Source organism: Sphingobacterium sp. UDSM-2020, from assembly GCF_016132525.1.
In the GTDB taxonomy this organism is placed as follows: domain Bacteria; phylum Bacteroidota; class Bacteroidia; order Sphingobacteriales; family Sphingobacteriaceae; genus Sphingobacterium; species Sphingobacterium anhuiense.
In genome coordinates, this window is record NZ_CP066166.1 from 4,923,546 (window position 1) to 5,124,477 (window position 200,932).

At 36.7% G+C, this 200,932-nt stretch carries 169 protein-coding genes, 1 tRNA gene, 2 pseudogenes and 1 riboswitch; of the genes and pseudogenes, 89 read left to right on the plus strand and 83 right to left on the minus strand.

What is annotated here, in order from left to right:
* Positions 1-130 precede the first annotated feature (130 nt).
* Positions 131-805: an epimerase gene (locus JAZ75_RS20785; protein ID WP_232789286.1), complete on the plus strand. Its 675-nt coding sequence runs from the start codon at positions 131-133 to the stop codon at positions 803-805.
* Between the two features lie 155 nt (positions 806-960).
* Here the strand turns inward: JAZ75_RS20785 and JAZ75_RS20790 are convergent, their stop codons facing one another.
* Both JAZ75_RS20790 and JAZ75_RS20795 read right to left on the minus strand, forming a co-directional pair.
* On the minus strand, positions 961-2,376 hold the full coding sequence (locus tag JAZ75_RS20790; RefSeq protein WP_208698154.1) for a Gfo/Idh/MocA family oxidoreductase: 1,416 nt from the start codon (positions 2,374-2,376) through the stop codon (positions 961-963).
* Positions 2,377-2,387: 11 nt separating this feature from the next.
* Positions 2,388-3,779 (minus strand): DUF1080 domain-containing protein, encoded by a 1,392-nt coding sequence (locus JAZ75_RS20795; protein WP_232789287.1) that lies wholly within the window; start codon positions 3,777-3,779, stop codon positions 2,388-2,390.
* A 688-nt stretch (positions 3,780-4,467) separates the two neighbouring features.
* Here JAZ75_RS20795 and JAZ75_RS20800 point away from each other — a divergent pair.
* A complete protein-coding gene (locus JAZ75_RS20800) occupies positions 4,468-6,408 on the plus strand; it encodes an oleate hydratase (RefSeq protein ID WP_208698157.1) in 1,941 nt (646 codons plus the stop codon).
* Between the two features lie 90 nt (positions 6,409-6,498).
* Here JAZ75_RS20800 and JAZ75_RS20805 read toward each other — a convergent pair whose 3' ends face one another.
* A complete protein-coding gene (locus JAZ75_RS20805) occupies positions 6,499-7,299 on the minus strand; it encodes an AraC family transcriptional regulator (protein ID WP_168126667.1) in 801 nt (266 codons plus the stop codon).
* Positions 7,300-7,367: 68 nt separating this feature from the next.
* Between JAZ75_RS20805 and JAZ75_RS20810 the strand changes: the two genes are divergently transcribed.
* Positions 7,368-8,507 (plus strand): Atu1372/SO_1960 family protein, encoded by a 1,140-nt coding sequence (locus tag JAZ75_RS20810; RefSeq protein WP_208698159.1) that lies wholly within the window; start codon positions 7,368-7,370, stop codon positions 8,505-8,507.
* A gap of 202 nt (positions 8,508-8,709) precedes the next feature.
* Entirely contained in the window at positions 8,710-9,216 is a 507-nt protein-coding gene (locus JAZ75_RS20815; RefSeq protein ID WP_168126669.1) for a GNAT family N-acetyltransferase, read from the plus strand.
* Positions 9,217-9,260: 44 nt separating this feature from the next.
* Here the strand turns inward: JAZ75_RS20815 and JAZ75_RS20820 are convergent, their stop codons facing one another.
* Positions 9,261-11,918: a DUF5916 domain-containing protein gene (locus JAZ75_RS20820; protein WP_208698161.1), complete on the minus strand. Its 2,658-nt coding sequence runs from the start codon at positions 11,916-11,918 to the stop codon at positions 9,261-9,263.
* Positions 11,919-12,192: 274 nt separating this feature from the next.
* On the opposite strand from JAZ75_RS20820, the gene JAZ75_RS20825 reads away from it, so the two are divergent.
* Positions 12,193-13,446, plus strand: a complete 1,254-nt coding sequence (locus JAZ75_RS20825) for a hypothetical protein (RefSeq protein ID WP_208698164.1) — start codon at positions 12,193-12,195, stop codon at positions 13,444-13,446.
* Between the two features lie 29 nt (positions 13,447-13,475).
* On the opposite strand, the gene JAZ75_RS20830 is transcribed toward JAZ75_RS20825, so the two are convergent.
* On the minus strand, positions 13,476-13,817 hold the full coding sequence (locus JAZ75_RS20830; protein ID WP_132846032.1) for a Rieske (2Fe-2S) protein: 342 nt from the start codon (positions 13,815-13,817) through the stop codon (positions 13,476-13,478).
* Positions 13,818-13,887: 70 nt separating this feature from the next.
* On the opposite strand from JAZ75_RS20830, the gene ychF reads away from it, so the two are divergent.
* Positions 13,888-14,988 carry a redox-regulated ATPase YchF gene (gene ychF / locus JAZ75_RS20835; protein WP_021191342.1) on the plus strand — a complete coding sequence of 367 codons (1,101 nt, stop codon included), beginning with the start codon at positions 13,888-13,890 and terminating at the stop codon, positions 14,986-14,988.
* 56 nt (positions 14,989-15,044) lie between these two features.
* On the opposite strand, the gene JAZ75_RS20840 is transcribed toward ychF, so the two are convergent.
* Positions 15,045-16,703: a GLPGLI family protein gene (locus JAZ75_RS20840; RefSeq protein ID WP_410528614.1), complete on the minus strand. Its 1,659-nt coding sequence runs from the start codon at positions 16,701-16,703 to the stop codon at positions 15,045-15,047.
* A gap of 663 nt (positions 16,704-17,366) precedes the next feature.
* Between JAZ75_RS20840 and JAZ75_RS20845 the strand changes: the two genes are divergently transcribed.
* Positions 17,367-17,957: a riboflavin synthase gene (locus JAZ75_RS20845; protein WP_132768434.1), complete on the plus strand. Its 591-nt coding sequence runs from the start codon at positions 17,367-17,369 to the stop codon at positions 17,955-17,957.
* Positions 17,958-17,977: 20 nt separating this feature from the next.
* Here JAZ75_RS20845 and JAZ75_RS20850 read toward each other — a convergent pair whose 3' ends face one another.
* Together JAZ75_RS20850 and JAZ75_RS20855 are read right to left on the minus strand one after the other, a co-directional pair.
* A complete protein-coding gene (locus JAZ75_RS20850; RefSeq protein WP_208698166.1) occupies positions 17,978-19,786 on the minus strand; it encodes a chloride channel protein in 1,809 nt (602 codons plus the stop codon).
* Positions 19,787-19,792: 6 nt separating this feature from the next.
* A complete protein-coding gene (locus JAZ75_RS20855; RefSeq protein WP_021189329.1) occupies positions 19,793-20,731 on the minus strand; it encodes a hydrogen peroxide-inducible genes activator in 939 nt (312 codons plus the stop codon).
* 143 nt (positions 20,732-20,874) lie between these two features.
* Here JAZ75_RS20855 and JAZ75_RS20860 point away from each other — a divergent pair, with 143 nt between their 5' ends.
* Positions 20,875-23,040 carry a S46 family peptidase gene (locus tag JAZ75_RS20860; RefSeq protein WP_208698168.1) on the plus strand — a complete coding sequence of 722 codons (2,166 nt, stop codon included), beginning with the start codon at positions 20,875-20,877 and terminating at the stop codon, positions 23,038-23,040.
* Between the two features lie 79 nt (positions 23,041-23,119).
* Here the strand turns inward: JAZ75_RS20860 and JAZ75_RS20865 are convergent, their stop codons facing one another.
* The gene (locus JAZ75_RS20865; protein ID WP_208698170.1) at positions 23,120-24,346 is read right to left on the minus strand and encodes an NAD(P)/FAD-dependent oxidoreductase; all 1,227 of its coding nucleotides are present in this window, start codon (positions 24,344-24,346) and stop codon (positions 23,120-23,122) included.
* A 141-nt stretch (positions 24,347-24,487) separates the two neighbouring features.
* Between JAZ75_RS20865 and JAZ75_RS20870 the strand changes: the two genes are divergently transcribed.
* Entirely contained in the window at positions 24,488-24,814 is a 327-nt protein-coding gene (locus tag JAZ75_RS20870) for a hypothetical protein (protein ID WP_132768442.1), read from the plus strand.
* A gap of 77 nt (positions 24,815-24,891) precedes the next feature.
* On the opposite strand, the gene JAZ75_RS20875 is transcribed toward JAZ75_RS20870, so the two are convergent.
* From JAZ75_RS20875 to JAZ75_RS20885, 3 genes are all read right to left on the minus strand, one after another.
* Complete coding sequence (locus JAZ75_RS20875) at positions 24,892-27,501, minus strand: hypothetical protein (RefSeq protein WP_208698172.1); 2,610 nt, start codon at positions 27,499-27,501, stop codon at positions 24,892-24,894.
* 257 nt (positions 27,502-27,758) lie between these two features.
* Positions 27,759-28,976, minus strand: a complete 1,218-nt coding sequence (locus JAZ75_RS20880; RefSeq protein ID WP_208698174.1) for a DEAD/DEAH box helicase — start codon at positions 28,974-28,976, stop codon at positions 27,759-27,761.
* 238 nt (positions 28,977-29,214) lie between these two features.
* Positions 29,215-29,514: a DUF2892 domain-containing protein gene (locus JAZ75_RS20885; RefSeq protein WP_021189673.1), complete on the minus strand. Its 300-nt coding sequence runs from the start codon at positions 29,512-29,514 to the stop codon at positions 29,215-29,217.
* Positions 29,515-29,620: 106 nt separating this feature from the next.
* Here JAZ75_RS20885 and JAZ75_RS20890 point away from each other — a divergent pair, with 106 nt between their 5' ends.
* Complete coding sequence (locus JAZ75_RS20890; RefSeq protein WP_208698176.1) at positions 29,621-30,409, plus strand: sulfite exporter TauE/SafE family protein; 789 nt, start codon at positions 29,621-29,623, stop codon at positions 30,407-30,409.
* Between the two features lie 63 nt (positions 30,410-30,472).
* Complete coding sequence (locus JAZ75_RS20895) at positions 30,473-31,315, plus strand: ATP cone domain-containing protein (protein ID WP_132845474.1); 843 nt, start codon at positions 30,473-30,475, stop codon at positions 31,313-31,315.
* Positions 31,316-31,494: 179 nt separating this feature from the next.
* Here the strand turns inward: JAZ75_RS20895 and ispE are convergent, their stop codons facing one another.
* The 6 genes from ispE to JAZ75_RS20925 all read right to left on the minus strand — a co-directional run bounded on the left by ispE (position 31,495) and on the right by JAZ75_RS20925 (position 37,343).
* A complete protein-coding gene (ispE, locus tag JAZ75_RS20900) occupies positions 31,495-32,310 on the minus strand; it encodes a 4-(cytidine 5'-diphospho)-2-C-methyl-D-erythritol kinase (protein WP_208698178.1) in 816 nt (271 codons plus the stop codon).
* 45 nt (positions 32,311-32,355) lie between these two features.
* Entirely contained in the window at positions 32,356-32,769 is a 414-nt protein-coding gene (locus JAZ75_RS20905; protein ID WP_232789289.1) for an NUDIX hydrolase, read from the minus strand.
* A 96-nt stretch (positions 32,770-32,865) separates the two neighbouring features.
* Positions 32,866-33,594 carry a menaquinone biosynthetic enzyme MqnA/MqnD family protein gene (locus JAZ75_RS20910; RefSeq protein WP_208698180.1) on the minus strand — a complete coding sequence of 243 codons (729 nt, stop codon included), beginning with the start codon at positions 33,592-33,594 and terminating at the stop codon, positions 32,866-32,868.
* Entirely contained in the window at positions 33,587-34,213 is a 627-nt protein-coding gene (locus JAZ75_RS20915; protein ID WP_021189679.1) for a histidine phosphatase family protein, read from the minus strand. The genes JAZ75_RS20910 and JAZ75_RS20915 overlap by 8 nt, the downstream gene beginning before the upstream one ends.
* Before the next feature lie 8 nt (positions 34,214-34,221).
* Positions 34,222-35,421: an aminofutalosine synthase MqnE gene (mqnE, locus tag JAZ75_RS20920; RefSeq protein ID WP_208698182.1), complete on the minus strand. Its 1,200-nt coding sequence runs from the start codon at positions 35,419-35,421 to the stop codon at positions 34,222-34,224.
* Positions 35,422-35,519: 98 nt separating this feature from the next.
* The gene (locus JAZ75_RS20925; RefSeq protein ID WP_208698184.1) at positions 35,520-37,343 is read right to left on the minus strand and encodes an ABC transporter ATP-binding protein; all 1,824 of its coding nucleotides are present in this window, start codon (positions 37,341-37,343) and stop codon (positions 35,520-35,522) included.
* Positions 37,344-37,535: 192 nt separating this feature from the next.
* Here JAZ75_RS20925 and JAZ75_RS20930 point away from each other — a divergent pair, with 192 nt between their 5' ends.
* From JAZ75_RS20930 to JAZ75_RS20945, 4 genes are all read left to right on the plus strand, one after another.
* Positions 37,536-38,705 carry a pyridoxal phosphate-dependent aminotransferase gene (locus JAZ75_RS20930; RefSeq protein ID WP_208698186.1) on the plus strand — a complete coding sequence of 390 codons (1,170 nt, stop codon included), beginning with the start codon at positions 37,536-37,538 and terminating at the stop codon, positions 38,703-38,705.
* 12 nt (positions 38,706-38,717) lie between these two features.
* Complete coding sequence (locus JAZ75_RS20935) at positions 38,718-39,560, plus strand: prephenate dehydrogenase (protein ID WP_232789290.1); 843 nt, start codon at positions 38,718-38,720, stop codon at positions 39,558-39,560.
* 403 nt (positions 39,561-39,963) lie between these two features.
* Positions 39,964-40,078, plus strand: a riboswitch (SAM riboswitch).
* A 228-nt stretch (positions 40,079-40,306) separates the two neighbouring features.
* On the plus strand, positions 40,307-41,614 hold the full coding sequence (locus JAZ75_RS20940) for an O-acetylhomoserine aminocarboxypropyltransferase/cysteine synthase family protein (RefSeq protein WP_183912840.1): 1,308 nt from the start codon (positions 40,307-40,309) through the stop codon (positions 41,612-41,614).
* Between the two features lie 39 nt (positions 41,615-41,653).
* A complete protein-coding gene (locus tag JAZ75_RS20945) occupies positions 41,654-42,835 on the plus strand; it encodes a homoserine dehydrogenase (RefSeq protein ID WP_208698188.1) in 1,182 nt (393 codons plus the stop codon).
* A gap of 595 nt (positions 42,836-43,430) precedes the next feature.
* Here the strand turns inward: JAZ75_RS20945 and radC are convergent.
* Complete coding sequence (radC, locus tag JAZ75_RS20950; RefSeq protein WP_208698190.1) at positions 43,431-44,120, minus strand: RadC family protein; 690 nt, start codon at positions 44,118-44,120, stop codon at positions 43,431-43,433.
* Positions 44,121-44,308: 188 nt separating this feature from the next.
* On the opposite strand from radC, the gene JAZ75_RS20955 reads away from it, so the two are divergent.
* Together JAZ75_RS20955 and JAZ75_RS20960 are read left to right on the plus strand one after the other, a co-directional pair.
* The gene (locus tag JAZ75_RS20955; protein WP_132845487.1) at positions 44,309-44,767 is read left to right on the plus strand and encodes a peptidylprolyl isomerase; all 459 of its coding nucleotides are present in this window, start codon (positions 44,309-44,311) and stop codon (positions 44,765-44,767) included.
* A gap of 23 nt (positions 44,768-44,790) precedes the next feature.
* On the plus strand, positions 44,791-45,192 hold the full coding sequence (locus JAZ75_RS20960; protein WP_132768468.1) for a DUF5606 domain-containing protein: 402 nt from the start codon (positions 44,791-44,793) through the stop codon (positions 45,190-45,192).
* A gap of 68 nt (positions 45,193-45,260) precedes the next feature.
* On the opposite strand, the gene JAZ75_RS20965 is transcribed toward JAZ75_RS20960, so the two are convergent.
* A complete protein-coding gene (locus JAZ75_RS20965) occupies positions 45,261-46,301 on the minus strand; it encodes a quinone-dependent dihydroorotate dehydrogenase (RefSeq protein WP_132845489.1) in 1,041 nt (346 codons plus the stop codon).
* Between the two features lie 51 nt (positions 46,302-46,352).
* Here JAZ75_RS20965 and JAZ75_RS20970 point away from each other — a divergent pair, with 51 nt between their 5' ends.
* The 3 genes from JAZ75_RS20970 (at position 46,353) to JAZ75_RS20980 (ending at position 50,565) form a co-directional block, all read left to right on the plus strand.
* Positions 46,353-48,269, plus strand: a complete 1,917-nt coding sequence (locus JAZ75_RS20970) for an ABC-F family ATP-binding cassette domain-containing protein (protein ID WP_132845490.1) — start codon at positions 46,353-46,355, stop codon at positions 48,267-48,269.
* A gap of 72 nt (positions 48,270-48,341) precedes the next feature.
* Positions 48,342-49,154: an SDR family NAD(P)-dependent oxidoreductase gene (locus tag JAZ75_RS20975; RefSeq protein WP_208698192.1), complete on the plus strand. Its 813-nt coding sequence runs from the start codon at positions 48,342-48,344 to the stop codon at positions 49,152-49,154.
* A gap of 10 nt (positions 49,155-49,164) precedes the next feature.
* Positions 49,165-50,565 (plus strand): AMP-binding protein, encoded by a 1,401-nt coding sequence (locus tag JAZ75_RS20980; protein ID WP_208698194.1) that lies wholly within the window; start codon positions 49,165-49,167, stop codon positions 50,563-50,565.
* 96 nt (positions 50,566-50,661) lie between these two features.
* Here JAZ75_RS20980 and JAZ75_RS20985 read toward each other — a convergent pair whose 3' ends face one another.
* Genes JAZ75_RS20985 through JAZ75_RS20995 form a run of 3 tightly spaced genes read right to left on the minus strand, consistent with a single transcriptional unit; the run spans position 50,662 to position 54,517 of the window.
* On the minus strand, positions 50,662-51,318 hold the full coding sequence (locus tag JAZ75_RS20985; protein ID WP_021190497.1) for an MgtC/SapB family protein: 657 nt from the start codon (positions 51,316-51,318) through the stop codon (positions 50,662-50,664).
* A gap of 14 nt (positions 51,319-51,332) precedes the next feature.
* Positions 51,333-53,708, minus strand: coding sequence for an endonuclease MutS2 (locus JAZ75_RS20990; RefSeq protein WP_208698196.1), 2,376 nt, complete (start codon positions 53,706-53,708; stop codon positions 51,333-51,335).
* A 14-nt stretch (positions 53,709-53,722) separates the two neighbouring features.
* Positions 53,723-54,517, minus strand: coding sequence for a DUF4296 domain-containing protein (locus JAZ75_RS20995; RefSeq protein ID WP_208698198.1), 795 nt, complete (start codon positions 54,515-54,517; stop codon positions 53,723-53,725).
* A 73-nt stretch (positions 54,518-54,590) separates the two neighbouring features.
* On the opposite strand from JAZ75_RS20995, the gene JAZ75_RS21000 reads away from it, so the two are divergent.
* The 8 genes from JAZ75_RS21000 to JAZ75_RS21035 all read left to right on the plus strand — a co-directional run bounded on the left by JAZ75_RS21000 (position 54,591) and on the right by JAZ75_RS21035 (position 61,611).
* Entirely contained in the window at positions 54,591-55,283 is a 693-nt protein-coding gene (locus JAZ75_RS21000) for a YggS family pyridoxal phosphate-dependent enzyme (protein ID WP_208698200.1), read from the plus strand.
* Positions 55,276-55,728 (plus strand): GNAT family N-acetyltransferase, encoded by a 453-nt coding sequence (locus JAZ75_RS21005; RefSeq protein WP_208698202.1) that lies wholly within the window; start codon positions 55,276-55,278, stop codon positions 55,726-55,728. Before JAZ75_RS21000 ends, JAZ75_RS21005 begins: the two co-directional genes overlap by 8 nt.
* Positions 55,729-55,752: 24 nt before the next feature.
* Positions 55,753-56,553, plus strand: a complete 801-nt coding sequence (locus JAZ75_RS21010) for a DUF3298 and DUF4163 domain-containing protein (protein ID WP_021190494.1) — start codon at positions 55,753-55,755, stop codon at positions 56,551-56,553.
* Between the two features lie 27 nt (positions 56,554-56,580).
* The gene (locus JAZ75_RS21015; RefSeq protein ID WP_021190493.1) at positions 56,581-57,843 is read left to right on the plus strand and encodes an aspartate kinase; all 1,263 of its coding nucleotides are present in this window, start codon (positions 56,581-56,583) and stop codon (positions 57,841-57,843) included.
* On the plus strand, positions 57,844-59,025 hold the full coding sequence (locus JAZ75_RS21020; RefSeq protein ID WP_208698204.1) for a class I SAM-dependent methyltransferase: 1,182 nt from the start codon (positions 57,844-57,846) through the stop codon (positions 59,023-59,025).
* Positions 59,026-59,078: 53 nt separating this feature from the next.
* The gene (locus JAZ75_RS21025; RefSeq protein ID WP_021190491.1) at positions 59,079-60,071 is read left to right on the plus strand and encodes an LLM class flavin-dependent oxidoreductase; all 993 of its coding nucleotides are present in this window, start codon (positions 59,079-59,081) and stop codon (positions 60,069-60,071) included.
* Positions 60,072-60,133: 62 nt separating this feature from the next.
* Entirely contained in the window at positions 60,134-60,952 is an 819-nt protein-coding gene (locus JAZ75_RS21030; RefSeq protein WP_208698207.1) for a hypothetical protein, read from the plus strand.
* 116 nt (positions 60,953-61,068) lie between these two features.
* Positions 61,069-61,611 (plus strand): DUF1345 domain-containing protein, encoded by a 543-nt coding sequence (locus tag JAZ75_RS21035; RefSeq protein WP_232789291.1) that lies wholly within the window; start codon positions 61,069-61,071, stop codon positions 61,609-61,611.
* A 168-nt stretch (positions 61,612-61,779) separates the two neighbouring features.
* Here the strand turns inward: JAZ75_RS21035 and JAZ75_RS21040 are convergent, their stop codons facing one another.
* The 4 genes from JAZ75_RS21040 to JAZ75_RS21055 all read right to left on the minus strand — a co-directional run bounded on the left by JAZ75_RS21040 (position 61,780) and on the right by JAZ75_RS21055 (position 69,872).
* Positions 61,780-63,090 carry an ammonium transporter gene (locus JAZ75_RS21040; protein ID WP_183912819.1) on the minus strand — a complete coding sequence of 437 codons (1,311 nt, stop codon included), beginning with the start codon at positions 63,088-63,090 and terminating at the stop codon, positions 61,780-61,782.
* A gap of 247 nt (positions 63,091-63,337) precedes the next feature.
* On the minus strand, positions 63,338-63,661 hold the full coding sequence (gene trxA, locus JAZ75_RS21045) for a thioredoxin (RefSeq protein WP_021190487.1): 324 nt from the start codon (positions 63,659-63,661) through the stop codon (positions 63,338-63,340).
* 109 nt (positions 63,662-63,770) lie between these two features.
* Positions 63,771-68,195: a DNA polymerase III subunit alpha gene (dnaE, locus tag JAZ75_RS21050; RefSeq protein WP_183912816.1), complete on the minus strand. Its 4,425-nt coding sequence runs from the start codon at positions 68,193-68,195 to the stop codon at positions 63,771-63,773.
* A gap of 225 nt (positions 68,196-68,420) precedes the next feature.
* Complete coding sequence (locus tag JAZ75_RS21055) at positions 68,421-69,872, minus strand: PLP-dependent aminotransferase family protein (protein WP_208698210.1); 1,452 nt, start codon at positions 69,870-69,872, stop codon at positions 68,421-68,423.
* A gap of 86 nt (positions 69,873-69,958) precedes the next feature.
* Between JAZ75_RS21055 and JAZ75_RS21060 the strand changes: the two genes are divergently transcribed.
* The 3 genes from JAZ75_RS21060 to JAZ75_RS21070 all read left to right on the plus strand — a co-directional run bounded on the left by JAZ75_RS21060 (position 69,959) and on the right by JAZ75_RS21070 (position 71,941).
* On the plus strand, positions 69,959-70,405 hold the full coding sequence (locus JAZ75_RS21060) for a GNAT family N-acetyltransferase (RefSeq protein WP_021190484.1): 447 nt from the start codon (positions 69,959-69,961) through the stop codon (positions 70,403-70,405).
* Between the two features lie 85 nt (positions 70,406-70,490).
* Positions 70,491-71,195, plus strand: a complete 705-nt coding sequence (locus JAZ75_RS21065) for an AAA family ATPase (protein WP_208698212.1) — start codon at positions 70,491-70,493, stop codon at positions 71,193-71,195.
* 11 nt (positions 71,196-71,206) lie between these two features.
* Positions 71,207-71,941: a YggS family pyridoxal phosphate-dependent enzyme gene (locus JAZ75_RS21070; protein ID WP_208698214.1), complete on the plus strand. Its 735-nt coding sequence runs from the start codon at positions 71,207-71,209 to the stop codon at positions 71,939-71,941.
* A 55-nt stretch (positions 71,942-71,996) separates the two neighbouring features.
* Here JAZ75_RS21070 and JAZ75_RS21075 read toward each other — a convergent pair whose 3' ends face one another.
* Together JAZ75_RS21075 and JAZ75_RS21080 are read right to left on the minus strand one after the other, a co-directional pair.
* Entirely contained in the window at positions 71,997-72,518 is a 522-nt protein-coding gene (locus tag JAZ75_RS21075; RefSeq protein ID WP_206368298.1) for an OmpA family protein, read from the minus strand.
* Between the two features lie 143 nt (positions 72,519-72,661).
* A complete protein-coding gene (locus JAZ75_RS21080; protein ID WP_208698216.1) occupies positions 72,662-74,845 on the minus strand; it encodes a glucoamylase family protein in 2,184 nt (727 codons plus the stop codon).
* A 160-nt stretch (positions 74,846-75,005) separates the two neighbouring features.
* Here JAZ75_RS21080 and JAZ75_RS21085 point away from each other — a divergent pair, with 160 nt between their 5' ends.
* From JAZ75_RS21085 to JAZ75_RS21100, 4 genes are all read left to right on the plus strand, one after another.
* Positions 75,006-75,959: an acetyl-CoA carboxylase carboxyltransferase subunit alpha gene (locus tag JAZ75_RS21085; RefSeq protein WP_132845519.1), complete on the plus strand. Its 954-nt coding sequence runs from the start codon at positions 75,006-75,008 to the stop codon at positions 75,957-75,959.
* Between the two features lie 219 nt (positions 75,960-76,178).
* Positions 76,179-76,251, plus strand: a tRNA-Lys gene (locus tag JAZ75_RS21090).
* Between the two features lie 318 nt (positions 76,252-76,569).
* The gene (locus JAZ75_RS21095) at positions 76,570-77,424 is read left to right on the plus strand and encodes an EamA family transporter (RefSeq protein ID WP_208698218.1); all 855 of its coding nucleotides are present in this window, start codon (positions 76,570-76,572) and stop codon (positions 77,422-77,424) included.
* 216 nt (positions 77,425-77,640) lie between these two features.
* Positions 77,641-78,135, plus strand: coding sequence for an SRPBCC domain-containing protein (locus JAZ75_RS21100; protein WP_208698220.1), 495 nt, complete (start codon positions 77,641-77,643; stop codon positions 78,133-78,135).
* Positions 78,136-78,234: 99 nt separating this feature from the next.
* On the opposite strand, the gene JAZ75_RS21105 is transcribed toward JAZ75_RS21100, so the two are convergent.
* A complete protein-coding gene (locus tag JAZ75_RS21105; RefSeq protein WP_208698222.1) occupies positions 78,235-78,858 on the minus strand; it encodes a hypothetical protein in 624 nt (207 codons plus the stop codon).
* Between the two features lie 176 nt (positions 78,859-79,034).
* Here JAZ75_RS21105 and JAZ75_RS21110 point away from each other — a divergent pair, with 176 nt between their 5' ends.
* The 7 genes and pseudogenes from JAZ75_RS21110 (at position 79,035) to JAZ75_RS21140 (ending at position 83,188) form a co-directional block, all read left to right on the plus strand.
* A complete protein-coding gene (locus JAZ75_RS21110) occupies positions 79,035-80,102 on the plus strand; it encodes a 2,3-butanediol dehydrogenase (RefSeq protein WP_232789292.1) in 1,068 nt (355 codons plus the stop codon).
* Positions 80,103-80,611: 509 nt separating this feature from the next.
* Positions 80,612-80,989 carry a DoxX family protein gene (locus tag JAZ75_RS21115; RefSeq protein ID WP_183912804.1) on the plus strand — a complete coding sequence of 126 codons (378 nt, stop codon included), beginning with the start codon at positions 80,612-80,614 and terminating at the stop codon, positions 80,987-80,989.
* Positions 80,986-81,444, plus strand: coding sequence for a DUF1801 domain-containing protein (locus JAZ75_RS21120; protein ID WP_208698224.1), 459 nt, complete (start codon positions 80,986-80,988; stop codon positions 81,442-81,444). Before JAZ75_RS21115 ends, JAZ75_RS21120 begins: the two co-directional genes overlap by 4 nt.
* Positions 81,445-81,459: 15 nt before the next feature.
* A pseudogene (locus tag JAZ75_RS26260) lies at positions 81,460-81,627 on the plus strand (YdeI/OmpD-associated family protein); the annotation flags it as partial.
* An 88-nt stretch (positions 81,628-81,715) separates the two neighbouring features.
* Entirely contained in the window at positions 81,716-82,036 is a 321-nt protein-coding gene (locus JAZ75_RS21130) for an ArsR/SmtB family transcription factor (RefSeq protein ID WP_132768519.1), read from the plus strand.
* Positions 82,037-82,038: 2 nt separating this feature from the next.
* Positions 82,039-82,509, plus strand: coding sequence for an SRPBCC domain-containing protein (locus tag JAZ75_RS21135; RefSeq protein ID WP_132768521.1), 471 nt, complete (start codon positions 82,039-82,041; stop codon positions 82,507-82,509).
* 97 nt (positions 82,510-82,606) lie between these two features.
* The gene (locus JAZ75_RS21140) at positions 82,607-83,188 is read left to right on the plus strand and encodes a YdeI/OmpD-associated family protein (protein ID WP_208698228.1); all 582 of its coding nucleotides are present in this window, start codon (positions 82,607-82,609) and stop codon (positions 83,186-83,188) included.
* A 77-nt stretch (positions 83,189-83,265) separates the two neighbouring features.
* On the opposite strand, the gene JAZ75_RS21145 is transcribed toward JAZ75_RS21140, so the two are convergent.
* Positions 83,266-84,336, minus strand: a complete 1,071-nt coding sequence (locus tag JAZ75_RS21145) for an SDR family oxidoreductase (RefSeq protein WP_208698230.1) — start codon at positions 84,334-84,336, stop codon at positions 83,266-83,268.
* 98 nt (positions 84,337-84,434) lie between these two features.
* Positions 84,435-85,016, minus strand: a complete 582-nt coding sequence (locus JAZ75_RS21150) for a Crp/Fnr family transcriptional regulator (RefSeq protein WP_132768527.1) — start codon at positions 85,014-85,016, stop codon at positions 84,435-84,437.
* A 132-nt stretch (positions 85,017-85,148) separates the two neighbouring features.
* Here JAZ75_RS21150 and JAZ75_RS21155 point away from each other — a divergent pair, with 132 nt between their 5' ends.
* Positions 85,149-85,652 carry a DinB family protein gene (locus JAZ75_RS21155; protein ID WP_208698232.1) on the plus strand — a complete coding sequence of 168 codons (504 nt, stop codon included), beginning with the start codon at positions 85,149-85,151 and terminating at the stop codon, positions 85,650-85,652.
* A 157-nt stretch (positions 85,653-85,809) separates the two neighbouring features.
* On the opposite strand, the gene JAZ75_RS21160 is transcribed toward JAZ75_RS21155, so the two are convergent.
* From JAZ75_RS21160 to JAZ75_RS21170, 3 genes are all read right to left on the minus strand, one after another.
* Positions 85,810-86,388, minus strand: a complete 579-nt coding sequence (locus tag JAZ75_RS21160; protein WP_208698234.1) for a hypothetical protein — start codon at positions 86,386-86,388, stop codon at positions 85,810-85,812.
* A gap of 68 nt (positions 86,389-86,456) precedes the next feature.
* A complete protein-coding gene (locus JAZ75_RS21165; protein ID WP_208698236.1) occupies positions 86,457-87,455 on the minus strand; it encodes an LLM class oxidoreductase in 999 nt (332 codons plus the stop codon).
* Between the two features lie 319 nt (positions 87,456-87,774).
* The gene (locus tag JAZ75_RS21170) at positions 87,775-88,074 is read right to left on the minus strand and encodes an ArsR/SmtB family transcription factor (protein WP_132768533.1); all 300 of its coding nucleotides are present in this window, start codon (positions 88,072-88,074) and stop codon (positions 87,775-87,777) included.
* Positions 88,075-88,249: 175 nt separating this feature from the next.
* On the opposite strand from JAZ75_RS21170, the gene JAZ75_RS21175 reads away from it, so the two are divergent.
* Genes JAZ75_RS21175 through JAZ75_RS21185 form a run of 3 tightly spaced genes read left to right on the plus strand, consistent with a single transcriptional unit; the run spans position 88,250 to position 91,705 of the window.
* A complete protein-coding gene (locus tag JAZ75_RS21175; protein ID WP_208698238.1) occupies positions 88,250-89,665 on the plus strand; it encodes an aldehyde dehydrogenase family protein in 1,416 nt (471 codons plus the stop codon).
* Between the two features lie 42 nt (positions 89,666-89,707).
* Positions 89,708-90,562: a helix-turn-helix domain-containing protein gene (locus JAZ75_RS21180; protein ID WP_208698246.1), complete on the plus strand. Its 855-nt coding sequence runs from the start codon at positions 89,708-89,710 to the stop codon at positions 90,560-90,562.
* Positions 90,563-90,586: 24 nt separating this feature from the next.
* Positions 90,587-91,705 (plus strand): MBL fold metallo-hydrolase, encoded by a 1,119-nt coding sequence (locus JAZ75_RS21185; protein WP_232789293.1) that lies wholly within the window; start codon positions 90,587-90,589, stop codon positions 91,703-91,705.
* A 106-nt stretch (positions 91,706-91,811) separates the two neighbouring features.
* Here the strand turns inward: JAZ75_RS21185 and JAZ75_RS21190 are convergent, their stop codons facing one another.
* Positions 91,812-92,198, minus strand: a complete 387-nt coding sequence (locus tag JAZ75_RS21190; protein WP_132768538.1) for a VOC family protein — start codon at positions 92,196-92,198, stop codon at positions 91,812-91,814.
* Between the two features lie 152 nt (positions 92,199-92,350).
* On the opposite strand from JAZ75_RS21190, the gene JAZ75_RS21195 reads away from it, so the two are divergent.
* A complete protein-coding gene (locus JAZ75_RS21195; protein ID WP_208698248.1) occupies positions 92,351-93,247 on the plus strand; it encodes a helix-turn-helix domain-containing protein in 897 nt (298 codons plus the stop codon).
* A gap of 90 nt (positions 93,248-93,337) precedes the next feature.
* A complete protein-coding gene (locus JAZ75_RS21200; protein ID WP_132845547.1) occupies positions 93,338-94,339 on the plus strand; it encodes an aldo/keto reductase in 1,002 nt (333 codons plus the stop codon).
* A 144-nt stretch (positions 94,340-94,483) separates the two neighbouring features.
* Here JAZ75_RS21200 and JAZ75_RS21205 read toward each other — a convergent pair whose 3' ends face one another.
* Complete coding sequence (locus tag JAZ75_RS21205; RefSeq protein WP_208698250.1) at positions 94,484-95,212, minus strand: DUF4184 family protein; 729 nt, start codon at positions 95,210-95,212, stop codon at positions 94,484-94,486.
* A gap of 360 nt (positions 95,213-95,572) precedes the next feature.
* Between JAZ75_RS21205 and JAZ75_RS21210 the strand changes: the two genes are divergently transcribed.
* Entirely contained in the window at positions 95,573-97,375 is a 1,803-nt protein-coding gene (locus JAZ75_RS21210) for a right-handed parallel beta-helix repeat-containing protein (protein ID WP_208698251.1), read from the plus strand.
* A gap of 175 nt (positions 97,376-97,550) precedes the next feature.
* Here JAZ75_RS21210 and JAZ75_RS21215 read toward each other — a convergent pair whose 3' ends face one another.
* The 7 genes from JAZ75_RS21215 to JAZ75_RS21245 form a co-directional block, all read right to left on the minus strand.
* Entirely contained in the window at positions 97,551-98,141 is a 591-nt protein-coding gene (locus tag JAZ75_RS21215) for a hypothetical protein (protein WP_208698253.1), read from the minus strand.
* Between the two features lie 56 nt (positions 98,142-98,197).
* A complete protein-coding gene (locus tag JAZ75_RS21220; protein WP_208698255.1) occupies positions 98,198-99,484 on the minus strand; it encodes a DUF4375 domain-containing protein in 1,287 nt (428 codons plus the stop codon).
* A 38-nt stretch (positions 99,485-99,522) separates the two neighbouring features.
* Complete coding sequence (locus JAZ75_RS21225; protein WP_208698257.1) at positions 99,523-100,827, minus strand: DUF2931 family protein; 1,305 nt, start codon at positions 100,825-100,827, stop codon at positions 99,523-99,525.
* A 220-nt stretch (positions 100,828-101,047) separates the two neighbouring features.
* Entirely contained in the window at positions 101,048-101,995 is a 948-nt protein-coding gene (locus JAZ75_RS21230) for a nitrilase family protein (RefSeq protein ID WP_208698259.1), read from the minus strand.
* An 85-nt stretch (positions 101,996-102,080) separates the two neighbouring features.
* Positions 102,081-102,887, minus strand: a complete 807-nt coding sequence (locus JAZ75_RS21235) for a helix-turn-helix transcriptional regulator (protein WP_208698261.1) — start codon at positions 102,885-102,887, stop codon at positions 102,081-102,083.
* A gap of 34 nt (positions 102,888-102,921) precedes the next feature.
* Entirely contained in the window at positions 102,922-103,548 is a 627-nt protein-coding gene (locus tag JAZ75_RS21240; RefSeq protein WP_208698263.1) for a hypothetical protein, read from the minus strand.
* A gap of 341 nt (positions 103,549-103,889) precedes the next feature.
* A complete protein-coding gene (locus JAZ75_RS21245) occupies positions 103,890-106,064 on the minus strand; it encodes a S41 family peptidase (RefSeq protein ID WP_208698265.1) in 2,175 nt (724 codons plus the stop codon).
* Positions 106,065-106,438: 374 nt separating this feature from the next.
* Between JAZ75_RS21245 and JAZ75_RS21250 the strand changes: the two genes are divergently transcribed.
* The gene (locus JAZ75_RS21250; protein WP_132845341.1) at positions 106,439-107,008 is read left to right on the plus strand and encodes a hypothetical protein; all 570 of its coding nucleotides are present in this window, start codon (positions 106,439-106,441) and stop codon (positions 107,006-107,008) included.
* Positions 107,009-107,065: 57 nt separating this feature from the next.
* Here JAZ75_RS21250 and JAZ75_RS21255 read toward each other — a convergent pair whose 3' ends face one another.
* Positions 107,066-107,590 (minus strand): ExbD/TolR family protein, encoded by a 525-nt coding sequence (locus tag JAZ75_RS21255; RefSeq protein ID WP_021191605.1) that lies wholly within the window; start codon positions 107,588-107,590, stop codon positions 107,066-107,068.
* A 376-nt stretch (positions 107,591-107,966) separates the two neighbouring features.
* Here JAZ75_RS21255 and JAZ75_RS21260 point away from each other — a divergent pair, with 376 nt between their 5' ends.
* From JAZ75_RS21260 to JAZ75_RS21275, 4 genes are all read left to right on the plus strand, one after another.
* The gene (locus JAZ75_RS21260; RefSeq protein ID WP_208698267.1) at positions 107,967-108,215 is read left to right on the plus strand and encodes a hypothetical protein; all 249 of its coding nucleotides are present in this window, start codon (positions 107,967-107,969) and stop codon (positions 108,213-108,215) included.
* Complete coding sequence (locus JAZ75_RS21265; protein ID WP_208698269.1) at positions 108,212-108,709, plus strand: RNA polymerase sigma factor; 498 nt, start codon at positions 108,212-108,214, stop codon at positions 108,707-108,709. The genes JAZ75_RS21260 and JAZ75_RS21265 overlap by 4 nt, the downstream gene beginning before the upstream one ends.
* Positions 108,710-108,721: 12 nt before the next feature.
* Positions 108,722-109,408: a hypothetical protein gene (locus JAZ75_RS21270; RefSeq protein WP_208698271.1), complete on the plus strand. Its 687-nt coding sequence runs from the start codon at positions 108,722-108,724 to the stop codon at positions 109,406-109,408.
* A 480-nt stretch (positions 109,409-109,888) separates the two neighbouring features.
* A complete protein-coding gene (locus JAZ75_RS21275; RefSeq protein WP_208698273.1) occupies positions 109,889-110,626 on the plus strand; it encodes a sulfite exporter TauE/SafE family protein in 738 nt (245 codons plus the stop codon).
* 79 nt (positions 110,627-110,705) lie between these two features.
* On the opposite strand, the gene JAZ75_RS21280 is transcribed toward JAZ75_RS21275, so the two are convergent.
* Positions 110,706-111,485 carry a helix-turn-helix domain-containing protein gene (locus tag JAZ75_RS21280; protein ID WP_208698275.1) on the minus strand — a complete coding sequence of 260 codons (780 nt, stop codon included), beginning with the start codon at positions 111,483-111,485 and terminating at the stop codon, positions 110,706-110,708.
* A gap of 95 nt (positions 111,486-111,580) precedes the next feature.
* Between JAZ75_RS21280 and JAZ75_RS21285 the strand changes: the two genes are divergently transcribed.
* The 4 genes from JAZ75_RS21285 (at position 111,581) to JAZ75_RS21300 (ending at position 116,270) form a co-directional block, all read left to right on the plus strand.
* Complete coding sequence (locus tag JAZ75_RS21285; protein WP_208698283.1) at positions 111,581-112,909, plus strand: TolC family protein; 1,329 nt, start codon at positions 111,581-111,583, stop codon at positions 112,907-112,909.
* 11 nt (positions 112,910-112,920) lie between these two features.
* Complete coding sequence (locus tag JAZ75_RS21290) at positions 112,921-113,964, plus strand: HlyD family secretion protein (protein WP_208698285.1); 1,044 nt, start codon at positions 112,921-112,923, stop codon at positions 113,962-113,964.
* 2 nt (positions 113,965-113,966) lie between these two features.
* The gene (locus JAZ75_RS21295; protein ID WP_208698287.1) at positions 113,967-115,556 is read left to right on the plus strand and encodes an MFS transporter; all 1,590 of its coding nucleotides are present in this window, start codon (positions 113,967-113,969) and stop codon (positions 115,554-115,556) included.
* Between the two features lie 189 nt (positions 115,557-115,745).
* On the plus strand, positions 115,746-116,270 hold the full coding sequence (locus JAZ75_RS21300) for a YceI family protein (protein WP_132768582.1): 525 nt from the start codon (positions 115,746-115,748) through the stop codon (positions 116,268-116,270).
* An 85-nt stretch (positions 116,271-116,355) separates the two neighbouring features.
* Here JAZ75_RS21300 and JAZ75_RS21305 read toward each other — a convergent pair whose 3' ends face one another.
* On the minus strand, positions 116,356-118,482 hold the full coding sequence (locus tag JAZ75_RS21305; protein WP_208698289.1) for a catalase: 2,127 nt from the start codon (positions 118,480-118,482) through the stop codon (positions 116,356-116,358).
* A gap of 428 nt (positions 118,483-118,910) precedes the next feature.
* Between JAZ75_RS21305 and JAZ75_RS21310 the strand changes: the two genes are divergently transcribed.
* Positions 118,911-120,464 (plus strand): discoidin domain-containing protein, encoded by a 1,554-nt coding sequence (locus JAZ75_RS21310; protein ID WP_208698291.1) that lies wholly within the window; start codon positions 118,911-118,913, stop codon positions 120,462-120,464.
* 230 nt (positions 120,465-120,694) lie between these two features.
* Here the strand turns inward: JAZ75_RS21310 and JAZ75_RS21315 are convergent, their stop codons facing one another.
* From JAZ75_RS21315 to JAZ75_RS21335, 5 genes are all read right to left on the minus strand, one after another.
* Positions 120,695-121,417, minus strand: a complete 723-nt coding sequence (locus tag JAZ75_RS21315; RefSeq protein WP_208698293.1) for a DUF4998 domain-containing protein — start codon at positions 121,415-121,417, stop codon at positions 120,695-120,697.
* Between the two features lie 11 nt (positions 121,418-121,428).
* Positions 121,429-122,736: a DUF4959 domain-containing protein gene (locus tag JAZ75_RS21320; protein ID WP_208698295.1), complete on the minus strand. Its 1,308-nt coding sequence runs from the start codon at positions 122,734-122,736 to the stop codon at positions 121,429-121,431.
* A 25-nt stretch (positions 122,737-122,761) separates the two neighbouring features.
* Complete coding sequence (locus JAZ75_RS21325; RefSeq protein ID WP_208698297.1) at positions 122,762-124,684, minus strand: RagB/SusD family nutrient uptake outer membrane protein; 1,923 nt, start codon at positions 124,682-124,684, stop codon at positions 122,762-122,764.
* A 5-nt stretch (positions 124,685-124,689) separates the two neighbouring features.
* The gene (locus JAZ75_RS21330) at positions 124,690-127,974 is read right to left on the minus strand and encodes a SusC/RagA family TonB-linked outer membrane protein (protein WP_208698299.1); all 3,285 of its coding nucleotides are present in this window, start codon (positions 127,972-127,974) and stop codon (positions 124,690-124,692) included.
* Positions 127,975-128,328: 354 nt separating this feature from the next.
* Positions 128,329-131,223: a triple tyrosine motif-containing protein gene (locus tag JAZ75_RS21335; RefSeq protein WP_208698301.1), complete on the minus strand. Its 2,895-nt coding sequence runs from the start codon at positions 131,221-131,223 to the stop codon at positions 128,329-128,331.
* A 171-nt stretch (positions 131,224-131,394) separates the two neighbouring features.
* Here JAZ75_RS21335 and JAZ75_RS21340 point away from each other — a divergent pair, with 171 nt between their 5' ends.
* The 3 genes from JAZ75_RS21340 (at position 131,395) to JAZ75_RS21350 (ending at position 138,090) form a co-directional block, all read left to right on the plus strand.
* On the plus strand, positions 131,395-134,448 hold the full coding sequence (locus JAZ75_RS21340) for a SusC/RagA family TonB-linked outer membrane protein (protein WP_208698303.1): 3,054 nt from the start codon (positions 131,395-131,397) through the stop codon (positions 134,446-134,448).
* 300 nt (positions 134,449-134,748) lie between these two features.
* Entirely contained in the window at positions 134,749-136,023 is a 1,275-nt protein-coding gene (locus JAZ75_RS21345) for a RagB/SusD family nutrient uptake outer membrane protein (protein ID WP_410528630.1), read from the plus strand.
* Positions 136,024-136,059: 36 nt separating this feature from the next.
* Positions 136,060-138,090 carry a glycoside hydrolase family 16 protein gene (locus JAZ75_RS21350; protein ID WP_208698306.1) on the plus strand — a complete coding sequence of 677 codons (2,031 nt, stop codon included), beginning with the start codon at positions 136,060-136,062 and terminating at the stop codon, positions 138,088-138,090.
* A gap of 98 nt (positions 138,091-138,188) precedes the next feature.
* Here the strand turns inward: JAZ75_RS21350 and JAZ75_RS21355 are convergent, their stop codons facing one another.
* The 5 genes from JAZ75_RS21355 to JAZ75_RS21375 all read right to left on the minus strand — a co-directional run bounded on the left by JAZ75_RS21355 (position 138,189) and on the right by JAZ75_RS21375 (position 142,913).
* Entirely contained in the window at positions 138,189-139,199 is a 1,011-nt protein-coding gene (locus JAZ75_RS21355) for a metallophosphoesterase family protein (protein WP_208698308.1), read from the minus strand.
* A 102-nt stretch (positions 139,200-139,301) separates the two neighbouring features.
* Positions 139,302-139,598 (minus strand): winged helix-turn-helix transcriptional regulator, encoded by a 297-nt coding sequence (locus JAZ75_RS21360; RefSeq protein WP_232789294.1) that lies wholly within the window; start codon positions 139,596-139,598, stop codon positions 139,302-139,304.
* 90 nt (positions 139,599-139,688) lie between these two features.
* Positions 139,689-140,708, minus strand: coding sequence for an LLM class flavin-dependent oxidoreductase (locus JAZ75_RS21365; protein ID WP_208698310.1), 1,020 nt, complete (start codon positions 140,706-140,708; stop codon positions 139,689-139,691).
* 414 nt (positions 140,709-141,122) lie between these two features.
* Positions 141,123-142,268: a hypothetical protein gene (locus tag JAZ75_RS21370; RefSeq protein WP_208698312.1), complete on the minus strand. Its 1,146-nt coding sequence runs from the start codon at positions 142,266-142,268 to the stop codon at positions 141,123-141,125.
* Between the two features lie 24 nt (positions 142,269-142,292).
* The gene (locus JAZ75_RS21375; protein ID WP_208698314.1) at positions 142,293-142,913 is read right to left on the minus strand and encodes a DUF4304 domain-containing protein; all 621 of its coding nucleotides are present in this window, start codon (positions 142,911-142,913) and stop codon (positions 142,293-142,295) included.
* A 254-nt stretch (positions 142,914-143,167) separates the two neighbouring features.
* Here JAZ75_RS21375 and JAZ75_RS21380 point away from each other — a divergent pair, with 254 nt between their 5' ends.
* Together JAZ75_RS21380 and JAZ75_RS21385 are read left to right on the plus strand one after the other, a co-directional pair.
* Positions 143,168-143,737 (plus strand): Crp/Fnr family transcriptional regulator, encoded by a 570-nt coding sequence (locus tag JAZ75_RS21380; protein ID WP_232789295.1) that lies wholly within the window; start codon positions 143,168-143,170, stop codon positions 143,735-143,737.
* An 84-nt stretch (positions 143,738-143,821) separates the two neighbouring features.
* Positions 143,822-144,211 (plus strand): RidA family protein, encoded by a 390-nt coding sequence (locus JAZ75_RS21385; RefSeq protein WP_208698316.1) that lies wholly within the window; start codon positions 143,822-143,824, stop codon positions 144,209-144,211.
* 182 nt (positions 144,212-144,393) lie between these two features.
* Here the strand turns inward: JAZ75_RS21385 and JAZ75_RS21390 are convergent, their stop codons facing one another.
* Both JAZ75_RS21390 and JAZ75_RS21395 read right to left on the minus strand, forming a co-directional pair.
* Positions 144,394-145,404 carry an OmpA family protein gene (locus JAZ75_RS21390; RefSeq protein ID WP_208698325.1) on the minus strand — a complete coding sequence of 337 codons (1,011 nt, stop codon included), beginning with the start codon at positions 145,402-145,404 and terminating at the stop codon, positions 144,394-144,396.
* Positions 145,405-145,504: 100 nt separating this feature from the next.
* Positions 145,505-146,350 carry an AraC family transcriptional regulator gene (locus JAZ75_RS21395; RefSeq protein WP_208698327.1) on the minus strand — a complete coding sequence of 282 codons (846 nt, stop codon included), beginning with the start codon at positions 146,348-146,350 and terminating at the stop codon, positions 145,505-145,507.
* A gap of 88 nt (positions 146,351-146,438) precedes the next feature.
* Between JAZ75_RS21395 and JAZ75_RS21400 the strand changes: the two genes are divergently transcribed.
* Positions 146,439-147,626 carry an MFS transporter gene (locus JAZ75_RS21400; protein WP_208698329.1) on the plus strand — a complete coding sequence of 396 codons (1,188 nt, stop codon included), beginning with the start codon at positions 146,439-146,441 and terminating at the stop codon, positions 147,624-147,626.
* A gap of 390 nt (positions 147,627-148,016) precedes the next feature.
* Entirely contained in the window at positions 148,017-148,880 is an 864-nt protein-coding gene (locus tag JAZ75_RS21405; protein ID WP_208698331.1) for a flagellar motor protein MotB, read from the plus strand.
* A 145-nt stretch (positions 148,881-149,025) separates the two neighbouring features.
* On the opposite strand, the gene JAZ75_RS21410 is transcribed toward JAZ75_RS21405, so the two are convergent.
* The 3 genes from JAZ75_RS21410 to JAZ75_RS21420 form a co-directional block, all read right to left on the minus strand.
* Positions 149,026-149,901, minus strand: a complete 876-nt coding sequence (locus JAZ75_RS21410) for a hypothetical protein (RefSeq protein WP_208698333.1) — start codon at positions 149,899-149,901, stop codon at positions 149,026-149,028.
* Between the two features lie 92 nt (positions 149,902-149,993).
* Entirely contained in the window at positions 149,994-150,650 is a 657-nt protein-coding gene (locus JAZ75_RS21415) for a DUF4468 domain-containing protein (RefSeq protein ID WP_208698336.1), read from the minus strand.
* Positions 150,651-150,759: 109 nt separating this feature from the next.
* On the minus strand, positions 150,760-151,353 hold the full coding sequence (locus JAZ75_RS21420) for a DUF4468 domain-containing protein (RefSeq protein ID WP_208698338.1): 594 nt from the start codon (positions 151,351-151,353) through the stop codon (positions 150,760-150,762).
* A gap of 452 nt (positions 151,354-151,805) precedes the next feature.
* On the opposite strand from JAZ75_RS21420, the gene JAZ75_RS21425 reads away from it, so the two are divergent.
* From JAZ75_RS21425 to JAZ75_RS21435, 3 genes are all read left to right on the plus strand, one after another.
* On the plus strand, positions 151,806-152,759 hold the full coding sequence (locus JAZ75_RS21425) for a 1-phosphofructokinase family hexose kinase (protein WP_208698340.1): 954 nt from the start codon (positions 151,806-151,808) through the stop codon (positions 152,757-152,759).
* 315 nt (positions 152,760-153,074) lie between these two features.
* On the plus strand, positions 153,075-153,692 hold the full coding sequence (locus tag JAZ75_RS21430) for a hypothetical protein (RefSeq protein ID WP_208698342.1): 618 nt from the start codon (positions 153,075-153,077) through the stop codon (positions 153,690-153,692).
* Positions 153,689-154,537 (plus strand): hypothetical protein, encoded by an 849-nt coding sequence (locus JAZ75_RS21435; RefSeq protein WP_208698344.1) that lies wholly within the window; start codon positions 153,689-153,691, stop codon positions 154,535-154,537. Before JAZ75_RS21430 ends, JAZ75_RS21435 begins: the two co-directional genes overlap by 4 nt.
* Before the next feature lie 56 nt (positions 154,538-154,593).
* Here the strand turns inward: JAZ75_RS21435 and JAZ75_RS21440 are convergent, their stop codons facing one another.
* The 6 genes from JAZ75_RS21440 to JAZ75_RS21465 form a co-directional block, all read right to left on the minus strand.
* Positions 154,594-155,244, minus strand: coding sequence for a transcriptional regulator (locus JAZ75_RS21440; protein ID WP_208698346.1), 651 nt, complete (start codon positions 155,242-155,244; stop codon positions 154,594-154,596).
* Between the two features lie 402 nt (positions 155,245-155,646).
* Positions 155,647-156,063, minus strand: coding sequence for a hypothetical protein (locus JAZ75_RS21445; RefSeq protein WP_208698348.1), 417 nt, complete (start codon positions 156,061-156,063; stop codon positions 155,647-155,649).
* A 123-nt stretch (positions 156,064-156,186) separates the two neighbouring features.
* Entirely contained in the window at positions 156,187-157,011 is an 825-nt protein-coding gene (locus tag JAZ75_RS21450; RefSeq protein ID WP_208698350.1) for a hypothetical protein, read from the minus strand.
* Positions 157,012-157,083: 72 nt separating this feature from the next.
* Positions 157,084-157,446: a ferredoxin gene (locus JAZ75_RS21455; protein ID WP_208698351.1), complete on the minus strand. Its 363-nt coding sequence runs from the start codon at positions 157,444-157,446 to the stop codon at positions 157,084-157,086.
* 249 nt (positions 157,447-157,695) lie between these two features.
* On the minus strand, positions 157,696-158,007 hold the full coding sequence (locus JAZ75_RS21460; protein WP_208698353.1) for a helix-turn-helix domain-containing protein: 312 nt from the start codon (positions 158,005-158,007) through the stop codon (positions 157,696-157,698).
* A 102-nt stretch (positions 158,008-158,109) separates the two neighbouring features.
* A complete protein-coding gene (locus tag JAZ75_RS21465; RefSeq protein WP_208698355.1) occupies positions 158,110-159,378 on the minus strand; it encodes a hypothetical protein in 1,269 nt (422 codons plus the stop codon).
* 284 nt (positions 159,379-159,662) lie between these two features.
* Here JAZ75_RS21465 and JAZ75_RS21470 point away from each other — a divergent pair, with 284 nt between their 5' ends.
* The 3 genes from JAZ75_RS21470 (at position 159,663) to JAZ75_RS21480 (ending at position 161,601) form a co-directional block, all read left to right on the plus strand.
* Positions 159,663-160,058: a hypothetical protein gene (locus JAZ75_RS21470; RefSeq protein ID WP_208698357.1), complete on the plus strand. Its 396-nt coding sequence runs from the start codon at positions 159,663-159,665 to the stop codon at positions 160,056-160,058.
* Between the two features lie 275 nt (positions 160,059-160,333).
* On the plus strand, positions 160,334-160,915 hold the full coding sequence (locus JAZ75_RS21475) for a hypothetical protein (protein ID WP_208698359.1): 582 nt from the start codon (positions 160,334-160,336) through the stop codon (positions 160,913-160,915).
* A gap of 461 nt (positions 160,916-161,376) precedes the next feature.
* Entirely contained in the window at positions 161,377-161,601 is a 225-nt protein-coding gene (locus tag JAZ75_RS21480) for a hypothetical protein (protein WP_208698361.1), read from the plus strand.
* 120 nt (positions 161,602-161,721) lie between these two features.
* Here the strand turns inward: JAZ75_RS21480 and JAZ75_RS21485 are convergent, their stop codons facing one another.
* The 4 genes from JAZ75_RS21485 to JAZ75_RS21500 all read right to left on the minus strand — a co-directional run bounded on the left by JAZ75_RS21485 (position 161,722) and on the right by JAZ75_RS21500 (position 169,219).
* Positions 161,722-162,966, minus strand: coding sequence for a TlpA family protein disulfide reductase (locus tag JAZ75_RS21485; RefSeq protein ID WP_208698363.1), 1,245 nt, complete (start codon positions 162,964-162,966; stop codon positions 161,722-161,724).
* 18 nt (positions 162,967-162,984) lie between these two features.
* A complete protein-coding gene (locus JAZ75_RS21490; RefSeq protein WP_208698365.1) occupies positions 162,985-164,340 on the minus strand; it encodes a RagB/SusD family nutrient uptake outer membrane protein in 1,356 nt (451 codons plus the stop codon).
* Positions 164,341-164,359: 19 nt separating this feature from the next.
* Positions 164,360-168,412 carry a SusC/RagA family TonB-linked outer membrane protein gene (locus JAZ75_RS21495; RefSeq protein ID WP_208698367.1) on the minus strand — a complete coding sequence of 1,351 codons (4,053 nt, stop codon included), beginning with the start codon at positions 168,410-168,412 and terminating at the stop codon, positions 164,360-164,362.
* 114 nt (positions 168,413-168,526) lie between these two features.
* Complete coding sequence (locus tag JAZ75_RS21500) at positions 168,527-169,219, minus strand: hypothetical protein (protein ID WP_208698369.1); 693 nt, start codon at positions 169,217-169,219, stop codon at positions 168,527-168,529.
* Positions 169,220-170,173: 954 nt separating this feature from the next.
* Here JAZ75_RS21500 and JAZ75_RS21505 point away from each other — a divergent pair.
* The 4 genes from JAZ75_RS21505 (at position 170,174) to JAZ75_RS21520 (ending at position 176,672) form a co-directional block, all read left to right on the plus strand.
* Positions 170,174-170,767: a hypothetical protein gene (locus JAZ75_RS21505; protein ID WP_208698371.1), complete on the plus strand. Its 594-nt coding sequence runs from the start codon at positions 170,174-170,176 to the stop codon at positions 170,765-170,767.
* Between the two features lie 147 nt (positions 170,768-170,914).
* Positions 170,915-172,462, plus strand: coding sequence for an SIR2 family protein (locus tag JAZ75_RS21510; RefSeq protein WP_208698373.1), 1,548 nt, complete (start codon positions 170,915-170,917; stop codon positions 172,460-172,462).
* A 523-nt stretch (positions 172,463-172,985) separates the two neighbouring features.
* Positions 172,986-175,637: a hypothetical protein gene (locus tag JAZ75_RS21515; protein WP_208698375.1), complete on the plus strand. Its 2,652-nt coding sequence runs from the start codon at positions 172,986-172,988 to the stop codon at positions 175,635-175,637.
* A gap of 42 nt (positions 175,638-175,679) precedes the next feature.
* The gene (locus JAZ75_RS21520; protein ID WP_208698377.1) at positions 175,680-176,672 is read left to right on the plus strand and encodes a restriction endonuclease; all 993 of its coding nucleotides are present in this window, start codon (positions 175,680-175,682) and stop codon (positions 176,670-176,672) included.
* 374 nt (positions 176,673-177,046) lie between these two features.
* On the opposite strand, the gene JAZ75_RS21525 is transcribed toward JAZ75_RS21520, so the two are convergent.
* The 3 genes from JAZ75_RS21525 to JAZ75_RS21535 all read right to left on the minus strand — a co-directional run bounded on the left by JAZ75_RS21525 (position 177,047) and on the right by JAZ75_RS21535 (position 179,847).
* Positions 177,047-177,952 (minus strand): DUF4435 domain-containing protein, encoded by a 906-nt coding sequence (locus JAZ75_RS21525; protein WP_208698379.1) that lies wholly within the window; start codon positions 177,950-177,952, stop codon positions 177,047-177,049.
* Positions 177,945-179,294, minus strand: coding sequence for an AAA family ATPase (locus JAZ75_RS21530; protein ID WP_208698381.1), 1,350 nt, complete (start codon positions 179,292-179,294; stop codon positions 177,945-177,947). The genes JAZ75_RS21525 and JAZ75_RS21530 overlap by 8 nt, the downstream gene beginning before the upstream one ends.
* Positions 179,295-179,439: 145 nt before the next feature.
* On the minus strand, positions 179,440-179,847 hold the full coding sequence (locus JAZ75_RS21535; RefSeq protein ID WP_208698383.1) for a hypothetical protein: 408 nt from the start codon (positions 179,845-179,847) through the stop codon (positions 179,440-179,442).
* Between the two features lie 153 nt (positions 179,848-180,000).
* Between JAZ75_RS21535 and JAZ75_RS21540 the strand changes: the two genes are divergently transcribed.
* The 6 genes and pseudogenes from JAZ75_RS21540 (at position 180,001) to JAZ75_RS21570 (ending at position 185,018) form a co-directional block, all read left to right on the plus strand.
* Positions 180,001-182,589 carry a P-loop NTPase fold protein gene (locus JAZ75_RS21540; RefSeq protein ID WP_208698385.1) on the plus strand — a complete coding sequence of 863 codons (2,589 nt, stop codon included), beginning with the start codon at positions 180,001-180,003 and terminating at the stop codon, positions 182,587-182,589.
* 42 nt (positions 182,590-182,631) lie between these two features.
* The gene (locus tag JAZ75_RS21545; RefSeq protein WP_208698387.1) at positions 182,632-183,099 is read left to right on the plus strand and encodes a hypothetical protein; all 468 of its coding nucleotides are present in this window, start codon (positions 182,632-182,634) and stop codon (positions 183,097-183,099) included.
* 54 nt (positions 183,100-183,153) lie between these two features.
* Positions 183,154-183,420 (plus strand): annotated as a pseudogene (locus JAZ75_RS26050) (transposase).
* Between the two features lie 469 nt (positions 183,421-183,889).
* Entirely contained in the window at positions 183,890-184,096 is a 207-nt protein-coding gene (locus JAZ75_RS21560; RefSeq protein WP_208698421.1) for a hypothetical protein, read from the plus strand.
* Positions 184,068-184,361, plus strand: a complete 294-nt coding sequence (locus JAZ75_RS21565) for a hypothetical protein (protein WP_208698423.1) — start codon at positions 184,068-184,070, stop codon at positions 184,359-184,361. The genes JAZ75_RS21560 and JAZ75_RS21565 overlap by 29 nt, the downstream gene beginning before the upstream one ends.
* A gap of 3 nt (positions 184,362-184,364) precedes the next feature.
* Entirely contained in the window at positions 184,365-185,018 is a 654-nt protein-coding gene (locus JAZ75_RS21570; protein ID WP_208698425.1) for a TetR/AcrR family transcriptional regulator, read from the plus strand.
* Between the two features lie 170 nt (positions 185,019-185,188).
* Here JAZ75_RS21570 and JAZ75_RS21575 read toward each other — a convergent pair whose 3' ends face one another.
* The 4 genes from JAZ75_RS21575 to JAZ75_RS21590 form a co-directional block, all read right to left on the minus strand.
* Positions 185,189-188,011, minus strand: coding sequence for a hypothetical protein (locus tag JAZ75_RS21575; protein ID WP_208698427.1), 2,823 nt, complete (start codon positions 188,009-188,011; stop codon positions 185,189-185,191).
* A complete protein-coding gene (locus JAZ75_RS21580) occupies positions 188,011-189,186 on the minus strand; it encodes a 6-bladed beta-propeller (RefSeq protein WP_208698429.1) in 1,176 nt (391 codons plus the stop codon). Before JAZ75_RS21580 ends, JAZ75_RS21575 begins: the two co-directional genes overlap by 1 nt.
* A gap of 512 nt (positions 189,187-189,698) precedes the next feature.
* On the minus strand, positions 189,699-190,661 hold the full coding sequence (locus tag JAZ75_RS21585; RefSeq protein WP_208698431.1) for an Rpn family recombination-promoting nuclease/putative transposase: 963 nt from the start codon (positions 190,659-190,661) through the stop codon (positions 189,699-189,701).
* A 199-nt stretch (positions 190,662-190,860) separates the two neighbouring features.
* Positions 190,861-191,310 (minus strand): nuclear transport factor 2 family protein, encoded by a 450-nt coding sequence (locus JAZ75_RS21590; protein ID WP_208698433.1) that lies wholly within the window; start codon positions 191,308-191,310, stop codon positions 190,861-190,863.
* 309 nt (positions 191,311-191,619) lie between these two features.
* Between JAZ75_RS21590 and JAZ75_RS21595 the strand changes: the two genes are divergently transcribed.
* Positions 191,620-192,339 (plus strand): hypothetical protein, encoded by a 720-nt coding sequence (locus JAZ75_RS21595; RefSeq protein ID WP_208698435.1) that lies wholly within the window; start codon positions 191,620-191,622, stop codon positions 192,337-192,339.
* A 212-nt stretch (positions 192,340-192,551) separates the two neighbouring features.
* Here JAZ75_RS21595 and JAZ75_RS21600 read toward each other — a convergent pair whose 3' ends face one another.
* The 4 genes from JAZ75_RS21600 to JAZ75_RS21615 form a co-directional block, all read right to left on the minus strand.
* Positions 192,552-192,917 (minus strand): hypothetical protein, encoded by a 366-nt coding sequence (locus JAZ75_RS21600; protein ID WP_208698437.1) that lies wholly within the window; start codon positions 192,915-192,917, stop codon positions 192,552-192,554.
* 56 nt (positions 192,918-192,973) lie between these two features.
* Complete coding sequence (locus tag JAZ75_RS21605) at positions 192,974-193,516, minus strand: hypothetical protein (protein WP_208698440.1); 543 nt, start codon at positions 193,514-193,516, stop codon at positions 192,974-192,976.
* 172 nt (positions 193,517-193,688) lie between these two features.
* A complete protein-coding gene (locus JAZ75_RS21610; protein ID WP_208698442.1) occupies positions 193,689-194,252 on the minus strand; it encodes a hypothetical protein in 564 nt (187 codons plus the stop codon).
* 119 nt (positions 194,253-194,371) lie between these two features.
* Positions 194,372-194,821 (minus strand): nuclear transport factor 2 family protein, encoded by a 450-nt coding sequence (locus JAZ75_RS21615; RefSeq protein ID WP_208698443.1) that lies wholly within the window; start codon positions 194,819-194,821, stop codon positions 194,372-194,374.
* Between the two features lie 309 nt (positions 194,822-195,130).
* Between JAZ75_RS21615 and JAZ75_RS21620 the strand changes: the two genes are divergently transcribed.
* The 6 genes from JAZ75_RS21620 to JAZ75_RS21645 all read left to right on the plus strand — a co-directional run bounded on the left by JAZ75_RS21620 (position 195,131) and on the right by JAZ75_RS21645 (position 200,280).
* Positions 195,131-195,886, plus strand: a complete 756-nt coding sequence (locus JAZ75_RS21620; protein ID WP_208698445.1) for a hypothetical protein — start codon at positions 195,131-195,133, stop codon at positions 195,884-195,886.
* 775 nt (positions 195,887-196,661) lie between these two features.
* Complete coding sequence (locus JAZ75_RS21625; RefSeq protein WP_208698447.1) at positions 196,662-196,982, plus strand: hypothetical protein; 321 nt, start codon at positions 196,662-196,664, stop codon at positions 196,980-196,982.
* A gap of 54 nt (positions 196,983-197,036) precedes the next feature.
* Positions 197,037-197,531 (plus strand): hypothetical protein, encoded by a 495-nt coding sequence (locus tag JAZ75_RS21630; RefSeq protein ID WP_208698449.1) that lies wholly within the window; start codon positions 197,037-197,039, stop codon positions 197,529-197,531.
* 1 nt (position 197,532) lies between these two features.
* On the plus strand, positions 197,533-198,147 hold the full coding sequence (locus JAZ75_RS21635; protein ID WP_208698451.1) for a hypothetical protein: 615 nt from the start codon (positions 197,533-197,535) through the stop codon (positions 198,145-198,147).
* 193 nt (positions 198,148-198,340) lie between these two features.
* Positions 198,341-199,195: a hypothetical protein gene (locus JAZ75_RS21640; RefSeq protein WP_208698453.1), complete on the plus strand. Its 855-nt coding sequence runs from the start codon at positions 198,341-198,343 to the stop codon at positions 199,193-199,195.
* Positions 199,196-199,353: 158 nt separating this feature from the next.
* The gene (locus tag JAZ75_RS21645) at positions 199,354-200,280 is read left to right on the plus strand and encodes a hypothetical protein (RefSeq protein WP_208698455.1); all 927 of its coding nucleotides are present in this window, start codon (positions 199,354-199,356) and stop codon (positions 200,278-200,280) included.
* The last annotated feature ends 652 nt before the right edge of the window (positions 200,281-200,932 follow it).

A 200,932-nucleotide genomic window follows, 5' to 3' on the forward strand; every position in this document is an offset into this window, starting at 1 on the left:
CTGATAAAAATTTAGGGAATATACTTTCAAATCAGAAAAGAGCATGTTCGACATCTCATTAAATCATTAATGAACGATCATAAATGAATTCAAAACTATACGTACACTCAATAAACGAAACCACTACAAAATGACTAATTCCAAAATTAAAGTGATCATCACCGGCGCAAGTGGAATGGTCGGAGAAGGTGTCCTACAGGAATGCATTGCTGATGATAAAGTTCAAAGTATTCTTGTCATTGGTAGAAAACCTTGTGGATATTCGGGAGGGAAAATTAAGGAAATCCTGCACAGCGACTTTAGTACTATCTCCGTTATTTCTGATCAATTAAAAGAATATGACGCATGTTTTTTCTGTGCCGGAATTTCATCTTTAGGCATAAATGAAGATCAATTTACCAAGATTACTTATGATCTAACCTTAGGTTTTGCAAAAACCTTTGCTGAGGTCAATCCCAATAGCATATTTTGCTACATATCTGGAGCGGGTACGGATAGCAGTGAAAAAGGGAAACAAATGTGGGCAAGAGTAAAAGGAAAAACAGAAAATGATCTTTTGAAACTTCCTTTTAAATCTGTTTACAATTTCAGACCAGCATTTATGAAACCCAATAAAGGGGCTAAAAATGTAAAAGGATTTTACAGAGTAATTAACGCTATTTTTCCATTATTGAGAGCATTCAATAAAAACTATTTTTTAACGTTACAAGAGGTAGTCAAAGCGATGATAAATATTACTGTTAACGGATATCCATCACATACTATAGAAGTTAAGGATATCGCAATTCTTGCTAATAATAAATAAGGAGAATCCAATTTCCCTTAGTTTCTATTAAAAAATATTATTCACTAAATATGCACCACATAATTATTTTACATATTTATCCCCTATAATCCAATAGAGCAATTTGCGATTGCTCTATTGGTATTATTCGACAACAACTATCTTTCAAACTAAGGCTACATGCGATAATACTCCTCCCACCCTTTTGCAGGTGGAGGGCCGGCCAATAAAGCATTAGCAAAAATGTCATTGACAATTTCGTTCTTTTCAGAATCAAAAATAAGCTTTGTATTTAAACGCTGTGCAATAACACCTAAACAAAAAACTTGACTCAATGGCCCGGCTATTTCAAACGGCGATCTTGTTTTTTCTTCACCTTTACATCCCTTTAAGAAATTAGCAAAATGGTCTGATGGCGAATTTGGTACCACAGGTAACTTTGACTGCAGTTCTTGCGCTTTAGATTCTGGAATGATTTGTAACGTACTTCCATGTGAACCGCCTTTAAATAGAAGATCTTTACTATAGATAATTTTACCTGGGTTCAATTTTGCTGGTTCAAGCTTCCCTGTACTTGGTGCAGGAATATTTGGATCTAATCCTGAAACACCATAACCTTCAGGTATCGGAGGAAGATTGTTCAATCCATCGTACCAATTAATATCTACTGCAGGCATTCTCCTTCTTTTTGGAAAATGAAACTTAAGTGTAGAAGACATCGGAAAGAAATATGAATTATGTCCTTCCAGATTAACGGCTGTAATTTCAGTAGGTAAACCCAGATTAAGAAATTCATGAGCAGTATCCAATATATGTGCTCCCCAATCACCAAGTGCGCCCATGCCAAAATCATACCAGCATCGCCATTGCCCATTGACGAAATCTTTATTATAGTCATGCCCCATAGTCTGCATCTGCCACAGATCCCAATCCAATGTCTGAGGAACAGCTGTAGCAGCTGGAAACCTTTTCATATGCACATCCCAACCATGCCATCTACGAGGCATATTCATGTGTGCATCAATACGCGTCACATCCTTAATAATTCCAGCATCTTTCCATGCTTTAAATTGAAAATAATTAGCTTCCGAATGTCCCTGATTACCCATCTGCGTGACTAGCTTGGGGGATTTCTTTGCTTTATTTGTCATCAATTCAACTTCCAGAAAAGTTCTTGCCATAGGTTTTTCTACGTAGACATGCTTCCCAAGATCTAAAGCTAACATTGTAACCGCGAAATGGGAAAAATCAGGTGTTCCAATACTTACAGCATCAATCTGATTAGACATTTTATCAAACATAATTCTGAAATCCTTAAATCGGGGTACATCAGGAAACATCGAAAGAATCTCCTGTGTATGTTTAGCGCCCAGATCAACATCGCAAAGGGCAACAATATTACATAAACCGGTCTTATATAACGATTTGATGATTTCTCCAGCTCTGTTTCCCAAACCTACGCAAGCTAAATTAACACGTTCATTAGGCTTCGCCAAATTAATGTTTCCAAATACACTATTTGCCATTAATACAGCTCCACCCGCTAACGCAGATTTTTTCATAAAACTTCTACGCGATAAATAATGATTCATACTTTTATAATTTAGTTACTAGCATTGATTTTAATACTTCGGAATGATACTTGATCGCCATGATCCTGCAATAGAATATAACCTTCATTAGCCTCTCCAAAATTCACCCAATCCTTATATTTGCTTTTTGCAACCAAGTCCTTAAATTCTTTAGAACCTCGTTCATAGCTCAACATTTTAACACCATTCAAATAGTGTTCAACTTTATTATCGGCAGTCACTACAACACGACCTCTATTCCACTCACCAATTGGTCTGCGAGCACGTCCATCTTGATTTGATGTCATCAAATCATACAGTGAAGCCAATGTACGATTGCCATCTCTACCTAACTTTGCGTCTGGATGCAACTTATCGTCCAACACCTGATACTCCAAGCCTATAGCAGATCCTTTTGTCTTCTCTTTGAGTGTTACAAAATATTTAACGCCGCTATTAGCTCCCGGACTGAGTTTAAATTCAAATGATAGATCAAAAACCTTATATTTATCTTTTGTCACAATATCGCCACCATTAGTGGACTCACCACCATTGGACTTCAAAACCATTAATTGCCCATCTTTTACTTCCCAACCCTTTTCCGGAAATTTTGCCCCATTAACACTACGCCACCCATTGCTGCTCTTACCGTCAAATAGCAATTTAACTCCATTTTTTTTCTCTGAAGCAACTACGTCGTTAGGTTTTAGATTTACGATGTAAATATCTTTAGGAAAAGCACGAGATTTTAAATTAGAAGTTTGGATCTTGATATTTTTAAAGTAAACCTTCTTTCCATCTAATTTCTCAGGTATACTATGTACTTGTAGACCTATAAATCCAGATCGGTCAATTGTATCCACGACATAGGAGACCGGAATATCATTTACCCAGGTACGTAACTCATCTCCAATAGCTTCAATTCGGATATGATTATATTCCTCTTGCTTATAAGCCTTCTTTGCATTTTCATTTAGATCCAGCGGATAAAGCCAACTACGACGTGCCTCATCATATATTCCACCAGTCCATGATCTTGAAGTAGGATCAATTTCAACCTGACGACCATACACCCGGCCAAGTCCGCCATTCGCAGTAGGGTCTAAATGACTCCGTGTCTGAATACCCGAATTTGTTTGGTCTCCCTCAAGTTTCACATCTAGCTCTAATATAAAATCACCGTATTCCTTATCGGTGATTAAAAATGAATTAGGTGTCCCTTTAGTCATCCGTCCAACAATAGCATCCCCTTCTACAGAATAGGGTGCCTTGCCTCCTACAGATTTCCAGCCATTTAATGTTTTCCCATCAAATAGACTCATCCACCCTTTTTCTGTATCTGTATTCATCTGAGCATATGAGAATACGCCATTACTTAACATTGCACCGATAAAGACTGCTTTGACAATTGCATTTTTTTTCATTGGAATTATATTTTTAAACAAGATGAATCACGTATAAAGCATGAATTGATCTATAATAGTTTCACCTACATAATTAGTTATTGAGCACAAGGCTCATTTTATTCATATTTAATCAATATGATCAGGACAATCACTATATGTTTTCACATAAATTGCAATGATAAATGCTTTAGTAAAAACAATAATTAAAGAATTTATGAAATTAACTCATAAATATGATTATTGATCAAGAAATAATATAAAACGGTTTACAATTGAAAACATACATCATGGTAATTTTTCAATCAGTTGGTTTATCATTTTATTAAAATTAAAACAATAGTATCAATTACATCTCTAAAAATCCACCAAAACAAATTAATTATTTACGAAAACGTTTGAATATGTCACTTATAACACATACTTACATTTCATATGCTACACTTAAAAAAAACTAATTAGCGCATTTAAATAACCACAAAAAGATGAATTTACATTAATTAACAATTATTTTAAACAAAAATCTATTAATTACTGTTATGGAATCAGTAGCGATAGTGAAAAAATATTTCATTAAGTAAGGTACTTAAAAAGCATCAATTAACATATTAAGCGAACCAGATTAGCTTAGATTTTAGAATGGAAAAATAAATTTTAAAAAGAATGCTCATTATTTAGTAAAAATTAGAAATAAGAAAAAATCAGTATCATGAAAGAAATCACCTCAAAATTTGAAAAAGTACTTAATGCATCTAGTTCTTATGGTAATGTAAATCACGAACCCGATTCAAGCAAAGAACAACAGCGAAATACTCCTCAGAAATCAATGCCATTTTCCGATCAAATTGGTAATTATCAACGCAATAAAGGTATTCCCCCAAAATCGTATCAAAATAGTAAAGTGTATATTATTGGAAGTGGTATTGCAGGTATGTCGGCCGCTTACTATTTCATAAGAGATGGACATATTCCTGCAGAAAACATAGTCTTTCTAGAGCAACTTCACATTGATGGCGGTTCTCTGGACGGATCTGGGAATGCTACAGAAGGCTATGTGATTCGGGGAGGACGAGAAATGGATATGACCTACGAAAATTTGTGGGACATATTTCAAGATATTCCTGCTCTTGAAATGCCTGAACCTTATTCAGTTCTTGATGAATACCGTTTGATCAATGATAATGACTCCAACTTTTCCAAAGCACGGTTGATCCATAACAATGGAGAAATTAAGGACTTCAGCAAATTTGGATTAGCAAAATTAGACCAGCTTGCTATCATTAAACTTTTATTAAAGAAAAAAGAAGATTTAGACAATATCACGATATCGGATTACTTTAGTGAGTCATTTTTGAGCAGTAATTTCTGGACTTTTTGGCGAACCATGTTTGCTTTCGAAAACTGGCATAGTTTATTGGAGCTAAAACTATACATGCATCGCTTTCTACATGCTATTGATGGGCTAAATGACCTATCTTCGCTTGTATTTCCAAAATATAACCAGTACGACACCTTCGTTACACCATTACGCCGTGTATTACAGAAAAAGGGCGTTAATATCAGATTAAATGTATTAGTTAGTGATCTACATATTCACAGCAATACGGAAGGGAAAACCGTCGAAAGTATCATTACTGAACAAGATGGAAAGGAAGTAATCATTCCAGTAGGAAAGGAAGATTTTGTGATCGTTACTACAGGCTCTATGACCGAAGATACGTTTTATGGCGACAATAAAACAGCACCCATTATTGAAATCGATAACAGTACAAGTGGACAAAGTGCCGGATGGAAATTATGGAAAAATCTCGCTGCTAAGTCGGAAGTATTTGGAAAACCAGAGAAATTTTGTAGTAATATTGAAAAGTCATCGTGGGAATCAGCTACATTAACTTGTAAACCTTCTGCTTTAATTGATAAACTGAAGGAATATTCGGTAAACGATCCATATTCTGGAAAAACAGTTACTGGAGGTATAATTACGATTACAGATTCCAATTGGTTGATGAGTTTTACCTGCAATAGGCAACCCCATTTCCCTGGACAACCTGACGATGTACTCGTTCTATGGGTATATGCATTGTTTATGGATAAACAAGGTAACTACATCAAAAAAACAATGCCAGCATGTACAGGAGATGAAATTTTGAGCGAATTATGTTTTCATCTAGGTATTATGGATCAATTGGATGATGTGATTAAAAACACCATAGTAAGAACCTCATTCATGCCATACATTACCTCCATGTTTATGCCTCGCGCCAAAGGAGACCGCCCAAGAGTAGTCCCAAATGGTTGCAAAAATTTAGGCCTTGTGGGGCAATTTATTGAAACAAATAATGATGTCGTGTTCACCATGGAAAGTTCGGTGAGAACAGCACGAATCGCAGTATATGAATTACTGAACCTGAATAAACAAGTTCCAGATATTAATCCTTTACAATATGATATCCGCCACCTCTTGAAAGCGGCTAAAACTTTGAACGACGATAAGCCTTTCGTTGGAGAAGGTCTATTAAGAAAGGTATTGAAAGGTTCATACTTTGAACATATTTTACCAATAGGAAGTAACGAAAATGATGATCATGAATCTTTTGTGCAAGAACAGATCACCAAGTTTAAAGACTGGATAAAAGGTATAAAAGGCTAATCAGCAACATGAAATCCAATGTAATTACAACAGTTACATTGGATTTTTTATTTTAATCATCGCAAACGATACAGTTAAAAAGAGATTTTCTTAATATTTCCTATTTGGATGATTTCGCATAATGGAATAATAAGACGCTGTAAAAGCAGCTAAACTTTTATATCCAACCATAAAACCAATTTCACTTAAAGTATGTTGTTTCGTATCGATGAGCTCAATACTCTTGAGCACCCGAATAAGTTGTATGTATTTTTTTAAGGTTATTCCTGTTTCCTTTTTAAACAAACGCTGCAGTGTACGGATTGACAATGTGGACTGCGCGGCAAGTTCTTCAATTTTAAGGTTTATAGTATAGTGATTATTTATATAATTGCAAACAGACAACAAACGTTGATCTCCAGGTACAGGTATTTGTAAGTAATTGCTCTCTTTGCAAAAATTAGGCAGGCTAATCTGCAATGCTTTTAAGAATATAGCCTGTTCTTCATCCTCAGTAAGAAGTTTATTCCATTTTGATGCGTACCGAAGCATCTCTATTAAAACAGCCGGTGCAGGAAATACATGAATGTCCTGAAAAAAACTGTTTTCTAAATCAGATTTAAATAAGACGACCATAAGTTTCACCTGTGAAGCTTCCGAAACAACACGATGTTTGAGACCCGAAGGAATCCAGATAACATGATTTTTAGGAACAAGGTATATATTACGATCCAGATGAAAATACTGGTACCCCTCTTCTACAAAAGTTAATTGACTTCGCGCATGAAGATGCTCATGTTCATCATGTTGCCAATTATCTTCATACCAAACATACATATCCTTTGGAATAAGATCTACATAGATTCCTTTACCTTGTTCCGTAAGTCCGCATTTCGATCTGTCGTTTTGCATGTTGTTTTTGGCAAATTTAATAAAAATGACTTACCTAATTTTGCAAGTGAACATAATAATTAAGATCTATGATTAACTTACGTAATATATTAATCGCATTAATATCAATATTTTCAATTGTAGCACACGCACAACAAAAAAAAGCGCGTGTACTTGTACTCATACATTCCGACAATGGAAGCACTTATGAGCTCGCTAAAGAATTTGCAAAAGGACTAGAAAGTTCCAATCAAGCAGAATCAATTATCAAAATGGTTAAAAAAAATGAGCATGCAAAATTAAAAGAAATTCCTGTTGCTACCCCAAATGAACTCTCATCATATGATGGAATAGCTTTTGGTTCACCCATTTATTTTGGGAACATGAGTACTGCTATGAGCGAATTTTTATCAAAGACTGTCGATCTTTGGACAAAACATGGTTTGGAAGGTATGCCTGCTACCGTTTTCATGTCTGCAGGTAGCGGCGCGGGTAAAGAACTAGCCATTCAATCCATTTGGAATAGCCTCGCTGTACATGGGATGGTACTCGTTTCAAATGGCATTCGTGGTAATGAAAAAATTGACGTTAAAATTCCACAAGGTAATACGGTATTGGGTACAACAAGTCTTTCCTCTGCAAAAAATCTCGAAAGACCAAGCGAAAGTGAGCGCTATTTAATTAAGCTCCAAGGTGAAAATTTTGCCAAAATTGCACTTGCCTTAAAAGGCACCTTCTTTAAGAGCGCTGTTCCTTTGTTAGAAAATAAAACAACAGTTGCATCAACATTAAAACAAAAAAAGATTATACTACCAGAAGTTCCCCAACCAGCAGGTAATTACAAACCTTACATTCGTACAGGTAATTTAATCTTCATCAACCAGGTAGCGTTAAAAGACGGAAAGATTCTTAACCCTGGAAAATTAGGAAAAGAACTCAACGAACAACAAGTAAAAGAAGCGACCAGAACAACAATGCTGAATGTGATAGCTGTGCTAAACGAAGCTGTTGGCGGAAATCTCGAACAGGTTAAACGCTGTGTTCAGTTAACTGGAATATTCAATACACCCGAAGGTTATACCAAGCATGCTGACTTAATGAACGTAGCCTCTGATCTTACAGTTGATGTTTTCGGAGAAAAAGGAAAGCATGCCCGCGCAACATTTGGTGCATCTTCCATTCCTGTAAATTCTGCTGTAGAAATTCAAGCTATCTTTGAAATTGACTAAAAAAATTAAGCTTCATTGTTCATCAGCTAAAAACTTCCATTTGGTCCTAGAGCTCATAGAAATCTGGTGGATCCCTATCTTTTTCAATTGAATCCCATTATCCTTGCCCTGTTAAAGGAAAAAATAAAATATATTTGCCACAGATCACCAAATGATGTTACTAAAGCGAAAATAAGCAGGTACATCAGAAATTTATTTAGAAATGGAAATAAGAAACAGCACAGCTCATGATATTGAGGATATCTTCAAAGTTTACGAACAGGCCTCAGCATATAAACTACAAGTTGGTAATAAAGGTTGGAAGGGGTTTAAATTAGCTCAGGTACAAAAGGAGATCGATGAAAATAGACATTTTGTTATACTAGAAGGATCAGTTGTAGCTTGTACATTTGTACTTACTTTCAAAGATGATGTTATCTGGAAAGAATCTGCTAACGATAACGCAATTTATATTCACAGAATAGCGACAAATCCTCTATTTAGAGGAAATTCTTATGTAACAAAAATCGTCGCTTGGGCTAAAGAATATGCAATTGCAAATGAAAAAAAATTCATTAGACTAGATACTCATAGTGGGAATGATAAAATAAACAACTACTACATAAGCTGTGGTTTTATGTTTAAAGGAGTGAGTCAAATTAAATGGACCCCAGAATTACCTGAACATTATAAAGAAGGATCATTTAGCTTGTTTGAGATAGCATTATAAAAAAACTATTCGCTTCTTATCCTCAGCAAGATAAGAAGCGAATACTACATATTGATCCAATAATTGATCTTCATCATAAAAGTATTGCTTGCGGGTAACCCAAACATCCGATCTAGATTATTTCCCCAGCCGGTTTGATAAATCTCGTCACGATTAGATCGATTATGTTCCCAGACAAGATACAAAGTAGATCCAGGAAGATACTCCCAGCGTGCAACTAAGTTTGAGCGAAATTCATTAAAACTAAAGTTTGGATCTTTGAACTTTAGCACATGGTTTCCTTTATCAACTTCATAAACACCTGAATTAAAACTTATTTCCTCTGCAGTAAACGTTCTAAAACGATCCTCATAAGTGTGAGAATCTGTATTCGCGGCTTCTTTAAAGTGATCATATTTAGCAACTGAAGTGAAAGGAGAACCATAATATTGAATTGAAATATCAGGTGTTAGATTCATCTGCATATTTAAGGTAATACCATAGGTTTGTTGTTTCATACGCCCCATAACATAGGTCGTGCGATCTGTACTGTTTTCCGTTGGTAAAATACTATTTACATATTGCAGATTATCTTTATTCCATGCATAATTTAGCTGTCCTGTAAGACGAACATGGTCCCCTAACCGGAAGATCATACTTGGGTGTATTGCATTATACCCTGTCTCCTGTTCCAAATAGTGGCGCCCATTATAATCTAATTTAAAAACGATCCGTTTTGCACGATCTGAACTAACCATTACATTAGATTCAAAATTAGAATTCAATCTTAAGTCTGGCCCTCCACGAAGTTGACGGCTATCAATGGTATTCCAGTTAAAGGTTTCCTTGATATCCATTTCAATACGACGTTTCGTACTTAAACTCCTCCAACGGAGTGCAATATTATTATTAATAGCCTTTCCACCATAATTCCACATATTTTTCTGCGTTAGATTAATTCCTGCAAAACGAAATGGGCCCCATGGATCTGTTTTTCGATAGGTGATCTCAGATTCATTAAATTTAAAATCAGATTGACGAAGATACCCCACATTGTTAAGATCGAATCCCGGTGATGACCAACTAAAAGTTTCTGCAAAATTCCATTGTGCATTTCCTCTCTTACCCACTTTTACATAACCACCTGTACCTTGTAAGGTCTTCTTATCCGGATCTAAATTCAGATACCCCGAGCCTGATTCACGTTGATAATAGTGGGTCGCATTCATTTTCGTATTAAGGATCGCATCCGCTGAGCCATGTAAAGTACTGAAAATACCTTTTGCATCGATATAGTAAAGACGCTTAGCAAAGTACTGCGTAAAATCAACTCCACTTGTGAAAGCATTTTCAACCATTGCATCTTCCAGATGTTTTCTTCCTAACTTACGATTTACCGAAGTTACCATACCACCTAATAGCGTATTACCTTCCCAATTTTTTTGTACACGAGCCACCGTATAATTGGTTAAAGGCTCTGTAATCTCTTTATCGGGTTCACCATTTCGCATCACTTTAGAAGTAGTCTCCGCAGTAATGCTTTCCAGAAACCCAACTGTAACACCATTTCTGTTCGTGCCCGTTAACTTCATAGCACCTAAAATGGGAATAGGATTTGGTGTGCTCGCAAAACTTGTCAGATTATCTATATTTTTGGGTCGATAAGTAGGCATTGCTCCTATTCTACGGGAGTAAAACATCATACCCTCTTCATTATTATCAAACTCCAAAATATGTTTACCTTCAAGAAAAAAAGGTCTCTTTTCATCATAAAAAATCTCGAAAGCAGATAGATTCATGACCGACGGATCCAGTTCAACCTGACCATAATCTGGATTTATAGTCATATCAAGTGTAAAATCATTCAGTGCAAATTTCGCATCTAAACCCGCAGTGGCTTGCCACCTGCTCCCTTTCTGAAAAGGGCTGTTAGGTACTTTCGGATTTCGGACAAATTTGCTCATCGTGTATGGCAAAAATTCAATTCCTCTTGGCTTTGGCAAGTCTGTCATACCGTGCATCTCTCCAAAAGAAAAAACATGTCCATTATTTTTTATTGGAATTAAACTCCAATTCTGGACCTCATTATTTCTCCGAATGATACGCCTTACGTGTAAACCCCAAATACCATCTTCATTTTTCTGATTATAACGTAATTGACTAAAAGGAATCCTCAGTTCTGCCGTCCAGCTTGAATCTGCAAGGTCGATATTCGTCCGTCCTTCCCATACAGTATTCCAACTCAGATTGACAGATAATTTATCCGTCACCGTCAAATCTGTCTTATTTCCCCCGAGATTAACATTAAATTCAGATGCCACACGATAATCATGATAGGTGTCAAATGCAATACTGATCAAATCTCCATTACTGTTATCATCGCGATTACCAATAAATGCATTCATGGTTTCCGGGTGTACGTCCTTACAATAAACTCCTACATAAACATTTTCATCATCATAAAATATTTTCATCCGAGTCCATGAGGGTGTATAAACGCGTTCAAAAGGAATTACCTGAGAAAACTTTTCCGACCATTCTCCCTTATCCTTCCATATAGTTTCATCCAGTTTCCCATCAATTCGAGGCTGTTCTCCTGTAAGTTTTGTAATATGATACGCTCTTTTATAAGCGCTGTCTAAAGAAACGACCTCTTTTCTTTGATCCTGAGCCTCACATAGACTATGGATGAACAAAGAAGCCAGGAAACAATAATATTTCATAAATTATCCAATTATTTTTGTAGGTTCTATATAATATTGGTGTTATATATAAGTCAATCGACCAAGTTAAATAAAATAAATCATACTATAATTGAATTTGCAACAGATTATTAAGATAACTTCCTTTGTTAAGAATTAAGATTCATAAAAAGCATACCGAACTCAGTTCCTAGCATCAATCTATAAACATCCCAACAATATTTCTCGCAAGTAAATGGAAAATTAAATGAAAACACTATCTTAGTAATCAATAGCTAATTATTTAAACCTTTTTATGATTAATTCCACTAATAACACGACCATATACTGGAGTTTTGGAAAAAAAATAGGATTCCGTTTTTCTTTCGTTTTTATTTTATTATTTATAGTGATATATAATAACGGTTCATTCCCTCTATTCAGCTTCATCAATAGACCATTGATTATGCTAATGCATATCTGTACACCATGGTTTTCGAAAAATATATTAAAATATCAATACGACTATTCCATTTTCTCCAACGGTAGCGGAGATACTTCTTATGACTGGGTAACACTTCTGATATTAGTTATCATTGGAGTTCTGGGAACCATCATTTGGACCTTGATAGATACAAAAAGAAATAATTACAATAAGTGCTATTATTGGTTGACGGTCTTTATTCGCTATTACATTGCATTCATGCTCATCAACTATGGTGTAAGCAAATTGATGCATGCGCAAATGCCGCCTCCAGGATTGACCAAGCTTATGCAACCTCTAGGTGAATTTTCTCCAATGGGATTGGCATGGAATTTCTTTGGTTTTTCGAAAGGATACAATATTTTTATTGGTATTGTGGAGGTAATGGCAGGCCTACTCCTGTTTAGGAAAACAATGGTTTTAGGCGCTTTAATCACAGTGGCTACAAGTTTAAATATAATGGCCATAAACTATTTTTACGATGTACCTGTAAAGTTGATGTCAACTGCACTAGTCTTATTATCGGTATTTTTATTACTTCCATATCTCAAATCTTTAACAGACCTTTTTTTCAAAGGCGAGTCTAGTCAACTTAAGCAAATTAATAGGCCAGTGTTCAATAGAGCATGGAAAAAGTGGGTTGCATCGATATGCAAAGTCTTAGTGATTATGCTGTTTATCTCAACCCAGCTATTTGGTGTTTTTAATCAAAAAAAAATAATAGCACAATATTTCAAAAAATCGCCATTGTATGGTATCTATCAAATTGACACAACTTCAGAAAAAAGAGTTAGCATACCCAATGATTGGTCATTTCTAATCTTTGAATATGAAGGAAATGCACGAGCTCGTGATAATTTTTACAATGTACAACGAATCGGAGTCGGCTTTAATACATCAGAAAATAAGATGACCTTAAACAATTACACCTTTGATTATAAACTGGAGGAGAATGGTGATGTGCTATTAAAAGTAAAAATAAAAGAGCGATTGGAAGAAATCAGACTTAAAAAAAGAGATCCGAAAACATTTGAGTTAATGAATCGTGGTTTTAACTGGATACAGGAATATCCGCACAACAAATAATCGTATCCAATCATTAATCAAAAAAACTCTTATTTAAATAGCCTGCTAAAGAAAGAACCTGAAGATTCAATGGCAACATACAATTCTTCATTTTCAACTTTAGTAGGGTATATCTTAATAAAATCCCCTTGTCCGGGACAACCTTTGCCACTTGTCAAATTAAATCTATGCCGGTGATAAGAACAAACAATCTCTTCACCTTCGCACCAACCCGTTACAAATGAAGCTCCCGCATGTGGACATTTCCTAGAAAATGCTTTCCAGCCATTTGCATTATGCAAAATACACAACCGGGTGCGCCCCGCTTCTACCTCATAAATTCGGTCTTCAACATAAATACTCGTCTTATCGATCTTATACCATTGCAACATAATTAAAGATACATAGAAAGTTTCGACTTATTTTTTATCTTTGCGTAAATTCAAAAAACTAGCATATTTTATGGCTTTACAATGCGGTATCGTTGGATTACCTAACGTAGGTAAATCAACACTATTTAACTGTTTGTCTAACGCTAAAGCACAAGCGGCAAACTTTCCTTTTTGTACTATTGAACCAAATGTTGGGGTTATCACTGTTCCTGATACCCGTCTTAATAAATTAGCTGAATTGGTTAATCCTCAAAAAATTGTTCCAAATACAATTGAGATTGTTGATATCGCTGGTTTAGTAAAAGGCGCTTCTAAAGGTGAAGGTCTTGGTAATCAATTCTTAGGGAATATTCGTACAACAAATGCAATTATTCACGTTTTACGTTGTTTCGATGACGGCAATGTGATCCATGTTGATGGATCTGTAGATCCTATTCGTGACAAAGAAATCATTGATACTGAGTTACAGTTGAAAGATTTGGATACTGTTGTGAAACGTATTCAAAAAGTAGAAAAAATGGCCAAAACAGGTGGAGATAAAGATGCAAAACGCACTTACGAAATCTTATCTATTGTAAAAGACCATTTAGAAGCTGGTAAATCAGCTCGTACAGCACCTCTTGAAAAAGACGATTTCGATTTCATTCAAGATTTAGCATTACTAACTGTAAAACCTGTATTATATGTGTGTAATGTGGACGAAGCTTCTGTCAATACCGGTAATGCTTATGTTGACCGTGTAAAAGAAGAAGTTAAGGATGAAAATGCACAGGTATTAATTATTTCTGCTCAGATTGAATCGGAAATTGCACAATTAGAAAGTTTTGAAGAGCGTCAGATGTTCTTAGATGATCTAGGTTTAGCAGAATCTGGTGTTTCTAAATTGATCGTGGCAGCTTATTCACTACTGGACTTAGCAACATACTTTACTGCTGGTGTGCAGGAAGTTCGTGCTTGGACAATTGAAAAAGGATTTACAGCCCCACAAGCAGCAGGTGTTATCCACACAGACTTTGAAAAAGGATTTATCCGTGCAGAGGTCATTAAATATAATGATTTTATCGAATTAGGATCTGAGGCAGCTTGTAAAGAAGCTGGTAAATTATCGGTAGAAGGAAAAACATATATTGTTGAAGATGGTGATATTATGCACTTCAGATTCAATGTATAATTAATATTAAAATAATTAGAAAGGGCTGAAAATAAATATTTTCAGCCCTTTTCGTTTTAGTCATATAACAATACACCCGATACATTCCAGCTGCTGAAGCTTGTTCCCTCGCTTTCGCCTTGCGGAATATGAACACGGACAGTATGCTTTCCAGCTTTAAGTTTTCCTATATCGATAAAAATAGGATAAGTTACCGTTCCTGGACACCAATTAGAACGACTCAAATCCGAAGAAGATAGACCATTAGCAAAATTTCCGGAAGCAGGATTACTTAATCGATATGATCCACAATCATTACGCCATGGTGTAAAGCCAAATAACGGCACTTCGTTAAGAAATATACGATTTGTTTTAGGGACAAATTCATCACCATTCCCCCATCCACCATGTCCAGTAGTAACATAGCGCAGTTGAACATTTTCCGCATCCTCCTTCAACTCAAAAGTTACTACCAAACCTTGATCCTTATTGAACATCGTTCCGTACTCCTGCCCACCCATTTCCATTACATTAGTAGTATTAAAAATTGGCAGTAATTTTTTTAATGATTGGCTTCTATCAAACCCCGGATGTACCGTCAATTCAAGACTTATCTCATGGCCATTTTTATCATAATTTCCAATAAAAGCACCTACATAAACTTCCTGATCACTGATAGCCCCCGCAAGCTCGCTGATATCCTGTCTATATAATACAGAATCTTGCCAAGTCTTGCCCTTCAATTTTAAATAATTAAATTGACTCACACCAAAAGGTGTAAAGAAGCGCATAAGCTCTAAGATAGGAGAATAATTAGCCGTACGGATCACACCTTGGTATTTTTTACCATTACCATTATCATAAAACGGTAGCGTATTCATCCCTTTTTGCATACCATCTAAAAAAGACAGTTGCTGATCTTGTGGAATAATAAAAACAGAACCTGTACGATCGTAAGCGTCACCTTTAGATTTTTCAGTCAATTGCACAAATACAGTTTGTCCTGGATTAATCTTTGGAATTTTTACTTTTTTAACAATGACAGTACCATTTGCAAATCTTAAAATACTATCCGATTTACTATCATCAGAAAAGCTGATCTTTTCATTTTTAAAGACAGGAACTTGTGTAAACCTGCTTTTCCACAGCTCATCTTTATAGGTCAAATCATCAACATAAACCAATGACTGAGGCAAGTTTAATGACGTTGGCCATTCCTTTAGTTTTTCTATTTTACTTGCTGTTACTGCAGAATTACCATTACGGACTACTTCAAGTACAAAGCCAAGGTTCTGCCCTAAATCTGAAGGACCACCTTTTACCTTCAGCTCGGTCGTATACCAGATATCAATGCTATTCGAGTTTACACTTGTTTTTGCCCTATAGCAAGTATAGCCTAATATTTTTTTAGTTTCCTTAGTAATTTCCAAATTTTGTTTATTGATCGCATTGGAATCAATTGTACCTATTTGTTTCATTGCATTGACCCGTGTCATCTTATAATAAGCATTTGAAGGTCTTTTAATAACAAAAAGCTCATAAGGCATCTTCGCTTCACCGCTCATAATCTTACGGCTTGTAATAACTGTTTGCTCGGCATTTGCATAAACTAAAGTCGGATCCTGTGATTCCATAACTTTATTGTTACTGGAACGCTGATATTCAACTAAAATGCCTTTCTGAGCATAAAGTGATTGGAAAAAAAAGAGAAATAGAAATAGATATATTATACGCATAGTATGGAATAAATGATTAATCTTCAAATTTAAAAAAATGATTGATAATATGGCTATAAAATAGAAAAGCCTGAGAGAATCGAGCGATTTCCCAGGCTTTAAAGTACCTCTTGAAAGAGGTAATCAACCTAAACCTACGTCAAAGGTAAAATATATTTATTATTCTTACAAAATAATTATTTGAACACTGAAAAAATAATAAGGAAATATAGTGTAAAACGATACATTATTTATTATTTATCAATAAAAAATAAAGCTAAAAATACCATTACTGCAACTCTTTTAACCAGTAATAAGATATCAGTATACCCCATTTGATATGGTGTAAATCCAACACAATAACGTTTTTTGAATAAAAAACAGTGAAATCGAAATAAAACCTATATAATTAGAAAAATGACAATATTAAAACTTATAAGATAAATAATATCGCTATAAATAAATAAAGGTTTTCAAACGGGGAGAATGAAAACCTTTAAAACCAATTATAAACCTAAATTATGATGCAACAAAGATAGTGTATATATTACACTATAACAAATTATTTATTCTTATTTTTTTTAATAATATTAATTTGTAGTGATTTTACTACAATTTAGAATGATTCTAAGTGTTTACATATCCTCAGATTATCTTTATCTTTGTATAAAATCAGAAAAACACATGTTTACAGGAATTATAGAAACCTTAGGAAAGGTCAAAGATATTGTCAAAGAAGATACAAATATTCATTTGTATATCGAGAGCCAGATTTCCAATGAATTAAAGATAGATCAAAGCGTAGCCCATAACGGAGTTTGTTTAACCGTAGTTGGAATTGAAGAAAATTTGCATCAAGTGACTGCAATTGATGAAACACTGCAAAAAACAAATCTTCAAGATTTAAAGATTGGCGATGTCATGAATATAGAACGTTGTACGCAGGCCAATGGGCGTTTTGACGGACATATTGTACAAGGTCACGTTGATCAGGTAGCAACATGTATTAACAAACAAGATCAAGATGGAAGTTTCGTATTTACATTTCAATATGATCCAAAGCTTCAGAATATCACAGTTGAAAAAGGATCTATTACAGTAAACGGGATTAGCCTGACTGTAGTTAACTCTAAAATTGATCAATTTTCTGTCGCAATTATCCCCTACACTATTGAACACACAAACTTAAAAAATGTAGAAGTAGGTACAAAAGTAAATCTGGAATTTGATATCATAGGCAAATATGTATCAAAAATTATGGCTTTGAGAGGTTAATCTCAAAGCCATATTTCATGTTACTCCAAATAATGTCCTTGTCGCATCAGCAATGCCCTGTACTTATTAAAGACACTTGATTTCGATACAAAGCCGAGATAATTCCCATCCTTATCAATCACTGGTAATATCCATACATCATCTTTTTTCATCTTGAGCATGACCGACTCCATATCTTCTTCATGTATTTTAACAAGATCAGTAGGTGTTTCCGCTAACTTACTAAAAGGTTGGTCGATACCTTCCTCCTCACCCAATAAAATAGAAAATAAGCGTTCGCTATATAAGATACCGAGCAATTTGCCCTTTTCAGTAACAATAGGAAAAATATTACGCTTACTGTGAATAATATCAGACTGTCTCATTTTAGGGGTTTCTTCAGGTCTTAGTATGACAAAATTAGTTTCTAAAACATACCTTACCTTCATCATACTCAATACAGATCGATCTTTGTCCTCGTAAGACAGCAAGTCTCCTGAATCAGCTAAAACTTTCGTATAAATAGAGTATTTCAGTATCGATCTATTAATTAAATATGAAATGGAAGTGACAAGCATTAGCGGTACCATCAATCCGTACCCTCCAGTGATTTCTGCGATTAGAAAAACACCTGTCAATGGTGCATGCATGATTCCACTCAAGGCGCCGGCCATGCCGACCACTACAAAGTTAGGAACATTCAATTCTGTTATTCCTGTCAGATTGACTCCATAAGCAAAAGCAAAGCCCAATAGCCCGCCCATCACCAGACTAGGACCAAAAACACCGCCGTTTCCACCACCATTAAGGGTAAACAGAGCGGCAAATGATTTGGCAAAAAGAGTTAAAACCGAATAAGCTAATATTACAAGCCCGATATCCTGATAATCTGCAAATAGACTATTCTTAACAATGGCATTAAATTGACCATTCAATATTTGCTGAATCGCAATATATCCTTCTCCGTAAAGAGCAGGGAAGATAAAGATCATCAACCCCAATGATATGCCACTAACCCACACCTTATTGTAAGGATTTTTAATATTAGTAAACCAATTCTTGACAATACTGCTGATTTTCGCAAAATAAACAGAATATCCACCAACCAATAAAGCTAACAATAAGTAGAAAAATAGTGCTGATACCTCCCACTCTGTACTAAAAGTGTGAAATAGGGGTTCACTATACAATGATTGTGCAATTACCGATGCCATTGCAGCCGAAATCAGTAACGGAATAAGCACCGGAATAGAGAATTCCGGTAATAAAATTTCGATGGCGAACACCATCCCAGCTAAAGGGCTGTCAAAAGCGCCTGCGATACCAGCTGCAGCCCCACAAGCCAAGAGCATCGTCACCTCTTTATATTGCAAGCCAAAAAATCGCCCCGTATTAGATCCGATGGCAGATCCACTCATCGCAATAGGTGCCTCTAATCCACAAGATCCTCCAAACCCAACGGTTATAGCCGAGGTGACTATCTGCGAATAGACATTGTGAACAGGAATCTGACTCGATTTTCTGGAAATGGCATAAATAATCGGTGTTATACCGTGCTCAAGATGTTTCGCCTTTAGCACCTTACGCACATACAAGACACTCAAAAGAATACCTAATAATGGGAAGAATAAATAGAATGAATATTTATAATGCCAATCCACATCATCCTGTAAAGTCGAAGCAATAAAGTGCGTTAATGCTTTTAACACAGAAGCAGCTATACCACCTATAATCCCGACTACAAAAGCTAAAATAATGATAAAGTTTCGATTCGAAATTTTATGCATCCGCCAATGATTAAGCGCATCTAATTTTCTATTAAGCCTGCCTCTTAATGTTTTACTATTCATTTTATATTATTGAAAACTTAGAACCTCTTTCTTTTTCTTTGATTTAAACTTCTCCGGTATTGCTTCCATAATCTCACGCGATAACGCTTCAATAGCTTGTTTTTTGACAAAATTCTGTGTTGTTACAAGACTTATTTCACGGACAGGTTCCGGAGCTTTAAAATAACGAATCCGGTTTAGCTGATCTTCATTATAATCTACAATAGATAATTCGGGTAATATTGTAATTCCCGAATTGATATCCACCATCTTTTTTAAAGTCTCTACACTCCCGGTATTATATTCAAAACGACCAGAACTATCATAATTATGTTTATGATGGCAGATGTTTAATACCTGTCCACGCATACAGTGACCTTCATTCAATAACCAAAGCTTATCCTCTCCGATATCATCAGAGCTCAACATCTTTTTACCGAAAAGCGGACTGTTTTCCGAAATATATGCCACAAAGTTTTCATAAAAAAGTGGCTTTTCAATTATTCCTGCTTCATGTAATGGTGTCGATAAGATCCCGCAGTCCAAAAGTCCTACTTTCAACTCGTGAACAATTCTTTCGGTGGTATACTCCCAAATTTGTAATTGCATTTTGGGGTATTTATCCATAAACCGTGTTAGAACCGTCGGTAACAAATAAGGGGCTATCGTCGGAATCACTCCTATACGTAACTCTCCGTCCAATTCACCATTTTCATTTTGGACAATCTCCAAAACTTTTTTACTTTCTATCAGAATAATACGAGCTTGTGCAATTATCTTTTCTCCAATTTCAGTAGGAATTACAGGTTGACGGCTTCGGTCAAAAATTTTAACTCCAATAGACTCCTCCAGTTTCTGGATTTGCATACTTAATGTGGGCTGTGTTACAAAACATTTTTCGGCAGCGGCTACAAAGTTTCTATATGTATCAACGGCGACTATATACTCTAATTGAATGAGCGTCATCTTATCAATTTTATTTATACAAAAGTAACAAACATATTTCATACCAAATGATCGAATCGCGATCGAAAGATATGTACTTAATATTTTTTATCTTTGAGCTTCGATCGGACAGAACAATCCTATTTAATAATATATAAACAAACATGAAGTTACTGAATACAAAATCCTGGAGTTTACTCCTACTTTTAGCAACAGCTGCTCCCACTATCCATGCGAAATCTCCTGACGAAGGAATGTTTCCTCTTAGCGAATTGAATAAAGCGGGATTGAAAAATGCGGGACTAAAAATAAATGAAAAGGATATCTATAATCCAGGAAAAGTTGGACTAGTTGATGCTTTAGTACAAGTAAGCGGATGTACGGGTTCATTTGTATCAGGAAGTGGATTGATCATCACGAACCATCACTGTGCATTCTCAGCAGTACAGCTTGCGAGTACTCCCATCAACAACTATCTTAAAAATGGTTTCGTAGCACAGTCACATGAACAAGAAATTGAAGCAAGAGGACTAACTATACGTATTACAGACTCTTACGAAGATGTTTCTGAGAAAATTCTGGCGGCAGTTGCACATATCACGGATCCATCCGAAAGAATAACAATTATTAAGAAAAAGCAACAAGAACTGGTAGAACAGGCTCAAAAACAGGATCCAACGATCAAAGCTGAAGTTTCTGAAATGTTTATCGGTAAGACATATGTACTATTCCGATATAAAACAATTGAAGACGTACGCCTAGTATATATTCCTCGTCAAAACATCGGAGAATTTGGAGGTGAAACCGACAACTGGATCTGGCCAAGACATACAGGAGACTATTCATTCTTACGTGCTTATGTTGGTAAAGATGGGGCATCTGCAAAATATTCAAAAGAAAATGTCCCTTACCAACCGAAGAAGTTTTTAAAAGTAAACCCAAAAGGTGTTAATGAGAATGATTTCGTCTTCATTTTAGGGTATCCAGGTAAAACATTTAGACACCGTCCTGCGCAATATATTCAATATCAACAAAATTTTTTACTGCCTTATGTTTCTAATTTGTATGAATTTCAAAATGAGCGCATGTACGAAGCAGGAAAAACAGATAATGATGCCGCCCTTTACTTAGCGACACGTATTAAAAGAAACGCTAATGTTTTAAAAAACTATAAAGGAAAACTAAAAGGTCTTCGTAATATTGATTTAATAAATACCAAAATAAAAGAAGATCAAGCGCTAAGTACTTTTATCAATAGCAAATCAGATTTAAAAAATAAATATGGTACTCTGATGGATGATATTGATGGCCTATACAAATTAATCAATCAAGACGTCTACAAGGAAATGTGGATGAATAATATCTACACGAGCACGAGTTTAATGCGCGTTGCAAAAGAAATAAATACGTTTAAAGCCGCGATGCTACAACAAAGTACATCACAAGATCAAAATGCTTTTTTTGAAGCTAATATTAATAAGTTAAAAACAAACTTAAAAGGTATCTACGAAAGTTACAGCATGTATGCAGATCTCCGTATCTTTGCTAAGATGCTAGCTGACGCACATGCTTTCCAAGCGAACAATCAAATCGAAACAATTCAAAAACTGAAGTTCCAAGATAATAATCTTGCAAGTGCATATGCCGGGGAGCTTATTACAGAATCGAAATTAAATAACAGCGTAGCAGTATTTAATGATATTTTATCAAATAGGACTAATCTATTGGCTTATTCAGATAACCTAATGAAATTTCAATCGTCACTAGAACAAGATATTCAGCAATTTGCTGTTGAGCAAAAAAGAAGAGATGGCGTGTTAAATAAATTGATGGGAGATTATGTGGCAGTTAAGGAATTGTATCAGTCTAAAAACTTTATTCCTGATGCGAACTCCACATTGAGACTAACATTCGGAAACATAAAAGGTTACTCTCCTGTTGACGCTACTTACATGAAGCCATTTACAACACTAGCAGGTATTATACAAAAAGGCAATCTTGGAGAGGCAGATTTTGAATATCCAGCTGAAATAAAAACTGCTTGGGAAAACAAGAATTTTGGACCATATGTTAAGAAAGAACTGAACGATGTACCTGTTAATATGCTCTATAATATGGATACTACCGGAGGTAATTCAGGATCTCCTATTATGAATGCATATGGCGAATTGATCGGAGTCAATTTTGACCGCTCATACGATGCAACCATTAATGATTTTGCATGGAACGATAGTTATAGCCGTTCGATAGGTGTTGATATCCGTTACGTACTATGGGTAGCAGACAAAATTGACAATGCTCAATTTATATTAAAAGAAATGGGTATATAAGTATCCCCTGCAACAAATAATAAAAGGCTTATCGGAAAATACGATAAGCCTTTTATTATTATTGAAATCTCAAACCAAACTATAAATCTCCATCGTTTGTTAATCTTCCAAACCCAAATATATCCCTACGGTCGTCTTTCTTTCCCAAAATTATATTTCGGATCACCTGTGCGGCAATCATACTAAATGTAATACCATTTCCGCCATATCCCAATGCATAAAGCATTCTTTTTTTACCGGGCCAGCTACCGATAAATGGCAAACCATCTGCTGTAGAAGAGAAAGTACCACACCACGCCATATTGACATCGATAGCAATATCCGGATATAATTTATTGAATTTCTTGACCAGTTTTTTAACTTTCCCCTTTAACAAACGGTCCCGTTTATCAGGATCTCTAAATTCCTCGTCTTCCCCTCCCATCATGATACGATTATCTGCTGTTGTACGCATATAGAAATAAGGTTCCGCAGTTTCCCATATTAAACTTCTTTCTTTCCAAAATTGATCTGTATGAATAGGCTTAGAAACTAGAGCATAGGTTGAATTAAGATTCATAACCTGTTTTGGCAAAAATTGACCCGCCTCAAATCCTGCGGCAATGATCACATATTTACAGCGAATCTTAAACCCATTATTCGTCACTAGTTCATACCCATTTTTCACTTCATGATAATGATCGATCTGAACTGGAGAAAAAATTGGAAGTTGATGTTTTTTCTGATGATACTTAAGAATACCGGTCGCAGACTTATAAGTATCCATTTGTGCAGATGTATCATTATATAATGCGCCAAGACCTGCAATTCCATATTCCTTCTTTAATGCTTTCCTATTTAATAAACGAACAGGAAGGTCATGTTTCACCCTCACCTCATATTCATCTTTTATATTGCTCCATCCTGCTTGATCACTTGCCAGATAACATGTTGAGACACGTTTAAAATCACCCTTCACACCTGTTTTCTCAAATACTTGCTCGATATCTATAATAGACCTTAAACTTGCACGATAAGCGCCAACTGCACGAGCTTCACCGATGTCCTTAATCATTTTATGAAGAGGAACATCAATTTCATATTGCAGCTGTGCTGTACTAGCAACCGTACTGCCATTTGATACGATTCTTTTATCAAAAATAGCACACTTTATACCGTGTTCACAAAGCTCGTGCGCAACTAGTGTTCCTGTAATACCAGAACCAATAATTGCCACATTAATTTCATAATCATTTTCTAAGGGATTGTTATAATCGTAAAGCGCATTTTTAATAATCCAAAAAGGTAATCCTGCGTATAAATCCATACATTGTATTTACAAATACAACATTGGGTTTGGCAATTTGTTTTTTCTTAAAAGAAAAACAACACCAACAAATGAAAATAATAATTCGTATTTCCTAAAATTCAATTAGATTTGAAGGATCATTAACAGTAAATCACAGACATGAATTATCTCTATTTCTTATTATTTTGGATTTGTCAGATCGTTTCAACTATTATTTTTAAATATGGCGGAATTCACCCAAAATACCACTGGTCAGCATTAGTTGCGGGTAATATAATTCTAATCACTGCAAGCTGGTTTCTCATTCAATTATTCAAAACATTTCCACAGCCGATTGTAATTGCCTTGTGTTCAGGGGGCACATTTTTAACAGTTCAGCTGGCGATGGCTCTTGTTTTTAAACAACCTTTGACCTGGATGCAGATCCTTGGTTCTACAATCATTGTAATAGGAATGGTGCTGGTGACCTTTGGTGGAAAAGAATAAGCAGTCTAAACCGATATTCTCCATGAATTGTATCACACTCAGTGTTTTGCAATCAATGGAGAATATTTTAAGTAATTTTAAAAACGAAGACCAATACTTAAATAAGGACGAAATCCTTCTTTTGAAAAACCTCCAACAGCCTGAATAACTAAAAGATCAGCAGGAATAAAATAAAAGCCACCGCCATACCCCATGTGCCAGCGACTAGAGGATTCGTTTTTCATCCAAACTCTACCCACATCGTGAAAACCAATAAGTCCTACAGTGCCAGGAACTAAATAGGAATCATAACTAAAAACTTTAAAACGTAACTCAAAATTATTATAGAGCATAGTTTGTCCACTGAAACGTTTCGAGTTAAAGCCACGAAGGCTATTTTCACCTCCTAAGTGCGCATATTGAAAGATTAATGGATCACCGATCAGTGTTTCAAATCCAGTGCGATTGGCAAGAGTTATCCAGTCGCTTTCATTAGTCTTATAAAAGTTGAAAATAGATCTTAATCTTATAAATTGATTATCGTTGCTCTTTAGCTGTGACTTTGCCTCAATCAGATTATCCCAGAAAATACCTTTTTTGGCATTATCTTTTTGATCACGACTATCGTATTGAACAGATCCTAAAATTCCTGTAAAGAAAAACTTACCAAATACAGGTATAGCTGGATTTTCTGCGGCATACTTTTCAAAAAAATGTCCCTCATTAGCTTCTTCATGGCTCATAATAAATTCTGAAGAAGAACCCATCTTCCATTTCCAGTTTTCAGCAAATTCTCTCTTCAATAAAAAGTTGGCATAAATAACGTCATATCGGTTTCTATAATATTGAATCCCACGTTCTTTACGCTGTTCATAATCTGTATTATTTCCCAAACCAAAAAAGTTTTCTTGGTTTTTAGGTCCATCAGATTCCAATTGAATCAAGAGGTCATTTTTATTCCATATCGATTTAATATCGGCATTATATTTAAAACTAAAGGACTTGCGTCCAGTTGTATAATGCGCCCAAAATTCTTGTTTAAAAGCATAAGGTTCTTTTCGAAAGCCCTGTTTTTCGATCAAATAACCAGCTCCGAACAAAAGGCCTTTATCTACTCCATATTGTAAAGAAGCCAACACACCGGTGCGATCATATTTGAAACTATTTCGATCATAACGATGCACTAAGGTATCATTTGACAATTTTAGATTTATAAAAGGCGTTTTCTTAAAATTAGGTTGAACTTCCTTATCATCATAAATATAAACAAGTTTACCGTTCTCAAAATTAGGGTCTATGCGGTAATCATCCTTCCCCTTACCCCCTATCAACCGAAGCTTTATTTTCGATTTATTTTGACCACGAATATCATATACATCTGAACCATCAAGCCCATAAATCCGTAATTCTTTTGTCTCCTTCGGAAGGAATGTTCTTTTAACCAGTTTCCTCCCTTCAGATCCATCTTTCTTTTTATTTCTGATTTCTAGCTCAAGCGAACCGTCAGTATGATAGTTAAAATAGAAAAACTCATTCTTAGCTGAAGTGGCGATATCAACGTTCTTTGCTAGATCACCATAATAATCTAAAGCAGTAGACATCAGATTATCTCTTCTAGCACGTATATGACCTTTAAGCTGTTCTCCACCCAATCGTACAATAGTATCTGGCATCTGTGCTATTGCTTCATCTATGACGGCATCAGTAACAACCGTTTGTACAAATTTGATCTCCTCTTTCCAATCCTTTCGATCCAAATGGTTTAAGAAATAACGGTCAAAATGTCTTTCATTAAAATTCCACTGACCGACATTGCGAATATGATCACCAAAAGGTTGCAAGTGCGCTTTCAGCCACTGCATGGATAGTAATACCGGAAGTATACCCGATGTTTTATAATACACTTTATCACGATCTCTTGGTACTGGACTATACACTTTCTTATCGTCAATCTTTTTAGAATCCCATCGCCAATTATCCTCATGACGATCCCAATCTCCTAAAATGAAATCAAGTAGTCTTGCACGCAATGTTAAACGCTGATCCACTTGAATATCATTATCTTCCTCCAACTTTCTTTGCGCTTTAAGTGTATTGTCAGTTTTCGCATCTTCATCCTCCAAAGGGACTCTTGGCTCAAACATGTAAGCTCTATTTTTAAATACAGCACGGTGTTCTTCTAAACCTGGATCATCACCAACAAAGACCAGTTCTGGACTAGCATGTGGGATTTTTAATACACGATTAAAAGTCGGTACAGTTAGCGCTCCAAATGGATGAGCAATCGAAATTTGATCCTGAACGATATCTTTTGCAATAGTATTTCTCAAATGTTCAGGCAGACTCCTTTCCGGAAATTTATTAATAGACCTCAAAACCCATTCTCTACCCGTACTGTCTCTTAAACGTAGGGATTGTGTTTGCATACCTCCACCAAGCTTGACAACAGTAAGACCGCCAAGTTCCTTTTGAAGATGCATGACCCGCATTTTAACCGGCGTATTGTATAGTTCACGATAAGAATCACCTAACCAGAAACGATGCAACTTACTCACTTGATCATATGTAGGATCGATCATGGCAACTGCCGAATCACCTTCCATTTTAAATGACGACTGCCCACATACATGAGATACATTAGTGATGAACAATAGTGTACTTACAATGCTGTAGACATGCTTTTTAAGATGAAGGTTTTGATTATTCATACGGTAATAATTAATACGAGGTCAATTTTGAAACTAAAATACAGTAAAAAATTTAATTGCACTTCTGCTTTTCAATAGAAGTCAACAAAAATCATCACATTTGGTTGTAAGAATAGTGTTATGGGACTTGCCTTATACTTTTTCTTTTACAAATTACAATATAACTGCAGCACTGCACTTTGGATGTTTTGCCATAAAAATGCCCCCAGAAAGCATCTAACTCTTCGGGGGCAAACCTAAATATCAAATTCTTTTAATTAATCTTTCTTAACGAACTTCTTGAACTTTTTCTTTTTAGAAGGTTTCTTCTTTTGATCAGAATAACGTGTTGGATCATAAGCCGGTCCTGCAGAAAAGCCTTCAGGTAAATCCAATTTTTCTATGCTTGAACCGATAAGCTCTTCAATTTTTGCAAACCGCGGCTGATCTTTCTGGTTCACAAATGTAATAGCTGTTCCTGTTGTCGCCGCTCGTGCTGTACGGCCGACGCGGTGGATATAATCTTCAGGGTCTGGAGGTACATCATAATTGATAACCAAACTGATACCGACGATATCAATACCTCTGGAAATAACATCTGTACCAATTAATACATTTATCTGCTTCGCTTTAAAACGATTCATGATATCTTCACGATGTGCTTGCTCCAAATCAGAGTGGAATGCTTCTACTGCGATACCGCTTTTATGCAGATCAGTACTCAACCGTTTGACAAACTCCTTTTTGGAAGCAAAAATAATCGTACTCGTATAAGTTGGATTAGTAAGAATATGCTGTATCAATGCCGTCTTCTGGTCATCATAAACCATATAAACTTGTTGATTAATTCCTTCAGAAGGTTTTGATAAGGCAATATTAATCTCGGTCGGATCATGCAAGATCTGCTTCGCCAATGTCCTGATTTTACCTGGCATCGTCGCTGAAAATAAAAGATTCTGTCTCTTTTTGGGCAAAAAGCTGATGATCTTCATAATATCTTCATGAAATCCCATATCGAGCATACGGTCTGCTTCATCCAATATGAAATGTTTTACTTTATTAAAATGAAGTTTTCCTGATGCTAAATGCGCTATTAAACGTCCAGGAGTAGCAACAATAATATTTGCTCCTTCTTTAATTGCTGTCCGTTGCTGTTCATAATCCATGCCATTTCCACCACCATAAACAGCAATTGAAGTTGCCCCCGTGAAATAGCCAAGCCCCATGATTTGCTGATCAATTTGCAAAGCGAGCTCTCTGGTAGGAACTAAAATCAAAGTATTTATATAATCGGATTGTTCTTCAGCTATTTTATGTAAAACAGGCAATAAATAAGAAGCTGTCTTCCCTGTGCCAGTCTGCGCGCAAGCGATCAGATCTTTATGTTGCAACACAACAGGTATGGCCTGTTCCTGTATGGGTGTTGCATCTTCATATCCCATGCTATCTAAGCCTTCTTCCAATGAAGGTGCTAAACCAAATTCTGTGAATTTCAATATTTTTTTCTTTTACTGTAAAAATCAGGATAATGTAGGCTTTTTTTTCTAATTTACCGCATAGAAAATCCAAAAGATTGATTTTTTACTGGAAAATTCATGAATTAGCTGGGAATTATTAAATTAATTTAATGCTAAATAAATAATTGAAAAAATCTACGTAAGGTAATGAATTAAAAAAGGTCCAATACGTTACATATTAGACCCCCTCTGTATAAACCTAAATTAGAAATGCGAATTAGTCTTTTTTCACAAAATAGCGATGCTCAATAACTTCTACACGTTCTACATCGTCTTCAATGGCTTTTTTTATTGCACATTTTCCAGTTATACCACGGTAAACTAAAGCACCACCCAAAGATAATCCAGAAAGTGCCGTTAGTGGATGTTTAATCAAATACCGAACACCTGCACCTAATATAAAACCTCCAGCCACAACAGAAAGGATACGTTCTGAAGTCTCAATAGTACCATTCTCACATTCTTCGTCTATTTTACTTTTTACTTTGCTTATTACTTTATCTACTATCGCGCCCATATGTATAAAATTTATAAGTTCTTCTGTAATTAATAACAAGCAGTACACTATTTTGTTTTTGTTTACTAATAATTATTCCGTTCTTTGGCCACACAATGTTGCAACGATGGAAATTATAGGGTACACTTTGTCTATTTTCATCGGTATCACCCTCGGATTAATCGGTGCTGGTGGTTCCATATTGACAGTACCAGTCTTAGTCTACCTATTCCATATACATCCTACACTAGCAACGTCCTATTCCCTATTTATTGTTGGAAGTACAAGTTTCATAGGAAGTTTCATCAAAACAAAGGAAAAATGTGTAAATTTCCGGGCAACATTATACTTCGGAATTTCCTCTGTTATCGTTGTACTTTTAGTCCGTAAAGTTTTACTGGTCCATATACCCGAAGTTATTCTAGAGATCAACCATTATCAGCTTACAAAATCAACATTAACCATGATCTCATTTGCTACATTGATGCTCGGATCTTCGTGGAGTATGATAAAAAACAAGAAAATTCAATCTAGCCCTCAACATCCAGTTAAACAACATACCATTAAGATGATTGCATGGGGCATTGGAATTGGACTTGTAACCGGTTTTTTAGGTGCTGGAGGAGGATTTCTGATCATACCGGCCTTAGTTATATTGCTCCATATGCCTATACGTATAGCAATAGGCACATCATTATCAATCATTACGATCAATTCTCTTATTGGTTTTCTTGGCGATATCGATCATATAACGATAGACTGGCATTTTCTGCTCAAGCTGCTTACCATAACAACCTTGGGTGTTGGAATAGGAAATCAACTTCAGAAAAAAATTCAAACAGATCATCTAAAGCCCATATTCGGCTGGTTTATATTTATTGTTGGTATTTATATTTTAATTAAAGAACTCTTTTAGCTACTTTTAATAGCAATGGCAAGTAAATTGCAGGAGTACATTAAACTGTAACCATAATCTAATATGCTGGTAAAAAAATACTCTGGAGAACTAGTTCCATTTAACAGTGACAGCTTACGTCATTCTTTAACGCGATCTGGTGCCAATAATGAACAAGTTGAAAAAGTTTATACACAAATCAAAGAAAAACTATTTGACGGGATAAGCACAAGAGAGCTATATCAGTTAGCTTTTGAAGCACTAAAATCGCAAAGAAATTCTTTTGCAGCTCGATATAGCCTAAAAAAAGCACTTCGAGAATTAGGTCCTGAAGGTTTTTATTTCGAAAAATGGATCGCACGCTTATTTCAAGAATATGGTTTTGAAAGCACCACAGGACAAACAATCCAAGGCCACGCAGTTTCTCACGAGATAGACGTTGTTGCATCGAAAGGAAACGAGATGTTGGCCATAGAGTGCAAATTTCGAAATGATATAGATGCGAAAATTTCAGTGACAACTCCCATGTATTTCTTATCCCGATTTAAAGATATCAGTGATATATCCTATCATTTCTTCGGTCAAAATAAAAAATTCACGCAAGGATGGCTCGTTACCAATGCCTATTTAACTTCAGACTCCAAAGACTTTGGTAAGTACTATAACGTCAATTTTCTTTCATGGGACTATCCAATAGACAATAGCATAAAAAAAAGAGTGGATAAAGCTGTTTTTTATCCTGTAACCTGTCTCACAACCCTTACAGATGTAGAAGAGAAAACTTTATTACAGAACCAGATCATACTCGTGAAAGATATTATCAATAATAAAGAAGCACTCAAGTCGCTAAAATTAGACTCCGAAAAGTTAAGGTTAGTACTTGAAGAGGCTAGAGAATTAATTGACTATAAACTTGAAGAAGAGTAAAATCAAAGCTTTAGTACGCACCTACTTAGCCTTCAAAACCAAAATAAAGTTCTTATTGTCGCCTTATTCTTTAAGAAATAAAGCGACAATAAGATATAAAATAATCTACTTTCAATAATCTACTAACAGAAAAAAATCAACACATTTCTTCCAATTCCATTAAGAAAATTAGATAACACTTATGATAGATCAATCGGATAATAAATATCACCATAAATTTTTAAATCATCCAGCACAACAGGATTTTCAAAAATTCCAAACACAGAAGAACCTGAGCCCGACATCGCGGCATATAATGCGCCAGATGAATACATTGCATCTTTAAGTTCCTTAATTTTAGGAAATTGCTCGAATATAGTTAGTTCAAAATCATTGTCCAGATAATACTTCCATTCCTGGATTGGCAACTGAATAATGGACCTTAAATCAAACTCAGGAGTTTTGGCAGCAACTCCGCTATAAGCCTCAACGGTAGATATGTGAATATTAGGATTCACTATAACAATATAGTATGCGCTCAAATTGACCTCAATAGGAGCAAAATCAGTCCCAATACCAGTTGCATACACCGGTTTATTTTCAATAAAAAATGGACAGTCTGCGCCCAGCTGCTTCGCATAATTTTCCAGTTGTACAACAGATAGTTGCAGCTCAAATTGATCATTTAGCATTTTAAGCACATAAGCTGCATCTGCAGATCCACCACCCATGCCAGCTCCGATTGGTATTCTTTTTAATAAATGAATAGCAACCGAAGGAATATCAAAATCTTGTTGAATTAAATGATATGCACGCTCACATAAATTCATACCCTTTCCAGGGATCACAATACCCTCCGACGAAAAAGTTGTACTACCGGAACTTAGTGGAACAATTTCAACAGCGTCATACAGGTTAACGGGGTAAAAGATCGTCTCTAAATCATGATAACCATCAGGTCGCTTACCTACAATATGAAGACCCAAGTTTATTTTAGCATTTGGAAAAGATAGCATAAAAGATATTTAATAAAGATCAGTGATAAAATTATGGATTCTATGTTAATATTCAAAAGTACCTGCTAACCAGATAGGAACTGTAAATTCTTCAATGAGATGTGCTAATTTATAAGTTTTATAATTATCTACGGTCAACCAAGTTGCTTCTTCAAGCTCTGCCTGTGGTATTATAACTAATTTTTCCTTAAACTCAATTCTAAAAACGTCACCTCTAACGAGGGTATCAGCTTCATTAACTGCTTCGGTTTCATGAAAGCCCATATATTCTAAATCTCGTGATAAAATATCCAGATCTAATTCTTCTTTTAGCTCGCGAATAAGGGCTTGAGAAGATAGCTCACCTTTTTCAATTTTACCACCAGGCATCATAAAATAGGATGAGCCTTTTTTTCTTACAACCAAAAGCCTATTATCAGCATCAACAATCATTGCACCTGCTAAATAAATCTTATTCATAGTTTCTCGTTTTAAGATGCCATAAGTGGCATCATGTTATAAAGTAAAAAGCGACTATTTCCATAATCGCTTTTTATATATTCATTTCTAACACTATTATGTATCTAAACCTTTTAAAAGTGTTAAATATCTTTCAATAGCTTCTCGCTTTTTAGCTGTAAGATGATAGTTCAAGCTTGATGTAAGATAATGATGGTAATCAAAATCTTTATATTCAGGCAATCCTGGAATCACAGCTTCAGGATGTGAAACTCCAAGTTTTAAAGCTTCATTAAATGAAGTAATAAATGCTTCCGGTAACTGCTTTTTACTGACCCAAACTGCGAACGCAAAAGGAAGACCTGTAAATTCTTTCCAGGTAAGTCCAAGATCGTAAACATAAGGGACTTCATTCTTTTTGCCAAATGTTCGGTCTCCTATCAAGACATAAGCATCCGCCTCATCTATATTGGCAACAAGTTTAACTTGACGCTTCCAGTGATGCTTTAACAACACGCGTGCTAAACCATTAGAAGTGCGTGATTGCTGATCCAGATATAATGTCTGGATTTCTTCAATCGGTTTATGGGAAAAAATAAAAACCGAATCAACAGCCCCCTCTGTACCGATACAGTAGTCGGTGATGATATGCGCTTGAGGAAGACTTAATAACGCCGCTATGGGAATAATCCCCAAATCAGCTTTATCATCAATTACTTTCTGGGCACATACACTCGGATTATCCAAGCTCAATTCGATGTGATCTAAAACTGCAGATTGTCTAATCCCATTTAAAAACGGCAATGTATTCGTATACGAAACTGCCGATACTCTCACTTTATCCATTTGTCAATACCTCTAGATGTTTCGTATTATAATAGTCAATGATTTCAAATTGATCATTATCATACGTTAATTTATATAAGGCAGTGTTTGTATGAGGAAATTCATCCATTTTTGAGGCATCTACACCTGTCAATAGGCAAAGAATAATACGTAAGGCACGACCGTGCATACAGACAAGTACGGTTTCTTCATGCTCTTGTTTAACCATATGTGCTATGGCATCACTTTGACGTAACATCAATGCATTAGGAGATTCCCCCTCATCTACACTGACATCCAATTCACCATTTTTCCATGCTGATACCAGCGCATTGAATCCACTCATGATAGATTCGTCTTGCTCTTTACCTTCGTAGATTCCCCAACTAATTTCATCTAAGCCCTCGAGCTCTTGCCAAGAAATACCATCTTTAATAAAAGATTCTACTGTTTGATGTGTTCTCAACAAGGTTGAGGTATAAATTTTATCAAACGGGATATCTTTATAAGCATCATAAAAAGCTTGAGCCTGTGCCAATCCTGTTTCATTTAGAGGAGAATTCACGCCACGTCCCTGAACAATACCTTTCAAATTCAGATCAGTTTGTCCATGGCGAATAAAATAAAAAGTCTTTTTCAAAATATATCTTAATTATTTACAACAGGAAGTGCATAATAATTCTTCTTCTTGCTATCGTCTTCAAAAACCACATCCTTGTAATCTGTGACAACATGATATAAGGTATCACGCTCTATTGGATGACGTCCTACCTTTCTAATCAACTCAACCAACTGTTGCGTCGACATACCGGGATTCTGTTCCTCCGCTCCTGCCATACTGTAAATCTTCGTCGTATCATCCAGTGTTCCATCGATATCATCAACACCAAATGCTAAGGACATTTGTGCAGTATCCCTTGAAATCATTGCCCAATACGCTTTTATATGATCAAAATTATCTAGATAAATACGTGCTATCGCATAATTTCTTAAATCTTCAATCACAGAAACCTCAGAAATATGTGACATTTGATTTTCTTTATTTCTAAATTTCAATGGAATAAAGGTTTGAAAACCGCCAGTCTTATCTTGCAACTGACGAAGTCTTTCCATATGATCTACACGATGCCAAAATTGCTCGATATGACCATAAAGCATGGTTGCATTGGTATGCATTCCCAACTTATGTGCCTGTTCGTGGATATCCAACCACTGTTCAGCAGTACATTTATCATGGGCGATCTGCTCTCTGATCTCCGGATGGAAAATTTCAGCCCCACCACCTGGCATCGAATCCAAACCACAAGATTGCAAATACTTCATACCTTCATAATGACTCAATTTAGCCTTTTTGAAAATATAATAATATTCCACAGGAGTCAATCCTTTAATATGCAATTCCGGACGATGTGCTTTACATTTTTTAAAGAACTCCGCATAAAAATCAAGATTTTGCTTCGGCACCACACCACCTGTAATATGTACTTCCGTTACAGCTTCATCATCATACTTCTTCACGATATCCATCATGCCTTCCACATCCATTTCCCATCCTTCAGCACGTTCCTTGATCATACGGGAATATGAACAGAATTTACAATCGTAAACACATACATTAGTAGGCTCAATATGAAAATTACGATTAAAAAATGTGATATCCCCGTGTCTTTTCTCACGAATAAAATTCGCCAAAACACCTAAATAACCCAATTCTGCTTTTTCATAAAGGTATACCCCTTCATCAAATGTGATGCGTTCCTCTTGCAACACTTTATTCGCTATAATTCTTAACTCACTATCCAAAAGCGGATTAGAAATTAAGAAATTTATTTTTTCTTTAGCATCCATTAACATGTCTCCTAGTCTATAACAAATGTACCAAAAACAAGGCTAAATTCGTAGAATTTAGCCTTGTTTTTGGTACTGCAATATATGTTGAACAACAATTAATCTGTGAACTGTTGCATATCTATTAATTTCCGGTATAAACCCTCCTGCTGAATCAATTCACTATGGCTACCTGATTCCACAATTTGACCAGCATCAATTACGACAATTGTGTCGGCGCTCTGAATCGTACTTAGACGGTGTGCAATAACAACTGTAGTACGATTTTCCATCAACTTATATAAGGAATCCTGAACCAATTTCTCAGATTCAGTATCCAAAGCTGATGTTGCTTCATCAAGCAACATAATGGGCGGATTTTTTAAAACAGCACGGGCAATACATATACGTTGGCGCTGTCCTCCAGAAAGTTTAGCTCCTCGATCACCGATATTTGTTTCATAACCCAATTCTGTTTTTAAAATAAATTCATGAGCATTCGCGATTTTTGCAGCAGCTTCAACCTCTTCCTGCGTAGCAGAAGTATTAGAGAAAGTAATATTATTAAAAATCGTGTCATTAAACAAAATGGATTCTTGATTAACTACTCCAATCATCGTGCGCAAAGACTCTTGATCGAGATCTCTTAAGTCTATTCCGTCAAAAAGAATCTGACCGCCGGTAACATCCATAAACCGTGGTATCAGATCTACCAGTGTAGATTTACCACCCCCAGATGGGCCTACTAGCGCAATTGTCTTACCTTTTTCAATAGTCAAATTGATATTCTTCAAGATGCTCTTTTCACCATAAGAAAAATCAACCTGTTGAAATTCAATCGCTTCTTTAAAATCAGTAACTTCCTTAGCATTAGGCTTATCAGTAACTTCACTTTTGGTATCAATCAATTCCAGTACACGCTCACCAGCAGCGATACCATTATGAATATTGCTAAATGCATCAGTTAATGCTTTTGCAGGACGCATAACTTGGGAGAATATCGCGATATATGCAATAAATTCCGACGCACCAAATTCATCACTACCTGACAAAACTAAATTTCCACCATATAATAAAATAATCGCCACCATGATTACACCTAACAATTCGGATACTGGCGACCCCATCTGTTGCCGTCTTGCCATAGCACGCATAATACCGGCATAACGATCGTTCTCATCATTGAAGCGTTTTTTAACAAAATTTGTTCCATTAAAAGCCTTAACAATACGAGCTCCTGATAAAGCCTCATCTAAAAAGGAAATCATATTCGCATAGGAGGTTTGTCCTGCGATAGCTTGCGCCTTTAATGTCTTAACAATCTTCGATATAAAAAATGCAGAAACTGGGATAACCAACATCGCAAAAAGAGTCAATTTGGTTGAGATAGCAAATAACGTGATTAAATATGCAATAAGTTGAAGGGGCTCTTTAAAAGCTACTTGCAAAGTACCTGTCACAGAAAACTGCACCACCTGAACATCTGAGGCTATTTTTGAAATAATATCTCCTTTTCTTTGACCATTAAAATATCCTAAGTGTAGATCCATCACATTATCAAAAACAGCTTTACGTAAATTCAATAAAGTATGAATACGTAAGTTTTCCATAATGCGTTGAGATAGATAACGAAACAGATTACTGATGAAAACAGAAAAAATAATTGCAATACACACATATTGCAATGCTTTATTAGGGCCAAACTCTTGATTGGCAAAATTTGAATAATAGTTGAAATAATCCAGGGGATTATAACCAACTGGCTTTACCAAAATCACCTGAGTAGCAGGTTCATTCGTACTAAATATGGTATTTAGCAAAGGAGCCAACATAGCCAAGTTTAACGTACTGAATACAACTGTAATTAATGTACAGATAATATACGGAATAGCATATTTCTCAATGGGTTTGGCAAAAGAAAGTAATCTAAAGTATGTTTTCATTTATGATATTAAGGTAGCAAAAATACTAAAATTACGCGCAATATATAAGGAATACTTTAAAGGAATGAAATCTTGCACTTGGATGATATTAAAAATTTAATTCAATAAACACCAATTTAAACGACATTATACTATTATTTTAATAGAAAAAGCCTAATTTAGTCCTTGTAAATTGTAAAATACCAGAACATAATGCAAATAGAAGTTGCCAAAAGGTTGCAACAAACCGAAGAATATTATTTCTCAAAAAAATTAAGAGAGATTGATGAGCTCAATAAAGCAGGTGCTCGCGTGATTAATTTAGGCATCGGAAGCCCCGACTTACCTCCTCACCCTGAAGTTATTCAGACCTTGACGACAGAAGCGGCTAAAACCAATGTACATGGCTATCAGAACTATAAAGGTTCACCTATTTTGAGGCAAGCAATTGCAGATTGGTATCAACGTTATTATCAGGCAACATTCAATCCAAATACAGAAATTTTACCTTTAATAGGCTCTAAGGAAGGTATTGTTCACATTTGCATGACTTACTTACAAGAAGGTGATGAGGTTTTAATACCAAATCCGGGATATCCAGCGTATGCGGCAGCAGTACGGCTAAGTGGAGCCACGGCAATTACCTATGATTTATCTGAAGAAACAGATTGGTTACCTAATCTTAAAAAGCTTTCTGAAAACGATTTATCAAAAGTAAAATTAATGTGGATCAACTACCCGCATATGCCAACTGGTTCGAGTGCAAACGAAGGATTTTATCTTGAATTGATTGCTTTTGCAAAGGCAAACCATATTTTAATCTGCCACGACAATCCTTATAGTTTTATCTTGACAGACAGCCCTAAAAGCATTATGTCTATTGAAGGTGCAAAAGATGTTGCCTTGGAACTTAATTCATTAAGCAAATCCTCCAATATGGCCGGATGGCGAATCGGTATGTTAGTGGGTGCAGAGGCACGGATCAATGAAGTATTACGTTTTAAAAGCAACATGGATTCGGGAATGTTCTTACCAGCTCAATTAGCAGCGGCCAAGGCATTGCAGTTGGATCAAACATGGTATCAAGATTTAAATGCAATCTATCACGAAAGAAGACAGTTGGTTTTCGAAATCATGAACCTGTTGGGCTGTACATATAAAAAGAATCAGGTCGGTTTATTTGTGTGGGCCAAAATTCCAGATAATTACGAATCAGGCTACACGTTAAGTGATGAGGTATTAGATCTATCACGTGTCTTTATTACTCCCGGAGGTATATTCGGAAGTGCTGGAAACACCTATATTAGAATAAGTTTATGTGCCTCAGTTGAAGTATTAAAAGAAGCAATTGCTAGAATAGAACAAGCAAAACAAACGAATTAAGATTGAAATAACATGATGAATATAGCCATTATTGGCGTCGGTTTAATTGGTGGCTCCGTCGCCATGAAACTAAAAGAAAAAAAATTCTGTGATCAGGTTTTTGGTGTTGACAAAAGCGATGCTAATCTAACGAAAGCATTGCAAATAGGCTTCATTGATCAAAAGGCAACATTAGAGGAAGCTTTAGAAAAATGTAAAGTGATCATTCTCACAGCTCCAGTTGATGCGATAATCACATTAGCGCCCAAATTATTGGACCTCGTAAAAGATCAAGTCATCATTGACATGGGCTCTACCAAACTAAATATTTTACAGTTAATCTCGGAACACCCTAATCGTGGCCGCTATGTTGCCGCCCATCCAATGGCTGGTACCGAATATTCAGGCCCCGAAGCAGCATTACCAAATTTGTTTAAAGATAAAATGATGGTTTACGTTGAGGCATTTAAATCTGATGAAGATGCGTTCGAATTAACAGATTCCATTACCGAACAACTGGAAATGCGGACGTCATTTATGACTGCAGAGGAGCATGATACACACACAGCCTATGTTTCCCATATTTCTCACCTGACTTCTTTTGCTCTAGCGCTAACTGTTTTAGAGAAAGAGAAATCGCAGGGTCGAATATTTGAATTGGCAGGATCTGGTTTTGAATCAACGGTACGCTTAGCAAAAAGCTCACCGGATATGTGGACACCTATTTTCAAACAAAACAGAGTTAATGTACTCGAAGTGTTAGAGGAAAACATCAAGCAGCTGCAGGCTTTAAAAGATGCCATCCAAGATGAAAATTACACTCAATTACACAAATTAATTAAAAAATCAAATAAGATTAAACGTATTATTAAATAAAACCCACTTGCTCCAACCGGCAAAGGCGAATTATTGTTTCATACAAAGTAATTAGAAGAAAGCATAGGAACTCGCAAGGTTCCTATTTTCTTTTTTATAAAAAAAGATCACAGGATCATCGATCTGCTGTTGTCTGTTTAACACCGTATATTTCAGTTATATTGCTTTCAATTACTGATATGGATTTCATCCACGACGTATAAACATATCGGAATAAATAAATGCTGCCCCATCAACTACCAATACTTACATAATAGTGAGAGTTTACGATCAATTACGAGTAGAATTAGAAGTATTTTCTAAGAAATAGCATAAAATATTTTGGTTTGTAAAAAGCAAGGCATATATTTGCATCGTAGTTCAAATAGAAATACATCTAATCAACACCTCTTAATCAGGTCTTGATTTATAAAGAAGTGGCGAGAGACTGGCTCAATGACCCACTGGCAACCTTCAAAATACGTTTGAAAAGGTGCCAATTCCTGTCCAAAGTAATATTGCTTTGGAGGATATAAATGAAACGACAAATGATAATAACATTACAACAAAACAAGAAGGTAAATTCTAGCACCAACGTAACAGATACAAATATTCCATCAAAACAGATGCGAATGCTTTTGCACATGTTTACGTTTTCTTGTTAATCAATCTTTTTTAAAATTTATTGATTTCAAGTACATATCCATGTGCACAATCTCACCCCTATTTTTTATTAACGAATCTTCAACTAATTAATTATAACTACAATGTCTACAAATAAAAATTTAAAATTCGAAACACTTCAAGTGCATGCTGGTCAAGTTGCCGATCCAACAACTGGAGCGCGTGCAGTACCTATATACCAAACCAGTTCATACGTATTTGAAAATGCAGAACATGGAGCGAACTTATTTGCTTTAAAACAATTTGGAAACATCTATACACGTCTGATGAATCCAACAACAGATGTATTTGAGAAACGTATTGCTGCATTGGAAGGCGGTATCGCCGCTGTAGCAGTCGCTTCTGGACAGGCTGCACAATTCATTGCATTAAATAATATCGTAGAAGCTGGTGAAAATTTTGTTTCCAGCAGTAATGTATACGGTGGTACATATAATCAATTTAAAGTAGCATTTAAAAGAATTGGTATTGAAGTACGTTTTACTAAAGAAACAACTGCCGAGGAGTTTGAATCACTAATCGATGAAAACACAAAAGCTTTATACCTAGAAACAATTGGAAACCCAAGTTACGATATTCCAGATTTTGATAAGATAGCAGCTGTTGCTAGAAAACATGACTTACCACTTATCGTAGACAATACTTTTGGAGCTGGTGGATATCTATTTAAACCTCTTGAACACGGCGCTTCTGTAGTTGTAGAGTCTGCAACAAAATGGATTGGTGGTCACGGTACAAGTATTGGTGGTGTCATCGTAGATGGTGGTACTTACAACTGGGGAAATGGTAAATTCAAACAGTTTTCTGAACCTTCAGAAGGATACCATGGATTAGTTTTTTCAGATGTTTTTGGCGTTAATGGCCCATTTGGAAACATTCAATTTGCAATCCGCGCACGTGTTGAAGGACTACGTGATTTTGGACCAGCTATTTCACCCTTCAATTCATTCCAATTAATCCAGGGCCTAGAAACATTATCACTTCGTGTTCAGCGTCATGTAGACAACACATTAGAAATTGCGAAATGGTTAGAAGCCCATCCGCAAGTGGAAAAAGTGAATTATCCAGGGTTAAAAAGCTCTCCTAGCTATGCAAATGCGCAAAAATATTTAAAAAATGGATATGGTGCTGTTCTTTCATTTCAAATAAAAGGTGACGTGACAAAAGCCGATGCTTTTATCGATAGCTTAGAGCTAATAAGTCATCTCGCAAATGTGGGTGATACGAAATCATTGATCATACACCCTGCGGCGACTACACATCAACAACTGAGTGAAGAAGCTCAAAAAGCTGCAGGTGTATTTGTAGGATTATTACGCCTATCTGTCGGTATCGAACATATTGACGATATCAAAGCAGATTTACAACAGGCCTTCGATAAAATTAAATAATTTCAGATAGCACTATTATATAAAAGCGTAAAAAAAACTATGAGTAAGAAATTAACGATTGGAATGTTTGGATTTGGGGTTGTAGGACAAGGATTGTACGACATTATCAAGACTAAAAACTTAAATTTAGAAATTAAAAAATTTGTCATCAAGAACGCTGACAAAAAAAGATCATTACCTGCTGAATTATTCACAACAGATGCTGAGGCTATTCTTGGTGACCCTGAAATCAATACCGTAGTAGAATTGATCGATGATGCTGATGCGGCTTACGCACTGACTGTTCGTGCATTAAAATCTGGAAAAAACGTTGTTTCTGCAAATAAGAAAATGATAGCCACGCATTTAGAAGAATTAGCGGCAATACAACAAGAATACGGAACAAGTCTACTATATGAAGGTGCAGTATGCGGAAGTATTCCAATTATCCGCAATTTAGAAGAGTATTATGACAATGAATTATTACATGCCGTGACCGGTATTTTTAATGGCTCCTCTAATTTTATATTGTCTAAAGTCTTCAATGAAAATCAACCTTATGCAGATGCGTTAAAAGAAGCGCAGGACCTAGGTTTTGCTGAAACTGATCCTACCTTAGATGTCGGTGGTTTTGACCCTAAATATAAATTAACGATCGTCGCTGCTCATGCTTATGGTATCAATGTAAATCCTGACGATGTTTTCAATATCGGTATTGATAAATTAGGAGCACAAGATATTCGCTTTGCAAAAGAGAAAAATTTCAAGATCAAATTGATCCCTACTGCCCGAGAAATAGATCAAAATAAAGTGGTTCTTTATGTTATTCCTAAGTTTATCAGTTCGGAAAACATTTTATTCAATGTTGAAAATGAAAATAACGGCGTCCTAGTAAAAGCAGCATTTGCAGATGAACAATTTTTCTACGGTAAAGGTGCTGGAGGTCATCCTACCGGATCTGCAGTATTATCTGATATTACAGCGCTACGTTATGACTACAGATATGAGTACAAGAAGCATTTAAATACAGATGCATTATCATACAGTACCGATCATGAAATCAAGGTGTACTTGAGATATGAAGATGACAGCCTAGTTGAAAAATTAGGTTTCACAAAAATTATTGAAAGATATTATGCTCCTGATTTTAAGTACGTTATTGGAACATTAAATTTGAAGAAAATCACAGATCTTAAATCTGAAATAAACAAAACAGGAAATTTTATAGCTGAAATTGCCTAAATTAATAAAAAGTACCGAATACCAACCAACCCTAACACTTGCTAATCACAAGTGAAAAACGTTGGATCTACTTGTAGGTTCAACGTTTTTTTATTTATCATCAACCCAATTCACTTCTATAAACCCCGTGCTGCAGCTACTACAAATCATGACTTATATTTAACAATTCAGATCTTTAATTAGTGACATTACTTACCACATAATCAGGTTCAAAACCATTTAAACTGCTATTTTTTGTTAAAAAATAGCATATTTAGAACTATAATAAATATGTGGCAGAAAATTTGCTTAATATCGTTAATATCACTATATTGTGATGTTACTAAAAATATTATAAATTATGGCTAAGTGGTTAACAATTCTACTGATAATGGTAGGCAACTTGGTTTTTGCAGATACCAATACAATTAATGCACAAGAACACTCGAATTCTAGTTATATAATTCTTGCGGTTGTTGCTTTATTGGCAATAATCTATATTCTATATAGAAGACAAAAAAGAAAATTTAACGATTAAGGGCATAAAGGGGAAGTGAAACTTCCCTTTATGCCTTAGTGTTTCCATATCTAATATCATCCTCCCGCCAATCATAGCTCATTCTAAAAGACCTTCATCACGAAAACTATAATACCCATTGTCTGTAAAAATAATGTGATCATTAACCCGGATATCCATTATTCTCGAAGCCTCCGCAATCTTTTTTGTCAGAATTTTATCCGCTTTACTTGCTTCACGTGAACCCGATGGATGATTATGAATTAATATCATAGAATGAGCTTTACAATTAAGAGCATTTCGTAGAATAATGCGAACATCAACTGGAGTAAAATCATTGCCTCCACGGCCTATTAATTGTTTATCCAACACTTTACAAGCTGTATTTAAATACAAAACCCAAAATTCTTCGTGAGGAAGATCTTGTAACTGGTACCGAAAATATTCATAGACCCGCAGACTACTATTTAACAAAGGTTTTTCAATATATTCAGATTCCTTGCGTCTACGTCCTAGTTCAAGTGCGGCGACAATCGTAATCGCTTTAGCTTCACCTATACCTTTAAACTCACAAAGCCGCAATACTTCCATTTTGGAAAGACTATCCAGATTGTTTTGAACACTGGATAAAATACGTCTGCACAATTCAACTGCAGTTTCTTGCCTTGAGCCCGAACCAATTAGAATAGCAAGCAACTCTGCATCAGAAAGTGAACGACGACCTTGCTCCAATAATTTCTCTCTAGGACGATCTGCCTCCGCCCAATCCCGAATGACCAGTTTGCTCATATCACAATAATAAGGTGTAAAATAGGTTTATATAATCTACTAATTTAATCATAAATTTAAAAACTTAAAATAATTAGTATCAATTATTTAAATAAATTTTATCATTTCAAAGCAGACATGAGCGTGCTTTCTTTTTTTCAAATCGTTTTGAAATCTTATATTTGTAATTGAACATTTATTTTAATAAAATGAGTAAAGCGATTATTAAAACAGAAAAGGGCGACATGACTGTACAATTTTATACAGCAGATGCTCCAAATACCGTTGCAAATTTCATCAAATTAGCTAAAGAAGGATATTACGATGGATTAAGTTTCCACCGTGTGCTACCTGACTTTGTTATTCAAGGTGGATGTCCAAATTCACGTGAAGGTGCTTCTGGTATGCCTGGAACAGGTGGCCCAGGTTACAAAATCGACTGTGAGTTAACCGGTGAAAACCAATACCATGATAGAGGCGTATTATCAATGGCACATGCAGGCCGTAACACTGGTGGATCTCAATTTTTTATCTGCCACAGCCGTAACAACACTGCTCATTTGGATAGAAATCATACTTGTTTTGGAAAAGTTATTGAAAACGTTGATATTGTAGATGATATCCGTCAAGGTGACCGTATTTTAAGTATTGAAGTTATCGAAGACTAGTTCTCAACAAGAAAAAGTGTATTATGAATTTAAGAGCATTAGTTTCTGTAACAGGAAAACCAGGATTGTTCAAATTAGTTGGACAAAATAAAGGCGGATTTATTTTAGAGACTCTAGACAGCGCTAAAATTAAATCGGTAGTAAGTTTATCTTCTACGAAAATGGCAACATTAGAAGACATTACAATTTATGGCGAAGAAGAGGAAATTCGCTTATTGAATGTTTTTGAAACAATCAAAGAAAAAGGATTAACTGTAGATCCTAAAGCAGATGGTCAAGCATTACGTGATGCTTTCCGCGAAATTGCACCAGGTCACGATGAATCTCGCGTCTATTCGTCAGATATTAAAAAAATCTTTACATGGTACAATATCATTAAAGATTTACCTTTATTTGAAGAAGAAGCACCAGCTCCTTTAGTATAATTTAGGATAAAAAAAAGAGAGGGTCTTAACATATGTTAAGACCCTCTCTTTTTTTTATCTTTAGTTTTCTACTTTCCTGCTTGAACAATTCCTTTACAGATATCCGATATCAAAGCTGGTCCCTCATAAATAAATCCTGTATAAATTTGAACAAGACTAGCCCCAGCATCAAGTTTTTCAATTGCATCTGCCGCAGAATGAATCCCGCCAACACCAATAATAGGAAAAGATCGGTTTGATTTTTCTGAAAGATAGCGAATGACTTCTGTCGAGCGCTTGGTCAAGGGAGCTCCACTCACCCCTCCCATTTCTTTAACCAAATTTTCATCACTTTGAAGGCCCTCTCTAGATATCGTCGTATTTGTTGCAATGACACCAGCAATACCCGTTTCTTGAACAATTTCAACAATATCATCCAATTGACTATTTGTCAAATCTGGAGCAATTTTAAGAAGAATAGGTTTCTTATTTAATTTTCGTTTATTCAATTCCTCGAGCGTATTTAAAATATGTTTCAGAGGCTCCTTTTCCTGCAGATCACGAAGTCCAGGAGTATTTGGAGAACTGACATTGACAACGAAATAATCAACATAATCAAAAAGTGCATTGAAACAATAAATATAATCATCTACCGCCTGTTCATTTGGAGTGATTTTATTTTTACCTATATTTCCACCGATTAAAAGTCCTTTACGATCTTCAGTAGCTAAATGTTTAAGACGATTAGCCGCAACGTCAGCACCTTGGTTATTAAAACCCATACGATTGATTAATGCCTTATCAGGAATTAAACGAAACATCCGTGGTTGATCATTTCCTGGTTGAGGTCTTGGCGTTACAGTACCAATTTCAATAAAACCAAAACCAAAATTGGCCATATCAGTAATGTATTCGGCATTTTTATCAAAGCCTGCAGCCAATCCTACAGGATTTTTAAATTTAAGGCCAAATACTTCGCGAGCCAAATTCGGATTTTCATAGGTATACAGACTGCTTAATAATTTTTTAGCACCCCAGATTTTTGAAAACATTTTTAATCCCCCAGTCACCGTATGATGAGCAGATTCAGGATCCATTGAAAAGAAAATAGGTTTTACCAACTTGTACATATGCACAAAGGTAGGCAAAGAAGAAGAAATTTCATTACTTTTGCAATCGAAATGATATCAATAAATAACTTAACATTCGAAATAGGCTCTCGCGCATTGTATGATGAGGCCAACTGGCATATTAAACCTGGAGATAAGGTAGGTCTAATTGGAGCCAACGGTACCGGTAAATCTACTTTGTTGCGATTGATCGTAGGACAGTATACGCCTACTTCAGGAAGTATATCGATGGCGAAGGACTTAAAAATTGGTTACCTAAATCAAGATTTATTATCTTATCATTCTGATAAAAGTATTTTACATGTAGCAATGGAGGCGTTTGAGCGCCAAAATCAATTACATACTGAAATAGAAAACTTACTCCAAAAATTAGAAACAGACTATTCTGACGATATTCTAAATAAATTAAGTGACAAGCAGATGGAATTCGAAGCTTTAGATGGCTATAGTATCGAATTTAGGGCTCACGAAATTTTAGCGGGTTTAGGTTTTTCAGAAGATGAGCAGAAACGTCCGTTAGCGACCTTCTCCGGTGGATGGCGCATGCGTGTCATGCTGGCAAGAATCTTATTGCAGACTCCAGACATTTTATTGCTGGATGAGCCTACCAACCATATGGATTTACCTTCTATTAAATGGCTGGAAAATTACTTGCAAGGCTTTGAAGGTGCGATCGTCATCGTCTCACACGACAGGTACTTCTTAGACCGAATTATTAAAAAAACGGTAGAATCCCGCAAAGGTAAATTAACGCTGTACGCTGGTAATTACAGTTTTTATTTGGAAGAGAAAGCACTAAGAGGTGAAATTCAAGCTGGTCAATTCAAAAATCAGCAAGCTAAAATCAAACAAGAAGAACGTTTGATCGAACGTTTCCGTGCGAAAGCCTCAAAAGCAAAGATGGCACAATCCCGTATTAAGGCTTTGGATCGAATGGAAAGAGTGGAAGATGTTGATGATGATAATCCAACGGTAAACTTTAGCTTTAAGTTTTCAAAACCATCGGGAAGACATGTTGTTACCTTAGAAAATGTATCGAAATCTTATCCAAACCTCGAAATTTTAAGAAATACGGAGGGGATCATTGAAAAAGGTGATAAAATAGCCTTGATCGGTGCCAATGGTAAAGGTAAATCGACCTTGTTGCGTATTGTGGCAGGTGCAGATACGGAGTATGAAGGGAAATCTGAACATGGCCACAATGTATTGCAAACGTTCTTTGCACAGCATCAATTGGAAGCCCTGCATCTGGAAAACAGCATAATAGCAGAGATGCAAGCTTTTGCGCCCAAACATACAGAAACCGAATTACGTTCAATCTTAGGCTGTTTTCTATTTTCCGGTGATGACGCATTCAAAAAGATCAAAGTTCTGTCTGGAGGCGAAAAATCACGTGTTGCACTAGCAAAAGCATTAACAGCTGATGCTAACTTCTTAGCACTAGATGAGCCTACCAATCACTTGGATATGCAATCGGTTAATATTTTGATTCAAGCGCTTCAACAATTTGAAGGTACCCTGATTGTCGTTTCTCACGATCGTTACTTTCTGGATAATGTTGCGAACAAAATATGGTATATTGAAGATAAAGAAATTAAAGAATACCCAGGTACATACCAAGAATTTGAAGAGTGGAATTCAAAACGTGTGATCAAACCTGAAGAAAAAAAGGTCGAGAAAAAAGTTGTAGCAGAAGAACCTAAAAAAGTCAAAGCTGCTCCTTCTGAAGATAAATTCAAACTGATCAGCAAAAAGAATAAAGAACTAGCGGCACTAGAGGTTAAAGTAGCTGAAAAAGAAGTTCTTCTAAAAGCACTGGAGACAGAATTGGCAAAAGAAGAGATCTATTCCAACGCAATCAAATTACAAGAACACACGCGTAATTATAATTCCTCTAAAGCAGAATTAGAACAATTGCAAAAAAATTGGGAAGATTTAGCTGAAGAAATTATGGAATTGGAAGATTAATTACACTCACTTAATTAGAAAGGTATACAATAGGCAGGCTTATTGTATACCTTTTTTTATGATGAAGGAATTGTGAAAATAAACTGGATCGAAAATATCTTATACCCGAAAGTATTTTTAAATAGACGGAAAGCAACAAAGTATTTCCAAGGAAAAACTATTTTAATCACCGGAGCAAGTGAAGGTATTGGAAAAGCCTGTGCAACACTTCTTTCCAAATTCCAGGTACACCTCATTTTAGTGGCTCGATCGCAAGAAAAATTAGAAGAAGTAAAAGCAATTGCTACCCAAAACAATTCCACTGCGTCCATCTACGTGACAGATCTATATCAAGAACAACAAATAGATCAACTTATTGAATATATTCATGCAAGACAGATGACGATAGATATCCTTATTTCTAACGCAGGTAAATCGATTCATCGCAGTTTGACAAAATCCTTGCCGCGCTACCATGATTTTACAAGAACAAACATGCTGAATTATTTGGCTCCAGTGAAATTGACATTAGCACTTACTCCTCTTCTATCACAACAAAAAGGTCAGATTATCAATATTTCTGCGCTCAATGTTCTGCTCCCACCTGCACCACAATGGGCTGCATACCAAGCATCAAAAACAGCATTTGATCAATATTGCCGATCAAACCAATCTGAATGGAAAAAAATGAATGTAAAGCTAAAAACAGTCTACTTACCATTGGTAAAAACAGAAATGATAGCGCCTAACGATCTTTATAAAAACTTTCCTGCCATGCAAAGTAGTGAAGCAGCCTTACGTATTATAAAGCTCATCTTAGGTACTGGCAGTTATTCTAGGCCATGGTGGTCTTCCTTTCCTATAACAATCGGATTTTTTATTCGAAAAATATGGGATAAATTTTAACCATATCCCTATGAGATTACGACAAAAAATTGATTTCGCTATTCAAGTATTTAAATCCCTCCTATATACGCTTCAATCAGGTATTAATTTATTTACTTTATTGAAATCAATTCGGAAAGCAAAAGATTCCTACTTAAATGATGGTAATCGTACCATAACTTACGCAGCTCTGTATGATGAAACCTGTCTTACGATTGAAAAATTAAAAATAGTACCCAAAAACAAGCTATCTTCCCGAGTCATTCTCATCGCAGACAACAGTTTCAATTTTATTAGCTATCTATTTGCCCTTTCCGCACTTTCAAAAGAGGTAATTATCATGAGTTCCCAATTATCCGATCTCCAATTAGAGAAAATTTTGGAAAATTATCCTCAGGTTCTAATGCTAACAGATAACAAAGACCGATTAGCAAATCTACGTACAAAGTCTTTGATCTATTCTTTTGCGGAAATTAATGCATGCGTCATCAATAAATTCTCTCATAAAATAAGACGAAACAATGGTAAAATAACAATTTTAAGTACAGGTTCTTCAAATATTCCAAAACCCATTGAACGTAAACTCAATATCTCAAAAATATGGAGTCCATTTACAGAATTAATTTCAAAACTTGGACTACTTAACTATTCCTCTACTTTCATTACAGTTCCATTTTATCACGGTTATGGTCTTGCAAGTTTGATCTTAGCACTATTTTTAAAGCACAAACTATACTTCACTACAAAATTTAGCGCTAATTGCATTACTCAATTCACGAACAACAGAATAGACTGTTTGGTTCTTTTACCTTCTATGATTCCCAAATTCATTGAAATAGATCAAAATGCACTGGGCCTGTTCCGATGCATTATTTCCGGAGCAGATAAACTTGAAGCAACATGGGTATCAATTATTCTAAATCAATATACCGAGACGAACATATATAATCTGTATGGTACCACAGAATTGGGAATCTGCAGCATTGCTACCCACACTGATTTAACAAACAACAACAATACCATTGGCCGATTTCTAAAAGGTATCAAATACCACTTGCAAGCAGATCAGCAGCTCAAAATAAGATGTCCATGGATACACGATCAGTGTAAAAATCAATATGTAAGTACTGGAGATCGCATACACCAGGATAAAAACGGATTTTTATATTATCTTGGCAGAACAAACTCTTCATTTAATATTGGCGGAGAAATTATTCATTTTAGTGAATTGGAAGAAAAAATAAACAGTTATAAATCCGTTGCCAAAACTAGAGTTCTCGTATCTAAAAATGAAATGATGATAAGCGAATTGAATTTAGAACTTACTTTAAAAAAAGATTCGGCATTTAATGAAGCAGAATTTAGAAAATGGCTCAATAGGACATTCCCTAAATACTTGCAACCAAAGTCCCTTCACTACAACGATAATTAATCCGTTCGGCTACAATAAAAAACCCTCAACACAATACACCTATTACCACCTATATATCAACAAATTAAAGCCATCTCTGTAAATAAAAAAGTAAGGTTAATTATAATAAAATTCCTTAATCGGCTCAAAATGAATGAGTCTTTCATTGAATTTATTGATGTTCTCCATCTTACCAGATAAGTCATAGATCACAGCCAATTCACCACCTAGCTTTTCAATAGTTTTCCGATTGAATTTCACCTTAAATTTTAGAGCCTCATTTTCGAAATTCGTAACCTGTTCAAAGTCGCAATCCATAAATCGTACATGCACAGTACGAATTAAATAATACCGCGATAGCATCAATTCAATTTCCTGAAATAAGGATAAGATAATAACCATGAAGAAAGTAAAAAACATTGCTAATTTTGTTTCTCCTATTCCCGAGATCATCCCTAATCCTGCTGTTGACCATATTACGGCGGAGGTCGTTAAACCTTTTACCGACAGTTTTCCTTTAAAAATAACACCCGCACCGATAAAACCAATACCAGTAACGATATTAGCGGCAATACGATCATCACTCCCATTGCCACCCATCATTTTTGAAACAACAGTAAAAACAGCTGAACCAAAACAGATCAAAACAATCGTTCTAAATCCAGCTGCTTTATTTCTATATTCCCGCTCAAAACCTATTATCGCGCCACAAAATATGGCAACCAGCACATTCCAGATGTATTGATTATCAAAGAAATTCAACAAAGAGTCCATAATTGACGAACGTATTATAAATATGCATAAGTAATACCATCACCACCACGGTCCTGATGTTCGTCTTCAAATCGGGAAATATGGCTGTATTTTCTTAAATAATCACGGATAAACTTGCGTAGAATACCATCCCCTTTACCATGAATAATTTTTAAAGAAGGGTAACCGATCATTACTGCTCTATCCAATACTTTCTCCAACTCATACAGCGCATCTTCGGTGCGCATACCGCGAAGATCAATCTCAGGGTTGAAATCGGCTACAGCATGTGCAGAAAGTGTCTTAGATCCAGCTTTTGCTGCTTTCTTCAAATCTTTACCCGCTAACTTGATAACATTTTTGCGCTTCTGCACCGTTCTCAGTTCACCCATCGCTAGAATAAGATTGTTTTTTGCAACCTCTAATACAACAGCCTCATTTTCCGAATCGATAATCTTTACCCAATCGCCAACAGCAATTTCCTCTGTTAAATCAGCGGTAGCAACAGGTTTCTTCTCGATCTTTTTATCCTTAGGTAGTATGGTCGAGAATGAACGATCCAAATTGGCACGAATTTCCTTAGTCTTTTCTTTATCAGCCTGAGCAGACTTAATCTCTGCTACTGTATTTTCAATTAATTTATTAGAGTTTTTTAAGAGTATCTGGGCTTCTTCCTTTGCTTTTTTTAGAATTGTCTTTTTATTCTCCTCCAAATAAGATTGTAAATCCTCGTATTCAGATTTTATGCGGATCAATTCCTTTTCTCGTCTTGTTATAGCAGCTTTTGTATCAAATATTTCCTTCTTCTCGCGCTCCAGATCTACCAAAAGTGTATCTACTTTTTTCTGATGGTTTCCAACCTTCTGTTTTGCTAAATGAATAATCTCTTTATTCAATCCAATTTTTTGCGCAATTTCAAAAGCGTAAGAACTCCCCGGTTTTCCGATCTGCAAGATATAGAGCGGTTTCATGGCGACATTATCAAAAAGCATCGAAGCATTTTCTAAACCAGGTGTTTGATTTGCAAATACTTTCAGGTTCGAATAGTGCGTCGTCACCACACCGCGAATGTTCTTTTTATTTAAAGTTTCCAAAACAGCCTCAGCAATGGGTCCTCCAAATAATGGATCAGTACCCGTACCAAACTCATCAATTAAAATAAGCGTTCGAGCATTCGCAAACTCTGTAAAATACTTCATCTTAGAAAGATGAGCACTATAAGTACTTAAATCACTCTCTATCGACTGATCATCACCAATATCTGCAAAAATTTGCTTATAAATCCCCATTTTGGAGTGCGCATCAGCGGGTATTAATAATCCGGATTGCAACATGAGCTGCATCAATCCTACTGTTTTCATACAAACAGATTTACCTCCAGCATTAGGTCCTGACACCACTATAACACGCTGTACATCGTCGATCTTGATATTTAGAGGAACGATTGTCCCGCGGTCGTGCCCAGCATTTAGTGTCAGTAAAGGATGGCGCGCATTCACTAAATTTATTTCAGCCTCTTTGGATAATTCAGGCATTTCGGCCTCAATATCTAACGCAAAAAGTGCCTTCGATCGAACAAAATCTACCTTAGTAAGTAATCCATCATACGAAAGCATCAACGGTATATGCGGTCTCAATTTGGTTGTTAACTCGACTAAAATACGTATAATCTCACGTCGTCTTTCAAACTCCAAATCTCTAACCTTATTGTTCAGGTGAAATACCTCTTCAGGCTCTATGTAAGCAGTTTGTCCCGTAGCAGATTCATCATGAATCAGTCCTTTCACCTTACGTTTATTCTCAGCTAAGATAGGAATACAAAGACGGCCGTCTCGAATAGTCAAATTACCGTCAGCTGTCCATCCGTTGTTCTGCGCGCTTTTAAAAATGATATCAATTCTTTTACGTGCTTCCTGTTCTGCTTTCAAGATGCTTTGAGAGAGATCAAGCAACAGGCGTGAAGCATTGTGCTTCATTTTACCCCGATCATCAATGATCATTTCAATATCACGGATAATCTGCTTTTCAATAGGAAGATGTTCAAACAGTAATTCTAAATTAGGATACTGCCCTTCCCGATCATTGAAATATCGGATGATAGCATAAACAGTTTTCAACGAAAGAAGCACACGATGAAACTCCTCCTCCATTAAAAAGGCGCCTTCGACTTTAGCTTTTTCAACTAAAGCACGAATAGGATATAAATGATCAACTGGCAAAGCATCATCAGTTGTTAATAAATCTTTAAATTCATTTGTTTGACGTAAAAACTTGTCTATCTGATCAAATCGGGTTTGTGGCTGTATCTTATCAACCAAATTACGCCCCGACTCACTGATACATTTTTGTTTTATCAATTCCTTAATCTCGGCAAAACCGAGCTTATCACTTGCGTTATTAGGATAAATCATGTTTCTATTACTATTTATTTAACCGGTTCTGGAGAAAGAATCTCCGTTTTTTGTTTGACCTTTCGGTCCAGTAAAAGAGGTTGTTTAACCGGAATTCTCACCTCCTTTACATCAGTTTTAAGAGGTATATCTTCAGAAGCCTTGACCGATTCAAGTTTAGGTCCCTGGCCATTTCGTATGGATTTGGCCTCAACTTTCTTAGTAGCAGTCGAATCGCTTTTGGAAGTAGCTGGTACAGACATATTTTTAAGTAAGAATGTGCCTAGATTCAAATTACCTTTTAAACCCGATTTATTATAAAATTCTTGCGCTGCCTTTTTATAATCCCATTTTACACTATCTTGTTTATAATTTAGGATTAGTTTTTTCTGCGACTCATAAAGTTCTTTAAAATCATTTATGCGAGTTAAACTATCTTGAAAATGTGCATTCTGTATAGAATCTTTTCGTCGAATAGAATCCATTCTGACCCGGTCAGTTTTGATATAACCGTCATTCATATTTTTCAGATTCTTACCGACCTCCTCGTATATCTTGTTCATCACTTCGGCATCACTACCATAAAAAGAAAGATTTTTCTTAAAAGAAGTGGAATCTAAATCATACTTTTTGAACGTATTGTCATATAACGGAAATATAACGCGCTTTGCACTATCCGAGTTTAATGTTGACAGATAAGCATCTGTTATATAAATCTCCGTTAGGACCTTCACAAAATCCTTTTTTGGAATAATATCTTTCTCATTTGTACTTTTACAAGAAACAAATAAAAAAATCAGAGCAAGTACATTCAGTATTAATCGTTGCATTTCGTAATTTTGTACAAATTTATAAAAAGGCCTGACATTTGTCACCCTTTGAATTCTTAAATATACAATTATCATGAGTATTGCAAGCAACCTAGAAGCGATTAATTTAGAAGTTAAAGCGCTCGGCGTTCAACTAGTCGCTGTATCAAAAACAAAACCGAATGAAGATATCATGGAAGCCTATGAAGCTGGGCAACGTGTTTTTGGTGAAAACCTTGTTCAAGAACTTGTTGAAAAATATGAATCTTTACCAAAAGATATCGAATGGCATCTTATTGGTCACTTGCAAACAAATAAAGTTAAATACGTAGCTCCCTTTGTGACCTTAATCCATGCTGTTGATTCTTTCAAACTTCTGAAAGAAATCGATAAACAAGCTGCTAAAAACAAGCGTGTGATCGACTGCTTACTTCAGGTACACATTGCTGAAGAAGATACTAAATTTGGTTTTGACCATGCAGAATTAATCGAAATGTTACGCGATGAGGAATTTTTAGCTTTAAAACATGTCAACATCCGTGGCTTAATGGGTATTGCAACCAATACAGAGAATGAAAAAGAGATCAAAGAGGAGTTTTATGAGCTAAAATCATTATATGATGGTATCAAGGCAAGTTTCTATCGTAAAAACGAAAGTTTCGATACGCTGTCGATGGGTATGTCTTCTGATTACAAATTAGCAATAGAAAAGGGATCTAATATGATCCGGGTAGGAAGTACTATTTTTGGAAAACGCATCATCAAACATTTTAAAAACAATGACTAAAGCAATTATTAGAACTGCTGTTGAAGCAGATTGTCCTGCAATGCTGGAATTAATTAAAGAACTTGCCATATTAGAAAAAGCACCCAATGAGGTAACGGTCTCTATGGAAGAGTTTATTGACGCCGGATTTGGACAAAACCCAATATGGGGAGCTTTTATTGCAGAATTTGATGAGAAAATCGTCGGAATTTCACTATATTACATTCGTTATTCCACTTGGAAAGGAAGAAGGCTCTATCTTGAGGATTTAATTGTGACAGAAAGTATGCGTGGCTATGGAATTGGCAAACAACTTTTCGAAGAAACTATCAATTACGGCAAATCTAAAGGATATCAAGGCATGGTTTGGCAGGTTTTGGACTGGAATGAACCTGCTATTCAATTCTACCGAAAGTATAAAGCGGACTTCGATGCCGAATGGATTAATGTATCGATAACATATTAGAACAGAAAAGGACGGTTAAATTACATGAAACCAAAATACTATTTCAACCCCTCTATCATTTTTGCATTAATTGCCATTACTTCATGTACTGGTAACGATACGGCAAAAGAACAAAAAAAAGCTAGTGGTGATACGCTTCATTATGACATGAAAGAAGTGCATCGGTATAGCAACTTTTTTGTGAAAGAAGGTGAAAAAATAGACACAACATTCTTCAGAGCTAAATATCCACAATTCAAGGATACCGTCATCAACACATTACTCAATCAATCGATTAATTTAGAAGGTGATTCGGAAATCAGTATTTCAGCCAAAAGATTCGTCGATGCATATGATGAATATGTAGAAGAAAATAGTGGCAGTTCTTCTGCAGCTTGGTTTCGGGATTTACAGGCAAAAGTATATCAAAATACCCCTAAGTTTATCAGCATAGAAACCAACCAAACCGAATATACCGGTGGTGCTCATGGTGACCATTTTACTCTTTTTACACATTATGATATCAATTCAGATCAAAAAATAACATTAAACGATATCATAAATGAAGAAAATCAGAAAGAATTGATTAAAATTGCAGAAAAATACTTTCGCAAACTGGAAAATCTATCTGACAAAGAATCTTTAAATGACAAGTTCTTTTTTGAAGCTGGCAATTTTGCACTTGCAAACAATTTTGCTTTAGACAAAGAAGATCTACTTTTCTATTACAATGTATATGAAATTAAACCCTATTCTGGGGGAAACACAGCACTAAAAGTGCCATATAAGGATATAAAACACTTGATTTCAAACAAGGGTCTAGAATATATCAATAGTATTAATTAGCAATCAACATCAACGTAATCCTATCCGATGCAAGTTTTTAAATTTGGTGGCGCATCAGTCAAAGATGCTGAAAGTGTAAAAAATTCAGCACATATTATCTCTAAATATAAAGTGGACGCTTTATTGGTCGTCGTATCGGCCATGGGTAAAACCACCAACTTATTAGAAGACGTAACAAAAGCATATCACCAAAATACAGGTGAAGCATTTGAAATACTTGAAAAAGCCAAAGCATTTCATTATAACATATTATCCGGTTTATTCGAAGATTCCAATCATCCCATATTTGATGAAATCGCAAATTGTTTTGTCGAAATCGAATGGATATTGGAAGAAGAACCACAAGATTCTTTTGATTATTTATTTGATCAAATCGTTTCTACGGGTGAAATCGTTTCTTCCAAAATTCTAGCGGCTTATCTCAATCACATTGGTGTAAAATCCCAATGGCTAGATGCCCGCAACTACATCATGACCGATAACACCTATACCGAAGCGCAGGTTAACTGGGAAAAGACAGAAGCTATTATTCAAGCTGAGATCCCAAAAATCCTTAGCGAATATATCGGGGTCACACAAGGATTTATAGGCTCGACATCCGAAAATTTCACGACAACATTAGGTCGTGAAGGATCAGACTATTCGGCAGCAATCTTTGCAGCATGTTTAAATGCTGAACACGTGACAATCTGGAAGGATGTACCAGGTGTACTCAATGCCGATCCAAAATGGTTTGAAAAAACTGAATTGATACCTGAATTATCTTATACAGATGCAATTGAATTGACCTATTATGGAGCAACCGTTATTCATCCGAAAACAATTAAGCCACTTCAGAATAAAAATATCCAATTAAATGTGCGGTCGTTCCTAAATCCGGAAGTGCCAGGAACTAAGATCAAGAGCACAAATGTATCCTTACCTGTACCATCGTTTATTTTTAAGGTCAATCAAATTTTGATATCCATTTCACCGCGTGACTTTTCATTTATTGTAGAAGATAATCTGCGCGATATTTTCAATTTGTTTCACCAATTCCGCATTAAAATCAATATGATGCACAACAGTGCTATCAATTTTTCAGTTGCTGTAGACGATACCGGTCAAAACATCCTGGAAGTACTGGACGAATTAAAGAAAAAATTCAAAGTCAATATTGAAACTGGTCTAGAGCTTATCACCATCCGTTACTATAACCAAGAAACAATCAATAGAGTTTTAGTGGATAAACAGGTGATCAGCGAACTGAAAGATACCTATACTTGCCAGCTTCTTGTAAAAAAAATATAGATGAATACACTTATCCTTCAAAAGGAGGTTCAAGATTTTATTAATCAAAATGAATCAGAATCTTCCGCTAAATTAGCGCTAAAAAAATCTCCTTTTGAAGGAATTACCTCGTCTGAACTTGCAACACAAATAGATGGCAGACAGCGATGTCGCAAAAAAATTCCGCTTTGGGCAGAAACAGCGAACATATATTACCCCGATAAATTAAACTTAGAACAATGTTCTTCGGAAAAAACAGCGATATTCAAAGCATCACTAATTCCGGAAAACGTTACTTTAATCGATATCACAAGCGGCTTTGGTATTGATGATTTTTACTTTTCAAAAAGAGCTAAAAAAGTAATTTCCTGTGAGATCAATCCGCAACTTGCACTCATATCTCAATACAATGCCAAGCAATTACAAGCTAAAAACATAGAAGTTATCGCTTCAGATGGAGTAGACTATATTGCTAAAAATAAAGATCTTAACATAGGGTATATATACATAGATCCTTCCCGCAGGGTGGCGCAGCAAAAAGTTTTTATGTTGAGTGATTGCGAACCCAACATCGTTTCCTTACAGAAAAACTTTCTACAAAGAGCAGCCCATATCATGATAAAAGTTGCTCCTCTTCTGGACATCACAGCAGCATTGTCAGAACTGAACCATGTCAAGCAAATCTATGTCATTAGTCTCCAAAATGACTGTAAAGAGCTACTTTTCATTCAAGAAAGAGATTTTTCTGGTCAACCTGAGATTACCGCTGTCCGTATTTTTGGTGACAAAACACAACAATTTACATTCACACAGGAAGAAGAAACTGAAACGGTCACTTCATTTTCAGCACCGCTGCGTTATCTTTATGAACCTGATGTGTGTCTTACTAAAGCTGGTGCTTTTAAGAGCATAACCAAAGCATTTGATCTCAAAAAACTGCACCAACATACGCACCTATATAGTTCAGAAATTTACCAAGAAGATTTCTTAGGAAAAATTTATGAAATCATCGAAGTTATTCGGTTTTCCATCTTCAAAAAATCAAAAGAAAAATTAAGAACAAACGCCGTAGCTAGAAATTTCCCTTTAAAAACAGAAGTACTAAAAAAGAAATTTAAAATTATGGACGGCGGTGAATTACATAGTTTTTTTACTACAGATCATACAGGAGAACTGATTGTCATCCACGCGACACGAAAATAGTAAAGCGACAATACCATTACATATTTTCCTAAAATAAAGTATAATTTTATTATATGAGAAATATTGCTTTATCAGCTTTAGATCTTGCGCCAATCAAAAAAGGTTGCACAACGTCAGAAGCATATAACAGAACCATAAAAATAGCGCAACATATTGAGCAGTTAGGATATAAAAGAATCTGGGTAGCAGAACACCACAACATGGAATACATTGCCAGTTCAGCGACCTCGCTCGTTATTCAGCACATTGCAGCAAACACCAAAACCATTCGTGTTGGATCTGGAGGTATTATGCTACCGAACCATTCGCCCCTTGTCATTGCAGAGCAATTCGGTACCTTAGAGACTCTTTATCCAAATCGTATTGATCTTGGATTAGGCAGAGCTCCTGGAACGGACCAAGAAACAGCAATGGCATTACGTCGCAATAATTTTAATACAGCATACCAATTTCCACAGGATGTTGCGGCACTGCAACAATATTTTAGTGACAGTAATGTTGACTCCAAAGTAAGAGCTTTTCCGGCCGAAGGTCTAAACGTTCCTTTATATATTTTAGGATCCAGTACAGACAGTGCCTATTTAGCCGCCAGCCTTGGACTACCCTATGCATTTGCTGCACATTTTGCACCGGCACAACTGGCTCAAGCAAGTGCCATCTACCATCAGAACTTCAAACCGTCAGCTAGTCTTTCAGCACCATATTTTATTGTTTGTGTCAATGTAATTGCCGCGAAAACAGTAGAAGAAGCCGAATTACAGTCAACAAGTGTGAAAAATTTATTTGCGGGGATTCTAACCAATACAAGAGCACCATTATCACCTCCAACATTTGAGGTTATTTACAAAGGGATTCCAAGTATTGAGCAAGCCGCAGACAATATGCTTTCCTGTAGCTTTATAGGAGACAAAGAGACCATCAGAAAGGAATTGGAACCGTTCATCGAAAAACTACAAATCGATGAACTTATGGCCATATCTTATATTTATGATGATCAAAAATGTCTTGACTCATTCCGCATATTGAAAGAAGCATTAACAGATTAAGAAAGTTTATTTACATCGTGCATTAAAATTTCTATATTTAATTATTCAAATTATAATGCACGATGAAATATTTAAGCCTTACAGCACTATTTATAACACTTATTTTTCAGTCCTGTCAAAATCAGAGCCCGGTTAATAAGACAATAATTCCTAATGACACTGCCGCTAGTGACATAACAAGCGACACAAATACGGTCAGCAGCCCAAGAATCAAAACCTCTCCCAATAATGAAGCATCCATATTTATGATAGATACCTATCGGATGGATGAGTATTCAGAAGATCCGAGCAAAATTTTAAATGAAGGATGGCTAGATCTTTATGAGGAAAAAGGAGAATATTACCTTGCAAAGGTCGATTATAAAATAGAAGATGGATTCAGTGAGTGTGCGGGAGTACCCACGAAAGGAGTAATTTCAAAAAGAAATTCCATCCTATTTCTCAATTTCCCTTTTTTAAAAGCAGGAAAAATTGAAAATCTAAAGATCACCAAAGCTGAAATATGGCCTAAAGAAACTGTTCAGTATAATTTTAACAACCAGAAATACTTGTTAAAAGGATATGGTGACATTGTAGGAACCAATATTCAAACAAATGACCAAAACCATGAAGAAGTCTTTCATGATGTTAAAAATTATAAATTAACGTGTTCATTCAACGGAAACTCAGAAATAAACATGTTCAAAGCTGACCAATTTAATGACACTTTTATCAAAACATTATTTGTAGGAGATATTGATCGTGATGGAAAACTTGATTTTATTATTTCAACCCCGACCGATTACGAAGAAAACAGCATTATGCTTATCCTTTCATCTCAGATAAGAGATAACGATATGGAGAAAAGCAGCTATAAGCAAGATGTCCAATTTGATTGTTAACGATGAAAATAAAGGCGATCATTCAGGATTTCAATCCGGTTCAAAAATGTATATTTTCATTTTCCTTTAGCATACTAACAGCTGTTATTTGCTATTATCTAAATATAAACCTCTTAATGAGCGCTATACTTTTTTGGATTACCTTTAGTTTGAGTTACAGCGCGGTATCGTGGTTTATCTTTTACCAGATGCCCGTAAACCGAATTGTTAGAAAAGCGGCATCCGAAGACGGAAGCCGTCTATTTGTATCCATTTTCATTTTAATGGCAAGTTTTGCCTGTTTGTTCGCTGTACTCCTCATTATTATCACAGATAATACGACTGATATGCCCAAGGGCGCAAGCATCAGCATCTGTGTATTAAGTATGATGAGCTCTTGGTTTTTGGTACATACGACCTATGTCTTCCATTACGCACATCTGTACTATGCAGACGGTGCCACTGGTAAAGGATTGGATTTCCCAGGAGATGAAAAACCTGATTATATGGACTTTGCATATTTTTCATTTGTGCTCGGTTGTACATTTCAAGTTTCTGATATTGAAGTTTCGTCACGAAAAATTAGAAGAGTGGTTCTGTTTCATGGATTACTCGCTTTCGCTTTAAATACATTTGTTGTTGCATTAACAATAAATATTATTTCCGGCCTTATACATTAACCAAAAAATTTGTACTGGCTACAGCCCCTTTCTGGATCAATACAAAAAAATCAAATAGCATACCGTTCTACAACGCTAAGCTTCGTTGCAAAATGCCCATTTAAAAAGAAAACGCACCCATCGAGCGATGGTGTGCGTTTCTAATTGAAAGGGAATTGAAAGGAATCTTTATAATTTCTCTGCATGTTGTGAAATATCCATACCTAATAACTCCTCCTCCTCAGATGCACGAAGGGGTGAAATCAGATCTGTTATTTTCAACAATAAGAAAGCAACAATTAAAATAAAAGCAGCGGACGCAAACAAACCAATTATATGCGCCTTAAATAGGGTTATTTCACCAAAAAATAAACCGTTATGCTCAACAACACCATTAATTTGTTTATGAGCAAATACACCCGTCAAAATCATCCCTACAATACCTCCAACACCATGACAAGGAAAAACATCTAACGTATCATCGACCTTTGAACGGGTACGCCAATCGACCACAAGGCGACTTACAATTGCGGCTACAGCACCAATTACTAATGAATGCGGAACAGTTACAAATCCGGCAGCCGGCGTAATCGCAACCAGACCCACGACTAGACCAATACAAGTTCCCATTGCAGATGGTTTAGTACCACGGATAGCATCAAAGAAAATCCAGGTAAGTGCAGCTGCTGCTGAAGCCGTCATTGTTGTTGATAGTGCCGTCGAAGCAAGGCTAGAAGCAGAAAAGGCAGAACCTGCATTAAAACCAAACCAGCCAAACCACAGCATACCGGTGCCGAGCAATACATAGGTTACACGTGCAGGTGTATGATGACCAGGCTCTCTACCCTGTTTTAAATAGATCGCTGAAGCCAGTGCTGTTAAGCCCGCTGACATATGTACGACAGTTCCTCCGGCAAAATCCAAAACACCCAGCTTAAACAATAAGCCATCAGGATGCCAGGTAGCATGTGCCAAAGGAGCATATATGAAGACGAAAAATAAACAGATGAACAAAATATAAGATGTAAAACGGATGCGCTCTGCAAAAGCCCCCGTAATAAGCGCCGGTGTAATGATCGCAAATTTCAATTGAAACATAGCAAACAGTGCAAATGGAATCGTTGGAGCACCCACCCAAGGTTTACCATCAATTACATGATCAAACATAAAATACGTCATCGGATTACCGATGAAACCTCCGATACTATCTCCAAATACTAAACTGAAACCAAAAACGACCCAAATAACACTAACAACAGCCATACAGATGAAACTTTGAAGCATCGTTGAAATAACATTCTTCTTTCTAACCATTCCACCATAAAAATACGCTAAACCTGGTGTCATAATTAGCACTAATGCCGTTGAAGTCAACATCCATGCTACATCAGCTCCATTATATTCATAATTTCCATCATTTTTAGGTAAAGAAGGAAAAAATAGTGCCATTAAAACTATTATTACCATAAAATAGAAAGGAATCGCTGTTTTTTTAATCATTTTTAATTGTTTTGTTAATCAATATCCAAATTAAGGTAAAAATTACAGTAAAAACAATATTTATTTCAAATATTTTCAAATAAAACATCAAAATTCTACAAAAACACAAACAACAACAGATATACAATGCATTTTACTCAATATAAAACAGAAAAAGGGGGTAGAAACTTAATTCTACCCCCTTTAACAAGACTTATATAACAAAAAACTACATTTGTCTACTTGATATTATCTTAATAATACTTGTTTAAGCACCAATTTGCTTATCCAGTTTCTCACTTAGTACTGATTTTGGCACAGCACCGATTTGTTTATCGACAATCTCACCATTTTTGAAGAATAATAACGCAGGAATATTACGAATTCCAAAACGAACTGAAATTTCTGGGTTTTCATCAACATTTACTTTTCCGATTACCGCTGTATCAGCATAATCCTTAGCCAACTCTTCTACAATTGGACCTACCATACGACATGGACCACACCACTCTGCCCAAAAGTCAATTAAAACTGGTTTGTCTGATTTCAACACAACTTCTTCAAAGTTGCTATCTGTAATTTCTAAAGCCATATTTTTATTTTTTTAACCGAAGTTATTTGATAATTATTATTTACTCATTTATAAGAACAAATATAATAAAGATGTCCGTAATATAAGTGTAATATTAAATTGACACCATTTAATTCAATCGATAATTTACACCTTCAAACTGCTCTATAGCCTCTAAGAACTCATTTGTCAAGTTGATACGCTTTAATTTCGCAGGCATCTCAATAGAAATTTCATCCTGCGGATCCCAAATTTTGAAACGCAGTTGACAATTCGGAACCACCCCTTCGATCTCATTTGAATCCAGCACTTGCTTCATCTCCTCCAAAAATAGATCATTTAATGCTGGCAATGCAATATTAATGGTGAAAATTTTAGCCATTTTCTCTCTCAAATCCGACAATAGCTGAATACCCTTGATCTCAAAACCCCAGTTCCCAACTTGTTTAAACCTTTCCTGCACCAAACCTCGGAGCTGCACAAAATAGCCTTCTTCAAGATACCCCTTGAACTTCACATAATCTTCACCAAAAACCATTATTTCATAAGAATCTGAATAATCCTCAATAATGAAAGAACCAAAAGGCTTACCCGATTTTGCAATACGATGGTTGGCAAGAGCAATAATACCACCGATAACAACCTCCTTATTTTTTATCCGATTAAAATCCAACAAAACATCTTCTTCAACTTCAGAAGCCTTAACCTTATTGATTAACTGCAGATCACTCACTTTGTTTTGACAGAAATGCTTAATCTCAAACTTATAGTTATCCAAGGGATGACTAGTCAGATAAATACCGATTACCTCTTTCTCGTACTTTAATTTTTCGATCAAACCCCATTGTGGACAAGAAGCCAATACAGGTTCTGGAAGCTCAGCCGCGCCATCTCCACCAAATAAACTTACCTGAGCCGAATTTTCATTTTCCTTGAATCGCTGTGCAAACTTAATCGCTTTTTCCAAACCCGTGGAATTATCTTCACTGTGAAAATATTGAGCACGGTGCATATTTTGAAAACCGTCAAATCCACCCGCATAAGCTAAACTTTCAAAAGCTTTTTTATTAGCGGCACGCAGATCAATCCGTTTTGCCAAATCAAAAACCGATTTATAGGGCCCCTTCGCACGTGTCTGTACAATCGTATCAACCGCTCCTGCTCCCACACCTTTAACAGCTCCCATTCCAAATCGGATCGCACCACGATCATTCACAGTAAATTTATAATGTGACTCATTCACATCTGGAGCCAATACTTCAAGTCCCATGCGCTTACACTCCTCCATAAAGAAAGTGACCTGCTTGATATCATTCATGTTATTTGAAAGTACAGCTGCCATGTATTCCGCTGGAAAATGCGCTTTCAGATAAGCAGTTTGATAAGCAATCCAAGCATAACAGGTCGAGTGCGATTTATTAAAGGCATAACTTGCAAAAGCTTCCCAATCTGTCCAAATTTTTTCTAATACTTTCGGGTTATGTCCCTTTTCAGCAGCCTGAGCAACAAACTTAGGTTTCATCTTATCCAAAACCGCTTTTTGCTTCTTACCCATAGCTTTACGCAACACATCGGCATCACCTTTGGAGAATCCCGCCAATTTCTGAGAAAGAAGCATCACCTGCTCTTGATATACAGTAATACCATATGTTTCCTGCAAATATTCCTCACAAGCATCTAGATCATAAATAATAGGCTCTGTCCCATGCTTACGCTTGATAAAACTGGGGATATACTCCATTGGTCCAGGTCTATAAAGGGCATTCATAGCAATTAAATCCGCAAAAACCGTTGGTTTCAGATCTTTCATATGCTTCTGCATACCCGGAGATTCATATTGGAATACCCCAACCGTTTCTCCTCTTTGGAATAACTCGTAAGTCAATTGATCATCAATAGGAAATTCATCGGGATCTAATTCCAACCCATTACTCAACTTCACGTTAGCGACCGTATCCTTTATTAAGGTCAATGTTTTTAACCCTAAAAAGTCCATTTTCAACAAACCTGCAGATTCAACAACAGAGTTATCAAACTGTGTCACATACAGATCTGAATCTTTTGCTAATGATACAGGAACAAAATTAGTGATATCGTCAGGAGTAATAATTACCCCACAAGCATGGATACCTGTATTACGCATTGAACCTTCCAATACGCGGGCCTGCTTAATCGTTTCCGCTTCAAGACCCGCACCTTCCGATATGGCGATCAGACGATTAACAGCTTCCAGTTCATCTGCGCGCAAAGTCTCTTTCAACGCTTTTTCATCCATATTGAAGATCTTTGCCAGCTTCAAATTTGGAATCAGTTTTGCAATTTCATTGGCTTCCTGCAAAGGCAGATCCAGTACACGAGCCGTATCTTTAATAGACGATTTGGCAGCCATGGTACCATATGTAATAATCTGGGCTACTTGCGAAGCTCCATATTTATCAATTACATACTGCATCACGCGACCACGACCCTCATCGTCAAAGTCAATATCAATATCGGGCATCGATACACGATCGGGATTTAAGAAACGCTCAAATAGCAAATCGTATTGTATCGGATCCAAATTTGTAATCCCTAAACAGTATGCTACAGCAGATCCAGCGGCAGAACCACGACCTGGACCAACAGAAACCCCCATTTTACGAGCTTCAGCAATAAAATCCTGTACAATCAAAAAATATCCAGGATAACCGGTCTTCTCAATGGTAGTTAACTCAAAATCCAGGCGCTCCATGATATCGTCTGTTACACCCTGCTTGTAACGACGCTTAGCTCCTTCTATAGTTAGATGTCTTAAATACTTATTTTCCCCCCTCTTACCATGATCTTCCTGATCTTCTGCAACCTGAAATTCCTCAGGGATATCAAAAGCCGGTAAAAGAACGTCACGGTATAAAGTAAAGATTTCAATTTTATCGACGATCTCTTGAATATTGATAATCGCCTCTGGTATATCCTTAAATAGCTTCTTCATTTCTGAAGCAGGCTTGAAGTAATATTCCTGATTAGGTAATCCAAACCTAAAACCTCGCCCCCGTCCTTTCGGTGTGCTCAACTTTTCACCATCCTTCACACACAACAAAATATCATGGGCGTGAGCATCAGGCTTATTGATATAATAAGTATTATTCGTCGCAATCAGCTTTACGTCATGTTTACGAGCCAAACTGACTAGCGTCGTATTTACGCGGTCTTCATCCTCCTGACCATGGCGCATCATTTCAATATAAAAATCATCCCCAAACTGATCTTTCCACCAGATCAAAGCTTCTTCAGCCTGATTTTCACCGATATTAAGCACTTTATTGGGCACCTCTCCTTGAAGATTCCCAGACAGGACAATTAAATCCTCTTTATATTGCTCAACAACCTTTCTGTCAATACGAGGCACATAATAAAACCCTTCCGTATAGGCTACTGAGGCCATTTTAGCCAGGTTATGATAACCTTTTTTATTTTTCGCTAAAAAGACAATCTGATAACCATTATCTTTTCTTTTCTTATCAAAATGATCATCACATACGAAAAACTCACAACCGACAATAGGTTTGATTATTTTCTCCGTAGGACTTTCTCCAGCAGCTTCTAATTCTTCATTTTTTGCTTTCGCCGCTTTATTATGATCGCCTACTTTAGAAACAAAATGAAAAGCACCCATCATATTACCATGATCGGTCAATGCAACAGCTGGCATGCGATACTTCGCAGCAGTATCCACCAAATTAGCTATAGAAATTGTTGATTGCAGGACCGAAAACTGAGAATGATTATGTAAATGTGCAAAATCGGCATTTTCAAAATCATTCAGCACATCATGATCAATCACAACTTCCTGACCACCACTTGGCTGACTGCGCTTTCTAATTTCATCTGAAGCCGCCTTCAGATTCACGTGCTTTAAACCAACAGTTGGAATTACTGATGGGTTCTGCTGTTTAAAATCTACAAAATATCCTGTATCAGTCTGTAACTGATCAACAGTAAAAACTTCCCTTCTAACTAATTCAAAAAAACAACGTGTAGTTGCTTCCACATCGGCAGTTGCATTATGTGCTTCAGCAAAGGGAACTCCAAATAGATACGAATGAAGTTCAGTTAAATTTGGTAATTTAAAACGACCTCCACGTCCACCAGGCAATTGCAGTAAAGCAGCTGTAACCTCAGTACAGGTATCCAAGATAGGCATTTCACCCATAGGAGATTGAACATCATAACGATAGAACTCGCTACCCATAATATTCAAATCAAAACCAATATTTTGACCTACAATAAATTTGGCTTTAGCTAATGCTTCATTAAACTTAACCAGAACATCTTGAATGGGAACACCCTGTTCTGTCGCTAACTCGGTCGAAATACCATGAATTTTCTCGGAGTCATAAGGAATATTGTAACCATCCGGCTTGATCAGATAATCCTCATGCTCAAGCAGATTACCCATTTCATCATGTAACTGCCAAGCTATTTGAATACATCTGGGCCAATTATCAGTATCTGTAATCGGCGCATCCCAACGTTTGGGTAATCCTGTTGTTTCCGTATCAAATATAATGTACATACCTTAATTCTTTATTCTTTCCTAAACAGCTAAATATCAACAACTAAAAGACTTTCAAACAGATTAAAACAGACCTGTTTAAAAGTTTACTAATTTACAAATTTATTCCTCACTAAAGCTGAAAAACAAGTCATTTTACTAAAAAAAATAAGCTCATTTTTCATCTTTTCGCCTCCCCTTATCCTGTTCAAACAAAAACTGCGTTGTGCAAAAAAAGCAATGAACTTAAGCCATCTTTTTAAAAGCTTTTACTAATTCACTAACAGCCTGATCTAATTCATTTTCAGACAAGGATGCAAAACCAAATCGAAATGCATTTTGAGTTTCATCGATACGAACAATTTCAAGCGAACAGTTCAAAAGTAAATCATTCACCAAAAACGGAGGCTTTAATCGCACCCAAATGGCCATTCCACCAGCAGGCAAGGAGAAATAAGTATAATTACCTAATCGATCCCGTAAAAGCTGATCCAAATAATCCCTTCGTATTTTATAGCAACGTCGTGCTTTTTTTAAGTATCTGTTCAACTCTCCCTCTTTAATCAACTCGGCTAAAGCATGTTGCATATAACCATCTCCTCCCACATCAATTATCTTTCTATAGGCAGTGCACTGCGCAATGAATTTTTCTGGAGCAACCATAAAACCAATACGGATGGAAGGATCTAAGATTTTGGAAAAAGAACCGATATAGATAACATGCCCCTGATGATTACTACTGGCCAATGGTAAATAAGGAGATGAGGTATAATGATAATCATAGTCATAATCATCTTCAATAATCACAAATCCATACTGTTCAGCTAATGCTAATAATTTCATTCTACGCTCTACCGAAAGCGTAACTGTGGTGGGATAATGATGATGTGGTATAACATATATCAAGCTGATTTTTTTCAACTTACACCAAGCTTCCACGGCATCCGTATCAATACCATCCTCATCAACCGATACCGAAATAACCGATGCACCGGTATCTTTAAAAACCTGATTTGCCAATGGATAGTTGGGTTCACCAACAAGCACATGTGAACTATTATCCAGTAAAAGTTGTGCTGCCAAATATATACTCATTTGCGCTCCATGAGTAATCAGCACATGTTCCACCCCCATAGTGAGACCTCGAGACTCGATCAGATGATTCGCCAATTGCTCGCGAAGCTTGAGCACACCTTGCCCCGTACCAATATTTGCAATCTTTGAAATTGTTTTTCGGTTTGTAAAAGTCCGATAGGTCTTCAATAAATCATCAATTGGTGACAATCGTATATCAGGATATCCGTCATCAATAAGCACCTTATCAAATCTTTCCGCGATTTTAACCAACACATCTGGCTGAGATTTTTTATACGAAATGGGAAGATCTTTTCCGTACCCCGTACGCACGAATGGCCTATTCCATTTTTGGGCCTTCAAAATTGGGATAAAGTTTGAAACAGCAACATATTTACGCGGCTCCACAATAATCCAGTCCTGAGACTGGAGCTCTTCGTAAGCAGCGATCACTGTTTTACGGTGAACAGCAAGATTTTTTGCCAATTCACGACTGCTGGGCAGATGTGCCCCAGGTTTTAAAACCCCATCGCTGATCGCATTAATGATTGAAATCGAAATCTGCCTGTATAGGGCAATATTACTCGATTTATCAATGGTTATAATATGTTCAAAAGGAAGCATACTGGACTACTTAATTACTTAAAACTGGAGCACAAAGGTAGTCCTATTTAAGAGTAATTTTGTCATAACAATTAAAAAAAGAAAATATGAAATCAGAAATTAGACAAGCAACATTAGCAAACCTTGACGAAACAGCAGTATTATTTGATTTATACCGTGTTTTTTATCGTCAGCAACCAGATCTTGAAAAAGGAAAAGCTTTTCTTAAAGAAAGATTTGTAAATAGCGAATCGACGATCTTCTTAATCTATGTGGATAATCAAGCAGTAGGATTTGTACAGCTTTATAAACTTTTCCATTATACCAAACTAGCTAAACAATGGTTATTAAGTGACTTGTATGTACACCCGGACTATCGCGGCCAAGGTCTATCGATCGCGCTTATTGATCGCAGTAAATTATGGTGCGAAGAAACAAATGCTTGTGGACTAATGCTGGAAACAGAAAAAACAAACATAGTCGGCAATAAGTTATATCCAAAATGCGGATTTGAATATGATGGATTACACAATTATTATCATTGGTGGAAATAAGCATACGAGAATGGCGAACGTAAAACGTTCGTCATTCTTCAAAAATTAAACTCAAGCTTTATTCAAAAATTAATAAATTGCCACCATGAATATTTCCGATCTGATTATTACTAAGAACGAGCAGACTGAACTGGCTAATATTTTTCTTAATCAAGAGAACAATGCTTCCATACAGCAGTTAATAAAAGAATATACCTACAGCGAAGAACTCCTTCAATATGGACTACCTGTAAACAATAAAATCCTCTTGCATGGAAGTTCCGGATGTGGTAAAACAACAACCGCCAAAGCAATCGCGCAAAAACTGGGAAAATCCATTTTAACACTAAACCTCAGTACAATTGTCTGTTCCCGCATTGGCGAAACATCTCAAAACATTAAGCAAATATTTGATAAAGCGGCCCGCGAAAAGGCTGTCCTGTTCCTAGATGAGTTTGATCAAATTGCAAAAGCAAGAGGTAATGACGACAAAGATGTTGGGGAGATGAGACGCCTGGTAAATACACTGATTCAACTCATCGATTATTTACCACAGACCGTATTACTGATCGCCGCAACGAACCATGTATCCATTATTGATAAAGCATTGCTGCGCCGATTTCAATTACAGATCAGCTATGATTTACCATCACAGTTAGAATTAGACAAGTATTATGCTAAGCTTGTCGAAAAATTCCCTGCAGATATTAAACAGTTTCAAAGAAAATACGAGATATCCTACGCAGAAGCTCGCGATCATGCTTTCACACAAGTTAAAGCAAGTCTGATAGCAAAATTGGAAAAACAATAAATCACGATGATATGACTAACACAACCTTAGAGAATCTGAAAGTAATTGAAGATAAAATCAAAGCATGTTGCCTGCTAAACAATCGTGACCCCAAAGAAGTCAAACTATTGTTAGCGACTAAAACAGTTCCGGCAAATCGTATAAAAACGGCTTTACTCGCAGGATATACATTAATTGCAGAAAATAAAGTTCAAGAATTAAGGGACAAATATGACGATTTAAAAAATATCCCGCATACCAATCATTTTATAGGTCATTTACAAACCAATAAAATCAAATACATACTCCAGCATGATGTCACTTGTGTGCAATCTATAGATCGGTTTGATCTAGCCCAAAAAATAAATCAAAGATTACAACTTGAAAATCGAACGATAGACATTTTAATCCAAGTGAATACTTCCATGGAAGAAAGTAAATTTGGCATATCACCTGATAAAACAATTGATCTGATACGACAGATAGCCATATTAGAAAATGTAAAAATTAAAGGGCTCATGACCATTGGTCTATTCAGCGCAGTAGAAGATAAAATTCGTGCCTGTTTCCGATTATTGAAAAACCTCCAGCAAGACATTATCAAAGCTGAAATCCCTGGCGTCGAAATGACAGAATTGTCCATGGGTATGAGTGGCGATTATGAAATTGCTATTGCCGAAGGAGCAACAATTGTACGCATAGGGACAGCAGTATTTGGAAAGCGGATATATCCAGACTCCCACTATTGGGACGAAAGTAAAAACTAATATCACAAAAAAGGCTTTCCAATGAAAGCCCTTTATATCCTGTTATAATTAAGAATTATTTTGCATCCAAAATAATAACCTCAACTCGTCTATTCTTTTGACGACCTTCTGGAGTTTTGTTATCAGCTACAGGTTTAGTCTGACCAATACCCTTTGCCGCGATTCTAGACTCTGCAATTCCAGCATCTACCAAAAACTTTTTAACCGAGTTAGCTCTCTTTTCAGCTAACCATTGATTATACTCCACAGTACCTGTCGCATCTGTATGCCCATCAACACGGATCTTACTTTTATTTTCTTTTAAAAGTGTTGCCAATTTACTCAATTCCGCTTTAGCTTTTTCTGTTAAATAAGAAGAGTTTGTCGGAAATAGCAAATCTGATGAAATCGTAAATTTAATTCCTTCATCTGTACGAGTAGCATCTTCAAAATCACGTTTAACGTTTTTCAATCCATCATCAGTACCATCAATACTAACAACAGCACCAGGATTAACAATTACAGCTTGTTGTTTACATGAAAACAAAGAAATTGAACAAAGCAAAGCAACAGCAATACTATTTATTTTTTTAATCATCGAATGTTTAGATTATTTATGAAAGCAAAAACTAACTGTAAAGATATAAAAAAAAGTGAACTCAAGAAAAACAGAAAGGGATACAGATCTTAGACATAACGCTACAAGATCTTGTATCCCTTTAATTCGTGCAGCAGTTTCGCTTATTTCTTATGATAGATCTTTTTAATAGTTGCATTAATCTCCGGTATCTGGTTATACAATTTCCAGATCAATCCAGATTTTGCATTCTCCATTAAAACAGCCACACTCGCCTGATTTTTCGCATTAAAACCATCGGAAACATCATTATTTTTCAAATCAATCCAAGATCTAAAACCATATTGGGTAAACAGCACCTTAGCATATTGATCATAAAATTTGCGCAAAGATTTTTGACCGATCTCCTGTTCGAAAGCAACAGCCGAAATTGCGATTGCTGGATTCACTAAATAATGCCCCACGCTATCGCTCGGATTCTGTACTCCCCAAATATCTGTATAACTAGATCCCAAGTTTAATTCATTATCCCTTCTTTTATAAGCTAAAATATAATTACTTGCTAGCTCATCATAATCGACATAACCATCGTATTTTCCCCTCGGATCTAAGGTTAAAAATGGTTTATAAAACTCAATCAAACTTTTATTTAAATCGCCAATTGCAATTTTTTTACCATACAGCATATGTTTTTCAAAGATCAAACTATCTTCAAAGGATACGGGGGTAGCTGGTTGCACCTGCGGTATCATAAGCCCACCATTCATATGCGAAGCAGCACCTTGATCAACTGTCGATGGAGATAAACTAAGCAAACTATCCGCTAGAGGTAATTTTTTAGCATATCCATTCAGGTAACTCGCTTCCGTCAATGGATAAGTCGGAGAAGACATCGCTAATAAATAAGCACTTAAACCATCATTCAAGCCGTTTAAAACTTTAGACTGATAGGTGCTATCTACAGCTGACCATCGATCCATCAGGGCATCAGGGTTTGACTTTGATGTTAGCTTTTGCCAATTCACCCGTTTCCACAATTTCGTTACATCCTCTCTAAAATTCTGTTCATCAGCAACATCTTTTGAGAAGTATTCCCGAGCAACAAGCAATCCTTCCATAAGTTTTGCCGTCGCTTTAACATCATACATCTGTACGCCATCAGTATAAAATGGTACGCCTTCCCTTCCATCATAAAATGCCGTAAATACACCTTCATGATGCTGAGCCTTGTTTAAAAACTTCATCATCCTACTCAAACGCAACAATAAAGCTTGACGCGAAATAACATTATTTTCAGCACCAACCAATAATGAAAGAATCGCATAACCCGATTCTTCTATAGAAACGATCGCCTTTTTATTTGATTTATTAGGTAGAAAAAGACCGCTGTTGATGTCATAGTTCTCAATAAAATAATTGACATTCGTCAATTTAATCAAATTAGACAGTTCTAAATCACTTGCAGGTTTGGTTTGAACTTCTTTTACCGAAGAAAATGGAGATTCCAGATAATCATAATCTACCCATGCGATCTTATAGTAATATTTTTTATTATATTCTTCGACAAGATCATAGCATTTTTGCATAAAAACTGGTCGAATGGCAATCGCTTTAAAATCAACATTATCTGTCGATCTGTAAATTTTTATATACCGGATACTCGGTGTTAACGGCAGTTGCCATTGAAGCTCCACCTGCTTATCAATACTGGAGACCTGTGACAGAATAGCTCCTGAAGACAACTTGACACGTGAAGGATTTTTAGGCAAAAACTCCAATTGATCTAAAAACAGCTGATGCGTCATCTCATCAGTTCCGTTTTGATGAAAAACCACTTCAGAAACCGCTTCCCCTGCTTTTAAATTTCCAAATTTTGACAAGGGTATCTCTATATTAAGCCAAGTATCATGATCAAAGTCATCTATAAATGGGGAAAGTTCTAAAATATTAGTTTCAGAACCATTTTGAAGCAATTGAATTTTCGGAAGAGTTTTTTCTTTCGTATGCGGTGTTTGCACATAAATTTTAATTGTCAGCACATCACTGGCCTGGACCTGATAATTGATCTTATGGCGATCATTTAGTAAAGCAACCTTCCAATTTCCAGCATTTGATGACAAATAACGGAGTGAAAGTGAATTTCCTGGAGTAAAAAATAAAGAATCTGTAGTCGGTAAATTTTTCTTTACATTCTGTACCCAACTGTCTCCCGAATATTCCACCAAGCTTTTAGCATAGTTACCTGACAAGAGACTGTTCTCAAACACAACTTCAGGATAAGTTTGTGCAGACAAGGTTGTTGCAGTAGAAATAGATAAACCGATTATGAATAGTAATTTTTTTGACATGCGCATAAATTGATAATAAACATCAAACAAAAAGTAAGCCATCTATACTTTAATGAATCACAAATGTAATAAAGGATTTCCAATGTAAATGTCATACGTAATTTTAATTTCGGAAAAAATGCACTAATTTAGCCATCTGATTTTTTCATAACAACTTTATATGAAAACTACATTTGAATTTGAAAAGCCAATTGCAGATTTGCAATTGCAGATAGAAAAAGTGGAACAAGTTGCCGTAAAGACGAAAGTCGATATGAGTGCAACTGTGTTAGAGCTACAAGAAAAACTAGCGAACGCTGAAAAAGAAATATACGGTAATTTGTCTGGTTGGGAAAATGTGCAGATGTCGCGTCATCCGGAGAGACCTCAAACATTTGATTACATTAACATGATCTGTGATGATTTTATCGAATTACACGGAGATCGTACTGTAAGAGATGATAAAGCCATCGTCGGTGGATTTGCATCGATCGGAGGTCAATCAGTTATGGTTATCGGGCATCAAAAAGGAAAAAACACCAAAGAGCGTCAATACCGCAACTTTGGTATGGCTAACCCTGAAGGATACCGTAAAGCTCTTCGCTTAATGAAAATGGCAGAAAAATTCAACAAACCTGTCGTTACATTGATCGATACAATGGGTGCATACCCAGGTTTGGAGGCTGAAGAAAGAGGTCAAGGAGAAGCCATAGCACGCAACTTACTGGAAATGTCGGTACTAAAGGTGCCTATTATCTGCGTAGTAATCGGTGAAGGTGCTTCTGGTGGTGCATTGGGTATCGGTATCGGTGATCGTGTATACATGCTAGAGCATACCTGGTATTCTGTCATCTCTCCTGAATCTTGTTCCTCTATCCTATGGAGAAGCTGGGACCACAAAGAAAAGGCGGCAGAGGCACTAAAATTAACCTCAAAAGACATGCTTGGCAATGGCCTTATCGATGGTATTATCAAAGAGCCACTAGGTGGAGCACATCAAAACCCTGAATTAGCGGCCGAGTTATTAAAAGCAAAATTGGTTGAAGATTTAGCGATTTTGATCGCCAAAGACGAAGATGTTTTGGTGGATGAACGTATAGCGAAATTTAGCAAAATGGGCGTAGTAGTTGAATAGCACTGCCATTCACAACAAAATAAAAGGGACACTTTAATAAAAAGTGTCTCTTTTATTTTGTTCCGCCCCTCTCCAGTAAAGAAAATAGAAAAAATAAGATTTTAAAAAAGAATACGTTACAACATATTTCAAAAAAATTAGCAAATATATTTGTTCCCTTTGCTAGATTTTTCTAGCTTTGCATCACTCCAAACAACGAAGGAAACTTCATAAGAGTAAGATTCCGTAGCTCAGCTGGTAGAGCAATACACTTTTAATGTATGGGTCCTGGGTTCGAATCCCAGCGGGATCACAAAAGAAAAGCTAATCTTATGATTAGCTTTTCTTTTGTATAAAACGGTTAAATTCGAATATCACTCCCTGCTTCTATCAATCAATCATTGGAACTTGTAATGCTATAAATGATACGATCATCAGCTATACCATTTACAATAAAAATGAACTTAATGCAGCCATCTGTTGACTGTTGTTATGTAGAAATAAGATATAAATATCAAGAGAAAGAGTGCATAATCATACGAGTAATTCCACTGCTCATTATTAAAACAAACGAAGCGTAAAGAATTCATTAAGTACTAGTGAAAACTTTCCTGACAAATAATTTATTCTAATGAAAAAATCAAATAAGGCCATATCAGCGGCATTACTATCTATGATCAGTGTTCAAGGTGGTGCCTCTATCGCTAAACATCTTTTTCCTGCCATAGGAGCAACAGGAACAAGTATGTTGAGAATTGGCCTGTCTACCGTATTGCTAAATATTATAAATCGTCCTAAATTCTTTCAATTCACGAAACAACAATGGTTATATTGCGCTATTTATGGAATAGGAATTGCCGCAATGAATCTTATTTTTTATTTAGCCATCCAACGCATCCCCTTAGGACTGGCTGTAACGGTAGAATTTATAGGCCCACTTTTTCTAGCTTTATCTTTATCCCGAAAATGGTTAGACGTCCTTTGGGGATTAATCGCTTGTGCCGGTATTTTATTTATCGTGCCATGGCAAAGTAACAACATTGATTTAATCGGACTTCTTCTCGCATTTCTAGCGGGTATATTTTGGGCAGTATACATTGTTATGGGCAGCAAGGTGACCGGCATTATGCCAGGAAAAGACGCTGTAAGCACAGGAATGCTATTTGCAACCCTAATTATTATCCCCTTTGCCCTATGGGATGGTGGTATTTTTAGTCTTACCCCAATGCTGTTTTTAAAAGGACTTGGCGTCGCTGTACTTTCTAGCGCTGTACCTTTTTCACTAGATTTAGTAGCTTTAAAAAGACTTCCAGCAAAAACATTTAGTATTTTAACAAGTTTGCAACCGGCATTTGCCGCCCTATCAGGTATGATATTCTTATCAGAACGTCTTACTCCGTTACAATGGATTTCCGTTGCTTGCGTTATAAGTGCAAGTATGGGCGCTACTATTTTCAGCAAAACGAAACAACAGATCGAAGAATAATTAAGAACGATCTACCCTACATACGAACAATATCACAAAAGCGCTATCTCCTGATAGCGCTTTTTTTATGTCAATCGAATAAGAAATAAGTTATAGAAACAAATCGACCATAAACTAAAAGAAATAAAATCAATGAAAATCCGTTAAAATAAACGGGTATATTATTTTATCTTTATTATCGATATCATATCGTCACTCAAATCTAAATTTAGTACCATGAATAATTTCGATTGGACATCATTTACAAAACGTATCGCGATTAAAGCCTCTCTTTCCGAGATTTATGAAGCCTGGTCTGTTGCGGCGAATTTAGAAAAATGGTTTTTGGAACGTGTCATTTTTCGTGATGCAACAGGAAATCAGCTTGAACAGATCAACCCAGAAGAAAGCGGCATGCAGTACGATTGGTATTGGTACCTGGATCCGACGCCCATGCATGGAGAAATCCTTAAAGCAAATGGTAAAGATTTTCTCCAGTTTACATTTGAAGGTACCAGTTTGGTTGATGTGACATTAAGTACACTTCATGAGTATGTTATCGTAGAATTACGGCATCACCAAATTCCACAGGACGATCACTCAAAGCAATACATCCGTCTGGGATGCTCTAATGGTTGGGCATTCTATTTACATAATTTGAAATCAGTCTACGAAGGAGGTCTCGACCTTCGTAATAAAGACCCTAGAATCGGTAATATGATCAATAACTAACAAACACCAGTAAACCGGCTTTCAACGAAAGCCAGTCAACCTTTTATCACGGTACTACAGAGGAACAACGCCGTATATGCTGGTCGTTATTATCAATACCTAGTCCTGCAGCAATTCCATTTCTTTTTTCAGGTTTTCTTTTGCCCGAACTTCAAAACGGTTATAAAAATAATCTGTTTTAAAAATCCGGTCCATGGACAGAAAATGAGTTAATGCCTTCTTTCGACCAGAGTGGTACTGTACATCTGGATAAATCTGATATTCCAAGCGGATATTTGTATAGTATTTTGCATATTTCTCCCATGGTTGTCCTAAAATAGAAAGATCAGCATCAGTAAAATAATTTGTGTCCTGATCGGTAGAAATTAAGTGCGATTTTGTCGCCAGGATCTGTTCGGTGCATGTCAAGATAATTGCTTCGGAAACAGCAATCTCTTTCATCCGTTTTACGGCAAAATGAGCACTTTCATCTTCATTGTTCTGTTTTGACGCATCGTAGATAATATCATGATAATAAAGTGTAAACAATAGAGCTTCCCAATTCTTGATTTTCTCTTTTACAGCCGTAAGTTCAAGCAGCAGATTTTCAAGATGATCTAAAGTATGGTAATGTCTGAGAGGATCACCATAATAGGCTACTACCTCCCTCCATAAGGAAGCGATCAATTGCTCATCTTTCGTATAATTTTTCAATAGCCCCACAAATGTTTCTTTAAGTATCATCGCTTTTAAATTATCATCAAGTTACCGAGCATATCTGATGCCACAGATTAATAAGTTATTATTCAATAAATGAAAATGATGACATTCATCAATTTATGTGACATCTATCACCTCAAACATCTTGGCACGCCGGCAGTATTTAAGTAACTTAGTATGAAATAAAAAAGCATAACAATATGGATAATACAATGAAAGCAGCACGATGGTATGCCGCAAAAGATATCAGGGTAGAATCAACGGAGATCCCAGCTCCAAAAGCGAAACAAGTTAAAATTTCAGTTCAGTTTGCAGGAATCTGCGGCTCCGACTTACATGAATATGTTCATGGTCCACAGCTCATCCCGGTAGCCGCCCCCTATCCGCTCAATGGACACCAGGGCACAACCACATTAGGACATGAATTCTCCGGAATTATTGATGCCGTGGGCGAAGGTGTACATCATTTAAAAGTTGGCGACCGGGTAGTTGTAGAACCAATCTTTAAAAACTTTGATAGCCCCTTTATTGCAAACGGAGAGTACAACCTGTCAGAACCATTAGGCTTTGTTGGCCTATCAAGCAATGGCGGATTTGCTTCTTACGTTGTAGTAGAGGATTATATGGTGCACAAAATACCAGACACTATGTCCTTCGAGAAAGGTGCATTGGTAGAACCCGCAGCAGTAGCAGTTTATGCGGTCATGCAAAGTAATCTAAAAATCGGCGGAACTGTTCTAGTTTCCGGAGCCGGTCCAATTGGTTTATTATGTGTTCAGGCGGCCCTGGCAGCCGGAGCTAGTACCGTTATCGTAACCGATATCGCCGACAAACGTCTTGAAAAAGCAAAATCTATAGGCGCTACCCATATCATCAATTCGAAAGAGGACGGTATACCCGAAAAAATTAAGACCATAACAGGTCTCGGAGTAGATGTTTTCCTTGATTGCGCAGGTGTACAAGCCTCCTATACAACGGGTATCACGAGTTTAAAAAATGGAGGAACCGCTGTATTAGTAGCACTATTTGGAAAACCTGTGACAACTGATGCGCTCGATCAAGTACTTCGTGAGATCACCATTAAAGGAATTATTGCCTATCGCAATATTTTCCCGCAAGTCATTGCACTGATCGATAGCGGTAGGATGCCGGTAGAGAAATTGGTTACACGCAAGATTGTTTTAGATGAAATCGTCACGAACGGATTTGAAGCCTTAGTTAACGATCCTACGGAAGTTAAGATATTGATTGATATACAAGCAAGCTAAATTTAAAAACAACTGCACAAAAGTTGGCTTGAAAATAATCATTAGGAATAAACAGCAAAGCCCAATCTTTCGATTGGGCTTTTTAGCTTTCGGACCAAAGAAAACGACTCTAAACCCTATTCGTTAATTATTAAACATTTCATAACCTCAAAAAAACTAACAACCTCGTTATCAGCACCATTAACTGATAAAAATTCACCAATAGCCAACCGCACGTGATCACAATAATTTGAAATTCTTGAAAAAAAATTTGCGTAGTCAAATAACTACACTTATATTTATAGTCAAATGACTTCATAATTTAAAACTAACCAGTACTATGGAGATTTGGAACATAAAAAACCGATATATAATTAAAGAAATCGTATAGCGATGTACTTATTTAATTCCAGAACAGTAAAAGATCAAACAATGGATCGAAAACTAACATGCGATAAATAAGGTATTAAGTAATACCGCTCAAGTATAAACAGATCAACATACGAATTGTACCGATTAAAAAACACAGTATGAAAAAGAGAGATAAAATCATCTATTGGTTTTCTACCATTTGGCTAAGTTTAGGAATGGTGTCAACTGGAATTGTGCAGATCATCCACATGGATGAAGAAGTTCATAAAATGAAAGATCTAGGCTATCCCTCCTATTTTCTCACCATTATCGGTATTTGGAAGCTGCTAGGAGTAATTGCTATTCTCCTTCCAAAGCTCCCAGTAGTAAAAGAATGGGCATATGCAGGATTTTTCTTTCTAATGTCGGGCGCAATTTTCACCCACCTTGCAGTTGCTGATAAAGCAGTCACCTATTTTGGTCCTGCGCTGTTACTCCTGCTCACGATTATTTCGTGGTATTTCAGACCAGTTGAACGTAAAGTTGAGAACAGATGAAAATAGAACTGAATCCAGGAGTTGACAAATATTTGATGGATGGCTGTATGCGTTGCAAATATGGCGGTACACCATTATGCAAAGTCAATAACTGGAGAGAAGAATTAGAAATGCTCCGCCAAATTGTACTGGAAGCGGGTTTGAAGGAAGAAATAAAATGGGGTGCACCCGTATATACCTCCAAAGGAAAAAATATAGTTTCCGTTGCTGCATTAAAACAATCCGCCAATATCGGTTTTTTTAAAGGTGTATTATTATCCGACGATCATAAAATCTTAACCCAACAAGGTAATTTACAATCGGACAGGATCATCAAATTTACCAATATAGCAGAAATCAAAAGATTAGAAAATACCTTAAAATCGTATATATCCGAGGCCATAACGATAGAAGAAAGTGGTCAAAAGGTAACATTTCAAAAAAATCCAGAACCTATCCCCGAAGAACTCCTATAGGTATTCGAACAAGACTCTAAGTTAAAAACAGCATTTTACGCATTGACACCGGGGCGGCAAAGAGGATACATCATTTATTTTTCACAACCCAAAGTAGCACAGACAAGAATTGGAAGAATTGAAAAATACCGACAACAAATTATAAACGGTATAGGATTAAACGATAAATACAGTTCCAAATAGCATTAATAAAACATGATCATAAACACATCAAGCAATGACAGGACAGATCATAATAGACTGAAGTGTTAAAGCGAATAAGAGCATAACAATGAATTTAAGAAGAGACGTTTTTCAAGCCCTTGCCGATCCGACAAGAAGAGCAATATTGCTACTGGTTGCCTCACATGCGATGCCTGCTGGAGCCATTGCTTCCAATTTTGACACATCCAGGCCCACCGTTTCTAAGCACCTGCAGATTTTGACCGAATGCGAACTCCTAAAACCTGAGCAAAATGGCCGGGAAATCTATTACCATCTCAATCCGCAAAAAATGAAAGAAATTGCAGATTTTATCGAACCGTTCCGCCAGATGTGGGATGACAGATTCAATAAATTAGAAGCCGTAATGAAAAACTATATAGCCAAATAATCATGGAACAGAAAACAAAAATCAGTGCCGAACATGACAAACAAGAAATCATCATCACACGCGAATTTGATCTTCCTCTAGAATTGCTTTTTAAGGCATATGAAGATGCTGATCTCTTTGAACAATGGATGGGTACAAAAGTACTGAAACTGGAAAACAAGAAACATGGTGCCTATGCATTTGAAACATCACACGATGGCACTGTTGTATTTCGGGCAAACGGAACAATCCATGAATTTGTACCAAACGAAAAAATCACAAGAACATTCGAGATGGAAGATAGTCCATTCCCTGTTCAGCTTGAATACCTCACATTTGAACCCTATACAGATGCAAGCAGTAAACTTACTATCCAGATTATTTTTAAATCTGTTGCTTTTAGAGACCAGCTGCTCAAGATGCCTTTTGCACAAGGCATCAATATGGCGCACAACCGGTTACAGGAGATCTTAAATACACAGAAACAAGATTAAGACAACTCAATCTATTAACAGACCGTTTCTTTGTCTATGAATTACGTCTAGCTGTTCCAGACAATAAATCAGGCCTTATACCTAAAAAACAACCATTATGAACACACAGTTAGAACATTTCTTTGAAAAAACACAACAATGGTCCGAAGAGTTCAATTTACTTCGTGATATCATTACTGAAAACAAATCCTTAGAAGAAGAATACAAATGGATGCATCCATGCTACACGCTCGATGGAAAAAACATCGTTCTTATTCATGGATTTAAAGAATATTGCGCGCTCCTGTTTCATAAGGGAGCTTTACTCAAAGATCCTGAAGGTATATTGATCCAGCAAACAGAAAATGTACAGGCAGGCAGACAGATCAGATTTAAACATATAGCAGAGATTATCACACTAAGATCTGTTATCCAAGCTTACATACGGGAAGCCATTGAGATCGAAAAAGCAGGATTAAAGGTGGAAATGAAAAAAGTGAACGACTACCCTATTCCTGAAGAATTCCAGCAGGCACTGGCACAAGATCAAGAATTAAATACAGCATTCTATTCCCTAACACCTGGACGACAAAAGGGATATCTATTTTATTTTAATCAGGCGAAACAATCCAAAACTCGGCAAAATCGAATTGAAAAGTATTATCAGCAGATCCTGGACGGCAAAGGGATTGATGATTAAAGTCCAGTAAAACCGAGCCCTCTATCACAAAATAAAGAAGCCCGGTTTTACTATCCTTTACCACCACATCAATCTAATTATTGGGGTATTACATTCTCTGCACGAAGACGTTCAAACAAGTGGATAAATGCTTCTTCGGTATTCTGGTAAGCCGTAAATCCCAGTTTTCGGCTATTGGCCATATCCACCATCACTTCGATAGGTCTGCCCAGATCAAGATCTGTATGCCATGGTGAAGCCAATTGAAAAAGTTCATGCTGTTCCAGTCCATACTCCTTTACCATATCAGACCACAATTGACCATCATTTTTAAGTTGTTCGGCAAGAGGCCTCGGCTCTCCATGAAATCCTTCAGCCTCAATGCCGAAATATGACGCGATGCGCTCCCATAACCAACTCCACCGAAAGACATCGCCGTTCACAATATTAAAAGCCATATTCTTAGCTTCCTCAGTCGTCGAAGCCCAGATTAACTGCTTCGCCAGAACACCAGTATCCGTTACATCCGAAATTCCGTTCCATTGCGCTTCCGAACCCGGCCAGATCAATTTCGCCCCTTTTTGTTTACAAATACTGGCATATACGGCAAGCGTTACCCCGAGATTCATCAAATTACCGATCGCATGCCCGATAACCGTATGCGGCCTATGTATACTCCACGTAAATCCATCTCTTGCCGAAGCTTCATATACCGCATCTTCCTGAGCGTAGTAAAAATTAGGATGACTTAGTCTAGGCTGTTCTTCCCGAATAGGTGTATCAGGAAACACACCCGTAGCAACGTATGACTCAAAAGGACCTAAATAATGCTTTAACCCCGTTACCAAAGCCACATGTGCAACAGTTTTCTTTTCAGACAGCACATCGAGAAGATTACGGACAAGAGCTCGATTTACAATAATATTTTCTGCCTCATTGTCTTTCCGCATCCATGTTGTAAAAAACACATGTGTTGGGTAAACATTTTCAAGTGCGATCTTCAGATTTTCAACATCCATAAGATCAGCTTTTACCGGAATTACGCCGTTATCAGTTTGACCGGGATGACGTGCCAGACCATAAGTTTGCCATCCTTGGCCAACAAGCTCCTCAGCCAAACGACTTCCCGTGATCCCAGTTGCGCCAACTACTAATGCAATTTTATCCATTGTTATATCTCTTTAAATTTCTACAACAAAGTTCGCCGCATTAAAAACTGAAAGAGATGATACAGATCAAGAAATTCCATTGATCCAGATCAATGAAATTAATCTGTAGATGCAATTTTCTTACGGATTCTACTCAGGGTTTCAGGAGCCAATCCCAGATAAGATGCCACCAGATGTTGCGGCACACGTTGCATAATTTCAGGACTAGCCTGTAACATACGCTGAAATTTTTCTTCAGCAGTATAGCTGTTCGAACTGATCAGCCGTTCATCTTTTGTAACCAAACTATTTTGATAGAGCATTCTAAAATACCGCTCCATCACCGGGACCTCTTCCATCAATTGTTCATAATCTGCCCGCGATAAAAGCAGTAACTCGGTATCTTCAATAGCATCTATATAGAGAATTGCCGGTTGCTGATTAATAAAACTCTTAAAATCAGACACCCACCAGCCTTCCCATCCAAAAAGGCTGATATGCTCATTTCCTTTCTCATCCAAACGGTACGATTTGATAAGACCTTTTTTCACAAATGAAAGATGCGTACAAACAGCTCCTTCTTCCAAGATATATTGCTTCTTTCTGATTTTTTTGAATGTAAAAAAAGAAGCTATCGCCTCTTTGTCACCACGAGAGAGCGTCACTTTTTTTTCAATATGAGAAAATAATACTTCTAACATGAATTTTCATTTATAGCGTACTCAAACTTAAATAAATTTGTTTTATTAACCCCAGAAAAACCTCCTAAATACCAAACATATTCACGCAGGCATCTGTTTTATACCCGATATAAAAACATTAAACCCAAAGACATGATCATTCAATATTTGACAACCGAATTCGAACAAGAGGTCAACAACACCCGTAAATTACTGCAGGCAGTACCTGAAAAAGACATACACTATAAGCCTGCAGCTATTTCCTGGACAATGGGAGAACTGGCACAACATATCGCAACCATTTATTATTGGTACGTAGGCACATTTACAGAAGATGTATATGATATGGCCACCGATCATCTTGAGCGCGGTGCACCTGATGATATCAAAGCCACGCTCGAACTTTTTGAAAAAAATGTAGCACGAGCCAGAACCGCTCTATCAACACTTACAGAAGAAAAACTACGCGATCACTGGACAATGAAAGCAGGTGAACGCATACTCTTAGGCCCAATGGAAAGAGGCATTGTGGTACGAGGATTCCTTTTTAATCATATTTATCATCATCGCGGAGAATTGATTGTCTATCTAAGAGCAACCGGAAATAAAGTACCTGGACTGTATGGTCCTACTTACGAAGACAGCAAAAAGATGTAAACGCAAGTCATGCCGCAGTAGAGCGAAATTTTTCATGCAGATCAGTTACAAAACTAAAATGACAGAACAAATTAATCCCATACCAGACCTACCCAATGATAGATCTGCTATGGGATTAATATTAACTGTTCTTTCAAGACAAAACGTGCCACGAAAATTAATCCTTTTCGTCGCTTAGTTTAAAACCTTTTACAATTTTCTGACCAGGTATATGAAACTCCAAAACCAGACTATCTGGCGTATCCCTTAGGACATCCAGGCCGATCACACTTTCATATCCCACCTTAAGATTATCATTTTTCAGGAAATCGGCATCGGTAAACAAAATCACCTTCTCAACAATTCCTTTATTTTCAATAATCTGTAACCGCGGACGGGCCATCACACTTTGAATAAGCTGTACTCTATATTTCCCGGTATCTGGTGTATAGTACGATCGTCTTTCCATGCCCGTACTTGAAAATAGAATACCAAAAAAAGGCAACATCATCGCGGCTATGCTAAACAATAGCCCCAATACTAATACGATACAGTATATTTTCGTATAAATACTTTTCCAGAAAATAATTAGAAATGGAAGCGTAGTGAGTAACCATATCCAAAAGACCAAGCGGTCACTCCAATACCCCGCCAAACTGATCTGCCACGTCAGTATAACCGTAATATCAACCAACATGATCAGTGAGATCAGCATATAAGCGATATAAAACTTTTTTCTACCTGTCACTTTTTGCATAACTCCATTAGAAAACTTAACGATAACTTCATTAACGGCTAAAATAGAATTATTCTCCTGAAATTAAACTATGGGATCATATTAATATGACTTGCCTTCACTAAGGAAGGAAAATACGGCAACACTTCTGCTCCCAGCTCATCAATAACATCGGCAATAGGTCTCGTACTGAATTGAATCCCTAAGGCAGCATGATTGACACCCGCTTCCTGCCATTCATGTAACAGTTCCAATAAACCATTCCTTCCTGTTTTAAGCACAAATCCACCCTGCAATGGCGTTCGCGGAAAATTGGGATCTTCCGTTAGTTCAATCCATTCATTGGTCATATGAGGCTTAAAAATCTGATCGGGAATTAAGTCACGCCAAGCTTTTATCTTTTCTCTCAACGGCCTAACATGTAATTTCGACGTTGTTGCTCCCGGATAAGTAATCCAGCCATCCCCATGTTCAGCAATCCAAGAAAGAGGCTGTTGACTGCCACCGGTTATTAAACTCGGAATATATTCTTGAACGGGTTTAGGGATAAGATCCAATCCGTCAATGTGGGTCAGCTCAGACTTAATTTTTGGATAATGTTCCTTATTTAAGCGTCGAAAATCCTGTAAAACCTGTCTAAAACGTTCACCTCGATGCTCAAAATCTAATCCAAATGCAGGAAATTCAATCGATCTATCCCCCGATCCTACTCCTAGCAATAATCTGTTATTGGATAGCTGATCTAAAGAAGCGGCTGTCTTTGCTAAAGAAATCGGGTGCCAGAAAGGTAAAACAATACTTCCTGTTCCTAATGCAATCCTGCTTGTCTGTCCGGCGATAAAAGATAAATAACTAAAAGCATCATACACTTGACCAGCATCACCAAAACTCGGATCAAACATCGGAATATCACGAACCCATATCGACGCAAAATCTAAGCGATCGATCTGTTTTATATATGCCATATGCTCCTCAACTAGGGGAAGCTTTCCGCTATATACTTCTAAGGGAAGAAATAGGCCAATAGTCAACACATCTGGAGCAAATACACGGTTAAATGCATAGTGGTTTTCAAAGTTTCTTGTCATGTTCTAAAATTTTAATGTAAAGCATTATACAATTTCGATATATCTAGATTTATAGATATATTGGATTAAAAAAAGGAAGGCTTCTTACCTTCTGAAATGGATTATCAAATAAAATGAGTGGTATGTACAGATCTAAATCAGGTCAATAGCTTATTTAAAGATTGTGTTCAGATCCGGATTTCCTTACAGCACCGTAACTGCATTAAAAACTGATCCCTAAAATCAACAAAATATTTCGACATATCTAGATTTATAGATATACTTGAGTAAAAAAAATGAAGATATTTATATCTCCATCCATCAAATAAATAATGAGTAACTACAGCGTATTCTTGATATAAGAAGCCAATTCCTGAAGTTTTTCCTCATTTCTCTTATAATAAGTCCACTGTCCCTCCCGTACAGATTTCAACAAACCACAATTCACCATCGATGTCAAATAAGATGATATCGTTGATTGGGACAAACCTGCCTTCTTTTGGATGACGCTCATACAAACACCATAATCCGTTACCTCCGGTTCAATATCTTCGGCGATAAAATTAGCATGCGGATTCTTCAACCACTGCAATATCTGTAACCGATGTTCATTTGCTAAAATCTTAAAAATATCAACCATATCTATATATCTAATAATCTCGAAACAAACATAACAATTAAGCGCTCCATATTTGTTGTCTTTATGTCATCTTGATACATTTATTAATGAGCTTTTCAACAAAGTAACATTGAGCTTTTGAGCAAAACACCCTCTTTATAATACCGCTAACTTTGAATAAACAAATCAGCAGAACATGAAAAAGATAAATCAGATTTATGTAAACGGTGCCTTTATCACACCACATGGGACAGAAACTTTTGATCTCATCAGCCCCACTACTAATGAAAAATTGGGTGAAGTTACCCTTGGGGACGAAATGGATACCCATATTGCGGTCCAGGCCGCAAAAGAAGCATTCAAAACATTCTCTAAAACAAGTAAAGAAGAACGTATTGCTTACCTGGAAAAACTACATCATGCTGTCAGTAAGCGCGAAGAAGAACTGATTGCTATTATGGTCGAAGAATACGGCGGAACTTACCAATTTTGCCAAGCCAGTGTGCAGATTGCGATCGCGTCATTCCCAACAATAATCGAAACACTTCAAAACTATGACTTTGAAAAAACTGTTGGACAATCACAGGTTCGTATGGAGTCATTAGGGGTTGTCGGCATTATCACCCCCTGGAACGCCAGCAATGGTTTTATCTGCAGTAAGCTTGCCACAGCTATTGCTGCCGGATGTACCGTCGTCATCAAGCCCAGCGAAATGAGTGCCCAACAGACACAGCTTATTGCCACATGTTTCCATGAGGCGGGTTTACCTAAAGGCTTATTCAATATCGTAAATGGTCTAGGAAATGTTGTAGGCGCCGCAATAACCAATCACCCCGATATTGCCAAAATATCCTTCACAGGTTCAACTGCGGTTGGCAAAACAATTGCTAAAGGCGCAGTAGATACGATGAAACGTGTCACTTTGGAGCTTGGTGGTAAATCCCCGAATATTATTTTAGAAGATGCCGATTTAGAAACCGTTATCCCCATGGCTATCTATGGCGCTTATATGAATAGTGGCCAAGCCTGTATTGCTCCTACCCGACTGCTAGTCCCTGCGAGCAAACTAGATCAGATCAATGCTTTAGCACAAGCCACCATCGCACATGTAAAAGTCGGTAATCCTACAGATCCAGATACCCATGTAGGACCTATGGTAAGCCATAAGCAATATGAAAGAGTTCAACAGTTCATTCAGATTGGACTTGATGAAGGAGCAACGTTACTAACAGGAGGTCTGGGTAAGCCAGCAGGTTTGGAAAAAGGTAACTTTGTTCAAGCCACCATCTTTACAAACGTTCGTAATGATATGCGTATCGCACAAGAAGAAATATTCGGTCCAGTCCTCTCCATCATTCCGTACCAGAATGACGAAGACGCTATTTCCATTGCAAATGACACCACTTACGGTCTAGCGGCATATATCAGCTCACCAGATCTTGCACGTGCCAATCGCATAGCATCACAGATTGATGCAGGAAGAATCTGTATCAATGGCTTTAAACACGATCCACAGGCTCCTTTCGGAGGATTCAAACAGTCAGGTATCGGCCGAGAGTTCGGAACTTATGGATTAGACGCATATTTAGAACCCAAAGCAATTTTAAGCTAAATAGCTAAAATTCAACATCCTTATCTTAAATTTGCATCAGAGATGGAAACAAAAAAAGACAACATTCAGGCATCGGGCATTGCTTATTCGTGTTATGCTACAAAAAGCAGAGAAGGAGAACACTTCGTCCAAGAATGCACCTTCACCTATCAGATAGCTGGTTCACTGGTGCTGAATGATGGAAATCAAACCTACATTTCCAATGCGGGAGCATTTCGTCTGGTAAGGAGAAATCAATTGTTAAAATTTATAAAGGAACCGCCTGAAAATGGCGAGTTCCGATCTTTGACTATTTTTCTTGACCAGCAGACATTAAAAGATTTCAGTCTCGAATACGGCATTAATGCCGAACAAAAACAATATGATCAACCTGTCTTGGATATTGAAGATCATGTACTGTTGCATAGCTATTTTCAATCTTTGATGACGTATCACCAGACCCAGAGTTTTGACAATCCCAAACTCGTTCAGATTAAAATGAAAGAAGCGATATTACTCCTCCTACAGATCAATCCTGAACTCAAAAATGTATTGTTTGATTTTACCGAACCGCATAAAATAGACTTAGAAAGCTTTATGAACAAAAATTACCACTTTAATGTTCATTTAGAACGATTTGCCTATTTAACAGGTAGAAGTCTGGCAACCTTTAAAAGAGATTTTGAAAAAACATTCAATACCACACCTGGACGCTGGTTGCTGCACAAAAGACTACAAGAAGCATATTACCTCTTAAAAGAAAAAGGTAAGGCAGCCTCAGACATTTATTTGGAATTGGGATTCGAAGACCTTTCCCATTTTTCATTTGCCTTTAAAAAAGCATTTGGCGAGGCTCCTTCAAAAATCATGAATCAATATAGCCCGTCAATACCGCTTCTTTCAACAGCATGTGATTAAGCCTAACCATTCAGCACCCCCTACATGAAAATATTTTATAAAACTATGCTCATCACCCTCATACTTATCATCGTATTCGTTGCGATTATCGTCCTGTACATGCAACAGCCCAAATTTGGTAAAGTACCAAGTGGCGCTCGGCTTGAATTAATTAAGAAATCACCCAATTACAAAGACGGTAAATTTGTCAACTTTAGTCATACCCCTCAAATCGTTGAAGATGCAAGCTATGCGAGCGTACTCTATGATTACTTTTTCAAAAAAATAGACCGGAAGAGTCCATTGGAAAATATACCGACCATAAAAACAGATCTGCAGAACTTGTCCCACAAGGAAGACGTATTGGTCTGGTTCGGTCACTCCTCTTATTTTATGCAAATAGACGGAAAACGCATGTTGGTCGATCCCGTATTCAGCGGAAGTGTCTCTCCTGTTCCCGGAACCAATAAATCATTTAAAGGAACAGACATTTATACAGTAGAAGACCTACCGGAGATTGACTATTTATTTATTACCCACGATCATTATGATCACCTGGATTATGAAACCATTATCAAATTAAAAACAAAAACCAAGAAAGTAATCTGCGGACTTGGTGTGGGTTCACACCTGGAATACTGGGGTTACAATCCTCAAGATATAATTGAAAAAGATTGGCATGACAGCATTTCACTCGACAGTGGATTTACCGTATACACAACTCCTGCAAGACATTTTTCAGGTCGGTCTCTTCAAAGCAGCAAGACACTGTGGATGTCCTATGTAGTACAGACGCCAACGATGAAAATCTTTATCGGCGGAGACAGTGGCTACGACACTCATTACGCGGCTATTGGTGAAAAATTTGGTCCTATTGATCTAGCGATTCTAGATAATGGGCAATTTGACAGCACTTGGCGTTATATCCACCATCTCCCTGAAGAAGTATTAAAAGCAGCAAAGGATCTGAAAACGAAGCGTCTATTCCCGGTGCATAACTCCAAGTTTGATATCGCCAATCACTCTTGGGATACGCCATTAATTCAGATTACCGAATTAAATAAAGAAGCGCATATTCCATTGATAACACCTATGATCGGAGAAGAGGTATTGCTAAAAGACGATCAACAGCAATTCAAGCAATGGTGGGTAGGCCGAAAATAACGCACTGAAAATAATAAGTAGCATCGGACTGTAAAGAAAATAAATTATTTATAGTCCGATACAACAATCATAATTTCAAATAAATGCTATCGAAATTCATGTTCCTTTACATATGAAAAACATTAAACCGATGGCCATCGGGGTCCGCAAATACAAAACCATAATATCCCTTTCCAAAAGCTGCAGGCTTAGAAATCAATGTTCCACCAGCGTCTTCCACCTCAGTAGCCCAACGATCCGCCTCTTCTGTACTTGATGCGGCAAGCGTAAAAATGATTTCATTAGATTTGGATGTATCGGCCATAGCCCCTAACATCGCCTCGCGAAGGATATGCTTTAAGAAAAAATGGATTACAAAATGATCTTCACCAAACAGAAAACTTGTCAGATCTGCTGATCGCCCATTCGGTTGAAAACCCAACGCAGTATAAAATTTTGTTGTCCGGTCTAAATCGGTCACTGCCAAATTAGACCATATCTTTTTTGGATTCATACGCTACTATCTTTTATATCTATTATAAAATTAAGCAAATCAAATTCTATTCTACTTCTCATAGGACAAGTAAATCACATCACCTCCTTAAACCTTTCATATCCGCACAAAAGGATGACACTTAATTTGTTTGAATTTTATACATTTACACCATGAAACAAGCAGAAAGTGTCAATGATTTTTACAGCCGCTTGCCAAGTCATGCACCCACTCATGTGCCATTGGACAATGCAGGCATCGGTCATATCAATGTTTTCAGTCGAGAGACCTGCGCAGTTGTAAGTCCCTATAGCAGACGTGATTTTTATAAAGTTTCCCTGATCATTGGCAAAGGAAAGATTTATTATGCCGATAAATGGATCCAGATTGATCGTCCAGCACTGCTTTTTTCGAATCCCATTGTCCCCTATTCTTGGGAAGCTGAATCCGAACAACAGTCCGGTTGGTACTGCCTCTTCACAGAAGATTTCATTCAACATAGTGAACGCACAAGTCAGTTACACGACACGCCCTTATTTCAGATCGGATCTAATCCCATTTTCTTCCCAAACGAAGCCCAATTAGCGGAGTTGTCCTTTATTTTCCAGAAAATGCAGGCCGAGATGTCTTCCACCTACGCTCATAAATACGATGTATTGCGCAGTTACCTGCACTTGATCATTCATGAGGCAATGAAAAACAATCCCACGACCAACTTTCATAAGTATGTGAATGCTACTTCTAGAATATCCGCCTTATTTCTCGAACTACTGGAAAGACAATTTCCGATAGATTCTCCAGCACTCGTACTCAAATTGAAGAACCCTGCAGATTATGCCACTGCACTATCCCTGCACATCAATCATCTTAACCGGTCGGTCAAAGAAATAACGGGTAAAACCACTACAGCACATATCGCCGCACGCATCATCAAAGAAGCAAAAGCTTTACTGCAGCATACCGATTGGAATATTTCCGATATCGCCTACAGTTTAGGTTTCGAATACCCCTCTTACTTTACACTATACTTTAAAAAACACACCGGCATGGCACCCACACAGCTGCGGTAGATTGTTTGATTATTATAACAATCTGTTTGATCGTTATAAGTCAGTTTTTGAGACCGTGCACTACATTTGTATAAACAAAATGAGAACATCATGAAATACAGAAAACTCGGAACAACAGACGAACAGCTATCCGCATTAGGATTGGGCTGCATGGGTATGAGCTTTGCTTATGGACCTACGGACGATAAAGAGAGCTTAGCCACATTAGAAAAATCCCTTGACCTGGGCATCAATTTCTGGGATACCGCCGACATGTACGCAAATGGAGCAAATGAAGAACTGATCGCTAAAATTTTAGTCCCCAATCGGGAAAAGATCTTTATTGCTACTAAATTTGGATTTCGCTTTAAAGATGGGATTGCAGGACCAAGCAATGCCGCAGGAACATATTTTGACGCTTCGCCCGCATGGATGAAAATTGCCGTTGAACAAAGTCTCAAGCGACTTAAAATTGATACCATTGATCTGTATTATGCGCATCGTGTCGATGCCAATATCCCAATTGAAGAAACTGTCGGTGCAATGGCCGATCTCGTTAAAGAAGGAAAAATACGATACCTTGGACTGAGTGAAGCTTCGCCGGCATCATTAAGAAAAGCACATGCAGTACATCCCATTTCTGCACTCCAAAGCGAATACTCCCTACTAACCAGAGATGTAGAAAGCGAGATTTTGCAGACAACACGTGAACTTGGGATTTCACTTGTGCCCTATTCACCTCTAGCTCGTGGTTTAGTAACCAATACGCTCCAGATGGATACCCTTGCAGCCGATGATTTTCGAAAATCTTTACCACGCTATCAAGAGGAAAACATCGTCAATAACAATAAACTTGTGGCCGGATTTGCGGCATTAGCCAATCATATAAATTGTACACCCGCACAACTTGCTTTAGCTTGGGTCTTAGCACAGGGAGAAGACATTATCCCGATTCCCGGAACTAAAAAAAGAAAGTACCTGGAAGAAAATGTAGGTGCTATTGATGTGCAGCTAACACCTGAACATTTAACAGAAATTAATTCCCTGATCCAAAGATACCCCATCTTGGGAGAACGTTATAACGAAGGGTCTATGAAACTCGTGAATCAATAATGGAGAAAAAATCGAAGCATGCCACAGGTAAATTCCTGGTAACGAGCATCTATTTTAAATAAAGAATTCATCTTTAGAAAAACAGAAAAAGCAACACCATGGTGTTGCTTTTTCTGTTTTCAGATCTACGATACCAATCCAATATTAATCACTTTTTGTCTCAATAACCAAAGGAACAATAATAAAGGCAATAAGTCCGGCAGCTATTGCACTGACGATTACATTGCCATATTGCTGAAACTGAAGTCCTGATAAAAATCTTAAAGCAACAATAAACAACATCAGCCCCAACACCAGTAACCAGTACATTAAACGAGCAGAAGGTAAATTTTCCTTCTGAACAGGTAGTTTATAAATAGCAAAAGCAATAACGATCGCACCAATAAAACTAGAAACATGTTGCAATATCTTTACAATAGGCACTTGTATACCCAGAAGACTAATCGAAGTTGCCAGCTCAGGAAATCGCCGAACAAAATAACCATCATCGTGTGTAAAACTGTCCCATAAAACATGTGATAGCGCACCTATGAGCACTGAAATAATAACGATTAACCAATTCTTTCTAAAATAACGATTCCAGTCAAACTGTTTAAATACAAAACACCTTGATTTGAGGATAGTAGGCATATTATCAACTAAGCTATTACGAACTATATTGTGAAAAATAAAAGCAAGGACTAGTCCTAATGGTAGATCAAACCAAAATAGACCTGCGATTGTATGGCTATAATCGCTCCTAATCTTCATTCTCAAAAAGTATTCAAAATCAGGCGTCAAACTGCCGATAACAAGTCCCGTCAGAGAAAACCAATGTCTCGGTAAATATGTCAAAGGCAATACCAATGCAGGATGAGAAAATGTAAAAGGCATCTATTCTTTAGTTTTTTGTCAAATTACAAAATATACGACAAATCGAAAAAGTTATATTCATGCTCTTAATGAAGGACTAAAAAATATCGGCAATGACAACCGTTTGCATGACCGTTTTACTTAAAAAAACAGAAATAAAAACAAGCCTGTCGATCAGCTGCATTTGTTTGAGAACACGTATTAATCTGATTACAATGGCCGTAAATGCATTTTTAAACCAATATCCGCTTTGAAATCCTGATCTATTAAACTATGTTTGTACATAATATATCGGACATAAAGCCCCCAATATAAAACCTTAAATCTTTTAAAAACCGAACTTACTAATTTATTAAAATGACAAATTGGTTCAGAAAAAACATGTCGGTCGTTATGATCGCTTTCATCAGCTTTCAGGCACAGGCAAATTCTACGCCCAAAGTCTACGACTTAACAAAGTATGGCATCAACCCCAATACGGGGAAAAACAGCAGTGCAACCCTCAATCAAGCGATTCAGAAAATAGTTACTGAGGCTGGAAAAGGTAATCCTATAGTAATCAAATTCAAAAAAGGACGTTACGATTTCCATGAAGAAGGAGCACAAAAAAGAACCTATTACATCTCCAACCATGATCAGGACAATCCTAAGACCGTTGGTATTACCTTAGAAAACCTCAGCAACATCACCATAGACGGACAAGGGTCAGACCTGATCTTTCATGGACGTATGTTACCCCTTGCATTGGTTGAAAATCAAAACCTCAGCCTTAAAAATCTGCATATCGACTTCGAGCAACCCCAGATCTGTCAGGTTAAAATCTTAGAAAACGATACCCAAGCAGGTACAATCACGTACCAGACTGCTCCCTGGGTCACTTATACCATTAAAGACAGCACCTTCTACAATACCGGTGAAGGTTGGGAAATGAAACCCACCTCCGGTATCGCTTTTGAAGAAAAAACAAAGCATATCGTGTACAATACCAGTGATATCGCAGTGGGCACAGCACATGTAGCAGAAATATCAAAAGGAATCATCAAAGCCTTCAAGTGGAAGAATTCAAAATTAATACCTGGAACAGTCGTTGCCATGAGAAGCTGGCATAGACCTAATCCCGGTATTTTCGTGCACAAAGGTAAAGACACCAGATTAGAAAATATATCGGTTCACTATTCCGAAGGAATGGGTCTGTTGGCACAGCTGACTGAAAACATTTATTTAGAAAAATTCAATGTCTCATTAAGAGGGAAAAACGATCCCCGTTATTTTACAGCACAGGCAGATGCAACCCATTTCTCAGGCTGTAAAGGTGTGATCATATGCAATAATGGACTATATGAAAACATGATGGACGATGCGATCAATATTCATGGTACCTATCTCAAAATCACACAAAAACTGGACAATAAAACCGTACTTGCAAAATACATGCACGAACAGTCCTATGGTTTTGACTGGGGCTATGCGACCGATTCAGTACAGTTTATCCAATCCAAAACAATGGAGCTCTGGGACAATAAAAACAGTATTCAATCCATCGAAGTAATCCGTAAAAAAGATAGCGATCCGATCCAGGATTTCAAAATTGTATTCACAAAACCCTTAGATGATTACATCGATCCAACCAAATTGGACATCGGTATTGAAAACCTGACGTGGACACCAAAAGTAGAGTTTAAAGGCAATACTGTACGAAACAACAGAGCACGGGGTGCACTGTTCAGTACTCCGCAAAAGACCGTAGTGGAAAATAATCTATTTGATCATACCTCAGGAACAGCCATTCTTTTATGTGGCGATAGCAACGGCTGGTACGAAACAGGCACATGCCGTGATATCACGATCAAAAACAATAAGTTTATCAATGCTTTGACCAACATGTTCCAGTTCACCAATGCGGTGATCTCCATCTATCCAGAGATTCCAGACTTGAAAAACCAGAAGAAATACTTCCATAGTGGTATTAAGATCGAAAACAACTATTTTGAAACTTTTGATAAGCCGATCCTATATGCGAAATCTGTAGATGGCATTACATTCACTAACAATACGATTAAGACAAATAAGGAGTATCCGGCATTTCACTGGAACAAAAAGGAAATTTTGTTTGAGCGCGTTATCAATGCCAATATCAAAAACAATACGATTGATGGTAAACCATTCGTTTATCCTGCTAATTAATCGCAGCTTATAAAAAGTAAAACGGCCAATCTCACTACAGGAGATTGGCCGTTTTATTTCTAACCCTATCCCGAACGGATTCGGTCACAGTGATCATTATGAGAACTGCAGATTCAGCTGATCGAGCATCAAAAATAATTCATTTTCTGTCTAAGTACATGGCATTGGTCAAAAGTTACTCCTGTTGAATCCACTCAAATTTACCGTTATTCATGTAAATGATCCCACCACCACAAGCTTCTGCCTGGTGGATAAAAACACCATCATGCGGTAATTTAATTTTATCCTTTTCATCGACCTCATCTTCTGTCATAATTTCACCTTCATCACTCACATTATTATAATAGACCTCTCCTCTCGGCGCTTTTTCAAAAATACCGACCCAGTCAATATCATCAAATCCCTGACCTAAAATATCCTGTCCCATTCCTAGATAAGTTGTTTTTTTGTTGCCAAAAGACACTTTAAGACCATATTTATGATTTATCGTATTTTGAACGATATGCACCGTATCCAAACGGCTGTCGCCATCCATATCACAGACAACAACATTGGGATCATGTTTTTTAGAAATCACGATGGTATCAGGCAATACCGTTCTTTTATCTGCCTGCATAACCAGGGAATCACGTATAACGAAAGTGCTGTCCTGATCCTCAGTCCTATTGTGTACCGTATCTGCAGCTTTATTCTGGCAACTCCACACCGTGAATATTATACCAGATAACAAAACAAACAGTCCCAACCAGTTTATATTTCTCACCATAGCTCCATGATTTTAATTTCTAATAACGATTATGAAATAGAAAATTATCGGATTACTTAGCTGCCGCAAGCAATATAATACGTCGGCACACCATCCACTTCAGTAGGTTCTTCGGCAATACCCTCGAAAAATACATGGTCGCCAAGTTCCTTATTTGCCTGTTGATTATGTGCCTTCATCAAAAATTCTAAAGCACTGAAATTCTGACCATTACCTGCTTTAAACTGAGCTACAATCTCGACCTGATATCCTTCATCATCGGCCTCCCCATCAAAAATATCCTCATCCTCCGAAATCAGACGTTCATTCTCCAGCAAGTCCGATGGTTTCATGATCCAGGCTTCATATTGAATCTGCACCGCTGAGGCTTCAAGCACAATCTCATTCGGATTCCATCGCTCGGCCGACCCGAAAATATCTTTTTGGTATTGCATTACTTCCTCATCAAATAGTGCTGCATCTGTGTACGCTTCCGATGAAAAAGACCAGGCAATCTGATTTAAAGTCGATTTACGTTCCGTATTTCCTTCATTATTATCCATTAAATCCGCGTAAACTGTAAATGTCTTTTCAATAATCTGATCTTTATTATCCCAGTACTGTAGATCCAGGACCTCAGAAATTTCATGCTGTTCAGCATCCGTTAGATATTTCGGAATATCCCACAACTTCTCTATTTCTTGATTATCCTCCAGATGTTCAATAATTTCATATTGCTTTTGTATTATAGCTAATGACTCCGTTGCTTTTAAGCGCATCAATGCCCTTACCGCATGGCTATAACAAGCCGTTCCCCAATTACAGAAAAACTGCAGAAAACCGCCATTATACATATCCATTTCAAGTTTCCAAAGCGCTGCCAATTCCTGTTCGTGCTCCGACAGGGCGTTCCAATCGTTCTCATTATTGCTGAGCTTATCAACAAATTGTGAGGTAAAATCAAACCATTTTTTATCCAGATCAGCACCATCATTTGCTGGAGGTTGCTCCATTTTATTTTTCAGCTCCTGAACACACCATTCCTCAAAATTCTTAGCCGTGCTATCCCCTAACGCGGCACTTTTTTGAAAATATGGCAATGCCTTTTCATATTCCTTACCATAGTAGTAAGCATAGCCCACCCTAAAATTCCACAAGGGATCTTCCGCTCCTGTCGTACTTTCCGACAGTAAAATGTCAAGCGCTTTTCCGTAATCCGAAATATTATTATAGGCCCGTCCCAGCATGTTTTTCAACGTATAGGTTAATTCCGATGCCGGCAGTTGTTCAAGCGTCTCAATAATTTGACGGTGCTTACTTTTCTCATGCCATAGATTGAGCTGTTCAATTAATTTATCGTCCATTTTTTAGTTTTAATCATTACCGTTAATACGATCAAATTTTAGTCCGCTTTTAATTTTAACGGAAGCTCTTCCAAATTATTTTTTGCCGTTATCTTTTCTATTTCACCTTGCTTATTTATTTTACAGGTAACAACTACTGTTATTTTCTGTTTACTCATCGTAAGCTTCTCAAACACATTAAACGTATTTTCCTCATCTAAAGCAACATAATCACGCTTTGTTTTACCATCAGGTCCAGTCGAAGTTAAAAATAAAGAAGAAGGTACAGCATGCACTGGAAAATCCTGTTCAGGCAATAGACTGTCGATGATGGTCACCTGCTCACCATTAAAAAATTCAACTTCCACCTCCGGATTAACCAAATCAGCATCCTTCACAAACTGAAGACGCCAGGCATAGGGTGTGCGATATTTTTGACGCCATTTATCATATGCCTGCGGATTAGCCGCTGTATGTGTGTGCTCAACCCAGTCTTTTGATGCACGAAGTCTTCCCAATTCCTCCTGAATCATCTGGCGTTGACCAAGTTCAATCTCCGTACTATCTATTTTTTGTGCTTGATAAAAACTCACTTCGACAGCATTTCCCCAATTTCCGCCAACCCATAACGCCGCATCTCCTCCCGGTGCCAATCCGACAATAATTTCGTCATAAGTCCGATGGAATACGCCATTATGATTCTTCGCTTCAAACCCCTTCTTAAACAGGCCACTTATTTTTTCTTTATCCAGGGCCACATTGAGTTTATAATAACAATCTTCCACAACAGAATACCAGGAGAGACGCAAGCTGTCCGGCATCACCAGAGCACCCTGATCCGAACTCATAAAAGTAGACGTACCTATCCCCCAGCGACTATCATAAAATTTATTGTCAATATCCGGAAAAGCATTATTTCTGCTCCACGATTCAATAAAAAATCGACCTTCCACCACACGAACCGGATAGCCTTCAGGATTGGATATTGCAGGTTCCCATTCGTATTTTTCAGAATTGCGCCATTTCCGCTCAACCGTCATTTCAGACCGGGAAACCGTCGTATGCTTAAGAATAAGTACGATATTCGCAATCACGGCAATCAAACAATAGATACCGATGATCCACATTTGCTTGACGGTCAATTCTTGGCCCTTTGTACCTGTACCGCAAATGATCAGCAGCACAATAAAGTGGAGTATAAACTGAGACAGTAGAATCACAACCCCTAACAGGTTGGCAAAACTAGCCCATATACCATGCGTTTCAAATGCAACACCGTCTCCCAGAAAGAGATAAAACAAAAAACCAAAGCCCGTAAGCGCACCAGCTATTAGCAGGATTTTATGGAGGTGTATTAAAGTCATGCTGTTCTTATCTTGATGAGCGGTATTGAAAGATTAAAGTCTTAAATATAAATTGGTATTAGCGGCAATAGCCAGTACTCAAATATACACAACTCCTCTTGATTTCAAAATCGCAAAAAACGGTACCCAGGCATGTTTTAAACATCCTGGATACCGTCCCTTAATCAGCCAGTCTTAAAAATAGGGGTTACTGACAATTTCTTAATTGCGAATAGGCCAGCTACTTATCCAGCCACACCACCTTTTGCTCACTCACATGTTCTTTTCCTAAAATATCTCGGTACAGGGCAGGCTTCCTTGCCTTGATATATCGGTATCCGCCCGCTTTCACCAACTTATCGGCAGTTAGTTCCGCTACGCAGATCTCATTATCCAATGAACGGCATTCCACCATAATATCACCATAAGGATCGATAATCATCGCACAGCCATTCTTCAACTGATCGTCATCCATACCGATAGGATTTGAAAAAACAGCATATATGGCATTGTCATAGGCACGTGCAGGTAACCATTTCATCAGCCAGCTGCGGCCTTTCAACCCGTCAAACTCTTCCCGAAGTAACGTAGCATTTTCTTGTTTATTTTCCCATAATTTGGCATCTACAAATCCAGCACCCGGACGTGTTGAAGGTGTACACATGGTTACATGCGGCATAAAGATCACCTGCGCACCAAGTAAAGTCGTCGCTCGAACATTTTCAATAATATTATTATCATAACAGATTAAGACCCCACATTTCCAGCCCTTGATCTCAAAAACGGTATAAGCTGTTCCCGGAGAAAGATGCGGATTGATAAAGGGATGCAGCTTTCGGTGTTTCGCGATCAGACCTGTTTCATCAACACAGATATACGCTTTAAAAAGATTACCGGCAATATCTTTTTCAAAAAGGCCGGCCAAGATGGTCATTTTATATTCTTTAGCAATTGCTGTTAATGCGTTTACTGATGGACCATCAGGGATCAGCTCCGCGAGCTCCAGCATTTCCTCACGGGAAAGGTTGCGGGCAAAGGTATAACCGGTAATCGAACATTCATGAAAAGCAACCACATCAGCTCCCTGTTCTGCCGCTTCAGCAGTAAGCTTTTTGATCAGGTCAAGATTATAAACCTTATCTCCACTTCGATTTTCAAACTGTACACTGGCAATTTTTAAGTTTTCCATTGATTTCTAATTTTTTAAAACCATTAATGATTCAAAATTAGTGGGACGACCACGCAATAAATTGGAAAAAACCGACAATATCGTTTTACAGCACCTGCATCAGGTTGATCGCAAGAAGATGATCATGATGGCGATATTGCATCGGGGTAACCCCTGCCTGACGCTTGAAACAATTATTCAGATGCGCCTGATCATAATAGCCACAGGCATATACAACCTGAGAAAGGTTAATATCTGAAGAAGATTTTTGCAATGATTTGAGAAAATGCTGGAACTTGATGACGTCTATAAATTTCTTAGGAGCGATTCCGACCTGTTCCTTAAACTTCCGCTCCAGTTGCCGTTCCGTTACCGGCAGTTTTTGGATCAGGTCAGCAACAGCAATCATTCCGTTTGCTTGATAAATCAAATCTAAAGCCCCATGCATAAGACCATCTTGCTTTTGAAACCGATTCACGCGGCATATCAACAGCTTTTCGATTGCTTTTATCGCTTCAGAAGGGCTTTTAGAACTCAATACCTGCTCCTCCATATCATTTCCTTCCTGACCAAAAACAGTACGCAAAGGTGTAATGGTATTGTTCAATTCATAAGCCGATAAGTTCGTCAGCGCATGCAGACCATGTGGATGGAGAACAACAATCAACATATCCAATTTTCCGACAGACTTGATATCATTAAAATGTGTCATCTGTCCATAAAGAAAACTATGCGGCTGTTTACTTCCCGATTCACAAGCATTCACCTGTAAGAAAGGATCTTTAAAGTGAAAGACCAAACCCGGATTACCATCCGAAAACAAACGATAATCGGCATACCCATCATGATCATGCTTGATGATAAGGTAGTGTTTTACAATAGCGGAAAGCATCAATGACGGATAAAGCTGCATAATCTCAATAGATAATTTAACAAAGGTAATCCATTTATTCTGATGGAAGAAACACCTTCGGATCAAAACCTTCCAGATAATCAATTTTCCAGATACCGTTAGCTAACACAGCCTTCGCTTTGTAATTAAAGCCATCTCCCCACGACCAGTTGAAAGTGGCCAGATTGTTGGCAAAATTTACATCCCTTAATATGATCTTTTCCCAGAAATTATCTGGATTATCCTGACAGTTGCACCAGGGATTTGCTCCGTTACCAAATGGCGGAAGTTCACCCACATACCATACCCACGATTTGTTTCGGAGTTTCTCGTCGATGATCAAGCCTATATTATCATAATTGGAAATAAACTGATCCGTGAATAGATTTGTTGCCCGCAATTCGTTGATGCTCTTTTTATGTATTTCCAGATCAAGTCCCGCATAAACACTATCCGTCTCTTTCAGTTGCAACGGTTCAAAATCCACATGAGTGCTCTTGGTTTCATTCCATTTATACAGTTCTTTTACTTTATTATTTAAGTCCCCTATCAAGTCGATCCCGTTACTTGTCCGGGCTGTTTCCTGTTCTTTTCCTTTTGATGCCACAGCATTCCCATGCTGGTTACAGGCAGAAAAGAGCACTAATGCAAGTAATATGGTGGTTAATTTCAAATATTTCATGTTTATGATCAACTTCATTAAAGTTTACTATATAACGATCCTTTAAGTTCTTTAGTAGAACATCAAATAGTTAATTGCTGTGCTAAAATAAACATATTTCACTATAAAACATACGTGCTATTAAGTTTTAATAAAATAAACCATTAAACCTATGACAATAACTAATCTGCCATCCTTACACGAACATCTCGTCTAAAGATGACAGATTTATATATCCTGATTATGTTGATCAATTAAACAAATGACTAAATCCTATTTAAAACGAAACACTATAGTTTTCCAGTTCCCTCAAATCAATTTATCTAATACACCTTTTAAACATGGCATGAGATTCCATGGATCTACTTGTTCAAATATTCCAAAGCAGCATTCAGAACTTCATCTTGCCCCGCTTTGATTCCTTTTATCGTTGGTGACACCAAGTGATCAATCTTTATTCCAACACGTTGCGTTTTACTTTGGTCAGGATAATAAACACCAAGTCCTGTTATCGATGTTTTCAGATTGCCCGGTAAATCAATGTAACTCACATTTCCATCCGCACCGGCAGTTTGAGATCCAAAAACCTTTACACTTGGAGAAGTTTGATAAGCCATAACATGATATTCGGCCGAGCTTTGCGTATCTTCATTAACCAAGACTGCTATCTTACCTTTATAATAATCGTTTGTTTCCTTTCCTACCTGAAGTGCGGGACTCATAATAAATGTACCGGGCTGACTAAGATTTGTATTTGTAAAACGTACGAAGTCGGTGGGTTTCGGAAGCAATAATGCACCTAGTTTGAAGACCAAAAAATCTCTCGGGTAGTTTCTATTATCAATAACAACACCTTTAACTTTGCTCCATTCATCCATATTTTCCTCTAGCATCTTACTTGTCAACAAACTGTGCTTGATATACAGAATATTATTATCCAACATTTTATAGGCAACAGTATCCGTCTGTGGAGCTCTAAACTGATTCAACGGTACTGCAGGTACATTCACCTCCATTTCTCGACCATTACGGATTAGCTTTATCGGTACTAGATCACTATTACTCATCATTAATCGTGCTGCAAATTCCCGATTTGTTACTGCTTCATTCGGTGTTGCTATGTAAGTCCAAACAGAATCTTTAATCTCTCCTATCTTTTTATTTTCCTTACCCATCAATACATCACCTACTTGAAGCATATTGACACCATCATTGACGGCTAACAACCTGGTCACAACAGCCTTACCTTCCACGATGCGAATCTGTGCAGGAAGATGGTATGTACCATAATAGCTTTGCAACGCCTTTGGTCTACTCCACAATCCCGTATGAGCATCTTTAACCCGTGACAACATTTTCAAGACAGCTAATCCATAACTCTTATCATCGCGGCTCAAAATCATTTCGGGTACAGATATTTTCAACACTTCATTCCAATTAGGTTCTGTGAGATCTTTATTCGGTGAAAAATATTCGACCATATTCCAGAAACGAAAGAGCGTCAATAAACGAAAACCCGCATCTGCACTTTGGATATTGTCATATTTCTTTTCATTATGAAAAAGTACATTACCTATCCCATTTGCAAAACTAAAATAGTGATGCTTATCAAAATTAGTGTAACGAATACGCTTCAACTTATCTTTCAGATCCTTTTTGAAAGATAGCTTATCGATCCAGGAATAGTCTACTTCGTATATCATGTGCTCCATTTTAGGTTTCGGGTACTCCTGTATTGTACCCAAACTATCCAAAAGAGTTGCATAGTAAGCTTCCACGGTTTGATGATCCTGAGCTGTAATAACAGCATGAATAGATTTAAATAGGTATTGATCCCAATCCAGCTTACCTTGTGCTACAGCTGGATGTCTATATTTCAGAAAACCCCAAATTCTTCCCAGATCAACTAACCTCTGATCGATTTCAGGACTATTATTGAAATCTGTAATACCTGATTCAACTGGATCTTTTTTTGCAAATGGAACAAACTTGCCGGTTTCTTTAGTGATATCCTTTCCGTCTACGGTAACGATAACATCATCGAACCAAACCTTCCCTTCACCTGAAAGGAAGAATGCCAAAGAAATACCTTCAGTCTTATCCGGGTTTAACTTTGCCGTCACCGTAAAGTTTTCCCAATCTTTTGTACCCCTCACTTCGCGCTTTGCCATATTGTCGAAAAAGATTTCCGGATCTATTCTTAACATAACGTTTACCACAGAACTGGCGGTTACATTTTCACGCTTAATCATGACAGACAAACGAATGGAATCACCCTTTAAATTGGAAGGAAGTCCCACCATAACACCTCCAAAACCACTGCTTTTTTTAAGGCTTTCCACTCTTAAAGAGCCTTTCCCATTATAATACACATCGTGATCAATAACCGTTTTAAAAACAGTGCTGTCACCGAGTCTATACCAAGGGCGAGCAATTGGTGTCTCGAAAGAAAAATTAAAACGTTCCTGACTCCAGGCAGGAAAACCCAAGCTCAGGAAAAAGACAGCAAATAAAATTGCTAATGAGGTTTGTTTCATAATTTAAATTTGCATTAAATTAATAAATTATATCATATTTAACAACATTTAATTGCTTACTTCGCATTTAAATAAAATATTACAAATAATTGTTTTTACATAATCGATAAAATTGACCGAATGAAAATTCCCTTAACATGGATAAATGTACGATGAATATGCAATTAAAAAGGCATTAACACGAATAAACCAAATCATACTAACATAAAAATCAACTTTGGTTTCAAAAATTACATAACATATAAGTGGAGATAAGATCAAAATTATGAGCAAGTTCATCCTTCAAAAACTTCCCTTAAAAATTAACATATTTCGCTATAAATAACTACCTTCAAGAAAGATTAAATCAAATAGAGCCCGTTAACAATAAAAATATGATGAAACAACTAGCTATACTCCTTATACTAGGATTCAGTATGGGTACAGCCGATGCACAGATTACCAGTATTTCGGTCAATAAAGCCAATTTCGAACAATCTGGTTTTCCCTTCAAAGGAAAAAGAGTGCTACAGGTAGAGCATATCACCACAGCAAATGAAGATAATTTTATCGTATTCTCGAAAGAACAACGGAATGCAGATCCCGATCACCTCTATATCCAGCAGTTTCAAAAAAATAACGACAAATGGACTGTTGTTGCCGAAGACCATGTCTCAGAAAAAGATATCGTCACTTCTGTCTGGGATGCCCGCAAAGCTTTTTTTGATGCCGATAAAGATGGAAAACTAGATGCTATTTTTGTCTATTCACGACACCCAAAAGGTGATATGGACAAACAGCTTAGCTGCATCGCACTTGTACTCTACAACAAACAGTTTTACAGGTTACAGGCTGATCAAGCAGATGGCTACCAAAAGACGACATACTCGGATAATTACAGTCAGTTGCCTGAAGTGATCAAAGCACAGGTAACACAATTCTGGGAAAAGCTAGATAAGGATTAAAAACATAGCGCTACGTCTGTATCGGACGAAGCGCTATGCAGAAATTTCAAAAATAAATTATAGAGAAGCTAAGACCATCTTTTCTTCATCTGCCCCTATTTTACTGATGGTATAGCGTTTAATATCGACATGCTTCATTTCGTCCAGCGCTTGTACCACATCCACCGCCCGTGCTTCCTTACTTGGTTTGATCAATACGATCATGTCCTTGCCATCCGCCTTTGCAGGGATCTCCAATTTCATGCGATCCAATACTTTTCTTATTCCATTCTTACTGAGGTCAGTGAACTCCGGTTTCGAGATCGGATGGTTAAAATCGCCATGATACCACATCAATCCTTTATCGGTTAACAGCAATGATACCACACGTCTTTCGTCCAATAATATCGGTTCATGCCCAGATTTATCAGGCATTGCGATATCTAGACGATGAGGTTTATTTAATGTTGTCGTCAGCATAAAAAAGGTAATCAATAAGAATGCAAGATCCACCATTGCTGTCAGATCGACTTTAGGAGCCAGTTTTTTACTTCTGATTTTCTTTTTTCCTGCTTCCGGTTGTTTTTGATTTAGCTCTGCCATGATGTTAGATTAAATGATAGAATTGGTTAATACTCATCTTTAAGATGCCAGCATCAATCATATTCCATATTATTTTTCAATAAAAAAGATGCATGATCAACATTCCTCATCCAGTACTCCAAGATATCTTAAGCTTATTTTTTTACGTAAATCACAGCATTTCAGCGGGTAATAACATCCTAAAATCAACTAATCCATTCGCTAGTCACTCCTACTCAACCACCCGATTGATCACCCCATAAGGCTGTGATTGAAGTGCTTTGTACAATCTACAGTCAAAAACTAGCCGAAAAGAAAAATATTTGGTTTACAACTGTGATTTTTTGACACCCACTGCGAATAATTAAGGAAATAAGTTTAATTAATATTTTTAACAATGGAATTTTCAATAACTGCTGCCACTTTAAATCGTATGCTATCGAAGCGGGCAGCACCTTTTTTCCATCATTGGAAACCGTACTTTCATGCTACTAACATCCAGCTTTTCTGGTCGAGCATTGCAAAGTTCGTTTTAGCAAACATTTCTGCGCAAAGCCTTATTATGGATAAAGCAAGAGATAAACACATCAGGTATAACCCAACAACTTTACCTAAAATTAAGAGTTGGCATGCGCACTTATCATGAACAAGCAGGAACAAAAAGAATTCTTTCAGCAAATAATTGAACAGCACAAAGGAATTTTGTTCAAAGTTGCCCGTGTGTATTGCCATGACGAGCATGAAAGGGATGATTTGATGCAGGAAATGATGATACAGATCTGGCAATCTGTTCCGAGATATAAAGAGCAGTTTAAAATATCAACCTGGTTATACCGTATCTCACTCAATGTCGCGATTTCTTTTTATCGGAGAAACACAACGAGGGCAAACCGACTCACGGTTCTTAACGAGCAGACATCAGATTTATACAATGAAGAAAAAGTAGAAACAGAACAGCAGCTAAACTTATTAGAACAGTTTATCAGCGAATTGAGAGAATTGGACAAAGCCCTTATATTGATGTATCTGGAAGACAAAAGCCATCACGAGATGGCAGAGATTTTAGGGCTGTCCGTCAGCAACATAGGAACAAAAATAGGACGCATCAAGGATAAATTAAAAACAAAGTTTTCACAATAAAACGATAAAGAAATGAACGAGTTAGAATTAAAAAAGCTTTGGCAAACGGCACAGGAAAAGTTGGATACTAACTTGGCTATCAGCACACAAAATACAGCAGCTATTACGCATATAAAAGTGGCGCATTTCCTATCATCAATGAAGCCGATCAAGCTTTTCACGATCTTAGTGGGGGTCATCTGGGTCGGTCTTTTAGGAACTGTAGTCGTTTACTTATTCTTAAACGCTTTCCCTAAAACAAATCTCTTTTTTCTGTTTTCAGCTTCGGTTCAAGTCATGCTGTCGGCCATTGCATTGATCACCTATAGCTACCAGCTTATCACCATTTATCAGGTCGATATCAGTGGCCCCATCTTAGAGACACAAAAGAAAATAGCTCATCTAAAATCAACCACCTTATGGGTCACCCGTCTACTTTTCTTACAGTTACCGGTCTGGACCACCTTTTATTGGAATGATAGCATGCTGGACAATGGAAGCTGGCTGTTATGGTTTTTACAGGGCAGCATAACCTTTGCATGCACCTATCTGTCCATTTGGCTTTTCATCAATATCAATTTTGAAAATAGAGATAAGAAATGGTTTCGCTTTATTTTCAACGGCAATGATTGGACGCCCCTACTAAAGTCAATGGAACTTTTAGAGGAGATTGATGCCTATCAAAATGACAATAAACCACAGCAAAGCAACCTGAGCTAAATCCTTAATAAATCCCACCATTCGGCTATTCGACGATTGTTATGCAATAACATTTGTTCGCATTTTTCTTCATCTTTTTATTAAACCAAAAAGATGAAGAAAATAAACAAATTAACGACATTTAGCCACCCATTAACACCACAAAACCGGCTATTATTTCGTATATTTATCGTTTAAGAATAATGCATCTTGAGGCCCTCAAAATAGACATTTAAACAACCTACACCCCCTATTTGCAGGCTGTTTTCACTGCGTTTTTTTTATCCTTGTAGATTATTCACAGACGCAAAAAAATACTGCTGCGGTAACCTGAAAAATAAGGATATATTTTGATCCAAAGCAGTACATGAACACGGCTGCCAAAAAATTATAAATAGGAACGCTTACTTGTCAATAGACCCTATTCGCAGGATACATTTCTTAAAGAATAAAACATCATAAGCTGTGCACATACGGCACTAATTTAAAAACAACATACAGATGGATATCATACTGATCAAAGTACTGGGTATAAATTTTATTGCAACATTAGTCAGATCGACATTTGGATTCGGCGAAGCCTTAATCGCAGTTCCGTTATTAAGTTTTATTCTGCCGCTCGATATCGCAGTTCCCATGTCCGTCATGTTATCCGTCGCCATTGCCTTATTGGTCGTCGTTCAGGATCACAAAAAAATAGATGTTAAAAGTGCCAAATACCTCGTACTTGCCGCATTGATCGGCCTGCCAGCCGGTTTGGGTATTCTGTTGTATGGCAATGATAAATTGATTAAAATCGGATTGGGAATATTACTAATTGCATATTCAGCCTATGCCTTAACTGCTAAAAAGACACAGACTAAAACAGCAAATAATAACAGCTTATGGCTCTGGACCTGTGGTATAGCTTCAGGTGTATTGGGTGGAGCCTTTGGCATCAACGGTCCTCCGCTCGTTGTATACGGAAAAATCAAAGGCTGGAATCCCAGCGAATTTAGAGCAACCTTACAAGGTTATTTTTTACCTGTCAGCTTCATCAGTGTAGTCGGTTATTACTTTAAAGATCTCATCACAGAAGAAGTTGTCCTCTATTTCTTAAAATCAATTCCGGTCATGATTCCGGCTATCTATATCGGCAGATGGTTAAACCACCGCATCGAGCATAAAAAATTCTTTATCTATGTCTACATCGGACTGATCGTAATCGGAATCACCTCAATATTAAACACATGGATCTAACATTTTAGTACATCCCACAATTCCTTCGCTCCTTTCCTTTATGGTAAAATCTTTATCAAATTAAAGTTTGATAAAAAAACTACATCGTTTTAAAATCAGTCGGACGCATATTGGTCAGCTGGGAAAATGTATTACTGAATGCCGAAATATTCGAATAGCCCACTTCATAGGCAATTTCGGTAATCGTAAGATCCTTGTCCTTCATCAATTCCATCGCACGGATCACCCGGAGCATTTTCACATACTGCACAATAGAAATATGCAATTTGCTTTTGAACAACCGCGTTAAGGTCCTCACACTATAGCCAAAAGTTCTGGCAATGTCCTCCAGCGCCAAAGATTCACTTATTTTCGAACGTAAATAGCTCGTGATAGCATTCAAACGGGTGTCATCAGTAACCGGAAGCTGAATTGCAAATTTCTTCAGATGCTCCTTCGGCAACAGGTTTTTCACCGTATTCAAAAACTCAAATTCCCAGGATCCCTGAAAAAAATCACCCTGCCATTTTTCACTGAAGACGAGCATTTCGGACAAGAGCTTACTCACCGGATAAATCCCCAGTTCATCGTAAAAACCAGCATCACCCTGACTGGGGTAGTAAAAATTGATAATCTGTAAATCCTTGGTATTGAACATCAGATTATGGGAAAAATGGCCCGGGATCCAGATATAATGATTAGAAGGAATATAATAGTCCCTTTCCTGCGTCTGCAGATAAGCAATCCCACCGTAAACCAGTAAAAGCTGCCCCTTATCATGCTGATGGGCGAGCAATTGCTGTTCCGTCTGTTGACGGATCACCAAAATCGAATCGGGATTCTGATCGATATTCTTAATGAGCTGCTCCAAAAGATCCATATGGCCCAATTTAACAAACTTTAGGCTAATTATATAAAACACCTCCTCTTTTCTTCCAATAATTTTGCACAAAGATTATTATACAGCATACAAAAATGAAACAGTACCCCTTTTTAACCATCGCATTGATCGGCAATCTTTTCCTCACACAGGCTTCTTTCGCACAAGCGCCTGATAGTAGCTGGACATTGGAAAAGATATGGGATCTCGCCGCAAAGCAGAACCGGCAGCTGCATCTGGCGGATTTAAGTGTACAGGAAAGCAGGACCAGTATCCAGGAAGCACGGGACAAACTGCTTCCCGATCTGGCAGTATCCGGAAATTACGCCCTTAACTCCAAATTTCTAATTTACGATAACGGTCTCTTTTCAAAACCGCAGGATGTTCCTGTTTCCAGTTATGGCTATGGCTTTGGTTACAGCCTGGATTTCAACATTTACAATGGCGGAAGGGATAAACGAAATATCCACATCAAACAAGAAGAGCAACAGCGCAAACAAGTTGAATTTGAACTGCAACATGACAACATCAAGTTTGCCATCGCCATGGTCTATTACGAGCTGTACAAGTATCTACGATACCATGAATTTCTGCAGACAGAAATTAAAACCGAAAAACAGCAGCTCAGCAGCATCCAGAGCCTACATAAAAATGGTGTCGTCCTCAAAAGTGACGTCTTACGTACTTCGGTTAAGCTCTCGCAATTGGAACTCAGTTTGTCGGACGTGGAGAAAAAAGTAGTGCTGGCCAAACAGCGTCTCAATATACTCATCGGAAGAAACGAAACCGAACCACTGGAAATTTCTATTCAGGAAATCGTGAACTTAGAGGCAGGCAATAGGGCAGCTTATGCAAGCTATCAGGCAGAGGCCCTCAGTCAATCGCCGGAATTTAAAATCACCCAAAGTGATATCAAAATCAGCGAGCTTCAGATCAAACAGGCAAAATCCACCTTGCAACCTAAGATCTACTTGTATTCACATTACAACTACACGTATCCGCAAGTATCCTTTTATCCCTACTCCAACGATCCCTGGGGCTATGGACAGACTGGTATCAAGATGCAGTTTGCGCTAGACAACCTCTACAAAAGCAAACATACCATCGCACACGCACGCAATCTCAGCGAACAGCAGAAAGAAAAAACAAACATCAAAAAAGATGAAATTTCGTTCAGGGTCAAGGAAGCATACCTGCAACAGCAACAGGCACTCGAAAGCGTCACAACAGCAACCGACAATATCATCCAGACGACCGAAACTGTGCGGGTCATCCGAAACAGCTACCTCAATCAGGAATCCCTGCTCACCGATCTGCTCGATGCAGAGAACATCCTGCTGGAATCAAAATTTAATTTAACACAAGCACAGGTCAATCTAAAATTAAGCCATATCAAGCTGCTGCTGATTACAGGAGCACTTTAATTGTAAACACCATGGACAAAAATAAAACAGATAAAATTGTAGTCGCAATCACAAAATGGTTAGGCATCTTATTGTTGGTCGGTATCAGCAGCTGGTGCGTCGTCTATTTCTGGAAAGGATATCAATACGAGCAAACCAACGATGCGCAGATCGATGCCTACCTCTCACCCGTAAACGCAAAAGTCGGTGGATACATCAGCAAGATTTATTTCCAGGATAACCAACAGGTAAAAAAAGGCGATACCTTATTGCTCATCGAGGAAAGTGAATACGGCCTGAAACAGGAAGCCGCATTGGCCGAACTGATGAGTTCACGTGCAAAACTCCCGATCCTCAGTGCCCATGAAGATACCCAGCTCAAGACCATCGAAGTGATCAAAGCACATCTTTCCGGATCAAAGGCAAAACTAACACAGCAACAAAAAGAATTTAACCGCTATCAGAACCTGCTAGCCGAACAATCCACCACACAGCAGAAATTTGATCATGTGGAGGCAAACTTGGCCATCAATCAAGCAGATTATGATGAATCGCAGGCTAATCTGCAGGTTGCACAGTCCAAACTGCAAGATTTCAAAGCCCAGCGATCGGCGATTGACGCCGAAATCCGGATCAAAGAAGCCCTGCTAAAAAGACAGGAATTGGATGTCCGCTACACCGTGATCACCGCACCTTTTGATGGGCAACTGGGTAAAAAAAATATTCAGGAAGGACAGTTGGTACAACCGGGACAAACCTTAGCATTTCTCACCAATGATACCGAAGAGAAATGGGTCGTGGCTAATTTTATGGAAACCCAGATCGGCAACCTACATATCGGAAATACGGTCAACATCGAAGTTGATGCCTTTCCTGGAGAGCAATTCACCGGAACCATCCAGTCCATTTCCCCCACTACCGGATCGCGCTACTCCCTGTTACCTCCCGATAATGCCACCGGTAATTTCGTGAAGATCATCCAGCGCATGCCTGTCCGCATTAAACTAAACCCAAGCCAAGGGCTAGCCAAACTCGCTGCCGGCATGAACGCACATGTATATGTGGTAAAAAATTAAAGATGCAAGCACATAAAATTCCTTTATTTAAACACTGGGTATCCGAGTGGCTGGCCAGATCCGTTATCTTCGCAATCCTGATGACCTGTTTATTCAGTTTTGCCCTCTACAGCAGTCCTGTAACCGTGATGGGGTATTACGGCGTAGCACCCACAGATGTACAATATGCCATGGTACTCATCTATGGATCCACAGTGACATTCTTGGCGCTCGATTCCCGTATTGTAAAATACTTCACCTCACGCAAATACCTCTTGATCGGATTAGCGACCAATGGTATCTGTACATTGATCTGCTTCCATAGTAAAAGCTGGCCCCTCTTTCTCGTCTGTCAATTTGCACAGGGCATCACCTGCGCACTGCTATCGGGAATTGTACTCCATCTGGTGTTCCCCAGACTGCATAGCACCCGGGCCAGAGTCATCGGGTACACCATTCTCTATGCCGGCATTCAGATTTCTATTCCACTTTATTCCATCTACTGCAGCATGGTGCTTCATTATCTGGATTTCAACTGGCTGTTTTACGGAGCCAATATCTTACTGCTGCTGCTCACCGCTACGGTATTGATCACGATGGATGCCAAAGCAAGATTGCATAAAAAGATACCGCTCTATCAGGTGGACTGGATCGGCTACCTCTTCTATACCAGTTTTGTACTGCTCTTGGGCTATATCCTCATTTACGGCAGGCAGCTGGGCTGGTTCAGCAATATCGTGATCTGTCAGCTGGTTCTGGCCGCAGTGTGCATCCTTATACTTTTTATTAGCAGGGAAATGCGGTTAAAACGTCCATTGATTAATCTGCGGATTTTCAAAGCGAAAAACTTTGTTATCGGTCTTTTACTGCTTTTTGTATTTTACCTCTTCAAAGGTAGTACAGGACTGACCTACAGCCATCTGGAAACGATCTTAAAAACCGATCCTTTACATAACATCCCCATCTGGTTGGCTGTCATATCCGGAACAGTACTCAGTATGTATATAACAGCGCGCTTTATACTATTGGGAACCCATCTGATTCGGATGATCATCGTCGGATTTATCATCATGGGCCTGTATTATAGCTATATGCTGCTCTTTATTTCCTTGACCGGATCGACAGCAGACTTTATATTGCCTATGTTTATCTATGGCATTGCGACGGGAGTTTTATTTGTGCCTATCGTAACCTTCACAGCATCCGCTGCTCCTGCTAAGATCGCTGTAAATGCATCAATGATCGGTATTCTGGCTCGATTTATCGGATTTTGCAGCAGTATGGCAATTAACAACGAACTGCAGTTATTTACCCGGGCCGCGGTTCAGGATCAGGTACGCCATGCGGTCAACCAAATCAATCCGCAGTTGCCCCTCGCTTTGCAGCAGATCGAACAGACGTATCAAAATGCAGGTAATGACGGCTTAAAATCGCAGGTAGCCGCCAATGCCTTTTTCAATACCATGCTCAAAGAACAGATCCTCGCCCGCGCAAGCCGCGATTATTATGACCTGATGCTTACCGGAGTCGTACTGGTCATTATTATGCTGATCTTTTTACCCAAAATGCAGCAGGTGGTACTGAGATTGACAAAATTCAATGTTCCTTATTAGATCTGAACAGATGTGTAAAAATAAATCGAAACCAATACAGCGCCTCTTTGTTTACCTAATGTCAGAAGGCAAAGCACATGTACGATATTGATCTAGGTCAATAATTATAACGGTGTTAACCTTTATTTTTGTAGCATCATATTAGAGAAGAAAATAAAAAATTTATAAACAAATTTAAACATTAAAGTTATGGCAAATTGGAGTTTAGACAAAGCACACAGTGAAATAGAGTTTAAAGTAAAACACATGATGATTACTAACGTAAAAGGTCAATTTCAAGATTTCGACGTTACGATAGATAGTGATTCAAACCATTTAGAAAATGCCAAAATAGACCTGACCATTCAGACAGCGTCTATCAACACGAAAAACGAACAACGTGATGAGCATTTGAAAAGTGCAGACTTTTTTGATGTTGCGGCCAACCCGACCATTACATTTCATGCTACGAGCAGTAAAAAAGACGGTGATGATATTAAATTAACAGGCGATCTAACGATCAAAGGCATTACCAAATCCGTTACATTCGACGTGGAGTTTGGTGGTGTAGCAAAAGATCCTTGGGGTAATGAAAAAATCGGTTATACCGCTACTGGTAAAATCAACCGTCAGGATTTCGGATTAACTTGGAACGCGGCTTTAGAAACAGGTGGATTGATGGTGAGCGACGAAGTAAAATTCCAAGCGGATTTTCAGTTCATTGTGACGAAATAAGCAACATATACCCTTATAAAAAAAGTCATGCTCCCATCAGAAGCATGACTTTTTTTGTATATGCACAAGATCCATAGTTCCCGCACTAAGCAGGCACTTTCCGTCCTTTCTCCCGATCCCATACCCGGTGACCTTTCATCGCTTTGATAAAGTCTGCCGTCAGGTTATTTTTTGACTCGAGTACCACACCGGCATCCTTTTCCTGCTTGGCGATATACGATCCTGCAATTAATTTTTCAGCACCTTTAGCAAAGGCCAAAGCCTTACAATGTCTAAATCCTTCGTTGATAAAATGGATATAATCCGGCTCATCCTCCAATGTTGCAACCGAATCACCATCGGGTGTATAGAATGCATCATAACAGACCGAAGCTTCCGTCAGATAAGTATGCTGAATTTCCGCTTCTCCACCTTCCTTAAACTTCACGTTACCCGTATGTGTCGAGATCAGAACGGCCTCAGCACCCTCCGCTTCCAATGCTTTTTTCATGACATCGACCGATGCTTTGCTCACACCATCTGCCACTAGAAAAGCCACTTTCCGAGTTTCAATCGTTCCTTCGCCCGGAGCGGTAGCCATACTCAATGCGGCAGATTTCTCTACCTCTGGCTTAGGCGCTTTCACCGGATATTCCGGATGGTTCTGACGCGCAAACTGTAACGTCAGTTCATCCAGTTGCTCCGGAGGTGTCAATCCCAGATTGGCACCCACTCTTTTCGCCAGTTCCTGATCGATCTGATTTAAGATCGCCAGCTCCCGTGTACGGATCGCTACCGAATTGACTTTCGATAGCTCAAAGCTATAACCACTGATGATATGTTCCTTTTCAGGTGCTGTCTGCGAATTGAAAAACAAGCGGGCTTGTGTAAAGTGATCAGCAAATGACGAAGACCTGCGTCTTACTTTATAGCCATCCACTTTTTCTTCATGGCTCTTAAAACCGGTCTCGCCTTTTAACATGGCCTGATAGGGACAACCGCCACCCAAGCTATTTGGGAAATAGCTGACATTGCCTTTCAGGATATCCTGTCTGCCAAAACCGTCTTTTTGATTGTTATGTTTACCGTTGACCGGTCTATTGATCGGAAGCTCATGAAAATTAGGACCTCCCAATCGGTAATTCTGTGTATCTGCATAAGAGAATATACGTCCCTGCAATAAAGGATCATTGGTCAGGTCAATACCCGGTACCAGACGTCCTGGATCAAAGGCTACCTGCTCGGTTTCTGCAAAGAAATTTTCCGGATTACGGTTCAATGTCATCGTTCCGATAATCGTCACCGGAATTAATTCTTCCGGAATGATCTTCGTTGCATCCAATAAATCGAACGAATATTTCTGTTCATCCTCTTCCGGTACAAGCTGTACACCCAGGTCCCACTGTGGAAAATTACCCTTTTCGATATTCTCCCACAGATCCCGGCGTAAGAAATCCGAATCAAATCCCGATAATTTTTGCGCCTCGTTCCATGCCACCGAATGCACTCCCAATTTAGGTTTCCAATGAAACTTCACAAAAGTGCCTTTACCTGCTGCATTGACAAATTTGAACGTGTGGACACCAAAACCTTCCATCATTCTAAAAGAACGTGGAATAGCACGGTCGGACATCGCCCACATCAGCATATGTGCAGATTCAGGCATCAAAGAAATAAAATCCCAGAACGTATCATGAGCCGATGCGGCCTGAGGCATCTCATTATTCGGTTCTGGCTTAACAGCGTGGATCAAATCTGGAAAGTTCATCGAATCCTGAATAAAAAATACCGGAATATTGTTACCCACTAAATCATAATTACCCTCCTCCGTATAAAACTTTACCGAGAATCCCCTTACATCGCGCGCCAGATCAGTCGATCCTTTAAAGCCCGCAACGGTTGAAAAACGGATAAATAACGGCGTTACCGTACCTTTCTTTAAAAAAGCGGCACTGGTATATTGAGAAACATCTGCTGTCGCTTCAAAAACACCGTGAGCACCAGAACCTCTTGCATGTACCACGCGTTCCGGAATCCGCTCGCGGTCAAAATGAGCCAGCTTATCTTGAAAAATAAAATCTTCTATAAGTGCAGGGCCACGTTCTCCTGCTTTGAGCATGTTGTTGTTATCATTGATCGGAACTCCATCATTCGTCGTCAATACCCGATTGGCATTGTCAATCGTATGCTCCTGAATCTGTTGCACTTTTTTGTTTTCTTGTTGCTTAGCCATGTTTAAATAAAGTTATTGATGAAGATTAGAACATGTCGGTACCCTTCACATGACCGACACTATTACTAGTAACAACGTAACCTCCGATTTGTTTCCAAAGATCCCCGGCGCAACAAGCCCCGACCGAAGACGTAAGACTGAGCGGCAGTCTTTCTAAAGTCAATTTAAAGGTAATATAGTTTTAATAAAAGGTAATAAACTTGCATTATTATTCATTCTAACCTCCTATTTTTAACCTAATCATTTGTTTCGTCAAATAATCAAGCGGGAGATTTTTAGCGAAACACCTGACAGCCAGAGCAAGATCACGTATAGCAATTGCCTAAATCCGTACATATACGGTTCGTCCCGAATAAGATGCAAGTACCCGTTTTTTCAATACGATCATTTAGAATAACCCATATATCCTTTAACCAAAAACAACTGTTATGAAAATTTACCATCTCGTACTTGCAGTGGCCCTCTTATTCGGTTCCTGTAAAAGAACAGAAATTCTCACCCGTATTGATGCCAATACGAACACCCTCGACACCGTTTACACGTCAGACCACCCCTACAACCTCAACGTCGTCTTGTTTGTCCCCTCGGACATGGTTCCCAATCCCGATTACGAAAGACGTATCAGTGAAACACTGATCTACCAACAAAACTTTGTCAAAACCTGGATGCAGCATTGGGGACATGGCGACAAAACCTTCGGATTGTTAAAAAATGCTTCCAATAGGGTCAAAATCCATGTTGTACAGGGCAATCTCCCTACTTCCTCCTATCCATATGAGGGTGGGGAATCAGCCATGTGGCAGGAAATTACCACGTATTTTCAGACCCATCAAAAATCCAGTGACCATTACCTGATCCTGACCACGGTCAATAAATTTGGTGAGCAAAATGCGCCGTACTATGGCATCGGAACAAAATGCTACGGCATCGATTTCCCCGATATGGAGATCGCCAATATGAGCCGTACCGATACAGCTGGACTGGCTTCTTCCTGGATCGGAGGCAATACGCATGAGATGATGCACGGTCTCAATCTGCCGCATAATGGCGGTCTGGTATCGCAGAACAATCTCTACGGTACACCCATCATCACCGGAAACGGTGGTACTTTTGTCGTAGCACCGACTTATTTAGATGCCTGGGATTGTTCTGTACTGAGCCGTGGACAGGTGTTCAGTACCACAACTCGTTCGGACTGGTATGTCGCTGCCAATGCGAAAATCACCAAACTGAATGCCCGCTATGACGATGCTACGCAAAAAGTAATTGTATCCGGACGGTTCAGCAGCAACAAAAAGGTGGACTTCATCGGCTTTACAAACGATGCCAAGCGCAGTGCCGGAGATGGTAACTACGACTCTGAAAACTGGGTAACCACCCCGATCGGTCTGGATAGTTTTTATACCGAAATCGCCATTACCGAATTCAAAGACCGAAGCAACCTACAGAATGATTTTACGATCAGCTTGATCCATGAAAATGGCTACAGACATTGGAACAGCTACAGTTATCAGATGCAGAACGGTAAACCCGATATTCAGTTTGGCGACAGACCCGAATACAATAAAGCAAACTGGAGTATCGTTGCCGTAAGTTCTGAAGAGACTCAGGCAGAAAGCGGTCAGGCTGTGCATCTCATCGACGGAGATAAAACAACGCAATGGGTGAGCCGCTGGACGGGAGCAAATTCTACCCATCCGCATTTCTTTACCATCGATATGGGAGCCTCAAAACCGGTGAACCGCTTTACCTTTGTACAGCGCTCTGGAGGAAGCAAACCCAAGAATATTCAAATTCAGGTCAGTACCAATAACAGCACCTGGCAAAATGCCGGCAGTTATGTGCTCCCGGATGCGGCAGGTCCTGCGTATGTGACTTTACCCAATAGCCTAACCTTCCGTTACTTTAAAGTGACGATTTCAAGTGCCACCGATGGCACCCAATGGGCGGCGCTCAACGAAGTGGGCACTTATCAAGATTAACCTTAGTTTCATCAAAAAAGCACCTGAACGGATCCGTTCAGGTGCTTTTTAAATTTCGCTTTTCATCCATTTCAAGCGCATATATAAGGTCAACGCTATTCCAGATCTGTAATAAAATAAAAAACAAGCAGTTCCTAAATTTTTACAGATCTTTACTCAATATTTAAAACAATTGATCACGAAGCGTTAAGACTGCGTGATCAATATGAATTGCGATTTAATATGACGTTTTATTTCGTATACTGGATTTCCTTATAACTGGTATAAAAGAAATCAATAGATTGCGCAATGGGCTTATAAACTGTCCGATACTTGATCGTACTTGGGCTTGCTATATCTTGTAAATTCACTTTAGTTTCATAAGGTGTGATTCTTACCGTCATCATTTCACCGTTTACTTTTTGATAAACAACTTCAGTGTATTGCATTGGAAAAAATGTTCCTTCCCGTGGCAGATTGCTCTCCCCATTAAAGGTTGCTTTATGCAAAGCACTATTCGCCTTATCAAAACTAGAAAATGTACGATTGATCAATGTTAGATTATATCTTTCTCCATAAATGTATTGATTCGTATTAACACTTTGAGAACTGTCATTACCCGAATATGAACGCACATCAATACTATAAGTCGCTTCTTCTAGTTGATCTAAATTTATTTCTCTGATTTTACCATAACTATTTGATGCCACATCAAATGGCATGATGGTTTGTTTTGATGACAAACTGTTTCTCAAAAAGACTTTTAAGAGTTTTACTTTCGGATCCGTTGTCATCTGAAAACGTAAAATTGCTCTTTTATTTCCCGGTATTAACGTTAAAGAATCTATACGCCCCGGGTAGTAAATCTCTCCATTTTTCAAATAATCGCCGTAATAATAGTCTGCTGGTTTGCAATTTGAAACAGCCACTAATAATGTGCAGAAACCTATTATTGTGTATATTTTATTTTTCATAATTAAAAGTACTATTGGGTGTATTTACCAAAAAATTTCATCTCAGATATAGCTACTGTCAAAGCGTTTCCTAATGGTTGTTCGCGTACTCCATTCCAGGTACAGAGTACTTTTACACGGAAGTATCGATAAGATTCCTGGGTATCCCAAGCCACTTCAAAATCTTCTCCCGCCTGCGCAAATTTTTGGTCTTCCGGTGTTGCATTCACGCCGAAAGCAAGCCCAGATGGTCGCGTTCCAGTAAAAGATCCCACCAATGTCCAAGAGTCCCATGAACCATCAGTGGCTGGATTGTTACTTGCGTAAACCTCAAATTCTTTGGGATGTGTTGCCTGAAATAATAAAGAAGCATTATCATTACGACCCCATAATTTCACACGACTTAATTGCACTTTTTTACCTAAATCCAAACTAAATTGTAAAGGAATTGGAGCATTCCTTCCCCACCATTGCTTTCCTGTATTATAGGTAGTCCCTGTTTGCGATCCATCAAAAAGAGCGACTTCTAAATCGGCGCTATTACCCTGAGCAGAATAGTTAAGAATATACTCTCCGTTTTTATTTTCATTTGAATAGGCAACGATACCTTTATAACCTTTAATACCGTTCAGCTCCACCTCTTCTAAAGGAGTAAGCGTGCGTACAATCGTATCTGAAATATTGCCCCACTGGTCACGAATAATCACACCATATTTGGATGCTATAGGATTTTCACCACGAACTCTTATTACCCCTTCTTTCGATTTGGTATAAGTATCATTGATGGTGCTCCATCCTGTTACATGAGTGATTGAATCTGTTCCAAATTTAAATACGCGTAATATAATATTTGCTGCAGATTCATTTTTATATACCAAATTGATTCCACCAAATGTGCTGTAGAAATAACTATCCGATTCAAATGATTCCGCCAAGATCTGATACTGAGGCTTACCTGTTTTAATCTTTATCACGATGGGATCAGATTGTACTTCACCAACGCTAACAGCTTTTAACTCGACATCATATTCACCAATTTTCGCAAATCCTTCTACCTTTAAATGATTATCGTAAACACTCGATTTGGCGACCATTGTACGTCCATTGTCTAAGGTGTAAGTGGCCTGAACATAACGCAAATCAACATTATCGGGCATATCATAGGCTATAATAGCACCACCAGCTGCTTCTTCAAAACTTATATTTGTTAATTTACCTGGTTTTGCTCCTTCCCTTGCGAATTGAATGCCACTATCTTCTTTACAGCTAATGATGGTAAAGGTTATCATTAAACACAACCAAACATTAAAGTGACTACTGAATTTTTTAATATTTTTCATAATGATTTTTTCGTTTTTATTTCACTTACCATCCTGCACTTTGAACAAGATTTGGATTTCTGCGTCTTTCATTTAAACTAATCGGCCAAAAATAGTCTCTATCCATAAATGATCTTGTGTAAAGCACAGTAGGTCTATAAAAAGAGCTTTCGGCAGACTGATTTATATCCCAACCTAATATGGGCGTATTTAATTCTTTTACCGCATCTTTCCATCTCCTTAAATCCCAAAAACGAATCCCTTCTAATGCAAATTCGCTTGTGCGTTCACTTTTAATAATTTCTCTTAAACCTTCTTTAGTGGTTGGTTTAGATGGATTAACCGAATAGTTAAGCCAGGAGTCCACTACACCGCCTAAACCGGTTCTTTCTCTAACCAGATCAATATAGCTGTAGGCTTCTTGCGTTGGTCCATTAACTTCATTGAGCGCTTCAGCATAGTATAAATAAAGATTTGCTAAACGCATCACAGGATATCCAAATAATCGAGCCGTAAAACCATTGCTCGCAGCTACTGTATTTTGATAGTTATAATGTTTTTTAGAAGCGAAACCTGTCCAATTATAATTTGTTGGATCTACTTTACCAGATGCCCCTGCATATTTCAAATCTATATTATAAGCATTCGCATCCGAACCTGCTTGATTTACAAATAAACGACCTGCGTCGAATACTAACGATGCGTAAAATCTATTTTCACGATCTAGTTGTAATCTTGAAGTTGTCTTTCCAGCTACGAGATCATAGCGATATCCATCCGTACTAGGTACCGTAACTAAATCAAACCTCGAATTATAGGGATATGAAATGTCTTCATCAATTGGAACACCATTTTTCGAGTAAAATTTCTCCACAAGATTTAAAGTTACAGACATATAGCCCGATAGACTTGAGCTTGTTGCATTCGCCGTAAAACGAGGCACCATAAAAGCTCCTTGGTATGCTGCTGATGCAGTAGATCGGGAATCGAGCCAGAGGATCTCTTTATTATTGGAAGATTCACTAAACGCTTCCCTTGTGTTCATTTGGTATTTTGTACTTGTCTGTGGCGTAAAACTCCCAACAGAATTCCAGGTATGCAATTGCTTGCCCAATGCATGTGCAAACTCAATAGCTTCTTTACAAGCCACCGATGCCTTTTGCCACTTTTCTACGGAATAGGTCTTATTAAATAATTCTTTGCCGTCATTATTTCGTAAGGACGCTTCTATTCCATTATTTCCATTAAACAATGGACTAGCGGCATATATCAAAATTTCAGCTTTCATCGCTTTTGCAACGAGCTTTGTAATCCTTCCTGTCTCCTGATTAACAGCAGTAACGTCGTCCATCAAATAATCCATGTCACCGTCAATCGTCCCAATAATATAGTCAAAACATTCTTCAGCACTGCTCCTTGGTATCTGGGAATTGCCGGGAGGATCATAGATTGGAATATTTTTGTCCATGATCGGAATAGGACCATACTGCCTTAACAATAAAAAATGATAATAAGCTTTCAAAAATTTTACTTCAGCAGCCCATTGCAGTTTTTCAGCATCGGTCATATCGGGTACTTTTTGAATATTTTCTAAAAATGTATTGCAGTTTGTGATACCAATCCAGAGACCAGTCGATCCATTATTACCATCCCATGCGTTCATTAACGGGTTATCTGAATTTTGATTACCCAAGGCTATTTTCCAATTGTTATAGGAATTATAAGTGGATTGAGAACTTAACCAAAACTCATCTCCTGCCAAAATACCCGTATTAGCTGTAACAGAAGAATTTAGGGGCAATGAATTGTAGCAGGTCACTAAATAACGTTCAGCCATGGTACGCATAGCAAAGGCTTGATCGAGTACAGGAGCATTATCAGGGACGACATCTAAAAATTTATTACAGGATGTTGCCATCCCGAGCAGCATACCCAGTCCAAGAATACTTATCTTAAAATTATTTTTCATGATCATTATAGATTTGCATTTATACCAATATTGAAAACTTTTTGCAACGGATAATTGAGTGCATTTCCGCCCATCTCGGGATCCCATAATTTAAATGCGCTAAAGGTTAATAGATTGGTTGCACTCGCATATATTCGGAAAGATTTAAACTTGAATTTTTGTGTAAATTCTTTATTTAAAGTGTAGCCAAGTTCCAGTTGTTTTAACCGAAAGAAACTTGCATTGCGTAACCAATAAGTACTCGAAACCGTATTATTAGCCATCGGTTGAATACTTAATCGTGGCCATGCGGCATATATATTTTTATTATCTTCGGACCAATGACTGTCGGCCCACTCCTGCAACACCGCATTGGGTGAGTTTATATTACCAAAAGGCGCTATACCTTTGCTAGTTGAAGTATTATCGGCACTTGGGTTAATGAATAATGAAGCTCTACCTACGCCACTAAAAAAGAAAGAGAGATCAAGACCCTTATAGCCCGTACTTAAACCAAAACCATAATTAATTTCAGGTGTGGTCGGGTGACCAATAGGCATTCGATCATCATCATTAATGACACCGTCACGATTTACGTCTAAGTACTTAATATCACCACCGCGTACTGTTGAACCAAACTCTTGTTTAGGGCTATTATATACTTCATTATCATCAATAAATAACCTTTCTGCTATATAACCAAAAGTTTGCGCCGCACTCGTACCTACCCGATTTCGATAATCATTTTTGTATTTAGGCTCTTCATAAAATGAATATTCCCCTGTAGCATAAGTAAATGTCCCTCTTCCCTGAAACCACAAATCATTATTTACAGTTTTATTATAAACAAGTTCCCCATCAAATCCACGACTTTTATACTCACCGACATTCGCATATACATTTGCCGTCAATCCATTATTATTCGGTAATGTACGTTGCTGCACAATGTTATCTCTAAATTGTGTGTAGAAATCCCCTGTAAAAGTAATGGCACCATTAAAAAGACCTAAATCTATTCCTAAATTGGTTTGTGTAGAAATTTCCCAACGAATATCCGGATTTGCGTAACGGTTTACCACCACTCCATTAACCGTATATCGAGAGGATTCCGCAGGTGGACCAAAGGTATAACCATTACTACTACTGTTCAAATTAACATCGGATAGATAAAAAAATCGCGTGTCTAAAATCTGATCGTTACCTAATGTACCCCGTGTAAATCTAAATTTAAGGTTACTGACAACTGGTTTCAACGGTTCGAAAAACTTTTCATTAGAAACGCTCCAGGCAGCTCCAAAGGATGGAAAAAATCCCCATCGATATTTAGATGAAAACCTTTCTGATCCATTGTACCCAAATGCGAACTGTACATGATAACGGCTATCATATCCGTAAGTAAAATTACCCGACAAGGAAACATTTCGTGAGGGCAATGTATTAATTAATGAAATATTATTGTCTACCGGTGTATTGATATTGTCTCGAATCGTATTGATGAGCATACCAAAGAAATTATGCTTCTCAATTGCTTTTGAATATGAAAGTTGATTTTCCATATAAAAAATTGCTGCCTGAGTTCTACTTCCAGGTTTAAAATCTAGATACTCGGTCCCCGTTGTTGGATTTAATTGCTTATAAATTGGTGTGTTACTAACAGGATCAATTCCGATAGGAGTATAATAAAAGGGATTGTAAGTTCTGGATTGCGAAAAATATGAATTTCTTGATATATTAATCAAACCTCTATAATTTAATCCTGGAGTAACGAGCTCGGAAAGATCTTGCTTCAGTTCAAGCTGAACCTGAACATCACTTCTCCTTCTTTCAGAATAACCGCGCATAATTTCAGCATACGGGTTGAGATATTGCCCATCAACTCCTGCATTTCCAAATAGCGGGTGCTTGATGTAAGATTGTGCCGCTCCAACTTCATAAACCGGTAAGAATAATACAGGATTTGCCCTTAAAGCAAGGTTATAAGCTTCTGCTCCGCTGGTGGGTGGCCCTGAGTAATTTTGCAAATTAACAACAGTTCGAATCATCGCTTGCGTACTCTTGGTGAGATTAATGCCAACGTTGCTTCGTAAATTCATAACCTGAAAATTCACATTATTATTGAAATTATTCAGATCATTCATTTTTAATAGACCATTATCATTCGTAAAGTTACCGCTGACATTATAGTTAGCGATCTGACCACCACCGGAAATTCCTAAATTGTAATTTTGTGTAGATGTCGTTTTATTGGTCAATGCATCCAACCAGTCTACCGCTGGATAAAGTAATGGATCTGCCCCGGCCTGTGTTTTTTCTATCTTCTCTTGACCATATTGCTCGACAGCTAGTGGATCCCTTGTTAACACGGCTTCATTGTTCAATTTCATCCAGGTAACTGGATCCGCTAACTTCAATCTTTGTGTAGGCGTAGAAATTCGATTTTCGGCACGTAAAGCTACTCTTGCAGGACCTTCCTTGCCTGTTTTGGTTGTTACTAAAACGACGCCATTGGCACCTCTGGAACCATAAACAGCAGACGCTGTTGCATCACGTAAAATGGAAAAATTTTCGATATCATCTACAGGTATCCTCGCGAGATCATCTGCCGTAACTTCCATATTATCAATCAATATGAGTGGTCTCGCATTTGTTCCAAAAGTACCAACACCTCTAATGAAAAAATCGGCGTTATCCGATCCCGGCTCCCCACTTCTCTGGAAAGAAACAACTCCCGCTACTTTTCCCTGCAGGGCAGCGGTAAGATTGCTGACTGGAGCCCGCAGCTCTTTAGGACTAAGTGAAGCAACTGAACCGATAATATCCTGTTTTCTTTGTCGTTGACCAAATGCCGTAACGACGACTTCATCGACCTGATTCGCTTCGGCTTCTACCAGTACCACATTGATGCTTGAGGATCCATTCACATTAATTTCCTGAGCTTTATAACCGACCATGGAGAAAACTAAAATTCCTGAGGATGGAACTTTTAAGATATAATTTCCATTGACATCGGTAGATGTTCCGATAGTTGATTTCCCTTTTAATGCAACTGAAACACCCCTCAAGATCGTCCCTGTAGAATCTTTAACGACTCCGGTAACTTGAATATCCGCCTGAAATAGTTTGAAATTACTTCGCAACAGTTTTTCAGACTCCTTTGCCTGACTATAATTGATGCTACTGAATAAAATAAGAGGGAAAATAATCGTTTTTGATGTGATCTTAAACAGCGTTGTAAACGGTGATCTTTTTAGGTCATCTTTATCACTAAGATGAAAAAAAAGATGACCATTTTTCTTGTGAAAAACACTCATTTTGTAGTCCTTAAAATTGGTTAATAAATAGATTTATAATTGTTGGTGATGGTTAGAGCACCGAAACAAATATTAAACTACTTAAGGACATTCTGAAAAGTTAAGTCACAGCAAACGATTGCGTTAAACACGAAATCCTTTTCGCAAATTTTTACAAAAAACTACGAAATCCATTGCGTAATTATTACTAAAAAAACTACGAAATCGTTTAAGTAGCAGGGGTAAATAAAGAAGAAAAATCATTTAGAGTCGTAAAAAACCATGCCGTTTTTTTTGATACTTAACTTCAAGTGTACAACTCATTAACTATTTGGTTTCCGAATTAAAACTGAATCATCTATCTACCTCACCCCACTAGATTTCATTCAAAAAATCACTTAAAGACTGATCTTTCCCTACTGGTAGTTTTTTACGTAAACGGTACCGGTGTATTTCAACTCCTCTGACCGTAATATTCTGCAACTGCGCGATCTGCTTGGTGGTAAAATTCAATTTCAGATAAGCACAGACTTTAAGATCATTCCGTGATAACCCCTCGTGATTGGATTTCAGTTTATTCAAAAAGCCATCATTCAGTTCATCAAAATGCAGCGCAAACTGATCCCAGTTGGCACTATTTTTCTCCACATCTTTCAGTAAATTGTTGATCCGTTTTAATTCCGAAGCCTCTTCCTCACTCCCTTCTATTTTTGCCAGTTCATCGCGGACTTTAACAAGCGTTCCCGAATTTTCCAAAAGCTGCATACTCGCACTGGCCAGCTCTTTCGTCTTCACCAGTACTTCCTGTTCCAGCTTTTCATTATTGAGCTTTACAATTTCCTTTTCGCTCTTTTCGATTTCCAGCTGATGGATGTAGCGGAGCTGTGCCATTTTCTTCTCATACTGAAGCTGTTGCTTTTTCCAGACCTGCTTTTGCACCTTAAAAAAGAGATAGATGCCCAATGCTCCCAATAGAATATAGACGAGCTTTGCCCAGATGCTCAGATACCAGGGTGGTAAAATCGTAAAATCATAGCTAACGGTCTCGGAGATCTGATTTAAATTGTTTCTCACCCGAACCTGAAAACGATACTTTCCACTTGGCAGGTTGGTATATGATTTTTCAGCGATATTTGCCCATGTGGACCAATCCTCATCATAACCGACCAGTTGATAGCTGAACTCCATATGCTCATGGATACCAAAACTTGGCGAAGAGAAAGCAAACTGAAAAGAATTGAATTTAGAGGCCAGCTCCAACTGGTCCGCACGGAGCTGTTCGTAAGTTCCGGTTTCATTTTTAGTGAAATAGCCGGCAAATAGAATACTGTCCTGCGCTGATTTTGCCGTTACCTGCGACAATAGCACAAGTGGCTTCCGCGCTTCCTGAATATACTTTTCATAGTTGACATGGATGATCCCTTTTTCAGCACCGATATAGATGTTATTTTTATCATAGGTATTGATATGATCGAATCCCGAAGTATTCATGCCTTCAATTTCTGGAAATTTGATAAGCTGATAGCTCTTATTTTTTGCATCAAATTGTGCGACCCCGACGTATTTATCTGTACAGTACCAGATATTGCCCTCTTTATCCTCCTTTAGATAGCGGATCGTCAGACCATCAAATTCCTTATAATCAGCAGACTTGACAAACGCATTTTTGCTATAATCGTAGGTGTACAGCCCCTTTTCTGTAGCAAAAACGATCTGATCCTTAATCTTGAACACAAAATTCTGATAGTCTGACGGTAAACCATTCTTCTTCGTTAAGAGAACAGCATCGTAAGCATGGCGGTCTGCCGCCAGTCGCATGCGGTAAATACCGCGATAAGGATGTGAAGCCCAAATTGTATTTTTGTCGTCCAATTCTAAAAAGCGATAAGAATCCACAAACCCGCGCAACTGACCGCCGGACTGAAAAATACCGTTTTGATAACTCAACAGCTCTAAACCCTGATAAGTACCCACCAGAGCCTGTTCTACCGGATAAACGGAACTTAACGGCAATACATTCCAGGTACCTGTGCGATTGGACAGCGGCAGTAAAGCTTGATCCTGAATCTGAAACAATCCTTTATTGTGCCCCAGTAATAAGCGTCCGTTCAGTTCTTCCAGCAACCAGGCCTCGCCACCATCACTTTTCGGAAAAAGTGAAAAAGAACTCAATGAACGGCTCTGATCTTTCAGTCCTTTGCTGATAGGTGCCACATACACCCCGTTGGATGAAGATAAATAAAGTTTATGATCAAAGATCAGCGACGATAGCCCAGTCACCTCATTTTCAAGATTGGGACGCAGATACCGTACCGCAGATCCGTACGAAATCACCGAAATCCCATTATCACTGGCCACCCAGATATTTTTTTGCTGGTCCACAAATACCGCTGAAATATTCTTGTTCACCAAACCTTCCCGAATACCGATGCGTTGAATCGTTTTCCCATCGCGATCACGGATATGACAACCCTCTTTTGCATTACCGACAACAAAGGTGGAGTCATCGATACGCGCGGCAGATGGTGTATAACTATCATCCCAGCGCTCCTTATTTAACTGCAATAACACCCTGTCTTTCAATAAGTAGTTCTGGTTATTTAAAGTAGATAAGACGATCCGGTCTTTACCCAATGGAAGCATCGATGCAATTTTCATTTCGCGATAAGGCAACGTTGCCAGCACGGGTGACCAGTGGTTATTGCGGTAGACCAATAAGCCATTTTTTTTATCTTGCGCAAAAAGCGATTCACCCACCTTACCCATAAAATACCATTCCGCAGCAGCGGGATGTACCGTTATTTTTTGACCTTTGAGTTCAAAAATCACATTGGTCGCCCTAAAAAAAACAGACTGCCCAAAAGACAGCGTATTCCAGATGTCAGCAAAATTGCGGTACTCCTCCGGAATCAGGGCTTTCAGTGATGTATACGTCAGACCACCCTGCTCAGCAGGTTCGAAGTAACCGAAATCTCCCTGACCGCCCACATAGATCCGATCATGGCTGTCAATCCATAGCGAACGGATAATGGTATGGTTGGGCAACGCATAAGATTTCCAGTACCGGCCATCAAAAGTAATCAGCCCTTCACTGTTACCAAAATATAGGATGCCCCTGCTATCCTGTTTAATATCCCAGGTCCGGCTTCCGCCACCATATACGGTTTTATTGTAGTTATTGACTAAGGGTAATCCCAATAAATTCTGTCCGCACAAAGAAATCGGTGCTATAAAAAAAACGAAAAAATAAAGGAATGCGAGATACTTCATATACTGTTTATAAGGGTTGACGTACAATTGACGTACCCCAAATATAGCGATTTTAACCGCATTAAAGCAACATGAAGTAGTAATGAAGTAGTGTTTAAATTTAACTTATGCCCATCTAAATCTAATTTTGGGCTAATTATAAACATTCCTAAATTTTTTAATTCATCAAGCATGAAAAATAATGTTAGCATCATGGCAAGTGTTGCTCTTCTGTCTTGTCTTACCCATACGGTAAGTGCACAGAACAGAACGATCACAGGTAAAGTCACAAATGAACTGGGGATTCCGCTAGTGGCAAGTATTACCTTATCCGGAGGTTCCAAAATTGGAACAAGTAGCAACGAGCAGGGAGATTTTTCCCTCTCTCTTCCTCAAAACACCAGTTATTTGACGGTCTCTTCTTTAGGCTATGAAACCAAAACAGTCGCCATCACCGGCAATTCCGTCAACATCCAATTAAAAGCAAATGCCGATTTTAATCTGGATGAAGTCGTAGTAGTGGGTTACGGTACACAACGAAAAGGCGATCTAACAGCGCCTATTTCAACGGTCAACATGCAGGATATGGCCAAACGTACGGTTTCAAATTCGATGGATGCCCTTCAGGGTGCCGTTGCAGGGGTGCAGATCGTCAGCTCAGGAGCTCCGGGATCAACACCCTCCGTGCGTGTCCGCGGTGTAGGTTCATTCAACAATGAAAGTCCGCTCTATGTCGTGGATGGGATGTTTATGGACAATATTGATTTCTTAAACCCCAACGACATCGCCGATATCTCCATCTTAAAAGATGCCTCCGGAGCAGCCATCTACGGGGTACGTGCCGCAAATGGGGTTATCCTCGTCACCACGAAAAAAGGAAGCCTTAATATGAAATCGCGTGTCACCTACAATGGATTTGCAGGTTTCCAGACCCCGACCAACATCTTAAAAATGGCCAATGCGCAACAATATGCGAATTATGCCAATGCGACCGGAAATGGTGCCTTTGTCAAAAAATCGGTTGAAAAGTATGGTGGTACCGAAACCAATCCGGCCATGGATACCGACTGGTTCGATGAACTATTGCGCTCAAAAGCACTCATCACGAACCACAATCTTGACATCATGGGCGGCAGTGAAAAGATTACCTATGCTTTTGGTCTCAACTACGTTAAACAAGAAGGCATCATGGATGCCAAAAACAACAACCAGAAGTTTAACATGCGTATGCAGGCCGATGCTAAGGTTACAGATTGGCTGAAAGTTGGGTTTATGGCACATTTAAATAACTTTAAATCCTATCATCCTAATAATGCAGCTTTCCGTCAGGCGTATTTTGCATCGCCTTTATACCCTGTTTACGATCCGACCATCGAACTTTCAAAACCTGAAAAGTTCGGATCCAGTACGGCAATCGGTATGCAGTCGGGATTTTGGTACAACAATCCGATCGCGACAGCCTTCTACAACAACAATCAGACGAAAGGATTTCAGATCCTGCCGAGTTTCTATGTAGAGGCAGAACTATGGAAAGATAAAATTACCTTTAAGTCACAGCTCAGCCAGCGCTATCAATCGACACATAACATCGGCTATAACCCAATTTATTACATCGATAACGACCAGCGAAATGACCGCTCTTTCTTACGTTCGGCACAGGCACGTAACAACAACTACATCTTAGACAATTTATTGACGTATAAAGATGAAGCCGGCAAACACCACTGGTCGGTCCTGTTGGGACAGTCGACACGTGAGGAACGCTGGCGTGAAACCTGGGTGCAGGCCAATGATGTACCTGAATCGGAAGAATTCTGGTATGTAGGAGTTGGCGCTCAGGGAATCGGTTCGGCAACAGGATACGGTGAGAACGGCTCCCGAAATGCCGGTATATCTTATTTTACGAGAGGAACGTACGATTATGACAACAAATACTTACTGACCGCTACTTTCCGTGCTGACGGAAGTTCAAAATACCAGACCAAGTGGGGCTATTTCCCATCTGTGGGTTTAGGATGGGTACTGACGAGAGAAAAGTTTATGGAAAACCAAAAGCTTTTCAATCAACTGAAACTCCGTGGAAGCTGGGGTAAACTGGGGAATGACGGTATCCAGCCCAATGCAGGCTATGCAACCGTGTATTCCGGAAACAATTTCTCAGGTATCTTTGGCAGTGAGGGCACGACAAACGGAACCCGTATTCCGGGATACCGTGTCGGCAGGTTCTTTTCACAGGTCCGCTGGGAAGTGGTGGAAGAATGGGATGGCGGGATAGATTTTGCCTTGTTGAACAACCGGCTTAGCGGTACATTAGACTATTACCACAGAACAACCCATGATCTTGCCTTCAGCAGGCCTATTCCATTTTCGTGGGATCGCGTATATGGAAATTGGGGCAGTGTCGCCAACAGCGGATGGGAGCTTTCGCTACAATGGAAAGATAAAGTCGGTGCATTGGGCTATTCCATTGGCGGAAATGTAACCACATTGAAAAATACCGTTAAAAATCTGGGCGGACTTGAGAATATCATGAACGGTTACCCGGAATGGTCGGCAGAATTTCCGGCCAGAATCCAGATCAACGAGCCCATCAACTTTTACTATGGTTATGAAGTCGCTGGCGTGTACCAAAATCAGGCGCAGATCGATGCCGATCCAATAGCAAAGGCGTACAACGAGCAAAATCCAAACGCCCCTATTTTACCGGGTTATCTCCAGTATAAGGATCAGAATAATAATGGCGAACTGGATGAAAATGACCGTATCAATCTCGGAAACTACCTGCCAAAGATCACCTATGGTTTCAACTTGGCATTCGATTACAAAAAGTTTGATCTAAGCGTTGCCTTTCAAGGCGTGAGCGGCAATAAAATCCATAACCTCAACCGGGCTATGCGTAGAAAATACAATCAGATGAATGTGGATGCGGCCTTTGTTGATAAACTATGGACCGGTGAAGGAACAAGCAACACCCATCCATCGGCAGCAGGTTCGGTGGCTTCATGGAACCTACAGGCTAGTTCATTCTTTGTCGAAAGTGGCGCTTACCTCCGCGTACAAAATATTCAGTTAGGTTATAGTTTTGACTTCCCGAAAATGCCAACCCGCATATTCGTTACGGCAGATCGACCTTTTATGTTTACCAAATACAACGGTTTTACTCCTGAAGTATCAGGAATGGGATTTGATGCCAATGTGTATCCAATTGCATCGACGTACAGCCTAGGCGTCAAAGTTTCCTTTTAATTTTTAACCTTACTTTTTAATCTTATGAATACCTTTAAATATATCCTCATAGCAAGCTGTATAGCAGTACCGTTATCCATGACGAGCTGTAAAAAGTTTTTGGACAAGCCTCTTGAAAACCAGCAGCGTTCGGAAGAAATCGATTACAGCAACCCTGCGCTGATGTACAGCCCCGTTTCTGGCGTATACCGCTCGGCAGCTGATGACAACCTGGTCCATTGGATCGATCTATCCATCCGCTGCATGCGCGATGATGATTACCTGCAGGCTGCTCCCAGCCCCAATGATAACCCGGAGCTCATGGCCATCAAAAACTTCCAGAACGATGTAACTGTGCAGTCGTACTGGGGACTGAACCAATCGTGGATCAGTTATTACAGCCTGGTCATCGCGGCCAACAATGCCCTGATCGAACTGGATAATTTCGCGGCAAAAATACCGGCAGGCAACAGCAAAGACCTCAACCTCAATAAGCAATACAAAGCGGAGGTCCGTTTTCTACGTGCATACGCCCACCTGATGGCCTCCCGCCTGTTCGGAAACGTGCCTATCTTGATCGACAGTGAAAATATTGGACGCCTGGCGACCATCGAAAAGAGCACTGCGGCCCAAGTAAGAGCCTTTATCATTGCCGAAATGAATGAATGCATCGAAGCACTGGAAGATGCACGTCCGAATCAGTCCATCCATATCGGTGCCGTGACCAAATATACGGCACTGCTCCTCAAAGCCAAAGCCGCAGCAGATCTTGCCGGTAATGATAACAGCAGTCCGCATTGGGAAGAAGTCTTGGATGCGACCAATAAGATCATTGCGAGCAATAAATTCTCCTTATATCCAAACCTGTACGAGCTCTTTAAGCTTCCCGGAAAACTGGCCAATGAATCCTTATTTGAACTGCAATATTCTGATTTTGGTGTAGGTACTGGCGATATTGTACGTCCCGGAGTAGACTGGGGAACATTCTTTAGGTGGCAGGGACCGTCGGGTGATCAAAAAGGAAGTCCCATCTCCGGAGCGGGCTGGGTACCGCCATCTCAAAATATTGTCGATTTCCTAACGAACCGTGGCGATGTTGAACGCTTGAAAAACACGATTCAGTACTGTGGCATCGACGGTAATCCTGCTACTTCAGTCACCACCCCGAGCGGTGATGTGGTCTATGGCAATCCATTTGGTATCAAATATTTCAATGGAAAAGCGTATCTTCCAAAAGCACAGATGACCGAAGGACGTATGGAATATGGCGCCAACAATAATGTTCGTATCTTACGTTATGCAGATGTATTGCTTCTAAATGCGGAAGCAAAAGTACGGAAAGGGCAAAATGGCGACGAACCTTTTCAATTGGTACGCGAAAGGGCTAAATTGGGTGCTATTGCCAATGTGACGCTAAACCAGATTTTAGACGAGCGCAGAGCAGAATTTGCCTGTGAATGGTGGGGTGAGCGTTTCAATGACCTGGTACGTACCGGTAAAGCAAAAGAAGTATTTGGTGCTAAATTTATTCCTGGTGTGAGTGAATCATTGCCTATACCGCAAACGCAGATCGATGCTAACCCTAACTTCAGATAAATCATGATGCATATAAAAACAGGAATTTTATGTTCCTTGCTCCTTTTCAACGTACAGCTGGCGGTATCGCAGGACAACAAACCCGTCAAAACCGTCATCGCTAAAGAAAACGGTGGTTACACCATCAAGCGTGACGGTCAGCCGTATTTTATCAAAGGCGCCGGTGGCAGCAATTATATGGATCGTCTAAAAGCGTATGGAGGTAACTCCATACGTACTTGGAACCCGCACAATGCGGGAAAAATATTGGACGATGCCCATCGCTTGGGACTTACCGTGACCTTAGGACTGGATGTACGGGCCGAAAGACATGGATTTGACTACAGCAACCCCGAACAGGTAGCGCAACAATTGGAGGGTATCCGTAAGACCGTCCTGCAGTACCGAAACCATCCTGCGCTTTTAGCCTGGGGAATCGGCAATGAACTGAACCTCCATTACAGCAATCCCAAGGTATGGGATGCGGTCAATGCGATTGCAGTAATGATTCATGAACTAGACCCTAATCACTTGGTGACAACCATGTTGGCGGGTATCAATCAAAAGGAATTTGATTATATTCAGGAGAAATGCCCGGCTATCGATCTGATCGCTGTTCAGGTATACGGAGGACTCGCGTCCGTACCGCAACAGATTAAAAGTGTCGGCTGGACTAAACCTTATATCGTGACCGAATGGGGTCCTACAGGGCACTGGGAGGTGACACAGACACCTTGGTCTGCTTCCATAGAAGAGAACAGCAGTGAAAAAGCGGCGGTCTACAAAAGCCGTTATGAAGCCTCTATCGGCACAGACAAAAACTGCTTAGGGTCTTATGTTTTCTTATGGGGACAGAAACAAGAGCGCACCCCAACCTGGTACGGACTGTTCACCGAAGCTGGTGAAGAAAACGAAGTGGTCGATGTGATGCAATACCTCTGGTCAAAAAAATGGCCTGAAAACCGTTCTCCACAGGTATCGTCCCTCCTGTTAGATGGAAAAAAAGCGGCTGACTTTGTTTATGTCGAACCGGGTAGAACTTACCCCGTTGCTGTGTCTGTAAGCGATCCGGATGGCGACAAGTTAACGACTCGCTGGGAGCTTCTGCACGAAAGTACCGACCTGAAAGAAGGTGGTGACCGTGAAGAAAGACCAAAGGCTATCCCAGGGCGTATTGCAGCTGAAGGTCAGCAGCACACACAGCTCACAGTTCCTGCAGAAGAAGGCGCATACCGGTTGTTTGTCTATGTTTCCGATGGTCATAACAATGTGGCTACTGCCAATATCCCCTTCTATGTAACGGCTAAAAAGTCAAATACCAGTGCTTCATCAACCCAGAAAAATGCCTACCGCTTTTCAACTGAACCTGTCTGGGCAGATGAATTTAATTACGAAGGCTTACCCGACACCACCAAATGGTCGTATGATATAGGTTCAAAATATAACGGTTGGGGCAATAATGAGGATCAGTATTATGTTGCATCTTCGCTAAAAAACTCAGTTGTCGGTAAAGGGGTTTTAAAAATCAAAGCTTTAAAAGAAAGCAAAGGCGGTAAACCTTACACTTCTGCCCGATTAGTGAGCAAAGATAAAGGTGATTTCCTGTACGGCCGCTTTGAAGCTCGTGCCAAATTACCGCGGGGACGCGGCAATTGGCCTGCGATCTGGATGTTGCCAACAGCATCTAAATATGGCAATTGGCCCAACTCGGGTGAGATCGATATCTTGGAACACGTGGGTTACGATCAGGATGTACTGCATATCTCCACCCATACCAAAGCCTATAACCACAATATCAATACCCAAAAAACAGCAACAACAAAAGTTGCAGGTGTTTCCGATAATTTTCACCTGTACCGTGTGGATTGGACACCCGAATATATCAAGGGGTTTATCGATGATCAGGAGATTTTTTCTGTTGAAAACGAACATAAAACCTTTGCCGAATGGCCTTTTGATCAAAAATTTCACTGGTTGCTTAATTTAGCCATCGGCGGAAATTGGGGCGGTAAACATGGGGTTGATGACAAGATATTCCCGAATGTTTTTGAAATCGATTACGTCCGTGTATATGAACTGTTACCTTAGATCATATTTATTATATAGCTATAATAGAGCACATAACAGATAACAAAATAATTTAAAAGACCTTTTCAGCTATGGGCTGAAAAGGTCTTTTTGTTATACTACTTCGAGAGATCGATTCTGTTTAAGCTCCCGTTAAATCCTGAAACTTGAGCAGGTAAATCTTCCAGTTTAACTTCATGCTTATCATCCGCTCTTATCGCGCTTACTTTTACCGAATCCTTATTTTTGATGTTTTTCGGGATTTCAATAAAGCCGTAGGACTTATATGGCGCCTCATGATGCCCCAATAAAGAACGAGGCCCTCCACCTAGGCAACCGCTGTGATATAAAATCACCCATTCCTTTTTAGCAGGGTAATACACATGTTGATGACCGGATAAATACAGGTCTACCTGATTTTCTTTTAAAAACTGCAAGGTCTCATCAGCATGCTCCAGAACTTCTCCTGGTTTATTTTTACTTTCAACGAGTGCATATAAAGGCAGGTGACCTAAGACGATTTTAAATCTCGCCTCTTTAGCCAAAGGGCTATCCAACTGCTCCTTCATCCAGCTTTTCACTTCAGCTGGGATTTGAGATGATGACGCATCCCAGGAGATAATGAACACATTATTTTTTAAATAAGAAAAGTAATACGGAAAATGACTGCTCTCGATGAAAGTAAGATTAACATCAGCTTTATGATTGGCCCAAAATGATGCCGAAACTTCACGGTCAAGCACAAAATTGGGAGATGCATCATGATTGCCCATTGTAAATCCAAATGGTACGCCAGAAGCCTTGATAGGTTGCAGTACAGCCTGATCAAATCCCTTCCACATAGCCTGAATAGCTTCTCTCGTTAAAGTCTTTTTTTGTCCTGCGACCATATCGCCACCACACAAAATAAGATCAGGCTTTAATGTGGAAACACTTCCCACTAGATCCAACACTTCCTGACTATAAGCCGTAGATCCATAACCATCATTTAAATCCGATATGACTAAGATCTTCAGACTTTTATTTTGCTGTTCCTTCCTGATATCCTTGTCAGAAATCTGAGAAAATACAGGATCAATAACGATGATCAGCGCAAAGAAACAAAGCAAAGCCAATAAATTAGATTTCATATGATGAGGTTTGAAGTACAAGATTCAAATGTAAAACTATAATTTTATAATCCAGTTAAAAATGGAAATCATAGCCAGCAGCATTTTTGACTTCAGAAAATATTACTCCAGCACCTTTTTCTTATGATTAATGCCCCAATCCTTCAGTGCATAAATAACTGGAGTCAGCGTATCGGCATATTCCTCCAGCTGGTAGGAGATCTTTACCGGATATTCCTCGATAACAACCCTTCTGACCAGCTTATGCTGCTCCAGATCTTTCAGTTCTTTAGCCAAAACTTTGGGCGAGATCCCGGGAATACTCTCCTGGATATCCGTAAAACGATCGTTACCGACACCAATGGATATGATAATAGGTATTTTCCATTTACCATTGATCACATCCAACGTATCGCGCACCGGTCTTATAGTTTCTAGACAGTCACAGTGAACTTTTTTTTGTGCCATTGTTTTAGTTTTAAATATAATGAAAAGCGGATTAGGTTCATTTTAATCCGTGCTATCATCGGCATTGATTTCGCTCATGACTTCAGCAAACAATTCGGTCGACTTGATTCGATCCTTGAAATCATAGATTGTCGATACGACGATCAGCTCATCCACTTGTGTTTGCTCAAGAAACGCCTTGGTCTGTTCTTTCACCCTTTCCTTAGTGCCCACAAACGAGTATTTCAACATCTGATGTACACTTGGATGATGGAAGATATCCTGCAAATCCTCTGTCATTTCTGTAGGTGGATGCAGCGGTTGAGAATTTCCGGTCAAGATACCCAAAAACATTCTGACCACCGATGTAAACAATTTTTGTGCTTCTTCATCCGTTTCAGCAATAATCACATTAACACCTGCAATCGTATAAGGTTTCTCCATTACTTCAGAAGGCTGAAACTCCTCTCGGTAGATTTTTAATGCCGACATTAAATGATCGGTGGCAAAATGGCTTGCAAATGCATAAGGCAATCCTTTCCGAGCAGCGAGATGCGCACTATCGGTACTTGATCCCAAAATATAAATGGGCACATCAGCACCTTCTGCGATCGGTGCTCTGACTTTACCCGTGCTGTTGGATTGTGAAAAATAATGTTCAATTTTCTCAATTTCTGCAGGAAAAGAGTGCGCAGCTTTCATAAAGTCCGATCGGATCTCCTGAGCTGTCAGTGTATCTGTACCGGGAGCTCTTCCCAGACCTAAATCAATCCGGTTTGGATAAAGATGCGCCAATGTTCCAAATTGCTCTGCAATAATCAAAGGCGAATGATTGGGTAACATAATACCACCCGACCCTACTCTTATTTTACTGGTGTTTTCGGCTACATATAAAATTAATAACGAAGTGGCACTGCTGCCTACCGAAGCAGAATTATGATGTTCCGCAAACCAGTAACGTTTATAATTATTTGCTTCTGCTACTTTAGCCAGTTCCAGCGAATGCTGTAATGTCTGTCCAAATGTACTGCCTTCTGAAACGATGGCGAGTTCTAAAATGGAATGAGCGATATGTTTTTTCATGTTTTTGTATTTTTGATTAACTAAATAACAGCTATAAAATAGCTGCAAATGCGCCATCTCAACTGGAGATTTCTAAAGTACTGACTGCACTTCTTTTACACTTTACAAAATTACAGCAAAATCACTAACCAAAAGATAGTAGTTACCTAAAGGAAAGTGAAATATATCACGGATCCTACTTTTCAAATGCGCCAATTGGGATCACGCCAAAAATTATGATTTTGAGAAATTACTGACGTAACATCCCCAAGTGGACATAAACCCCGACATCAGGTAACAACAATTAAACAGCTACAATTCAAGATATAACACAACTAATCCAAAATCAAAAAAGTCATTTCAGCTAATGGCTGAAATGACTTTTTTTGTTGATTCCATTGCTGCAACATGTTCTTGTTAAGCAGATCTTATCGCTCATTTTATATAAATACCCGAAAACAAATAGTCTTCATCAAAGTTAAGAGTAACCTTACCGTTGCCTCTTTTGACTTCTATATAATTCGAAAATTTTAGATCATTGAAATTGATGATGTCATTTTTGTTGAATAATTTGACAGCTTCCTTAAAAGAGATTCCAGGGCGAAGACCATTGTCAAATGAAATATCCACCTGTTTAAAATCCTGAAGGCTATAGCCACTTAAAAGATTGTTTTGGGAATTTTCACCATTACCTTGACCTGCAGAAAAATACAAAAAGAAGTTTTTGTCTTTATTGTCATAAGATACTTCCGTGGTCGAAGCCGTACTGCCGTCGATCACAACCGTCCGCTCAAAATTTTTATTCATAGCTGCGGATGCGAACTCCTGCTCCGTAGTTTTCCCTACCACCAGCTGATTGAGGTTCCAATCTTTGTCTATTTTCACAACAGGCTTTTCTGTCACTTCCTTTTCAGGACTGGTATTTTTAAGCAGTTCCTTCGTATACGCCTCCTGATCACATCCGCCAAAATCAATCGTTCCGTTCATGATATCCCAATAACAGGTTTTGGAAAGATCTGTACTGTTTAAAACGATCAATCGGTCATAATCTGGCGCAAAGAAGATGTATTTTTGCTCTTTCGCGACATTCCAATACAGCCCATTATCGGTATTCGGATTTTTAGTTCCTTTTCCATACCTGCTTTCCAATTTTGCGAGTATCTGTTTCTTTAACTCCTCCGTTTTCATTTCGATCCGCATCCCGTAGATGGTATTTGCTGCTTGATAGTTTTTTAGGATTTCAGCAAGCTCATTCTTGTCTTTGAAAGATCGCACGTCGATATGACCACCACCCTGTTTCGTCAGGCTGTCTGTTTTAAGCAATTCGGAATCGATCTGGAAAAATACCTTTTGGCCCGTCAGATCAAGACCGTCAAAAGTATAGTTTGCACCATCATTTATTTCAATCATCAAGCAAAAGGGGTATTCAACCGTTTCAACACCAATTGTTTTAAGTTCACCAAAATCAATGAGGCTCTCGATGCTTTCATTCAAGTGCAATTGGGACAGATCTATCTTGTCGCGGTCTTTACAAGATAGCAGGACAGGAAGCAGAGCAAATAGTAGGATAAGTTTTTTCATAAGTTCAATTCAAGGTCTTGTACGCTAGCGTAATAAATCCGCAATGGTTTCTTTTCGTTTATTTTTTCTTAACAGCTCAGACAGGTTGTCTTCAAATATCGTCCACCTTCGTTGCTGTCCAAAAGTATCATGCAGATTTTTGACAAAACGTTTTGCATCTGCCAAATTATTTGTTAACAGTAAATATTCAAATAGTTCCTGATAATTGTTGAGCCCATTTTTGTTGATCATCAAATCCGTCAGATCGCTGGTCCTGTTGATGTTATCATATAACAACACCACCGATTTTAGATCCTGGTGAAGTGTCAAACTTAAAGTTTCCAAGTCCGTGTCCTTTGTGATCAAGTAACCGTCATCGACGGCATTGATCAGCGAAGAAATGCGATCTTTGAAATAACACTCGTATTCTTTCGGTTCTACAAGTTCTGATCGACCTATTACTTTATCGATAACGGTCGAATGAATACCACAATTAATATAAAATTTTGTCTGTTCAGAACTGTTCCCATGACTATTTTGAACGTTCAAAAGGAAAACCAGATCAGCATTTCTTTTATAAAAATTCATCCCTTTCTTCGTGAAGCCATTTTCTTTCAGTAACGGTTTTACCACTTCTGCGATCAGCTGATTAAATTTTTCTTTCATTGTCTGGGATCAAATATTATCTTAAAGGGTCTAAAAGAGACGATTCAGTTTGTCAATATCCATTCGAATTACTCCAATAGATAACAAAACACCGCCGGGTTTAGTTTTGAGCCATACCATCAATGACAGACGGTAGTACCAGTCCATATATATTGCCAAAGCTCACGGGGCAATTTAGAAAAAATAGCGCAATCATTTTATAACTTAGTATACGATGCATAACTTGCAGGTGACTTCACATATTATAATCCCACATGAATGCTATAAAAGATACATTGCGAGCACATATCGAAAAAATCATCAGCCTTTCGGATGAGGAAATATCATCGCTATTTAATCATTTCACATTTCAGGAATTTAAGAAAAATGAACTGATCATCGCAGCAGGTCAACCGGTTAAGCATGTGTACTTTGTAATTTCAGGATTGGTAAAGCTAACATATACTGATAGTGATGCAAAGGAACATCTCATTTCTTTTGCGATGGAAGACTGGTGGGAAACAGATTTCGTAGCCTTTTATTCCCAGAGCCGCGCTACCTTATCGTTAAAATGCATTGAAAACACACAAATGCTTTGCCTTACACTAGAAAATTTTGAGAAGCTATGTGCGCAAATGCACAAGATGGAACACTTTTTCCTTAAAAAATCAATCGCTGGGCATATTGGCTCGCAACAGCGTATTTTATCATTTCTTACTTCCAGTGCAAAGGAAAGATACGAGCAGATCATTAAAAACCAGCCCTCTTTGATACAGCGCATTCCCAAAACATTGTTGGCATCCTATCTCGGCGTATCCCGCGAAACATTGAGCCGCATCTTATAAGACATTTGAAAACTGTGATATTTGTCACACGCTCATACAAAGCAACATCTTGATCTTTGTACCATACTTTAATAAAACATTAAAATGGAAAAAAAGATCATTAATCCATGGACTTGGCAAGATGCCAGAAGCTATGTCCAGGCAGTAGAAGTGAAACATGTTGAAAGTACCTTGTATGTATCCGGCCAGACAGCGATCGACGAGCATGGCATTTCAAGTGATGAGCATATGCGCGTCCAACTGCAGAAGACATTGGAAAATCTTGAAAAAGTAATTCGTGAAGCTGATTTCGAACTCAAGAATATTGTCAGGCTCAATGTCTACACCACAGATTCAGCGGCATTGTTTGAAAATTTTGATCTTTTCCAAGAATGGATCAATCGGAACCAAATCAAGCAAACAAGTACAGTACTGGAAGTACAGCAACTATTTGAAACCCTTAAAGTTGAATTAGAAGCCACGGTTGTTAAATAGCAAACCATAAAGCCAAAGATCCACCCGATGGAATTTCCAGCTTATCACTTTTTTATCATAATTCCTTGTAAGGCCCTGCTCACAAGGAATTATGTGTTTTTTCTAGCATGCATTCATATAATGATTAATATCAACCAACTGCTGGACTGCTGGCTATTGTTGTGCCTACAGTTGGCCACGGATTATTTATTCACTTTGACTAATTCCACGCGACGGTTTTTGGATTTATTAGCTTCCGAATCATTTGCGACTAAAGGTCGCTCAGCTCCGAAACCCGCTGCTGATAATCTTGATTTTTCAATTCCCTGCATGGTCAACAGGCTCAATACCGCATGGGCACGATCGTCTGAAAGTTTTTTGTTATGCGTTGCATCACCGGTATTATCCGTATGACCTTCAATAGCAATTTTTAAACCCATATTATTCTTTAATGCTTTCGCAATTTCGTTCACTAATTCCTTACCATCAGCAGAAACATTGGATTTATCAACACCAAAGTTAATGTATAAAATAGATTTGCCCTTTTCAGATAAGTCTTTTGAAATCTCATCTGCCGTGACCTTTGTTATCGTCTGCTTAAAAGCTTCCTCTTGAAGAATATTGAGCTTTCCTGCTGCATTATTTGAAGAAAACTGGATGTAGATATTTCCCTTATCTTTTGTACGAACGACATAAAACTTAATATTTTCACCTTCATAGCCAATATCACCTTCATCACCTTTATTTGGATCTTTTTTGTTATAGCGTTCATATTCCTCTTTTGTAATTTCACCATCAAATACTTTAACTGCTCCGATAGTAGTCATATAATCCGCCATACTTTTTTCAAAATATCGCTGCGCATATTCTTCACCCTCTTTTGCTGTAACATTAATTTTATATAATCTACCTTCAAATGGTGTCATCGTGCCATTAACCGGGAAAAAGCAAACATCAAACTTCTTCTGCAGAGGCTTATTCTGTTCTATCAACCCTTCGGGTAAAGTAAAAAATGGGAAATCTCCCAAATCTGCATTTGAAAAGGGTACATTTTCGATATTGAAACTTTCATTCGCATCATTACTTGCCTGGTCACTGGTTGAAACCTGCTCTTTCTGATCTCCTGCTTCTCCGCTTTGTTGATTTTCTTTCGTTTTCTGATTACATGAAATCATCATGGTGCCTAAGGCGAATAAAAGTGCTGCTCTTTTCATTTTAAATTTAATTGAAGTTTAAATTTAAAGTTCTGCATAAATAATTAAAAAATCAATATTCTTCTACAACATTTAGAATCCTTAATCTTTTCGGATTCACTCAAACCGCTACCCTAGCTCCTTTCGTCTTTTTAAATTCTGATAAGCTCATCTGATGCCGTTTTTTGAAAAACTTATTTAGATGGCTTTCATCTGAAAAACCAAACTCCGTGACGATTTCATTGACCCGCATATCACTGAACAGCACCCGGTGTTCAATCAGGCGCATTTTATAATTTAAGATGTATTGCTGAATCGTTTCTCCGGACTGATTTTTAAAGTAACTGCCCAGATAGGTTTCTGAAAACCCAAATTTCTTCGCGATCACAGCAACTTTCAATAGTGCTGGATCATGGATATTGCCTTGGATATAATCAATGATCTGAATCACCCTCTTATCCGAATTGGAGGTAATCTGCTCCGCTCGCATCTTCGAAATATTTCGTGCTGCGATGACAATCAACGCATTCACGTAATTCAACGTCAGCTCATCCTGATACAGATCCGGATGATGGATACCATGAAGCAGTGATTCTACAATCGAATTGACCAAAACAACATCAGGCTTATTCTGTAAAATACAGCCCGACAAAAAAGAAGCACCGTACAGGAGGCATTCCATGGAATTAATACTGTTCCAGGGGTAGTTTTTCACATAACGTTCACTGAACTTCACAAGCAACAGGTCCGTACTTTCCAAGATTTCGAGGTGATGCTGATCATTTGGTGTCAGGAGAATCAGACTGCCTTTACTGTAAGAAGCCATATTGTTGTTGATGTTCAGAAATCCTTTTCCGGAAATAACATACACAATCTGAAAAAAGGAAAAATGCATATCCCGTAAAGGACAGCTAGCGCCCTGATGATATTCTACTTTGACCAATTCATCGATGTTCTCACGTTTCATAAGACAAAAATACCTAATTATCATGAAAATATACTGATTTTTCACATTTTTTCTGTTCAATTTTGCCATACATAAATTTTAACAAATAATGAAAACATCAATTTACGTCTTAGCACTTGGCGCTTTTGGCATTATAACCACAGAATTTGGGATCGTCGGCATCCTCCCGACCATCAGTCGGCAATTTGACGTATCCATCGATACTGCAGGTTGGCTGTTGAGTGCCTTTGCGATCACTGTCGCCGTTTCCTCCCCTTTTATCACCTCATTTACGACCAAGATAAACCGGAAGCTATTGCTCTGTCTGGTCATGAGTATATTTGTTTTTTCGAATTTAATTTCTGCCTTTTCGACCAACTTCACCATGCTGATGGTCGCCCGTATCTTACCAGCGATCTTGCACCCGCTATTCTGGAATATCGCCATCGCCATTGCATTTAAAGAAAAGGGTGCAAAAGGCGTTTCTACTGTTATGCTGGGATTAAGCTTGGCCACGGTGCTGGGAATCCCCCTCACCACCTATGCCGTAGATCTGTTTCATAACTGGCAGGCTTCCTTCTTCCTCAGTAGCGCGATCAGTTTAATCGCTTTTATCGGTCTATTGTTCTTTATTCCCTCAATGCCGGCAGATCAGGCGATATCGACCAAAAATCAGGTCGAAGTGCTGAAAAGCCCGCTTCTATGGCTCAATCTCATTTCGACCATAGCCACTTTAGCGGCCATGTTTGCCAGCTATACCTACCTGACCGCCTATCTGGAAGAGATTACCAAGATGGACGGTGCGCAGATCAGTATGATGTTGCTCCTCTTCGGTGGCATGGGAACATTAGGAAACTGGCTGATGGGACTGGCCCTGAACCGAAATGTACGCTTAACCGCCAGACTGTTTTTAATGCTCTTAGTGACGGTACAGATCCTGGCTTACTATTTTGGCGGACATTATATTCCGATGGTCATTATCGTATCCCTTTGGGGAATGATCCATACCGGCGGATTTTTGGTGTCCAATATCCGCACCACGCAATCTGTTCCCCATCATGCCTTAGAATTTGTGAACAGCTTACTGACTTCCTCTTTTAATATCGGAATTTCCTTAGGGGCATTTCTAGGCGGAATAGTCAGTGTACATTATGGTGTTCATCATGTATTATGGGTGAGTATCCTGTTGCTATCGGTGACGTTTATCCTAAGTTTTGTAAGCTTCCCGAAGAAGATCTCAGAAAACGAAGAAGAAAACCAATTGGACAGAGCTGCATCAGCCTGCGTACATAGTTAAATGAGACGAATGTTATATATAACCAAAGAGCGCTTCCATATGGAGGCGCTCTTTGGTTATAATTGACACAATACCCATAAAATTGCTATTATATCGTTATAAAAACGAGTCGTTTTCTACGATGAATTATCCCTCCATGGTCATTTAATATTCCATTGTCGGAAAGTAGATCAGCACACTTTTGCTATAAACTTTTGTTTGCTAAAATAAGAATCAAATTTCTTCGTTTATGATTGTATCTATGAATTAACATCAGCTTGTGAGCCAATAAGGCATCAATTTTGTGTTATACTATTGGTCTGGCTAGAGACGTAATAAAAAAAGGTAATTACCTATTTTTATTTTATCTCCGAGATGCCTGTCAAGTATTAATTTTTAATTTTAAAAACTATGAAATATCCGTTAATTATTTGCGCGCTCCTAGCGCTGGCAACTTTAGGATCAAGTTGTACCAGTAATAAAAAATTTGCCGCACTACAAGCAAGTTACACCCAGTTACAACAAAGTAATCAGGACCTGAGCAGCCGCTTACAGGCATCTGAAAGTGATTTAAACGGTTCAAAAATCAGAATTAAGAGTTTGGATGAGCAGATTGCTTCCGAAAAAGCAAATGTTGCCGCTTTACAGACAGCATTAAACAATTGTCTAAGTTCCAGCACGCAGGGAAATGCAAATATTTCAAAACTTGTCGATGAGATCAATTCATCCAACAAATACATCCAGCAGCTTGTCAATAGCAAAAACAAAAGTGATTCACTTAATTTAGTGCTGACCAACAACCTGACACGCTCCCTGAGCAGAGAGGAAATCAGAGATGTTGATATCCAGGTATTAAAAGGAGTCGTCTATATATCCCTTGCTGATAATATGCTTTACAAATCTGGAAGCTATGAGATCTCAGATAAAGCAGGTGAAACATTAGCGAAGATTGCTAAGATTATCACCGATTACAACAGTTACGATGTACTGATTGAAGGTAACACCGATAATGTGCCTATCAGCATGCCTAATATCCGCAACAACTGGGATTTAAGTACATTAAGAGCTTCATCTGTGGTGATGGCTTTACAAAACAATTATGGAGTAGATCCAAAACGTTTAACCGCAGCGGGACGTGGCGAGTATAATACCATCGCACCTAACGATACCGAAGCTGGAAAAGCAAGAAACAGAAGAACACAGATCATCATTACCCCTAAGTTAGATCAATTTATGGAACTAATCGGTAAAGCCCCAGAAACAAGTCTGGACTAAATAATTGGACAGGTGGCATTGTTCTATCAAATTATAAAAACAGACAAATGCTATCAATAATAAAAAACAGCTCTTCTATTTGGAAGAGTTGTTTTTTTATCATCTATATAAATAATAAAGGACTATGCATTTATTTCCTTTTAATCTATCCCTGTCCCCCATCGACTTTCTTAAATTTATAAATATGCGCAATTCCTTTTAATTTTATTAAAATATAATCAGCGTCGTCAGTAATTTCAATATCTTCTTTCGCTATATTACCCTTTCCTGAAATAGATCCAGTCCAGAAAGTTGAATAATTACCTTCAGATCTCGTTAAAGAATGGCAGAAGATCTTCAAATCACTAGAGCCTCCCTCTATAAGTATCATCTTGTTATTCTCAAAGAAAAAAGAAGTCAACGCCCCTTTTAACAAATCATACGGTATGTCCGCTGTTTCAAGTATAATTTTACCGGTAGATCGATCATACATATACAGTTTACCATTACTGTAAAACCAGACTGTTTTTGTTGTAAATGTTATAGTATAAACATATTTATTCGCATCGTTTGACAGATTTCTTCCAACATTTATCAGTTTACCTTCATTAGGAAAGATAACTTCAAACGAAATAATTGGCTGGTCAGGTGACGTGATATTTGGTCCTTCAAACATTAATAAAACCGCATTCCCCTCTGTTAATACATCACTCGGATAAAATCTAAAAGCGTTGATTTTATTCTTTAATGATGTATCCAATTGTGCCGTTTTCTTTAAGTATACTTTACCCGACGCATCAATATAAGCGACCATATAATCGATGTCGTTACGCCCAACGACAACTTTATAGTTTTTGTTTTTAGTCATCCCTTCATATACATGAGCATAATCTTTCAGCTCAGGCAGGACAGAAATGTATTTTGCTTTTATCTTATCGGCAGCAATTTCTTCTATTTGCCTGATCGGATCATCCGAAGAATTTTTGCTACAGCCGGTTAGTGCTAGCGATGCTACGATTAAAATTGGTAATACCCTTTTCATAATTTCCATATGTTAATACAACATTAAAAAAAGTGATAAAGAAAAAGCTGAATTTACTGGTTTATAGACAAACTACTTACATGAAACACTAATTACCAATTACTGATTGTATTCGATTTATCAATAATCTGTTTTACGATTGCATTAAGATGAGCATTCAGTCCATTGGTAGCATCTTCTAAAAGCAATTTGCCATTTTGGTCATAAATCGCCACTCGATCGTTCTTGCCTTTAACAAGATTTAGCGTTGTCCAGCCACTATTACCATATCCTCTTCCAGCTCTGAAAGTTCCTTCGTACCATCTTTTAAGTTCAAAAGTAGGACTGTTGACCCGAATCTTGCCATCTTTAAAAAGAAAGGACAAGGTATACGACAGGTCATATTTATAATTCGTTTTTCCAAAACCACCACTGCTATGTTTTACAGGTATGGCTTTTTCTTCATATGCTGTCAAGGTAATACTTTCACCCTCTAAGACACTGAGACCTTTTTGAGGATTGCTGTACAGCGAATTTATGGCATTGAGTACGTTCTTGTACAAATCCGCCTGTTTTACGTTTGGAACATCTACTACCGCAAAATCTTTATTGTCGTTGGATACAAAACCGTTGGCTGTTAGCTTAAAATATTGCGCAAAACTCAGCTGTGTAACCAGCAAAAGTATCACCATACCTAGCATTTTCTTCCTATTCATCATCTTGAAAATTTTCAATTCTACCTTTGTTGCTGGATTCATGATATACATCATGAGTGATCCACTTTGGATCAACAAAAATATAATTATTTATCAAATGGCAAAAAATAAGTTTTTAGAGGTACGTGATTTTCAGAAGGTCACGGCTTTATTTCAAAAGCAATTACCAATTATTGATCGTTCCAGATTTATCAATGATCTGTTTTAAGAGCGCATTAAAATGACTGTTTAAACCATCGTAGGCATCTTCAAATCTGACTTTTCCATTATCTTCAAAAAGATATAATTTCGATTTCCCGACTTTGATCAAGTTTAGTGTAACCCATTCATCCCCACTCCAGCCACTTGCGCCTTTGTAAGAACCTTCGACATATCGTCTCGCTTCAAAAGCAGGACTGTTGATCCGAATCTTGCCATCTTTAAAAAGAAAAGTCAGTGTATACGATAAATCATATTTACGAAGAGTTTTTCCGAGCCCATTAGAAAGTTTTATGGGTAAAACTTCCTCCTCATACGCTGCTATACTAATACTTTCACCCTCAACGACACTAAGCCCTTTCTGTGGATTTCTGTAGATACTATTGATGGCATTAAGGACATTTTTATACAGATCCGTTTGTTTTACATTCGGGACTTCCACCACCGTATAATCACTGTTGTCGTTGGATACAAAACCCTTAGGCGTTAATTTAAAATATTGAGCAAAACTCATCTGGGTGACCAGTACAAGAATGACAATACCTAGCATTTTTTTCATATTCATAATTTTTTAGTATTTTAAATGAGCTGCTTTCTCTTGGATCAATGATTGTTCCACTTTACTAAATTACTACCTTTTTTATTTTAAAATTTTCGTAAATAGACTGGAGACCAATTTTGATTGCAGTTTTGAGTATTTCAGTTGCATTTGGATACTAGAAACACTTAGCGCTTTGGTGGTTTTAGCCGCTTCATTAATCGGTTATTTATTGACACGAATAGGACTACAAACACGACAGAAAATAAGAGCGAACATACAACAGCCATTTGGCAAAATAAAACAATAAAAAAACGAAAACACGATAGCTAACAAGGTAATGTCAAAAGAATGGCCGAAGGAAATCAATTAAACTTTTTAATTATATTTGAATATAGGTATTTCTAAAAAATGGCAGCGCTAAAAATATTCGCGGCAACTTTATTGTTCGCCAACAGCTAAATATAAATAAAATGTCAAAATCAGTCCTAACCATAACATTAAACCCCTGCATTGATAAAAGCAGCACGGTTAAAGGAATTCTACCCGAAAAGAAACTGCGTTGTGAAGCTCCAAAATATGAACCCGGTGGCGGAGGTATTAATGTATCAAGAGCATTAAAAAGATTAGGGATAGCATCAGGTACAATTTTTACATCGGGAGGCAGGACAGGGAAACTTCTTGAAGAGCTTTTGCAAAAGGAGGAAATTGATATTTTGCCTTTGCCGGTTGGAAATGAAACAAGAGAAAACTTTATTGTTGTAGACGCTTTAAATAATCAGCAGTTCAGGTTTGGTTTTCCGGGGCAATCTATATCTGAGGAAGAACAAATCGATATTTTAAAAACTATTGAAAGCATCAATACTTTTCCCGAAATAACCATTATAAGCGGCAGCTTACCTGAACAAGTTAAGCCTGAATTTGTAAAGGACATTATTCAAATATGTAAGCACAAAAACAGTAAAGTCATTGTAGACACTTCTGGCAAAGCATTGGAAATAGCTGTGAACGAGGGTGTTTTTCTTGTGAAGCCCAATATTGGAGAGTTAGCAGCTCTTTCAGGAAAAAGCGAACTGACCGAAAGCACCATGGATGATGCCGCTAAAAATTTAATAGCAAGCGGTAAAGCGGAAATAATAGTTGTTTCTTTAGGTGCTAAAGGTGCTGTACTGTATTCTGAAAAAGGAAAGGTACAACAAGCCGCACCGCTAGTGAAGGTCCGTAGCACTGTCGGAGCAGGAGATAGTATGGTCGCAGGTATGGTTTCTGTTTTGGCAAATGAGGGAAATGCGGAAGAAATATTGCGTATGGGCATAGCTTGTGGTACAGCGACCACAATGGCAGAAGGAACAGCGCTCTTTTTGAAGCAAGACGTAGATAATTTATACCAACATCTCCCCCAAATACATAAGGGTAAAGGTAAATAAGCCACCGGTTAAGAAGTAAAAAATACAATAAAAGGGGATTAGGTTATGGAGAGAAAGTATTTAGCCTAGCTAAAATGCTGCTTTTAAAAAATCCTCGCTACATATTCATATATTTAGTAGGTCCATATCGCGATATTCCTCAAAAAACCGCTTGAAATCTTTCCTATTAAAGTCGAAAAAATGGACTTTTAAACTCAAATATCCCTGTAAAGAGAATTTAATTTTGTTAATCTATTTTACAATCACTACTTTTATAAAGAAAACTAAATGTGATGTAAGCAAAAATAGCGCTTTTAACCTTATAAGTTTAACGAAATGAAAATAACCGGCATCAACATGCGATATATCCTTATCCTTTTTCTAGGAGCCATCGTATTCCAGTCCTGCACAAAAAAAACTCCCGAAGAACCAAAAGTAATACCTGAGCCCGAACCTGAGAAAGGTCCAGACCCGATCAAGGATCAGACATATGTTTACAGCTCGGAGAGCCAATTGGAATTTGGCCTTTATCAAAATAATAACTTGCTATCTTCATTTGCACAAACTGAACAAGATAAGAACTTCAAGAACCGTCCAAAATATTTCAGGCCTCAGACCATGACGCTCAAAAAGGACTCCTTGTTCATTTCCAAAGCTGGTGGCTACAAAGAATCGTACAAAATAAAATGGGAAAAAGAAGATTTGTTTATTTATCAGGATCAAGAAAAAGACTGGAAACACTTTGCTACGAAGAACGACAAAAATGAGATCTCATTAAATATTGCACTCTACAACAGCCAATTAAAAAGCGAAAATTCCAATGCACGCCGCTCGGGTCAGCTTTACAACCCATCGTCGATAAATGACATATTGAGTGATAAAAGTAGAGCCGATATGAAAACGATCTGGTTAAAGATCAAGGTTATTTATGTACCCGAAATTATAAAATCATGAAAGTAAAAATACTCATCATATTATTGAACATATTTGGTTTAAACGTCCTAGCACAAGAAGCCGACGATGACAAAGACAGGATTTTCACCAATAAAAATATTGAGAAACTATATCTGGGTGCAATTATGAAGATCAGTTCGCTCCATGCGGATAATTATGAATTTATTGAAGCTCCAAATCTCCCGGATGTAGACTATTTACAAACAACAGATGTCACGCTTGTAGCTCCGACCAAATCTGCGATGATCAAATTTATACTGAAAGATATTGAGGGCGATGACCTATCAACAATAGTCAGCACATCCTGGCCCAATACCCGAAAAGTAGCATCATATGACAAGTTAGGGACATTTTTTGGTCAAAAGATAAATGCTGAAATAATGCTTGCGGTCAACCCAAAAGCTAAAAATTCCAAACCCCTATATGCGGCAAAATTCACCAATCTTATCTACAGCTTAGACTGTATGCCTGATTATGCCAAAGCAAGAGCACATACTGCGATGAAAGGTCTCGATCCAAAAGACTATATGTATGTTGATGGAATTTCCTTTGGCAGGGCTGCATCAATTTTCATGGAGTCTGATGCGGACTATGAAACGATAAAGGCACTGATCGAGAAAAAATACTTAAAAAGAGAACTAACCGAGCAGGACGAGGCAATCTTGGCAAATTCAACCATTCATTTCCAAATTTCGGATACAAAACAAGTAGATCTTCTGGATGGAGACCCTTTTGAAATTATTCGCGATTATATGACTAGCCCGATCACAAAGGAGGACTTCCTAAGGCCAATCTGGTTTACTGGATCTGATTTAAAAGATGGCTATATGGTATTTACGCCGTAGAAATATTTGAACAGGATCACATCTAAAAGATTATCGCTTGGCACAAAGTCTAAAACCTAATTACGTGCTGGATATGATGGCGCCGGATAATCCCTGTCGACATGCATTTTATTGATCAAAATATCGTTGATCCGCTGACGCATGCGCTTATCATCGACCGAAATTTTAAGAATTTTGTTGGTATAATAGGTATCGCTTTTAAATTCACTTTCTATTTTACTGGCAAATGTTGGGGCCAGCGATTTATATGCAAATGAAAGCTCAGTTTCGTTTTCTGCTATTTTTTTTACGGTCAGTGTCCAGATAAACCCATATTCAGGAAATAAAAAGCTTTTTTTGATCGGCACAAATTGCGTTTTTTTGCCTTTTAACTTGTAATTATAGAGCATATAAATACTTGGTTTAGAAACGTCTTTCGCTGCCGCTGCGACCAGCTTATTATACTCTTTTTCGTTGTCAACAAGAATTTCAGTACTTAAACCCTTCTCCTGGATTTCAAAGGTCGCCGTAGTATCTGTATGCGCCAAGGCTTTAACCTCCATATCCTGATCAATATACCAGCCATCCATATCTGGGATAGCATCTTTTACACGTTCAAAACTTGCCTTTAATTTGATTGGAAGCAACTTACTGGTCACCGTTTGCGCACGCAGACCATTAGCTGCAGCGATAAAAAGAAGCATTATACAAAGATATTTTCTCATCATGATTATATTCATTTAGCAAAATGAAGAACTCCCGTAAATTACAGGTTTTATCGGTAGCATTCTATAACCAATTTATATTTGAGGGGCATCGTTTACAATTCGTAAGGTATTTGTGTTCATTCGTACAGTTTGATATGGTATACACCACCCTCCAGACTACTTGTTGTACAACTTAGCGTCTTCTTAAGACCAATCTGGTTTACTGTATGTGATTTAAAGGATAGCTTTATGTTATATACTCCGTAGGAATATTTGAAGAGTATAATGAACATTCACTTCATAAATTATTGACACAAAAGAAGGATTTATTTAATCAACTACTTATTTTTTAAAAAAGCCGTTTACATAATTGCAAACGGCTTTTTTTTGATTTGACAACGATACGAGTAGTTTATTAAACTGCTATAACCCTAGTGAATCTCTGATCTGCTTATTAGATTCTTTTAAGATAGAATCCATATTAGTAATATTACTTTCTTTGATAAATTTATTATTATTGACCAGATCTTTTTGGATTAATTCATAATATTCAACAGGAATTCCTTTAGCTACAAACTCTTTTTCACTTAAGTTAAACACCATCTTATTATCTTTTACGGCAAGATTTTCATAAGTAACAGTCGCAAGCTTTTTTAATAATGCTTGCTGTTCCGGCGTTCGTAAACTATCCGGTATCTGTTGTACATAATGATAACCTGGTTTAAAATAAGGCTCATCCTTCTTAATTTCCGTTACTGTTTTATTTTCTACTGTTTTATTACTATTCCGACATGAGAATAATATTAAAATTATAAATGGAATAAAAACAAGCTTTTTCATCCTTCTAAGATAACATTTTTTATGTTGCTGTCTTCCAATTTACTTTACCTGCATTAGAATCAGTTGGAATTCGAAAAGTTGATTCCCTTTATTAGCCGTTAATTAAATTTGTACAACAAAGCTTTATTGTTTTCCTTTAGGAAGACTTAAAATCTCCTGTTTAAATTCTTTTGTCAAAAGCGGTAACAAGTCATCATAATTGAACAATACCATTGGGGTAATTTGGATGTGTTCAACAGGATACCAAATTTTTGCAAACCTTATTATCGCTTGTTTTGCATTATCGATTTGCCCTGTCAGATAAAAAAGTCTTGCGGCATTTATGTGAATATCATCTAGGAAAATTTTAGCAGCAAACTTTTCATAATAGGCTAGACTTTCGTCCGTATTTCCTGACTCTAACATAAAGTGAAGCAGGTATGCTGCTCCTTTTTCACTATCAAATGTCAATTTTGGACGATACTGCTTTAGTTGTGCAATAAATTCACCAATTGATTTACCGTCATTTATAATTTTAATCGGTTTATCCCAAATACTCAAAACATTTTCTCCCTTTAGTTTAGCTAAATGACGTTCAATTTGAAACCTATAAGTACGTATCTGATGTTCAGGTAAATTTAATTTTTCTTTTTCAGTCAAGAAATTGCTGTAAAAAGTCTCTGCTCTTAAAATACTTCCCGTCATTAGAGCCGTATTTGTGTATGCAGAAAAGTGCTCACTTAAAACGTTGCCAGCATACCATTGGTCATTAAATGGCAAACCACTTTCATCGTTTGTCATCGCGATTTCGTAATTGCTCTTGAAGTAATTTATCTCCGCATGAACTATAGCTTTCTGAGGTCCAAAGCCTTTTATTTGTTCTAACTGCTCTAGACCAATTTCAATTTGTCCACCTCGTAAAGTGTCCAAGATATCTCGTAATTTTTTCGGTATTTTTACAGTGCTCATTTTTAAATTTCAATACTTTTGTGGAATTAGTACTTTAATGTCTTCCGTAAGATTTAGTCTTTAGAGACGACTTCATTTCAAAAATTTCTTTAAAAAGCCAAACCTGCCTTTACGTTTATGATCACATTCATTTTCCAATCCTTCCTCATAAAGCCTTTTCAATATTTTCTCATCCGTACCTCCGTACCGTAGACCAGCAATACATGAAACCTGCATAGCACAGATCGCTCTGTCCAATTCATCTGGAGTTTCTGGCTGTTTTTTAAAATAGCAGTGTCCGTATTCAGCTTTCGAATGATCAATGAGGTCAGGCGCCTCAAATTCCGGAGCCCCGCAACGAATACAAGCATCATTCTCTACATAAAAATCTCCTTGAGAATTTTCTGAATACCTAGCAGGTGGCTCCTTGCTGTGTTTTTTATCAAATATTTTCATCGCGTTATTATTTCTTTTAAGCACTTTATCTCATTATATTAAAATATCTGTAGAAAAGGTGATCACTGTTAGTACTGTCGTTCTTTTATTCAGAACTTGGGTTGGTCTAATTTTCTTTCTAAAGATTAAATGAATGACGAACTTTGTTATATTTAGGGTCTAAATCAATTTTATAAGTGTAAGTTATCAAATTTAAATATAAAAAAAGTCATGCTTTCTTTTGATCGCACGACTTTTATACTAAAATCACTAAATTCTTCCTCTTCTCCTACCTTCTTTTAATTGTCTGTCCAGATCTGAAAGACAATAATAGTGGCGCTTTCCTTTTCTTCGCGGTATCAACTCCCCTTGCTTCACCCAACGGTAATAGGTCGCCTCCGAAATCTTCAACAGATCGATCACCTGATTGATATCCAGTAAATCAGAAAGATGCGAAAGATCGGTTTCCGCATCGGGATCCACCTGTCTGGAGAGGGATACTTCATTCTGTTGCACAGATTTTTCCAACAATTGGGTAATGGTCTCCAGCTGTTGACAGATTCGTTCAATAAAACTTAACATAAAAAATAACTGTTCATGTCCGGTACCGAATCTATGGGGTTCCAGTTAACGGTTGCACAACCTGAAAGCCCAATACCTTACTGTTAAAGATAAATTTATCGCCTACTTTTTTTTGCCCAATGTATCGTACAATTGCGCTGCATCCATTTTAAGTAAACGATCTGGTTCCCAAAAATATTCGAAGCCTTTTCTAAAATGTCTAGACAGCAATAGTTTCTTCAATTTATCATGCTTCACCTTTTCGTCCAAAACATTTTTACAGAAATCATCGATCAATATATTGAACTTACCGCAGCCCTGGACACCAGGTAAGAATTTTCCATTACAATACAACATATTTAAAGTAAGATCCGCATTCACCGTCACCATCCAGGGATTTCGCAACAGTATAGCGGCTTCCTCATCTTCCAAAACCCATTTTTCACCAGAAACGTAAACACCAAGATTATATTTTTTTAATTTGAGTATCAGCATCACTTCATATACCCGGCGCACAGCTCCTGGCTGCACAGCATGAGACAGATGCCGGTCCCAGATAAAATGCATCAATGTATCCATGATCCTCGACTCTGTCCACGCTAACGGCCATTTTCCATTCGCATCAAGTTCATATTTCTGAAGCGATGGAAACATTTTAGTAGGCTTTTCAGCCTCCTGATCGCTCAGAAGATCTAACTGCGTTTTTAAAGCTATATTTTCAGCTTTTATCTCCTTAATTATATCATCATTATTTTCCTGTGTAGAAAGTGATTCGGCAAGCAGTGCATCAATTTTGGTTTTCAAACCTTCCTGATGCTGAAGCAGATGATTATGGTCGTTTGACAGTTCATGGTGGTGCTGTTGCAGTTCTTGATAAGCACTATCCAAAACCGCCCGTTCATGCAACAAGGCATCATGGTCCAGCAAGGCTTTTCTCGTATTCTGAAACGGAAGAAGTGATGCCTGTGGGCGAGCAAACAATAAACAGCAGTAACTGAGCAATGGCATAATGAAAAACCAGAAGTCAGCTCTAAAATAAGCCATAGAGAATATAGACTTGCCAGTCTTAAGACCTATTGCCACATGAAGTACCATCATATGCAAGGCCACAATTACACTTGTTGCCAACAGTACAAATAAAATAAACTGCCATTTCCTGGGCAGCTTATATAAACCGTTAATATCTGTATACCAAAAATTAATGAACCACGACAGTAACATGAGGTATACGAAAAGAAGCGGAACAGTCATGAGCATGATTGTCCGAAAAGGAACACTTTTCAAACGAGCCATCGGATCATACCATGAACTACCCAGATTGATGAGCAAAGTACATAACAGAACACCAACAGTGTAAAACAATAATTTTCGTAAAAATCGAGCAGATTGCATAAGTTAAAGTGAATTGTAGGTTTGGCTAATTAAAACGACAACAAACATTAAATTTAAACATATTTATTACGTTTTACAATACTAAAAGTAAAAATACGTAATGAATATTAACTACTTAGAAGCAATAAACCCTTAAGTATCCACTTTATTACATAAATAGCATATCCGTAAACATTTTCACAATATACACTTTAGTGTATATTATGAAAATATCCCTTTAAATGCGCTTGGCGAGCACAACATTTGTCTTTTTATTTGTGGTTCATTAAATCATAAAAACCAAAATGAAAAAAAATTTCAACAATGCAGGCGTTGCTTCATTTCATATGGAATTATTTCTAATGAACATTAACGAGCGTCAAGACATCATTGATTTAGCAAGAAATGATCTTGCAAAGCTGCTTTTAGATTATTTCGACATGAGCCCAAGCCAGCAAGCATATATTGCGGCTATGACACCAGCTTTTAAATTGACGACCGGAAACGGTATTGCGGAAACCTGGGAGTCGGGCCAGTATATCCAATTCCAAAAAGATGCTAAGCCTCCGGGAGACCATTACAAAGATATGGTCGTCCTCGACCCTAATATGATCATTAATAGAACTGCTCAATCCAATCAAGAGCAATCTGTACCCATCCGCCTACCCATTTCCATCTGGATCAGATATCATCTGCAGTAGTTGCCCCGTTAAAGGAGGAATGTACCGATCGCAATTACTTCCTTTAATCTCCCAAAAAACCAATAAACTATGAATAATGATTGTTTTGAGCTGATTGGAATAGCCCCATCATCGACCGGATTTAAAAGTTCGGTCGGTACCGGGTTCCATAATAGAGATCAACCACGAGCATAACTAACCCATTTTTCTAACACACTACAGGTTGGCAGTCAACCGTCTTTGAAGAAAAATCTATTTTTCAAAGGCGATCAACTGTCTTTATAAATTTACTGATCATGAAAAGATTACAAGATTACTTTTCAGGTTATGTTGCATTACCCGAAGAAGTAATAAACTTTCTGTCCCAAAACGGTAAGATCAAGCATTATAAAAAAGAGGAGTATTACATCAGGGAAAACGATATAAAACATTCCTCAGCCTTTCTCCTTGAAGGATTGCTTTCTTACGAACTGTTAAATAAAAAAATGAAAATCCAGATTGAGCGTATCGGCACTGTCAATCAATATATTGAAGGCACAAAACATCTTTACAGTCGATCATCTGCAGAGGTCGCTATTCGATTTTTAGCGGATAGCACCGTATATGAAATCAACAATGAAATCCTCCAGGAAGGAATAGGCCGATATCCCGAACTGAATCATCTCAACCACATTTTGAAGCAACAGGCGCTCAATACGATAAAAGTATACATTCGCATTCCAAAATTAGACCGGGAAGAACGATTAGCATTTCTATATGCCAAGATCCCGGAGCTTATAGGGAAGTTAACGGTAGATCAGATGTGTAGCCTTTTAGGCTATACTGATCATCGTCAATACTATGCTGCTTTAAAATATTGGCACAATAAAGACCATTAGCAAATTAAAAGTCTGCGTTATAACACAAAGAGAAAAACCAAAGCTACTATAATTTTGAAATTCTTCAAGATTATTAAAACTCAGACAAATTGAAAGTCTGAGTTATAACACAAAGAGAAAAAGCAAAGCTGCTGTAGTTTTGAAATAGATTATTGGAGTCAGCGTATTACTAGGATCATAATTTAGGTTTAAAATAAAGGATATGGAAAAGAAATGGAATAAACAAAAATTTGCGGTATTTCCCCATGATAAAGGGTAGCATCGTTAAAGTCCTGCTGTTTATCTTTATGATAGATACACCCTCGAGGGTAACTCAGAAGGCCGAACCGCAGCATTGACAAATCTGCACCTCGCAACCAAGGATAAATCAATTTTTTCAGTTTATTATTAAAACGGGCAGTTCAAAACTTAAAAAAACTGTCTTCGATAATGAACGTTCATTACTACTAAAGAATACCAAAATGGCACTATTCCAATTAAACACTCCAAGTAACCCTACAAGTCCAGCGAGTTACACTCTTATTTCAGGCACTCCACCTTCTTGTTCTGGAGATCAACAGATCTGTACCATTGAAGCACCTGTAGGTGCAGGATCCAAACCGCAAATTGACAGACCTTTACTGGAGGAAATGGTCACAGCCTTAAATACACACACAAACAGCTCCAATGTTACATTAAAATCGTAATCTTGAAACTGTAGAGATTATTCATCTAATGCACTAATCTCTTTTATTATAGTAAGTTCAGTTATTAAAAAATAGCTGAACTTACTTATTAATAAACTAATCTATTAGAGGAAAGAAAACCTAATCTCCTTTCAGACTATCGTTACTTATTACCAGACATTCAACAGGAAATTCCTGTTCAGTTGCCACCAGACCATTCTTAGTAATAACTGCCTGAAAAGTTTTGAAATCAGATACTTTATCTGTGTCAACCAAATGACTTTTTTCAACACCTTTTAAAACAATTGGTGGAAATGTAGGGTTAGATATCTCAAGTAACATTGTCCATGTACCGATCTCTTCTAATTGATTCTTTTGATCCATTCCTGAACTTTCAACCTTATCTTTCCCATTACTCACTAACCAGACTGGAGTTACACGGTCTTCCAAGCGCACATTGAGTCCTAATTTATTATTAAGATCACGCATTATTCTGTTCATGATTTCATGTTCTTCCATTTCTAATGGCCAGGTAGATTCATAGCAAAATGCGTGACGTTGTGTCCATATTGCTTGTGGCACAGAGTCAGGAACTTGATAATCACCTTTATTATTGAGTTCAATAACAATTCGTTCTTTTTTCATTAACGGCAAAGTTCTCATTTTTGAAAGCGCATATAAAAATGCTGGTATTGCAGTAACATTTGTCATCTTATATTTAATCAATCCTTCAGACTCAAGCGTATCAATACTGTATTTCAATTTTGCTCCCTCCTTATATGGGCTTAAAGCTGAATAAATGGTACTTTCACTTCGATTATTTTTATCTTCGACATATTGATAATAATCATCTTTTAACGGCCAAGACCTTATATCTTTCCCCTCTAAAATTTCTCTAATATTTTTACCGGTTAACATATCACCAGCAGTTACTGCTTTTACTACACCCTTGTATATCCACACGATGTGCGGTACACCTTTATATGGGAAAAGCTTGGATAAAGCGACATCTTCATAGATAACCGGCAATTTATTGTCTTTAACAAAGTCATTTTTACTAAAAAACGATTGAACGATATTTCTCTTTTCCGTTGTTACAGGTAAAATCTGAATTTTTTCATTAAACACCCGCTGTAATTCATTATTCTTAGGCATTGCCGCGATACAGGATCCACAGTTAGTTGTAAAAAAGTCTAATATAATTAACTTATCTTCAAAATCTTTTATAGCAAATTGACCTTTTTTATAATTGATCGACTGTAGTATCTCCTTGTAATTATATTGTTCTCCAATTTTCATCCCCAGGCTTTGACCAAAGGCAAAGAGATTACTGAAACATATAAGAACAATGAAAACTCCTATTTTATTATTTCTATTATTTTCCATCTTGATTATCATTTTAAATTATCTTGGATTCTGTTCTAATTTGGACTGCCCCATAACCTTCAGGGGGATCAGGAATGTATATCTTAAATCATTTGGCAATAAGTCGTATTCTTGATCACCGATTTTACGAACAAGTGTTTTTTTATGAGCTGGCTCCAAATTAAGTCTTTTCAAGTCCGCCCATCGAATATTACGGAACAACAGCTGTTTTCTCCTTTCCTGAAGTGTAATACTTAAACCCGCTTCTTTACTATTTGCCAAAAAAGGAACAAATGTTCCCGCATCCCATCTCGTTACCATTAGTTCATTAAGTGCATGAAGACCATTTTCAAGTTCATTGTTCCGTATAGATGTTTCAGCTAAAATCAGATAAAGTTCATCTACAGCGATTCCACAAAAAGTTGCTCCATTGAGTTGACCATCATATCTACCTTTAAATGAATACGTACCATCTTCATTATCACCAAAAAATAATGTTTTCCGCAAATCATGATCACTATAGGATTTATAAAGGACCGAATCAATTTTAGCCATAGTAGGATATAAAGCATCGCTTACGTTGGTAGATGCATGGAAGATCACCTCAACATTAAAGCGTTCAAATGGTGTTGTACTATTATCCTGTAAATTATAATTCATTAAAGAATTATTATGCTCCAATGCTTTTTCAGCAGCTGTTTTTGCCAACATATATTCACCCATTTCTAAGTAAATACGCGCTAATAATCCTTGAGCAGCCCCTTTACTGGGACGAGTTTTAACAAATGCTGTTACTGGTAACAGTGCATACGATTCTATTGCATCATTTATGATCTGCTCATAAGTTTCGCGCAAACTGGATCTAACAACATGCTCATCAGCTCCTGGCTTCAATCGTAACGGCAACCCCAATAATCGGTCAGCGCTTTCCTTTTGATAAGTACCTGTGAAAACAGTAGTCAATTGCGATAAAGCATAAGCTCTAAAAAACAAAGCGCTCCCCTTTATCCTGTCATACTTAACAAGATCCCTTTCTCGGTTTATTTTATCGAGTACTTCCAATACCTGATTAGCAATCAGTATAATTTTATATGGACCTTGCCATTCCATATAATTGATGTCCACATTCTTATTCCATACATAAACATCCCTTTCCCAAAAACTATAGATAGATTCCCAATCCGATTTAACGAGATAGTAATCATCAGAAGCAATCTCAGCAGACACCGGATACATGCTGTTCATCGTCGCACGATCATCCAGTAAAGCATCACAATCCTCCAGAGAATTTGGAGTGGTCATTTTTTGATCAGGTTTGGCATCCAAAAACTTCCTGCAGGAGGCGAATGTGACCAGGATTAAAAATGTACATATGGTATATAATATTTTTTTCATAACTTTTTTCTTGATATAGTTAGATTCCGACTGTAGCACCTATAGAAATAGATAATGGTAGTGGTATTGCGTCTCTATACTCAGGATCAATACCCTTTTTATTAGCTCTCCAAAGGATAACATTCATATTTTTGACAAATGCATACATTGAAAAACTTTTCAGCTTTCTAAGTTTCCCGAACTGATATGACACATAAATATCCTGCAAACGAACATTATCTCCCCTTTCAACAAGTAGATCAGAGCTCTTATAAAAGTTCTTTCTATTGCTATCAAATGGATACTTGACAGCAGGTACATTCGTCCATTTCTCATCGCCAGGTTTTTGCCATCTCATAGCATAATCCTCATGTCCTACTCGATATTCGGCTACATCTACGTCAGAAAAACTATTTCTTAAAAAGTAGTGTCCCCATCTTGCCTGCATATTGACTTTGAGAGACAGTGCTCCATAATTAAATTCATTACCCAATGAACCATAAAAAACAGGTATACCTGGTCCGACATCACGGATATTATCCATAGAACCATATAAAATACTGCTGTAGTCCATGCTCTCTTTATTTTCATTATAACCAATTGGATTGCCTGTGTCATGATCAAGACCAGCAGTCCGAAAGGCAAATACACTTCCATAATCATGTCCTTGCTTCATGATAGAATTTACAGCACTTCCACTTAAGGCATAATCTGCCGGATAACTCCAGTCATAAAAATATTTAGCTACCTGTGTACGGTTACGGCTGAGCATAAACGTGCTATTCCATGAGAACTTACCGATGTTCAAGTTCAATGTATTCAAAGTAAGTTCAAAACCTTTTGCGACAAGCTCACCTCCGTTTTTGAGCATTGACTCGTAACCTGTTGTAGGATCAATCAATACACTGGTCAATAAATCCGTTGAACGACGACGGTACCATTCAAAAGACCCACTTACTCGATCCGATAACAACTTAAAATCAACACCTAGGTTTAATGTTCCAATTTTCTCCCATTTCAAAGAAGGATTCGAAGGACTTGTTATATTAGCAAAAGGAAGCCCCGTAATATTATCTGATCCACGGTGGTAGATAATTGGCAGGGCACTGCTACTTGTATTTGCACGACCTGAATAACCATAAGTTGCTCTTACCTTCAGATAGTTCAACCAGTCTATATTATAAAACTCTTCATCGTGTATCGACCATGCGCCCCCCACTGACCACAAGGGGTTCCATTTCTGATTTGATTTTACACCAAATAAATTCGATGCATCCTGCCGAAGACTTGCCGATAAAATATATTTTTTTGATAAAGTATAATTTAAGTTTCCGAAAAAAGAAAGATACCTGTTCAACAGACTTTGGGATGTTATCAGATCACTGATTTTCGATCCGCCTATTCTTTTGTTAAGAATAGGATTAATAGTAACATAATCCACCGGTATGTGGGTCAGATTATCGTGATTATATCCGTACATGCCATAAGAATTACTTCTGAAACTTCTTTGTCGGATTTCACTGCCAGCCATTAAATCCAGTCTATGTTTTTTTAACTGGTCTTCAAAAGAATAATCTGCCTGAAACCTTGCTGTATAACTCGAAGTATGATTAAACATCAGATTCATGCGATCACCGACAGGTACTGGACGTTTTAAAATTTTCTCATCATTCCACTGTGTATATAGATTGATCATATTCCTAGTAGAATACGTACCGATGCCACTCCAGTCCGAAATATCATTTTGTACAGATTGAAAAGCATATAGCGCCTGTAAATTTAACGATGGCAATAACTTATATTTAAGTGAAAAATTAAGAGATAGATCTTTGGGATTAGTTTTGCTGTAATTATCGTCCTGCTCTTTAATTGGGTTATAACTCCAATTTAACAAATTTCCGTTTCCCGCTGTATCCCGATAGCTTTTTCTATATACTGCAAGATCAATCGGAATCGGATTTCCATTATCATCCACTAATCTGAGATAAGGCCAAGCTCCTGCTCCACCGCCAGCATCTAGCGTCCCATAAGCAATTGGTGCACTTATACTATTGTCTGAAGTTTTGGTATGTGCGTATGCAACATCTGCCGTAAACTCAAGTTTTTCAACAGGTGAGGCTTTAATAGATGACCGTACTGTTGTACGCTTAACATAATTATTTCTAAACTGACCGTCATTATTATCCTGACCCACCGACATGGAGTAAGCTACTTTCTGGTTTCCACCAGATAGATGGAGCGCATACTGTCTATTAAAAGATCTGCGGTATACATATTTTTTATAGTCATCGCGCAGATCGTATCCCTTATATCTTAATATCTGCGCATCAGCTTCCGCTTGAGTAATCTGGTTCTGACGAACTGCATCCAACAATTCAACAACAGGACTTAAAGTTGGATAACTATTTTTATCCTTCAATTTGCGATCAAAATACCCCTTTCCAAAAAGAAAAGATTCATATTCAATAAAGTCGCTGCTGTTCATAAACGGTAAGGCATAAATGTCAGGCTTATCCATTACCGTAAAGTTAGAGTTGAACGATAACTTGAATGGTGCATTATAATTTCCTTTTTTCGTTGTTAAAACAATTACTCCTTCCCCAGCATTTATACCCCAAATGGATGCTGCGACAGCGTCTTTCAATATGGTGACACTTTCAATATCGTTAGGGTTGATGTCACGAATATCACCAGTATACACTACATTGTCTAATATGATGGTTGTTTCCCCTGCTCCTGACATAGTAGCGGGACCTCTGATATTAAAGTGATATTGAGGAGTATTAATGTAACTAGTCCGATCTGCAAACTGGAAATCTTTATCAAATCGAAGGCTGGCGCTAGCATTTTCCAAACGATCCAAAATTGTAGTTCCTACCCGTTGATTCAGTAACTTAATATCCACAAACTCAAAACTCCCAGTCGCTCTTTCTTTTGGTATTTTTTGGTATCCTGTAGACACAACCTCCACTTCGTCAAGTTGATTCTCCACAGCATATAGTTGTACATGCAATGATACGCCTGCAATATAATCCAGCTCTAGGGTTTTATAGCCGACAGAGGTGAACTTCACTTTGCCGCTACGCTGAGCGACAGCGATGCTGAAAGAACCATCTTTCTTGGTCGATGTCTTCACATTATCCGCTTCAACACGCACGGATACAGCCTGTAAAGGCTTCTTATCTACAGCAGAAATGACCGTACCCTGTAACACATTATTTTGCTTACTCTGAGCTTGTGCGGATACCGCTCCGAAAGTCATCAATAGCAGTAAAAAAAACACTGCTGAAAACGCTCTTTTTGGCATTCGACTCACAAAACCCGCTTTCACAACATCTCTAACACCTCCTTGCACTTGATTTGAAAAGCATTTTAAGCGATTAAACAGATTATTAATGCAAAACCACTCAGATGCCTGACAAAAGAAATTGGATCGCTTAAATCTTCTTATTTTAGATAAAGCACTCTTGTAGGAATGGTTAATCTGGCATGATATATCGATAAAGCTCCTGCGAAGCATTGATTGTCCCTCAACCAAGCTATTGGCTCCAGTAGCTCTTTGGTAACTCTTCAGTACATTCCCAGTACCTTTTTGGCACCTTTTCAGTAGGGCATTCGTGAATACTCCGTACACTGACCGTACATCAAAAACGATTTTAGCCGTCAAGAAAAAAACAAAATTTGTACTTTTTGCTTTTTTTTGTTCGACTTCTGTTCGACTGTTGTTCGAGTGCGCTTCGAGACGTGTTCGACACTCCTTCGAGTCTTGTTCGGGTGCTGTTCGACTGCGCTTCGACTGGCCTTCGACAACTTGCCGAACAGCAGTCGAAGAACTGCCGAAGGATTTCCGAACCTGTCCCGACTGTGGTACGACGCTGTCTCGAACGCTTGTCGAATCTTCTTCAAAGCCATATTGACTGATAAAACCAACATTAGTTGCTTGTGCAATATTATTTTCTAGTGTATTTTTAACACCAGAATACTCAGGGAATTCCGTATTCTTTCTGCTCAACAGCCCTCCCTCCCTTTCAGGCTTAAATAGTTTTCCGAGATAATCCCAGAACTTGACTATATATTGTATGGTTATATTCATTATTTTAATTTTTTGGACATAAAGCTCCCCTGCTCCATTTACTACCGAGGGAGACTTGATCGTGAAGCCTTTTTCCCTCGGCAGCATCCGGAGATCACAGGTAGTGAAACTTTACTAATACTTTTCTAAGATTAAATCTTGGTTTTCTTTTACCGTTCTTTTGGCTTTAATGATCATCATAAGCTGTTCCTCCCAGATCAGCTCAACAGACTCTCCTGCTATGTTCAATACCTTCCGACTATCTTTTACGATGGTCAATCTTTCTAAGGTCACTTCTATTCCAAAGTGCATATTGAGATCGTTCAGTATCCGTTGTCGGTACTCTTCCCTTTCTGTCCGTGCAGGTACTGCCAGTTCATAACAATATGAAGAGATACCCTCCTCTTTCTCTATAGGTATGAACTGCTCCTTATGCTCTCCCAACACCAGTATTTGGTTGATCGGAAAGTTAGCTGGCAGTCCCAAGGCAAAGAGATAAATCTCATAGACGGTCATATTGATCAGTGAGATCCGAAGTACATCGGTATTGTCATTGCGCACCACCATACTGAAAGAATCCGAAGGCTCTAACAAGCGGATCATGAGCGAGTAATAACGATGCTTCGGTCTTTCTTGCTTGACATACTTCATCGCCGATTGCGCGGAGCATTCGGAAATTGGTAACGACACATTTTTAAAGAATCGTTCGGGCAAAAGAGTGATCATAGTTTGCTTTTTAATAACTGGAACACGATTTTCGCGCAGATAAGAAGACATTTCTTCCCTTAGGGTTAGCGCATAGCTCTCCCAATAGCAAGTATTTTGCATTTTTTTTAGTTTAAATTGGTCCCCTTGAAACCGAACTATTTGGACATGGCTCGCGCTGTAAGGAAACCAGTTAAAAAAATATTAAATCAAGAAAATGCAATTTTACGTCGTCGTCAATTGGTTATATAATGGTCTTCATTATTGCATTATTTGGGTTAAAGAACAAGAACCGACTTTCCATTATTGATGTAATTCAATAAAACTTGATGACAATAATTTGCTTTATGACTAGAAAAGTGTAATTTTAAGTTGCAAAACGTTAAAATCCGATCCAATTTAGCCTATGCAAGCAATTGTATATCAAAATGAAAGTCGGTAACATAAGCCATAATAGTATGGGAACAAGCTAGTTTTAACCTTATTAGAACGTCATTTTTAATATTAAGTATGGTTGCTACCCCATGCTTTTACCAAAATGCGCCTTTTAGTTTTGGAACAAACTCTCCTATTCTATTTATACTTATGTTTTACTAAACGCCCTATTCTGGCGCACAGGATATGTTCTTTTTTAAAATGGAATGTGCGAACCGGAGACAATAATCCTGGATCATGCCGTTGGTGGTTCTTGTGGTGGTTTTGAATCGTATCATCATAATTATTTTTGGTTATGTCGAACGATGTGACTCGAGAAGCTTAAAGTAAGCTTAATTGGTAAAATACCAAATAGAGCGAAACTCAAAACTTCTGAACTGGTGCTGTCAAGAACCGCCACAACCAAAATTGTGGATCCACAGAAGATTTACATGAGCTTCGCTCTATTGAATTAATATCACAAAGATAATAAAATCCAATAGATAGCGAGCTCACGATCTACTCATGTGGAAATTGACAGCTTCGTTCATGAGTGACATCGTTAAGATGGAGTATTTCAACTTCATCAAATTAGTCGCTTATACTATAACAAAAGTAATAATAATAAATCGATAAAACAAAAAAATAAATAATCTAATTATCATGATGCTATCAGAAATAGTTACTAAGAACTTAGAAAAGCAGAGGACGCACTTAGGGCTTGAGCACTTTGATATAGACAAGTATTCCGATTTAGATGAAGGTACCTATCTAGGAATAATATCGGGTCAAATTGAATTAACTGTTAACACCCTGCACAGCATTGTTGAAAAAGTTTTTAATTCTAAAGTGAAAGAATATCTAAACCCAAAATTTAAAGCTAAACCTTATACTTCCCTCAAGCAAAACTTACAAAAAGTAATTCAAGAAAAGAATATAAAAATATCATACGGACCGCTCCCCTATTATCTCACTTTGATAATTTATCATTGTATAAATATTAACGAGGAGTTTTCTAATAAACTTTTTAAAGAAAATCTGCCAGAAATATTTAAGGAAAGAAACATAGAAATACATAAGTATACTCTAAGAAAAAATGTAGAAACACTTAATGGGGTAACAGAGGAAGGTACACACAAAAATTTTATAAAATTCATTTACAAATTCCCTCTAAGTGAAAAGCAAATTGAAAAAGCGAAAGAAAAAGTCAATCCAAAGTGGTATAAGGATTTTTCCGAAAGTATAATAAAAAAATAGCAACATAAAAAAAAGTGTCCCGTATTTTTATTGAGTTTATAACACCAATTGTTTCTGGAAAGGAAGATATAAACACAATTATTAAAACAAGAATATATTTTGAAATTTACCTTTTTAGAATTTATAATCACATTAGCTTAAGAAAATATGTTTTTAGAGATATTTAAAGAACACTTGGCGAAATTTTCAACTGCCCCATTCTTATTTGTTGGCTCTGGTTTCTCAAGACGATATATTGGCATGGAAACTTGGATAGAGCTACTTTCTTCAATACATCAACATTTGGATTTGAAGAAACCTTTCAGATTTTATACTTCAAATGCCGTTAATTTACCTGAAGTTGCCTCATTAATGGGAAATGAATTTAATGAAGTATGGTGGGTTGAGGAACCTTTCTCAGAGAGTCGAAAAATCTATCAAGACAATGCCACAAACAAGTATTCACCTCTAAAATTCGAAGTCTCAAAATATATTCAAGAAAAAGGCATTGAAATCAAGGATTTAATGGAGGAAATTGACCTACTAAAAGAAGTTCAAATAGATGGTATACTAACAACAAACTGGGATCTTTTATTAGAAAGTTTTTTCCCTGATTTCAAAAAAATTATTGGCCAAGAAGAGCTTATTTTTTCTGAAACCTTAAATGTAGCGGAAATTTACAAAATACATGGATGTGTTTCAAATCCAGAGTCCCTAATTTTAACGGCAGAAGATTACAAAGACTTCAATGAAAGAAATCAATATTTAGCAGCGAAGCTCCTAACTATTTTCATGGAGCATCCAATTGTTTTCCTCGGATACAGTTTAGATGATTTAAACGTACAGGAAATTTTTAAAAACATTATAGGCTGTTTAACACGCAATAATATCAATAAGCTAAAAGATCGGCTGATTTTCTGCCAATGGAGCTCAGAACAGAAAGAAACAACGATTCTAGACAGTACTTTAATGATTAACGGGACTGTCATTCCGATCAAGCTAATTGAATTCTCATCTTATGTTGAAATCTTTAAGGCTCTCGGAAATTTAAAAAAGAGAATACCTGTGAAGATTCTTAGACAAATGAAAGAAATGATTTATGAATTTGTAAAAGAAAATGAGCCCAAGTCAAACATTTATGTGGCCGATAGTTTGGACCAGCTTGATTCTTCCAATGTTGGATTTGTCTATGGTGTTGGTATAAAAGACAAACTCGGTGCTTTAGGAATAAAGGGCATTGATGCTAGATCCTTATTAAGAGATGTAATTGTTGAACAAAATTGGAATGCATTACAAATATGTGAGTTGTTATTACCGACCTTGAAGAATCAGTTCATTCCATATTTTAAGTATTTAAGAAATGCACAACTATTAGATGAGAAAGGTAACTTACAAAGTAGCACTCTGAATTTGCCTGAGGATTTTGTTAATAAAGTAAATTCAATTAAAATATCAACATTTTATCCTAATGGAACATACTTATTAAAAAAGGATGAAGTTAACGCAAAATATGGCTCTTTTAAGGCTCTTTTAGCTGGAGAACAAGATTTCGTACGTAAATTAATTCTCGCGCCATTACTTGATCCGGACAAGATTGATCTTAAAGAATTAAGAAGTTTTCTCAAATCGCATCTAGACAGTTTAGTTCATTCATATCACGGAACTCATTTCAGAAAATTAATATGTCTCTACGATTATTTAAGTTACAAAACATAAATGTAAAATTATATAATTAATTTGATTCTTAAACTTTATCAATAACGAAATATTTATTATGCCAGAATGCTATATACAAAATTACTACCTACGCGAAATAGTTAAATAAAAATTATTCAAGAACATGGTGATGATGAAACTCTATATTGTTGTGATTTAGTACAGGTGGTTAATACGATTTATTCAGAATACTCATTTAACAAATTCACATAAATAATGGTTGTAGTGCATAAACCACCTTCATAATAAAATGTAAATGAGAGTTGAATCCGTGGCTAGTTCTCCAGTGTCCTTATTATTCATAAGTACAACTACTTGATTTATGCAATCTATTACTTTTGACTTGACAACTTTAAAGTCAAATACTTTAGGACTATGGCTGGATTTCGTTTTTACGGCATTACGTCAGAAATAGCACTCAAAACACTTATTTGTAATATTGTGAACAATTTAAATTATTTTGCTGACTTTTAATGCATAACATTTTTTTTACGTACACTTAAATAAATTAAACTTCAAAAATATGGGCGGTCAACATGGAATTCGTGGATATTTACTTCAGGCAATAGTAACTGTACTAGAAAGCTTATCTAAAAAGGCAGAATGGAAGAATGTTACTCTTGAACCTTCAGATGAATCAGAAAAAGTGGATGTTCTCTGGGAGTATAACGATGGAACCAAAAAAGTGGTTCAAATCAAATCTTCACAAAATACAATCAATTATTCGGCTGCGAATTCTTGGGCTGAAGAATTAAAAGAACAAACAAGCGCAGATTGCTTTGAATTGATCTGCATTGGCCATGTTGATACCAAATTGAATAAAGCAAAAGATATTAATGGTGTCAAAATTACTGTAAAACCACTTGATTTTGAATCCCTTCAAAATAACTCTATAGTAAAACTAGATGAATTCTATGAAAGAAGTGGTCGTTCTAAAATTAGTAGTACAATAAAAGAGGTATTATTAAATAGTCTCAATTATAAACTTAGTAAAGAATCTATCTTCGGTAAAACTATCTCTGCCGAAGAATTTGACACAATATTACTTACGTGGCTTTCAGAAATCGAAAGCCATGTGAGTAAGAATCCATTCATTAAGTTTATGCCGTTTGAAGATGGTCAAGCTGAGTTATCTTTAAACCAAAAGATAACAACCAACTTCTTAAAATTAATAGGTTGGAGCAATTACACTGATAATCATATAATAACATTTTATGATCAAAAAACGCTTAGCGATAAAATTGCCACTGTAGATTACTACATTGCGCAGGAAAGTAAACTTAAGGATAATACTACTGACCATATTTTTTTCAATTCTATACAAGATTTCAAGTATCCAGAAACGACAAAAACTGAAATATTAAATTTTCTCACCTCCACTAATCAAGTTACTGAAGAATTTAAAAGAAACCGAAAAATATCCCCCACAAATAACAATAATATTTTTAATATTTTGTTCTGGATATCTACTGAAAATACAGATTTAAATATGGATTTTGCAGATGTTAATAGGGACTATTTTAGAAATGAACGTCTTCAACTAGATCAGCAATATTATTTTGTAGACAATGCCAGAGCTAACTTTATCATAAGTTCGATAGCAACAGCCAAAAATTACCGACCCGAACAAGTTGTCAAATTTATATATCCAATCACTGAATCCAATCTATCATATAATAAAATAGGAAAGAGGGGTATACAATTACCTCCAGAATATATAAATACTAATATCTTACCCATTATCAAGGAAGGTGATGGTAAAATAAGTGTTTTACTTTTTTGTGCAGATGCCTATGAGTACGAAAGCTTAAAAAAAATAATCTGGTTATTAATCGTGCTGACAAGTGGCATGGCTAATGAATATATAATTTATTTCCCTGATTTTGATGATCGTTACAAAGGAGAAGTTATAGAAGCTGTTAATTCATTTGAAAATGCGGATCTGATAGGCAAGATTAAAGTTTACAAGTCTTTACAAGTAGATACTCAAAATATCAGCCAAATGGATATTGACGTCGCAAAAGATTTAGCTAGTGATGTGAAAGCTATTGAAGAAAATAAAGAAATTCGTATAAACCCAATTTTTAGAGAACAACTACCTTATGGGGATTTGCTTAAGCCAATATTAAATACCGATCGCGTAAGTGCGCAAGATCTTAAGATTTTTCTTTCATTACGGGGTATCTTTGTTAAAAATGCAGATAAGAAGCAACTGATCGATTTGATGTCAAATTTATTATTTAGTCCACTCGAACTGATCAACTTTATAAATTTGATTAATGTTAAAGAAAAGCCGGTTACTAGTACTCCTATTATTATCACCTTAAATAGCAATGACTCTGTTAAAACACTTTTCAATTCGATTAAACCTGATTTCAGTAGAATTACGGAAGGATTACAAGCAAAACTAGATAATTCGGTAGAGTTCAATGAAGATCCTTCGGTTCCAGATATGTTTGTTTACACAGCATATGTTGAAAAAAAGGACATTACTAAGCATGTAGCAATTAATACCACTTGGGAACCCATAAAAATATCATATAAGAAAATTGATGATCACATCGTAGTAAACACCGTAGAAACCAATTCACGTGATGGAAAGGTAATTGCAAGACGTATCGTTGAATCGATTAAAGCTGAATTAATTGAGAAAAATCATATAAAAGAGGATACTGTACAACTTACATTTAACGACTTCTCTTCAAATCGTGAGCGTGTAAACTTTCTTCTCAGCTTTATAAATATTGACCATGCTAATTTATTCATTGACCAGGATATCAAGGGGCTAAAATTTATTTTCGATGAAACACAGGAAATCCCTGATTTATATAAGGACAAAACCGAAAAGGATTTAATAATACTATTTAGAGGTAAAAATTTGGTTGGATTGCGTGAGATTTCGGAGGACAATTTTAAAGATGTTATATTATTAGAAGAAATTTCAATCACCTATAAGTTTGAGGTTAAAGGTATTGTTGGATTTTATAATGTTAAATACAATTTCTCTGAAGCACTAAAATTCAAACCGATACAAGGAGACTTCAGATCTCAATCGTATCTTCATACAAATCACAGAATTAAACAGTTGCGGAACATTTCGACATTAGAGAAACAATTGACTCAAGAAGTTGAATCCCTTAAAGTTGAGAAATTAAGAAAATTTGGAAAAATATAGGTTAACAATATTTGATATTATAAATCTAAAAAAGAAACTTACATGACATTTACAGAATCCGATATTAAATTTGAAAAAATTAATTGGAAGCAATTCGAAGAACTATGCTATGATATCTTGCATAAATACCAATTCCATTCCTTAAGCTGGAGGCAGGGTGGTGGTGATAAAGGCAGAGATATAGAAGCATTATTCACGGTTATTAATCCTATAATTACATCTTATACGGAAAAATGGTTTATCGAATGTAAACATTATTCGAAAGGTATACCCATAGAACAAATATCTGGAAAACTAGATTGGGCGGTCGCAGAAAAAGTTCAACATTTTGTTTTAATGACAAATTCTTATCCTTCCATAGCGACTGCAGAATATATTGAGAAACGCCAAAGAGAACTCAATTTTAAAGTACATATTATTGATGGAAAATTGCTTAAACAAAAATTATTAGTTTTCCCAGACCTAGTTGTAAAGTATTTTGCAGATGATGCAGTTGTGCTTATTCAAGGGATGTTGAGGCAATGGCTTTCCCATGACATACTGCCGGATATCGTTGCACTTTACAAAATATCTAAATTAATTGATGCCCGAGCTCTTAATATTGAAGAACTTACTTTTCTTTTTTTTGCTTTCGAATCCTGTGATTATGAAGATGCTATAACCTTTGGAGATTTAGATATAGAAGAATTTTCTTTTGACTTTCTCATACCTACAATTGTAGCACATACAAACAGTAAATTTCCAATAAAAAAACCTAAAGATTTAAACTTTGATTCCAGAATTTACTTTCTTGGAGGAGGAACAAGCACCGTAACCACTCAAGAAACGGATCATCTTACTTGGCATTATTTAAATTTAATTGAAAATAATCGAATGATAGATATAATTATGGTACGAAAAAATAAGCAAATAAATGTTCTTATATCTACTGGTACAATTATTTCTTTCAAACGGTATAAATATTCGGCACCTAAATTCAACTTTTCAATCAAAAATCTTCAAAAAGATAATGATATAGAAAATAACATGATTTAATATTGAATCGAAAATTATTAAGTAAGATTTTGGCAGAACTAGTCAAGCTCAGAAAGATCGATAAAATATTAATTAAACAAAGGTTTATTCACTTTAAAAACAGTCATTCATAGGAATGAATTACATGATGATAAAATATGTATCAATGAAATGGACAATGAGAATGACAATACACAGTTGGGTCTTAAGCCTATCACAACAACATATTAAATTTTGTGATAGGCTCAAACTTGATAGAGGTTTTTAGTTCTTGTTAATTATCCATTAACACAGTTTGAATTACACTCTCTTAAATTTTCTTTAAAAATTTTAAACAAAAAAACATATCTACTTTTCTTCGAATTACAGCTAAATCAAGCTATAAAACTTTTATCTCATGCACAGACTTTAATAAAATCTTTCAAGCACTTTGGCGTATAAGCATATTGAGATAATTCTGACAATACATTTTTTCTAGAATAAACCAATGATACATTAGCTATTGTATTAAAGGGTGATGTTCTTCTTTTTACAGATGAAATTAATAATTCAATCATAATATGTAAAAAATCAACCTCAAACTTTCCCCTAAATTTCTCATAAGGTTTCGATTCTAGTATTACTTTAGCTTGTTCTATTTCCACATCCGGAACTGATTTTGATTTTGGGAAAATCTTTTCTAAATATAACCTATCATATTTAATGAAATTTAATTCCTCTAAAGTTATTGATTCAAAAACTGAGGTTAATTTAAAATCAGATAAGTTAAGCTTAATAGATTTATCTTGTCTCTGACAGTATATCCAAGCATTTAAGTATGATATTCCTGTATGGAAATCTTGAAATCTTCTCGTGAAAATCTCTAAGATATATTTAAAAATATCTAATTCAGCATCTACTTTAAACTCATTTTCTATAATTTTTTCAATTGTGCAACTAGTAATATAGAAATTCTCAATTGAATAATATGGAGTTTCATATAGGTTTGTGTAACCAATTAACGGTTTGTCAAAATCTCTATCTACAAAGTATAAGATATTAGCTTTGTTAAGCTTGCTGATTTTAGCAATGAGGTTATATACTTTTAAAACATTTTCTTTCCCTTTACATTTTACAGGTCTGATTTTATCATATTCTCTTAATGCGAGGTTCTCAATCCTAATTCCGTAATACTTGAAATCTTCACCTTCGAAACAACATAGTAAAGAATCAGGATAATCTTTTGACATTCTCAAAATTTGAAGATAAACACTTGAAGAACTTTCTCTTTCAGCTCTTAGGGTATCAATTCTACTAACCATAAAATTCTACGATTTCATTCATATCTTCAGCTATACTATCCAAATCATTCTGAAATATAAATGGAGAATGAGTTACTGATATCAACATTTCAACTCGATCCGATGCTAATATATCCGGAAGTAACTCTTTTTGCCATTCAAGGGATAATGAAAGTTCGGGTTCATCAAATAACACAATTAAATTGTTGCTTGACTCTAAATATATTCTAGAGAAAATAGAAATTATTTGCTTCTCTCCAGAGGAAAGATCTTTGAGGTTGATGACTCGTGCTTTATTATCTATAACGTTAACAGTCAATTTACTTTCATTATAAACGACACTTTTATTTCTCAAATATTTAGAACAAATTGCACTAAAGTCCTTCAAAACATTATTTAAATGATCTTGACCATAATATAATTTTATTAATTCAGAAATAAAATTTAACAAATATTTATATTTTTCTTCATTTTTAAATATCTCTCTTGATTCAACTAAATTCAAAATATCTAATTTTGTCGGAACGGTAATATTTTCTCCAATTCTCTCCATAACAATATTCAAGATTTCACTTGTAATTATTACACTCGAATTATTTATACTTAAGTGATTAGAAGCATATTGATTTAGAAGTTCTCCTGCTAGCGAAGAAAAGCCAATTAATGTGGCATTTTTAATTTCATTAAGAATATTAGATATTGCCAATTCTACATCTTCCATCCCAAATTGTATTAATCTATTATTACCATGATGAGATAGATCAGATTTTATTCCTAGGTTCTTTAAATCTTCCTCAATTCGTCTGTAAGTTGGGAAGTATATAATATTCAATTCTTGCTGGTTTAATAAATTAAACTCATGATATTTCCTCAAACTAATATCATACATGATGGACAAAGCTTTCCTAATCCGCATTGAAGGAACACTAATCGAATCATTAATGATATGAGTATACTTTTCATAGGTATTCCTTATTTCACTCCTATCATTACTATTTAGAGAATTTATTAAATCAAGTTTTTGATCATCTGACAATATTTCATTAATAGCATCGATTACAAGAGTAACACGAGGATCTAAAAATTCCTCCTGTCCAAACACCCCTAATTCAGACTTTTTAAAACTAAACTGTCTTCCAGAAAGATAATGAATTTGAACTTCTTTAAATTTTATTCTTGCAAGCTTGCTAAATTGATTACTTAATGTGTAATAGATAATATTAAGAATTGTTGTTTTTCCTAAACCATTCTCACCTACAAAAATTTTGTACGGATTCGATAAATCCATATAAATATTTCTTGAATCAAATAATCCAAGAATATCAAATTTTACAATTCTGTCATTGTTTTGAGTATTCCGCATATTAAAACTGGGTTATAAGGCATTCCGTTTCGGAATTACCGCCATTAAGATACGCCAAACCAAGCAATAAATAAAAACGGTTTCCCGTATTTATTTATTTAGCTTCGCTATTTGTCATATTTAATGGTTTATTAATCAATTTACTTCATAAAAGTTCCTTTGTCTTTCGACTAGGTATACATACTTGGTCGAAATCACGATTCACATAATAATTTATATCCTTTTTAAGTTCTCCTTTGGAAACTCCCATTTTAAAAATAAAAAGTAATTCCTCAAGAAAATCTTGTTGTACATAGATTGCCTGTAAAAAACTAATATTAAAGGTAAACATCTCTGTATAATTTCGAGCTTTGGGAGGAGTACTATCAAATACAATCTCTAACGTATCTGTAAAGTAGCCCATAAGATCCCCGAAATAATTTGTTTTTAAATCATCTCCTGAATTAAGTTTACTGAAGCAGAATTTGTATTTAAACAGGTAGGAATTCCAAGTACTATAAATCTTGTTTAAAATAGCATCAATTTCTTCTTTTTGCGATTGTAATGGTTCCATTAAAATAAAGTTAACAATTCGATTGCTGATGATATTTTTGTATTTTCGAGAAAAATAGTTTAACCGATTAATCTGTTAAAGTATTTTCTTATTCGCAGCCATAATAACTCTATAAAGAGAATATAAATTTATAACTCCGTATACCAATCATAAATGAAAGATAACGATAACAAAGAAGAAAATAATCAATATATAAAAATATTAACTTACTTAGTTACGATTAGTATATTGGTCATATTTCGTTATGCCATATACGATGTATTAAACACATTACTAGTCAAGCCAATATTTAGTAGAGTCACATCGGATCTATTTACAAGTTTTTGCATAGTCATTGTGCTCATTTTAATTACTATTCATTTTTGGAAAAACAAGGACCATCGTGGTATTATCAAGTATGCACTATGTTTTCTAATAATTTATTCTATAATTCGATTTGATGATTACTGGTCTTTTACATCTACCACCTACCCTACTTTAAAGTATATCGAACTATTTGCCTTCACATCATTAATACAATTGATACGACATAGCTATTTGAAAAGTATCGAAAAACTGAGATCAAATAATAACACTACTGATGGATTTATCGAAGATAACGTCATCATTGATGCAGCAGGTGATTCCTACGAACGTAATCAAGTTGCTGAACAAATAGCGAAACAAATAATGCTAACTGCAAATACTAAAGCATTTGCAGTTGGAATTACCGGTTGCTACGGTTCTGGAAAATCTTCTTTTGTTAATTTAATATGTAATAGTCTAAAAAAGAATAAAGTAGAAGATCATATCGGACCGTCCACTTCCATCAATAAAAATAATGATGAATTTAAACCCCTCATTGTATTCTTTAATCCTTGGGATGCGAATACAGCGGTAGACATTCACAAATATTTCTTTGATGAATTAAGTATCAATTTGGCGAAAGAAAACAAGACTTTATCATCATCACTATACAATTATTATAGAAGATTGAATAATAAAGATACAATGTTCGGAAACCTACTGAACAACCTACGAGATGCAACATTATTTTTTGAAAGGGACTTGAATGACGAAAAAAAGAGAATCAATGAAATGATGGTTTCTTTTCCCCGTAAAATCATTGTAGTAATTGACGACTTAGATCGTTTACATAATGAGGAAGTGCTGGAAGTACTAAGATTGATAAGAAACACAGCAAATTTTGGCAATGTAACATACATAGTGGCCTATGACAGACAGTATGTAGAGTCGGCGATCCAAACCATCAACCTTAATACATCAGTTAATTATCTAGATAAGATATTTCAATTGGAAATAGCTTTGCCAAAAACTGAAAATCACTTAGTTACTGACGCTTTGGTAGAAAACTTAAAATCAATAATCAAAGAAGATGATCTCAAATATTTAAAAGATAATTTTATACCCCTTAACTTTGAAAGTGGGTATGAGGAGTCAATTTCACCTCTATTTAATACTCATAGAGATATCATACGTTTTGTAAACAGTTTTAAACTGACTTACTCCCTTATTTCCAATGAGGTAGATTTTGCACAATTGCTTTACTCACAACTCCTGAAATTTAAATTTCCTATTGCATATGATCTCTTGTATGAAAAACGAAGTGAAATACTGTTATCCTCAAATGATACTTTTTCATACAAACGAGACTATGAATTGGTTAAATCTGAAAAAAGTGATAACAAAGCATATCTATTAATTGACATTTTAGATAACAAGTATAATATAGCAGACAAAAAACTGATAAAAAGTTTACTGCACTACCTTTTCGACTTAAATTTAACTGTTGATTCGAAAGATAAAATAAAGTCAATCAAAAACCCTGCGATGTTTGATCTGTTTTTCACTAACCGTATTTCATCAATAGCGATATCAGAACACGCTTTCCGTGAGCATATGCTTATTAATACTAAAAATGCTGAAGCCTATGTTATTGATCAAATAAACAGGGGGCTATGTAAACCATTATGCTCTAGAATCTTGAAAATGGAAATCATTGATTTTAAAAGCAAAGAGATATATGAAACAATCACCAATTTACTCTTTCGGTTCATTGCACCAGAACTTATAAAAAAAGACGGTTTAAATGCTTTTAATTTTAAAAAGTATACCTGGACACATTTTAATAAAAATCAACAAATAGTTGCAAACGTATACGAGGACAATTATGAAGATCACACAAAACATTTAAAACATTTATTTACGCAGCATATTTCATCTTATATATTTCTTGCTGAGTTAGCCCGAAACATTTTACTTGAATTTGAAAATTGCATTTTTATTAAAGAAAGCGTACTTTATGAAGTACAATTTGATTGCCTAGTTGAAGGATTACAGAGAAGCCCCAAAATAATTCCACCTGAAGTTGTTTGGATGTTTTGGGGTATAAGATCTTATAATGTAAAGATCAACGAGAAAGCAGAAGAATTAAATGATGATCAATCATGGCAAATACATCAAGAAGCTATTAAGATTTTTAAACATAACACCAACGAAAAAGATTTAAGACATTTTCTGAGATCACTCATTATCAGAAACATGCATAGCGACGACGAATATGGTTTGAGCGAAAAACTTATCTATGATGTATTCGGAGATAAAGACCTATTTACGTTTCATGTAGCAAATAGCATCACAGATGACGAAATTAAAAATGAATTTTTGCACTTTGTTAAAAAATATATTAATAATGGTAAGCCTTATGTGAAGTATAGTTTTAAATATTTCAATCTATCTTAAGTGGTTTAAGATTAAAAATTAATTTATAACGATTTCATAAAAATGAATATAGACAATCTCTTTACCAAAAAAACGACCATAGATATATCTGTTGTTAAACTCAACAATCAAAAAATAAACAAAACAATATTTAATCAAATCGTAATACGTTCACCATTTGATCGCGCTTACTCACTGTCTAAAAATGTACAATTCCTAGGTTATGTCAATGATAAAATTTCAATGTTATTGTGGACCAATGGTGAAAATATTTACAGATGTAGATTAAAAGATCTGAGAGAATTTGCTTCTTTTGATCTTGAAAATAAAACTATTGAAAAATTTGAAGAATATTACTCCACGCTTAATCTTAATTATTACCAAAATCGCGACGACCATGGTGCTGAGCATGAGTATTCAGATAAAATATGGCATATTTTAACCGGTGATGAAATTGCTGAAATCAGGAGCAAACAGGAGTTTGTTAAAGAAATCCTCAGTGCACTTAATGGCTGGCAGATTTTTCTGTAAGGTAGACTTACCTGTTTTTCAGACAAATTAAAAATGTTAAATTAGTTTTATACTATGAAGAAGAGCAAGTTTTCAGAACATCAAATCATCAATATTCTCAAGGAATATGAATCAGGAAAATCTACCAAGGATATTTGTAGAGAGCATGGAATTTCAGCTCCTACTTTCTAACAATGGAAGCAAAAATACGGAGGTATGGATGCTCAGCATCTTAAAGAGCTAAAGGCTCTTCAAGAAGAAAACTCCCGTTTAAAACGAATGTTTGCAGACTTAAGCCTAGATCATCGTATTTTAAAAGATATAATAGAAAACAAAACGTAGTGACTCATGAATTCCTTTGAAAAATCATTATAAATGAATAAAAAGCTTTAAGGCTCTATGAACGTAAAGAGCTGGTCGATGGTGCAATAGATGAGCAGGGAATCAGTATTCATAGAGCCTGTAAGATTGTTAGCATGAGTCGCAGTATGTACTACTATACGCATAAAAAGGATGATCAATCTGTTTTATCAAAACTTTAAACAACTATCTATTAATCGACAAAAAATAGCAACTACATAAACACATTAAAAATAAAACATTTATAATTATTTTATAAAATTATAAAGTGAGTCAAGATTGATTAAGAATCATTCTAATTTATAAACTACACATTGGTGTTTTTTTATTAAAATTTTATTAAGATAAAAAAATTTATACTAAATTTACACTTTTAACCTAAGATTTACTCAATATCCACAACATTATAAACAAATTATTTTTCACACTACTAAATCTAATTTAAACAAAAATGATAGAATTTGAAAATGCAACATTCAAAGATTTTGAAAATATTTCCAAACTCAATATTGATGAAAGTTCAAAAATTTTTGAAAAATACTTGAGTTACAAAAAGTATGATGATCATCAAAGCTATAGAATCATTTCAAAAAGTGGATGTTCTTCTAAGATGATTTTAGAAAGTAAATATGGCCAAGAATTTATTAGTTTCAAATGATTATTTAGGCTTTAGCCAACACCCCCTTATTAAAGAGGCAGCTATTACTGGTCTAATGAAATATGGAACTGGTGCAAGCGTATCACCTGTAATTGGAACATTACGTGCAACTACTGATTTATTCAAAAGAGGTCTTTACACAAATCCAATATGCTACCCTGCTGTATCTAAAAAAGACTCAAGAATTAGAACTAGTTTGTCTGCAAGTCATTCCATTGATGATTTAGATATAGTATTATACAAATTACCTAAAACTATTGGTTAATTTATGAGAAAAATAACTGACGGAGAGATTCGAAACAAAGAAAGAACCAAAGACAAATTAATTGAAGCGGTTGGTGAATTAATTATCAAAGAAGGCTACACTAGTTTAGGCGTGAATAAGGTAGCAAAACTAGCTAAAGTTGATAAACAACTTATATATAGATATTTTGGAAGTTTAGACGAATTAATTAATGCATACTTTAGAAGAAAAGATTTTTGGATCAATCTAAACAATGTAATATCTGAAGATATAAAAAGTGATACACAAGATCATGGTCAAACAATAGCAAAAGATTTCTTAGTGAATTTATTTAACCATTTAGATATTTTAAAAGAAACGCAAAAAATCATTCTCTGGGAAATATCTGAGAAATCATTTGCGACTGAACAATTATCATTAGAACGCGAAATGTTAAGAAGCAACTTATTTCAAATTACGGATCCTAAATTTGAGAATAGCGAAATTGATCTGAGAGCATGTTATGCAATTCTATGTGGAGGAATTTATTACTTAACCTTATATGCAAATGCGACAGGGGGAACATTTTGTGAAATTAACATCATGGAACAAGCTGGTCGTGAGCGAATAAATAAGGCAATTGCATGTATGATTGATCTTCTATTCGCAACTGCGGAGCCCAATAAAACGTGCGTATAATCCATATTGTAGAATTTGCCACCTATAGAGTTGTTCAAAACCTTTAGAAAAATGGATACTGTATGGATTAGGTTTTTGGAGCGCACTTCCAAGACGAACGAATCACTGGAAGTGCAGCTTCAAAATTTTTATACATCTAATTAATCCGTAGTATTATTCGATCTCCCCTATTATAATCTAGTTCCCTTCCCAAACTTGCGCGGAAAGTAAGACAGCGTCAGCAGATAATAATTGGTTAAGATATTACGAGTACCTGTGGTGAACTCAGTCAAACCATTGATAAAGTAAATACCCTTATTTTGTTTAAGCAGATCATTAGCTGATAATTTAACTTCAAGGTTATTACCCTTCAACATACGGTATCCTATATCAAAATTCCAAATCCAAGCATCATTACTAAAGCTACCAGATTTATTGACCAAGCTAGTTACATTACTATTAAAAGACCAGCGAGTAGCTAAAACATAAGCCACGTTATAGGTTGATCTCCAAGTCAAGGAGCTGTAACTATTATTGGAATTAGTATTCAATTTATCTTTACGCTGATACCTATTACCCCCATTTACCCAACCAATCTGAAATGCATTATTGAACGTATAGTAAAGGTTAAGATTCAATTCCTGACTATTCGACTTCATATTTTGCAACTGTTGATCAGTATATTGATAACGATCTGCCCAGGTAATATTGCCATCCAACTTTACATTAAAGGTCTGATTTTTCTTTATTAAAAACGGTTTAACAACTTTGAAATCTCCTGAAAACGCATCAACACTCTTATCTATCTGTCCGATATAAGCCTTTAGTTGATCTTTAGTATAAACAATACTGTCGATCTGTGCATTTCGATAATTACGATAAGTAATTCCTCCATATACATTAAAACCATATTGCTTTAATTGCTCAAAGCTTCCATTTAGATTGAATAGATGTATCCCTGTTTTTTTTAGAAGATGAGTAGATCCAAAAAATCGGTATGCAGGATTGATATCGTCATAAATGGGACGAAGGCTATTTACTAGCGGATAATCTTCATTGTAATTATACTGAAAATTTAACGTTTTAATATAAAAACTTGTTTTGGTATAACTATAATTTAATTTCAAGTCTGGCATGAAAGTATGATAATTCAGAGTCAAATTTCGATAATCTAAGGTGGACGTAGTTTTCTCCTGATAGCTACGCAACCCAACTTTCGACTTTAATAGAAAATAAGAATTGTTACGACCGTAAAGTCGCTTATTCCATAAATACTTCTGAAAACTAACTCTTGGTTCAAACTGAATGCGATTATTGTTGGATATATGTGTCAAATCTGAATTTAAAACAGCAACACCAGAAACTTCGTCATAGATGTTATTATTGTTACCCTGACCATATGTATATAAATTTACTCCGAGTTCAAATCCACTACGGTTATCTTTGGCAGATAAATCTACTAAAGCATCTTTTCGCTTTGTATTTTCGGCATATGTCCTGTTAATAATCTTACTTTGAGCATTATCTAAAAAATTGATGTAATTATTTTCTTTCCGAGCATTAGCATCATTTTGACCTATATTTCCTTTAATATCCAACTGATAGTACACCCGTTCCCAAAAAGTTTCTTTCTCATTAATGTCTCCTAGTGCATTTCGATTATTCTTATTCAAAAGAATAATCAATGCACTAAAATTTATATCATCCGCATTGAGCAAACTTGTATTCTTGATATCATTTTCAAGTTGATTATTTGAATAATTATATTTGGAAAAGGAATGCACGTTATTATCTTCTTTTGATTTATGAAAACTTAAATTGCTTTGCAAGTTGATTGGCCTATCCCAAATTGTACCTACTGTACTATTATACAACACATTTGCACGATAATCATTTAGATTAGTGTTGTTTTCAGAGCTAGTATTTCTACTATTTTTTTCCGTATCATCACTGTTTAGTAATACTGTATTTGACTCATTCTTAATATTAGTTACATTATTTTTAACGAGTACATCAGTGGTAATAAAGTTCTTTAAATTGACTTGATTAGTGCCTGCAAAATCATATTGGAACCGCCCTCCTAATACATTCTGTTTAAGTATTCCTTCTCGCATAAAGTCGGAATTAAAATCTGAATTAACACCAACACCTTTAAAGGTTGAATTTTTAAGCAATTGATCAATATCTCTCAGATCCTTATTAACATTATTGCTTGAAAATGCTAAGGTAGATTGTGATTTCGGGGTCATCCGATTAAAGTTCAGTTGCGCATGATATCGATTCTCTGTTCCTACTCCCGCACTTACATTTCCGAAATACAGCTGGTCTTGCCCATCATTTAATACAAGATTCATTTCATACCTTTGATTATCGGGATTTTCCTTCTTTAATTCTCTAGATCGACTATCATACACCTGAACAGTTTTAACTGCGGTTTTAGTTATATTCTGCAGAGCAATTCCCATATCTGCGCCAAAGAATGGTTTTCCGTTTACCAAAACTTGAGGTATTTCTTTACCGTTATATGTTACCGTGCCATCACCCCAGACGACTAACCCAGGTAATTTTCGAAGAAGATCCTGCACCACTGCATTCGAATCCAACTTAAATGAACCTGCATTGAACTCAAGTGTATCTCCTTTCATACGCACAGGAGCTATTATTTGCACCTCATCTAACTTATTTTCTAAGAAAGACATATTGATATAGCCAAGATCCTTGAACTCGTCTTTCTTCAACAGTAATAACTTACCAGTTACTTCATAACCGACAAAGGAAAACTCCAACCTTAATGGCTTCTCAGCAGGTGCAGACTCTATAACAAACTTTCCAAATTTATCGGTAATTGCAACTTTTTCAACGAAAGTTTTTCCCTCTTCAAAAAGAGATACAGAAACAGCTTTTAATATGTTATGATTCGTCGAATCAATTAATATACCTTGTATTTTAGTTTGTGAGATGACATTATGAATACTAATAAATATAAATACAAAACAAATTATCCATTTAATCATTATAAATTTAATTGAAATTTAACAATAACTGGATTATTAGACTTTTGTAAGTCCAAATAGGTCTTTCGAATAGTATGTTTTTCTGTCGCTGATTTGTTTATTGCCGAACGAATATCTTGAGGGTAGATAATTGAGTATAAATATTCACCATCAGTAGTCAAATAACTAGGACCCAGAAAATCGAGATAATCATTAGACTTATCAGCAATAATATTACTTAAATTGTATATGCTTTTATTCTCCAAATCTAAAGCTAACCAGTTAGGTCCCGTACCTAGAATTATGCTAAAAATTAAATAGTTTTTAAATCGAACTACCCTCCCTATCTCTATAATCTTTGAAGACTGGTCTGTCAAATAATTAATCAAATCATTCACATTTTTAAATTTCAATTTGTCTTCTTCTGCTAAAGTATTATTCATTGGAAAAACAAAATCATAAATATTCTTTACACCTTTGCTATCAAGCTCGTAAATTTGATTTTTCTGTGCAATACTCAGGTAGGCAAGGTCTTCATTTACTTTTGTAAATCCATCTGACATCGTATAATATGTCATATTCGTATCTAATGGATTGAATTTAATTAAAATAGAATCATTTAATGAGAGAACATTATTGTCCTTTCGTCCATTCCAGTAAAAGATGCTAGTATAGGAAAACTTGCTATTAGCATTTAAATTTAATTCTTTTGGAGGAATTCCTCCTTGAAAATTATTCTTTATAGTGTCAACATAATCACCATTCTTTGTAAATAAATACTGAGACACGGTATTCATACCAGTTAATTTTAAATTACCTCCATCTTTGTCAATCTTATAAAACAAACCGTTATCTCTGGTTTTCAATACATCTTGGATTTTACTTACTTTCTTTATCAATTTCCCATTATTATCATAGATATAAAGTAATCCTCCACTACTAGGAGACCCAACTATGGCAATTCTATCTTCAACAATCTTAAAGTCTACTATGTAATCAATCAAATCTTCCTTTCCGGCTTGTAATGGAAGATACTCCAGATTTTTTATACTTTCAACAATTGTCCCTCCTTGCGATTGTTCCAATACTACCCGAACCTTTTGGGTTGGATAATTAGAAGAATAAATGAGTCGTTGTGCTTTAACAAGGATCGTTGATGTCAATATCATTAAAAATATTAAAGTAATTTTTTTCACTATTTAAAGAAGTTATGTTAATATAATTAGTATCTTTCAAATTAAGCACTATAAAATAGAAAAACTGGTGACATAATATTTTATACAGCTTTTGTAAACCAAATTAGGTGGACTTACTCAAGACTTACCATTAAAGCATATTTTTATATTTATTCACTGTTTGAAAAATGGTAAGTCTTCAAAAACAGGGAAGGCTTCACTATCCTTTATTAAAAATAGCGATTTCTTTCTTTACATACTCCTAAAAAATATATTATTACTGGGTGAAATTTAAAGAAGAAACTTCCAATATCTTTTGTTTACCAAGTTTCTTATAAATTATCTAAAAAAATTTTGGACACCTTCTCTTCTTTTTATGACTAAAAGAAAGGTTTGTCCTAAAAAGCAGATATTATTAGAATATCAAAAAGCAGAAAGCTACCTTTCATTCATAGAAGAATGAATGATTTGGAATTGCACAAAAAAAACCGCTTAGTCATCCCAAACGGTTCTATATATTTTAGAACACTGTTCTACTTCAGTTTTTCGATCTCTTCAATGGAAAGTCCGGTACCCTTAGCAATTTGCTCTACAGGTAAACCCATCTCTTTAAACCTCAAAGCTGTCTCCATAGCTTTTTTGTGCTCGCCTTCAGCAACACCTTCAGCTTTAGCTGTTATTGAAACTCTTTTAGCTTCTTTTTCTGCTTTTTTAGCTTCTTTCAATTGCTTTTCTAGTCCCTGCAGTTTCCCTTCAAGTTGTTCTTGTTGTTCCTGTTGGTACATCCGCACAGCTTCAGCATCCCACTTACGTTTTAAACTAATATCATACATAGTCCGTTCCTCCTTTGTCAATTTTGCGTAGCTGGCCAACTGAAAGAAGCGTTGAAATACTACCGATTTCATAATCCTTGGCAGGGTCTTTAACGTAGACATATTCTTGAGCATAAAGAATACTTTGTCCAGTTCGTCTTCAACCTCAGCTTCGCTTTTAACAAAGTTAATAATTTCTAAATAGATAAACCCCAAACCCTCGTAGAAAATTTTTCCTGAATCTCTATTACACAGGCAGGTATCGTGAAAATAGGTTTTATGATCACCTCCCGGCATATGAAAACCATCCATCAGTACAATGGTATAAACCTCGGGAATGGCATACCCCCAGGCTTTACGGTTTCCTTTGGGTGCTGTGTCTGAAATGACCTTGCTGGCATAATACAGCATACGTTGCTTCAGGTTGATCTGTGTACTCGTCTGCATCTCGATGATGATCTCTTCTCCTGTACTGATCTGCACTACGAGATCAAAAATAACTTTACCGATCTCTTCAGTTGCTCCGATACGCTCTGTATCCCGATAAGTAAGATCTGTAATGGTCTTTCGACCTCGAAAGATGATGTTGAGAAAGTTGATCAGGTTGACTTTGTCTCCAAATAACCGCTTGAATCCTTCATCGGTGGTTGGATCAATAAATACGGGTTCTGCATGTGCTAACATAATTTTAGGATTTACTTAAATAATCAATTACATAAATCAAATATGATAAAAACTAAAAATATTAGCCGATTATTAAACGTTTGTAATCGTTTGTTGTCGTTTGTTGTCGGGTAGCACAAATTGGATCAACCTTTAGAGATACAGTAAAAAGAAAAGCCACATCTTACGATGCGGCTCTGACTAAACATATGAATTTAACTTACTTATACGTATTGATGGATTGCGATACTTTCCAGTTGCCTCCGTCATTGACCAAGGTAACTAAATCGGTCTTGGTAAACCCTTCAAATTGCTGGGTTACTTTTGCTACCATATAGTCTCTGGATTGCTCAACAATGGTAGTACTTGTTTTACAGTTCAACTGCTCTCCTTTTTGCTTTTTCAAGAATGAAATTACTTCTGAACGGCTGTTGATCTTAGCTTCTGCTGCCTGTACTTTTTGATTAAAATCTGATGTAAACAATTGCTCTACTCCTGCCGACTGTCCTTCGGTCATAACCGCAATGTAATGATCAATGGCTAGATCTGCTGTGGATAGATTGACCACCGCTTTTTTAGAGTTATCTCCTGTTGGTTTAGCTACTGCCATAGTGAATGTTGATACTGCGATCAAGGCTGCTGCTGCGAATGTTTTTGCTAAAGTGTTCATAATATCTTTATGTTATATTGTTAGTTTTTTGTTCTTAGTTATTGATTCAAAAGTAGGGTGTAAATCGTTCCTACGCTATGACAATTAGACTAAACCAACTAAAAACTCGGTGAATGGTGGAAATAGGTAGGTGAATCTTTCTAAACTTTTTTGATTGGAAAGGAATTGTGATTAAATGTAAACCAAAAGTTGAGTTTAGGAAATACTGCGGCGGATTGGCTAAACTTTTTTGTAAATTCGATTCATAAATACAAGTGTTATCGGTATGCAAAAAATCAGACGTTTTATTAAAATCTTAATGCTGAATAAATGAATATTTTACAGATTATAGCAAGAGGAATTATTAAAAAATCATTTAATCTTTCAGTTTGGACAATAGAACAATTTCACGATACCCAGGTATATGAGCAAAAGAAAAGGGAATTACTAAATCTACCTGAAGGTACTTTAGGTCAAGACATTGCTAAATGTTTAGAAGAAAACAAATTAAGATTAGTTCCAAACTATGAAAGTCACGATTTGAAACACGTATTGTTAGATTTCAAAATGACTCCAGTGGACGAAATTAGAATGCAGGCTTTTATGCTTGGAAACGGAAATTATTCAGTTCCAAGTATTATGATTTTTATTTTTGGTTTTATGCTGTTACCAGACTTATGGAAAACATTTTACTTTGATTTTAAAAACGGATCAAAATCGAAACCAATAAAAACCTGGACTATTGAAGATTATGCACATTGCCAAACTTTAACTTTAAGAGAATATGTAATGAATTATTCCAAATCTGAATCACAAAAAGAATTTGATATGAAAACTATACTAAAAATAAGTTCATATTTAGCAGTAATCCTGGGAACTTTTGGAATGATATTTTGTCTACCTTTTCTATTTTCAGCAAATATGTTCGATTTAGTTGGAGCAGGTTTCCCATTTGTTGGAGGAGCCATAATTGCAAGCGGGGGACTAATCTCATTATCAAACTTGACCAAATATCAAACGAAATTACAACAGAAATCGAGCATAAGATAGAATGCAACGTGAATGTTATCAGTCCAAAACCATAAATCTTCTACTGAGAATCCGTTCTATACTAGTAAATCTTACTATCGAGCAATATTCGGAAAAAGAAAGGGCTTTTAAATGAATACTTCGTACAGGTATTTGCAAGAAAATAAGACTTTTGTATATTTATGGTTAGACAAAATACGCCAAACCTGCTTAATTTGAAATTTTCGGTTTTCTTAGCTGATGAATTGCTTCCTGTAAAATAGTAGAAATAACAATATACTCAAGCCTATTTTAACGAGCATCCAAGTTGCCAAGTCTTGGTTGGTTGCATACCATCCTAAAGCAAACTCTAGGCTAAAAACACAAAATAAGATCAGTAGTCTATTCCGCTTACTTTGTCGAAAAGACAATCTTACAGGAAGAAATAATAACACTACTTCAAGTATTGGAAGAGAAAGCAACATAAATACCGCCAAGAAAAGCCCTTCAACGTTAACCCTTCCAAAATCCCATTTGGAATTACCTTCTAAAAAAAGATAGATATAAAAAATTACCCATTTCACCGCGATACATCCACCAAATTTCGCAAATGCTCCCATATTGTTATATTATGTTATTATGGTAATCTAATATAAAACTAAACTATCATCAATAGCTAGATTTTTTGTAATATGGGGTTCAACACATCATAATCTGACCAATCACCAAAACCTTTAAATTTCAGATTTTGACTCCACGAAACCATGGCTCTACATTCAAAACAGATTTTAGCGATTCCAATACACTTTTTGTCTTTATAAAAAACTAGGATATCACGAAACTCTTGTATGCATGAGGTATCGAGATAATGCTTTCGAACTTTTGAAAAAAATAAAGAATCTATAGGTCTATAAAGAGACTTATTGATTGAGCTATTTGAATATCCTATTTCTTTCAATCTAGGTAGCAAAGAAATATCAACCTGACTGTCTTGCAGTACAGACAGCAAAAGGTTATCTTTCTCGATTTTATTTTGCTTATCCTCCAATTCGCTTATCTTATAAAGATCAATTGCAATCGAATAATGCTCTAGTGAATCAAAATTTGAGAATACTAAAGGTGATCTTTCTCCGGTGTTAGATTCGCTATTATTTATACAGCTCTGTAGGTAAATAATATTAAATATAATGCAGGCTATTAAAAGAGATGCTATTTTCATATTTATCATTCTCATGTCTATAAACAATAATTGCTGTTATTCTAATTTTCAAAAACTAAAGCTCTTTTTATCGGAGAGATTCGTTTCTTTCAAAAGTCTTATCATAACATTTAAAATTAGTAATTCATCTCAGAATGATATACTTTTAAAATGTAATTTTTTGGGGAGGATGTCACCTCATATTGAGAATTCCTAATTCATCACTAAGATCTACCTTTTGCCTCCATTCTCCTTCTTCTTTGCATCTAACATTTAACAAATCGACCTCTTTTCTAGCCGCCTTTAAAATTATATATTCATATATGGGGAAATTACCTGCTTCCCATTTTTTCTTATATCCAACCAATCCAAAATCAGTCAGAGCTTCCTCTAATGACAAATAAATACAATCAAATAATTCCTCTGTTTTAATGTTTATATTGAGTAGCTCCTCTTTATACTCCGAATTAGAAGGTGATAATTCATAAATTTTGATATTGATGCAGGAATCAAGTGAATGCATGCTTATATTCCATTTATAATTCACAAAATCGTCCTGCCAAAGTACATCGGTAGAATACGGAAAATAGATACTATCATTTTCTTTTACTATTTCATATATGAAAAAAAACTTGTTAAGTAACTCCTGAAATTTATCTCCATAATTTGAACTATGACCTATTTTTAATCGCTTTGTATCTGATAAAAACTCAGCAACAATATACCCTAATGTTTCAATTTTAAATTTAACTTCCATTTTTATTTCTCTAAATATTTAAAATTAATCAACATTTAACGAGCTTTATATTTTTTTTAGATAAAAACAAACAAAGCCACATCTCACGACGTGGCTTTGACTAAACATATGAATTTAACTTACTTATACGTGTTGATGGATTGGGATACTTTCCAGTTGCCTCCATCATTGACCAAGGTGATTAAATCGGTCTTAGTAAAACCTTCAAATTGCTGGGTTACTTTTGCTACCATATAGTCACCTGATTGTTCAACAATGGTAGTACTGGTTTTACAGTTCAATTGCTCGCCTTTTTGTTTTTTCAGGAATGAGATTACTTCTGAACGGCTATTGGTCTTATCTTCTGATGCATGAACTTTCTGTTTAAAATCTGATGTAAACAATTGCTCTACTCCTGCCGACTGTCCTTCGGTCATAACTGCTACATAATGATCAATTGCTAGATCTGCTGTGGATAAGTTGACTACTGCTTTTTTAGGGTTTGCTACCTCTGGTTTGCCTGCTGCCATAGTGAATGTTGATACTGCGATCAAGGCTGCTGCTGCGAATGGTTTTGCTAAAGTGTTCATAATATCTTTATGTTATATTGTTAGTTGTTTGTTCTTAGTTATTGATTCAAAAGTAGGGTGTAAATCGTTCCTACGCTATGGCAATTAGACTAAACCAACTAAAAACTCGGTGAATGGTGGAAATAGGTAGGTGAATCTTTCTAAACTTTTTTGATTGGAAAGGAATTGTGATTAAATGTAAACCAAAAGTTGAGTTTAGGAAATACTGCGGCGGATTGGCTAAACTTTTTTGTAAATTCGATTCATAAATACAAGTGTTATCGGTATGCAAAAAATCAGACGTTTTATTAAAATCTTAATGCTGAATAAATGAATATTTTACAGATTATAGCAAGAGGAATTATTAAAAAATCATTTAATCTTTCAGTTTGGACAATAGAACAATTTCACGATACCCAGGTATATGAGCAAAAGAAAAGGGAATTACTAAATCTACCTGAAGGTACTTTAGGTCAAGACATTGCTAAATGTTTAGAAGAAAACAAATTAAGATTAGTTCCAAACTATGAAAGTCACGATTTGAAACACGTATTGTTAGATTTCAAAATGACTCCAGTGGACGAAATTAGAATGCAGGCTTTTATGCTTGGAAACGGAAATTATTCAGTTCCAAGTATTATGATTTTTATTTTTGGTTTTATGCTGTTACCAGACTTATGGAAAACATTTTACTTTGATTTTAAAAACGGATCAAAATCGAAACCGATAAAAACCTGGACTATTGAAGATTATGCACATTGCCAAACTTTAACTTTAAGAGAATATGTAATGAATTATTCCAAATCTGAATCACAAAAAGAATTTGATATGAAAACTATACTAAAAATAAGTTCATATTTAGCAGTAATCCTGGGAACTTTTGGAATGATATTTTGTCTACCTTTTCTATTTTCAGCAAATATGCTCGATTTAGTTGGAGCAGGTTTCCCATTTGTTGGAGGAGCCATAATTGCAAGCGGGGGACTAATCTCATTATCTAACTTGACCAAATATCAAACGAAATTACAATTAGAAATCGAGCAGAAGATAGAATGCAACTTGAATGTTATCAGTACAAAACCATAAATCTTCTACTGAGAATCCATTCTATACTAGTAAATCTTACGATCGAACAATATTCGGAAAAGAAAGAGCTTTTAAATGAATACTTCGTACAAGTATTTGCAAGAAAATAAGACATTTGTAAATTTATAGCTAGGCGAAATGTGGCGCAACGGTTAACTATTTCTCGTTCCTCCTGTGACCTACTCTAAAACAACACTAATTATTTCAAAACAAACCTAACTAAATATAGTAATACATTTGAAATCAGATAAACTACTATTAATGTTTTGACGTATCTAAATTTGTACTTGGCTTGCTCCATAACGATTTAACAACTAAAAAAAGTTAGAAGCTCATTAAACGTTCTCTCTCGGTAATTATTCAGCCTCTATTCGAGACTGCTTCGCCCCTTATTCGGAACGCCTATACTGTTTCTGTAGAGGCAAGGTAGACAAACAGTATAAAAACAGTAGAGGCTCAGTAGAAATTTTCCGAAGCCTTCCCGAACAGCGTACGAATAGGTACCTAAGCTGAATACTATAATATCCATTGCATTCCTGAAAAGATTTGCTTGAAGCAAGAAAAGAAAGCCTTATATTATTTATATCTTTAAGGGGAAGGTTATAACCAATTTAAAGAAATGGAAAATTTAGAGGACAAAGTTTAATATGCGTGCTGTGGCTCTAATCTTTTGGATGAGCGTTTTCTTTGCTACATAATGGGTGGACAACCGGCAGGTGCAAAATAGATATATAATGGATGTCTTGTTAAAACATTATCCTTTGATAATTAAGACATGTATATAAACTATGAGCTTTATTTTGCTAGGGCTTCTAAGAATTGGGATAATGGTGGTGTTGCTTTTATCAGAATGACTTTTAGTCCTACTGTATCAACAACGGGAAGGAACTATCTGATAACAAAAGGTCAATTGATTGATATAGCTAAACAGGGAACGAACACGGTATCTAGTCTTGAATTGGATTTTAATAAGGCTATACAGGATGGTTCTTATATATTTAAAGAAAATTCTTGGTATGGTAATCTGTTATACATAGGACAACAGAACGATTATCCAATATTCACCTTAACAAATGAAAGTGATAGTATGAACTAAGTATGGGGATCAAACGCAAAAAAAATATCATAAATTTTAAAACTTCATTCTATCATGAAAGACTTTATAAAAACACTTTTTTTATTTTTTATAATTTTTGGAATTTCAATTCTAAATAGCCATGCGCAATCTGTATTTAAAAATAATACACAAAATAAAAAGATAGACGAAATCTTTGATATCTATCGAAATATTGATAGTATCTACATCCAATATCAAGATAATACCCCTTTTACTTTATTCATATATGAACCTTTAGAGGGAAAAAGTTTAGATCAATATAGAAGAAAAGAAACTATTTACCAATTATTTTTTGAAGGAGATCAATTGTGGCTAGAACAAAAATACAATCTTTTATACCAATTTATTTTTCAAGATCATTTAGCTATATCATCCTATGCGGAAGGAACAATGAATACTGTACAGGCTTTTAATAATCTTATAGATGGATTTAAAACTGGTGTTAATGCAGGGACAACATATAATAATTTTAATACTACCCATATAATGTCTAATAACGATATAATTATAGACGACCTATTAAAATAGCATGAAAAAAACAATTAAATTATTTGTAATATTTATTCTATCTAGTAATATACTAGTTGCACAAACTTCTTTTGAGCACACAACCAATTATTACAGGCATAGTAAGTTAGTAGATTTAATAACAGAAGTTTATTATTCGAAAGTACCTTCTAACAGAGATCAAACTACCTCACCTAATGAATTACGGGATAACTCCCCCTTTCTATATAAGAGTACCGATTCAATATCAGGATCTTACAAAGATAAACAGAATCCAAATATATATGCAAAAGGATGGCTAATTTTAACATTTGATAAAAGTGATTCGCTCATTCAAATTAAAATTGGTGAAATTTCTGCTTTAAGTAAAAATGAATCTTCAAAGACTATAAGTGTTCTTGACGACATTGTATTTGTAGATAATGATAAAATTGGTTTCACATGGAATGAAATTGATAAAATGAAAACAGGAATACACCCTACCACTAAAAAATTACTTCGATTTGTAGTTGAATCAACTAAGAATAGAAAATTTAAAAAACCAAAATCATTTCCAGAAAAAGATTTCACAGATGAAAATGTAACTGTTACTCCTTTTACAGTAAATAAAGATACTTTTTTTCAGAATTTTTATTAGTAGAAAGGCAAAATTGTACTCAACATCAAGTGGTTAAAAACAACAAACACGTCCAAATATGGAGTAAAACTGACGATGCTGGAATGGAACATTTTAACAGTATGGAAGATTTCCTTAATTCTGGGGGGAATAGAACGACATATGGGTATCAAACACAAAAAAAATACTATAAATTTTAAAACTTCATTCTATCATGAAAGACTTTATAAAAACACTTTTTTTATTTTTTATAATTTTTGGAACTTCAATTCTAAACAGCCATGCGCAATCTGTATTTAAAAATAATAAAAAGATCTCTGAAATATATGATACCTATCAAAATATTGATTCAATATATATTGAATACATAAATAATACTCCAACGTTTTTATTTTTATATGAACCTTTAGAGGGAAAATCTTCAAATCCAGATCTTAAAAGAAAATCAACTATTTATAGTTTAGATTTTGAAGGGGATAAATTATGCTTAGAACTCCAATACAATCTTTTATACCGATTTATTTTTCAAGATCAATTAGGATCAGAGATTCAAAAATCCAATGAGAAAAAAAATTTTAATTTAGTGATTACATCGAAAAAATCAGTTGTTCAAGATATTTTCCAGTCTGGACCAGGAGCTAGCGCTATTTTAAACCCTGAAAATAAACAAGATTTCATAACCCTTCTAAATACAAATTATAAAGATTGTACTGATGTCATTACAGATTCGGTATTAATTATTCAGGCTGTGATCAATAGAATTGGAGGTATTCAAAACAGTGAAATAATTTATGGGAAATCAGAGCCTCTGTATCAGTATTTGATGAAAACATATCACTATTTTGAGGCCAGTCAACCTGTTCAAGAAAAGATTCGCAAAAATTTTCCAAACAGAAATGTAAAATGGCTTTTTAAACCTAGAGTTAGTAATACGCAAAGGACAAGTTTGATTGATATATATCTTCGCCTCAATCCAGATAAAACTTTCACATTTTCGGCAGAAGGAAGTTACAGACGTTTAAAAATTAAAGATTATCAGGAGGATCCTAATGATCCAATATTTTATTAAAAAGATGCTATTTCAACAAAAAGATTTTAAATATTTTAGGCGATACAGCGTATGATGGCTATTTAACAGAATATGAAAGAATATTAAATGGCACCTATAACTATGTTGCTGTTGTACATGTAAAAATTATAGCACCCATATCCACATCACTTTTGCGGATGATAGAAATAACGATTTTAGAAATACTAAAAAGAAATATTACAAAATATAATTTATTAAAAGCTATGAAAAAAATGACAGATCGTTCAACTCTAATAGTTTTACTTTTATTAACAATCCTCTCAACAAATGTTTTTGGGCAGAATCAAATTAAATTTAAAAAGGAGGGTATCAATGAAAATATTAAAACTCTTTTTAAAAATAACGAAGAGATAGATTCTATCATGATAGAATTTGAAAATAGTATACCACTTAGACTAGAAATATATAAACAGTCAGACTCTATAACAAAATATCAAACTGATAAACCAAAACCTTTTATAATTAAGCATGGCACTTTTTATAACTTAAATTTTGATGGTGATATGTTTTTTCTAAAAAAAGAGTTGAATTTATTATACCAAATTATCTCCAATAAAAACTTAATTAAAAAGATCTCAAACATAGGTAAAGAAAAGAACTTTAGAATAGTTATTACACATGATGCATTATACAAGAGAAAGTTCGTAGGAAACGATACATTTTTTGCAGTACTCAAACCCAAAAGAAAGAATGAGTTTATTGAATTATTAAATAACAATTATACAGACTCACTTAAATTCGGGGGTGACTCTATTGTAATTTTCCAAGCAATAGTATATAAAGGTGGTCATTTAGGAGAAACAGCCATATTACATGGGGAAAAAAAATTATTAGACTACTTTTTCTCTAACTATAAACCTTTTACTAAGAAAGCACATATGTTTCCTAGAGAGTCATTATTTCAACCTTTTTTAGCAGGCGGAAGACCATTAGTTAGCTTAATAGACGTTTACTTAAAAATAAACGCCGATAAAACTTTTATACTTTCAGCAACCGGAGAAGGAAGAGACTTAAAAATAAAAAATTATAAAGATGATGAGTCATACGGAAATTTATTTTTCTAAGATTTAGACTACAATAATATACGTAAAAAGTAAATGATTTAAAAGCTTTGAATACTTATCGAGAAAATTTAAAATATGAAAATAAGAAAGCATTTTTTCACTATACTATTACTAACCTTTTCATACTTTTCTTATGGTCAAGACAAAATAAGCTTTATTAAAGACGTTAAACTAAAAAAAGAGATCGATAATATATTTAACGCATACAGTTCATATGATTCAATTAATACTATCTTTTATAACAAATCGTTAACTTACGTTATATTATATCATAATTCGCAAGCATCGAAACTATTAAATGGTTACGACACAAAAAATAAAAAATATCGTTTAACATTTGAAGGAGATCAATATTTGTTAAAAAAAGAATAATTACAATAAAAGTATTATTCCAACTGGAGATTCTGTGCTGATTTTCCAAGACATTGTGACAGCCAGTGGTGATCTTGAAGGAAAAATGGAGCTATATTGTGGCAATAAAGATATGTTTTACGATTATTTTATGAAAACTATTGAGGACTTTATACCTTGGAGTTGCTAACTTAGTCGGCAGTGTAAGTTAAGAACAATAAATATCTTAATTTTGAAACGATGACTAAAATCCGTAAAAAATATGATCGCACCTTTAAAGAACGTGCAGTTGAGTTGAGTA

Coding starts and splice junctions, on each gene's coding strand:
- JAZ75_RS20785 (WP_232789286.1), top strand. CDS start 131: ATGACTAATTCCAAAATTAAAGTGATCATCACCGGCGCAAGTGGAATG.
- JAZ75_RS20790 (WP_208698154.1), bottom strand. CDS start 2,376: ATGAATCATTATTTATCGCGTAGAAGTTTTATGAAAAAATCTGCGTTA.
- JAZ75_RS20795 (WP_232789287.1), bottom strand. CDS start 3,779: ATGAAAAAAAATGCAATTGTCAAAGCAGTCTTTATCGGTGCAATGTTA.
- JAZ75_RS20800 (WP_208698157.1), top strand. CDS start 4,468: ATGAAAGAAATCACCTCAAAATTTGAAAAAGTACTTAATGCATCTAGT.
- JAZ75_RS20805 (WP_168126667.1), bottom strand. CDS start 7,299: ATGCAAAACGACAGATCGAAATGCGGACTTACGGAACAAGGTAAAGGA.
- JAZ75_RS20810 (WP_208698159.1), top strand. CDS start 7,368: ATGATTAACTTACGTAATATATTAATCGCATTAATATCAATATTTTCA.
- JAZ75_RS20815 (WP_168126669.1), top strand. CDS start 8,710: ATGGAAATAAGAAACAGCACAGCTCATGATATTGAGGATATCTTCAAA.
- JAZ75_RS20820 (WP_208698161.1), bottom strand. CDS start 11,918: ATGAAATATTATTGTTTCCTGGCTTCTTTGTTCATCCATAGTCTATGT.
- JAZ75_RS20825 (WP_208698164.1), top strand. CDS start 12,193: ATGATTAATTCCACTAATAACACGACCATATACTGGAGTTTTGGAAAA.
- JAZ75_RS20830 (WP_132846032.1), bottom strand. CDS start 13,817: ATGTTGCAATGGTATAAGATCGATAAGACGAGTATTTATGTTGAAGAC.
- ychF (WP_021191342.1), top strand. CDS start 13,888: ATGGCTTTACAATGCGGTATCGTTGGATTACCTAACGTAGGTAAATCA.
- JAZ75_RS20840 (WP_410528614.1), bottom strand. CDS start 16,703: ATGCGTATAATATATCTATTTCTATTTCTCTTTTTTTTCCAATCACTT.
- JAZ75_RS20845 (WP_132768434.1), top strand. CDS start 17,367: ATGTTTACAGGAATTATAGAAACCTTAGGAAAGGTCAAAGATATTGTC.
- JAZ75_RS20850 (WP_208698166.1), bottom strand. CDS start 19,786: ATGAATAGTAAAACATTAAGAGGCAGGCTTAATAGAAAATTAGATGCG.
- JAZ75_RS20855 (WP_021189329.1), bottom strand. CDS start 20,731: ATGACGCTCATTCAATTAGAGTATATAGTCGCCGTTGATACATATAGA.
- JAZ75_RS20860 (WP_208698168.1), top strand. CDS start 20,875: ATGAAGTTACTGAATACAAAATCCTGGAGTTTACTCCTACTTTTAGCA.
- JAZ75_RS20865 (WP_208698170.1), bottom strand. CDS start 24,346: ATGGATTTATACGCAGGATTACCTTTTTGGATTATTAAAAATGCGCTT.
- JAZ75_RS20870 (WP_132768442.1), top strand. CDS start 24,488: ATGAATTATCTCTATTTCTTATTATTTTGGATTTGTCAGATCGTTTCA.
- JAZ75_RS20875 (WP_208698172.1), bottom strand. CDS start 27,501: ATGAATAATCAAAACCTTCATCTTAAAAAGCATGTCTACAGCATTGTA.
- JAZ75_RS20885 (WP_021189673.1), bottom strand. CDS start 29,514: ATGGGCGCGATAGTAGATAAAGTAATAAGCAAAGTAAAAAGTAAAATA.
- JAZ75_RS20890 (WP_208698176.1), top strand. CDS start 29,621: ATGGAAATTATAGGGTACACTTTGTCTATTTTCATCGGTATCACCCTC.
- JAZ75_RS20895 (WP_132845474.1), top strand. CDS start 30,473: ATGCTGGTAAAAAAATACTCTGGAGAACTAGTTCCATTTAACAGTGAC.
- ispE (WP_208698178.1), bottom strand. CDS start 32,310: ATGCTATCTTTTCCAAATGCTAAAATAAACTTGGGTCTTCATATTGTA.
- JAZ75_RS20905 (WP_232789289.1), bottom strand. CDS start 32,769: ATGAATAAGATTTATTTAGCAGGTGCAATGATTGTTGATGCTGATAAT.
- JAZ75_RS20910 (WP_208698180.1), bottom strand. CDS start 33,594: ATGGATAAAGTGAGAGTATCGGCAGTTTCGTATACGAATACATTGCCG.
- mqnE (WP_208698182.1), bottom strand. CDS start 35,421: ATGGATGCTAAAGAAAAAATAAATTTCTTAATTTCTAATCCGCTTTTG.
- JAZ75_RS20925 (WP_208698184.1), bottom strand. CDS start 37,343: ATGAAAACATACTTTAGATTACTTTCTTTTGCCAAACCCATTGAGAAA.
- JAZ75_RS20930 (WP_208698186.1), top strand. CDS start 37,536: ATGCAAATAGAAGTTGCCAAAAGGTTGCAACAAACCGAAGAATATTAT.
- JAZ75_RS20935 (WP_232789290.1), top strand. CDS start 38,718: ATGATGAATATAGCCATTATTGGCGTCGGTTTAATTGGTGGCTCCGTC.
- JAZ75_RS20940 (WP_183912840.1), top strand. CDS start 40,307: ATGTCTACAAATAAAAATTTAAAATTCGAAACACTTCAAGTGCATGCT.
- JAZ75_RS20945 (WP_208698188.1), top strand. CDS start 41,654: ATGAGTAAGAAATTAACGATTGGAATGTTTGGATTTGGGGTTGTAGGA.
- radC (WP_208698190.1), bottom strand. CDS start 44,120: ATGAGCAAACTGGTCATTCGGGATTGGGCGGAGGCAGATCGTCCTAGA.
- JAZ75_RS20955 (WP_132845487.1), top strand. CDS start 44,309: ATGAGTAAAGCGATTATTAAAACAGAAAAGGGCGACATGACTGTACAA.
- JAZ75_RS20960 (WP_132768468.1), top strand. CDS start 44,791: ATGAATTTAAGAGCATTAGTTTCTGTAACAGGAAAACCAGGATTGTTC.
- JAZ75_RS20965 (WP_132845489.1), bottom strand. CDS start 46,301: ATGTACAAGTTGGTAAAACCTATTTTCTTTTCAATGGATCCTGAATCT.
- JAZ75_RS20970 (WP_132845490.1), top strand. CDS start 46,353: ATGATATCAATAAATAACTTAACATTCGAAATAGGCTCTCGCGCATTG.
- JAZ75_RS20980 (WP_208698194.1), top strand. CDS start 49,165: ATGAGATTACGACAAAAAATTGATTTCGCTATTCAAGTATTTAAATCC.
- JAZ75_RS20985 (WP_021190497.1), bottom strand. CDS start 51,318: ATGGACTCTTTGTTGAATTTCTTTGATAATCAATACATCTGGAATGTG.
- JAZ75_RS20990 (WP_208698196.1), bottom strand. CDS start 53,708: ATGATTTATCCTAATAACGCAAGTGATAAGCTCGGTTTTGCCGAGATT.
- JAZ75_RS20995 (WP_208698198.1), bottom strand. CDS start 54,517: ATGCAACGATTAATACTGAATGTACTTGCTCTGATTTTTTTATTTGTT.
- JAZ75_RS21000 (WP_208698200.1), top strand. CDS start 54,591: ATGAGTATTGCAAGCAACCTAGAAGCGATTAATTTAGAAGTTAAAGCG.
- JAZ75_RS21005 (WP_208698202.1), top strand. CDS start 55,276: ATGACTAAAGCAATTATTAGAACTGCTGTTGAAGCAGATTGTCCTGCA.
- JAZ75_RS21010 (WP_021190494.1), top strand. CDS start 55,753: ATGAAACCAAAATACTATTTCAACCCCTCTATCATTTTTGCATTAATT.
- JAZ75_RS21015 (WP_021190493.1), top strand. CDS start 56,581: ATGCAAGTTTTTAAATTTGGTGGCGCATCAGTCAAAGATGCTGAAAGT.
- JAZ75_RS21020 (WP_208698204.1), top strand. CDS start 57,844: ATGAATACACTTATCCTTCAAAAGGAGGTTCAAGATTTTATTAATCAA.
- JAZ75_RS21025 (WP_021190491.1), top strand. CDS start 59,079: ATGAGAAATATTGCTTTATCAGCTTTAGATCTTGCGCCAATCAAAAAA.
- JAZ75_RS21030 (WP_208698207.1), top strand. CDS start 60,134: ATGAAATATTTAAGCCTTACAGCACTATTTATAACACTTATTTTTCAG.
- JAZ75_RS21035 (WP_232789291.1), top strand. CDS start 61,069: ATGAGCGCTATACTTTTTTGGATTACCTTTAGTTTGAGTTACAGCGCG.
- JAZ75_RS21040 (WP_183912819.1), bottom strand. CDS start 63,090: ATGATTAAAAAAACAGCGATTCCTTTCTATTTTATGGTAATAATAGTT.
- trxA (WP_021190487.1), bottom strand. CDS start 63,661: ATGGCTTTAGAAATTACAGATAGCAACTTTGAAGAAGTTGTGTTGAAA.
- dnaE (WP_183912816.1), bottom strand. CDS start 68,195: ATGTACATTATATTTGATACGGAAACAACAGGATTACCCAAACGTTGG.
- JAZ75_RS21055 (WP_208698210.1), bottom strand. CDS start 69,872: ATGCTTCCTTTTGAACATATTATAACCATTGATAAATCGAGTAATATT.
- JAZ75_RS21060 (WP_021190484.1), top strand. CDS start 69,959: ATGAAATCAGAAATTAGACAAGCAACATTAGCAAACCTTGACGAAACA.
- JAZ75_RS21065 (WP_208698212.1), top strand. CDS start 70,491: ATGAATATTTCCGATCTGATTATTACTAAGAACGAGCAGACTGAACTG.
- JAZ75_RS21070 (WP_208698214.1), top strand. CDS start 71,207: ATGACTAACACAACCTTAGAGAATCTGAAAGTAATTGAAGATAAAATC.
- JAZ75_RS21075 (WP_206368298.1), bottom strand. CDS start 72,518: ATGATTAAAAAAATAAATAGTATTGCTGTTGCTTTGCTTTGTTCAATT.
- JAZ75_RS21080 (WP_208698216.1), bottom strand. CDS start 74,845: ATGTCAAAAAAATTACTATTCATAATCGGTTTATCTATTTCTACTGCA.
- JAZ75_RS21085 (WP_132845519.1), top strand. CDS start 75,006: ATGAAAACTACATTTGAATTTGAAAAGCCAATTGCAGATTTGCAATTG.
- JAZ75_RS21095 (WP_208698218.1), top strand. CDS start 76,570: ATGAAAAAATCAAATAAGGCCATATCAGCGGCATTACTATCTATGATC.
- JAZ75_RS21100 (WP_208698220.1), top strand. CDS start 77,641: ATGAATAATTTCGATTGGACATCATTTACAAAACGTATCGCGATTAAA.
- JAZ75_RS21105 (WP_208698222.1), bottom strand. CDS start 78,858: ATGATACTTAAAGAAACATTTGTGGGGCTATTGAAAAATTATACGAAA.
- JAZ75_RS21110 (WP_232789292.1), top strand. CDS start 79,035: ATGGATAATACAATGAAAGCAGCACGATGGTATGCCGCAAAAGATATC.
- JAZ75_RS21115 (WP_183912804.1), top strand. CDS start 80,612: ATGAAAAAGAGAGATAAAATCATCTATTGGTTTTCTACCATTTGGCTA.
- JAZ75_RS21120 (WP_208698224.1), top strand. CDS start 80,986: ATGAAAATAGAACTGAATCCAGGAGTTGACAAATATTTGATGGATGGC.
- JAZ75_RS21130 (WP_132768519.1), top strand. CDS start 81,716: ATGAATTTAAGAAGAGACGTTTTTCAAGCCCTTGCCGATCCGACAAGA.
- JAZ75_RS21135 (WP_132768521.1), top strand. CDS start 82,039: ATGGAACAGAAAACAAAAATCAGTGCCGAACATGACAAACAAGAAATC.
- JAZ75_RS21140 (WP_208698228.1), top strand. CDS start 82,607: ATGAACACACAGTTAGAACATTTCTTTGAAAAAACACAACAATGGTCC.
- JAZ75_RS21145 (WP_208698230.1), bottom strand. CDS start 84,336: ATGGATAAAATTGCATTAGTAGTTGGCGCAACTGGGATCACGGGAAGT.
- JAZ75_RS21150 (WP_132768527.1), bottom strand. CDS start 85,016: ATGTTAGAAGTATTATTTTCTCATATTGAAAAAAAAGTGACGCTCTCT.
- JAZ75_RS21155 (WP_208698232.1), top strand. CDS start 85,149: ATGATCATTCAATATTTGACAACCGAATTCGAACAAGAGGTCAACAAC.
- JAZ75_RS21160 (WP_208698234.1), bottom strand. CDS start 86,388: ATGCAAAAAGTGACAGGTAGAAAAAAGTTTTATATCGCTTATATGCTG.
- JAZ75_RS21165 (WP_208698236.1), bottom strand. CDS start 87,455: ATGACAAGAAACTTTGAAAACCACTATGCATTTAACCGTGTATTTGCT.
- JAZ75_RS21170 (WP_132768533.1), bottom strand. CDS start 88,074: ATGGTTGATATTTTTAAGATTTTAGCAAATGAACATCGGTTACAGATA.
- JAZ75_RS21175 (WP_208698238.1), top strand. CDS start 88,250: ATGAAAAAGATAAATCAGATTTATGTAAACGGTGCCTTTATCACACCA.
- JAZ75_RS21180 (WP_208698246.1), top strand. CDS start 89,708: ATGGAAACAAAAAAAGACAACATTCAGGCATCGGGCATTGCTTATTCG.
- JAZ75_RS21185 (WP_232789293.1), top strand. CDS start 90,587: ATGAAAATATTTTATAAAACTATGCTCATCACCCTCATACTTATCATC.
- JAZ75_RS21190 (WP_132768538.1), bottom strand. CDS start 92,198: ATGAATCCAAAAAAGATATGGTCTAATTTGGCAGTGACCGATTTAGAC.
- JAZ75_RS21195 (WP_208698248.1), top strand. CDS start 92,351: ATGAAACAAGCAGAAAGTGTCAATGATTTTTACAGCCGCTTGCCAAGT.
- JAZ75_RS21200 (WP_132845547.1), top strand. CDS start 93,338: ATGAAATACAGAAAACTCGGAACAACAGACGAACAGCTATCCGCATTA.
- JAZ75_RS21205 (WP_208698250.1), bottom strand. CDS start 95,212: ATGCCTTTTACATTTTCTCATCCTGCATTGGTATTGCCTTTGACATAT.
- JAZ75_RS21210 (WP_208698251.1), top strand. CDS start 95,573: ATGTCGGTCGTTATGATCGCTTTCATCAGCTTTCAGGCACAGGCAAAT.
- JAZ75_RS21215 (WP_208698253.1), bottom strand. CDS start 98,141: ATGGTGAGAAATATAAACTGGTTGGGACTGTTTGTTTTGTTATCTGGT.
- JAZ75_RS21220 (WP_208698255.1), bottom strand. CDS start 99,484: ATGGACGATAAATTAATTGAACAGCTCAATCTATGGCATGAGAAAAGT.
- JAZ75_RS21225 (WP_208698257.1), bottom strand. CDS start 100,827: ATGACTTTAATACACCTCCATAAAATCCTGCTAATAGCTGGTGCGCTT.
- JAZ75_RS21230 (WP_208698259.1), bottom strand. CDS start 101,995: ATGGAAAACTTAAAAATTGCCAGTGTACAGTTTGAAAATCGAAGTGGA.
- JAZ75_RS21235 (WP_208698261.1), bottom strand. CDS start 102,887: ATGCAGCTTTATCCGTCATTGATGCTTTCCGCTATTGTAAAACACTAC.
- JAZ75_RS21240 (WP_208698263.1), bottom strand. CDS start 103,548: ATGAAATATTTGAAATTAACCACCATATTACTTGCATTAGTGCTCTTT.
- JAZ75_RS21245 (WP_208698265.1), bottom strand. CDS start 106,064: ATGAAACAAACCTCATTAGCAATTTTATTTGCTGTCTTTTTCCTGAGC.
- JAZ75_RS21250 (WP_132845341.1), top strand. CDS start 106,439: ATGATGAAACAACTAGCTATACTCCTTATACTAGGATTCAGTATGGGT.
- JAZ75_RS21255 (WP_021191605.1), bottom strand. CDS start 107,590: ATGGCAGAGCTAAATCAAAAACAACCGGAAGCAGGAAAAAAGAAAATC.
- JAZ75_RS21260 (WP_208698267.1), top strand. CDS start 107,967: ATGGAATTTTCAATAACTGCTGCCACTTTAAATCGTATGCTATCGAAG.
- JAZ75_RS21265 (WP_208698269.1), top strand. CDS start 108,212: ATGAACAAGCAGGAACAAAAAGAATTCTTTCAGCAAATAATTGAACAG.
- JAZ75_RS21270 (WP_208698271.1), top strand. CDS start 108,722: ATGAACGAGTTAGAATTAAAAAAGCTTTGGCAAACGGCACAGGAAAAG.
- JAZ75_RS21275 (WP_208698273.1), top strand. CDS start 109,889: ATGGATATCATACTGATCAAAGTACTGGGTATAAATTTTATTGCAACA.
- JAZ75_RS21280 (WP_208698275.1), bottom strand. CDS start 111,485: ATGGATCTTTTGGAGCAGCTCATTAAGAATATCGATCAGAATCCCGAT.
- JAZ75_RS21285 (WP_208698283.1), top strand. CDS start 111,581: ATGAAACAGTACCCCTTTTTAACCATCGCATTGATCGGCAATCTTTTC.
- JAZ75_RS21290 (WP_208698285.1), top strand. CDS start 112,921: ATGGACAAAAATAAAACAGATAAAATTGTAGTCGCAATCACAAAATGG.
- JAZ75_RS21295 (WP_208698287.1), top strand. CDS start 113,967: ATGCAAGCACATAAAATTCCTTTATTTAAACACTGGGTATCCGAGTGG.
- JAZ75_RS21300 (WP_132768582.1), top strand. CDS start 115,746: ATGGCAAATTGGAGTTTAGACAAAGCACACAGTGAAATAGAGTTTAAA.
- JAZ75_RS21305 (WP_208698289.1), bottom strand. CDS start 118,482: ATGGCTAAGCAACAAGAAAACAAAAAAGTGCAACAGATTCAGGAGCAT.
- JAZ75_RS21310 (WP_208698291.1), top strand. CDS start 118,911: ATGAAAATTTACCATCTCGTACTTGCAGTGGCCCTCTTATTCGGTTCC.
- JAZ75_RS21315 (WP_208698293.1), bottom strand. CDS start 121,417: ATGAAAAATAAAATATACACAATAATAGGTTTCTGCACATTATTAGTG.
- JAZ75_RS21320 (WP_208698295.1), bottom strand. CDS start 122,736: ATGAAAAATATTAAAAAATTCAGTAGTCACTTTAATGTTTGGTTGTGT.
- JAZ75_RS21325 (WP_208698297.1), bottom strand. CDS start 124,684: ATGAAAAATAATTTTAAGATAAGTATTCTTGGACTGGGTATGCTGCTC.
- JAZ75_RS21330 (WP_208698299.1), bottom strand. CDS start 127,974: ATGAGTGTTTTTCACAAGAAAAATGGTCATCTTTTTTTTCATCTTAGT.
- JAZ75_RS21335 (WP_208698301.1), bottom strand. CDS start 131,223: ATGAAGTATCTCGCATTCCTTTATTTTTTCGTTTTTTTTATAGCACCG.
- JAZ75_RS21340 (WP_208698303.1), top strand. CDS start 131,395: ATGAAAAATAATGTTAGCATCATGGCAAGTGTTGCTCTTCTGTCTTGT.
- JAZ75_RS21345 (WP_410528630.1), top strand. CDS start 134,749: ATGGCCATCAAAAACTTCCAGAACGATGTAACTGTGCAGTCGTACTGG.
- JAZ75_RS21355 (WP_208698308.1), bottom strand. CDS start 139,199: ATGAAATCTAATTTATTGGCTTTGCTTTGTTTCTTTGCGCTGATCATC.
- JAZ75_RS21365 (WP_208698310.1), bottom strand. CDS start 140,708: ATGAAAAAACATATCGCTCATTCCATTTTAGAACTCGCCATCGTTTCA.
- JAZ75_RS21370 (WP_208698312.1), bottom strand. CDS start 142,268: ATGAAAAAACTTATCCTACTATTTGCTCTGCTTCCTGTCCTGCTATCT.
- JAZ75_RS21375 (WP_208698314.1), bottom strand. CDS start 142,913: ATGAAAGAAAAATTTAATCAGCTGATCGCAGAAGTGGTAAAACCGTTA.
- JAZ75_RS21380 (WP_232789295.1), top strand. CDS start 143,168: ATGAATGCTATAAAAGATACATTGCGAGCACATATCGAAAAAATCATC.
- JAZ75_RS21385 (WP_208698316.1), top strand. CDS start 143,822: ATGGAAAAAAAGATCATTAATCCATGGACTTGGCAAGATGCCAGAAGC.
- JAZ75_RS21390 (WP_208698325.1), bottom strand. CDS start 145,404: ATGAAAAGAGCAGCACTTTTATTCGCCTTAGGCACCATGATGATTTCA.
- JAZ75_RS21395 (WP_208698327.1), bottom strand. CDS start 146,350: ATGAAACGTGAGAACATCGATGAATTGGTCAAAGTAGAATATCATCAG.
- JAZ75_RS21400 (WP_208698329.1), top strand. CDS start 146,439: ATGAAAACATCAATTTACGTCTTAGCACTTGGCGCTTTTGGCATTATA.
- JAZ75_RS21405 (WP_208698331.1), top strand. CDS start 148,017: ATGAAATATCCGTTAATTATTTGCGCGCTCCTAGCGCTGGCAACTTTA.
- JAZ75_RS21410 (WP_208698333.1), bottom strand. CDS start 149,901: ATGAAAAGGGTATTACCAATTTTAATCGTAGCATCGCTAGCACTAACC.
- JAZ75_RS21415 (WP_208698336.1), bottom strand. CDS start 150,650: ATGATGTATATCATGAATCCAGCAACAAAGGTAGAATTGAAAATTTTC.
- JAZ75_RS21420 (WP_208698338.1), bottom strand. CDS start 151,353: ATGAAAAAAATGCTAGGTATTGTCATTCTTGTACTGGTCACCCAGATG.
- JAZ75_RS21425 (WP_208698340.1), top strand. CDS start 151,806: ATGTCAAAATCAGTCCTAACCATAACATTAAACCCCTGCATTGATAAA.
- JAZ75_RS21430 (WP_208698342.1), top strand. CDS start 153,075: ATGAAAATAACCGGCATCAACATGCGATATATCCTTATCCTTTTTCTA.
- JAZ75_RS21435 (WP_208698344.1), top strand. CDS start 153,689: ATGAAAGTAAAAATACTCATCATATTATTGAACATATTTGGTTTAAAC.
- JAZ75_RS21440 (WP_208698346.1), bottom strand. CDS start 155,244: ATGATGAGAAAATATCTTTGTATAATGCTTCTTTTTATCGCTGCAGCT.
- JAZ75_RS21445 (WP_208698348.1), bottom strand. CDS start 156,063: ATGAAAAAGCTTGTTTTTATTCCATTTATAATTTTAATATTATTCTCA.
- JAZ75_RS21450 (WP_208698350.1), bottom strand. CDS start 157,011: ATGAGCACTGTAAAAATACCGAAAAAATTACGAGATATCTTGGACACT.
- JAZ75_RS21455 (WP_208698351.1), bottom strand. CDS start 157,446: ATGAAAATATTTGATAAAAAACACAGCAAGGAGCCACCTGCTAGGTAT.
- JAZ75_RS21460 (WP_208698353.1), bottom strand. CDS start 158,007: ATGTTAAGTTTTATTGAACGAATCTGTCAACAGCTGGAGACCATTACC.
- JAZ75_RS21465 (WP_208698355.1), bottom strand. CDS start 159,378: ATGCAATCTGCTCGATTTTTACGAAAATTATTGTTTTACACTGTTGGT.
- JAZ75_RS21470 (WP_208698357.1), top strand. CDS start 159,663: ATGAAAAAAAATTTCAACAATGCAGGCGTTGCTTCATTTCATATGGAA.
- JAZ75_RS21475 (WP_208698359.1), top strand. CDS start 160,334: ATGAAAAGATTACAAGATTACTTTTCAGGTTATGTTGCATTACCCGAA.
- JAZ75_RS21480 (WP_208698361.1), top strand. CDS start 161,377: ATGGCACTATTCCAATTAAACACTCCAAGTAACCCTACAAGTCCAGCG.
- JAZ75_RS21485 (WP_208698363.1), bottom strand. CDS start 162,966: ATGGAAAATAATAGAAATAATAAAATAGGAGTTTTCATTGTTCTTATA.
- JAZ75_RS21490 (WP_208698365.1), bottom strand. CDS start 164,340: ATGAAAAAAATATTATATACCATATGTACATTTTTAATCCTGGTCACA.
- JAZ75_RS21495 (WP_208698367.1), bottom strand. CDS start 168,412: ATGAATATAACCATACAATATATAGTCAAGTTCTGGGATTATCTCGGA.
- JAZ75_RS21500 (WP_208698369.1), bottom strand. CDS start 169,219: ATGCAAAATACTTGCTATTGGGAGAGCTATGCGCTAACCCTAAGGGAA.
- JAZ75_RS21505 (WP_208698371.1), top strand. CDS start 170,174: ATGATGCTATCAGAAATAGTTACTAAGAACTTAGAAAAGCAGAGGACG.
- JAZ75_RS21510 (WP_208698373.1), top strand. CDS start 170,915: ATGTTTTTAGAGATATTTAAAGAACACTTGGCGAAATTTTCAACTGCC.
- JAZ75_RS21515 (WP_208698375.1), top strand. CDS start 172,986: ATGGGCGGTCAACATGGAATTCGTGGATATTTACTTCAGGCAATAGTA.
- JAZ75_RS21520 (WP_208698377.1), top strand. CDS start 175,680: ATGACATTTACAGAATCCGATATTAAATTTGAAAAAATTAATTGGAAG.
- JAZ75_RS21525 (WP_208698379.1), bottom strand. CDS start 177,952: ATGGTTAGTAGAATTGATACCCTAAGAGCTGAAAGAGAAAGTTCTTCA.
- JAZ75_RS21530 (WP_208698381.1), bottom strand. CDS start 179,294: ATGCGGAATACTCAAAACAATGACAGAATTGTAAAATTTGATATTCTT.
- JAZ75_RS21535 (WP_208698383.1), bottom strand. CDS start 179,847: ATGGAACCATTACAATCGCAAAAAGAAGAAATTGATGCTATTTTAAAC.
- JAZ75_RS21540 (WP_208698385.1), top strand. CDS start 180,001: ATGAAAGATAACGATAACAAAGAAGAAAATAATCAATATATAAAAATA.
- JAZ75_RS21545 (WP_208698387.1), top strand. CDS start 182,632: ATGAATATAGACAATCTCTTTACCAAAAAAACGACCATAGATATATCT.
- JAZ75_RS21560 (WP_208698421.1), top strand. CDS start 183,890: ATGATAGAATTTGAAAATGCAACATTCAAAGATTTTGAAAATATTTCC.
- JAZ75_RS21565 (WP_208698423.1), top strand. CDS start 184,068: ATGGCCAAGAATTTATTAGTTTCAAATGATTATTTAGGCTTTAGCCAA.
- JAZ75_RS21570 (WP_208698425.1), top strand. CDS start 184,365: ATGAGAAAAATAACTGACGGAGAGATTCGAAACAAAGAAAGAACCAAA.
- JAZ75_RS21575 (WP_208698427.1), bottom strand. CDS start 188,011: ATGATTAAATGGATAATTTGTTTTGTATTTATATTTATTAGTATTCAT.
- JAZ75_RS21585 (WP_208698431.1), bottom strand. CDS start 190,661: ATGTTAGCACATGCAGAACCCGTATTTATTGATCCAACCACCGATGAA.
- JAZ75_RS21590 (WP_208698433.1), bottom strand. CDS start 191,310: ATGAACACTTTAGCAAAAACATTCGCAGCAGCAGCCTTGATCGCAGTA.
- JAZ75_RS21595 (WP_208698435.1), top strand. CDS start 191,620: ATGAATATTTTACAGATTATAGCAAGAGGAATTATTAAAAAATCATTT.
- JAZ75_RS21600 (WP_208698437.1), bottom strand. CDS start 192,917: ATGGGAGCATTTGCGAAATTTGGTGGATGTATCGCGGTGAAATGGGTA.
- JAZ75_RS21605 (WP_208698440.1), bottom strand. CDS start 193,516: ATGAAAATAGCATCTCTTTTAATAGCCTGCATTATATTTAATATTATT.
- JAZ75_RS21610 (WP_208698442.1), bottom strand. CDS start 194,252: ATGGAAGTTAAATTTAAAATTGAAACATTAGGGTATATTGTTGCTGAG.
- JAZ75_RS21615 (WP_208698443.1), bottom strand. CDS start 194,821: ATGAACACTTTAGCAAAACCATTCGCAGCAGCAGCCTTGATCGCAGTA.
- JAZ75_RS21620 (WP_208698445.1), top strand. CDS start 195,131: ATGAATATTTTACAGATTATAGCAAGAGGAATTATTAAAAAATCATTT.
- JAZ75_RS21625 (WP_208698447.1), top strand. CDS start 196,662: ATGTATATAAACTATGAGCTTTATTTTGCTAGGGCTTCTAAGAATTGG.
- JAZ75_RS21630 (WP_208698449.1), top strand. CDS start 197,037: ATGAAAGACTTTATAAAAACACTTTTTTTATTTTTTATAATTTTTGGA.
- JAZ75_RS21635 (WP_208698451.1), top strand. CDS start 197,533: ATGAAAAAAACAATTAAATTATTTGTAATATTTATTCTATCTAGTAAT.
- JAZ75_RS21640 (WP_208698453.1), top strand. CDS start 198,341: ATGAAAGACTTTATAAAAACACTTTTTTTATTTTTTATAATTTTTGGA.
- JAZ75_RS21645 (WP_208698455.1), top strand. CDS start 199,354: ATGATAGAAATAACGATTTTAGAAATACTAAAAAGAAATATTACAAAA.